This window comes from Campylobacter ureolyticus (genome assembly GCF_013372225.1).
GTDB classification, from domain to species: Bacteria; Campylobacterota; Campylobacteria; order Campylobacterales; family Campylobacteraceae; genus Campylobacter_B; species Campylobacter_B ureolyticus.
Genome location: NZ_CP053832.1, coordinates 57672 through 288357 on the forward strand (window position 1 = coordinate 57672; position 230686 = coordinate 288357).

The following is a 230686-nucleotide window of genomic DNA, read 5'->3' on the forward strand; positions in this document are numbered from 1 at the left end:
AAATTTATTAAAATCATCCTCATTTTGTAAAGCTGGACTCATAGTTAAAAATGCGATATCAAATTTATCAGCGGTTTGGAAATTTTTAAAATCAGAGTTTATTGTTTGAAGGTTATTTATTTTAAACTCAGCTTTTTTTAAATTTAACTCCTCGAGCATTTTTGTTGAGCTATCTACACCTAAAACCATTTTGCAAATTCCGGCTAAATAAAGTGAATAAATCCCAGTTCCACATCCTATATCAACTAAGGTTTTATCTTTAAAGCTAACATCAAAATCTTTTAAAATCTTAAAAAATCTTATTTGGAATTCGTTCAAATTTCCATCAAATTTACTATAACTTTTAGCTTTTTTATCCCAAATTTCACTATTTTTTATATTGCTATTTTTATTTTGAACATTCATCACAAGTTCCTTTTACAACTACGCTTTTTATATTCTTAAGTTCTAAATTTGGCATTGATATTTCTTCCATCTTATGACATTTTTCACAAACAAAATAAGCTTTCGCATGATCTGCTAACTCATAAAAATTTTTGTTGTTAGCCATACTTGAAATTAAAATTCCTTTTTCTTCAAGTAAGTCTAAGTTCCTATAAACTGTGGTTTTATTAGCATTTGTAAGATCTACTATCTCGTCATAACTAACAGGTTTGTTAGCGGTTTTTAAAATTTTTACAAGAGAATTTCTAAAAGCTGTTGGTTTTATATCGTGGTTCAATAAAAATTTTTTTACATCCATTTTAAAGTCCTTAAATATGATAATGATATCATAAAATTAATAAAACAATAGTAAAAAATGCAACCTAGTTGCTTAAAATTAAGTTGCAACTAAGTTGTGTTTGATATACTTTTTCAAATTTTTTTAACAAGGAGAGAATAAAGTATGAAAAAACTATTTTTTTTCACTTTAATCAGTTGCTTAGGAGCTTTTGCAAAGCCTTTAGTTACAACTACGATTTTGCCTACAAAATATTTTGTTGAGCGTATCGCAGGAGATAGTTTAGAAGTTGTAAGTTTAGTAGAGAAAGGTGCTGACCCACATACTTACGAGCCAAAACCAAATCAAATGAAAAGTGTTGAAAAGAGCGAACTTCATTTTGCTGTAGGAATGGAATTTGATGAAATTTGGCTTCCAAGACTACAAAAACAATTTCCAAATTTGGTTGTTATAAATACAGATGAAAATATAAAAAAAATTCCTATGATGGCTCATCATCATCATGATTCACACGAGCATGAAAGTCATGCTGATCATAATCACCATGATGATAATCACGATGCAGTTCATGAGCACGAAAATCACGAAGTAAAACACAGTGATGAGCATCACCATGAAGATGCAAATCACGAACATCATCATTGCGATCACGGTGGAGTTGATCCACACATTTGGCTAGATCCATCACTTGTAAAAAAACAAGCTCAAAATATTGCAAATGCATTAATTAAGAAATACCCTAAAAACAAAGAGCTTTTTGAATCAAATTTAAATAAATTTAACAAAGATTTAGATAGTTTTGATAAAAATACAGCTGAGAAATTAAAAAATTTAAAATCAAATAAGTTTATGGTTTATCACCCATCTTGGGGATATTTTGCAGCTCGTTATGGTCTAGTTCAAATTCCTATAGAAATAGAGGGAAAAGAGCCAAAGCCAGCTGACTTAAAAGAGCTTATAAATAAAGCAAAAGATGAGAAGATAAAAGTTATTTTTGTTGCTCCTCAGTTTTCTAAAAAAGCAGCAAATATGGTAGCAAAACAAACCGGAGCAAAAGTTGTTGAAATAGACCAATTGCCTGAAAATTGGCTTAGCGAAATGCAAAAAACAGTAGATATTTTTGCCAAATTTTTAAAATAAATTTAAAATAAAAACCTAAAATATGCGTAAAACAAAAGGTTTAAAATGAGGATATTTGTAATACTTTTAATTTTTGTTAAGACGCAAATTCTAGCTTGTGCGTTGTGTGCCTTAATGACACCAACTGCACATGTTTTTTTAAATTTTAATACCGAAGAAGACACTCTTAAAAATATCGAAATTTCATGGATATTTTCTCAAAATTTTACAGATCTTACACTTCAAGGATATGACTTTAATGCAAATTCAAAACTTGAAAAAAATGAACTTGATGAAGTAAATTTTGCAATGCTTAACTATGTAGGTGATAAAAACTTTTTGATGAATTTTCAGTGGTATGATATGCCAAATGGTGAGTCAAATTTAATAGAAGGTAATTTTAGTGATGCAAAAACTGTAATGGAAGATGGAAGAATTGTTTTTAAATTTAAGCAAAATATAGGTGTTAAAATTCAAAAAAATAGAGTTTTTAAAACAACAGCTTATGATGAAAATGGTTATTTTAACTTTACTTTTTTAAATAGTGACGCGGTTAGAGTAAATGATGATTTGCATATTGAATTTAACTCAAATTTAGGAGCAAATTTTGCTCTTTTTGAAAGTGGAAAAGTCCCTGTAAAAATTCAAAAAAATTTAAAAGATCTTGTTAATAATAGTGGAATAGATAACAATACAAAAAAACTAAATTTTATAGATAAAACTGCTATAAATTCACTTGAAAAATTAAAGGCTATTTTTACAAAAAGCACAAATGATTTAAGCTTAAAGCTCATAATTAGTGTGATTTTTATATCGTTTTTGTATGGCTTTTTTCACGCAGCAGGTCCAGGACATGCAAAGGTTTTAACAACTAGCTATTTTTTAGCAAATGGAGGAAATTATTTAAAAAGCTTTAAATTTGCTCTAAAAATAGGTTTTTTTCATGTAATTGGAGCTTTTTTAATCGTTTTAATAACTGTGTTTGTAATAGACATAGTTGCAGGAAGCATATCGTCAAATACTATTAAGCTAACAACACAAATTTCATCTTTAATGATAATTTTAATTGCAATTTATATGTTTATACAAAAAATAAAATTTCTTGCAAACAATAATCACCCAAAAGAATGTGGATGTATAAGTTGTAAAAGCGCAAACACAAAAAAAAGTGAAATTTTTAATTCTAATCTAAACACTTTAAATTTGAACAACTCAAACATATCAACTCTAAAATTTCACCCAATAGATTTTAAAAAAAATAAAAAATCAAAAAAAGAAGAGTGGTTAATCGCACTTAGTTCAGCTATTATTCCATGTCCTGGCACAATTTTAGTTTTTTTATTAGCCTTTAATGTTGGAAGTTACGGGGTGGCTTTTTTAAGTGCTTTTTTTATGGGATTTGGCATGAGTTTTATTATTTTTTTAGCAGCTATTTTCGGAGCTGGAATAAACAAATTTACAAGTTCAAAATTTGAAAATTTGAAAATTTATATCGAGTTTTTAGGTTTAGCTTTTATGTTAATTATTGGTGTTTTTATGTTTTTAATAGCTGGAAGCTTGGAGTCTTTATGATAAAGGTTGAAAATTTAAATTTTGGCTATGATGAAAATTTAGTTTTAGAAAATATTAATTTTACATATAATGAGAAAGATTTTTTATGTATAATTGGTCCAAATGGCGGTGGGAAAAGCACATTATTAAAGCTTCTTTTGGGGCTTTTAAAACCAAACTCTGGTGAGATAAAAATTTTTGATAAAAATCCAAATGAGGTTTCAAAACAAATTGGCTATGTTCCTCAACTAATCCCACTTAATAAATCTTTTCCAATAAGCGTTTTAGAAGTAGTTTTAATGGGAAGAATAGATAAGAAAAAATTTTTCTTCTATTCAAAAGACGATAAAGAAAAAGCCTTGAAAGCACTTGAAATAGTTGGTATGCAAGATTTTTATAAAAAGAAAATTTTTGCACTAAGCGGTGGGCAAAGACAAAGAGTTTATATCGCAAGAGCTTTGGTAAGTGGTGCTAAAATGTTATTTTTAGATGAGCCAACTGCAAGTATTGATATAAGAGGGCAAATCGAAATTTATGAAATTCTAAAAAAAATACATGAAAATGGAGTTGGAGTTTTGATGATAAGCCATGATTTAAATACTTCTATAAATTACGCAAACAGGGTAGCCTATGTAAATAAAAAACTCATAATGCATGATATAAGTACAGATAAACGAAATAACTTTTTAGAACATTTAGAGCAAAATCATAGTCATTTTTGTGATGTTGAGCTGATTTTAAAGGAGTGTTCATGCAAGAAATGTTAAGTTTAACTTTTATGCAAAACGCATTTTTAGGAGGAATTTTAGTAAGTATAGCATGTGGAATAATTGGCTCACTTGTTGTTATAAATAAAATGACTTTTATAGCGGGTGGAATTTCTCATGGTGCATACGGTGGCATTGGACTAGCTTTTTTTCTAGGCTTTTCACCACTTCTTGGGGCAACATTATTTAGCATTGCTTTAGCTTTAATAGTTGCTTTTATGAGCTTAAAAGATAAAGAGAGATTTGATTCAATAATTGGTGCTATTTGGGCATTTGGAATGGCTGTAGGTATTATATTGATTGATTTAACTCCAGGATACAATGTTGATTTAATGGGTTATTTGTTTGGTTCTATTTTGGCAATTGATAAAAATACTTTAATTTTTATAGGATTTGTAAATTTAGCAATTCTATTTTTCATAGTGCTTTTTTATAGACAATTTTGTGCGATAAGTTTTGATATGGAATTTGCAGGACTTAGGGGCGTTAAAACAAAATTAATTTATTATCTTTTAGTTGTTTTAATGACGCTTTGTGTTGTTTCTACTATTCAGGTTGTGGGACTTATCTTGGTTATTGCACTTCTTACAATTCCTCCATATATTGCTGAAAATTTTTCAAAAAGATTAGGTGAGATGATGCTATTTTCAAGTATTATTTCATCCTTACTATGCACAATGGGTCTAATAATTAGTTATAAATTTAATTTAACAAGTGGTGCAAGTATTATAATAATTGCATCTTTAGTGTTTTTTTGTGTAGCAATTTATAAAAAAATAGCTAAAATATCTTAAAAAATTCGTCTAGTGAACTTTCTTATGAATTTGGTTAGATTAAGCTCATTTATTAAAATTGCAGTTATTATGAGAATTGCTCCAAAAATTTGAGCTTTGCTTAAAAGCTCATTTCCTATAAAGTATCCAATAAATCCTGCGCTTACTGGCTCCAAAATTAAAATTAGTGAAGTTTGTTCTGGGGTTAGATAAATTTGAGCTTTTGTTTGTACAAAAAAGGCAATTACTGTAGCAAAAACAGCAGTAAATATTATCATGTACACAAAATTTATACTTAACCAAATTTCAAACCCTCCAAATATATTTAAAGAGTTTTTGCTAGGAGTTGCAAAAAATAGAGCATAAATAAGTGTTAAAAAGCTCATTGTAAAAAATTGAGTTATTAGGAGTATATAAATGTTACAAGCTCTAGCAAACCTACCTGTGTAAACAACATGAAGAGCATAAGCAAAAGCTGAAATAAGGCTTAATACTTCGCCAAATCCAAGCCTTAAACCACTTGTTCCACTTAGCAAAAACAGTCCCAAAACTGCCATTACGGCTCCTAAAATTGCATTAAAGCTAAGGTGTATTTTAAAGATAAAATACATTAAAAATGGCACTATTACAACATTTAATCCTATTATAAAAGCAACAGTTGAGCTAAAAGTATAGTTTAGAGCGTAAGTTTGAAACATAAAGTCTAAAAACATAAAAATACCTAAAATAACACCAAATTTAGTTGAGGTTTTGTCAAATTTTATACCTATTTTAAACGAGATTATCCAAAGTAAAATAGCAGAAATTAAAAACCTAAAAAATAAAAAGCTTGGGACATTTATATTTTTAAGCATATATTGTATTGGTAAAAATGTCGCCCCCCAGGCAATTGCTATGGTAATGAGTGAAATTTTTGCTATTTGAGTGTTTGTCATAATCTGCCTTTAAAATTTTAGTATTTTATCATAATTAGTTATAATTGTGCTTCAAAATAAAAGGATTTTAATGGAAGTTTTTTTAATAGCTTTTGGTCTTAGTATGGATAGTGTGGCTTTAAGCATAGCAAATGGTGCGAAATATCCAAATTTAAAGTTTTTAATAGCCTTAAAAATAGCTTTTGTTTATGCATTTTTTCAAGGATTAATGTGTGTTTTGGGTTATATTTTAGGCATTGGCTTTGCTAAATTTATAAGTGAAATTGATCATTTTATAGCGTTTTTCATACTTCTTTTTTTAGGAGTAAAAATGATAAAAGAGGCAAATGATGAAAAGGTAGTTAGTTTAACTAACAAAGAGTTAGTGTTTGGTGGAGTTGCTACGAGTATTGATGCTATGGCTATTGGTGTAACATTTGGCTTAAGCTATGTTAGTTTGAGTTATTCAACTTTTGTTATTTTTACGCTTTGTTTTATTCTTTGTTTGTTGGCCTGTTTTATCGGAAAAAAAGTAGGGGAGTATTTAGAAAGTAAAGCTATGATTTTAGGTGGAGTAATACTTATTTTTATAGGTACTAGAATTTTGCTTACTCATTTAGGAGTTTTATAAATTTAGTTTGTAAACCCCATTTTTAATTTTTTTTAAAACAAATTTTTCATCAAGTAGTTTTAAGGTTTGGATAACCGTTGGCTTACTTGTGTTTGTCAGAGTGCAAATCTCATTAATGCTTAGCGTTATAAAGCCATTTTTATCATGGTTTTTAGCCAAAAACTCTATAACGCTAACCTTTTTATCGCCTAAAATTTTTTTATAGATTTCAAGCGAGTTTATATTACTCACTGTGCAACAAAAACAGGAACTAATGCTTTTTCAACAACATTTTTAGATGTGCTTCCAAAAAATAGTGTAGCAAAAATACCCTTACTAAAGCTTCCCATTACAAAAAGATCTAAGTTATTTGCTCTTCTATATGATATTAGCTCATCTGCAACTTCGCCACTTAAACTTACAAATTTTGCATTTTCATTTTTTAAAATATCTTTTGCTATATCTAAAATTTCTTTTGATTTTTTTTCATCTTTATTTATGTTTAGCACATGATATTCTAAGTCTTGACCAAAAATATTACTATCTTTTATGCTATGTAGAGTTTTTATAGCCGCATCGCCACCATCAAATGCAACAAGAGCTGATTTAATCTCAGAAAACTCCTTATTTACAAATAAAATTGGTGTTTTTGACTCTCTTGTAAGTGCAATTATGTTGTTTTGAATATCTTCAGTTTCATCTTTTATTGATACAACTATTGCGGCAATATCATTATAGTTTATTAAAATTTCTATTATATCACCACATTGTAAATCGCTACTTGATTTAATGTCTGCCTCATCAGCCATTTTTTTAGCTTTTTTTAGCATATCTTCAGCTTCATCAATCTGCTCTTTTGTAGGTTTAAGCTCTTCTGGGTCATAAACCATATCGCTTCCTTGGGTTACTACAAGTCCGCCAGCTGCTAAGCCTAAAAAATTCGGTGTAAAAAGTGGGGTTTTTATAACATGTAAAAAAATAACTTCTAAGTTTAGCTTTTTTGCCATCTCTAAGCCATAACTACATACAGCTTCATTTAAAGGATTATTATCAACACAAACTAATATTTTTTTCACAGCCTACTCCTTTTGCTATATTTTGCTAATTATAGCAAAAGTAAGTTTAATTTTTAATCTTAATGTGGTTTTATTTTAGAAATGTAAATTACTCTTCTTCGCCTGAGACTGCTTTTGCTTGATAATAGGCAATTAATGGATCTATTATCTCATCAAAAAGTCCAGCTGACATAATTGCTTCTAGTCTATAAAGAGTTAAATTTATACGATGATCAGAGATTCTGTTTTGTGGATAGTTGTAGGTTCTTATCCTGCCACTTCTATCGCCAGTTCCAACTTGTTCTTTTCTTTTTTCTCTCTCTTCTTCAAGGCGTTTAGCTTCTTGCATCTCATAAAGTCTTGCTTTTAAAACCTTTAAAGCAGCATCTTTATTTTTATGTTGGCTTTTTCCATCTTGATTTACTACAACAAGTCCAGTTGGTATATGAGTAACTCTAACGGCACTATCAGTTGTATTTACACTTTGTCCACCATGTCCTGAGCTTCTCATAACATCTATTTTAAGATCATTTGGATTAATGATTATATCATTATCATCAACTTCTGGCATAATAGCAACAGTTATTGCACTAGTGTGAACTCTTCCTTGGCTTTCAGTTTCAGGAACTCTTTGAACTCTGTGAGTTCCACCTTCGAATTTAAGTCTTGAGTAGGCACCTTTTCCTTTTACAAGTAGAATAATTTCTTTAAAGCCTCCAGCACTTCCTTCGCTTTGAGAAACGATTTCAGTTTTATAGCCTTTAATCTCAGCATATCTTAAGTACGCGTTTACTAAATCACCAACAAAAAGTGCAGCCTCATCTCCACCTGTTCCAGCACGAAGCTCTAGAAATATGTTTCTATCATCGTTTGGATCTTTTGGGATGAGAAGTATCTTTATCTCGTTTTCAAGAGATAATTTTTTGTCTTCTAAAAGTTTTAATTCCTCTTTTGCGAGCTCACCAAGTTCCGGATCTTCTAATAAATTTTTGTTATCTTCGATGCCTTGGATTGTGCTAAAGTATTCTTTCGATGCTTTGTAAATTTCTTCAATACTGCTTTGCTCTTTAGCAAGCTTAGTCATTTCATCTACATTGCTGATAATATCTTGACTGACGAGCAAATTTGAGATCTCGTCATATCTTTTTATAAAATTTTCAAGCTTATCAGCAAGCATAAGTTATTCAGCTTTATCCATAGAATTTACAAGTTTTGCAAGGCGACTAACTCTTCTTGAAGCAGTTTGTTTTTTAAGAAAACCTCTACTTACAAAACTATGAATGTCTTGATTTGCAACTTTAAAAGCAGCACTTGCAGCTTCTTTGTCGTTTGCTTCAACAGCCTGTCTTACCGCTCTTGAAATGTTTTTAAGTCTTGTGCGGTAAAATCTATTTCTCTCTGTTTTTTTAACAGTTTGTCTTGCTCTTTTTTCAGCAGATTTATGATTTGCCATTTTATATACCTTTTAAATTCAATATAATTAAGTGTTGCATTATACAAAAAAATCTTTAATTTAGACTTAATTTAAGCACTTTTTAATTCTAAGATAATTTATAACAAATATATGCTAAAATGAGCTTTTAAAATTTAAGAATTTAAGGCTATTTTATGAAATATTTTGGAACTGATGGAGTTAGGGGAAAGGCTGGAGAGGAATTGACAGCAGAGCTTGCTATGAAAATAGCAATGGCTGCAGGAATTTACTTTAGAAAAAATTCCCAAACAAATATGATACTTCTTGGAAAAGATACAAGAAGAAGTGGCTATATGATAGAAACAGCAATTGTAGCAGGACTTACGTCTATTGGTTATAATGTTAGACAAGTTGGTCCTATGCCAACACCTGCTATTGCTTTTTTAACAGAAGATATGAGATGTGATGCTGGAATTATGATAAGTGCCTCACATAATCCTTATTATGATAATGGAATTAAATTTTTTGATGCACAAGGTTTTAAACTTGATGAGAGCGAAGAAAGAAAAATAGAAGAAATTTTAAACAGTGATGAGCTTATACATGCGGCTAGAAAACAGTGCATGGAAATAGGGGCTGCAAAAAGAGTAGACGATGTTATAGGAAGATATATAGTTCACATAAAAAACTCTTTTCCAAAAGGTTTAAATTTACGCTCTTTAAGAATAGTTTTAGACACTGCAAATGGTGCAAGCTATAAAGTTGCTCCTACAATTTTTTCAGAACTTGGAGCTGAAATTTTTGTTATAAATAACGAACCAAATGGTCAAAACATAAACGAAAATTGTGGTGCCTTGTATCCTGCAAAACTTGCAAGTGAAGTTGTAAGACTTAGAGCAGATGTTGGATTTGCTTTTGATGGCGATGCTGATAGGGTTGTAGTTGTAGATAATGAGGGAAATGTAGTTCATGGCGATGCATTAATAGGAATTTTAGCAATTTTTCTAAAAAATCAAAAAAAACTTGCAAATAATAAAATAGTGGCAACTTCTATGAGTAATCAAGGTCTTGATGAGCTTTTAAAAGCTAATAATATTAAGCTGTTAAGAAGTAATGTTGGAGATAAATTTGTTCTAGAAATGATGAAAGAAAGTGGCTCTAATTTTGGCGGTGAGCAAAGTGGGCATATAATTTTTAGTGATTATACAAAAACAGGTGATGGCATAACAAGTGCATTGCAGTTTAGTGCTTGCATGCTAAGTTTAAATAAAACTTCAAATGAGCTTAATAAAACTTTTATTCCATGTCCGCAAATTTTAAAAAATTTAAAAATAAAAGAAAAAAAGCCTTTAAATGAAATTGTAGGATTAAATGAACTTAAAAAAAGCCTTGAGGATAGTGGCATTAGAACACTTTTTAGATATTCAGGAACTGAAAAAGTCATAAGGCTTTTAATAGAAGGTAAAGATAAAAAGATATTAAAAGAAAAAATGGATGAGGTTGAAAATTTCTTTATAAAAGCTTTAAATGAGTAGGTTGTGGGTAAAATTTATAGCTATATTTTTAGCTATAGTTATTATAGATCAGGCTATTAAACAAGTTTTTTTGAGTGGCTTTAGATGGGATGGAGAGTTTTTCTCACTCATTTTAACCTTTAATAAGGGTGTTGCTTTTTCTATGTTTGCTTTTTTAGGTGAGCATTTAAAAGCGTTGCAGGCTATTTTATTAATTGCATTGTTTGGATATTTGCTATATGAAAAAAAACTTTTGAAAGCCCACACTTTGCCTTTTGCTTTGCTTTTTGGCGGTGGGGTTTCAAATTTAATCGACAGGTTTATTCATGGTGGTGTAGTAGATTATGTATTTTGGCATAAATACTTTGAATTTGCTGTATTTAACTTTGCTGATGTTATGATAAACTTAGCTGTTTTTATAATGTTAATTCAAATTTTTATTCATAAAAAATAGCATCAAAACTATGTTTTACAATGCCTTTAAAGTAAATTTCTCCATCTTTTAAACTAAGTTCTAATCTTTCACCACTTGTTGGGTAAACGCTTATTTGTGGAGGAATTTTACCCTCTTTGAAGGCTGCATAAAATGAAGCTGCCATACCTGTTCCACAAGCTAAAGTTTCAGCTTCAACACCTCTTTCAAAGGTTCTTACTAAAATCTTATCATCTAAAATTTGTGCAAAATTTACATTTGCATTGTATTTTTTTCGCATAACTTTACAAATATCTAAATTAAATTTTGAAACATCGCTAACAAAACTAACAAGATGTGGAACTCCTGTATCATAAAAGCACCACTCTAGGTCAAGTTCATTAAATTTTGGCAAACAAACTTTAGGTTTTGTTAGTTTGATTTTTACTTCAGCATTTTTGTTTTTAAAACTGCATATCTCGCCATCTATAACTCCAGCACCACTTAAAAATTTAGCCTTTTTAGAAATTAGATTGTTTTCATAAGCATACATAAAAGCAGCTCTTGCACCATTTCCACACATTTTTGCAACACTTCCATCACTATTGTAAAATTCCCATTTAAAGTCATTATTAGTATCCGGTAAAATTATAATCAGCCCATCTGCTCCAACACCATTAAATCTATCGCAAAGTTTTTTAGCTAACAAGCTTCTATTTTTGTTAGAAAAAGCAGTTATTATCACAAAATCATTTCCACTTGCACAATATTTTGAAATTTTCATTTTACTCCTTTAAAGTTTTTAAAAATTCATCAATTTGGCTATTTAAAATATCTAAATTTGAGCTATTGTCAATTATGAAATTTGCTAAATCTCTCTTTTTTTCAATTTGCATCTGAGAGTTTATTCTAACTAACGCTTCATTTTCTGTTAGGCTATTCCTTTTCATAAGTCTTTTTAATGTCATATTTTTTGGTGCATAAATTAGTAAAACTTTATCAAATTCAAAGTAGTTTTTACTTTCAAAATATAGCGGAATATCCACAAAATAAAGTTTTTTTTCTTTTTCTAAAATTTCAGCTTTTTCTAAAATTTTATTTTTAATTTTTGGATGAAGTAGGCTCTCAAGAGTTTTAAGTTTTGATTTGTCATTAAATACTAAATTCCCGAGTTTTTTTCTATCAACTTTGCTATCTTTTATAAACTCGTTTCCAAAAATTTTTGAAATTTCATCTGTTAGGGTATCTAAAATTTGATGACTTATCTCATCAGCATCAATTATTTTAAAATTTTTAGATTTTAAAATATCACAAACCAAACTTTTTCCAGTTGCAATGCCGCCAGTTATTACAATAGCATTTTTAAATTTCATTTTTTCCCCATATTGAGTGTTATTTTAGCTAAATTTGGTTAAAATAGTAACTTATTTCAATTGTTTAAGGGATAAATATGATAAGCTACAAAGACTCAGGCGTTGATATAGAGGCCGGAAATAAATTCGTTGATGATATAAAACCATTTGTAAAAAAAACTCACAATGAATTTGTGCTTGGCGGAATAGGTTCGTTTTCAGGAGCTTTTAGACTTCCAACAGGATATAAAAAACCTGTGCTTTTAGGTGCAACAGATGGTGTTGGTACAAAATTAAGGCTTGCAATCGATGCTAAAAAATATGACACTATTGGCATTGATTTAGTTGCAATGTGTGTAAATGATCTTATTTGTAATTTTGCAAAACCTCTATTTTTTCTTGATTATTACGCCTCATCAAAACTTAAAAGAGAAGTTGCTGTTAGAGTGGTTGAGGGAATTGCTAAGGGTTGCGAAATTTCACATTCAGCTCTAATTGGTGGCGAAACAGCTGAAATGCCTGGAATTTATCAAAAAAATGATTTCGATTTAGCTGGATTTGCTGTTGGTATGGCAGAAGAAGATGAAATAGATAGAACTAAGTTTGTAAAAGATGGCGATTTAGTTTTGGCACTTCCAAGTAGCGGAATTCATTCAAATGGATACTCTTTGGTTAGAAAACTATTTTTCGAAGAATTGAATATGAAATTTGATGATAAGGTTGGTGATAAAAATTTAATAGATATTTTACTTGAGCCAACAAGAATTTATGTTAGCGAGTTTTTAAAATTTAAAAATGATATAAATGCTTTAGCACATATAACAGGCGGAGGAATAGTTGAAAACTTACCAAGGGTATTGCCTGAAAACTTAAAAGCTTGCATAAATTTAGAAAAAATAAAAACACCTGAAATATTTAAATTTATTTCAAAATATGTAAGCGAAAAAGAAATGTCAAGGACATTTAATATCGGTGTTGGAATGATAATAATAGCTAGCAAGGAAAATGCTAAGAATATAGTTTCTAACAGTGATGCTTATGAGATTGGTGTTATAAAAAGCGGTGATAAAAAAGTTGAATTTATTTAAAAGATAAAAGATACTCCAAAAAGAGTATCTTTTTTATATAATTATAAAGCTTGTTTTGCTTTTGCTGCGATGTTTTCGAAAGCTTGTGCATCGTTCATCGCCATATCTGCTAATATTTTTCTATCAAGCTCAATGCCTGCATTTTTAAGACCGTGAATAAATTGTGAATAGCTTATATCGTTTAGTCTGCAAGCAGCATTTATTCTAACTATCCAAAGACGTCTAAAATCTCTCTTTTTAGCTCTTCTATCTCTATATGCGTAGCATAAACTTCTTTCAAGTTGCTCTTTTGCTTTTCTAAAGTGTTTTCTTCTTCCACTATAAAAACCACGAGCTTCTTTTAAAACTTTTTTATGGCGTCTTCTTCTAATTACGCCTGTTTTTACTCTTGCCATATTTATCCTTTCACAAATTGGCGTCCAAAATGGATCTTGCCCTTAAATCTCTATAAATTTAGGGGAGTTTTTAAATGATTTAAAATCAAAAACAAAATGCTTTATACAAATTTTATTTGCAAAGCATACCTCTTACAGCTTTTTCATCAGCTTTATGAACAAAATGTTCTTGTCTTGCACTTCTTTTGCGTTTTGGAGACTTTTTAGTCAAGATGTGGCTTCTAAAAGCAGAGCCTCTTTTTATCTTGTTTTTTCCAACTTTAAAACGCTTAGATGCACCTCTGACTGATTTCATTTTTGGCATACTAATCCTTTAAAATTTAAAGATAAGCTTTGATTTTATCATAAAAACTTTGAATTTAGCTTAATTTTATTGAAATTTATCTTTTCTTAATTTTTTTTCATCGATTCCACTTATTCCATTGCGTCTTGCAAGCTCATCTAAAATAGCTTGAGGATGGATATTGTGGGCATTTAAAGCAACGAGCAGGTGAAACACCAAATCACTTGCCTCATAAATTATGTCAAATTTAGGATCTCCTGGTTTATGTTCACCAAATTCCTCTAAATTTAAATGTTTATATTTTTCAAATTTGCTTTGATCTTTACAGGCGAGTACAACTTCGCCAGCTTCTTCACATATTTTTTTTAGTATGGCATTTTCACCTTTTGCAAAAAGTCTTGCAACATGAGAGTTTTCTGGATTTGCATTTAGTTTTCTATCTTCAATTGTGTGATAAAGCTCATCTAGAATATCATATTTTGGTTTTTGAGTGTTATTAGAAAGTTGCTTTACTAAATTTAATCCTTCAAATTTTGTAAAAAAACAGCTTTTTTCGCCTGTATGACAAGCTACTCCGTTTTGTTTTACTTTTAATAAAATTGTATCGCCATCACAATCAAGAAGAATTTCTTTTATTTCTTGTGTGTTTCCACTAGTTTCACCTTTTTGCCAAATTCTATTTCTTGAGCGTGAAAAATAGTGTGCAAGACCTGTTTTAAGGCTTAAATCCAAAGATTCTTCACTCATATATCCAAGCATTAAAACTTCACTTGTCTCAAAGTCTTGTGTGATTGCGGGGATAAGCCCCCCGCATTTTTGCCAGTTTATATTTTTAATATCCATTTGTTACTCTGATATAGCGCTTTGCTTTGCTTTGTCTTTTGTATCAACCCAAATGTTTGGTACTGCTCCACCAGGAGTTAAGAAAATTTTAGCATCTTTATTTTCTTTAAGTGCTTCATTAAATTTAGCTTGAGTTTGAATTTGCTTTAAGCTCAATACATTTGAATCAAGACTTTTTGCAATTTCTTTATTTGCGTAAGCTTCTGCATCAGCTTCAACTTTTACAGCATCTGCTCTACCTTGTGCTTCAATAATAATGGCTTTTGCTGTTCCTTCTGCAAGAGCAGCTTTTTTAAGAGCTTCTTGATTTGCTCTTTCAACTTCATATTTTGTTCTTTCAGCCTCTTGCTTTGCAATTTGGACTCTTTCTATTTGATCTTTTATTTTATCAGGTAAGATTATTTCCCTAAGCTGCACAGCTAGCAAATCAACCGGGCGACCTTTGATTGATTCTATATCTTCTCTTATTTGATTTGCAATTGATGAAGCTATCTCATTTCTTTTTATAGGTAATTCTTCTGCTGTATATTGACCTGTGACACTTCTTACAACATCCCTAACAACAGGGTCAATTATTTTATTTTCCCACGCAAAGCCATAAGTTGCGATAGTTGTTGGAGCGGTTGATTGGTTTAGTTTGTATTGAACTGTAATATCAATACTAACTGGTAAATTTCTAGCATCTAAAACTGAGATTGAGTTTTTTCTTATAATGCCAGAATTTGCAGCATTTGCAACTTCGCCTCTATCTTCTCCGCTTGTATAGTTTATAATCCTAACTCTTGTATCAACTACAAAAACCTTTTGAAGTCCTGGCATAAAAAAATGAAACCCTGGATCAAGCGGCTTTAAATCGTATTTTCCAAGAGTTGAGCGAATTCCAACATGGCCAGAGCTTATAGCTACAAAAGGTCTTGCTAAAACTAAAATAAATATAATGGCTAAGCCTACATAAATAAATGGCGAAAACTTTCCAAATCCTTTAAAATCAGGCATTTTAAAGTCAAAATTTGGCTTATTTCCACCGCCTTGGTTGTCGTCATTTTTCTTTCTTTTGTTAAAATAGTCGTTTAAATCTGCTGGCATATCTTTCCTTAATTAATGTATGTTAGATATTTTTCATATTTCTCATTTTCACCTCTAACTGTGGCAAAATAAGTTTTTTGAAGTTTTTTTGTAATGGCTCCCATTTTACCATTTCCTATAATCCTGCCATCTACATTTGTAATTGGTGTAACTTCGGCTGCAGTTCCTGTAAAAAATGCTTCATCTGCTATATAGACCTCATCTCTTGTAATTCTCTCTCTTTTTACCTCATATCCTAAGTCTTTAGCTATTTCAATAACTGTATTTTGAGTAATACTTTCTAGGCTTGTGTCATTTGGTGGGGTTATAATAACACCATTTCTAACTATAAAAAAGCACTCTCCACTACCTTCGGCAATAAAACCTTGTTGATCTAAAAGTAAAGCCTCATCATATCCTGAAGTTACAGCATCATGGTTTGCCATTTGTGAGTTGAAGTAGTTTGCGCTTGCTTTTGCTTTGCTCATCATTGAATTTGGTGAGTTTTTAGCCCAAGATGAAATTTTAACTTTTATGCCTTTTTCTATAGCATCTTCACCCATATAAGCACCCCATTCCCAAGCAGCAAGTGCAACTTGAACAGGTGAACCAAGATGTGAAACACCCATAGAGCCATAGCCTAAAAATACAATCGGTCTTAAATAAACAGTATCTTTAAAATCATTTGATTTTAAAAGTTCAACTTGAGCTTTAAAAAGCTCGCCATAGCTATAAGGCACATTTATAAGGCAAGCTTTTGCTGAATCAAGTAATCTTTTTGTGTGTTCAGCTAGTCTAAAAACTGCCAAGCCTTTTTTTGTTTGATAGGCTCTAACTCCTTCAAAAACAGCATTTCCATAGTGAAGTGAGTGCGATAAGATATGAACATTTGCTTCACTCCAAGGGATTAATTTTCCATCTAGCCAGATATTTTTTGCCTCTTTTACTTTTGCCATAAATTTTACCTTTAATAAAAATATAAGGCTTGATTATAGCTAAATTTATTTAACTTTTTATTTAGTTTAACAAAATTGTGTATAATCGCCGTATAAATTTCAATAAAAAGGGTAAAAAATGAGTGATTTTTTAAAAGAAGATAGAGAGAGAAAAGTAACTTTACAAAAAGGAGATAAAGCTCCAAATTTTAGCCTTAAAAATCAAGATGGTGTTGAGATAAATTTAAATGATTTTATAGGTAAAAATGTAATTTTATATTTTTATCCAAAAGACAACACTCCAGGTTGCACAACAGAAGCTTGCGAGTTTAGTCAAAATTATGATGATTTTATAGCAAATGATAGTGTAATCATTGGCATTAGCCCAGATTCTGTAAAAAGCCACGAAAACTTTATAAAAAAACATGACTTAAAACACATTTTACTAAGCGATGAAGATAAAAATGTTAGCAAGCTTTATGGTGTTTGGCAAGTTAGAAAAAACTATGGTAGAGAGTATTTAGGTATAGTTAGAACAACTTTTGTAATTGATAAAAAAGGTGATATTTTAAAGGTTTATAAAAGTGTAAAAGCAAAAGATCACGCAGCAAAAGTTTTAGCTGATTTAACTTCAAATTTAGGCTAAATTTGTTAGTTCAAATTTGCTGTAGTGTTGATAGCCATTATTTTTTAAGAAAGTTAAAAGAGATTTATCCTGATGAAAGAATAATTGGCTATTTTTATGATCCAAATATCCATCCATATAGTGAGTTTTTGCTTCGCTATGACGATGTTAAAAAAAGTGCAAAAACTCTTGGAATTGAAGTTATTTTGGGCGATTATGAACTTGATGAGTGGTTTAGTTTTATAAGAGGGCTTGAAAATGAGCCTGAAAAAGGTGAGCGTTGTCAAAAATGCTTTGATTTTAGAATGGAAAAAACAGCTATTTTAGCCAAAAAATTAGGTGAAAACTCAATAACCACAACGCTTTTAATGAGCCCTAAAAAATCTCATACCCAGCTTGAAAAGTCTTTATCGGAAATTTGTGCTAAATTTAACCTTGATTTTATCGCACCTGATTTTAGAAAAAATGGTGGAAGCAAAGCTCAGTTTGATTTAGCAAAAAAAGATAACTTATATCATCAAAATTATTGTGGCTGTATGTTTGCTATGAAAATGCAAAATAAAGCAAGTTTGGAATTTGAACTAATGAGTTCTATAAACCACCAAATTCAGCCAAATTCACCAGAAGATAGAGCTCTATTTTATAGGAATTTAAGAGTTTTGGAAGAGCAAAAAGGCAAATTTAAACTTCAAAAAGATAGTTTTATAAATTACAGGCTTTTAAGAGGGTTAGTTAAATTTGATGAAAAAGTTATAAAAAGTTATTTTTTATTTAACTCTTATCTTGAGAGAAATTTAGTTAAATTTAGTATAAATTATGAGTGTGATGAGTTTGTAAAAAACAATATAATAATTTTTAGCTTTGATAAATTTAAAGAGATTTCAAGTGTAAAATTTAATAGTTTTGATGAGTTTTTAAAAAAACCTTTAAGTGTTGATGAAGAGTTAAATTTAAGAGAAAAAATTTGTGAAAAAGGTAGCTTTTCACCAATTATCGTAATTGAAAAATTAGTTCCAGCAAAGGTGGAAATTGTAGCTTTTTCAAAAATATATTTAGATGTTAGGGAAATTTTAGTAACTTTTTGATAAAATGTGAAGTTAAATAAAATTTAAGGCTGAATAACATGTTAGATATAAATCAAATAATGCAAATTTTACCACATAGATATCCTTTTTTATTGATTGACAAGGTTACAAATTTGGTACTTAATGAAAGTATTGAAGCGTATAAAAATGTAACCATAGGTGAACCTATTTTTGAGGGGCATTTTCCAGGGCATCCTATTTATCCAGGAGTTATGATAATTGAAGGAATGGCACAAGCTGGTGGAGTTTTGGCTTTTAGAAGTATGGAAAAAGATAATCCAGATGATTTAAAAGATAAAGTTGTATATTTTATGAGTATTGATAAGGCAAAATTTAGAAAGCCAATTAGACCAGGAGATAGGATAATTTATAAAATTTCAACTATAAAACATCGTGGCAAAATTTGGGTTTTAAAAGGTGAAGCTCATACTGATGATGGTTTAGCTGCTGAGGCTGAACTTCAGGCTATGATAGTGGATAAATAGTAACGGATTTAATATGAATATTCATAAAACTGCCATCATAGAAGATGGTGCTATTTTAGGCGATGATGTAAAAATAGAAGCCTATGCCTTTGTTAGCAAAGATGCAAAAATTGGAAATGAAGTTATCATAAAACAGGGTGCAAGGATAGTTGGAAATACAACAATTGGCGATAAAAGTAAAATTTTTAGTTATGCTGTAGTTGGTGATATCCCGCAGGATATGAGTTTTGAAGTTGGTGAAAAAACAGGTCTTATAATTGGCAAAAATGCTACAATTCATGAGTTTTGTACGATAAATTCAGGCTCACATAAAGGTGATGGCTTTACAAGAATAGGAGATAATGCTTTTATAATGGCTTATTGTCATATTGCACATGATTGTATTATTGGAAATAATGTAATATTGGCAAATAATGCAACCTTAGCAGGACATGTTGAAATGGGTGATTATGCTGTTATTGGTGGTCTTACTCCAGTTCATCAATTTGTTAAAATTGGAGAAAGCTGTATGATAGCAGGAGCATCTGCATTAAGTCAAGATGTCCCTCATTTTTGTTTAGCTGAGGGAAATAGAGCCTATATAAGGGGTCTGAATTTAATAGGGCTTAGAAGAAGATTTGAAAAAGATGAGGTAGAAGAGATAAATAAGGCTTATAAATTTATCTTTAACAAAGGCACTAGTATAAAAGATCAAGCCTTAGAGTTACTTGAGAAATCACAAAATTTAAATGTTAAAAAAATGTGTGAATTTATCATAAATACAAAAAGAGGAATTCCTCTAAAAAAGGAAAAGAATGGCTAGAAAGTGTAGTTTTTGTGGTGGGTTAGAAGATAAAGATAGAAGAATTTTTCCAAATGAAAATAGTGATGCTTTTATATGCGAGTTTTGTATAGATGCAGCTTATGAGGTTATCCATGGTGGTGAAGTTGAAAAAAAAGAAGAAAATAAAACCATAAAAGATATTACACCAAAGAAACTAAAGGAAATTTTAGATAGTTATGTTATTGGACAAGATATGGCCAAAAAGGCTTTTAGTGTTGGGGTTTATAATCACTATAAAAGGCTTTTTAAGCAAGATATGGTAGATGATGATACTGAAATTTCAAAATCAAATATTTTACTTATTGGACCAACAGGAAGTGGAAAAACATTAATGGCTCAAACCTTAGCAAAGCATCTTGATGTACCAATTGCAATTTGTGATGCTACAAGCTTAACAGAGGCCGGATATGTTGGAGAAGATGTTGAAAATATACTAACAAGGCTTTTACAAGCTGCAAATGGCGATATAAAAAAAGCAGAACAAGGAATCGTTTTTGTTGATGAAATGGATAAAATTGCTAGAATGAGCGAGAATAGATCCATAACAAGAGATGTAAGCGGTGAGGGTGTGCAGCAAGCTCTTCTTAAAATTATTGAAGGAAGTGTTGTAAATATCCCACCAAAAGGTGGTAGAAAACATCCAAATCAAGACTTTATTCAAATAGATACAAAGAATATTTTATTTATTTGCGGTGGAGCTTTTGATGGATTAAACGACATTATAAGTAGAAGAATTGGTGAAAATATTTTGGGCTTTGGTCAAGAAAAAAGAACAAAAAAAGAAAATGAAAATTTGATACATTTAGTTGAGTCTGATGATTTGGTTCATTATGGCATAATCCCCGAACTAATAGGAAGACTTCATATTGTAGCAACTTTAAATGAGCTTGACGAAAAAGATATGGTGAGAATTTTAACAGAACCTAAAAATGCGATTTTAAGTCAATATAAAAAAATATTTGCAATAGATGGAGCGAGTTTAAAATTTGATGATGAAGCGCTTTTGGAGGTTGCAAATTTAGCTATAAAAAGAAAAACTGGTGCAAGAGGCTTAAGAAGCATAATGGAGGGAGTTATGCTTGATATTATGTTTAATTTGCCAGAGTTAAAAGGATATGAAGTAGTAATTTCAAAAGATGTGGTTTTAGGCAAAGAAAAGCCAATTCTTGTAAAACAAGATATTTTAAGTGCCTAAAAACAACTAAGAAGCAAAAAGGATAAAAATGATAATTGATAAAATTTTAGGATTTTTTTCAAGCGATATGGGAATAGACCTAGGAACGGCAAATACCCTTGTTTTAGTAAAAGATAAAGGAATTGTTATAAATGAACCAAGTGTTGTTGCTGTTGAAAATACAAAATTTGGAAAACAAAAAATCTTAGCTGTAGGTCACCAAGCAAAAGATATGGTAGGAAAAACTCCAGGTGATATTCAAGCTATTAGACCAATGAAAGATGGTGTTATAGCCGATTTTGATATGACTGAAAGAATGATAAGATATTTCATAGAAAAAACCCACAAAAGACGAAATTTTATAAGTCCGAGAGTTATAATTTCAGTTCCTTATGGCTTAACTCAAGTTGAAAGAAAAGCAGTTAGAGATAGTGCTTTAATGGCAGGAGCAAGAGAAGTTTTTTTAATCGAAGAGCCTATGGCGGCAGCTATTGGAGCCGGACTTCCCATACAAGAACCAAAAGGAAGCTTAGTTGTTGATATAGGTGGAGGAACTACTGAGATAGGAGTTATTTCTCTTGGAGGACTTGTAATAAGCAAATCAATTAGAGCAGCTGGGGATAAATTTAACGAAGCAATAATTAGTTATGTCAAAGAAAAGTATAATCTTTTAATAGGTGAAAGAACCGGCGAAGAGATAAAAATAAAAGTAGGAACTGCAGTTCAGCTTCCAAAAGAACTTGTTGCTACTGTAAAAGGAAGAGATCAAATAAGTGGTCTTTTAAGCAGGATTGAACTAACTAGTGAAGATGCTAGAGAGGCTATGAGAGAGACATTAAAGCAAATTGCCGATAATCTAAAATCAGTCTTAGAGATGATGCCACCTGATCTTGCTTCTGATATAGTTGAAAATGGTATTGTTTTATCAGGTGGTGGAGCATTGATTAGAGGAATTGATAAGTATTTAAGCGACATTGTAAAACTTCCTGTTTATGTTGCTGATGAGCCACTTTTAGCGGTTGCAAAAGGAACAGGCAAAGCATTAGAAGAAATAAGTATTTTAAGACAACTATCAAGCGAATAAATAAATGAGTAAAATCAAACAAATTTTTTTTATACTTGTTTTTTTACTACTTTCTATATATTTTGGCTCTTACATAAAGGGTCAAAGTATAAGTTCAACTAATGATGTTATTAGTTTTTTTAAAAATATAAATACAAATTTAACTCAAAAAGTAAGAGCTCATTTTAATCAGTCTTCACAGATTAAAACTTTGTATTTAGAAAACGAAGAACTTAAAAAAAAAGCCGTTTTATTAAATACTTATGCTTATGAGTTAAACCAAATTTTAAAAGATACAAATTCTACTAAATTTGCTCCCAACGTTAAGCTTATAAGAACTTTATCTTATGCTAAAATTGGAGATTATAATAAATTTTGGATTGATTTTAATGGTAGCAATAAAAATAAAATTTATGGAGCTATTTCTAATGCCCATACAGCTGGAATTATAATCTCAAAAGACTCAAATTTTATGTTAATACTTCAAAATGATGAGCTTGCTTCATTTTCAGTTTATATTGGTGATGAAAAAATCCCAGCCATAATAAATGGAGATGGAATGAGAGTTATAGCAAAATTTATTCCAAGATGGCTAAATCCAAAAATTGGCGATGAGGTTTATACAAGTGGGCTTGACGAAGTATTTTTTGCAGGAGTTCCTGTTGGGGTTATAGAAGAAATTATAGATGAAGATTTATATAAAAGTGCTGTTATAAAACCTTATTTTGATGAGGCTACACCAGCATTTCTATATGTCGTCACAAAGGAGAGATAAATGCCAAAAAGAGATGATTTCAAAACAGTTTTAGTTATCGGAAGTGGTCCGATTGTTATAGGTCAAGCATGTGAGTTTGACTATAGTGGCACACAAGCCATAAAAACATTAAAAAGTCTTGGGTATAGAGTAGTTTTGATTAACTCAAATCCAGCTACTATTATGACAGATCCTGATTTCGCTGATGCTTCATATTTAGAGCCGATTACAAAAGAGAGTATTTTAAGAATTATAAAAAAAGAAAATGTTGATGCAATACTTCCAACGCTTGGCGGACAGGTTGCTTTAAATGCTGGAATGGAAGTTTATGAAAGTGATGAGTTTAAAAAATTAAAAAATGTTAAATTTATAGGCATAAACCCTGATGCAATAAAAAAAGGTGAAGACAGGCTTTTATTTAAAGAAACCATGCAAAGTATAAATATGGATCTTCCAAAGTCTTGCTATGCTTATACGCTCGATGAGGCATTACAGGCAGCTAGCCAAATTGGTTTTCCTTTAATAATAAGAGCAAGTTACACTCTTGGTGGAGCAGGAAGTGGTGTAGCTTATAACATAGACGAGTTTAAAGAAATAGCTCAAAATGGAATTGAGGCAAGCCCAATAAATGAAATTTTAATAGAAGAAAGCTTGCTTGGTTGGAAAGAAATAGAATCTGAGGTTATAAGGGACAAAAAAGGGCAGTGTGTTTTAGTGTGCGGTATAGAAAATATAGATCCTATGGGAATTCACACAGGCGATAGTATAACAATAGCTCCAACTCTTACACTAAGTGATGATGAGATAGAAAAGATAAAAAAACTAAGTTTTGAAATAGTTAAGGCTATTGGGGTTGATGCAGGTGGTAGTAATATTCAATTTGCTATGAATCCAAAAGATGGAAGAACTGTTGTAATTGAGATGAATCCACGAGTTTCTAGAAGCTCAGCACTTGCAAGTAAAGCAACTGGATATCCTATAGCCAAAATTTCAACTCTTTTAGCAGTTGGTTATACGCTTGATGAGATAAAAGATGGTTTTTATGAACCAGAAATTGACTATATAGTTGTAAAAGTTCCTAAATTTGCTTTTGAAAAATTTAAAGGAGCAAATACTTTGCTCGGAACTGCAATGAAGAGTGTTGGAGAAGTTATGAGTCTTGGCAAAAGCTTAAAAGAAGCTTTACAAAAAGCGCTTTGTTCTATGGAAAGCGGTCTATCAGGATTTGATGAAATTTCAAGCAAAGATTTAGTTTATAAGCTAAGACATGCCGATGATAAGAGAATATTATATGTTGCACAAGCTTTTAGAGAGGGCTATGATATAGAAAAAGTTTATGAGCTAACTAAAATAGATAAGTATTTTTTAAATGAAATTTATGAAATAGTAGAGTTTGAAAAAAGCGTGGATATGAATATTTTAAACGATCCTAAAAAACTACAAGAAGCTAAGGCTATGGGATTTTCTGATAAAAAGTTAGCTTATCTTATAACTTTAAAAGACAACCTAGAGCTTAGTCAAAACGATATTTATTTTGCAAGAAATAAATTTAATATAGCTCAAATTTATCAAAAGGCTGGAACAAAAGGCAGAAACGATAACTTTACTTATCTTTATTCAACATTTAAAAAATGTGAAAATATCTCATCTGACAATAAAGGCAAAAAAGTTTTAATAATAGGTGGTGGACCAAATAGAATAGGACAAGGAATCGAGTTTGATTATTGTTGTGTTCATGCAAGTTATGCGCTAAAAGATCTTGCTATAAAAAGTATAATGTATAATTGCAATCCTGAAACTGTAAGCACGGATTATGACACAAGTGATACACTTTATTTTGAACCAATTGATTTTGAGCATTTAAGAAGTGTTATTGAAAGAGAAAATCCTGATGGCGTAATAATTCATTTTGGAGGTCAAACCCCACTTAAATTTGCAAAAAGACTAGCAATTGCTGGGGCTAATGTAATAGGAACAAGCCCAAGAGTTATAGATATGGCAGAAGATAGGAAGAAATTTAGCGAGTTTATAACAAATTTAGGCATCAAACAACCTAGCAATGCAACTGCAACAAGCGTGGAAGAAGCGGTTTTAAAAGCAAAAGAAATTGGCTATCCAGTGCTTGTTAGACCAAGCTATGTTTTAGGCGGAAGAGCAATGAAAAAAGTCACTTGTGAAAGTGAGCTTTTAGAATATATGGGCGAAGCAGTAAGTGTTAGCAACCACTCTCCAGTTCTAATAGATAAATTTTTGAAAAACGCTACTGAGCTTGATGTTGATGCCATAAGTGATGGAAAAGATGTTTTTGTGGGAGCTATTTTAGAGCATATTGAAGAAGCTGGAATTCACTCAGGTGATAGTATAAGCGTAATGCCACCACAAAGTTTAAGCAAAGAAATAATTGAAAAAGTTTACAAAAACACAAAAGAAATTGCTATAAATTTAGGCGTTATAGGACTTTTAAACATACAATTTGCTATTTTTGAAGATGAAATTTATATGATAGAAGTAAATCCAAGAGCAAGTAGAACTGTGCCTTTTGTAAGTAAAGCAACAGGAATTCCTATGGCAAAAGTCGCAACTAGAGTTATGTGGCAAGGGGATTTAAAAGAGGCATTAAATTTCTATGATAGCTATAAAAACTTAATAAAAGTAGGAGATATCTATACAGCTACTCCAAAAAATCATGTTTGTGTTAAAGAAAGCGTGTTTCCATTTAACAAACTAGTTGGAGCTGATTTTATCCTTGGGCCTGAGATGAAATCAACAGGCGAAGTTATGGGTATAAGTGATAGTTTTGCAAAAAGTTTTATAAAAAGTCAAATTTCAGCAAGTAATGTCTTTTCATCAAGTGGAACTTTATTTTTAAGTTTAGCTGATGATGATAAAATAAGTGGTATAGAACTAGCTAAAAAATTCATAAAAGAGGGCTTTAGGATAGTTGCAACAAGCGGAACTCACAATGCCTTAAAAGAGCATGGTATAGAAAGTGAGTTTGTTCATAAGATAAGCGAAGGTCGCCCAAATATTGCAGATAAGTTAAAAAACAATGAAATAAATTTAGTTGTAAATACAAGCGATAATAAAAGCTATGATGATGATGGTATCAAAATCCGCCAACTTGTTTTAAGGTTTAAAGTGCCATATTTTACAACTACAAAAGCAGCTTTAATGGCAGCAAATTCAATACCATCAATGAAAGATGGTTCATATTTAGAAGTCAAAAGCATTCAAGATTATTTAAAAGAGTAGAACTTAAAATAAAAAGGGGATTTTTCCCCTTTTAAAAATTTAAGAAATTAATTTAAAACAACTACTTCAAATTTCATATTTTAAATTTTTAATATTGCGTATTTTAGTTTAAATTTATTTAATATAAAAAGCTAAAATTATATAATTTTTTTATTAGGAGAGTTTATGAGAAAAGTTATTTTATTTTTGATTTTGGTTTTTAATGTTGGATTTAGTTTGGATTTTGACAAAGCACTTGATGGCTGCATTGTAAAAAGCGATGAAAAATCGTGTTTAAACTTATCATCTTATTTGGAAAAAGAGTGCGAGAACGGAAGCGAAGCAAAATGCTTTTTATTTGCTGATATGCTTCAAAGAGGGCTTGGCGTGGAAAAGGATGTTGTAAGAGCATTTGAGATTTTTAATAAAGGTTGTGAAAATAATGTAAGTGAGAGTTGCTATGAAGCCTCAATTCATTATTTGGAAGGAAAAGGCACTTCGCATAGTTTTGAAGGATCAACTGTAACGCTTTTAAAGGCTTGTGATTTAGGTAGTAAAAGAGCGTGCCAAATTTTAACCTATTTACCACAAGAGTAGGTCTATTTTATTGGAGTTAAAACTAAAAAATTAAAAGAGATTTTTAGTTTTAGTTTGAAATAAGAATTTAATTTATAAAAAACCATTATAAAAAGGAAGTGCAAATTTACACTTCCTAAGTTCATAAAACTATTTAAAAGAGTCTTTATAGTCAATCACTAAAGCTCTATAGCCTGTGATGTTTCCACCAACCATTTTTATCTCAAGTTCAGGCTCTTTTGTGCCATATTTAAACTCATGAAGATATGGAGTAAGTTGTGCTGTCCCTGCTCTAAATGCTACTAAATCTGCCATTCCAGCAGTTGCACTATAAACCATCATTGTGTCAGTTTTTGGCTGATATTCTGTTACTGAGGTTATTGGGCTATACCACTCAAGTCCTCTTTCTTTTCCAAATTCCCAAACTTGCTCAACGGTCATATTTTTTTCATCGACTTCGTATTCAACCGCTCGTGAGTATTTCATAGAAGCAAGCGCAGGTTGTTCCATACCACGGCTATCGCCATTATCAAATGTGCTTACATGTCGGATATGATCTTTTGATTTTTCAGGAATTACATAAGCAGTATGTTGTGTCCAAGACCAATCAAATCCACCTTTTTCATTTAGATATCCCGGGCATTTTGAACCATTTGCTTCACAAACTATCTCTTTGCCATCGTTATCAATTGGTTTTAAAAGATATTTTTTAAATTGATCATCCCAGCCCTCAGGTGATCCTAAAATCCATTTTACCTTTTTATCTCTTCCGATTTTAATTACCGCACTTTGGTGGCGTGATGAAATTATAATGCTATCATCATAAGGGTCGTAATTTACACTATTTACATGCGCCCAGTTTCTTCCAGCCCCAACTCCAGCAACATCGCCAAATGGCATCGATTCATCCTCAAGATCTTCTTTTGCTATAGTTTTTCCAGCTTTATCAGCATCAATGTTTAGACAAACTGCACCTTGATCCATTGCTAAAATATTGTTATCTCTATACGGATCTAAAATTGTACTTAAATCCCACTGATCAAGTACATTTCCCTCTTTATCAAGCTCAACGATAACATCTCTTACTGTTCGGACATTTTTACCATCTCTTCTTTTTAGATCTGAGTTTGCAACTCTTAAAAGATATGTTCCTTTAACTGTCTCTTCTGCATGGTGAGAAAAGTCAATGTAGCTTCTTGGAAGCATTCTATCAAATATTTTGCGTCCCATTAAATCGTATTTTTTATAAGTTTGTCCCTGACCCCACATGATGTTACCATCTTTTGTTTGGTCGAAGCCCATTAAATTTCCTTTTTTGCGAATATCATAGGTATCTCTAAATTTGCTAACATCAAGTTGCCATCTAATATCGCCATTTGTATCTATCATCCAAACATAGCTTTCATAATCCCACTCCAAAGCTCCTCCAGCAGGCAAATTCCAAACAGCCTGTGAGGCATTTGACATAGTTGAGCTTAAATGATTCATTAGATAAAGATTGTTTTTTACATTTTTACTTGCAGGAACGACAACTTCAGCTTTTGGCAGAGCCATTTTTTGAGCTGTTCCTGAGCCATAAGTTGTAACTGGTGGAGCATATATTGAGTAGGTTTCTTTTATATCTTCGCTTTTTATGCCATCAACACTTGGAACCTCTCTTTTATAGCTCACTTCTACTTTATTTACATAGTCAGGATAGAGACCAAATACTGGAATTCCACCATGTTGAAGAACTTTTAGATCGCTTACATCATAGCTTATATCAATGCCTTTTTCACCTTTTCCTTTGACAGTGACTTTAGCATTTTTTATAGCATATCCACCATCATTTATAATGGCAGTTAGTGGTGCTACACCGTAAGGATTCATAACAACTGCACCGATTTTACCAATTGCATTGTGGCTTTTTGGACCACTTGCGCCTGCCGTAGCATTTATAGCTCCAACGCCTAAAAGCATACCAGCCACTAAGACTGAACTAAGAATTTTTTTCATATTCTCTCCTTTTGTAAAATTTAGATAGAAATTTCAAGGTTGAGACTTTTATCTAAATTTAAAGAAAAAACATAAAAATAAAAGCCCTAAAATTAGGGCTTTAAATTTTAATAAATTAATTTATTTTGTTTTACCAAATGCTTTTTCAAGACTAATTGGCATTGCTTGATATCCAATTCCTGTGCCTGTAAATTTGATTTGAACGCTAGGAGTTGTTTCACCCCATTTAAATTCCATTAATTCAGGTGCAGGATCGCCAACTGGAACACCTTTTGAAAGGTCAAATTGCATTCCAGCAGTTGCTGAATATACAACCAAAGAATCTTTATCATCGTGGTATTCTGTTAAGCTTGTAACTGCACTAAACCAATCAGCTCCTCTATCTTTGCCATATTCCCAAACTTGTTCAATAGTCATATTTTTTTGATCTATTTTATAAACAACTGCACGTGAGTATTTCATAGATGAAAGTGCAGGTTGTTCCAAGCCTCTTCCATCGCCATTATCAAATGCTGCTAGATATAGAATATCTTTATTTGTCTTGCTATCAATGATAAATGCGGTATGTTGTGTCCAAGTCCAGTCAAATCCGCCTTTTTCATTTTCATATCCAGGACATTTTGAATATTCATCTTCGCAAACGATTTTGTTACCTTTGTTATCAACTGGTTGTAATAATTTGTCTTTAAATTTTTCCCCCCAGCCTTTGTGAGCTCCAACTATCCATTTAACTTGCTTATCTCTGCCGATTTTTATCATCGCACTTTGATGACGACTTGAAATAACGATACTGTCATCGTTTGGATCATAATCAACTGAATTTACATGAGCCCAGTTTCTACCAATCCCAGTTCCTGCTATATCACCAAAGTTATTATCAGCATCCATTTTAGCTAAATCTTCATTGCTTAGAGTTTGACCTGCCATACTTGCGTCTATGTTTAGACAAACCGCACCTTGATCAAGCGATAAAATAACATCTTTTCTATATGGATCTAAAATTTCATAAAGTCTCCAATCATCCACAACATTTCCGTTTTTATCAACTTCTACAATCGTATCTCTAACAGTTCTAACATTTTTACCATCAGGGCGTTTTGTGTTTGATGAGCCAACACGAAGTAGGTAGTTACCATTTTGAGCATTGTTTAAAGAGTGTGAGAAGTCATTATATCCAAGTGGAAGTTGGCGGTTGAAAATTTCTCGTCCCATTAAATCATATTTAACATATCTTTGACCAAAGCCCCACGCCAAAGCTCCATCAATATCTTGTCTAAATCCCATTTGGATACCTGTGCGGTAGATATTGCCAGGATCTAGCATTTTATCTGAGTCAAAATACCATCTGACTTCGCCTTTTGTATCCACGATAAATACAGATGATGAGTCATTCCACTCTAATGCTCCACCCATTGGGTTATTCCAAACAGCTTGTGAGCTTCGTCCAGGCATTTTGCCAGGTGCGTTATTTATAAGATAAAGCCTATCTGAAAACTCTTTATCTGCTTTTTCAACCTTTACAGTTTCAAATGGCATTCCAGTTTGTGTCATAAGTCCTGATGGAGTTAGTCCAACTGGACCAGTTGTAATTTGATATGTTTCGGTTATTTTTTCATCTTGAAAACCAACGGCTGATTTTGTATAAGTTACCTCAACTTGATTTTTATACGCTGGATAAAGACCAAAGATAGGAATCCCGCCGTATGTTTTTAAAACTTGATTATCTACTTGATAGCTTATAGTTTGACCATTTTCTTTTGGTAAAACTTTAACCGATACATCACTTAAAATATAACCATTGTTCATAATAATCGCAGTTAATGGAGTAAGTCCGTAAGGATTTAGCTTTACAGCGCCAAGTTTTCCTTGTGTTTGCCAATCCGTTTTTGGGCCACTAGCACCACCAATTGCAAATGAAGTCGTGGCACCAACGCCTAAAAGCATGCCAGCCACTAAAACTGAACTAAGAATTTTCTTCATATTCTCTCCTTTTGTAAAATTTAGATAGAAATCTCACTATTTGAGACTTTTATCTAAATTTAGAAAAAAGCCCTTAAATTTAAGGGCTAAAAACTACTTAAAAGCTTTTTGTAAATTTATAGGAATAGCTTGATATCCATTTGTATCAAAAATCTGGATTTCAACTGATGGTTCTTTTGCTAGATAGTCAAATTCCAAAAGTGTTGGATTTGGAAGTGAGGCAAACGCTCCAGTATCAAAATCAAACGCTCCACCAGCCGTAGCTGAATACATTAAAATAGAATCTTTATCAGCGTGATATTCTGTAATTGATGTAACCGGAGAGTAGAAGTCATGACCTCTATTTTTACCATACTCCCAAACTTGCTCAACAGTCATCTTCTTTTGATCTACTTTGTAAATTACTCCACGGCTATATTTCATTGATGGAAGTGCCGGTTGTTCCATGCCTCTACCATCGCCATTGTCAAAAGCTGTTACATATAAGATATCACCTTTGCTTTTTGCATCAATTTTAAATGCAGTGTGTTGTGTCCAAGTCCAGTCAAATCCACCTTTGTCGCTTAGATATCCAGGACATTTTGAGCCACTTGCTTCGCAACTTATCTTGTTGCCTTTGCTATCTACCGGAGTTAAAAGTTTATCTTTAAATTTATCACTCCACCCCTCAGGTGAGCCTAAAATCCACTTTACCTGTTTATCTCTTCCTATCTTAATAATAGCGCTTTGATGGCGGCTTGAAAGGATAATACTATCATCTTCTGCGTCGTGATCTACTGAGTTTACATGCGCCCAGTTTCTACCAGCTCCACTTCCTATGATATCTCCAAATTTATCATTGTCATCAAGTTTTGCCAAATCCTCATCGCTTAGAGTTTGACCTGCTAAATTCGCATCTATATTTAGGCAAACCGCACCTTGATCAAGAGTTTTAAAAACAACATCTCTATAAGGATCTAGTATCTCATACAATCTCCAATCATCAACAACATCACCAGTTGCTGGGTCAACTTCGATAATAACATCTCTAACAGTGCGGACATTTTTGCCATCAAGTCTTTTTGTATTTGAGCTGCCAACTCTTAAGAAGTAGTTTCCTTTTGGTGATACATCAAATGAGTGTGAAAAATCATTATATCCAAGCGGAAGTTGGCGGTTAAAGCTCTCTTTTCCCATAAGATCATATTTAGCATATCTTTGTCCATATCCAAAAGTAAGCTGTCCATCAGGGTTTTGCTTAAAGCCCATCATAACGCCTGCTCCATAAACTTTATCAAAGTCATAGATTGGATTTGCAAAAATGTACCAGCGCACATCTCCTGCTGTATCGATGATGAAATTTTGAGGATAAAAGTTCCACTCTATTGCTCCACCCATTGGGTTGTTCCATACAACTCTAGTGCCTTGTCCACTTTTGTTTGTTACGTGATTGATTAGATAAAGTCTATCTTTGTATTTATCGGCTACTTTTTTAACTTCGATTTTGCTAAACATTGAACCTTTTTGATCTGGTGTGCCAGATACTTCTGTGTATATTGGTGCTGCATAAATGTGATAAGTCTCTTTTATCTTTTCTTGTTTAGAGCCGTGAATTTTAGTATATTCTACATTTATCGTGTTGTAATAATCAGGATAAAGTCCCCAAATAGGAATTCCACCATATCCCTTTGCTTTTGCATCACTTACTTGATAGCTAAGTGTTTGTCCATTTTCTTTTGGGACTATGGTTACTTTGATATCTTTTAATTCATAACCACCATTTCTAATAATTGCTGTAAGTGGGGCGATTTTATAAGGATTTACTATAACTTCACCTATTTTTCCAGGAACTGGATAATCTGTTTTTGGACCACTTGGACCACCCATTGCTAAAGAGGTCGTGGCTCCAACGCCTAAAAGCATGCCAGCCACTAAGACTGAACTAAGAATTTTTTTCATTCTCTCTCCTTTTTAAATTTAGATAAAAATCTCAAATTTGAAACTTTTGTCTAGATTTTTAAAGAGAGATAAATTTAGGGAGAAAATTCCCCCTAAATTTGAGTTATTTGCTCAATGCCTTTTCAATGCTAAATGGCCATGCTTGATAACCCATTGCATTTGTCATAATGATTTCAATACTAGGCTCTTTTGCACCCCATTCAAATTCGTTAATATGTGGGCTTGGAAGACCTGTTGGATTTCCTGTTGCGATGTCAAACTGCATTCCAGCAACTGCTGAATAAACCATAACTGAGTTTTTGTCAGCTTGATACTCTGTTAAGCTTGTAACTGAGCTATACCAATCAAATCCTCTATCTTTTCCGTATTCCCAAACTTGCTCAACTGTCTTTTTCTTTTGATCTATTTTATAAATTACTGAGCGTGAGTATTTCATAGTCGGAAGTGCAGGTTGCTCCATACCACGGCTATCGCCATTATCAAATGCACTTACATAGATGATATCGCCTTTGCTTTTCTCATCAATTTTAAATGCAGTATGTTGTGTCCAAGTGTAGTCAAAGCCACCTTTATCGCTTTCATATCCAGGACATTTTGCACCATCATCACCGCAAGAAATTTTATTACCCTTGCTGTCAACTGGAGTTAAAAGCTTATCTTTAAATTTATCTTTCCAGCCAACTGGGTTTCCTAAAATCCATTTAACTTGTTTGTCTCTACCTATTTTGATAATTGCATTTTGGTGACGTGATGAGATGATGATACTATCATCTTCGGCATCGTGATCAACTGAGTTTACGTGTGCCCAGTTTCTTCCTGGTCCGCTTCCTACAATATCGCCAAATTTATCATTGTCATCAAGCTTTGCTAGCTCTTCATCACTTAGTGTATGACCACCAGCTTTTGCATCGATATTTAGACAAACTGCACCTTGATCAAGCACTTTTAGGACATTGTCTCTATATGGATCAAGAATTTCATAAAGTTTCCAGTCATCAACAACTTGACCGTTTTGATCAACTTCAACTATAACATCTCTTACAGTTCGAACATTTTTGCCATCATTTCTTTTTAAGTTTGCATTAGCAACTCTTAAGAAGTAGTGGCCATTTGGGCTATCATCCATTGAGTGTGAAAAATCAACATATCCAGCAGGAAGCTCTCTGTTAAATATCTCTCTTCCCATAATGTCATATTTTGCATATCTTTGACCATAGCCCCAAGTTATATCGCCATCATCATTTTGCTTAAAGCCCATCATAACGCCAGCGTGGAATGCTGATTTTAGATTATAAATTTTACTTGGCTCCATATACCATCTAATTTCACCTTTTGTATCAAGGATAAAAATTTGAGGAGTATAGTTCCACTCTAGTGCACCACCTGTTGGGTTATTCCATACAACTTTTGTGCCTTTCCCAGTCTTTGGTTGAAAGTTGTTCACAAAATAAAGTCTATCTTTGAATTTGTCAGTTGCAGGTTTTGTAACTTTGATCTCATCAAAAAATACACCTTTTTGACCTCTCATACCGCTAACATCGCCAAAAACAGGAGCAGTATAAATTTTATAGTCCTCTTTTATCTTCTCATCGGCACCTTTATATGTTCTTGTGTATTCAACTTCAACTGTATTTACATAATCAGGATAAAGTCCAAAAACAGGAATTCCACCATGAGTTTTAAGCTCGCCATCTGCTACTTTGTATTTGATCTCTTGGCCATCTTTTTTTGGCACGATTCTAACGGTTGCATCTTTTATTGTATATCCGCCATTTTTAATAACAGCTGTTAGTGGAGCTATATCGTAAGGATTTACAACTAACTCACCAATTTTTCCTTGAACTACATAATCAGTCTTGGCACCACTTGCTCCACCAATTGCAAATGAAGTTGTCACTCCAACTGAGACAAGCATACCAGCAACTAAAACCGAACTAAGAATTTTTTTCATATCTTTAATCCTTTTAAAATGAAATATTCCTGATAATTCTACAATAAAATTTTATAAAAGTCAAATTAAATTTACTTTTTATATTTACTTAAAATTAAAATTTATTATGATGTATAATTTATAGATAAGCCTAAAATTAGGTATTTTAATAGCTTATATTTTAATTTGATACTTTAAAATAAAATAAAATTTATAAATAGTAAATTATTTTTATCAAATTTAATTTACGATTTAATTTTAGAAATATAAATTTATATGTTATAATAATATTTAATTTTATAATAAAGGAGTTGTTTTGAAAAAAATATTTTTTACTTTCTTTATTTTTGCAAATTTTTTATTTGCTCAAGGCATTGCAATAGTTAAAATGGCGAAAGGTAATCCAATTGTTAAAAGAGATGATAGGACATTAAATTTAAAAGTTGGTGACGAATTGTTAAATAATGATATTTTAATAACAGATGCAAATTCAAAAGTAGGGGTTATCTTTGATGATGGAAGTAGCCTTACTTTAGGTGAATCTAGTTATTTAAATATTGAAGAGTTTAAATTTAAACCGATCGAAGAAATTTATAAATTTTCTTTAAAGCTTGATAAGGGAAAAGCTATGTTTGAATCAGGTAAAGTAAGTGAAATTTCACCTGAGAGTTTTGAGTTTAAAATTCCTGATGGAATTATCGGCATAAGAGGAACTAAATTTATAATAGAGCTAAAATAAGGAAACAAAATGGAAGTTTTCCTAGGAATGGTTGTAGTTATTTTTGGTCTTACCATAGGAGTTGAAAAAAGTGAGATTTTACTTTTAGATAGTGGTAAGCCATCAGCTATAATCATTCAAACAAAAGATAAAAACACGACTTTGAATTCCACAAATTCGTATATGGAAATCTCAAACGTTAAAGCATTTGAAAGCAAGAAAAAAACCCTTAAAGAAGAGGAGGTAAAAAAAAGATACTATACTTTGCTAAAAGATGGTGTTATACCACCAAAGTCATATATTCTGTATTTTACAGATGGCTCAAATTTAACTGAAAGCTCAGCTAAAAAAATAAGCGAAATAAGACAAACTATTAAAGACAGAACACCTTGCAATGTTTCAATTATCGGACATGCAGATACTTATGGAAGTGATAAAATCAATGAAAAAGTATCGCTCGATAGAGCACAAAGTATTTCTAAAAATTTTAAAGATTTAAATATCTCAAAACTTGAAATAGTTTCTTTTGGAGAAAAAAATCTTTTAATAAAAACAAAAGATGGTGTTATTGAGCCAAAAAATAGAAGAGTGGAAATTCAGATACGATAAATGAAAAAAATTTTTATAATATTTATATTTTTTTCTATAATTTGCGGATTTTTCATAAGAAACAGTAGTTTTTTACCTTTGCTTGATTATCAAATTTATGATCTTATAAAGCCAAAGTTAAATTTAGACAGATCAAACTCAGTTGTCGTTGTTGAGATTGATGAAAAAAGCTTAGAAATATTTGGTCAGTGGCCTTGGAGTAGAATTTTAGTTGCAAAACTTGTGCAAGAGATACTACTTTCAAAACCTGCAGCTTTTGGAATGGATGTTATATTTTCAGAAAAAGATAGAACTTCCTTAGATGAAATTAAAAATTTTTATAAAGATTCACTAAATTTGGATTTAAATACAAGCAAAATTCCAGCTCCATTATTAGATAATGATAAATTTTAGCAACTTCTTTAGAGGCTGGAAACAGCGTTTTAGCCGTTTTTGCCTCAAATATACCAAGAAATAAAACTTGCAACAAACTAACTACGATAAAATCAAACCTTACCTTTGAAAATATAGATAAAATAGATGATTTAATTTGTAGTTATGAGTCCCTAAATGCTCTTGCTAAGGCAAATGGCTTTATAAATGCAAGAGCCTTTAGTGATGGAGTGTTGCGTTATACAAATCTATTTTTTTATTATAAAAACAGTCTTGTTCCATCTTTTAGTGTTGCTATGCTTATGCAAGTTGATCCAAATTTAACTCTTTTAAAAGATGAGAAAAATAGGGGTTTAAAAGTTAAATTTTTAGAAAAAGAAGTTAAACTAAATGACAAAGCAAAGGCTTTAAACGAAATTTATCCAAAAAATAAATTTAAAACATTTTCGGCCTCTGATGTACTTTTAGAGAGAGTTGATAAGAGTGAATTTAGTGGAAAATTTGTTCTATTTGGAGCCACTGCACTTGGCTTAAATGATCACTTTGTAAGTTCTGGAGGAAAGATAAGATCTGGTATTTTTTACCATGCATCTTTAATAGAAAATTTTCTAACCAACTCACTTGTTAGTCAGCCAAATTTTTATAAAGATTTAAATTTTTATTTAAGCGTGTTAGTGTTAGTATTGCTTGCTTTTGTGATAGTTAGATATGGCTATTTGCCTTCTTTTTTTGTTTTTGTTCTACTAACTGTTATAGCTTTTGTTAGTGCAGAGATTAAGTTAAAAAGTGGGGTCTATATTTCGATTGGATATATTATAATTCCAGTTTTTATAATATTTTTATTTTTTACCTTATTAATGACTTTTTATGGTTTTTGGGAAAAAAAGAACTTTTTAAAAGAGCTTGAAGAAGCACACAGTTCAGCAATAGATGGTATGATAACAGTTGTTGAAGGAAAGGACAGAGAAACTGGTGGGCATATTTTAAGAACTAGAGAGTATGTTAGAGTTCTAGCGGAGTATTTAAGAAAAAAAGGAATTTATAATTTTAGTCCAACTTTTATAAAAGTTTTATGCCAAGCTGTTCCACTTCATGATATCGGAAAAGTTGCAATTCCTGATAATATTTTAAACAAAAATGGAAGCCTTGATGAAAAAGAGTGGGAGGTAATGAAAAAACATGTAATTTATGGAAAAGAGATAATTCAAAAGGCAAAAATGAGATCGAGTGGAAAAAATCTTTTTTTAAATGCTGCCACAAATATAGCCTATACTCACCATGAAAAATGGGATGGAAGTGGCTATCCACAAGGCTTAAAAGGAGATGAAATACCAATTGAAGGACGCTTGATGGCAATAGCAGATGTGTATGATGCGCTAACTTCAAAAAGAGTCTATAAAGAAAAATTTAGCTATGAAAAAGCTGAAAATATGATAATAAGCGAAAGTGGGACACATTTTGATCCAACTTTAATAAAGGCTTTTATAGATTTAAAATCTGAGTTTAGAAAAATTGCTCAAAAATATGAAGACTAGCGTTTGTTAAATATATTTCTAATTCCCACAAATTCTATATTTATGAAAATTAAATAGATAGAAATTTAAAACCCAAATCTTTGTAGTAATTTACCAAAAGCACCTTTTAGACCACTTTTTTTAATTTCATTATTTATAAAATCATCATAACTCATATTTTTTCTCTTAAAATTTTATTAAGCTCATCTTTGCTTGCTAAAATCCCATCTTCTTTTTCAGACTCTAAAAGTCTATTGTAAATTGGCTCAACTGTTTTTATAGTTTCATCTTTTGCCACTTTTCTAAAAGCCCTATATCCTATTGGCTCCATACTATCATCTTTTAAAATTTCAAAATCGGTTACAATCCAGTAGTATCTATCATCTTTTGCTTTTATTACAGCACACATATTTTTACCTGTTTGGATTTGATCCCACATAGTTTTAAAAATTATTCTTGGCATATCTGGGTGCCTTATAATGTTATGTGGGCTTTTTATAAGTTCTTTTTCTCGCTATAGCCTAATTTTTGAAAAATAAATATTTACCGAAGTTATAATCCCTTTTAAATCAGTACTTGATATAAAATATTTTTCAGGGTCGAGTTCTATCTTTTTATTAATTGGAGTTGGTTTTTTTCTTTTTAAAAATTAATGGAACTATAATATAAATTTGCTCAAATAAATTTTAAATAATAAATATCATTAATAAAAATTATGCAATAAAGATATTTTAACCACTGTTTAAAAATAAATTTTAAAAAATTAAATTATTCCACAAATTTAATATAATCTTGATACCCTTTTTCCTCCATCTCTTTAAGCGGGATAAACTCCAAGGCAGCACCATTTATACAATATCTCAGTCCACCCTTGCTTTTTGGTCCGTCATTAAAAACGTGTCCCAAGTGAGAGTTTGCAAATTTTGATCTTACTTCAGTTCTTATCATGCCATGTGAAAAGTCTTTTTTTTCGTTAATTTTGCCAATTGGTTTTGAGAAGCTTGGCCACCCACATCCTGCATTAAATTTATCAGATGAGCTAAAAAGCGGCTCTTTGCTTACAATATCAACATAAATTCCCTTTTCATAAAAATCATCATATTTGCTTGAAAATGGCATTTCAGTGGCATTTTCTTGTGTTACTAGATATGAAATTTCACTTAAATTTTTTCTTATTTCATCATCATTTGGTTTATTATAAATTCTTTCTAGTGGAGTTTTTGCTAAACTCAAATCAATATGACAATATCCGTTTGGATTTTTCTCTAAATATTTTTGATGATAATTCTCAGCTAAAGTATAATTTCTAAGTGGTTCTACTTCAACAACAATTGGTTTTTCATAAAATTTAGAAATTTCTTTTATAAATGAAATCGCTTCATTGCCACTTTCTACATCAACATAGTAAATTCCGCTTCTATACTGCGTGCCAACATCATTTCCTTGTTTGTTTAGTGAAGTTGGGTCGATAACTCTTATAAAATGTCTTAAAATTTCATTTAAACTAATTTTATTTTTATCATAAATTAGGTGAAGTGTCTCAGCATGCATTGATTTGTGAAGTTCTTTATAGCTTGTGCTCGCACTTTTTCCATTTGCGTAACCAACATCAGTTTTTATAACTCCATTAATTTTGTCAAAATATCCTTGCATTCCCCAAAAGCACCCTCCAGCTAAATAAATTTCACTATTGTTAGTATTTTTATTCATATCTACGCTCCATAAAAAATTTATTAAAAAGATAAAGATTAAAATTTTTCTCATTTTCTACTTTCTGTTTTTTTTAAATAAAATAATATCAAATTTTAGTTATCTTTTAAGGAATTTGCGAGTGAAATTTTATAAATTTTAATAACAGGTATAAAACAAAGCACAGCTGAAACTAAAAATATAAAAGCTAAAAATACAAAATCGCTACATTCAAATTTAGTTATCAAGCTAAATCCAAGCTTATCTCCAAGAATTGAAGATACTACTTTTGTTAGCAAAAATCCTAAAATAGTGCCAATTATTATGCCAGATAAGATTATGCTAATTAGTTGCGCCCATACATATGCCATTATTCTAAACACATTTGCACCAAAAACTCTAAGTTCAATTATCATAGCTCTTTTTTGATTTATAAATAAAAATGAAAGTCCAAAAACAAGCATAAAGGCTAAAACTTGAAGTGAGGTTGAAATGGTTAAAAGCCAACTTTTTGTATCGCCTAAAAGTGAGTAAAGCCACGCTAAAATTTCACCTGGAAAAACAGCTATTGTATCATCTTTATTTTTATAATCTTGCCTTAGTTGATACGCTGCTATAAAACTAATAGGCTTTACAACAATTGCTGGAATTCCTAACTTGTTAGCGTGCATTAGCTCGGTTTTATCGTGGTTATTGATATGTTTATTGTGAGTTTGTTTGTTAGTTTCGTTAGTATAGTTGATATCATCACTATCAAGGTTATTTACAATTGTGAGGTGATCATCGTGATGATTTTCGTGTAAATGCTCACTTTCGTGCTCATGAGAATGTCCGTGTGAATGTTCATGGTCTGCGTGTGCGTGCCAGACAGCTTCTATATTTACTAAAATTGATTTATCCCAAGCTGAGTTGTCTCTTTTTTTAATGCCAACAACTTCATAAACTATATTTTCGTGCAAATGAGCTCCAGCTTCTTTAAAATGTCCATGCATTGGACTAAAAGTATCTCCTATTTTAAGTCCAGTATCTATTCCAACAACGGCATCAAACATCGCATTTAAATTTTTTCCACTTTTCATGTCTGCACTAATCATCTCTTTTGAGATGCCAATAACTGGAAAATCTTTATAAAAATCTCCAAAGCCAACTGGTGATGCCCATTTTACTCTTTGATCTTTTTTTAAATCATCTAAAATTTTTGAATCAATCAAATCAAGCGAGGCAGGTTTTAAAAAAACTGAACTTAAAACAAGTTGAACCTCACTTCCTTTTGCGCCAATTACTAGGTCAAATTTATCAGCCGCGCTAGCTGAGCCAAGACGAAGTGATCTCTCGCTTAAAATACTTAATAAACTAAGACATAAGGTTACTGAGATTAAAAGTATCATTATGCTAATTAGCCAAAAATCTTTTTTAAAATCCGCTACAAAAAGCTTAAAAAAATTCATTTTATTCCTTAGTTTTGAACTGCGTTTACCACTTTATTGGCACACCTTTTTTAATATCTAAAATATTTTTAAAACTATTTTTTATATTTTCATCATGAGTGGCAATTATCATTGTTGTGTTAGTTATGTTAGTAAAATTTATTAGTAAATTTATAATCATTTTTGAGTTTTTTGTATCCAAACTTGCTGTTGGCTCATCTAAAATTAATACTTTTGGATTGGTTGCTAAAGCCCTGATAATAGCTATTCTTTGCATTTGTCCTCGTGAGTAAAATTTAAGTTTTAAATTTGGATTATTTACTCCAACTTCTTTTAAAAGAGATAGTGCAAATTCTTTACTAACACGCTTGTTAGTTAAAAACAAATTTAAAAGCAGAATATTTTCTATGGCACTTAAATTTTTAATTAGATGAAAATTTTGCATTACAATGCCAAAATTTTGACTTCTAAATTCGTCTTTTTTTGCCTCATTAAGGCTTGAAATTTTTGTTTTATCCCACCAAATTTCACCACTAGTTGGAATTTCTATAAGAGAAATTAAATTTAAAAAAGTAGTTTTTCCAGCACCGCTTTCACCACTTACTATCAAATTTTCACCACTTTTTAGGTGAAAATTTTCAACCTCTAAAATAGGCTTTTCTTCATTTTTTGCTTTTATAGTTAAATTTTTTATTTTTAAATCCATAGTCTTTCTTTTAATATTTGTATAAAATTAGTCCAAATTTTTATCTATTTTTTCTTAAATTTTGCATCAACTATTCTTATCAAGCTTACAAAACCGGTTTGTGGATCTGTTTGCGAGCCAACTTCAAGTGTACCAACTACTTCAATCGGGGCATTAAATTGAACAAAGCTTTGGCGTTTTTTAAGAAAAACCACGATTATATCAGGTGGCCAGTCTGCATCTGATGAACAAAATGGGCACAAAGCCATTGGCTGTTGTGTTAAGACAAAAAAATTAGCATCTGCTTTAAGTGGTGGCGCCATAAAGCCTATGATTTTAACCTCTTTTCCAACACTGTTTAGAACTTGATCAGACATTTCAAGCCCTAAAGCTCCCCAGCTTGAATAAAGCCCTTCAAAGTTTAGCTCCACAGGATTTTTAGCAAAATTTGGTGTAAGAAGTAGCCAAAACAAAATGGCTACTTTTAATAAAATCTTCATGAAATTTAACTTTTAATTAGTCTTTTTTAGGTTTTATGCCAAGAGTTTCGACTAACACTCTAAAAACTTCCGTATTTTCCATATATCCTTTAAATTTATTAGCTCCAGGACCTTCGCCTAAAACTATCATGTCATCAACTGCGTGGATTCCAGTTCCTTCAAATGTTGGCAAATTGCCCTCTCTAAATACTGCACCTTTAACATTTTTATACTCTTCATTTGCTATATACTTGCCTTTTTCATTTTTTATAGCAGGAACGAACTGTTTATCAAGTTTTGGTCTAAATGTTTCGTAATAGTCTGGAAACGCAGCAAAAAATACCGCTAAACGAACATCCACATCAAGTCTATCAGGATATCCGTCATTATCTTTATCTTCATATGTTGGAAAGCCAGCATGTTGATAAATTCCAACTTTTTCTCTCATTTTATCACCTGGTTTATTGTCATCAATAGTTCCAATAACTGAGATTGGATGAGTGTGATCACCAACTACAACTATTAAAGTATCTGGATTTTCTTTTTGAAAATCAAGCGCCATTTTTACGACTTTATCAAGCATAATTGTACACATCACTGCTCTTTCCCAATCAAGTGGATGAGATGCTTTATCAATATGAGCTGATTCTACCATTAGGAAAAAACCATCTTTGTTTTTTGACAAGATATCAAGTGCAGTTTTTGCCATATCTGGAAGTTCTGGTTGGTCTGGGAAGTTTTTAGTTACCCCATTTTCTTTTAAGAATTTAATATCAACTATTGTATTTAAATTTCCAGTATGGAAAAGTCCAAGAAGTTTATCTGTGTTTTTAGTATCTATTTTACTAAGTTCAGTAGCATTTGTAGCGAGGCTATAACCTGCATTTTTAAACTCATCGATATAGTTTTTATCATCTTTTCTTTTTGAGCCAGGAGTTGATTGTGGTAAAAAATAAGCTGAACCTCCACCTAAAATAACATCAGGTTTTAATGAAAACATTTGATCAACTATCTCAGCTTTTTTGGCTCTTGCTCTAGTATGAGCTACAACAGCTGCTGGAGTAGCGTCTTCAACTTCTGCATCAGTTACAATTCCAAGTGATTTACTTGAATGAAGTTTTATAAGTTCACCGATATTTATAAATTTAGGATGATTAAATGGATTGCTTGATCTAGATGTAAAGCTTCCCATACTATTTACAGCTGATTTTTGACCACTCATAAATGCTGACATCGTATTAGCTGAATCAGTTCCGATACTATCTTGTGCACCAATACCTAAAAATGCAGCATAAGTCATATCATCCATTGCTAAATTTTTATTAACTTTTCCTTCGGTTGAGCCACCTATCATAAGTCTTGCAGCAGTTCTATGAGCTACTGAAAGTCCATCTCCAACGATAAAAATAACATTTTTTGCTAATGGTTTTTTGCTCTCAAACATTTCCCATTTTACTTTTTCGTCCTTGCCATCGCCACTTGCAACTACTTCATAGTTTCCTTTTGGTAAGGTAATATCTCTAACCCAAATAGTTGAGCCAAGCCCTTCTTCATTTTGGATGAATTCTATCTTATCACCAAATGTATCCTTTAAACTTTTGCCGTTTATTTCAACTTTTGCATCTTCTAAATTCAGCTCTTTATTAAACTCGACTTTTATATCAAATTTAGAATCTGCAACTAATTCAGCTCTATCAAGCGGATAAATTTTCGCTCCAAAAACAGAACTTATACTTGTTAAAAATAAAACCGCAACTAATGAAAATTTTTTCATAAAAACCTCCTAATTTATAGATTCAAGTCAAAGTATAAAAAAACTAAGAAACTTTTTAATTACAAAAAATTTTTAAAATAAAAATAGTATAATTTTGGCTTAGGAGATAATATGAAAATATTTTATTCATCATTTGTAGTGATGATTTTTGGACTTTTAATAAGTTTTTTTATAGGAAATTTCAAGGCTGTTTATATCTGTTTCTTGCTTGCTATTTTGGAAGTTAGCCTTAGTTTTGATAATGCGGTTGTAAATGCAAAAATCTTAAACCAAATGAATGAAGTATGGAGAAAGAGATTTATTATCTTTGGTATTCCGATTGCTGTTTTTGGAATGAGGTTTTTATTTCCACTTCTTATAGTTTCTATTTTTTCGGGACATTCAATGCTTCAAACTCTAAATTTTGCTATTAATTCACCTGAATTATATCATGAGGCTTTAAGTCAAAATAAAGATGAAATCTATATTTTTGGTGGAGCATTTTTAATGATGGTGTTTTTCGATTTTTTCTTTGATAGCCAGAGGAAAATACATTGGTTAGAGTTTATAGAAAATAATAAAATTATTGAATTTTTTAAAAAATTTGCAAATATAAATTTGATTTTAGCGATTTTTTTAGGACTTATTTTTATGCAAAAAACTTCAAATTTAACTTATGGACTTTGCTTTTTTTCTGCCATTTTTATACATTTGTTAATATCATCTTTAAATGAGACTTTTAGTTCAGGAAGTGTTAGAAATGGAATTATTGGGTTTTTATATTTGGAGGTTTTGGATGCAAGTTTTAGTTTTGATGGCGTAATTGGAGCATTTGCTTTAAGTGAAAATATCTTTATTATTATGATAGGCCTTGGAATTGGCGCTATGTTTGTAAGAAGCATAACAATATACTTGGTTGAGAAAAAAACTCTTTTAAAATTTGCATATTTAGACCATGGCGCACATTATGCGATACTTGCACTTTCTATTATAATGTTTATACAAGTTTTTTACGAGGTTAGTGAAATCATAACTGGAACCATAGGATTTTTATTTATTTTTTTAGCTTTTTTAAGCTCTATTTATAAAAATAGATGCGATAATTTGCAAGCAAAAGTTGATTAAGGCTTAAAGTGCCTTAATCATTTTTTGATAAACTTCTCCATAGATATCTAAGTTATCGTGAAATTTAAAACCGAATTTTGTATAAAGTTCAGGGGTGTGAGTAACTAAGCTCATTTTTTTAAGATCAGAGTTTTTGGCTATTTGTATAGCTTCATTCATTAAAGCTTTAAAATATCCTTTGCCTCTAAATTTTGGATCAACTGCAACACTATCTATATAAAATTCATCATCTTCACACTCTTTTTTTGTCAAATTTTTAGAGCCAAGTTGTTTTAACCTTTCATTAAAAACTGCGTCTAAAAAGTCACTTTCATATCCTTTGTAAAATATCATAGCCCCACAGATATTTCCGTTTTCATCTTCATACACTATTGTATTTTCATATGACAGGCGATTATTTTTAGCTCTAAAAAAAGTTTCAAATTTTTCTATTTTTTTATCATAGTCTGTTTCATTTAAAATCACTCCGCTAATGTCATCCATTGCCAAATCAAGTATTTTAACGCATTTTTTTGCATCGCTTGGCCTTGCTTTTCTTACCATTTGATCTCCTTAAAATTTGCGTGATTTTACCAAAATTAAAATTTATTTTTGCTTACATTTTTTAATGCTTTTACTTCATAAGTAAGCCTATGAAAATTTGTATATCCGTATTTTAAAATAGCTTCAATATGTGCTTTTGTAGCGTATCCTTTATGTTTTAAAAAACCATATTCTGGGTATTTTTTATTAGCCGTTTTTAAATTTTCATCTCTTGTGACTTTAGCTAAAATACTTGCTGCACTTACCTCTTTTATTAGTGCATCAGCTTTTATCATAGTTTTTATTTTTTGGACTTTAAAATTTGTATTTCCATCATAAATATATTCAAACTCATCCCCGAAATAATTCAAAATTTCTAAAAGCCCATTTTTTAAACACTCTGAAAGCCCTATTTTATCAACATCTTGGCTTGTAAAAGTAACAATTTTAAATTTTGCATTTTTACAAATTTCATTAAAAAGAACTACTCTTTTTTTCTCGCTTATCTTTTTACTATCTTTTAGACCATCTATCTCTTTATCTAAAACAACTCCAGCCATACATAAATCACCTGCCAAGCATCCGCGCCCAGCTTCATCAATGCCGCAAATTTTCATAAATTTCCTTAAATGCTTAAAGCATATTGCCAAAACGGTGTTATTTCACACTTTATGCCCTCTATTGTAAAACTTTCCTCATTTCCCATTGTTATTGCATAAAGTTTTGAAATTCTCATTTTTTTTAGTTTTTCAAAAAGTTTTTTAAATTTTAAATATATAAACCCGCTTGTTGTAAAGGGGATGATTAAAAAAGCTAAATTTTGATTTTGCAAATTTTTATTTGGCAAGTAAAAGTCAAAATCATCCGTAAAATAAATTTCTCTATCAAGCGTTAAAAGTTCACATAATAGAGCATTTTGAAGTTTTTTAATAAAATGTTTTTTATAGCTTAAATTATCCATAAAAGCAAAATCTCCAAAATAAATTCTTTTAGAGGTTGATTTAAATTTTGGTACAAATTTGATAATCCCTTCATCCTCAAACTTAAAAACAGCCTCATAAACTTTATCTTTTGAAATTTTATAAAATTCTTTTAGATTTGTATAAATTTTGTTTGTACTAAAATTTTGATTTACAAATTTAGCGCACTCTAAAAGTACTAAAAGTTCATTTTCACTATAATTTGCTTTAAGATTATTTTGAATTGAAATTTTATCATTTATGCTATTTCCTCTTGTTAAAAATTCGCTAAACATTGCCCCAAGATCATTAGTTTTTCCTTCAAGTGCAATAAACTCTTCAAAATCAAGCATATTTAAGTTGTATTTTTTAAAATCATTTAAATTTAATGATTTTTGTCTTGTTGTAAGATAAATATTTTTTATATTTGTATTTCTAGAGCTTAGGTTTTCAATTATTTTTAAGAGCTTTGAATCATTGGTTTTTAGATTGTCAATTCCAATAAATTTAATTTTTTTATTTAAATTTAAAAATTTTAAAAAATCAGCTTCGTCAAAATTTAGACGCAAATCATCAAGATCTATGTATAAAATTTCATCTTTTTGATTTTCAAAAAGCAGATTTAATAAAATTTGACTTTTGCCTGAGTTTAGTTGACCGCAAATTAAAGCCTTGTCACTATTAATTTTAATTTTTCTAGCAATTTTATTTTGAAAAATTGGTGGGTTTTCATAAAGATAATTTAAATTTTCCATAGAAAAATTATAGCTAATTTAACTTAATTTTTAAATTTTTAAAAATTTTTAATAAAATGAAAACTTTCCTTTTAATAAGGAAATAAAAAAGATAAATTTTAGATAAAATGCCGTAAAATATTGACTTTGCAAAATAATTCCTATATAATCACAATCTTTTTAAATCAAAAAAAAGGTCGCATTTTTTGCGACAAGTTCTTTATGAAGGAAAAAACTATGGAAAGAATTAGGTTAAAGTTAAAAGCTTACGACCATAGAGTTTTAGATAGAACAGTTACAGCAATAGTAGAAGCTGTCAAAAGAACAGGTGCGGATGTCAGAGGTCCAGTGCCTATGCCTACAAAGATCAAACGCTATACAGTCTTAAAATCTCCACACGTAAATAAAGATTCAAGAGAGCAGTTTGAGATAAGAATTCACACCCGTATGCTTGATATCGTTGCAGCAACTCCTGAGACTGTAGATTCACTTACAAAATTGGATCTTGCACCAGAAGTTAATGTTGAAGTTCGTGCAATGGGTAATAAGGGGTAAATTTATGGAATATATAGTAGAAAAGATAGGTATGAGCAGAACCGTTGATAGAGTTAGCCTACCAGTTAGTCTGCTAAGAGTTATAAACACCAAAGTTTGTGAAGTTGGTGAAAATAATAAAGCCATTGTTGCTTATGCAAGTGGTAAATCTAATAATAAAACTATAGCAGGACAACAAAAAAAATATAGTCTAAGTAAAGAGTTCAATAAATTTGCTAGCTTAGAAGTAGCAAATAGCGAAATAGGCGACCAAGATATGACTCCTTTAGATGGGGCAAAAGTTATAAAAGCAAGCTTTAATACTAAAGGTAAAGGTTATCAAGGTGTTATGAAAAGACATGGTTTTGCAGGCGGTCCAAAATCTCACGGAAGTAGATTTCACAGAAGATCAGGATCAATTGGTAACTGTGAGTGGCCAGGACGCGTTCAGCCTGGTAGAAAAATGCCTGGACAAACAGGAAATGTAAAAGTTACAGTTAAAAACGAAGTTGTTAGCTTTGATAAAGACAATGGTGTTTTAGTTGTAAAAGGTTCTGTTCCTGGATTTAATGGTGCAATGGGTAGAATAAGGATAGTAAAATGAGTAAAGTAGCAGTATTTAATGAAAAGCTTGAAAATGCAGGCGAGATAGAACTTCCTGTAAAATATAGCGAAGTAAATCCACACAACTTATATTTATATGTAAAATCATACCTTGCAGCTGTTAGATCAAATACAGCTCATACTAAAACAAGATCTGAAGTAAGTGGTGGTGGTAAAAAACCATGGCGCCAAAAAGGTCGTGGCGGTGCGAGAGCTGGCTCAACTAGAACGAATGTTTGGGTTGGTGGTGCAGTATCTTTTGGACCAAGCAATGAAAGAAACTACACTCAAAAAATCAATAAAAAACAAAAAAGACTTGCACTTGAAAGAGCACTTTTTGAAAGAGCCGAGCAAGGTAAAATTTTTGCTGTTGAAAGTATTGACATAGAGTCAGGCAAAACAAAAGATGCTAATAGTTTCATCAATAACTTTAAAGTTAGAGATGCTTTAATTGTTGGAGACTTATCATCTGTTGATAGTTTAGAAAGTGCAAAAAGAATTCAAAATACATTCTTAGCATATAGAAATTTAACAAATTGCTATGCTATTGATGTAAGTGAAATAAATGCTTATTTAGTAAAAGTATATAGTGCGGTTATTATTGAAAAATCGGCACTTGATAAGATAATAAAAGAGGGTTAAAATGGCAGATATAACAGATATAAAAACGATTCTTTATACAGAAAAAACTTTAGACCTTCAAGAAAGTGGTGTGGTTGTTATTCAAACATCAACAGATGTAACTAAAAATAAACTAAAAGCTATATTAAAAGAGTATTTTGGAATCACACCTTTAAAGATAAATTCATTAAAAATGGATGGTAAAGTTAAAAGATTTAGAGGAAGAATTGGCACAAGAAATAGTTATAAAAAATTCTATGTTAAACTTCCTGAAGGTGCAAGCCTAGAAAGTATAGGAGCATAAGATGTCAGTAAAACATTATAAACCATATACTCCAAGTAGAAGATTTATGAGTGGTTTAAGCAGTGATGATATAACTGCAAAAGCAAGTGTAAGATCACTTCTTAAAAAAGTTCCTGCAACTACTGGAAGAAACCACAATGGAAGAATAACTTCAAGACATAAACAAGCCGGAGCTAAAAAACTTTATAGAATTATTGATTTTAAAAGAAGTAAATTTGGCATTGAGGGTAAAGTAGAGGCTATTGAGTACGATCCAAATAGAAATTGTAGAATTGCATTAATTAGCTACAAAGATGGTGAAAAAAGATATATTATTCAACCAAATGGCTTAAAAGTTGGCGATGTTATCGCTTCTGCTGAAAGTGGTCTTGATATAAAACCAGGCAATGCTATGAAACTAAAAAGCATCCCTCTTGGAACAATTTTACATAATATTGAGCTAAAACCTGGCAAAGGTGCACAGATGGCAAGAAGTGCTGGTGGATATGCTCAACTTATGGGTAAAGAAGAAAAATATGTTGTATTAAGATTGCCAAGCGGTGAAATGAGAAGAGTTTTAGCTGAGTGTATGGCAACTATTGGTGAAGTTGGAAATGAAGAATGGGCAAATGTTGTTATCGGTAAAGCTGGTAGAAATAGACATTTAGGAATTCGCCCTCAAACAAGAGGTAGTGCGATGAACCCTGTTGATCACCCACACGGCGGTGGTGAAGGTAAGAAGAACTCAGGTCGTCATCCAGTTACTCCATGGGGACAACCAACCAAGGGTCTTAAGACTAGACGCAAAAAAGCTAGTGATAAACTTATAATTTCAAGAAGGAAAGGAAAATAGAGATGGCTAGATCACTCAAAAAAGGTCCTTTCGTTGATGATCATGTAATGAAAAAGGTAGAAGTTGCTAAAAAAGCAAAAGATAATAAGCCGATTAAAACTTGGTCAAGAAGAAGCACGATTGTACCTGAAATGATTGGACTTACATTTAATGTTCATAACGGTAAAAGTTTTATACCTGTGTATATTACAGAGCATCATATAGGTTATAAATTAGGTGAGTTTGCTCCAACAAGAACTTTTAAAGGCCACCGTGGCTCAGTTCAAAAGAAAATCGGTAAATAGGAGTAGAGTATGAGTAAATCAATTATTAAATTTGTTCGTATTTCTCCGACAAAGACTAGACTTATAGCAAAACAAATTCAAGGTATGAATGCGGAATTTGCTCTTGCAACATTGGAATTTACACCAAATCGTGGCGCAAAATATATTGCTAATGCTATATCAAGTGCCGTTGCAAATGGTGGATATGAGCCAGAAGAAGTTATAGTTAGTTCATGCAGAGTAGATGCAGGTCCTGTTCTAAAAAGATTTAGACCTAGAGCAAGAGGATCAGCTAGCAAGATTAGAAAACCTACTTCTCATATAATGGTAGAAGTTTCAAAATTACAAAAGAAGGAAGCGTAAAATGGGACAAAAAGCCAATCCAATAGGACTAAGACTAGGAATTAATAAAAACTGGGAGTCTAGATGGTTTCCTTCAAAGGAGAATTTGCCTGTAAATATTTCTGAAGATTATAAAATTAGAAAATTTTTAAAATCAAAATTATATTATGCAGGTATAGCTCAAATCATTATAGAAAGAACAGCAAAAAAAATTAGAATAACTATTGTTGCTGCAAGACCTGGAATTATTATCGGTAAAAAAGGTAGCGAAGTTGAAGTTTTAAAACAAGATGTTGTAAAACTTATTGGTAAAGATGTTAATATTAACATAAAAGAAGAGAGAAAATCAGGTTCATCTGCTCAACTTGCTGCTGAAAATGTTGCTATGCAGCTTGAAAGAAGAGTTGCTTTTAGAAGAGCAATGAAAAAAGTTATCCAAAATGCACAAAAATCAGGTGCAAAAGGTATAAAAGTTGTAGTATCTGGAAGACTTGGTGGTGCTGAAATGGCAAGAACAGAGTGGTATTTGGAAGGTAGAGTTCCACTACATACTTTTAGAGCCAAGATAGATTATGGATTTGCAGAAGCTCACACTACTTATGGAAATATCGGCGTAAAAGTTTGGATATTTAAAGGTGAGGTTTTACATAAAGGACTTGAGCCTGAAAAAACAGAAGAAAACGCACCAAAAAGATCAAGAAGAACAAGAAGAGGTAGATAATTATGTTAATGCCAAAAAAGACTAAATATAGAAAAATGATGAAGGGCAGAAACCGAGGTTATGCTACCAGAGGAACTCAACTTACTTATGGTACCATTGGTATAAAGGCTGTTGAGGCAGGTAGAATAAACTCACGCCAAATTGAAGCGGCTCGTATTGCAATGACAAGACATGTGCAAAGACAAGCTAAAATTTGGATTTGTGTTTTCCCTGATAAACCTTTAACTAAAAAACCTTTAGAAACTCGTATGGGTAAAGGTAAAGGCGGTGTTGAAGAGTGGGTTATGAATATAAAACCTGGTAGAATCATATTTGAAATGGCAGGGCCAAGTGAGAAGCTTTCAAGATCAGCACTTACTCTATCAATGCATAAGTTGCCATTTAAATCAAAAATAGTAACAAGAGAGAGTGAAAATGAACTATACTGAGATAAAAGATAAAAGTGTAGCTGAGTTAAACACTATGCTAATAGAGAAGAAAAAGTTGCTTTTTGAATTAAAAAGAAAGCTAAAAACTATGCAACTTACAAACCCTAATGAAATTCGTGAGGTTAAAAAAGATATTGCTAGAGTTAAAACTGCCATTACAGCAGTTAATAAGGGAGCATAAATGACAACATCAAAAAGAGTTATTCAAGGCGTTGTACTTAAAAAAGCAGGAGATAAAACTGCAACTGTTTTAGTTGAGAGAAAAGTTATGCATCCTAGATATAGAAAATTTGTTAAAAGATTTAAAAAATATTTAGTGCATGATGAAGCAAATCAAACACAAATAGGCGATGTTATCTCAGCAATTGAGTGCAGACCGCTTAGCAAAAATAAAGCATTTCGCTTATATAAAGTTGTAAAAAAAGGAGTTGAGTAATGATTCAAAGCTTTACAAGACTTTCAGTAGCTGATAATAGCGGTGCTAAAGAATTAATGTGTATAAAAGTTTTAGGTGGAAGCAAAAGAAGATATGCAACAGTTGGTGATACCATTGTTTGTTCAGTTAAAAAAGCTCTACCTAACGGAAAAATGAAAAAAGGTCAAGTTGTTAAAGCTGTTGTTGTTAGAACTAAAAAAGAAATTCAAAGGCTTGATGGGTCTTTAATTAGATTTGATGACAATGCAGCTGTTATTCTTGATGCAAAAAAAGAGCCAGTTGGAACTCGTATTTTTGGACCAGTTGGTAGAGAAGTAAGATATGGTGGATTTATGAAAATAGTTTCACTTGCACCGGAGGTTTTATAATGATAACAAAATATAAAATTAAAAAAGGCGACAGTGTTAAGATAATTGCTGGTGATGACAAAGGCAAGACCGGAGTTGTAAAAAGTGTTTTTGCAAAAGAAGGAAAAGTTATTGTCGAGGGTTGCAAAGTAGCTAAAAAGGCTGTTAAGCCTAGTGAAAAATTTCCTAATGGCGGTTTTGTAGGTGAGGAAATGCCTATGGATATTTCAAATGTTGCAAAGGTTGAGGAGTAATTTATGAATAGACTTAGAACTAAATATAATGACCAAGTAAGACCTGAGCTTATAAAAGAATTTGATATAAAAAATCCTATGTTAATTCCTGCTATTGAAAAAATAGTTATTAGCGTTGGTGCTGGCGATGCTGCAAGAGATCAAAAAGTATTTCAAAATATGATAGATACAATCTCTTTAATAGCTGGACAAAAAGCACTTGGCGTAAATGCTAAAAAATCAGTTGCAAGCTTTAAAGTAAGAGAGGGTTACCCTGTAGGAATAAAAGTAACTTTAAGAAAAGATAATATGTTTGTCTTTTTAGATAAGCTTATCTCTGTTGCACTTCCAAGAGTAAAAGATTTTAGAGGTCTTCCAAAAAATGGTTTTGATGGAAGAGGAAACTATAACTTTGGTTTGGACGAGCAGTTAATGTTCCCAGAAGTTGAGTATGATAAAATTTTAAGAACTCACGGTATGAACATCACTATAGTTACAACAACAAATAGCGATAAAGAGGCTTACAGACTTTTAGAAGTTTTGGGTATGCCTTTTTCAAAAGGAAATTAATATGGCAAAAAAATCAATGATAGCTAAGGCAAGTAGAGAGGCTAAATTTAGCTCTAGAAAATACACAAGATGTAAAATTTGCGGAAGATCAAAGTCTGTTTATAGAGACTTTGGACTTTGTAGAGTTTGTCTTAGAAAAATGGCTAATGAAGGTCTAATTCCAGGCCTTAAAAAATCAAGTTGGTAAGGAAGAGTTATGTTGAATGATTTAATATCAGATGCTTTAACAAGAATTAGGAACGCTAGCTTAAGAAGACTTGACACAACAAAACTTCTACACTCTAAATCAGTTGAGGCAATAGCTAGAATTTTAACAGAGAAAGAGTATCTTGAAAGTTATAATGTTGTAGAAGAAGACAATAAAAAATTTATAAATGTTGTTTTAAAATATGATGAAAATGGTAGAAGCGTTATAAATGAGCTAACTAGAGTTTCAAAGCCAAGTAGAAGACTTTACCAAGGTAAAGATGAGATAAAAAGATTTAAAAATGGTTATGGAACAGTTATAGTTTCAACAAGCCAAGGTATTATGGCTGGTATAGAAGCTAGCAAAAGAGGAATTGGCGGCGAAGTTCTTTGTACAGTTTGGTAAGAACTTTTTAAATCTGCTTTTTATGGTATTGTGGTATCCATTCTTAAAAGTAGACATACCCTAGACAAGTAAAAAGGAAAAAAATGTCAAGAATAGGCAAACAACCGATATCTATTCCAAAAGGTATAGATGTAAGTCTAAACTCAACTGTTTTGAGTTTTAAAAAAGGTAATATTACTCAAGAGCTAGATACAAAAGGCTTTGTAAATGTTGAGTTAAAAGATGGCTCAATAGTTTTTTCACCAAAAGGCGAAGATAGACAAAGTAGAGCTTTTTGGGGAACTTATAGATCATTGGCACACAACATTGTAGTTGGTTTAACTGATGGTTTTTCAAAAAAACTTGAAGTAAATGGTGTTGGATATAGAGCTGCTGTTAAAGGCAATGTATTAGAATTAAATTTAGGTTTTTCACACTCTATTAACTATAAGCTACCAGAAGGCGTCGCAGCTAGTATTGAAAAAAATATAATAACAATATCTGGCTATAATAAACAAAATGTTGGCCAAGTAGCAGCTGAAGTTCGCGAGTTTAGACCACCTGAGCCATACAAAGGTAAGGGTATAAAATATGTAGATGAGCGAATTATCCGCAAAGCCGGAAAAACATCTAAGAAATAAGGGTAAAAAATGAAAGCAAATATTTTAAAGAAAAAATTATCTCTAAGAATAAAAAGAAAAAAAAGAGTTAGAGCTAAAATTTCAGGTGTAGCTGCTTGCCCTAGAATTTCTATTTTTAAATCAAACAAAACTGTTTATGCACAAGCAATTGATGATGTAGCTTCACAAACAATTTGTGCAAGTAGCGGTAGTGTTTTAAAATTAAAAGCTAATAAAGATGGCGCTATAGCTTTAGGAAAAGATATGGCAGATAAGTTAAAAGAAAAAGGGATAGATCAGGTGGTTTTTGATAGAAACGGATATTTATATCACGGTGTTATTGCGTCATTTGCTGATGCATTAAGAGAAAATGGCATTAAGCTGTAGCCCTAAGGATAGAAAATGGAAAATTACAATAAAGAAGAATTTGAAGAAGTAATCGTTGATATCAGTAGAGTGGCTAAAGTTGTTAAAGGTGGTAGAAGATTTAGATTTACAGCTTTAGTTGTTATAGGCAATAAAAAAGGCTTAGTGGGATATGGTTTTGGAAAGAGTAAAGAAGTTCCTGATGCTATTAAAAAAGCAGTTGATGATGCATTTAAAAATATCATTAAAGTAAAATTAAGCGGAACAACAGTTCCTCATGATGTTGAAGCTAAATTTAACGCTAGTAAAATTTTACTAAAACCTGCTAGCGAAGGAACTGGAGTTATCGCTGGTGGTTCAACTCGTCCTGTTTTAGAACTTGCTGGAATTCAAGATATCTTAACTAAGTCTTTAGGTTCTAACAACTCATCAAATGTTGTAAGAGCAACTATTAAAGCTCTTAGTATGATGAAAGGATAATATATGGGATTAGAAAATTTACAAAAAGCAGTTGGCTCAACTTCTTCTAAAAAAAGAATTGGAAGAGGCAGAGGAACAGGCTGGGGAAAAACAGCTGGAAAAGGAATGAAAGGTCAAAGAGCTAGAACTGGCTTTAATGAAAAAAGAGGTTTTGAAGGTGGACAACAGCCACTTCAAAGAAGACTTCCAAAAGTTGGTTTTACTTCTAGAGTAGAAAAACCTTATGTTATCAATGTAGAAAAAATTTCAGCTATCAAAAATTTAGATGAGATTACTTTTGAAAGCATAAGATCAGTACATAAATTTTCAAACAAAATTTCAAAAATAAAATTAATTGGTGCAAGCGCCAAAGATCTTATTTCAAAAATAAAAGATGAAAATATAAGAACTAGCGGACAAAACTAATGAGTAAGTCACTTCGTAATAAAATCTTGATAACTTTTGGATTTTTGTTTGTCTATAGAATACTGGCTTATGTGCCAGTTCCTGGTGTAAATGCCGATGTTATTAGAGACTTTTTTACAACAAATAGTGATAATGCATTCGGTATGTTTAATATGTTTAGTGGTAAAGCCGCTGAAAGACTTAGTATAATTTCACTTGGTATTATGCCTTATATTACAGCTTCTATTATTATGGAGCTTTTAGCAGCAACTTTTCCAAAGCTTGGACAACTAAAAAAAGAAAGAGATGGTATGCAAAAATATATGCAAATCATCCGCTATGCAACTGTTTTAATAACAGTAGTTCAAGCTATTGGAGTAAGTATAGGACTTAAACACATGGGATCTGAGGCTGTATTAATAGATCAAAATTTATTTATAGCAATTTCATGCGTGTCTATGCTAACAGGAACTATGCTTTTAATGTGGATAGGTGAACAAATCACTCAAAAAGGTATAGGAAATGGAATAAGTTTAATTATCTTTGCAGGTATTGTAAGTGGGCTTCCTTCAGCAATAGTTGGCGCTGTAAATTTAGTAAATACAGGCGAGATGAATTTCTTAGTACTTATTCTAATAGTCTTAATAGTCCTTCTTACTATTGGCTTTGTTATTTTTGTAGAACTTGGAGAAAGAAGAATTCCAATTTCTTATTCAAGAAAAGTTATGATGCAAAATCAACATAAAAGGATAATGAACTATATTCCGGTAAAAGTGAATTTAAGTGGAGTAATTCCTGCAATTTTTGCTAGTGCTGTTTTGATGTTTCCACTTACTATGTTCCAAGCAAGTTCAAATCCTATAATGCTAAAAATAAATGACTTTTTTAGTCCGAACGGCTATATGTTTCAAATTTTAATGTTTTTATGTGTTGTATTTTTTGCATATTTTTATGCAACAATTGCATTTAATTCAAAAGATATTAGCGAGAATTTAAAAAAACAAGGTGGATTTATTCCAGGAGTTAGACCTGGTGAAAATACTGCTACTTTTTTAAACGATGTTGCTGGAAGACTTACTTTTTGGGGTGCTATTTATCTAGGACTTATATCAACGCTTCCTTGGCTTTTGGTTAAATTTTTAGGTGTGCCTTTTGCTTTTGGAGGAACTTCAGTTTTGATTGTTGTTTCAGTTTCATTAGACACTATGAGAAAAATTGAAGCACAAATTTATATGAATAAATTCCAAACTTTAAGTGCAGTAGGACTTTAAAAATGGCAATTTCATTAAAAAGTGTTGATGATATTAAACACTTAAGAGCGGCAAACAAACTTGTCGCTCAAACACTTGATTATACAAAAGAGTTTTTAAAAGCTGGTATGACACTTTTAGAAGTTGATAAAAAAATAGATGATTTTATAACTAAAAATGGAGCTTATCCAGCATTTAAAGGACTTTATAATTTTCCAAATGCAGCTTGTTTATCACTAAATGAAGTATGTATCCATGGTATTCCAGATAACACTATTTTAAAAGAAGGTGATATTTTAGGTGTAGATATTGGAACAAGGCTTAATGGATATTACGGTGACAGCGCTAGAACTTTTGGGATTGGTGAAATTTCAAAAAGCGATGAGGATTTAATTAATTGTAGTAGGGATGCACTTTATTTTGCTATTAAGAATATAAAAGTAGGGATGCATTTTAAAGAACTTAGCTTTTTAATAGAAAATTTCATTCTTGATAGGGGATATGTTCCACTTGAGGGATATTGTGGTCATGGCATTGGTAAAAAGCCTCACGAAGAGCCAGAAATTCCAAATTATTTAACAGGAAAAAATCCAAAACAAGGTCCAAAGATAAAAAATGGAATGGTTTTTTGTATTGAACCTATGATTTGTCAAAAAAGTGGCGAAGCTGTTGTAGCAAGTGATGGCTGGGCAGTAACTAGCAAAGACGGTCTTAGAACAAGTCACTACGAACACTGCATCGCTGTAGTAAATGGAAAAGCTGAAATTTTAAGTATTGCTTAAATTTAAAGGAAGTCCTTTAAATTTAAGTTTTAATTCCGAGCTGTTTAATTTTTATTTTTTTTAAACATACACTCTACATTAAAAATCCAAATAAGCTTTGTTGAAAAATTTATATGTACTAATAATTTATGTCATAATGCAGTTAAAAATTTATTAAAAATACAATTTTGAGAAATTCATTAAACGCATTTTAAATAATTTATGGTAAAATCAAAAATTCAATGCAAAATAAAAAAGAAAGGAGAAAATGTGGCAAAAGATGATGTTATTGAAATAGATGGTAATGTTATAGAAGCTTTACCAAACGCTACTTTTAAAGTAGAACTTGATAATAAACATGTTATTTTATGTCATATCGCAGGCAAGATGAGAATGCACTATATAAAAATTATGCCTGGTGATAGAGTAAAAGTTGAGCTTACACCTTATAGCCTTGATAAAGGCAGAATTACTTATAGGTATAAGTAAATTTAAAGCTTTTTTAGATAAAATAACGGCTTGCAACAAACTGTGTGAAGAAGTGTTTTTAAAATTACCACTGTTTTAAAAACAGTTGGCTAAAATAAATTCGCCTAAATTTAGGACATCTTTTAGCCTAAGTGCAGTCATAGCAAAAAAGTGGAATAATTTTTTTGGAGACAGATATGAAAGTTCGTCCTTCTGTAAAGAAGATATGTGACAATTGCAAAATTGTTAAACGTAAAGGCATAGTTTTCGTTATATGCGATAACCCAAGACATAAGCAAAGACAAGGATAAAATATGGCTCGTATTGCAGGTGTTGATTTACCAAAGAAAAAAAGAATCGAGTATGGTCTAACCTACATTTATGGCATAGGGCTTTTTTCATCAAGAAAAATCCTTGACGCAGTTGGAATTTCTTACGATAAAAGAGTTCATGAGCTAAGCGAAGATGAAGCAGCAGCAATTAGAAAAGAGATCCAAGAACACTATATGGTTGAAGGTGATCTTAGAAAAAGTGTTGCGATGGATATCAAAGCACTTATGGATTTAGGAAGTTACAGAGGTTTAAGACATAGAAAAGGTCTTACTGTAAGAGGTCAAAAAACAAAGACAAACGCTAGAACTAGAAAAGGTAAGCGTAAAACTGTCGGTGCAGCTGCAAAGTAGTAGGAGTTAGATAATGGCAAAAAGAAAAGTAATTAGAAAAAAAGTAGCTAAAAAAAGTATAGCTAAAGGAATTGTTTTTATCAGTGCTTCGTTTAATAATACTATGATAACTGTAACTGATGAAATGGGAAATGTAATATCTTGGAGTAGTGCAGGTGCACTTGGCTTTAAAGGTAGTAAAAAATCAACTCCTTATGCAGCTCAGCAAGCAGTTGAAGATGCTATCAATAAAGCAAAAGAACATGGTATAAAAGAAGTTGGTATTAAGGTTCAAGGACCTGGAAGTGGTCGTGAAACAGCTGTAAAAAGTGTTGGTGCGATCGAGGGCATTAAAGTAACATATTTTAAAGATATAACTCCACTTCCTCATAATGGTTGCAGACCTCCTAAAAGAAGAAGAGTGTAAGGAGTAGAATATGGCAAGATATACAGGACCAGTTGAAAAATTAGAAAGAAGATTAGGGGCTGATTTAGGTTTAAAAGGTGAAAGAAGATTAGCAGGAAAAGATGCACTTAGTAAAAGACCTTTTGCACCAGGACAGCATGGACAAAGAAGAGCTAAAATAAGCGAGTATGGACTACAGCTTCGTGAAAAACAAAAAGCTAAATTTATGTATGGATTAAACGAAAAACAATTTAGAAATTTGTTTAAGGAAGCATCAAGAAAAGATGGAAACACAGGTTCTATTTTTGTTCAATTATTAGAGCAAAGACTTGATAATGTTGTTTATAGAATGGGCTTTGCAACAACTAGACGCTTTGCAAGACAGCTTGTTAGCCACGGACATATTTTAGTAGATGGAAAAAGAGTTGATATTCCATCATATAGAGTATTTCCAGGACAAAAAGTAGAAATTATAGAAAAAAGTAAAGAAAACCCACAAATCACTAGAGCAGTTGATTTAACAGCGCAAACAGGTTTGGCTCCTTGGGTAGATGTTGAAAAAGATAAAAAATTTGGATTATTTACAAGAATTCCTGAAAGAGAAGAAATTCAAATCCCAATCGAAGAGAGATTTATCGTAGAGCTTTACTCAAAATAATAAGGGGGATATTAATGAAAACAATCACCACTTCAGCCCATACGCCAACTGAGATAAGAGTTGAAAAAGTAAGTGAAAATGTAGCTAAAATAATAGCATATCCATTTGAAACTGGATATGCTGTAACAGTTGCTCACCCACTTAGAAGACTTTTATATACAAGTAGTATTGGCTTTGCACCAACAGGTGTTAAAATCAATGGCGTGGCCCACGAGTTTGATAGCATTGCCGGAATGCTTGAAGATGTTGCTATTTTTATTATGAATCTTAAAAATTTGAGATTTAAATTAAAAAACAACTCAGCAAGAGAGATAGTAGAGTATGAATTTAAAGGACCAAAAGATTTAAAGGGAAGTGATTTAATAAATGATATAGTTGATATCGTAAATCCTGACCAACATGTTGCTACTTTAAATGAAGATGCAGATTTAAAATTTACTATTATTGTAGAAAAAGGCATAGGCTATATCCCAAGCGAAGAGTTAAAAGACTATATTAGTAGCGATTTTATGGCATTAGATGCATTTTTTACACCAGTAAAAAGAGCGATTTACGATATAGAAAATACCTTAGTTGATGATAACCCTGACTATGAGAAAATAGTTTTTACAATTACAACAAATGGTCAAGTTACACCTATTGAGGCTTTCCAAAATGCACTTCAAACAATGCATAGACAACTTGGCGTTTTTGAAAACATAGTTGATGTTGAAAAACCTGTTGGCAAATCTTCATCTTCTCAAAATTCAGAATATGCAAAGCTTTTTGAAAGTATTGAAAATCTAAATTTAAGTGCAAGAAGCTTTAATTGTTTAGATAAAGCTGGTATTAAATTTATCGGCGAGCTTGCTTTAATGGAAGAAAGTATTTTAAAAGATATTAAAAATTTAGGTAAAAAATCTCTTGAAGAGATTAAAGCTGTGATGGAAGAAATAGGCTATCCAGTTGATGCACCTGAGCTTCAAAGTCATAAAAAGCAATTAAATGAAAAAATACAAGAATTAAAAAATGAAAAGAATGAAGGATAAAATATGAGACACGGACATGGTTATAGAAAACTTGGCAGATCGTCAAGCCACCGCGCCGCAACGCTAAAAAATTTAACCATAGCCATTACAAAAAATGGCAAAATAGAAACAACACTTCCAAAAGCAAAAGAACTTAGAAGTTATGTTGAAAAACTTATAACAAAAGCAAAAGTTGGAGATTTTAATGCTCACAGAGTTGTTTTTGCTAGTATTCAAGATAAAGTTACTACAAAAAGACTTGTTGAAGAGATTGCTCCAAAATACAAAGACCAAAACGGTGGTTATACAAGGATAGTAAAAACTAGACTTAGACGCGGTGACGCGGCACAAATGGCTTATATAGAGCTTATTTAAAATCTTTTGAGCTGAATTTTTCAGCTCATTTACAAAATTTAAATTTATAATTTATCAAATTTACGCTAAAATGGTTAAAAAACTTAAGGATATGAAATGCTTCCATTTAGTGATGAAGAGTTAATTGACCCTGTTTTAGAAAGCTTACAAGTTGTTACTCCAATGCTTGAAAGAGATGGTGGCGGACTAAAACTTTTAGGTATTAAAAATGGAGTCGTATATGTAAGACTTACAGGACATTGCCACGGCTGTCCAGCAAGCGATCAAACACTAAAGTATGCTATAGAAAGACAGCTTAAAATCGACATTCATCCAGATTTAAGCGTAGTAAATATACCAATTGGCGAGGATTTTAATATTGATAAATTATAAAGATTTAGGATACAGTGCTTTCAAAGCTTTAGATTTTGAAAATGCAAAACTCTACTTCTCACTTGCGATTAATAAAACAAACAAAGAAGAAATATATTTTTTAATAAATTTATGCGAACTTGCAAAGAGTCAAAATAAAGAAGCGCGTATGCTATTTGATTTTTATATGTTTTCAAAAGATGAGCTTAACCTAGAAGAATTAAACTCAATTTTTGATGAGATAGAACACACCTCTTTTGAAGAGAGTATTGACAATATCATAAAATCAGAAGATGCTGTAACTTATGATGAGTTTAAAAACATAGTTTTAAAAAAAGTTAATTTTAAAGATGGCTTGGAAGGCGTTATGGTATCAACTAAGCTTATTATTCAAAATACTCAAAGTTTTTTGGATTTTATAGAGCATTTACTTGATAATGGGCTTGAAAGCACAGGTGTTGAATATTTTGAAAGCTTTTTACAAATTAATGGCTCAGCATATCCAAAAGCCAAATTTATAGCACAAAAGATAAAAGATTATGAAAATAGATCTAAAAAATAATTTTATTACAGATAATTCAAATGAATGCATTAAAAATTGCTACTTTTTAAAGTGTGATTTTAATGCTAAATTTTGGGAAGATGCAAAAGCAAAAGGTGCCAATCTAATAACTTTAAAAGAAGCAAAAGAACTTTTAAATGTTGATGAAAATATTAAAATAGTGGGCATTACAGGTACAAACGGTAAAACTACAACCGCCGCTGCAATTTATTCAATGTTGCTTGATTTGGGATATAGTGTATTTTTAAGTGGCACAAGAGGAGCGTTTGTAAATGAAAAAATGGTTGATGAAAAAGGCCTTACAACAAGCTCACCTATGAAAACATTAAGCTATTTACTTACTGCCACAAAGCAAAAATGTGATTTTTTTGTTATGGAAGTAAGCTCTCATGCAATTGCTCAAAATAGAATTGAAGATTTAAAGTTTGCTCTTAAAATTTTTACAAATTTATCAGTTGATCATCTTGATTATCACAAAACTATGGAAGAATATGCAAGAGTAAAAAGTAGTTTTTTTGCTGATGAGACCCCAAAACTGATTAATAAAGATGATTCTCATATAAAATTTAATTATAAAAATGCCCATACTTATGCTTTAAAATCTCCAGCAACTTTTAGTATTTTGGCATACTCCATAAAAGATGGCATAGAAGCTGTTATAAAAACACCAAAAGAAGAAGTAAAAATTTCAAGTGATTTGGTTGGTGAGTTTAACCTTTACAACCTACTTGCTGCTTTTAGTGCTGTTGAGATTTTAACTAAGAAAAGTTTAGATGAAATTTCAAAAGCTTTATCAAATTTTGCAGGTGTAAAAGGCAGAGTCGAGGTTGTAAATGATAATCCAAAAGTTATAGTTGATTTTGCTCACACACCTGATGGAATTGAAAAAGTTTTAAACGCTTTAAAAAACAATGAACTTATAGTGGTTTTTGGAGCAGGTGGAGACAGAGATCATACAAAACGCCCTTTAATGGGAGCTATGGTAGAGCATTTTGCAAAAATTTGCATTGTTACAAGTGATAATCCAAGAAGTGAAAATCCAAATGACATCATAGATGATATTTTAAAAGGCATGGAAAATAAAGAGCGTGCTATCGTTGAGCCTGATAGAAAAAAAGCTATAAAAAAAGCTCTATATTTAGCCAAAAATGGTGAAATGGTTGTAATTTTAGGAAAAGGTGATGAGACTTATCAAGAGATAAATGGTGTAAAACATCCATTTTCAGATGAGCTTGTAGTAAAAGAAATTTTAAAAATCAAATAGTAATAAAAAGGTAAAATATGCAAATACAAATGTTACAAAGTAAAATTCACAGAGCAACCGTAACAGATGCAAACTTAAACTATGTTGGATCAATTACAATTGATGAGAATTTAATAAAAGCTGCTAATTTAAAAGAATTTCAAAAAGTTGAAATTTTAGATGTTAATAATGGTGAAAGATTTGCAACCTATATCATAAAAGGTTCTAAAAAAGGCGAAATTTGCTTAAATGGAGCTGCAGCTAGAAAAGTATGTGTTGGAGATATTGTAATAATTGTAAGTTATGCTTTAATGAGCGATGAAGAGGCAAATACACGTAAGCCAACAATTGTGCAAGTAAACTCTAAAAATGAAATAATTAATTAAAGGAAAAGTATGTTTGAGGGAATTGATTTTTCAAAAATGGGCTCTTTAGTTGAAGAGATGCAAAAAAAAGCAAAAGAAATTGAAGCTGAAAATGACAATAAAGAATTTAGCGTAAAAAGTGGCGGTGGAATGGTTGAGATCAAGATAAATGGAAAAGGTGAAATTCTTGATTTAAATATCGATGATGAGTTATTTGAAGATAAAGAAAGCCTTCAAATTTTACTTATTTCAGCTATGAATGATGCTGTAAAACTTATAGAAAATGAGAAAAAAAACCTAGCCTCTAAAATGCTTGGCGGCTTTGGTGGATTTGGAAATTTAGGTGGAGAAAATTCGTGAATGAGCTTGTGATGAGTGGCTTAAAAAATGAATTTGAAAATTTCTTAAAATCAAATTTAATCAAAGCAAAAAGCTATCATCCATACTATGAAAAAGCACTTAATTATATGCTTTCAAATGGTGGTAAATATTTTCGCTCGCAACTTCTTTTAGGTGTTGTAAAAGCTTTAAATGAGGAAAAATTAAAAGATACATTTAGGGTAGCTTTAGCAGTTGAGATGATACATACTTACTCACTAATTCATGATGATTTACCTATTATTGATGATTCTGATTTAAGGCGCGGTGTTATTACAACTCATAAAAAATTTGACGAAATTACAGCTTTATTGGTTGGAGATGCTCTAAACTCACAAGCTTTTTATGAAATTTCAAATGCAAATTTAAATGACACAATAAAAGTAAAATGCTCTCAAACTTTATCAAAAAGTGCCTGTGATATGGTTTTAGGACAAGCACTTGATTGCTATTTTGAAAAAAAGAAACTAGATCTTGATGAGCTTATTTTTTTACACAACCATAAAACCGGAGCATTAATAGCAGCAAGCTTTAAAATGGGAGCAATAATTGCTGGCTTAGATGATAAAAAATGTGATGAGTTTTATAAAATAGGAGTTGATTTAGGTCTTTTATTTCAGATTAATGATGACATAATAGATGCTGTTAAGACTGAAGAAGAAGCTGGAAAGCCAACAAATCACGATGAGGTTAAAAACTCATTTGTAAATTTGCTTGGTGTTAGTAAATCAAGAGAATTTAGAGATGATTTAGCAAATAAAATTTTAAATCAAGTAGATGATTTAAAAATCAAAGAATTATTAAATTTTTTAATACAAAAATACCTAAAAGGATAGTTATGAATACAAAAATTTCAAATACGATTAAGTTTTTAAGTGCCGATATGGTTCAAAAAGCAAACTCAGGACATCCTGGTGCTCCTATGGGGCTTAGCGACATTATGAGCGTGTTAATGAAATTTATAAAGCACAACCCAAAAAATCCAAAATGGCTAAATAGAGATAGACTTGTTTTTTCAGGCGGACATGCTAGTGCTTTAGTTTATAGCTATTTATATTTAAGTGGATATGACTTAAGTCTTGATGATCTTAAAAATTTTAGACAACTTCACTCACGCACCCCAGGTCACCCTGAAATTACTACAAATGGAGTTGAGATAGCAACAGGACCACTTGGACAAGGCATTGCAAATGCAGTTGGCTTTGCGCTTGCTAGTAAATACGCCGCAAATTTATTAAATGATGAAAAAACAAAAGTAATTGATCATAAAGTTTATTGTTTTTGTGGGGACGGGGATTTAGAAGAGGGTATTAGTTATGAAGCATGTGCCTTAGCAGGATTTCACAAGCTTGATAATTTAGTCATAATTTATGACTCAAACAACATCACAATTGAGGGAAGCACAAATTTGGCGTGGAGTGAGGATGTAAAGGCAAGATTTGAAGCGCAAGGTTTTGAAGTTGCTAGAATCGATGGGCATGACTTTACTCAGATTGAATTTGCTTTAAGTGAGGCTAAAAATAAAACAAAACCATATTTAATCATAGCAAATACAAAAATTGCAAAAGGTGCTTTAGAGCTTGAAAACACTTCCAAATCTCACGGTGCTCCACTTGGTGAGGAGCTGATACAAAGAGCAAAAGTAGAGGCCGGATTTGACCCAAATAAACATTTTTTTGTTAGTGAGGATGTCTTATTTCAAACAAGAGCAGCAGTTGAAAAGGGTGATTTAGAAGAGGCATTGTGGAAAAAAAGTTTAGAAAGTTTAACAAGTGAAAAAAAAGAGCTTTTAAACTCACTTTTAAATCCTGATTTTAGCAAGGTTGAGTATCCTGATTTTAGTGGTCAAAAACTTGCAACAAGAAATAGTAACGGTAAAATTATAAATGCCATTTCAAAAGCAGTCCCATCGTTTTTAGGAGGAAGTGCAGATCTTGCTCCATCAAATAAAACAACGCTAAATGATGCAGGAACTTTCCCAGATGGAAAAAATATCCACTTTGGTATTAGAGAACACGCAATGGCAGCTATTAATAACGCTATTGCAAGATATGGTCTTTTTGTTCCATTTTCAGCGACATTTTTTATATTTAGTGATTATCTTAAAAACTCAGCTAGAATGGCGGCTTTAATGAAATTAAAGCACTTTTTTATATTTACTCACGATAGTATTGGCGTTGGCGAAGACGGCCCAACTCATCAACCAATAGAGCAACTCAGCACTTTTAGAGCTATGCCTGGTTTTTATACTTTCCGCCCAGCAGATGGAAATGAAAATGTAAAATGCTGGCAAATAGCTTTAAGTCTAGATGCGCCTTCAGCTTTTGTCTTATCAAGACAAGGGTTAGAGCCACTTCCAAAGCCAGTTTTTGGAGAACCTAAAAATGGCGGATATCTAATAAAAGAAAGTAGTGAAGCAAAAATTACTTTAATTGCAAGTGGAAGCGAGGTAGAACTTTGTTTAAAAGCTGCAAATTTACTCGAAAGTAAAGATATAAAAACAAATGTTGTAAGTGTGCCTTGCTTTGAAATTTTATGCAAGCAAGAAAAAAGTTATTTAAATAGAATTTTAAAAGGAAAAGTTTTAGCCGTTGAAGCAGCAAGTGGCCTAGAGTGGTATAAATTTGCAGATGAGGTTTTAGGCATGCAAACATTTGGTGAAAGTGGTAAAGCCGGAGATTTGTTTAAGCATTTTGGTTTTAGCGACACAAATATAGCAAAAATTGCTGAAAGCTTACTATAAATAAAGGCTAAAAAATGATAAAAAATGCAGTATTAATTATTTTTGGAGTTTTGTTTTTATCAGGTTGTGCGCATTTTGCAAAACATGAACCCCTTAAAATAACTCAAAGAGTTATTTTAAAAGATGAAAACTTATCTAAATTTGAACTTGCAACATTTGATAGTTGGGAAAGTGCGTATTTAAAAGATGATAAAGGTGATGCTTTTTCTTTGGTTAAAAAGCCATCTAAAACTGACATTTGCCTAGCTAATAAAAACAATATAAGTATTTGTTTAAAAGACAAAGTTGCCATTTTAAAAAATCAAAACAAAGAGATAAAATTAAAAGTAACTGATCACATGTGGCTTGATTAGTCAAGTTTTAAACCTTGAAATTAGCATAAAAATAAAATTTATGTTAAAATCAAGGTTTTAATTTTTAAATTTATTTGGGTAGATGTCCGAGTGGTTGAAGGAGCACGCCTGGAACGCGTGTGTAGGGCAACTTACCAAGGGTTCGAATCCCTTTCTACCCGCCATATTTTTAAAAAAATCATAAACTCAAATATGACTAATTTTATCTTATTAATTTACATTTAAAAAAAGTTAATATCTAATTTATCACAAAAGTGTATTATTCCCTTGTCCAACAAGATAAAAACCTCCTTTTTGTAGAAAATGGGTGCTTCTAAGCACCCTAAACTTTCAAATTTAAAAAATAATTCACCACAAAAACACAAAATGTTTTATTTATTTAGTAAATTTAGCTAAAATTCGGTTAATTTAAAAAAGGAAATTTATGCTTACACACTTAGATGAAAATAATCAGCCAAAAATGGTTGATGTAAGTTTGAAAAATGAGACTTTAAGGATTGCAAAAGCAAGCGGCATTATAAGAATGAGCGAAGAAGCTTTTAGGGCAATTAAGGAAAATACCGCTAAAAAAGGACCCGTTCTTCAAACTGCTGTTGTAGCTGCTATTATGGGGACTAAAAAAACAAGCGAACTTATACCGATGTGTCATCCACTTTTAATAAGTTCGGTAAAAGTTGATATCAAAGAACTAAAAAATGCTTTTAAGCTTTTTGTTACTGTTAAAATAACTGGAAAAACAGGCGTTGAAATGGAAGCACTAACTGGCGTTAGTGTAGGGCTTTTAACGATATATGATATGGTAAAAGCCATTGATAAAGCTATGGTTATAGATGAGATTATGCTTTTAAATAAAAGTGGAGGAAAAAGTGGCGAGTATGTGCGATCTTAAAAAAAGTCCTGAAATTTCATATCCAACTTTATGGAGTTATAGAGTTATTTTAAATGGTGATGAAAAAATTATCAAAAATGCTTTAAAAGCACTTGATATTGAAATTTTGCCATCAAATAAAACAGCTAATTTAAATAGCTATAAAGTTAGTTTAATGGTAAATTCCAAGCAAGAAAGAGATGAGATTTTTCAAAAATTAAGCAAAATTTCAAAATTTGTATTATAAAGGTTAATTATGGAAAAATTTAAAGAAGTTTTAAAACAAAATTTAGAAAATAAAAATTTAAATGAGATTATTTATAACAGCGTTTGTGATAGTGTTAGTGAAATTTTAAAAAACAAAAAAGTAATTAACAAAAACGAGCTTTTTTTTGAGTTTATAAACGCTCTTAAAGATGAGAATTTACTAAACAAAGAAAGAGTAAAAAGCGTAATTTATGCTCTTAAAAAAACTCTTAATAAAAAACAAGAAGATGAAATTTATGATCTTTTATACGAAGTTGAAAGGCTTAAAAAAAACATAGGCCTTAAAAGCAAAGAGCTTAGAGAGCAAATTTATAGTGATTTGAAAAATATCGAAGATGAGGTTAAGTCAAAAGACATCTCAAATAAAAATGAAATTTTATCAGCTATAAATGAAGCCTTAATCGATGCCATAGATTTAAAAGACATTATAAAAGAAATAAGCGAAAATGTATTTTTAAGCATAATTGAGTCAAAAAGCGATATTTTTGAAGGCTCGTATGAGTTTTGTAAAAACCTAACTTATAAAAGCATAAATGAGGGCGAGTTTCAAAGATATAGAATTTTAGAAATTTCAAAAACGATAATATTGCGTGCTATAAATGTTGCAAATATTAGCAAAATTTATGCAAAAGATCTTTTAAAAGGTGCAGTTCTAGGTGTAAATGACGGCATTATAAAATCTATGGAAAAATTTCAAAATGAGTTTAAATTTGCACCTGATGAGCTAAGTCAAAAGGCTCAAATTTTAGAAAACGAGCTTTCAAATTTAGAAGAAGAGTTTGTTTTGTTAGTAAAAAATTTAGCTGCGACTACCCAAAACCCAGCAAAAGAAACTCTTAATGAGATATTAAAAAAAGAGTATGATAACTATATTGTTAAGATGAAAAAGCTATCAAGTGATATGATTTCTCAGATAAAATCAAAATTTGAAGATAGCACAATTAGTCAAAATTATAAAGAATTTAGCAAACTTGCTATTAATAAATTTGATGATATAAAAAAAGAAATCACCGCAAAAAGCTCTAAATTTATAGATGATTTTGAACTAAATGACAAGCTTTCAAGCTTAAAAAAAGATATCGATGAGCTAGAAAAGAAGTTTTTTGGAAAATTTAAAGGTAAAAAAGCTGAAAAAAATAGTGATGAAACTAAAGAAATTTCAAACCGTGCCTATACAGCCACAAAAGAAAAAATAGAAGAAAACAAGCTAAAATCAAAGGAATAGTGATGAATAAAATTTTAACAGCGATTTTTACAACATTATTTTTAATAACAGGTTGCGCGACTACTACAAATCCAGGAGTAGTTGGAGTTGCAAGATCACAAATGCTTTTAGTAAGTGCAAAAGAAATGGATCAAGGCGCTGCACTTGCATATACAAGTACTTTAAAAAAAGCAAAAGCTAGTAGGACTTTAAACACAGACCCAATCCAAACAAAAAGAGTTACTAACATCTCAAAAAGACTTATAAAAGAAGTTGGAGTTTTTAGAAATGATGCAAAAAACTGGAATTGGCAAGTAAATGTTATAAAAGAAAATACAGTAAATGCTTGGTGTATGCCAGGTGGAAGAATTGCTGTTTATACGGGCATTATCGAAAAGCTTAAATTAAGTGATGCTGAGCTTGCAGCTGTTATTGGGCATGAAATGTCACATGCTTTAAGAGAACATAGTCGCGAAAAAGCAAGTCGTGATTATGCTAAAAATATAGGAATTTTTGCAGTTGGAGCTCTTACTGGAAGTAATGAAATAGCAAATTTGGCAAATATGGCAGCAACTTATGCAGTCTCACTTCCATTTTCAAGAGAGCAAGAAACAGAAGCTGATAATATGGGAACTGAGCTTATGGCAAGAGCTGGTTATAACCCAAATGCCGCTGTTAATGTGTGGAAAAAAATGAAAAGTTTAAGTCAAAAACAACCTTTAGAGTTTTTATCAACTCACCCATCGCACGATAACAGAATAGCAAATTTAACTAAAATTGCTCAAAAAGTAATGCCACTTTACGAAAACTCTAAAAAGATTTAAAAATAAAAAGCGATTTACTAAACTTTGGTATAATCGCTTTTTGTTAATTACAAATTTAAAGGAACACTTTTGGACACGGACAGTTCGGGTTTAATGTTAATTTTAGCTTTTGTATTTGTGCTTTTAAACGCGTTTTTTGTGCTATCTGAGTTTGCTATTGTTAAGATAAGAAAAAGCAAACTTGAAGAGCTTAGCAAAGACGGTGTTAAAAATGCCAAAATGGCTTACGAGATAACAAATTCACTTGATTCTTATCTTAGTGCAACCCAGCTTGGCATTACAATAAGCTCACTTGCACTTGGTTGGATAGGCGAGCCAGCAGTTGCTATGCTTATAGAAAAGCCTATGAATTCTCTTTTTGCGGCAAATTCTACTGTGATTCACTCAGTCTCATTTATCATTTCATTTACTTTTATTACTCTTTTGCATGTTGTCTTAGGAGAGCTTGTTCCAAAGTCAGTAGCTATAGCAACACCTGAAAAATCAGTGCTTTTTATAGCAAAGCCTCTTCATGCTTTTTGGGTGATATTTAAGCCATTTATTGCGGTATTTGACTTTTTAGCCGGGGGAATTTTAAAGCTTATTGGTATAAGGCCAGCTGGAGAAAATGAGATAGCTCACTCAGAAGAAGAGATAAAAATAATCGTTGCAGAAAGTCTAAAAGGTGGAGTTTTAGACTCTATTGAAACACAAATTATTAAAAATGCAGTTGATTTTAGTGATACTGTTGCAAAAGAGATTATGACGCCACGAAAACAGATGATTTGTTTAAATGCTCAAAAAAGCTATGATGAAAACTACAAAAAAGTTATCGAGTCAAAATACACACGATTTCCATACATTGATGGAAGTAAAGATAGCGTTTTAGGGATGATTCATATAAGAGATATTTTACAAAGTGATAAAAAAGATTTCAACAAAATAGTTAGAAAAATTTTAATAGTCCCAGAAAACTCATCAATTGCTTCAATACTATCAATGATGAATAAAGAAAGAATTTCCGCAGCCCTAGTTATAGATGAGTACGGCGGAACATCAGGACTTATCACAATGGAAGATATCATTGAAGAAGTTTTAGGCGATATCAACGATGAGCACGATGAAAGCGAAGTTAAATTTAGATCTATAAAAGATGGAATTTATGAGCTTGTTGGAACTTATGAGATAGAAGATTTTGAAGAAATTACCGGTGTTGATTTTGATGATGATGTAGAAGAGATCACAATTGGTGGATATGTTTTTAACCTAATAGGAAGACTTCCAAAAGTAGGTGATAAAACAGAAGATGAAAATTTCATCTATGAAGTTTTAAAAATGGATGGAAACATCATCCAAACATTAAAAGCAATTAAAAAAGAAAAAAATAAAGATGACGAAGAGTAAAAATATTTTTTTACTAAATTTATGAAAACAGATATTTGAAAGTGGTCTAATGCTGTTTTAATAAAACATTTAAAAGTTTTTATTAAAACCCACTTTCATTTAGTAGTTTATAACTTTCACAACCTTTCATATCTTCTAAATCACACGCTTTTCCAAAATATTCCTTTGCCTCTACGAAATTTTGTTTTATAAAAACGCCTTCTGTATATATCACGCCCATTTCTCTACAAGCATCACTTTTTCCACAAAGGCAAGATTTTTTTAAAAATTCTATTGCTTTATTAGTATCTTTTTCGATAAATTTTGCTTCCATATAAATTTCATATAGCCTATAACACCCTTTTGAGTTATTTTTATCACACATTTTTGTATAAATTTCATTAGCTTTTTTAAAGTCCTGTCTTACTCCAAGACCATTTTCATACATATAAGCCAAATTTTCACATCCAACTAAGCTTTTATCATTGCAAGATTTTTTATACATTTCAAGTGCTTTAAAGTAGTTTTGTTCTACTCCAAGCCCTTTTTCATATAAAAGTCCTAAATTTTGGCAACTTTGGACTATTTTTTTATCACAAGCTTTTTGAAAAAACAAAGCACTTTTTTCTAAATTTATCTCCACTCCATTGCCATTTAAATACATTAAAGCTAAGTTATGGCATCCAACTGCCATATTTTTATCACACGCATTTTGCAAAAGTTTAATCGCAGTTTTATACTCTTTTTTAGCATACGCCTTATCAGCTTCATTTAGTATATTTCCATAAGCAGATAAAATCATCACGAAAATCAAAACTATTTTTTTCATAATTCACCTTTTTTATCGTTAAAATAAAATTATATCAAATTTGGACTAATATTTTTTTAAATTTAAACACCACACTATTTCTTAATTCTATTTTAAAATATAATTAAATATTTTTTCTATAAATTTACTATATTTAAGTTATAAAACCATAGGTTTGTGATATAATTTAGTCTATTTCATATAAAAAGGATAGGTATGAACAAAGCTTATAGACATGTCTATAAAGATGGCATTGGCTGGGTAGCTATCGCTGAAAACGGCTCATGTGTGAGCTCAAGTAAAGGAAGTGGCACAGTATCCAGCAAAACTAAAGTTGAGGTTTTAAAAAACTTTTTTGATTTAAGAAATTCGGTTGTTTTAAACAGTGGCTTTTTATTAAAAGGACTATTTGCAGCAACTCTATTTTGTGGAGTGGTTGTAGGCGATCTGAAAGCTGCTCCAAGTGAACAAGAAATAGCGAATATCCAAAATAACGGCACTGCAGTTTATACTCACAATAACGGCGACAGAATGGAAAAAGTTGTAAATCCTGATGGAAGTATAGGATTTAAAGGTAAATTTGATGTATCTATTCTAGACAGGGCGATAAATGGAGTTGTAGAAATCGGCGGAAAGTATTATGTAGTGCCTACAGGAACTTTAAATAAAGTAATGTCACCTGAGGAACTAAAAGAAAATCCTGTTTTATTTGAAGTGGTAAAAGATAGCTCAAGACCTACCGGCTATAGAGGATTGACTTTTGAAGAGTTGAAGAATCAAGGTAAAAAAGTCGGTTCAACATTAGGTACCGGAGATAGAGAATTAGTCATATATGATGAAGACACAAAAAGATGGTATGTCGGAAATCAGGCAAATGGAGAAAAACTATATCCTGCTGTATGGACAACTGATCCAGATAGAAAAATACGATATGTCAAATGGAGTGAAATTAGAAAAAAGAAAGGGGAACCTATTATGGATACAGTCACAGGACTGTATACTACCAGCGGATCAGGGGCTAATGAAGTTGATAATCTTGGAATTAAACCAGGTGATGATATTTTTTCCAATTCTCCAGAGCGTCTTAGTTTGGTCGGAAAAGACGGTAAAACAGCTCCACAAACATACACTGCCGATGACCAACAAGTAAAAGACGGCAAAAGAAAAGTCGGAGAAAATAAAGACGGAAAAATTCGCCTTGGCAACGTCGCCAGAGCAGAACTTGATGATGAAGCTGTAAATTTAGGACAACTAAACGAAAGATTACAAAACGTAAAAGCGGACAAAGTCCCATATGTAAGTATAAACTCATCTATAAAAGGTGCTGGCTCAAACTATGACTCTGACGGTGCAAAAGGTAAAAATGCTATAGCTATCGGACCAAACGCCAAATCTGGCAATAACTCAGTCGCCATAGGTTTTGGTGCAGAAACTGGTGGAAGTACAATTATTGATGAAGCTTCATATAATAAAATTAAAAAAGAGATTGAGAGTGTCAAAAATAAATATAAGAGGGCAGAACAATTAGGAAATCAGGAAAAAATGGCTGAATTTGGTAAAAGGAGAGATGAATTAGAAGAGCTGCTAAAAACATATGATAAAAGATATGAACATAATGGTAAGTTAATAACAGAAGCAGACTTTGATAAGCTTAGTGCAGCTGAAAAAGAACAAGCTACAATCAAATATATATCAAATACCATGTATGAAAATTCTGTCGCTATAGGACATGATGCGCAAGCACTTGCCAATGATGCAGTAGCTATAGGAAATGGTGCTAAAGTCATTGTTGATGGTTCTAAGAAAATTGTTGCTGGTGGTGGTGTGGCTATAGGACAAGATTCAGTTTCAAATGCTAGAGAAGATAAAGATCTTAAGGGATATAAACCCAAAGCATTTAGTATAGATGAAACTAGCAATGCATTTGAAAATAGTAAATCAGCTTGGACAGCGACAAATCAACCATTTGCTGTAGGTAATGATGAAAAAATAACTCGTCAAATCACAGGTGTTGCAGCAGGTACCAAAGACACCGATGCAGTCAATGTCGCTCAACTAAAACAAGTAGGTTTTTTTATACAAGGTGATATCGGCGGAAAGGGTAGGATACAAAATGAAGATAAATACGATAATGATACTTTAAACATAAAAACTGATGACAACTGGAAGAACGACAGGACTAATATTGTTTATACCGGCAAAAATCTTGAGACAAAATCCATAGCTGCAGATGGAACTAATGATCCGGCCACAAAAAAGCCTTATACGAGTAAAATTAAAATTGCTATGACTGATACACCTAGATTCAAATCAATAACCATAGCAGACGATGACACTATGAATAATAAAGATGATAATTCTCCTATCGAGTTAAAAAAATTTGATGATAATATCGGTTTTGCCGGAGAAAATAATAGTGCTATCAAGCTTACAAATTTAGCTGATGGAGAAATCAAAGCTGGTAGCACAGACGCGATAAATGGCGGGCAGCTACAAAAGATTATAAATGATGGTCTAAAATTTGTAGCAAATTCTGGTGAACACACAGCCGAGCTTGGTTCAACTGTTTCAGTTAAGGGTGCTGGTACTGACTGGAGCAACTTCGATAATGGCGAAAACATTATGACAAATATAGATGGTAATAATATTGTTGTAGGCTTATCAAAAGAACTTAAAAACATAACTTCTATTACAAACAATAATAAAACATACACATTTGGAGATACAACTCTAGGTGATACAAGTGTTATTACAAATAAAGACCTTACTGATAAAGGTTATGTAACAGCAAATACTCAAAAAACAACATCTGTTTCAACAGATGCAAATAGTGGTATAAAAGTTGTTGATAAGACAACTGGAAATAACACTGATTATAAGCTAAGCCTTGATAAAGATAAAGTTAAAGAAATAGCTGGAACTACAAATTTAACAGCTGATTTAGCAGGTAAAGCTAATGTAAATGCTGATAATCTTTCTAATGATAATGTAACTTCTTGGCAAAATAAACTTGGCATTAATGAAAAAGCTGATAAATCAGAAATTACAAATTTAACAACCAACATAAACAACAAAGCTGATAAATCAGACCTTACAAATTTAGCTAAAACAGATTTAACAAATATCACAGATGGTGGTAAAACAACAATCAAAAATTTAGCTAAAGGCTCAGTTGAAGTTGTAGGTGATGGTGATATTGTAAATGTAGGAAAAACAACAGCAAACGATAAAGATACATACAAAGTATCTGTAGATGCTTCTAAGCTTGCAAACAATACAGCTTTCAGCGATAATTTTGCTAAAAAAGATGCTTCAAATATTACAGATAATAAAGCTGATTGGCAAAAAGCTCTAGGTTTGGGTGAATATGTAAAATCAGTAACAGGTGATAAATTTATTAATGTAAATAGTGATGATAAACAAAACCCTAAACTATCTCTTGATACAGAAAAACTTGCAAGCGATAAAACATTTGTAACAAATATCGCAGGAAATAATGACTTTACAAAAAAACTTGGTGATACATTTGTAACAAATACAAGTTTGGAAGCAGGTTATACAAAACTTGATGGAAGTAATCTATTTGAAGATATTAATGCAAACAAGTTAAATCCAAATTTCAATAAAGATACTTGGAAAAAAGCTTTAGGTGTAAGTGATGGTGACATTAAAACTTTAGCTCAAGATTCTGTAAATGTAAAAGCAAAAGATGGAAGCAAAGTTACAGTTACTGATAAAACTGAAAATGGTGTAAAAACATTTGAAGTAGGTGTTGATCTTACAGGACTTAACGGAACAACTTATAAGTTTACTGCAGGAGATAATCTAAGTGTAACTGATGATGGAAACGGAAACGTTAAATATAGTCTAGATAAAGAACTTAAAAACATAACTTCTATTACAAACAATAATAAAACATACACATTTGGAGATACAACTCTAGGTGATACAAGTGTTATTACAAATAAAGACCTTACTGATAAAGGTTATGTAACAGCAAATACTCAAAAAACAACATCTGTTTCAACAGATGCAAATAGTGGTATAAAAGTTGTTGATAAGACAACTGGAAATAACACTGATTATAAGCTAAGCCTTGATAAAGATAAAGTTAAAGAAATAGCTGGAACTACAAATTTAACAGCTGATTTAGCAGGTAAAGCTAATGTAAATGCTGATAATCTTTCTAATGATAATGTAACTTCTTGGCAAAATAAACTTGGCATTAATGAAAAAGCTGATAAATCAGAAATTACAAATTTAACAACCAACATAAACAACAAAGCTGATAAATCAGACCTTACAAATTTAGCTAAAACAGATTTAACAAATATCACAGATGGTGGTAAAACAACAATCAAAAATTTAGCTAAAGGCTCAGTTGAAGTTGTAGGTGATGGTGATATTGTAAATGTAGGAAAAACAACAGCAAACGATAAAGATACATACAAAGTATCTGTAGATGCTTCTAAGCTTGCAAACAATACAGCTTTCAGCGATAATTTTGCTAAAAAAGATGCTTCAAATATTACAGATAATAAAGCTGATTGGCAAAAAGCTCTAGGTTTGGGTGAATATGTAAAATCAGTAACAGGTGATAAATTTATTAATGTAAATAGTGATGATAAACAAAACCCTAAACTATCTCTTGATACAGAAAAACTTGCAAGCGATAAAACATTTGTAACAAATATCGCAGGAAATAATGACTTTACAAAAAAACTTGGTGATACATTTGTAACAAATACAAGTTTGGAAGCAGGTTATACAAAACTTGATGGAAGTAATCTATTTGAAGATATTAATGCAAACAAGTTAAATCCAAATTTCAATAAAGATACTTGGAAAAAAGCTTTAGGTGTAAGTGATGGTGACATTAAAACTTTAGCTCAAGATTCTGTAAATGTAAAAGCAAAAGATGGAAGCAAAGTTACAGTTACTGATAAAACTGAAAATGGTGTAAAAACATTTGAAGTAGGTGTTGATCTTACAGGACTTAACGGAACAACTTATAAGTTTACTGCAGGAGATAATCTAAGTGTAACTGATGATGGAAACGGAAACGTTAAATATAGTCTAGATAAAGAACTTAAAAACATAACTTCTATTACAAACAATAATAAAACATACACATTTGGAGATACAACTCTAGGTGATACAAGTGTTATTACAAATAAAGACCTTACTGATAAAGGTTATGTAACAGCAAATACTCAAAAAACAACATCTGTTTCAACAGATGCAAATAGTGGTATAAAAGTTGTTGATAAGACAACTGGAAATAACACTGATTATAAGCTAAGCCTTGATAAAGATAAAGTTAAAGAAATAGCTGGAACTACAAATTTAACAGCTGATTTAGCAGGTAAAGCTAATGTAAATGCTGATAATCTTTCTAATGATAATGTAACTTCTTGGCAAAATAAACTTGGCATTAATGAAAAAGCTGATAAATCAGAAATTACAAATTTAACAACCAACATAAACAACAAAGCTGATAAATCAGACCTTACAAATTTAGCTAAAACAGATTTAACAAATATCACAGATGGTGGTAAAACAACAATCAAAAATTTAGCTAAAGGCTCAGTTGAAGTTGTAGGTGATGGTGATATTGTAAATGTAGGAAAAACAACAGCAAACGATAAAGATACATACAAAGTATCTGTAGATGCTTCTAAGCTTGCAAACAATACAGCTTTCAGCGATAATTTTGCTAAAAAAGATGCTTCAAATATTACAGATAATAAAGCTGATTGGCAAAAAGCTCTAGGTTTGGGTGAATATGTAAAATCAGTAACAGGTGATAAATTTATTAATGTAAATAGTGATGATAAACAAAACCCTAAACTATCTCTTGATACAGAAAAACTTGCAAGCGATAAAACATTTGTAACAAATATCGCAGGAAATAATGACTTTACAAAAAAACTTGGTGATACATTTGTAACAAATACAAGTTTGGAAGCAGGTTATACAAAACTTGATGGAAGTAATCTATTTGAAGATATTAATGCAAACAAGTTAAATCCAAATTTCAATAAAGATACTTGGAAAAAAGCTTTAGGTGTAAGTGATGGTGACATTAAAACTTTAGCTCAAGATTCTGTAAATGTAAAAGCAAAAGATGGAAGCAAAGTTACAGTTACTGATAAAACTGAAAATGGTGTAAAAACATTTGAAGTAGGTGTTGATCTTACAGGACTTAACGGAACAACTTATAAGTTTACTGCAGGAGATAATCTAAGTGTAACTGATGATGGAAACGGAAACGTTAAATATAGTCTAGATAAAGAACTTAAAAACATAACTTCTATTACAAACAATAATAAAACATACACATTTGGAGATACAACTCTAGGTGATACAAGTGTTATTACAAATAAAGACCTTACTGATAAAGGTTATGTAACAGCAAATACTCAAAAAACAACATCTGTTTCAACAGATGCAAATAGTGGTATAAAAGTTGTTGATAAGACAACTGGAAATAACACTGATTATAAGCTAAGCCTTGATAAAGATAAAGTTAAAGAAATAGCTGGAACTACAAATTTAACAGCTGATTTAGCAGGTAAAGCTAATGTAAATGCTGATAATCTTTCTAATGATAATGTAACTTCTTGGCAAAATAAACTTGGCATTAATGAAAAAGCTGATAAATCAGAAATTACAAATTTAACAACCAACATAAACAACAAAGCTGATAAATCAGACCTTACAAATTTAGCTAAAACAGATTTAACAAATATCACAGATGGTGGTAAAACAACAATCAAAAATTTAGCTAAAGGCTCAGTTGAAGTTGTAGGTGATGGTGATATTGTAAATGTAGGAAAAACAACAGCAAACGATAAAGATACATACAAAGTATCTGTAGATGCTTCTAAGCTTGCAAACAATACAGCTTTCAGCGATAATTTTGCTAAAAAAGATGCTTCAAATATTACAGATAATAAAGCTGATTGGCAAAAAGCTCTAGGTTTGGGTGAATATGTAAAATCAGTAACAGGTGATAAATTTATTAATGTAAATAGTGATGATAAACAAAACCCTAAACTATCTCTTGATACAGAAAAACTTGCAAGCGATAAAACATTTGTAACAAATATCGCAGGAAATAATGACTTTACAAAAAAACTTGGTGATACATTTGTAACAAATACAAGTTTGGAAGCAGGTTATACAAAACTTGATGGAAGTAATCTATTTGAAGATATTAATGCAAACAAGTTAAATCCAAATTTCAATAAAGATACTTGGAAAAAAGCTTTAGGTGTAAGTGATGGTGACATTAAAACTTTAGCTCAAGATTCTGTAAATGTAAAAGCAAAAGATGGAAGCAAAGTTACAGTTACTGATAAAACTGAAAATGGTGTAAAAACATTTGAAGTAGGTGTTGATCTTACAGGACTTAACGGAACAACTTATAAGTTTACTGCAGGAGATAATCTAAGTGTAACTGATGATGGAAACGGAAACGTTAAATATAGTCTAGATAAAGAACTTAAAAACATAACTTCTATTACAAACAATAATAAAACATACACATTTGGAGATACAACTCTAGGTGATACAAGTGTTATTACAAATAAAGACCTTACTGATAAAGGTTATGTAACAGCAAATACTCAAAAAACAACATCTGTTTCAACAGATGCAAATAGTGGTATAAAAGTTGTTGATAAGACAACTGGAAATAACACTGATTATAAGCTAAGCCTTGATAAAGATAAAGTTAAAGAAATAGCTGGAACTACAAATTTAACAGCTGATTTAGCAGGTAAAGCTAATGTAAATGCTGATAATCTTTCTAATGATAATGTAACTTCTTGGCAAAATAAACTTGGCATTAATGAAAAAGCTGATAAATCAGAAATTACAAATTTAACAACCAACATAAACAACAAAGCTGATAAATCAGACCTTACAAATTTAGCTAAAACAGATTTAACAAATATCACAGATGGTGGTAAAACAACAATCAAAAATTTAGCTAAAGGCTCAGTTGAAGTTGTAGGTGATGGTGATATTGTAAATGTAGGAAAAACAACAGCAAACGATAAAGATACATACAAAGTATCTGTAGATGCTTCTAAGCTTGCAAACAATACAGCTTTCAGCGATAATTTTGCTAAAAAAGATGCTTCAAATATTACAGATAATAAAGCTGATTGGCAAAAAGCTCTAGGTTTGGGTGAATATGTAAAATCAGTAACAGGTGATAAATTTATTAATGTAAATAGTGATGATAAACAAAACCCTAAACTATCTCTTGATACAGAAAAACTTGCAAGCGATAAAACATTTGTAACAAATATCGCAGGAAATAATGACTTTACAAAAAAACTTGGTGATACATTTGTAACAAATACAAGTTTGGAAGCAGGTTATACAAAACTTGATGGAAGTAATCTATTTGAAGATATTAATGCAAACAAGTTAAATCCAAATTTCAATAAAGATACTTGGAAAAAAGCTTTAGGTGTAAGTGATGGTGACATTAAAACTTTAGCTCAAGATTCTGTAAATGTAAAAGCAAAAGATGGAAGCAAAGTTACAGTTACTGATAAAACTGAAAATGGTGTAAAAACATTTGAAGTAGGTGTTGATCTTACAGGACTTAACGGAACAACTTATAAGTTTACTGCAGGAGATAATCTAAGTGTAACTGATGATGGAAACGGAAACGTTAAATATAGTCTAGATAAAGAACTTAAAAACATAACTTCTATTACAAACAATAATAAAACATACACATTTGGAGATACAACTCTAGGTGATACAAGTGTTATTACAAATAAAGACCTTACTGATAAAGGTTATGTAACAGCAAATACTCAAAAAACAACATCTGTTTCAACAGATGCAAATAGTGGTATAAAAGTTGTTGATAAGACAACTGGAAATAACACTGATTATAAGCTAAGCCTTGATAAAGATAAAGTTAAAGAAATAGCTGGAACTACAAATTTAACAGCTGATTTAGCAGGTAAAGCTAATGTAAATGCTGATAATCTTTCTAATGATAATGTAACTTCTTGGCAAAATAAACTTGGCATTAATGAAAAAGCTGATAAATCAGAAATTACAAATTTAACAACCAAGATAGATAGCGGAAACTTTATAAGTTTAAGTGTATCTGCAAATGGTGGTGCAAAAGACGAGATAAAAGCAAACGAAAATATTGATTTTACTGCGACAGACGGTATAAAAGTGGCTTATGACAAAAATGTTAATAAATTTACATTCAGTGCTGATATCAATTCAATTGCTGGTAATAATGTTTTTTCAAATAAATATGCAATGCTTGACGGAAGCAATTTGAAAGCCGCTCAAGGCTTCAAAAAAGATGTTTGGCGAGAAGCTTTAGGTCTAACAGATGCTAACATAGCAAATATATTTGAGGAAGGAAAAGATATCTCTATAACAAAAAATAGCAATAATAATAAATACACTATCGCTTATAAAGGTACAGGCACAGGAGGTATTGGTAAAGATCAAGTTAGGGACATCATCAGAGAATATATCGGTGGTAATAATATCGGTAGTTCTACAGGTTCAACTGATAATATTGTAACTCATGATGTTAAAAAGCAACAAACAACAAACAACAAAAATATAATCGCTGCAATAAATAAAATAAATCAAGAAGGAATTGGTTTTGTGCATGTAAACGGTGGTAAGATTGAGCCTGAAGCGAATGGAAAATCAAGAAATGATTCATCCGCAGAAGGTGAAAATGCTATAGCTATCGGTCCAAGATCGAAAGCAATCGGCAACAATTCGATCGCTATCGGCGTAGGCAATGTTGTAAAAGGCGAAAACTCAGGTGCGATAGGTGACCCAAGTTTTATAGAATCGGATGGTTCTTACTCTGTTGGTAATGATAATACGGTGTATACAGGAGCCAATGGAAGCTTTATTCTTGGAAACCATGTAACTATAGAAAAAGATGCTAAACAAGCGTTAGGTCTTGGAGAAAAGACAAAAGTAAGTGTTGCTGGTGGTGTAGCTCTTGGCTCATATTCACAAGCAAACAGAAAAGCTCTCAGTGATGCTGAAAAACAAGAAGTTTATTTGGCTAAAAATACTGATGTTGCAAATACAGTAAAAAATACAAAAGGTGCGATTTCTGTTGGCAAGAGCGGAGAAGACGGTTTTACTCGCCAAATCACAAATGTTGCAGCAGGAACTAAAGACACCGATGCAGTTAATGTCGCTCAACTAAAAGCAGTTCAAAAAGTAGTGAATCAAGGTTCTAAATGGATAGCAGCAGATGATCGTAAATTTGATAAAAATGGTAAAATTGTAGTTAATGACGCTAAAGCAGAAGCAGAAGGCATAAATTCAGTCGCTATTGGTGCTGGTTCAAATACAAAAGTTGTGTCAAATGGAAAAGTAGTTGACAGACCAAACACAGTATCTGTTGGTGGACTAAAAGATGGTGTAGTAACTCAAAGAACTATAAGTAACGTTGCTCCTGGTGTTCTAAACTCAGATGCTGCTACTATGGGACAACTAAGAGCTGGATTAAACGATGTTTATGGAAAACTTGGCGAGTATAAAAAACGAGCAAGTGCAGGAACAGCCTCAGCTATGGCAATTGGCAACATGCCTCAAGCAACAATCCCAGGAAAGGGAATGATTAGCTTAGGAAGTGGCTTTTATGATGGTCAGTCAGCTATGGCGATAGGGTTATCAAAAATGAGTGATAGTGGAAAATGGGTATTTAAAGGTAGTGCAAGTTATGACTCACAAGAAAAAGCCGGAGCTGCTTTATCTGTAGGATTTCATTTTTAATCAAAAGAAGGAGCTTATGCTCTTTCTTTTTTGACATTATAAAAAGGATAAAAATATGAAAAAAATTTCGTTAGTAGTTTTAGCAGTTGCGGGGATGCTTTTCTTACAAGGTTGTACTACAAAGTTAAGCACAAAAGTACCAAGAAATGGCATAATGACAAAAGATGAAGTTACTTTTCCAAAACCAGAAAAAAGCATTTATAACAAAGCCTTGGGTGTAAATTTGGAAAATATAAGAAAAATCGAAGTTGGAATGAGCAAAGATGAGATAAGAAAACTTATCGGAGTTCCACATTTTTCAGCTGGACTTGCATATGTAGTTGAGTGGGATTATCTTTTTAATCTTAAAGAAAAAGCTGGCGATAAAGATATGATTTGCCAGTATAAAGTAGTTTATGACTTTGATACATATAAAGCAGCTAGTTTGTTTTGGAACACTAAAGAGTGTGAGGACTTCGTAAATAAAAACAAAAAAAACACAAAGCATTGAGCTATCAAGTGACTTTTTATTTAAATTTGCAAGTGCCAATTTAAGTCAAAATGGAAAAAATGAAATTTCAAATTTAGTAAATAAATTTGGCAAAGAAAACATTAAAGACATTCTTGTTGTAGGCCATACAGACTTGATTGGAAGTGATGAATCAAATCTGATCCTTTCACAAAAAAGAGCAAATTCGGTTAAAAATGAATTTGTTAAAAACGGAATATCAAGTAGCAAAATCACAACTAAAGGAGCCGGTGAAAGCGAGCCTGTTAAAGAATGTGATTCAAGTCTTGCTAAAAATAAACTTATTGAGTGTCTTGCACCAAATAGACGCGTAAATGTTGATATCACAACTTATTAATTTATAAAGCCCAAAAATTTTGGGCTTTTCTTTAAAAAAGTATCTAATTAATAATTTTTATAATTTCATAAATTTTTGGTATAATTTCATTAATTTTTAAAAAGGATTTATAATGAGATTTATTTTAGCCTGTTTTATCTCATTTTTTTTATTAGGATGCTCAAGTGATAGTAAAAAAACTGATGAAAAAACTCAAGCCGTAAAAACCGAAAATGAAATAAAAAATAATGAAACAAAAAATACAGTTAAAACTTCACAAACTAATGATAAATTTACTAAAAATATAAATATTTTTAGCGGCAAAAGCGTTGACGAGTATTATGACTTTAAATGTGCGTCTTGCCATGGTAGATATGGTGAACAAAGTGCTTTAAAAGCTAGTAAAATTATAAATGAGCTTGATGAAAATCAAATAAAAGCAGATCTTATGGGATATAAAAACGATATAAATTATGGTGGAAATCTAAAAGCCACAATGCACAGAACGGCAAGTGAGTTAAGTGATGATGAAATAAATGCATTAGCTAAATTTATATCAACTCTTTAATTTATACTGCATTTTATAAATAAGTCTTTTTTAGATACTGCAATAAATTAGTTTTAATGTTTTAGTCGCTAAATTCAAAATTTAATTTATTGCATTGCTAAGATATTTTTAAAATTTCATAAACAAAGCTTATCAATTTTAGGTTTTATTTCTAAATTTTGGTAGCTTATAAATTTGCCCATTTTATACTTTTCTACTCCAACTCTTGCTATCATTAAAGCATTATCTGAGCAGTATTTAAGAGGTGCGGTTAAAAGATTTGCATTAAATTTACTGCATAAATTTTCTAAATTTTGTCTTAAAACCAAATTTGCACTAGCTCCACCAACAACACCAAAATTTTTCCATTTTTTAACTTCATAAACTTTACTTAATTTATCCATTATATGTGAAATGGCTGCTTTTTGAAATGAAAAAGCTATATTTTCTTTATCAGCTTGACTTAAATTCTCACACTCTTCTATGGCTAATCTTACTTGATTTTTAAGTCCTGAAAAGCTGTATTCCACTCTTTTATCATGTAAAAGTGGTATTGTAAAGTTATATTTGCTCGTACCGTTTTTTGCTAAATTTTCTATTACCGCGCCACCAGGATAGCCTAAATTCATCATCTTAGCTACTTTATCAAAGCTCTCACCAAAGCTATCATCTCCAGTTTTTGCTACTATTTTTATATTTTTATCTTTATCTATATCTAAAACCATTGTATGTCCGCCACTAACTAGCAAAACTCCAAGTGGAAATTTAGCCTCGCAGTCTAAAAAAAGTGAGTAAATATGTCCTAAAAGATGATTTACTTCAATTAATGGAATGCTTAAAGACACACTTAAAGCCTTTGCCATACTTACACCACCAACCAAGCTCACACTAAGACCTGGCATATTAGTAACTGCAATGGCAGCTATATTATCAAAATGCTGTTTTATTTTTTCAAGTAGTTTTGGAAGTGCAGCTGTGTGAAGCCTTGCTGCAAGCTCAGGCACTACTCCACCAAACTCGCAATGCTCTTTTTCTTGAGATATTTTTAGATATTCTACACAGTTATAGGTTTTTATATCTATTAAAGCAATTGAGCTATCATCGCAACTACTTTCTATACCAAGAATCAGGTTTTTTTCCATCTTTTGCCTTAAATTTCATTTTAAAATCAAGCTATTTTAACCACAATAACTATAAAAATAGATAAAATTTAAAATTTATAAATAAAATTTTATAAAAAATAGTAAGAATTTAGAAGTTTTTAGTTTAAAAAATGGGGAAAAACTCCCCATTGAGATTATAGTTTATCTGCGTTTTTACCTAGATAATCAGCAACACCATCAGGATTTGCCTTCATACCTTCTTGACCTTTGTTCCAGCCAGCTGGACAAACAACTCCGTGCTCATTTGTAAATAGCATAGTATCAACCATTCTTAGCATCTCATCTATGTTTCTACCAAGTGCATCATCGTTTAAAACCATGTGTCTTACAGTGCCATCTTTATCAAGTAAAAATGAACCTCTAAGCGCAACTGCATCAGCATAAAGTACATCAAAATCTCTTGAAATTTGTTTTGTGATATCTGAAACTAAAGGATATTTAATATTTCCAATTCCGCCTTTATTTACTGGAGTATTTTTCCAAGCAAGATGAGAAAACTCATTATCAGTACTAATTCCAATAACTTCAATTCCTCTTTCTTTAAAATCATTATATCTGTGATCAAACGCAATTATTTCACTAGGGCAAACAAATGTAAAATCTTTTGGATAGAAAAAAACTACCGCGCCGTTTTTGCCTAAATTTTTATAAAGATTAAAATCTCCAACTATTGTGTTATTTCCTAATACAGCTGTAGCTGTAAAATCAGGTGCTTTTTTTGTTACTAGCATCTTTTCTCCTCTTAATTAATTTTTGTTCGCAATATTATAAAGCATTTGAGTTAATCAAATCTAAATTTATATTAAAGTAATAAATTCATTATTTTTTTTATAAATTTCAAAGTAAATTTTACTTTTTATTAATTCAAATTATGATATTATCAACTTTTAAAATTATCGATAAAGGAGAAAAAATGGCAGTTAAAATTACTGATACCTGTATAAGCTGTGGTTCATGCATAGATGAATGCCCAGTTGAAGCTATTGTAGATGATAGCGATAATCCAAATGGAGAAGATATTTATTATGTTTATGCTGATAAATGTGTTGAGTGTGTAGGTCATAATGACTCACCAGCTTGTGCAGATGCGTGTCCAACTGATGGATGTATTGTTTGGAGTGAAGTTGTTGATGGTCAACCATACAGAGAAGAAATTCCAAACGATCAAAGAGATGACAGCGTAGCCGTGGTAGATTAATCACTAGGCCCAATTCATTTTGGGCTTAAACTTTTTTTAATCAAATTTTAGATATTATCACAACTTTATAAATTTCATATAATTTATACTATTTTCAAGGAGAATTTATGCAAAGAACACTATCTATAATAAAACCTGATGCTGTAAAAAAAGGCGTTATTGGAAAAATAATCGATAGATTTGAATCAAATGGATTAAGAATTGCTGCTATGAAAAAAGTTAAACTTAGCAAATGTGATGCAAAAGCGTTTTATGCAGTTCATAAAGAAAGACCTTTTTTTGGTGAGCTAGTTGATTTTATGGTAAGCGGTCCTGTTGTTGTTATGGTTTTAGAAGGCAATGATGCAGTTGCTAAAAATAGAGAGCTTATGGGAGCAACAAATCCAAAAGAAGCAGCAAAAGGAACAATTAGAGCTGATTTTGCTGAAAGCATTGATGCAAATGCAGTTCATGGAAGTGATAGTTTGGAAAATGCAAAAACGGAAATAGCATTTTTCTTCGCACAAAGAGAGATTTGCTAAAAAATTGAAAATAGATTTTTTAAATCAAAAAATTTCTTTTGTAGAAACTTCTTATAATGGTGTAAATTTAAAAGGAAGTTTAGAAAAAGTTAGTGACAAAGTTATAAATTTAAACGCACATATTTTTGGAGAAATTCCATATATTTGCAATAGATGTGGCAAAGATATCACTTTAAGCTTAGATGAAAATGTAGATATAATTTTAAGCAATGGAGTTTATAACTTGCAAACACTTGATAATGTTATAGAGTTTTTTGACGGTAAAATAGACTTTGATGAAGTTATTCAAAGTGAAGTTGAATCTTTTAAAAGTGGCTATTTTTACTGTGATGAGTGCTCAAAACAGTAATAAATTTATAAAGGAGAAAAAATGGCAGTTCCAAAAAGACGCGTTAGTAAAACTAGAGCAGCGAAAAGAAGAACACACTATAGTGTAAAACTTCCTATTCCTGTAAAAGATAAAGACGGTAGCTGGAAAATACCACACCGCGCAAATAAAACAACCGGCGAATACTAATGATAAAGATAGCAGTAGATGCTATGGGTGGGGATTTTGGCTGTGAGCCTATTGTAAAAGGTGTTGTAGAAGCCTTAAAACAAAGGGAATTCGAACCTTTCTTAGTAGGCGATGAAGAGGCCATAAAGGAATTTATCCCTAATGAGTTTATGAATAGAGTTAGATTTGTTCAAGCTGATGAAATTCTAACTATGAAAGAGGAAGCTACAAGTGCTTTTAAAAAACCAAATACAAGCATCTACAAAGCTATTGAGTTGGTAAAAGATGGAGTTTGTGAAGCTATTGTATCTGCTGGACATAGCGGTGCAACTATGAGTTTAGCAACTCTTAAAATCGGTAGACTAAGTGGAGTTTTAAGGCCGGGTATTGCGACATTTATGCCTTGTAGTAAAGAAGGAAGCAAAACTCTTTTGCTTGATGTTGGGGCAAATGTTGATTGCAAAGCAGAGCATATTTTTCAATTCGGGGTTTTAGGACTTGCCTATGCAAGAAATATTATGAATATCAAAAATCCTAAAATAGGAATTTTATCCAACGGAGAAGAAGAAAGTAAAGGCGATGAACCAACAAAAGGAGCTTTTAAACTTTTAAAAAGGCTGGATTCTTTTATTGGAAATGTCGAAGGGGCTCAAATTTTTGATGGCTCGGTCGATGTTGTTGTTTGTGACGGATTTGTTGGAAATATCGTTTTGAAAACAAGCGAAGGCGCAGCAGCTGCTATAAGTAAGCTTATAAAAAATGAAATTAAAAACTCATTTTTGGCAAAACTTGGAGGACTTCTTTTAAAGCCTGGATTTAAAAATATCAAAAAACAAACTGATTATGCAGAGTATGGTGGAGCACCACTTTTAGGCATTAAAAAGTGTGTTATTATAAGCCATGGAAAAAGTTCATCAAAAGCTATTAAAAATGCTATCTTTCAAGCAATTGCTTTTGCAAAATCAGACATTACTTGCGATGTTGTAAATGAGCTTGAAAAGTTTAAAAAAGATAAATAAGGTTATAAAATAAATGAAAAAAGCATCTATGATATCTATTGCAGCCTATGCGCCTGAACATATTTTAACAAATCATGACTTAGAAAAAATGGTAGAAACAAGTGATGATTGGATCACAAAAAGAACCGGCATTAAAACTAGACATATAGCCAAAGATGAAGTTACGAGTGATTTAGGATATAAAGCTGCAAAACTTGCTATACAAAGAGCGAATTTAACCATAGATGATATTGATTGTATTATTTGTGCTACTATTTCGCCTGATTATCTTTGCATGCCATCAACTGCGTGTAGAATAGCGGATCTTTTAGGCATCGATGATATTATGGCATTTGATATAAGTGCTGCTTGTAGCGGATTTATCTATTTAATCGAAATAGCAAAAAGCATGGTTGAAAGCGGGCTTAAAAAAAATATTTTAATAATTGGAGCTGAAAAGCTTAGCTCAATTGTGAATTGGAATGATAGAACGACTTGTGTTTTATTTGGCGATGGTGCAGGTGCGGCTATTATTTCAGAAAGCAAGGATGAAAACTACATTATAGACACACACACTTCAAGCGATGGAAGTAAGTGTGACTTGCTTATAACTCCAGGATGTGGATCAAAAAATCCTGCTTCAAATTTTGTTGTAGAAAATAATCTTCAATTTATCCATATGAAAGGCAATGAAGTTTTTAAAACAGCCATTAATACTCTTACAAATGATGTTTTAAAAATTTTAGAAAAAAATAAAATTTCAAGTGAAAAAATCAACTTATTTGTTCCTCATCAAGCAAATTTAAGAATAATAAATGCAGTAAAAGATAGGCTTAATTTAAGTGATAATCAGTGCGTTGTAACGGTTGATAAATTTGGAAATACTAGCTCTGCTTCTATTCCAATGGCATTAAATTATGCTTATGAAAATAATAATTTAAAAAATGGAGATTTGCTTTTGCTTGATGCTTTTGGTGGAGGATTTACTTGGGGGTCTGCTCTTATTAAATTTGGCGGCAAATAATTAAAATTTCTAAAATTAAACTATTAAACTCTTTAAATAAAATTAATTTAAACTATTCAATTTATAAATTTACTTTTTTATTATAAAATTACGGCTGATTTAAATATTAAGGATTTAGTATGGAATTTAGCGGTAAAAATGTTTTAATTACAGGAGCAAGTCGTGGCATTGGTGCCCAAATTGCAAAAACTTTAGCCTCAAAAGGTCTTAAAGTTTGGATAAATTATCGCTCAAAGCCAGAAATTGCTGATGCTCTGTGTGAAGAGATTACTAAAAATGGCTTTAAAGCAGCGGTTATTAAATTTGATGCAACAAATGAAGATGATTTTATAGAAGCTATAAAAACTATAATTGATTCAGATGGCGAGCTAAGCTATTTGGTAAATAATGCAGGTATTACAAATGATAAGTTAGCTATTAGAATGAAACTTGAAGATTTTACAAGTGTAATAAATGCAAATTTAACATCTGCATTTATAGGAAGTAAAGAAGCTTTAAAAGTTATGAGTAAAAAACGCTTTGGATCAGTTGTAAATATTGCTTCAATTGTTGGTGAGATGGGAAATGCTGGTCAAGTTAATTACTCAGCTAGCAAAGGCGGAATGATAGCTATGAGTAAAAGTTTTGCTAAAGAAGGAGCTAGTAGAGGAATTCGCTTTAATTGTGTAACTCCTGGATTTATTGCTACAGATATGACAGAAGTTTTAAGTGATGAAATCAAACAAGGATATATAAACGCAATTCCGCTTAAAAGACTTGGTGATCCAAAAGATATAGCAAATGCAGTTGCTTTTTTATTAAGCGATGATGCAGGTTATATTACAGGAGAAGTTTTAAAAGTAAATGGTGGATTATATATGTAATAAAAGCTTATAATTTTATATATGATATAAGCTAAATATGATATAATTAAAAATTGTTTTAACTAAAACAAAAGCTTAAATATTGTAAAATATTAAATATTTTTATTAAGGAGTGCTGAAATGGCAGTTTTTGAAGATGTAAGAGATGTAGTTGTAGAACAACTTAGTGTAGATGCGGATGCTGTAAAACTTGATTCTAAAATCGTAGAAGATTTAGGTGCTGATAGCTTAGATGTTGTTGAGCTTATTATGGCTTTGGAAGACAAATTTGATGTTGAAATTCCAGATAGTGATGCAGAAAAACTACTTACCATAAAAGATGTAGTTGATTATATAGAAAAACTTTAATTTTTATTGTTAAGGGAGATATTTTGAAAAGAGTGGTAGTAACAGGTATAGGCATGATAAATGCACTAGGTCTTGACAAAGACAGCTCTTTTAAGGCTATTTGTGATGGCAAAACAGGTGTTTGTAAAGTAACTTCATTTGATGCAAGTAGACTTCCTGTTCAAATAGCTGCCGAAGTTAAAGGCTTTGATCCTCTTAGTGTTGTAGAAGATGGCAAAGAGGTAAAGAAAATGGATAGATTTATCCAACTTGGTTTAAAAGCCGCAGCTGAAGCTATGGAAGATGCCAAATTTGATAGTTTTGATGGCGATGAGTTTGGTGTTAGTTCAGCTTCTGGTATAGGCGGGCTTCCAAATATTGAAAAAAATGCTATTGTATGCTCGGCAAAAGGTCCTAAAAGAATCTCTCCTTTTTTTATACCATCAGCACTTGTTAATATGCTTGGTGGAATGGTGTCAATCGCGCACGGTTTAAAAGGTCCTAATTTATCAAGCGTAACTGCATGTGCAGCTTCAACTCACGCTATTTGCGAAGGTGCAAAAAGCATAATGATAGGTGAGGCTAAAAAGATGCTTGTTGTTGGCGCTGAATCTGCTATTTGCGAACTTGGCATTGGTGGATTTGCTGCGATGAAAGCTCTATCTGAAAGAAATGATGACCCAAGCACTGCTTCAAGACCTTTTGATAAAGGTAGAAATGGTTTTGTGATGGGTGAAGGTGCTGCTGCACTTGTTTTAGAAGAGTATGAAGAGGCCAAACAAAGAGGTGCAAAAATTTATGCAGAAATAATTGGCTTTGGCGAAAGTGGTGATGCATTTCACATAACTTCTCCAACACTCGAAGGTCCTTTAAGAGCTATGAAAAAAGCTTATGAAATGGCAGGAAGTCCAAAGATTGATTATATAAACGCTCACGGAACTTCAACAGCTATAAATGATAGAAATGAAACAAATGCTTTAAAAGAGCTTTTTGGAAAAGATAATGTTCCAGCAGTTAGCTCAACTAAGGGTCAAACAGGACACTGTTTAGGCGCAGCTGGTGCAACTGAGGCTGTTATTTCTATTATGGCTATGGAAAATGGAATTATCCCACCTACAATTAACCAAATTGAAAAAGATGAAGAGTGTGACTTAGACTATGTTCCAAATGTAGCTAGAAAGGCTGATTTAAAAGTAGTTATGAGTAATTCTTTTGGCTTTGGAGGGACAAACGGTTCTGTAATTTTTAGGAGGATATAAAAATGGCTAATTATTTGGATTTTGAAAAAGGAATAAAGCAAATTGATGAAGAAATTTCAAGTGCAAAAATTAGGGGCGATGATGATGCTGTTGAAATTTTAAATAAAAATTTGGAAAAAGAGGTTGTAAAAACTTATAAAAATCTTTCAGAATACCAAAGACTTCAATTAGCTCGTCATCCTGATCGCCCATATTCACTTGATTATATAAAGCTTCTTTTAAAAGATGGATATGAAATTCACGGAGATAGAGCCTTTAGAGATGATCCTGCAATAGTTTGTTTTATAGGCTATATGGCTGATAGAAAAGTTGTGATTATTGGTGAGGAGAAGGGAAGAGGCACTAAAAATAAAATAAAAAGAAATTTCGGTATGCCAAATCCTGAGGGTTATAGAAAAGCTTTAAGGGTTGCAAAAATGGCTGAAAAGTTTAATCTTCCAATTTTATTTTTAATAGACACTCCAGGTGCTTATCCAGGTGTTGGTGCAGAAGAAAGAGGTCAAAGCGAAGCAATAGCTAAAAATTTATATGAGTTTAGCTCTTTAAAAGTTCCTATGATTTCTGTTGTAATTGGTGAAGGTGGAAGTGGAGGGGCATTAGCTATTGGCGTTAGTGATAAACTTGCTATGATGCAAAACTCTATTTTTTCAGTTATTTCACCTGAGGGTTGTGCTGCAATTTTGTGGAATGATCCTACTAAAAGTGAGCTTGCAACAAAGGCTATGAAAATAACAGCTAGTGAGTTAAAAGAACATAAACTCATAGATGATGTTATACAAGAGCCTAAAACAGGAGCGCATAGAGATAAAGAAAGTGCTATAAAAGAAGTTGGCGAGTATTTTTTAAAAGAACTTAGCGAGCTTGAAAAGTTAAGTGTAGATGAGCTTTTAGAAAAAAGAATGGAAAAAATTCTAAGCATTGGAGCATATAAAGAGCGCTAATTTTAAATCATAATTAATATTTTTTATTAAATAATGATTTAAAAAATAGTTTTATAATGTGTGTATCTATTATATAGAGTTTAGTTTTTTATAAAACTTTAAATGTAGTTTTATATAACTAAAAAGTAAAAATAAGGAGAATAAAAATGAAAAAACTTGCATTAAGTTTAGTAGTATTAGGAGTTGCTTTTAGCGGAGCTTTTGCAGCTGATGGCGCAACTGTTTATAAAAAATGTATTGCCTGTCACGGCCCAAAAGCTGAAAAAGTTTATCTAAATAAAATACCTGCTTTAAAAACACTTGATCCAGAAGAAATGGTTCAAAATATGATCAAATATAAAGCTGGTGAAATGGGTGAAAACGGAAAAGGTCTTTACAATATGGGTGCTATTATGAAAGGTCAAATGGCAACTCTAAGTGAAGATGATATGAAAGCTGTAGTTGAGTATATCCAAACTTTAAAATAGTATTTTGAGGGGAGTTTTCCCCTCATTTTAACTTGCTATATTTTTTAAAAATTACTTTATCTATCTTATAAATTTGTGATTAATCAGGCGGTCTGTAGCCTTTATCTTTTTCTAAATCTTTATCATTTTTTCTATTTTTCAAAGCCTCTTTTTTCTTTTGTTCCATTTTATACGCATCATTTAACGCATCTTCGCTATCAAATTTAGTTCCATCTAAAAATTTAGAATAATCCTCAAATTGTTTTGTCTTTATTCCCCATAAAAGTCCAAATAACGCACACACTCCAAGTAGTATCGATACAAACATCATTAAAGCTATGATTCCAGTCATTTTTAATCCTTTAAATTTTTTACACTATTTAGCACCACAGCAAGCGAGCTTAAACTCATTGAAAGTGCTGCAATTAGTGGTATTATATACCCAAACACAGCAAGTGGAATTGTTATGGCATTATAAAAAAATGATATTGCTAAGTTTTCTTTAATGGTTTTTAATGTTTTTTTAGAGATTACTATCATTTCATAAAGGCTTTTTAGACTCTCATCCATTAAAACTACATCACTTTTTTCAACACTTATGCTAGCGCCATTTCCCATTGCAATACCTACAGTTGCTATGCTTAGAGCATTTGCATCGTTTATGCCATCACCAACCATTATAACTTTTTCAAGATTTTTTATAAAATCAGCTTTTTGAAGTGGAGAAAAACCAGCCTTATAGTCATTTATTCCAAGTTTTTTTGCCACATTTTCTACAACTTTTTCATTATCCCCACTTAAAATATATGGTTTTAATCCAAGGTTTTTAATGTTTTCAATAAGCATTTTAGCATCATCTTTTAGCATATCTTCAAGCTCAAATTTTGCTACAACTTCGCCATCAATAGCAAAAAAATAGTTTGTCAAATCACTTTTTTTACACTCTATACCGCACTCATTCAAAAACTTAAAATTTCCACCTATTAAATCAAAATTTTTATATCTTGCTTTTACGCCTTTTGCTGCAATTTCACTAAATTCACTAAATTTAAGCTCATTAAATTTAACTTTATCATTTATAAATTTAAAAACTGATTTACTTACTAAATGATTTGATTTTTTAACTAAATTTAAAAGCAAATTTTCATCAAATTCTTTAAATTTAGTAAAATTTATAACTTCAAATTCGCCTTTTGTAAGAGTTCCAGTTTTATCAAAAACTATATTTTCACACCCAGCAACACTTTCTAAAATAGCAGCTTCTTTAAAAATAATTTTATTTTTTAGTCCTATGCTAAGTCCAACTAAAGTCGCAACAGGTGTTGCAAGTCCTAGTGCGCATGGGCAAGCTACGATTAAAACACTTACTGCAACTAAGATTGATTTTTGTAAGTCTTGGTTAAAAATCATCCAGCAAATAAAAGTTATTAAACTAAGCGATAAAATAACTGCTGAAAAATAGCCTGAAATTTTAGTTGTAAGAAGTTCTATTTTGGATTTTTTAAACGAAGCATTTTCAAGCAAAGTTATTATTTTATTTAAAAGTGAGCTTTTAAAATCACAACTTGCTTCATAGGTAAGGCTTCCATCAAGACATATCGCACCACTATCAACAGATAAATTTTTTTCTTTAAAAAATGGCAGGCTTTCACCACTTAAACTCGCATAGTCAAAGCTTCCAGATCCACTAATTACTTTACCATCAACTAATACTTTATCGCCACTATTAATTAAAATAATATCACCTTTTTTCACTAAATTTAGATCTTTGGCTTCGAAGTTATCTCCATTTTTTACCATAACTTCGCTGTTCAATAAAATTGAAAAACTATCAAGCCTATCTACAGCTTTTTTTTGTGCTAAAAGTTCTAAATATTTTCCACCAAAAACAAAGGTGATTATCATCGCAGCACTTTCAAAATAAACCTCCCCACTTCTTGTAAGCATTACATAAACTGAGTAAAAATAAGCCGTCAAAGCTCCAGTTATAACAAGTAAGTCCATATTTGGAACTCTTGTTTTTATAGAAGTTTTTGCTCCTTTAAAAAAAACACTTCCTGTATAAAAAATAACTGGCGTTGCTAAGATAAATTCTACAAAATGAAGTAAGTCTTTATTTGCTTGTGAGATTGAACTAAAATATCCACTATAAAGTGCCACTGCTATCCACATTATATTCATAGTTACAAAAATTCCCACCAAAAGTTTTGAATAGTACTCTCTTCTTTTTGCATCCATTCTTTTTTGAGATCTTTTTGGATCGTAAGCAAAAGCATTGTAGCCGATTGAGTTAATAAGATTGAAAATATTTGCTAAGTTTGTGGTGTTTTCATCCCAGATTATTTTTGCTTTATGAGTTGAGGCATTTATGCTAGCTTCGATAATTCCAGGATGATTAAAAAGAACTTTTTCATTTAGCCAAACACATGCAGCACAATGAATTCCTTCTATTATTATATAAATTTCATTAAAACCCTCGTCTGTTTTTTTAACATAATTTTTATAAAAATTTTCAGTGTTTTCTTTTGTAAATTTTTTTAAGCTTGAGACAGGATCTAATTTATTTTTGCCAAGTTTTTCATAAAATTCAGCATATCCTTCACTATTTAAAAGGTAAAATACCTCTTTACAGCCATTACAGCAAAATTTATTTCCAAACTCATCAGTAATAAGTTCATTTTCATTAAAACTTAGTTGGCAGTGTTTACATTTTTCCATTTATTTTCCATTTTTATTACAAATTTATTCCAAATTTAGTTTTATATTTTACAAATTATAGCCTTTAAATTCAATATATGCTAATATTATAAAGAGGTAAATTTATGAAAAGTTTAGCAATCATATTTTTTATTTTTGAATGTTTTGATATTTTTTTAAACAAAAGCGAGAATTTACAAGGCTTGATTTTAAGCTATGCTAAAAAATGGCGAAAATCTCCATTTTTATTTTTAATAACTCAGTTTAATTTTTTATTTTTGAGTTTTTGTATTTTTTGCTTAAATTTAAAAAGTCCTATTTTAATAACACTTTATTTCTTATATCTTTTTGATAGTTTATGCAAAGCTTATTTTTGTGCAAAAATTTCAAAAGGTGAATTAAAAGATGATATAAAATTTTTTCTATCAAGCGATGTTAAAATTCCACTTCAAACTAGATTTATATTTTCACTAAGTGTTACTTTTTTGTTTTATTTAGGTCTTTAAGCAAAGCCTTTTTAAAGCCTATAAAGAAAGTATTAAGTTAAATTTGACTAAAATAAACCTTGCATTGTAAAAAATGCAAACTTCAATTATATTGAAAATCTACATAAATTTATATTCTGATTTTAAAGAAGGACAGATGGAAAATAATACTAATAATAAAAAACAGCACACGCGAACACATATACCTGTTGATGGGCATAAAATAGAAGATTTAAGGATAATGGATATTGAATCTTTGGCTCAAATGGCAACTGAAATGGGTATAGAAAATCCAAGAGAATTTAGAAAACAAGAACTTATTTTTGAAATTTTAAAAACACAAACAAAGCAGGGTGGGTTTATTTTATTTACTGGAATTTTGGAAATTACAAGTGAAGGATATGGCTTTTTAAGAGGAATTGATGCAAATTTAAGCGATAGCGTAAATGATGCGTATGTAAGCCTTAGCCAAATTAGAAAATTTGCTCTTCGTGTTGGGGATATCGTAACAGGTCAGGTTAGAGAGCCAAAAGATCAAGAGAAATATTATGCACTTCTAAAAATAGAAGCGATAAACTATAAAACAATAGCAGAAGCTAGACAAAGACCACTCTTTGATAACTTAACCCCACTTTTTCCTACAAAGCAGCTCAAACTTGAATATGATGCAATGAAACTAACTGGAAGAGTGCTTGATCTTTTTACTCCAATTGGCAAAGGTCAAAGAGGACTTATAGTAGCTCCTCCAAAAAGTGGTAAAACTGAACTTATGAAAGAACTAGCTCATGGAATTGCTAAAAATCATCCTGAGGTTGAGCTTTTGGTGTTGTTAGTTGATGAAAGACCAGAAGAAGTTACTGATATGCAACGCTCAGTAAAAGGCGAAGTATTTAGCTCAACATTTGATGAACCGGCAATAAATCACGTAAGAGTTAGTGAGCTTGTTATAGAAAAGGCTAAAAGAGCTGTTGAAATGGGAAAAGATGTTGTAATTTTACTTGATAGCATAACTCGTCTTGCAAGAGCTTATAACACAGTTACTCCAAGTAGTGGAAAAGTATTAAGTGGTGGTGTTGATGCAAACGCACTTCACAAACCAAAAAGATTTTTTGGAGCAGCTAGAAACATAGAAGAGGGCGGAAGTCTTACAATAGTAGCAACTGCTTTAATTGATACTGGTTCAAAAATGGATGAGGTTATATTTGAAGAGTTTAAAGGAACTGGAAATAGTGAAATTTTACTTGATAGAAATATAAGCGAAAGAAGAATTTACCCAGCAATTAACATCTTAAAATCAAGCACTAGAAAAGAAGAACTTTTACAAACTCCTGATATGCTTCAAAAAGTTTGGGCTTTGCGTTCAGCAATTGGAACAATGGATGATGTAGAGGCACTTAAATTTCTATATTCAAAAATGCTTACAACTAAAAACAATGAAGAGCTTTTATCTATAATGAATGAGTAAAAAAAGGAATTTGAAGTGAAAAAAGTTTTATTTTTAATGTTTGTTTTGTTAAATTTTGTTTTGGCTGATGGTTTTGTAACAGTTTATGGAAACTCAAATTTAACTCTTTCGCCAAATAGAGCAGTTTTAAATTTAGATATCTACTCAGATGGTGGAAATTTGCTAAGTGTAAAAGAAAAAAATGATAAAATCACAAAAAAAACTAATGATTTATTAAAAGAACAAAACATTTCAAAAAGCAGCATTCAAATACAAAGAGCTTTTATAAGCTCACGAGATAAATATAGCAAAAATGGCGAAGTTGCCGGCAAAATTTACTCTGTATCTAAAAATGCAAGAATTAGTATAAATGATATAAATAAAACTCACTCGCTAATAGATGCATTGATAAGTGCAGGAATTTCAAATATCAATATAAGTTATGAAAACAATGAGATAAAAACCTATGAAAATAAAGCTTTAAAAGAAGCTTTAAATTTGGCTATGCAAAAGGCTTTAAAGCTAGCCGAAGCTTCAAATAAAGAATTAGGTGAAATTATAGAAGTTGAAGAGCTTGGTGCAAATTCGCAAAACTATTTTATGAATGCAAAAAGTCTAAATGCTGCTGATAGTTTTGGAAATTTAGATGGTGTAATCTCAGTTGGCGCTAGTGTAAAAGTTAAATTTAACTTAAAGTAAAATACATGTATCAAGTTTTATCTTTAAAGTATCGTCCTAAAAATTTTGATGAGCTTATAGGTCAAGAAGCAGTTTCAAGAAGTCTTTCAAATGCACTTGATAGTAAGCGTTTGGCAAATGCTTATCTTTTTAGCGGGCTTAGAGGAAGTGGAAAAACAAGTAGTGCTAGAATTTTAGCAAAATCTATGCTTTGTAAAAATGGTCCTACAAGTCATCCTTGTGAAGTTTGCGATAGTTGTAAAATGGCAAATGAAAACGCTCATATTGACATTATAGAAATGGATGCAGCAAGTAGAAGAAAAATAGACGATATTAGAGAGCTTATTGAGCGCACAAAAACATACCCATCAATTTCACGCTATAAAGTATTTATCATTGATGAGGTACATATGCTTACAAAAGAGGCATTTAATGCGTTTCTAAAGACTTTGGAAGAGCCACTTGAGCATATTAAATTTATTCTTGCTACAACTGATCCATTAAAACTTCCAGCTACGATTTTATCAAGGACTCAGCATTTTAGATTTAAGCCAATTCCTCAAAATTTAGTGATAAATCATCTAGCAAATATTTTAAATAAAGAAAATATCACTTTTGAGGATGAGGCTTTGAAAATAATTGCAAGAAGTGGGGAAGGCTCTTTAAGAGATAGTATAACCTTACTTGATCAAAGTATAAGCTTTACAAATGGTAGTGTTAATGCAAAAGAAGTTGCTTCTATGCTTGGGCTTGTAGATCCTGTAAAAATAGATGAAATTCTAAACATTGTCTTAAAAAGAGATAGGGAAGGTGTTGTAAGCATACTTGATGAGCTAAGTAGTTATGAGGCAGATTCGATAATTGATCAGCTTACCTTAAATTTAAAAGATAAATTTTTAAGCAAAGATCCAAAATTTAATGTTTTTATGTACGAGAGGTTTTTTAGAGTTTTAAGTGAAGCTAAAACTATGCTAAACATGGGAAGTGATAATGGATTTACCATGGCCATGACTTTGTTTTTAATGATAGAGTCAATGGGTTTAAAAAGCATAGATGATATTATGAATGAAGTTTCAAACAAAGAACAAGACAATATTTTAAAAGACTCAAAAAATTTAGAAAAAGATAAAAAAGACTTAATATCAGAAATAAAAACAACAAAAACCCCATATGATGAGTATTTGGCAAATATCTATGATAGAAACTATGAGCTTGGTGAATGCTTTAAAAGAAGCGTTAAATTTAATGATTTTAAAGATAATACTTTATTCATAACATCGTTTGGTGATGAGTCTGATAGTGAGTTTTTAAGAAAATCATCAAAAGTTATAATGGAAATTTTAAGAAAAACCTTTAATAAAGATAGTAGAATAAAAATTTCTAAGTTAGAAAATGAGCAAAACTTACAAAATAAAGATTCTAAAACTATAAATCAAAATTCTAATACAGCCGCGGAAAGTTTTAATAAAGATTTGTCTATAAAAAAAGAGGATAATTTAAATAAAAATTATTATAAAACACAAAACTTAGAAAATAAAGACTTGCAGAGGAATAACGATAGCTTTAATAATTCAAACCTTGATGATGAGTTTAATAAAGATCTTGCAAATTTAAAAAAATTTAGTAAATTAAAAAATAGTTTGAACTCGCAAAATTTAGAAGAAAAAAATAAATCTTTATTGAATGAACTAAAAAATTCAAATAACTTTAAAGAAGATAAAGAGACTAAAAATTTAAAAGAGTTAACTAGACTTTTTGGAGATCCTAAGGTTGAGGAAAATTAAAATATTTTCCATAAATAGCTAAATAATTAAATAAAAATTACTATTATACAGTTTAAAAATCAGATACAAATGTTTAAATGTCCAGCGTAACACAAAGCACTAGTTTGAGTGAGAATTAATAAATTTTCAGATAGACAAAACAGTTAAAGTAAAATTATAAAACATTAAATTTAAGCTTTTATAATAGAAACTTATTTTAGATAAGTTCCTTGGTTTGTTGGATTTCTTGAAATATTGGTATTTTCCATAGCTTTATTTTTAAATATAAAATCATCCTCGCCTTTTAAATAAGCTATGATATAACCTAGCTCCTCGCTTGATGTTGAGGCAGCGATTGGTTGCATTATAACTCTTCCAGCTTTTCCATGGCTAGAATCACTATAGTATGCTTGAAATGAGTAATAAATCTCTTTTCCACTCATTTTAGATAGTTTTTTTGCTCCAGCGTAAGATCTTCTATCACCTTTTTCACCATGGCATTCAAGGCATTTTTTATCATATATTTTTTTACCTTGCTCAGTGGAATAATCAATGTTTTTATTAATCCCAATACCTAAAAATCTACTATCGCCAACATTTGGAGTGGTATTATAGACATTAACTTCAACGCCTTCATCTTTAGAATGTTTTTCAACTAAAGCTTTTAATTCTTTTGCAAACTCACCTTTTGCTTCAAATATATAGGTTTCATCACTTGCTTCACAAAAAGAGATAAAAAGACATGCTAAAAATGAAAGTTTAAGTAGTTTTTTCATAGATTTTCCTAAAATTTAAGTTAAGAATTTATAAAAAGTGAGAGCTTTAAGCTCTCACTTGGATAAGAAAGATTAGAATGAATATTTAGCCTCAAATCTAACTTTATCATTTTTATCATCACCCTGTTTTACATGTGAATACCATGTTTGGAATTTAAGTTTATCTGAGTGAGCGTATTCAATTCTACCAACAACCTCTTTCATGTCTGTTTTTTCGTCAACGACTTTATTTTTACCATCAAGATAGTCAGCACCGATTCTTAGGCCAGTATCTGGGATAGTATATCCAGCTGTTACAAACCAGTAGTGATTTTTGCCTTCAAATAGAGTATAGTCAAATAGTTCTTCACCTGGTTTTATAAATTTACCACTATCTTCAAAAGATACTAAAGATACTTTATCTTTATCTGTTGAGAAATCAACATATCCAGCTGATAAATCTGCACCAAATAGTTTTGTTCCAAGCTCAGCACCATAAAAATCCGCATCATCAACAGCAGGTACATCTCTTTTGAAAGAGCTATCAAAATCAGAGAAACCATATTGTAATTTTGCATTAAGATTTACATCATCACTAACATCAAATGAGAAAGCAAATTCAACCGCAAAAAGATCAGTTACATCTTCAAGTATAGCATACCATACCTGGAAACTTACTGGGTCATAACTACCAAGAGCTGCAACACCATAAAGATTGTGATCAGTTGTATTTTTTCCAGTGCTATCTTTTATTAGTTTACTAACGTCTTCATCATCAAATGTTTTAATATCACTATCATTTTCCAAAGCATCCATCCATAAAGCAGCAAGAGTTAAGCCCTCAATATCGCTATTTAGAACTTTTATACCATCACCAAACATATCATCTGTGAAGAATGCTCCAACATCTTGACGACCAACTTGAACAACAGTATTGCCTACCGCATATCCAAAGTATGCTCTATTTAAATCAAATCCTTTCTGATTTATTTTTTTCCCACTTCTTGACTCTGCTCTATCAGTATCATTGTATCTTATGCCTGCAACTGCAAAGAAGTTATCGTCAATTTTTGTTTTTAGATTAAGAGTGCTTTTAAAATTCCAATTACCATTTCCATCTTTGTTTTTATCAGCATCTTTATGACTATCGTGAGTATATCTCATTCTTAGCATTCCACTTGCATCTACATCTTTAATAACTTCATCTAGTGGAGCAGCTGAAGCAGTAGTAGCCATAATACCTGTTGCCATTGCGGCGATTAAACTAAGTTTAACTAGTTTCATTTAGAACTCCTTTTTTCAATTAAAATAAATTGTTAGGTGTAATAGTAGCATAAAAATTTGAAATATTTGCTTAAAGTTATTTTAAATTTGCCATTTTGTAGCTATTTTGTTGCTAAGTGTTAACCAAAGAGCCTAAAAAACAAGGTTTTGGTAAATAAAAACTTCTAAGAAAATTTTTCTTAGAAGTCAAAGGAAGTTCAAATATGATTTTATTACTTAAATAAAATTATATTTAAAATAGGTAAATACTTGGCAATAATAAATTTTATTAATTTTAAATTTTTATATGATTGCCTATACAATAAGTTAAAATTTATTAGTTTAAAATTATACACTTAAAACACTAAGTATTTAAAATAATTTTGAATGTTTTCCTATATCGATAGCTTCTAAAATCAAAATATCATAATCTTTTTTATATATTAAAACTAAATCTGGCATTATATGGCAATCTCTAAAATTTTTTAGTTTTCCTTTTAACTGGTGGTCTTTATATTTTTTATCTAAAGTTTCATCTTTTGCTAGTTTTTCTAATAAATTTATTATCAAATCTTTTTGTTGCGCGGTTAATTTTTTAAAAGATGTTTTAAAATTTTTAGAGTAGATGATTTTATATTTCATCAAGTGAGGCTCTTAAATCTTTTATATTATCGTAAGCTTTTATATTTCCAGCTTTATAGTCTTTAATGGTTTTTTTATGGATAGAGAGAATTTTATCTTCATAGGAGATTTGTTTTATTTCAACTTTTGGGTAAAGTTTTGCAATAGCTTTTAAGGCATTTAAAAAAGCTTCATCACCATTTTTTATAACTATATCCATAAATTCTCCTTTTTTACGTATTATATCAAAATTTTTTTACTTTCCAGCTAGCTTAAAAAGCTCATTTTTAATCTTTTCTTTTGCCGCATCAAGTTCTAAATTTTCTACGCTAAAAGGCTTGCTTAGACTATAATATATAGTTGAAAACGGTTTTGGAAGTATCATCTCATCCCAGCTTTTAAACTGCCAAAATCTACTAGCTTCATAATTAAGGGCATAAATTTCAAGGTGCTGTTTTTGAGCTATAATGACCGCGCCATCGGCAACACTGTATTTTGGACCTCTTGGTCCATCTGGAGTTATGATAACATCAATTCCATTTCTTATCTCTTTAAAAGCATTTATTAAAGCTCTTGCCCCGCCTTTTGAACTACTTCCTCTAATAGCACCAATTCCAAATTTTGATATTATTTGAGTGATAATCTCACCATCTTTATGATCTGAAATGATAACTTTGCCTTGCTTTTTTTTATTAAAGGCTTTACTCCACCAATGCCTATAAGCAAAGCTCATCATAGCAAGTCTTCCATGCCAAAAAACAACTACGCAAGGTTTTGAGGGCAAATTTGTAGGAGTAAATTTTTTTTTGCAAGTTAGATAGATTATCCAAATAACAAGATAAGCTATCCATTTAATAAAAAAAAGCTTAAGAGATGATTTCGCCATCTAAAGCCATTCTTTTAGCAGATTTAATCAAAACTTTTTTTGTTTTACCTAAAAGCTCTTCCGTGCCATTAGCTAAAACATTAAAATTTGAAAAACTTCTACCACTTACTTGCATGTTTGGGCGAAGCTCTTCAAAATACACATCAAATGTTTTTCCAACTTGATTTTGCATTATTTTATCTAAAATTTCATTTTGTCTATTTTGTAAAAAAGTCAGTCTTTTGCTAGCTATTTCATCATCAATTAGAGGTAAATTAGCAGCTGGAGTTAAGGGGCGAGGACTAAATTTAAATGAAAAAATTTGCTCAAATTTGACTTCATTTACAACTTCCATTGTATCATTAAAGTCTGCATCGCTTTCACCAGGATATGCCACAATTATATCGGTGCTTATATTAACTTCAGGGCACATTTTTCTTAGTTTTAAAGCCCTATTTAAAAACCACTCTTTTGTATATCCTCTTTTCATCGCCTTTAAAATAGCACTTGATCCACTTTGTAAAGGCATGTGCATTGACTTGCATATTTTATCATTATTTGTAAAAACATCTAAAAATTTATCATCCATGTGAAGTGGATGTGGGCTTGTAAAGCGAATTCTCTCAATTCCCTTAAATTCGCTAATTTTTACTAACAAATCACCAAAATCAATCTTTTCATGAAAGCTTGAAAATCTTTTTCCATAATTATTTACATTTTGTCCAAGTAAAAATACCTCTTTTGTGCCATTGTTTGCAACTTTTTCTATCTCATTTAAGATTAAATTTAAAGGTATTGAAATTTCATCGCCTCTAGTTTGTGGAACGATGCAATAGGTGCATTTTTTATCACATCCTATCATTATATTAATGTAAGCTTTATAAGGACTACTTCTAAACTCACCAAAGGCATACCCGCTATCATCATAATTAATATCTGTGCTTATAAATTTTGGAGAATTTATAGCTTTTGTAATTTTGGATGTATTTCTAGCTCCTAAAACAAAATCAACATACGGAGCTCTTTTAAAAATTTCTTTGCCTAAGTGACTTGCAGTACAGCCTAAAACTCCAATTTTAGCTCCATCTTTTTTTACTTTTTCATATCCTCCAACTTCGCTAAAAAGCTTATGAACAGGCTTTTCTCTAACTGAGCAAGTATTTATAAGTATTAAGTCCGCTTTTGAGATATCATCTGTTAAAATATAATCATCTTCTTTTTTAAGTTCTGCGATGATATGTTCAGAGTCTCTGACATTCATCGCACAACCTAGAGTTTGAATAAAGAGTAATTTACTCAAAGTATATGAACCTCATACATAAATTCATTCTCATCAAGACCATACTTTACAGTTCTTAGATACGCACTCATATTTTTTTTCTTAAAATGCTCTATTAAAGCGATTAAGTCTTTGTGTTGGTTTTCTCTATCAAAATAAAATATCCTTTGACCTGTTTTGGCGACTTCTTTTTCAATATCACTTAAAGATATATTATTAGGAGCTTTGCTTAGCTCGCTTCTTGCTATTTTTAACTCCATTTTAACTCCTTTTACTTTTTGCCTTTACTATTTTGAATTTGTGAGTATATCAAATTTTATGTAAAATTTCGTTTAAACAAAACAAAAGAGTAAAAATAGTATAATTACAATCCTTTCAAATTTAAATCAAAAAAATATCAGTGTTAAAAAAGGAAAAATATGGAAAAAATAGGCGATATAATCGAATCAATCGCAAATGAAAAAAATTTAGAGATAAAAGATGTAAAAGAAACAGTTCAAACTGCATTTATAAATACAGCTAAAAGAATGTTTGGAGAAAACTACGAATATGACGCTGTTTTTAACGAAACTTCTAAAAAAATAGATCTTTTTCAAAAAATTTTAATAGTAGCAGATAGTGAGTATAAAGGCGACTCACACACTGTTTCATTAAGTGAAGCTAAAAAGATAGATAATAGTGCTGAAGTAGGCGATGAGCTAAGCTCACAAATAGATATAGAAAATTATGGCCGCACTGCATCTGCAAATTTAGCAAAAGAGCTAAATTATCATATAGAAAAGCTTTTAGAAGAAAAAGCTTATGAAAAATATAGTCAAAAAGTAGATAGTTTAATTTTTGGGAATGTTGTTTTTATAGATGATGAGGAAACTACTTATATAGAATTTGATGATTTAAGAGCTTTTATGCCTAGAAAAAACAGAATAAAAGATGAAAAATTTAAAGTAGGTGATGTTGTAAGAGCAGTTATAAGAAAAGTTTTTATAGATAAAAAAAGAGGCGTTAGAATTGAAATTTCAAGAACAAGTCCGAAATTTTTAGAAGCACTTCTAAAATCACAAGTTCCAGAAATTCAAGATGGAAGCGTTATAGTAAAAGCAAGTGCAAGAATTCCAGGACGAAGAGCAAAAGTAGCGCTATCTTCTATCTCTCCAAATATCGATCCAATAGGCGCAACAGTTGGCGTAAAAGGTGTAAGAATAGATGCAGTAAGCAAAGAGATAAAAAATGAAAATATTGATGTTATAGAGTATTCAGCCCAGCCTGAAATAATGCTCTCTCGTGCTATGGCACCTGCGATAATTAGCTCAGTTAGAATAGATGGCAATAAAGCAATGGTTCATTTAAACAGCGATCAAAAAAGTAAAGCTATAGGAAAAGATGGTATTAATATCCGCCTAGCTTCAATGATAACAGGACTCGAAATTCAGCTTGTTGAAAATGGCAAACAAATAGCTGATGATAGCAAAGACCTAGTAAAAGATCTAAAATCACTTTTTGGATAAATAATAAATTTATAAAATTTAAAAGCTGAAATTTAAAAATTTTAGCTTTTATTGTGTGGATTTTAGCTTATTTGCAAATTTATTGGCTTTAGTAAACCTATCCATATATTATTATCACCAAACATACTCAAACTATTTTTTATAAAAAAGAGATTTTAGCACTTGAAAAATTTATGAATTTTTAGAAATTTTAGTAAATTTCAAATAAATAAAAAATTTTAAAATACCATATTTAGGAGCTTTTAGATTAAAATTTGCATTTAAGATAAAAATCTGTTATAATTCTTTCAACATTTTACATAAGGGTATGTAAAGTGAAATAAAAATTAAGGAGAAAGCCATGAAAAAAGGTTTTACAATGATTGAGTTGATCTTCGTGATCGTAATTTTAGGTATTTTAGCAGCAGTTGCTATCCCAAGACTAGCAGCTACAAGAGATGACGCAGAGATTTCAAAAGTTGCTTCTAATGTTGCAACAGCAGTTAGTGATTTAACAGCAGCATATACAGCACATGCAGATGGATTTGGAACTAGAACAATAGATCAAATGACAAATACAACATCTAGTGGCAATGTTCAAGCAAAAGGTCAAAACTGTGTTGCAATAACAATAGATAATGCTGCTGGAACTATAACAGTAGGAACTCCAGAAGGTTGTGGAAGCGACGCAGTTGTTACTGGCTTAACAACTGCACTTAATAAATCAAAACTTATTGGAACCCATCAAGTTGGTGGTAACTCTGTACAGTTCTAATTTTAGCTTACGATAAGCTTTTAGCCCTGAGTATATCTCGGGGCTTTTTTAAATTCTGCTCTTTCTTTATAAACAATCAAACATGTTTATTAATCTATCTTTATTTTTCTTTTCACAAAAAACTATCAAATAATCTTTTTAAAATTTTGTTAAATTTATAAAATTTTAATCTCTTTATAACTTAACTCAAATTTCATCTAAAAAGTTTAAATTTACTTAAATATAATCAATTTTAATTTAAAGTTAAGATATTTTTGGCTAAACTAACTTAAATAAATTTTAAGTTTAAAAAGGAATTTTGGATGAAAATTAGTGCTAGAAATGTGCTTAAATGTAAAGTAGAGAGTTTAACTCTTGGAGCTGTTAATGAAGAAGTTGTTTTAAAACTATCAAATGGTGCAAAAATAACATCTATCATCACAAAAAATTCAGCTTTAAATCTAAATCTAAAATTAGGCGATGAAGTTTTTGCCATTATTAAATCTAGCTCGATAATGTTTGGTTTGGGTGAGCTTAAAATCAGTGCTAGAAATGTATTAAATGGAAAAATTGTTTCAATTAAAAAAGGCGAAGTTAATGCAGAGGTTTGCCTTGATTTGGGTGATGGCGAGATAATTACAGGAATTATTACTTTAAACTCAGTTAAAAAACTTGATTTAAAAGTAGGCAATGAGGCAAGTGCTGTTATAAAATCAAGCGAAGTTATGGTTGGTGTGGAGTAAAATATAACCGGTTTGTTTGTTAATTTTGCAAAGTTACTTATAAATTTAAATATCTAATAAAAAAGGATAGAGATGAAAAAATTTTTAGCGTTAGCTTTTAGTATTTGTGTTTTAAGTGCAGCTGAGATTAAAATAGCTGCTGCGGCAAATATCGGCTATGTTTTTGAAGAGCTAAAAACAGAGTTTTTAAAAGATAGAAAAGGCGATAATGTTGTAGCAGATCTTGGAAGTAGTGGTCAGCTTAGTGCAAAAATTCAAGCAGGTGCAGACTATGCTATTTTTATGGCGGCAAATATGAAATTTGCAAATGACTTAAACGAAAAAGGTTTTAGTGCAAGTGGCCAAGCGGTTCCTTACACAAGAGGTGTTTTAGTTGCATTTAGCGATAAAAAAAGAGATTTAAGCGATGTTATGAATCTTTTAAAAGATAAAAGTATAGAAAAAATCTCAGTTGGCAATAAAAAAACCGCACCTTATGGAATTGCAGCAAAAGAAGCATTTGAAAATGCTAGAATTTATAATGATATAGAGAAAAAACTTGTCTATGCGCAAAGTATATCAGGTGTTATGCCACATGTTATTTCAGGTGCAGCTGATATTGGCTTCATCCCAAAATCAGGCTTGGTGGGAAAAGATGAGTATAAAAAAGATGAAAATTTTGTAGAAGTTGATAGAGCACTTTATACACCACTTGATCAAGGTATGATTTTATTAAAAGGACATGAAAGCGATAAGTTGGCAAAAGAGTTTTTTGAGTTTATTCAAAGCGATAGAGCAAAAGCTATATTTGCCGAGTTTGGCTACGAATATGAATAAAATAAAAGCAAAAGTTACCAAGATAAAAGAGTGTGGGGATTTATCCCACCTCTTTTTAGATACTTGCATAGGAAGTCTTAGTCTTGTAATGTTAAGCGCTGATTTTGATATAGGTGATGAGATTGAGATAGGTTTTAAAGAAAGTGTTGTTGCAGTTTTAGTTGGTAAATGTGATACTTTAAGCTATTCAAATCAAATAAAAGTAACTATAAATTTGGTTGAAATAGGTGAAATTTTAACTAAAATTTGTGGCATTTACAAAAGTAGCAATGTTGAAATAATAAGTTTAATAACTACAAACTCAGCTAAAAGACTAAATTTAAAAAGTGGCGATGAGGCTACATTTTTAGTAAAAGCAACAGATATGTTTGTGGTGTGAGCTAATGAAATTTAAAAGTATAAATTTAAGGATAAAATTATGCAAGGGTTAGATTTTACTCCTTTTATAGTTTCTTTAAAATTAGCTTTCATCACAACCATAGTGCTTTTTTTCGTGGTTCTTCCTTTTGCTTGGAATTTAAGCCAAAGTAAAAGTAAATTTAAACCACTTATTCAAAGTATTTGTGCGTTGCCACTAGTTTTGCCACCTACGGTTATGGGCTTTTACATCCTCTTTGCATTTTCAAAAAATTCCCTCATAGGTGGCTTTTTATATGAGCATTTTGGAATTCAGTTAGTTTTTACTTTTTGGGGACTTGTTTTTGCAAGTTGTATTTATTCACTTCCTTTTATGTTTCAACCACTTTTAAGTGGTTTTGAAAGTTTAAATAAAAATGTTATCGAAGCTTCATATTTGAGTGGAAAAAGTAAATTCACAACACTTTTTAAAGTAGCTTTACCAAATATAAAACCATCTCTTTTAACAGCGTTAGTTGTTACTTTTGCTCACACAATTGGAGAGTTTGGTATAGTTTTGATGGTTGGGGGTGGAGTGAGCGGAGAGACTAAAGTAGCTAGCATAGCCATATATGAGTTTAGTGAAATTTTAGATTTTAAATCAGCTCATATTTATAGTTTTATAATGTTAGTTATGAGCTTTGTGGTGCTTTTAAGTGTGTATTTGTTTAATCAAAAGGCTAAAAATGATAGAGTTTAGTTTAAAAAAAGAGCTTTTTGGTGTCAATGAAAATATGGAGCTTAACGTAAAAATTAGCTTTAAAAGTGGAAGTTTTATATCTTTAAGCGGAGAAAGTGGGAGCGGTAAAACAACTATTTTAAGATGTCTTGCTGGACTTGAAAAGGCAAATGGTTTTATAAAAGTTGATGATGAAATTTGGCAAGATGAAAAGATATTTTTAAGCCCACAAAAAAGAAGAATTGGCTTTGTTTTTCAAGATTATGCCTTATTTGAAAATTTAAGCGTAAAAGATAATTTTTTATTTGTAGAAAAAGATATAAATCATTGCAATAAGCTTTTGGATATGCTAGGTCTTATGAGTTTAAAAGATAGATATCCCACAAATTTAAGCGGAGGGCAAAAACAACGCGTTGCACTTGGCAGGGCAATGATGAGAAAGCCTAAGCTTTTGCTTCTTGATGAGCCGCTTTCAGCACTTGATCCACATCTTAGAGCTAGACTTCAAGATGAAATTTCAAAAATTCAAGATATGTTTAAAACAACCACTATTTTAGTAAGCCATGATCCAAATGAAATTTATAAACTTGCAAATTATATGTTTGTTTTAAAAAATGGAAAAATTGTTAAAAAGGGCACTCCAAAAGAAATTCTACTAAAAACAAATGGAAGTCAAAAATTTGCATTTTCAGGCACACTTTTAAATCTAGAAAAAATTGATACAATTTTTGTAGCCACTGTTTCAGTTGGTCAGCAAATTACAGAAGTTGCATTAGCAAGTGATCTTGGGCTTAGAATAGGTGATGAAGTAACGATAAGCTCAAAAGCATTTAATTTAAATATAAGTAAAATTTTAGAAAAAGAAAATAAAGATATTTTATAAGAATAATTTTTAAAAAAGGATTTTAGAAATGAGAAAAATTTTAATATTTTTATCTATAATAGTTTTATTAAATGCAGGTGAAACTATAACTATTGCAGCTGGTGCTGGATATAAAAAAATGACTTTAGAGCTTTTAGAGAGTTTTGATAAAAAAGATAAAATAAATAGTGTTTTTGGCAACATGCGACAAATTACAACACAAGCTTTAAATCACGATATATCTTTACTTATTGGAGATAAAAAATTTTTTAATAAAATAAATGAATTCAAAGATAAAAAAAGTGAAAAAATAGGCAGTGGAAAACTTGTTTTGATAGTAAAAAAAGGAACTAATTTATCAAATTTAAAAGATTTAGAAAAAGATAATATCCAAAAAATCTCAATTCCAGATGCTAAAAAAGCAGTTTATGGTCTTGCAGCAAGCCAAGCTATAAGTAATTTGAATTTAAATATTAAAGATAAGCTTTTGTATGTTGCTACTGTTCCTCAAAGTGCCTCTTATGTTGTAAGTGGTGAAGTTGATGTTGGTTTTGTAAATTCGAGTGAAGCGCTAAGTATAAAAGATAAAATCGAACAAATTTTAACAGTTAAAAGTGAACTTTATAGTGAAATTTCAATAGTTGCTTTAAAGTTGGATAGTTGTGATAAATCTGCTATTTGCAAAGATTTTGTAGAATATTTAAAAAGCAAAAGAGCAAAAGAGATAATTTTAAAATATGGATTATGAGCCATTTTATCTAAGTATTAAAATTTTATTAATTTGCCTATTTTTATTTTTAATTTTTGGGACTTTGATAGCTTATTATTTAGCTAATTCAAAGTCTAAATTTATTTTTTTTGTAGATAGCTTAGTAACTTTACCACTTATTTTTCTACCAGTTGCTATTGGTTTTTTCCTTTTAATGCTACTTGGTAAAAATGGATTTTTAGGTTCATTTTTTAGTGATTTTAATATCTATTTTATATTTGAGTTTAAGTCTTTAGTTATAGCTGGATTTATAGCCGGACTTCCTCTTTATGTTAAGCCTGTTGCCACAAGTTTAGAACTTTTTCCTAAAAATATTATAGAAGCCTCACTTATTAGTGGTAAAACAAAATTAGAAACCCTTATTTTTATAGTGCTTCCAAGCATTAAAAAAAGTATTTTATCAAGTATTATAATAGCACTTGGTAGGTGTTTGGGCGAAGTTGGAATAAGTTTAATGTTGGGTGGAAATATTATTGGTAAGACAGACACACTTTCACTTGCAATATATAATGCAGTTTATGATGGTGAATACGAAAAAGCTATGAAACTTAGCTTTATACTTGTTTTCATATCATTGTTTTTATTTATGATTTTATATTTTTTAAAAAAGGAAAAAAGATGATATTAATGGATGAAATTTTTAATTATATAAAAGAAGATTTACCTTATGGTGATTTAAGTGTAAATTTACAGTCAAATCCTAAAATTAAAACTAAACTTGAAATTTATACAAGAGAGGATATTTTAGTAAGTGGCAGTGAGATTTCATCTAAAATTGGAGAAATTTTAGGGCTCAAAGCCACTGTGTTAGTAGAAAGTAAAAATTTTGCCAAGGTTGGAGATAAAATAGTTGAATTGTAAGGAAATTATGATGATATTCATAAAGCTTGGAAACTTTCGCAAGTTTTTTTAGAATACAGCTCGGGAATTTCAACATATACTTATAAAATGAAAAAAATAGCTCAAAGTATCAATCCAAAATGTCAAATTCTAGGCACCAGAAAGACTTTTCCTTTTGCGAAAAAGGTTTGTTTAAAGGCTTTAAGTGATGGAGGTGGTTTTATACATCGTCTAAATTTAAGTGATAGTATTTTGTTCTTTGACAAGCATAGGATTATTTATAAAGACAAAAATGAGTTTTATAGAGAAATTTCTAAATTTAAAGATCTTAGCGATGAGAGAAAAATAGTAGTTGAAACATTAAATTTAAATGATGCATATAAACTTATGGAGTGTGGCACTGAAGTTATTTTACTTGATAAATTTAGCAAACAAGATGTTGAAAAAGTCCTTAAATTTAGAGATAATTATTATAAAAATATAAAAATAATATGTGCTGGTGGCATAAACTTAACTAATATTTTAGATTATGCTAATGCTGATGCTATAGTAACAAGTGCGATGTATCAAGCAAAAATGGCAGATTTAGGTGCAAATATTTATAAAATTTAGATAAATTTACATAAATTTGAAAAAGGAATAAAAATGAAAAGATTATTAGTTGTTGTTGATTTTCAAAATGATTTTGTTTGTGGAAGTTTGGGCTTTGAAAAGGCTAAAGAACTAGAAAAAGTTATATTAGAAAAAATAAATGAGTATAAAAATGATGATATTGTTTTTACTTTAGATACTCATGAAGATGATTATTTAAATACAATTGAAGGTGAGCATCTTCCTATAAAACACTGCATAAAAGGCACTTTTGGGCATGAAATTTATGGAGAGATAAAAGAAATTTCTAAAAATTATCCCTGTATTGAGAAAGAAACTTTTGCTTCAAAAGAACTTTTGCATTTTATAGAAAACAGACCTTTTACTTATGAAAGTATTGAGATTTGTGGTCTTGTAAGTGATATTTGCGTGATATCAAATGCAATAATTGCAAAAGCTGCAAGTCCAAAAAGTAAAATTTTAGTTGATAAAAAAGCTACCTCATCAGCAAATTTGCAAATGCAAGAGATGGCTTTTAAAATGATGCAAAATTTACATATAGAAGTAATATAAATTTATCAAATTTAGTAGTAATAACTTTAAATTTTAAGACATAAATCCATTTAGATTATGTCTTATTGGACCTTTTCCATTTCCTAGTTTTGGAGCAAATTTTATAGCACTATAAACATAGTTTTTAGCCAATGAAATCGCTTCTTCTATATTTTTTCCAAGAGCTAAATTTGCAGCAATTGCAGTCGAAAACGAACACCCTGTTCCATGTAAATTTGTACTATCTATAAATTTAGTTTTAAACTCTTTCATTGAGCCATTTTTATAATAAAGCTTATCAATGCTTAAATTATCATTTTTTACATTTGTGATAACGGTGTCACAAGGTGCGATAACTTCAAAATCACCATTTGGTTTTGTTTTAAAAAGTTTCTTTGCCTCATGTAAATTTGGTGTTAAAATGGTTGTAAATTTAAAAAGCTTTTTTAAATGAGTTATGTTTTCATCACTCATTAGCGTTGAGCCAGCTTTTGAGATAAAAACAGGATCTAATACAATAGGAATTTTAAGATCTTTTATAAGCTCATAGGTTAGATCAATCACATCTTTATTTGAGAGCATTCCTATTTTAACGGCATTTATTTTAAAATCTTTTGTAATAGCATCAAGCTGTTTTTTTATAAAATCAGTAGGTAGATCAAAAACAGCTTCTACACCGAGGCTATTTTGAGCAGTAACTGCTGTGATGGCTGTTGTGCTAAAAACTTTAAAATATTCAGCTGTTTTGATATCTGCTTGGATACCTGCTCCACCACCACTATCGCTTCCTGCTATTATTAAAATAGTTTTCATAAAATTTCCTTATAATCAGGACTTAAAGAAGCTCTTTCTAGATATATTTTTTGAAGTTTTGCGTTTTCTTCTTCAAGTCTTATAATGTCTTTATAAAGAAAAGCTTTTTGGTTTTGGAGATTTTTTAAAACTATATAGGAGCGGTTGCCAAATAGTCCATCTCCTATATAAATGCCAAGTCCTATCACTAAAATAACGGCTACAAATATTTTTCCAATAAGCTTTATTTTATAAAATTTCATAAAATTTTAAATTTTATCTCCTAGATATTCATCTGTTATTTCTTCGATATCAAGCAGGCGGTTATATTTAGCATTTCTTTCGCTTCTTGCTGTTGCGCCTGTTTTTATCTGACCTGCATTTACGGCTACTGCAAGATCGGCTATAAAGCTATCTTCGCTTTCACCACTTCTATGGCTTATGATGGTCTTATAGCCATTTCTATGAGCTAGTCTTATGGCTTTTAAAGTTTGAGTTAAAGTGCCAATTTGATTTGGTTTTATTAATATTGCATTTGCAACACCATCTTCTATGCCTTTTCTTAGAATTTCTTCATTTGTTACAAATAGATCATCTCCAACAAGTTGAACTTTATCTCCAAGTTTTTTAGTAAGTTTTTTCCAACCCTCCCAATCATCTTCATCAAGTGCATCTTCTATCGAATAAATCGGATATTTTTCGCATAAATCTTCATATCTGCTTATTAATTCATCTGATGTAAATTTTTTATTTTCTAAATGGTAAAAACCATCTTTAAAAAGTTCGCTTGAGGCAACATCAAGAGCTATTTTTATCTCTTTTCCAGGCTCATAGCCTGATTTTTTAATAGCTTCTAGTATTAATTTAATAGGCTCTTCATTGTCTTTTAAATTTGGAGCAAACCCTCCCTCATCACCAACTGCAGTACTGTGTCCAAGATCATTAAGTAGTTTTTTCAAATTTTGATAAATTTCAGCAGCAGCTCTTAGGGCATCATTAAAAGTTTTAAATCCAAAAGGCATTATCATAAATTCTTGAAAATCAACACTATTATTTGCATGAGCTCCACCATTTATGATATTAAACATTGGAGTTGGTAAAATACTAGCATTTACACCACCTAAGTATCTATAAAGTGGTAAATCTAAGCTTTTTGCCGCTGCTTTTGCTACGGCCATAGATACACCTAAAGTTGCATTTGCTCCTAGTTTTGAGTAATTTTTTGTAGCATCTAGTTCAAGTAAAACTGAGTCTAAAAACTCTTGATCAAAAGGATCAAGCCCTATAATGCCATCAGCAATTGTAGTCTTAACATTTTCACACGCTTTTAAAACACCTTTGCCGCCAAATCTTTTTTTATCACCGTCTCTTAATTCAAGTGCTTCTTTTTTACCTGTGCTTGCACCACTTGGCACGATTGCATCGGCTTTTGTTCCATCGCTTAGGTAAATACTTACTTTGACAGTTGGATTTCCCCTGCTATCTAAAACTTCGTTTGCGTAAACATCACTTATACTAATCATCATTTTGCTCCTGTATTTCGTCATCATCGCCACTTGATAGAATTCCTTGTTCTCCCAAGTGTTCTAAAATTTGATTTTCTATCTCTTTTGAAATTTCTGGATTTTGTAGTAAGAAATTTCTTGCGTTCTCTCTTCCTTGACCGAGTTTATCGGCTTTATAGCTAAACCAAGCACCGCTTTTATCAATAATGTCAAGCTTTACACCATAATCAATTATTTCACCAGTTTTGCTAATTCCCTCACCAAACATTATGTCAAATTCAGCCTGTTTAAATGGTGGAGCTACTTTATTTTTTGCAACTTTTACTCTTACTCTGTTTCCTATACTTTGATCATTTTGTTTTAAAGTTGCTATTCTTCTTACATCAAGTCTTACAGATGAGTAGAATTTAAGTGCATTTCCACCGGTTGTGGTTTCTGGTGAACCATAGCCTATCATTCCTATTTTCATTCTAATTTGATTTATAAATACAACAGTTGTGCCCATTTTATGCACAATTCCGGCAAGTTTTCTAAGAGCTTGAGACATAAGTCTTGCTTGAAGTCCAACATGAGTATCACCCATATCTCCCTCAATTTCAGTCTTTGGAGTAAGTGCTGCAACACTATCAACAATTATCAAATCAACAGCACCACTTCTTGCTAGTGTTTCAACTATATCTAGGGCTTGCTCACCAAAATCAGGCTGTGAAACATATAAATTTTCAGTATCTACGCCTAAATTTGCAGCATATTTTACATCAAGAGCGTGTTCTGCATCAACGAATGCACAAACTCCACCTTGTTTTTGACACTCAGCTACAATATGAAGCGTAAGAGTTGTTTTACCGCTACTTTCTGGTCCATAAATTTCGATTATTCTACCTTTTGGAACACCGCCAATTCCAAGAGCTATATCAAGTCCAAGAGATCCTGTTGAGATACTATCAATTGGCTCAACTTCTTTATCTCCAAGTCTTAGAAGTGTGCCTTTGCCAAATGATTTATCGATTTGTTTTAGGGCTAAATCAAGTGCTTTTTTCTTTTTTTCATCCATTTATTTGCCTTTTTATTAAATTTACGTATTATAATGAAAATTTACTTTAAGGTAAGTAAAAATATATTATACTAGTTTAAAACTAATAAAGGATTTTTTTATGTTAAAAAATATATCCGTAGCACACTCTCCGGATGCAGATGATATTTTTATGTATATGGCTATTAAATTTGGTTGGGTTGATAGTGAAATTTTAAGTTTCAACAACAAGGCCGACGATATAGAAACTTTAAATAAAGCTTCATTAAGTGGCGAATATGATGTTTGTGCGATAAGTTTTAGCACTTATCCATTGATTGTAAATGACTACGCACTTTTAAAAACAGCGGTTAGTTTTGGTGAGGGGTATGGTCCAAAGCTCATAAAGAAAAAAGGAATAAAACTTAAAAAAAACTTTAAAGTTGCACTAAGTGGTGAGCATACTACAAATGCCTTACTTTTTAAAATAGCTTATCCAGATGCTAGACCGATTTATAAAAACTTTTTAGAGATTGAAAATGCAGTTTTAAATGGTGAAGTTGATGCCGGAGTTTTGATACATGAAAGTATTTTAGAATTTAATGAAAATTTAGAAGTTGAAAGAGAGATTTGGGATATTTGGCAGGAGCTAAGAGGTGATGAAAATTTACCTTTGCCACTTGGTGGAATGGCACTTAGAAGAAGTTTGCCTTTAACAGATGCCATAGAGTGTCAAAGAGTTTTAACAAAGGCGGTTGAAATTGCCACAAAGCATAAAACTCTTTTAAGCAAAATGCTGATTGAACGCAATTTGGTTAGAGTTGATGATAAAAAGCTAGATAAATATCTGAATTTATATGCAAATGATACTTCAGTTTCAATGAGTGAAATTCAGTTAAAAGCTGTAAATAAACTATTTGAGATAGGCTACAAGCATGGATTTTATAAAGAAAAAATCGATGCGTTTGCTTCGCTAATACCAGCTGAATATAGAGATTTTAGATTTTGTTAGTTAAAAAAATTGACTTTAGTAAATTTAGCTCTATTAAAATAGGCGGAGTTTTTGAGGTAGAGGTTTTAAGCAGAGATTTTGGTGAGTTTAACGGAGTTATAATTGGTGGTGCAAATAACATTTTAATCTCACAAAATCCACCAAGGCTAGGTATTTTAAGCAGAGAATTTGATTACATTCAATTTGATGGTGAAATTTTAGAAATTGGTGCCTTGACAAAAAGTGCTAAAATTTACAATTTTACAAAAAAAAATAACTTAGCAAATTTTGAGTTTTTAAAAGGAATTCCTGGAACATTGGGTGGATTAATAACCATGAATGCTGGACTTTTAGGATATGAAATTTCTAGTAATTTAATAAGTGTTTTGACAAATTTTGGTGAGTTTAAAAAAGACGAGTTAGAATTTTCTTACCGAAAAAGCAAGATAAAAGGCGTTATAAAAAGTGCTAAATTTAGAATTTCAAAAGGCTTTGATGAGAGTTTAAGCGTTGAAATTTCAAAAAAAAGAGCAAATCAGCCGCGTGGAAATAGCTTTGGAAGTTGTTTTAAAAACCCCGTAGGATTAAGCGCTGGTAAATTAATCGATGAATGTGGCTTAAAAGGTTATAAAATCGGCAACTGTGGATTTAGCCAAGAGCATGCAAATTTTTTAATCAATTGTGGCGGTGGCACATTTGATGAGGTTTTATCTTTGATAAATTTAGCTAAAAAACGAGTTTTTGAAAACTTTGGTGTAAATTTAGAGACTGAGGTTGTGATATTGTGAGAAATTTACTTTTTTTAATGCTAGTTTTGTGTTTAAATTTAAATGCTTTTACTTATGATGAGCTTAAAAGTTTGTATTTTAAAGATATTGATTGTTCCAAATTTGAGTTTAGAAAAAGCGAGAGTAAATTTAGCGTAGATGAGTTAAATAAAGCTATTGAAAATAATGACGAGAGCAAGGTTTTAGAGATTTTGGGAAGTGATAAAACACTAAGTTTTCAAAACGATAGTAAAGGCATTGGCCCTTTTGTAAAAAACCACAAAACTACAAATAGCATCTTGATAGAAGATATGCTTTTTTGCGCTGATGAAAGGGCTTTTAAATTTAATGTTTATGTGCCGGCTGTTTTGACAGATAAAAATATAGGCGAAGATGAAACTATCGCTATTTTAAATAAGTTTTTTGATGAGGGATTGGATAAAAATACAGTTTTTTACTACGAGGATACTGGACTTTTAAATTTGGCTTTAGGAGAGGAGAAATTTAAAGTTTTTGACTATTTGCTTGATAAAAATTGTCTTATAAGTGATCGCCTTGGAATGGATATTTGGTTTTGTTTTACTAAGATTTTTCGAGATGAAAATATAGCCTTAAATATCAAAACTCCGCGCTCAAAGGAGCTTTTAAATTTATTAAGCTCACAAAAATATAAAACGCACCGCGAGTTTTGGTTAAATTTGACTGAAAAAGTAGTCAAAAAAGGGCTTAATCCCAAAAACTTAAAATATCTATATGTGACATTTGAGTATCTGGGTGATGAGAATAGCAAAGAAAAAATCTTAATATTCTTTAAATATTAAGATTTTCAGATTAAGACTTTCTGCGCTTTTTATCACCTTCTTTTTGAGCTGGTGTTCTATCCTCTTGTCTATTAGTTCTGTGATCATGACCGCCATCGTTTTTTTGACCGCCATAATCTATTACATCATTTTTAGGTGATTCTTTTTCCTTTTTATTCCAAAAAGCCATAACTTACTCCTTGTTTATAAAATTTCCAAATTATATCAAGATGATTATAAATTTAATATTAAAAAACTATACATACTTTTAAAATCGGATGAATAAATTTATAATCTATATAACACAAACAAGTTGTTTAATTTTATTGAAACTTAAAATTAATCTTTTGTTATGGTTTTTGGTTTTATTTATTTTGAAAAAATTTCATCAATTTTATCTAAAATTTGCTCTTTTAAATGAATGCTGTTTTTATCAATGGCAACAAATGGCGAGTTTAGAAGCTTTTTGCCATTGTAAAGGGGCCTTTTTTTAGTTTTTAGGTCAATTATCTCTCCACCACCTTGCACAACCAAAAAATCCCCCGCCGCAACATCCCAAAGATAGCTATCGCCAAAGCGTGGATAGAGCATAGCCTGGCTTTTTGTAATTTGGCAAAACTTAATTGCTGAGCCAACTCTTTTAAAGCTAAGATTAAAACTTTTCGCCAAAGCTATGCGTCTTTTTCCCATTCCGCTTCTTCCAAGTAGGAGTAAATTTGGAGTTTTACAGTTTGAATTTGATTTTATAAGTTCATCATTTATAAATACTTTATTTTCTCCAGCGCTATAAAATAGCTCATTTTTGGTTGGTATAAAAATTACAGACAAAATTGGACGAGAGTTTTTAATAAGTGCGATACAGACACAAAACTCGCCATTTTTTGCTATAAAATCGCGTGTTCCATCTAGTGGATCAACTAGCCAAAAAGTGTCATTTTCGCCCATTTTATCAGTTTCTAAAATGCTCTCTTCAGAGCAAATTTCAATATCAGTTTTTCCTAAAATTTTAAAAATAGCTTCATTTGCAGCAAGATCAGCCGAAGTTAGCGGAGAGTTGTCGGGTTTTTTAACAACCTTGTAGTCGTTGTAATGTTTTAATATCTCTTCTCCAGCATTTAATGCGGCAATTTTAGCTAGGTTTAAAAGCTCATTCATGCTTTTTCCTAGCTTTTAATCGCGTTAAATTTATAAATTTATTCAAAATTACTGTTTTCCTGAATACTCAATCTTTGTTTTTTGTAAATTTTCATGATGAGTTTTTAAAGCATCTGTTTCGCCTAAATATAGCTGTCTTGGACGAACAATCTTACTTGTTTGTTCTTTTAGTTCCATCCATTGAGCCATCCAGCCAGGCGCTCTACCGATGACAAACATAACTGCAAACATATCGGTTGGAATTTTTAATGCTCTTAAGATAAGACCTGAGTTAAAATCAACATTTGGATATAAATTTCTACTTACAAAATACTCATCTTCAAGTGCAATTTTTTCTATTCTATTGGCAATTTTAATTAAATTTGAGTCGATGTCAAGCTCATCCATGAGTTTATCTCTTAAACCTTTTAAAACCTTGGCCCTTGGATCATAGCTTTTATAAACTCTATGACCAAAGCCCATTAGTCTAAATGGATCATTTTTATCTTTAGCTCTTTTTATATATTTATCCACATTATCAACACTTCCAATGGCTTCAAGTTGTCTTATAACACTTTCATTTGCTCCTCCATGAGCATGTCCCCACAAAGCCCCAATGCCAGCACTTATACAAGAATATGGATGAGAATGAGTTGATGCAACTGTTCTAACTGTCGTAGTTGAAGCATTTTGTTCATGATCTGCATGAAGCATTAAAACTGTATCTAAAGCTTTTACTTCTATTGGTTTTATATCAACGTGAGAGTGCGGAAAGGCTCTCATCATATAAAGGAAATTTTCTGTAAAACCACGATCTAGATCCGGATAGATAAGTGGATATCCCATTGCGTGACGGTGATAAAATGCTGCTAATGTTGGCATTTTAGCTACAAGTCTTTCAGCTAATTCCATATATTCATCTGGATCATCATAGTTCATATCTCTTTTATAATATGTGCTAAGTGTTGCTATACAGGCCTGTAAAACTGCCATAGGATGGGCTTTGTCAGGAAATGCATCAAATAAAGCTATCATTCTTTCATTTATAAAAGATTTTGTTTTTAGTTTTTTTCTAAAAGCATTTAGTTCATCTTCATTAGGAAGTTTTTTATGCAAAAGAAGATGAATTACATCTAAAAAAAGTTTGTTTTCAGCAAGCCATGCAATATCGTATCCACGGTGTTTTAAAATGCCTTTTTCTCCATCTATAAATGTTATTTCTGAGCTGCACATTGCAGTTGAAGTATATCCTTTATCAAATGTAAAAAACCCTGTTTTTTTATACAAATCTGAAATGTCTATAACAGATGGACCAAGTGTGCCATCAAGGACATTAAATTCATAGCTTTTGCCATTTCTATTGTCAGTTAGTGTTACGGTATTTGACATCCTTACTCCTTAAATTTAATCTTCGTAAATGATACCTAAATTCTCATTAAAAAATCATTTTTTATTTAAATAAATATTTTTTATAATTTTTATTACAGTTATTCCAACTATTGCTTCAAATATGCTTGTTAAAACTAAAGCGTAGTAAATTTCATCGCTTATATAGTTTGTTTCATGCCCAATTGTTGCAGTTGCAATGAGCAAGGTTAGAGGAATTGATAAAGAAATTCCAAATAAAATGCTTTGTTTAAAACCTAGATTTTTTACCATTACAACAGAGCTTAAAAGCCTAACTATAATCATTAAAATAGTTAAAAATACTACATTTTTTACAACTCCTGGGATTAAAAGTGCATTTAAATTTACAGTTGAGCCAATATAAGCAAAAAATATTGGGACTAAAAAGCCATATCCAAAAGATGAGAGTTTTTCAGGAAGATCTTTTTTGTGGCTAAAAAATGTCGGTATAAAAGTTCCTGCAATAAAAGCTCCAATTATGATTTTTATATCTAAAATAACTACAACCGCGATAACTAGACAAAGCATAGCGATAGAAAATCTTATGTCTTTTTCATTTTTATCAAATTGTGGCATTATTATTTTTTTAAGATTTGGATACCACCAAAAAAGAACATCTAGCCATCTAAAAATAAGTGTGGTTACTATTAAAAATCCAGCTAAAGCACCTAAATTTACAAATAGTTTTATATCAAGGCCGTATTTTGTATAAGCGTTTAAAAGTGTTAAAAGTGCTATGCTTAAAACCTCTCCTATAACTCCAACAAGCATTGCTAAATTTAGCCAATTTTCATTTTTGCCATATTCTTTGTATAAGATTGAGAGAATTCCTACACTCATTACCGGAATTATTACTATAAATAGCTCACTTAATCCAAAAGTATAAACTGCAATTATAGAAAAAATATACAAAAGTCCTAAAAATAGGCTGGAATTTTTAAGAACACCTTTTTTTGCATTTATAAAAATTTTAAGATCAACTTCTGTTCCAGCTAAAAACATAAGGTAGTAAAATCCTATATCTGCCACATCTTTAAAAAGTTCATTTGAAGGTAAAAATCCCAAAGTTCCAAGCAAAATACCCAAAATTATCTCAGTTGCTGAAATTGGAACTTTGATTAAAGCCGATATGTAAGGTGAAGCAAATATCACAAAAGAAAGTGCTAAAAGTATTAAAACTGCTTGCATTTTTATCCTAAAATTTAAAAATTTTTAGTTTAAACATCAATTTTTCTTTTATATTTGCACTCAGTACATTCTAAAAATGTTCCGCTTTTAAGCTCTTTTTTAATTAAATGTTTATTCTCGCAATTTGGGCATGCTTCATTTGTAAGTTCGTAGTTGCTTATAAATTTGCATTTTGGGTAGTTAAGACATCCATAAAATTTACCTCTTTTTGAAAATCTTTCTACGATTTCTCCGCCACATTTTGGACATTTTACACCTATTTTAACAGGCTCTTTTTTTTCTTTTTTATCTGTGCTTAAATTTCTACTATATTTACATTTTGGAAAATTTGAACACGCTATAAACTCACCAAATCTTCCACTTCTTTTTACGAGTTCACCACCACAATCAGGGCATTTTTCATCTATTGGGATAGCTATTTTTTGACTTTTTATATTTTTTTTGCCATCTTCTATTTTTTGCATAAATGGGTAGTAAAAATTTGCTAAAATTTCTTGCCAATCACTTTTTTCATCAGCCACATTATCAAGTTTTTCCTCCATTTGTGAGGTGAATTTACTATCAACAATGCTTTTAAAATGTTCTTCTAAAACTTCTATTACTTTAAATGCTATTTCAGTTGGAATTAGTTGCCTTTTTTGAACTTCTACATACTTTCTAGATGTCAAAAGTGAAATAGTTGGAGCGTAAGTTGAAGGTCTGCCAATGCCTAGGCTTTCAAGTTTTTTAATTAAACTTGCTTCACTATATCTTGCCGGAGGCTCAGTAAAATTTTGTTTTGATGAAATTTTTTGTAAAAACATCTCATCGCCAACTTTTAAATTTGGCAAAATTTTATCTTTATCACTTGCTCCATAAACTTTATAAAATCCATCAAATAATACTTTTCTACCACTTATTTTAAACTCAGTTTTTTTACCAGCTACAAAAACATTTTGTATCTCGCTAAGGCTTGGTGTCATTTGAGAGGCTAAAAATCGGTTATAAATGAGTTCATAAAGCCTTGCTTCATCTTTTGGAAGAGTTTGATTTGCCATTTGCGGTGTGAAGCTTAAATCAGTTGGGCGAATAGCCTCGTGAGCTTCTTGAGCTCCTTTTGTTTTAGTTGTGTAAATGTTTGCCTTTTTTGGTAAGTATTTATCTCCAAAATCTTTTTTTATTAAATCTCTTGCTTTTGAAACAGCTTCTTTTGATAAATTTAAACTATCAGTTCTCATATATGTTATCGCTCCGCCATTGGGAGTATTAACTCCTTCATAAAGACTTTGAGCTATCATCATAGTTTTTCTTGGGCTAAAGCTTAAATTTGAACTTGCGGTTTGTTGCAAAGTTGAGGTCATAAATGGAGGCTGTGGATTTGTTTTTCGCTGACGGCTTTCAATTTCTCTTATTTTATATGTTTCGTTTTTGCAAATTTCAACTATATTTTTAGCCTCTTTTTCATTTTTAACGCTTAATTTATCCATTTTTTTGCCGTTGAACTCAACAAACTCACTTTCTAAATCATCTTTAAAAATAGCATCGATGCTGTGATATTCAACTGGTTTAAAGGCTTTTATCTCTCTTTCTTTATCAACAACTAATTTTAAAGAAGCACTTTGAACTCTACCAGCGCTTAGTCCTTTTTGAATTTTTTGATTTAAAAGTGGGCTTAGTCTATATCCTACGATTCTATCCAAAAGTCTTCTAGCTTGTTGAGCATTTACACTATCCATATCAACAGTTCTCGGATTTTTAACAGCGTTTAAAATAGCATCTTTTGTAATTTCGTGAAAAACAATTCTTGGAAGTGATAATGGATCTTTTCCAATTGCCATTGCTATATGATATGCAATAGCCTCACCTTCTCTATCCTCATCAGTTGCAAGGTAAATTTTTTCTGCTTTTTTTGCTTTTTCTTTTATCTCTTTAACGACTTTTGAGTGATCACTACTTATTCTATATTCGGGTTCAAATTTATTTCCATCTATTTTTATCCCAAAAGTTGTTTTTGGAAGATCTCGTATATGCCCAACTGATGCGATAACATCATAGTCTTTTCCTAAGAATTTTTTTATAGTCTTTGCTTTTGCAGGAGACTCAACGATAACTAAATTTTTCATATTTAAACCCTAAATTTTTAATTTTTCCATTAGTATATGCAAAAAAGATTAATTTTATTTTAAAAAAGACAGATTTTACAAACCATCTTACTCATTTTAAATTTAAAATATTTTTAAAATTTTAATCTATTTTAAAATTCTTGGAAGAGTTATTCCTTTTTGGTTTTGATATTTTCCTTTTTTATCAGCATAGCTTACAACACACGGCTCATCACCTTCTAAAAATAGCACTTGAGCGATTCCCTCATTTGCATAAATTTTAGCAGGAAGTGGAGTTGTGTTTGATATCTCAATTGTTATATGCCCTTCAAATCCAGGCTCAAATGGAGTAACATTTACTATTATTCCACATCTTGCATAAGTACTTTTTCCAAGGCATATTGCTAAAACATTTTCAGGCATTTTAAAATACTCAACCGTTCTAGCAAGTGCAAATGAATTTGGCGGAACTATGCAGATATCGCCTACGAAATCAACCACATTTTTTTCATCAAAATTCTTTGGATCAACAACTGTTCCACCGATATTTGTAAAAATCTTAAACTCATTTGCAACCCTTATGTCATATCCATAGCTAGAAAGTCCATAGCTTATTACGCCAAGCCCAACATTTTCTTCACAAAATGGATTTATCATCTCATCTTTTAAGCTTTTTTCTTTTATCCATTTATCGCTTTTAAGTCCCATTTCTACCCTTAAATATCAAATTTAAAGACTAATTATAGCAAAAAACATTTAAAATTTATATTCGAAACTAAGATGAAAAGTTCTTCCTGGGGCTGGAGTTAATCCCATATTGTTGGCATCAAGATAATATTTATTTGCCAAATTATCAACTCCTGCTGAAATTGTTAAATTCTCTTTTGGATTATAATTTGCATAAATATCCACTATAGAGTAAGAGTCCCATTCAGCACTGTTTGTCTCTCCAATTGGTGTGTCTGCTGGTTGCCATATAGAGACAAATCTTTTGCTTGTGTAGCTATATCTTGCACCTATGTCAAGTTGTTTTTTAAAAAGTCTTGTTCCAACATTGGCATATAATGTCGTTTTTGGAGGGACTGCATTTGATAAATTTGACCCGCCAATTCCACCTTTATAACATTTTTGCTCACCAGGTTGTAGGTTTTCATCTTTTTGGCAAAACTTTGTTTGTAGGATTTGATTCACTCCTAAATTTGAATAAAATTCACCATTGTCAAAGTAAAGCGAACTCTCCAAGCCTCTAAACAGCGCACTTTCTATATTTGTAGTTTGTTGGAAGCTGCTTCCAATAATGTTTGAGCGAGTTAAATAGTTTTTTGTGTAGTTGTTATAAAATGCAAGCTTAAATCCTAAAACATTATTAAAATCACCTAAATTTTCAAGTAAAAAGTTTCCTCCAACCTCAAAGTCAAAGTGTTCTTCTGGTTTTAAAGTCATAATTTTTTCGCCTTGATTTTGCTGTCCAAAACCCTTTGTGGCTTGAAAAAGGCTTGGATTTCTCACAGCTTTTGCATATTTTATATATAAATTTATATTATCATTTGGCTTAAAAGTTAGCATCAAAGCAGGGCTTATTGCATTTGTTTTTATATCTGGTGTATAAATTTTAGTTGGACTATAGACTAATACGCCATTTTTACGAACATAGCAAGTTCCATTTATACACTGTTCTAGAGGATTGTTGTCTTTTATTCTTGCGTTTATATATCTAAGACCAAAATCAGCCTCCAACCACTCTAAAACAGGATATTTTGCCCATAAAAAGGCACTTATTTCATCTCTTCTTGCATCTCTTTCATAAAGTTTTCCAACAGCTGAATAGTCTTGTAAGATAATTTTATTTGGGTCAATATTTAGTTTTTTAGCAACCTTTTTAGCAAATTCAAATGGACTATTTATATTTGGATAATTCTTTTTTATAAGACGATCTGTTGTATCGCTTGGCGGAGTAAATCTTTCATAAAAATAAGAAACTCCATAATTAAGCATTAGCGGTTGGTTGATTAGTTCAATTGTGCTTGTATTTTGTAAGCTAAAGCCAAGTTGCTTAGAGATTAGAAAAGATGCATATCTAGCGTCTAATTTAGAGCGCATAGAATTTTCATCCAAATCAACTAAATCTTCAATAAATGGCATAAATAACGATGTGTCATTTTTAGTGTAAAATGTGTTAAATTTAAGATCTACATATGGATTTTGAGGGTTATATCTATATCCTGTGCTAAAAGAGTCAACTATAACTTCACCGCCTTCTCCTTGCAAAGCTCCATCACTTCTAATGCTAGTCTGAGATGGCATAAGCTCGCCAAAATTTGACTCATATCTGCTATAAGCAAAGTTAAATGTGTGAAAATCGTTATATAAATTTAATTTAGCTAAATATGATTTGTTTTCTTGAAAGGTATTTAAGACCTCTTCTCCAGCTCTATAATATGTATAATTATTTTTATCAAAAACAAGTTTTTTAGAGATTATCTCGTATGATTGTGGAGCTATAGTATATTTTCCCAGTCTTCGTGAGTAGTATGCTTCATATTTTGATGGATCTTCTATATCTGTTTGTGAGCTTTGTGTCCCTACGATTTTAGGTGTTGAGCCATGCTTTCCCGCAAAGTAGTTTCCTTGATATTTTCTAGCATATCCCAAAACCATATCTGCATTTTCCCATTTTTTTGCAAATGCCAAGCTTCCATTCCAACTTTTTCCCAAATTTTGAAATAAATTTCCATTTTGATATCTTGCTGGTGTGTCATATGTTTGAGGATGATCTTTTAAAAAAGCCTTGCACTCATCATCATCTTCATATTTACACTTATCCACCCATTTTGTACGATATCCGCCACGCGTGTAAAGTGGTGGTTTTTTGTTTGTATTAGACATCATGCCACCTGCAATTCTAAATCCCCAGTCTTTATCATCAGGTATAATATCTTCCCAACCAATAGTTTTCATTCTTATAACTCCGCCAGTTGCACCAACACCATCAGCTCCAAAACTTACGCCTTTTTGAATTTCAACATTTGAAAGCAAATCAGGATCAAGATAAGTTCTAGTGCTAGATCCTGCATATCCTTGCCAAGAAGGTGTAGATCTAAAAGCTCCATCGATTATCACAGGAACTCTATTTTCATTTTGCAAGCCTCTAATATTAACTGTTATCGCGCCACTGTTTCTTTTGTTTGTAACAAAAACTCCTGGAATTCCACTTAAAAAATCTCCAACCGAACTACCGCGAAATCTTTGAATATGGGCTTGGTCTAAATATGAGTAAGAGCCAGCTTTTGTGTAGGTTTTAAGCTCACTTTTACCATGATAAATCTGTTGTTGCCCAGTTATTGTAATATCATCAAATGAAATATCGGCCTCATTCTCAAGGCAATATACTAATGAAAATGTAAGTGGTATACTAAATATTAAATATTTTTTAAACATAATTTCTCCAAGTCATAATAAAAAATAAACTCGAAATAATAACAAATCTTTTCTTAACAAATGATTATAAGTATCAAAATATAAATATACAATCTAATGATATAGATATTAATAAATATTTTCAAAATAAAAGTATAATTTAAGGTGAAGTTATTATAATAACTCTCAAAATTATTTTTTAATGGTTTGAAAATGAATTTATATAAATTTAGACTTTTATTTACTATTTTTTTAGTATTTGGCTACGCTTTTGGGGCTGAAGAGTTAGATTTTAATACTCTAGAAATTTTGGCTAAAAAGATAGATGATGACAAAAATGGCTATTTAACTCCAGGTGCGATTGTTACAAAAGGCGATGAGATAGGAGCTAAATCAACCAAAGATATTGATAGCATGATAAGAAGTATAAGTGGCGCTTATACACAAGTTGATGAGGCAAATGGTGGAATTTCAGTAAATATTCGCTCTCAAACTGGATTTGGTAGGGTAAATACTATGATTGATGGTGTAACTCAGACCTATTTTGGCTCATCAAGCGATCAAAGTGCTGGAGTTCATAGTTTTGCGACAAATATCGGGACTTCAGCTTACGGCGCGTTGATTGATCAAAATTTTCTAGCTGGACTTGAGGTTAAAAAAGGCACATTTAGTGGGGCAAATTTTGGCACAGCAGGAAGCGTGGATTTTAGGACAATTGGCGTTGATGATATTGTAAGAAGTGGCAAAAATTTTGGCTTTTTAGGTAAATATTCATATGGGAGCAACAAAATTGGACCAAGCTATATGGGAAGTTTTGCTGGAAAATATGAGTTTAAAAATGGTTTTAAATTTGGCACTTTGTTTGGGTATAGTGGCAAGAAAATAGAGCAAAATTATAAAACAGGTAATGGAGACGAAAAACAACTAATTAATAAGGATATGCTAATTAGTCATCCAAAAAATACCCTTTTAAAAACTGAGTTTGCAGATGAAAAAAATATGGTTATTTTGTTGCACAGAAGTTATGATAATCACTTAGCAAAAAGAGAAATCTCAAGCAATTCTTATCAGTTAAATTATAATTTTTTACATAATGATTTTATAAATTTAAATTTAATTACTTCATATCAAAAAACTGATCAAGATTTTGATAAAGGTGCATCTCTTGGGTGGTTTGTCTTAGATAAAGAGGGAATGATGGAGTCGCAAAATAAGGCTTTTAGCTTTGATATCAACAATATAGCCAAGTTTAATATTTTGAATAATTTATACTATGAAGCCAAATTTGGAATGAGTTTTTTGGATAATGACTATCAAAGAATTACAAATGATAAGGATTGGAAGACTTTTACAACGGAATTTGGTCTTATCCCAGAAGGTCGGCAAAAAATTTATAGTTATTATTTAAGTAGTAATTTTACAAATAATAAATTTAGCCTTGATGCAAATTTAAATTTACAAAAGTTTAAGCTAAGCGGACAAAAAGGGGAGTGTTCAAGAGATAACTATCTTTGCTATCCAAAAGAGGCGGGAAATTTAACTTTGAAAGATACAAATTTTAATTACTCGCTTTTAGCTTCATTAAATTTAGATACTCTTTTTTCGCCATTTTTGAGCTACACAAAAGCCACTCGTCCATTAAATGTTCAAGAATTTTTTACAAGTGGAGCTTATGATACAAACATCAATACCAACTTAAAGCCAGAGAGCGCAAAGACTTTTCAAGTAGGATTTAACTCTTTTATGCATGGGCTTTTGGCAGATGATGATACTTTTGGACTAAAAATTATTTATTATAAAACCGATGTGGATAACTATATTTTTGATAGATATTTGGTGCTTGGTGGAGCATTTTTTGCAAGGGATAATGCAAAGGCCAAATTTGAAGGATTTGAAGTTGAAACAAGTTATGATGTGGGATATTTTTATACAAATTTAAGCTACTCATATCAAAAAGCTCTAAAACTTCCAATCTCTGACTCACAAAAGATAGCAGGACATTTGGGGATGGGTGGTGGAGTAACGCAGTTTAGTGAGCTTCCAAGAAGCTATGCGACGCTTGATATTGGTACAAGATTGTTTGATAAGAGGCTAACTTTTGGCTCAAGCATAAAATATACAGGCAGAGCAAAAAGAGTAGATCCAAGAACTGATTTTAACGCCAATCCACCCTATTTCTCAGCTGAGCCAAAAACTGAGAATTTACCAAACATTCCAACAATTATCGATTTATACGCCATCTATGAGTCAAATGACAATTTAAGAGTTAAATTTGAAGTGCAAAATTTGACCGACAAAAACTACATGGATGCACTCTACACTCTAAACTCAAATGAATCACAAATCGGACAAAATAATATTACACTTTTTGACAACAAGGCAAGAGGGCGAAGTTTTATAGCCTCTATTGTCTATAAATTTTAAGGAGGATTTTTGAGAAAATTTGGAAAATACTTTATTTTTATCTTTGTTTTTATCTTTTTAACTGGCTGTGCCCAAAAATACATACAAGTTCCAGCCGACTATAACACTTTTGAGGTGATAAATTTAGACAACAATCAAACTATAGGCTATGATAAATTTATAGATGAGCTTTTGCAAAATGACATTATCATGCTTGGTGAAGCTCATACAGATGAGTATCATCATTTCGTGCAAAATAAAATCATTAACGATTTATATAAGTTTAAAAATTTAAGTGTTGTTTTTGAAATGCTAGGCGTTGATAAGCAGAAATTTATCGATATTGCTAAGAAAAATGCTTTAAATTTAGAATCAAAAGAGCTTGCAAAAGCTATAAAATGGGAAAAAAGATGGGATTATAATTATTATAAAGATATCGTTGAAAGCGTTTTTTATAGTGATATGGAATTTATTGCAGGAAATATTACTGATGACGAGATAAAGACTATTTATGAGGGTGCAGCTCCACTAAATGGCGTAGTTTCAACTACTGATGAGGTAAAAGATAAACTTTTTGACATTATAAAAATTTCTCATGGATTTAGCGATGATGACAATGAAACTGTTTCTAAAATGGTTGAAATTCAACAATTCAAAGACCGAAGAATGGCCGATAAACTAGTCCATAGCTCAAATTTGGCCATTTTGATAGCTGGACGAAATCACACCGATAAAACAATTGGCGTTCCACTTCACATACTTGACTTTAACAAAAATAAAAAAATGATCTCTGTTGGTCTTGGATATTGGCAAGAAGAGGTTGATGACAAGAACCAAAAAGAGCAAGATTATTTGATTAAATTTTATAAAGATGGAGAAAAAAATGAGTAAAAAAGGTCTATTTTTATTTGGCTTTCTGCTGTGCTTAAGTGCGCAAAGCAAAGAAATTGATTTTGATACGCTTGAAGTTTCGGCAAAAGAGATAAAAAGCGAAGATAAAAGTTTTGTAACACCAGGTGCGATTAGCTCAAGAAGTGGTGTTGGAGAGAGCACTCAAAGTATTGATAGTATCGTCAGAAGCATGCCAGGAAGCTACACCAATACCGATCAAACTCAAGGCACAGTTCAAGTTAATATCCGTGGTATGAGTGGTTTTGGTAGGGTTAATACTATGGTTGATGGAGTTACGCAGACATTTTTTGGAACCTCGGCCGATAATGGAAAATATCATACAAATGATGGCAATATGGGAACTTCAGCTTATGGGGCGATGATTGATCAAAACTTTTTAGTAGCTGTTGATGTTACAAAAGGAACATTTAGTGATGGTCATGGGGGACTCATGGGAAGTGCAAATTTCCGTACAATTGGTGTTGATGACTTAGTAAGAGATGGTAAGATTTTTGGCTTTTTGGGTAGATATTCTCATGGTACAAATGGGATTGGATACAACTATATGGGAAGTGTGGCTGCAAAAACGCAGTTGAAAAATGGTGGAAGCATAGGAGCTTTGTTTGGATATAGTGGTAGAAAAATATCACAAAACTATAAAGTTGGTGGTGGTGGAAAGATAGAAGATCAACAAATACCAAATCCAGACTATGATCCAAATGAGCCAATAGACGAATGGAATAAACCATATCTAAGCACAAGACCATTCCATACAGACGAGCTAACTCAAAGACCAAAAAGCTATCTTTTTAAAATAGAGGCAAAGCCAGATGAGTATAATAAAGCTATTTTAAGCTATAGAAGATATGAAAATTTACTAGCTGGTAGAGATATGATAAATGATAACTATCAAGCTGATTATAACTTCAATCCAAATAATCTTATCGATTTAAATTTATTAGTAGCATACAATCAAGGCAAACAAAAATATCTAAGCGATGCTGCGTTTTTTGGAAGAACTGATATGGCCGATAAAGGAGATTTGAGCGCAACAAACAAAGCCTTAACTTTAAACTTGGACAATAGCTTTTCATTTCACATTGATAATTTTATCCTAGCTTCTAAATTTGGAGTTAATTATCTATCAAATGAGTATAAAAATAGTGTTGATAGAAACTTGCCAGGTATCGACTCAACGCCTTTTCAACCTCGCGGAAAACAAAAAATTACAACTTTATTTTTGGATAATAAAATAAATTATTCTGTATTTGAATTAAGCACAAATTTAAATTTGCAAAGATGGAATATCAAAGGGCATAAGCCAAAATGTGATGCAAACACACATTGCTTTCCAATGGCTGCAGCCGATGTTGATAGGAGCGATACGGAGTTTAACTACTCTTTTATGATATCTTCTAAACTTCACGATCTTTTTATGCCATTTGTTAGCTACTCTAAAACATCAAGACCGCCAAATGTCCAAGAGATGTTTTTTTCAACAAATGATGGAAATGGCGTAAATCCATTTTTAAGACCAGAAGTTGCAAAAACTTGGCAAATAGGTTTTAATAGCTATAAAGAAAATTTACTCTTAGATGATGATGTTTTGGGCTTTAAAGTGCTTTATTATAAGACTAATGTTGATGATTTTATCTATAACAAATCATTCCATACATCAGATACTTTTATGATACATTTAAATCAAACCGAGCTTACCAAATTTAGCGGAGTTGAGGCAGAGCTTAGTTATGACATGCAAAAATTTTATCTAAAAGCAAGCTATTCTAAGCAAAAAAGCAATCAAATTGTAAATGAAACAAGTGGTGTTATACCAAACTCATTTGCTGGATATACCGAGATGACAGAGCTTCCAAAAGACTACGCGACAATTGATATAGGAACTAGACTTTTTAACAAAAGATTGATAGTTGGAATGCTTGCAAAATATACAGGAAGTGCAAAAAGAGTGACTGTTAGTAATGACGATAGACACGATCCAAATGATCCAGATGACTGGTTTCCTGAGTTTAATACAGAAAAACTTCCAAAAATACCAACGATTTATGACCTTTATGTAGTTGCAAAACCAAAAGAAAATTTAACTTTTAAATTTGAAATACAAAATTTATTTGACAAAAATTATATGGATGCATTAAATGCATTTAATGGAACCTCAAACCAACTTTCTTATGATGCCAATGGAAATGATATTCATCTTTTTGATAATAAAGCTCGTGGCAGAACTATTATAGGAAGTTTTGAATATAAATTTTAAGGAGATTTATGAAAAAAATATTTTTTATGTTTTTTATTGTTTTTGGACTTTGTTTTGCAAATGAGTCTATTGATGGCTCAAATTTAGCTATTGAGAGTAACTTAAGCAGTATAGCGATAAATAATGAAATAGTTATTGAAGCTAACAGCACAAATGTTAGTTATGAGGCAAACGACATAAATAAGGCAATAGTTGAAGCTAACATAACAGCTAAGAGCAATATAGTAGAGTCAAATTTAAGTCCAAAAATAGATGAGAATGATAGCTTAAGTAGTATAGAAGCTCCAAATTTAGCCATAAAAAGCGTAGATTTTACACTTTATGGGCTTTATGAAAATGCCGATGTGGTTGTTAAATTTGTTATTTATATTTTAGTGATTTTTTCACTTTTAACTTGGTCTGTGTTAATTGCTAAAGTAATTGAATTTTGGCGTTATAAAAAGATTTTAAAACTTGATTTGTTTTATACAAAAAAGGCTATTTTTTTAGAGGATTTACCTACGCTTAAAGAAAACAGTTTTATGGAAATTTTTAAAAATGAAGCAATAATTGAAATGGAAAAATCTAAAAAATTAAATGGAACCAAAAGCAGAATTAGAACAAATTTTGAGATTAAAATAAACTCAATCATAACAAATGCTAAAAATTTAACTTCTATTTTGGCAAGTATCGGCTCATCGGCTCCATTTATCGGGCTTTTCGGGACTGTTTGGGGGATAATGAATTCATTTATTGGAATCGCAGGTTCTAATGATACTGGACTTGATGTAGTAGCTCCTGGTATTGCAGAAGCGCTTTTTGCTACTGCTTTTGGATTAGCTGCTGCAATTCCTGCTGTGCTTTTTTATAACTATATCATAAGAAAAACAGCTAAATTTGCAAATGAAATTGATGAGATTGCAACTGCTGTCTATCTCATCGCCGATAGAACTTTGGATAAAAAATGATAAGACTTGAAAGTGATAAAGAACTAAGCGAGATAAATGTAACGCCATTTATTGATGTAATGTTGGTTTTGCTAATAATTTTTATGGTTGTAACGCCACTTATGACAACCTCTGTGAAGGTTGAGCTTCCAAAAGGAAGTGAAAATTTACAAAACGATGCCGATAAAAAACCTTTAATTTTATCAATTGATAAAGAAAAAAATCTTTTTTTGGATGACAAAGTGATAAATTTATCAAATTTAAAAGAAAGTTTATTTGCCAAAACAAGTGGAGATTTTGATGAAATAATTTATTTTCATGTCGATAAAAGCGTGGAATATGAAGCGGTAATAAATGTTATAAATTCAGTAAAATTACTAGGGTATTCCAAAATCGCACTTTCATCAAAATTGGAAAATTAAGAAAAATTTATGAGAAACAAAACAGAAAAAAACAGCCTTATTTTTGGAGTAATTTTATCTTTAATGCTTCATTTTTTGGTTTTATTTTTATTTTTGCATAGACCTTACAAACCAAGTTTAAGTGGCGGATATGGTGGAGAAATAGGTGAGTTTGAATCAATTATGATAATTTCAGATCTTCCACTTGGTGAGCTTAGAGAAATTTCGGTTGATTCCGTTAAGGCTATGCAAAACTACGAAGCTATGCCAGAAATTGATGAGATAGAGGTCATAAAAACAAAAGCACCACTTGATGAAATAGATGAGGTAGAAGTTATAACTTCCATAAGCGCTTTAGAAATTCCAAGCGAAGTAGAAGTTATAAAAGCTCAGAATTTAGCCCCAAAAATAGTCAAACCAAAAGAGCAAAAACAAAAACACAAAAAAAATGTAAAAAAAGAAAAAACTCAAAAAAAAGCCGATGAAAAAAAGCCTATTTCCAATATTAGCGGCGAAGTAAACTCAGTAGCAAAAGACAGCTTCGCAAGTGCTCCAGTTAAAGGAAGTGGCACAAAAGTATCATCACCTAGTCTTGGTAGTGGCAAAAGTAAAAACTCTAATTGGCAAGGACTGGTAATGGCTCATCTTAATAAATTTAAAAAATATCCTAAAAACTCACTTATAAATGAAGAAGAGGGGAAAGTTATTTTAAAAGTTGAAATTGATAAAAACGGAAATGTTTTATCAACAAAAATACAAAAGCCTTGTAAATTTACAAGATTAAATAATGAGGCATTGAAAATTTTTAAAGATGCTTCTCCACTTCCAAAACCACCAGTAGATTTAATAAAAGGAAAAAATAGTGTGGTTTTAAATATGCCAGTAGAATATAACATAAAAAAATATTTAAAAAATCGCTAAATTTAAGTAAATTTTCACATTGAATTTTTTAAAAAGGGTAAATTTTGATAAAAAACTACATTTATAAATTTAGTATCATTTTTGTTCTCTCGCTTATTTTTGGTGGGCTAAATATCGCAATTTTGGCATATATCAACAAATTCATCCTAAATTTAACAGAGCCAAATTTAAAAATAATGCTCTTTTTTGCAGCTCTTATACTCTTTTTTTTTATTGCAACATTTTTTATAAGAGTAGTTATAACTAAGATAAACAATATCATTATTTATGAATTAAGGGTTAAATTTGTGCTCAAAGTCTTAAATACAAAGATGATTTTTGATGAAAACAAGCCCAAAATTTTAGCCTCACTTTCCAAAGATATTGGCAGCATTTCAAATGGTTTTATGCGTCTAAGTGACGCAGTTCAGGGATTTGTTTTGGTCATTTTGTCGCTAGCTTATTTTTATTATCTATCAAAAGAGATGTTTTTATTCGTATTTTTGTGGTTTGGCTTGATATTTGTCTTAACTTATATTTTTATAGGCAAAGCAAGGAGTAGCTACGCTTCTTCAAGAAAATTTGATGATGATTTATATAAAAGTTATGAGACGCTTTTAGGCGGTTTTAGGGAACTTCGCATAAGTAAAAAGAGAGAAGATAACTTTTTGGCCACCTTTTTTCAAGAGGCAACTTCTCAAAAAAACGCCAACATAAAAGCAGAAATTTATGGCAACCTATCAAGTAATTTTTTAAATGTAATGATGCTTTTTGGGATTGGTTTTATCATGTTTTTATCGCTTGGTTTGGGAGTTTCAGATTTTAAAACAGCAACTACCATAAGCCTTTCTATGATGTTTTTAAGAGCGCCTTTTATGATGGCCGTCTCATCGATACCTTCTATTTTGGTTGCACTTATCTCCATAAAAAAGATAAAAGAGCTTAAATTTGATGAGATAAAAGAGTCATTTGGCAACCAAACTGCGATGAAATGGAGTAGGCTATTTTTAAAAGATATTGATTTTGCCTATTTGGATAAGAAGATTTTAAATGGTCTAAGCTTAACAATCAAAAAAGATAAAATCATCTTTTTAGTAGGTAAAAATGGCTCTGGCAAATCCACTCTATTTTCGATATTGTGCGGACTTTTAACTCCACAAAGAGGCGAGATTTGGATAGATGAAAAAAGGTTATGCGATGAAGACTTAAGAGCTTTTCAAAACAGCATAGCAGTTGTTTTTAGCGACTTTTTTTTATTTGGTGAGATACTTAATTGTGATGAGAGTTTTATTGACTTTTGGCTTGAGAAACTAAAACTTAAAGATAAATTTAAGTTAAATTTGGAAAAAAATAGCTTTAAATTTAGTAGCTTCAACCTCTCAACAGGACAAAAAAAGCGCCTTGCTTTGCTTGAAGTTTTGGCCTTGGAGAAAGATTTTTTAATGCTTGATGAGTTTGGTGCAGATCAAGATCCTGAGTTTAGAGAGTATTTTTATAAAGAAATTTTGCCATTTTTAAAAAATAAGGGAGTTGGTATTTTTGCTATAAGTCACGATGATAGATATTTTAAATTTGCAGATGAAATTTACAAAATGAGTGATGGAAAGGCACTTCAAATAAAATGAGTGCCACGCCCACCAAAGTTTTTAAAACTTATCTTTCAATCTTAAAAACTTTTCAACTTGCTCTTCTTTTAGCTCTCTTTTCTCGTCTCTACTTAGATAAAACTTAAAAATAGTTTCATTTTTCTCATTGTAAAAATGAACGCTATGACCCAAAACTCCCATAAATTTAGTCGATACAAAACCTATCTTTTTGACGCTATCTTCTTTTAAATGTCCGCCAAGATATCCCATCGCACCGCTGAAATTTAGATATCCTCTTGCTTTTTTGGGTGGATTTATTTTAGCCTTGAACTCGATTATAAACTCAGGTGTATTTTTACAAAACATAACTTCGCCCCAAGTTGCAATCTCAGCCAAAATTGCCTCTAAATTTGAGCCGCAAATTTCATTAAACTCCTCTTTTCCTCTAAATTTCAAAACCTCATATTCACTTACTTTTAGCTTCATCGCCGCCTCAATAACACTCATATTTTTATTCTCAAATAGAGCTTTAACCTCTTGTTCTAAATTTCTCATTTGTCTTCTCCTTTAGTCTAAAATAGATGATACTGGATATTATAATTAAAAAAATAGTTAAATAGGTAAATAAAAGCGAAAAATATTTTAATAATTATGATTTTATTTATCATAATTTAAGCCGTAAATTTATATAATCAGCTTTGATTATTATATACTTTATCAATAAGGTTTGTTTTATATGTTTTATTATATGCAAGTTGGCGGCATCTTTATGTGGCCTATCTTTTTTCTTGCTGTCTTATCTCTTGCTGCAGTTTTAGAAAAACTATTTTTATATTTTGTGAGATTGAGGGATTTGGGTTCTAAATTTAAGTTAGATATCACCAAAAACTTAAACAACCAAACTTTTGAGAAAATAGGTGAAATTTATCAAAACTATAAAAATCCACTGGCAAAAGTAGTTTGTGCGGCTTCTAACTTCTATCTAACCAACAAAAATATATCAAAAAGCGAGTATGAATTTCTAATCAAAACTATGATTGATGATGAAATTTCAAAACTTGAAAAAAACAACTGGATTTTAGGTATCTGCATAAGCGCATCGCCACAACTTGGGCTACTTGGCACAATTGTTGGAATGATAAAGTCTTTTGGCGCGCTAAGTGCTGCAGGTGATCCAACCTTGGTTGCAGGCGGAATTTCTGAAGCGCTCTATACTACAGCTTTTGGGCTTTTGGTTGCAATACCAGCTTTGGTTTTTCACGTCTATTTTATAAATAAAAATGATTCAATTATGGAAAACTTGGAAAAGATAGAGTTTTTGCTCTTAAAAAAGTTTGAAGGCCTTAGATGAGAAGAGTAAGAAGGCGCAATTTTTATAGCATATCCATAATAAATCTAATAGATATAATATTTATTTTGCTTATATTTTTTATGATTACGACCACTTTTAAGCAAACTGAAAGCTTGGATATAAATTTGCCAAAAAGCAAAACCTCTTTTAATAAAAATAGCGATGTAAATGTTGTAATTTTTTATGATTTAAATGAAAAAATCACTATAAAAACTGATAATAAAGTCCTATTTAGCTCAAATTTAGACGATCTATCAAAAGAGATAGGTGAGCTAAATTTAAATACATTCAAAGCAGTTCATCTAAGTGCTGATAACAAACTTGACTATGGAGCGATAGTAAATTTAATGTCAATCTTAAAAGAAAATAAAATCAAAAATTTAAATTTAGATATAGAAAAATTTTAAAAAGGAGCATTATGCGTAAAGTTTTAGTTTATGGTATTGTTTTGCAATCTTTGCTTTTTGCAAATACAAGGCTTGAGACAAGTATCATCTCTACAACGGGTTTTGAGGACACTTTGGCAAATGAGGTAAGAAATGTCAATGTTATCACAAAAGATGATATCCAAAAGAGAGGCTATAAAAGCCTAAGAGATTTGTTTAAAAATACTCCAAGTGTCTATATGTCTAAAAAGGCCTTTGGCGATGTTATCGATATGCGTGGTCAAGGCGAAAAGGCAAATACCAATGTCCAAATCATGATAAATGGCGTGGCGATGAATATGACTGACTCATCTCATACCTCTATGCCATTTGATGCTATTAATGTAGATGATATTGAGCGTATTGAGATTCTTCCAGGTGGTGGATCTGTGCTTTATGGAAGTGGCACACAAGGCGGAGTTATCAATATAATTACCAAAAAAACAAGGCAAGATTTCTATGCCAATATAGCATCAAGATATCAAAGTGGAGGTTCGATAAATGCTAGGTTCAATATCGGTGCAATGGCAACTGATAGGCTATTTTTAAGGGCTGGTGTTTTAAAAGATAAGAGCAACGGCTATAGATATGGCGAAAAAAGCAATGGTGCATATGGCAGTTTTGGGTTGGATTATCAACTAGGCGACAACCAAAACTTAAGTCTTGATTTTTCTCACTATAGCGGCGATCAAACAACAGCTGGTGGAGTAAGTAAAAAAGAGCTTGATAAAAACAGAAGAGTAGCTGATGGTTCATACTCTACGACAGATATAAAAATGACAAATTTAAATTTAGACTATGGCATTAAATTTAACGACAGCTGGCAGTTTAATACAACTCCTTTCTACCAAAAAACCAAGTTTCAACCAAAAGGTAGTGTTTCTGGCTTTGAAGATAAAAAAATTGGTGCTAGAAATAAGGTAAAGTATAACTATGAGAGTGGAAATTTAATATTTGGTTATGACTTTATTTACAACAAAGGCATAAATGATGGACATTTTGACTATATAATACCAATGCCATCACCAATGCCACCAATGCGTTATGTAAGCACTTCAAAAGGCTCTACCAAAAAAATCACAAATTCATTTTTCATACAAAATTTATTTGAGATGACAGATAACTTTTCTCTAACTACTGGCTATAGATTTGACCATGCAAGCTATAAAATCACAAAATATACTAGCACAAAAAGGGCTCTTCTTCCTGCATTTCCTACGACACCATTTAAGGTGGCTACTCTTGATTTAAAAAAGAGTGAAAACAACCATGCTTTTGAAATAACTCCTAGTTTCGCCTATTCAGATACAGGAAATCTATATTTTAAATTTGAAAGAGGCTTTACTAGTCCATCGGCAAACAAAATGCAAAATAAAGATAGGGTAAAGGGATATTATCCAAGCAATATCAAATCAGAGAAATTTCTAACCTATGAAGTTGGTATGAGAGATTTGGTTTTGGAGCAGTTTTTCCAAGCAACAGCTTTTTATACAAAAAGCAAAGATGAGATAACAACCGATATGGTAGGTATGGGCGAGCAGTGGAAGCAATACAACATCGGAAAGACTGAAAAATGGGGCTTGGAGATTGGTTTAGAACAAAGCTTGATAGCTGATAAGTTAAAGCTACAAGAGAGCTTTGCCTACACTAACACAGAGGTTAAAGATGCAGGTAAAAACAGGTGGATAAAAGTTGGCGAAGTTGTGCCAAATGTTCCAAAATATAAATTTACTCTTGGGGCTGATTTTGAGCTAACTAACAATGTAAATATTTTTAGCGATACTACCTTTTATGGTAGTCAAAAAAATAGCAGCTACGAGAAAATCTCATCATACAGCTTAACAGATATTGGTGTAAGATTTAAATACAAAGGCTTTAGTCTAACAGCTGGAATTAACAATCTTTTTGATAAAGAATTTTATAACTCAGTCTCTGGAAATGGAGATGATAAAATTTATTCTGTAGGCGATGGCAGAACTTATTATACGGAGTTTAAGTATGACTTCTAGTCATAAAAAATATCTTTTGATATTGATGGCAATTAGCTTTTTAGTTGCCATCATATCAGCTTGTATAGGAGGAGCTGATATTGGACTTAAGGATATTTTTGCCTATTTTAATGGAGATTTGTCAAAAAGCAAGGAGATTATTCTTTTAGAGATTAGATTTCCAAGAATTTTAATGGCATTTTTAATAGGCATCTTGCTTGCAACAAGTGGTGTTGTAACGCAAAATATCTTTTTAAATCCAGTAGCAGATCCCTACATCATAGGAATTGCAGCCTCTGCAACTTTTGGAGCTGTCATAGCCTATCTTTTTAGAATGAGCGATATTTATTATGCTATTTTTGCATTTATCTCATCGGCAATTTTATCCCTACTTATCTTTAGAATTTACACAAAAGCAAGAAATATCGCAACACTTTTGATAGTTGGTATTGCATTTTCATCTTTTTTGGGTGCTTTTACCTCTTTTGCAACTTATATGATAGGAGAAGAGAGTTTTAAGATAGTTGCTTGGATGATGGGATATTTGGGTGGTGCTTCGTGGAGCAAAATCGTACTTTTGACGCCACCTTTGATCTTTACTTTTATCTATTTTTATTCAAAAAGATATGAGTTAAATATCCTTTTAAGTGGCGACGAAGAGGCAAAAAGCTTAGGCGTTGATGTTGATAATATCAAAAAAAGATTGCTTATCATCTCAGCTCTTGCAGTTAGTTTTAGCATCTCATTTACAGGAATGATTGGCTTTGTAGGACTTATTATCCCGCATATCATAAGAATGCTTTTTCAAACTTCAAATAACGCCGTCATACTTCCATTTTCAGCAGTCATTGGTGGGCTTTTTTTACTATTTTGCGATATGCTTGGAAAAACTCTGCTTGCCCCAACAGAGATACCAATAGGCGTAATTACCGCCCTTTTTGGTGCTCCATTTTTCCTATTTTTGGCTTTAAAAGGTGGTAGATAATGGAAGTTAAAAATTTGGAGTTTTCTTTTTATAAAAAAGAGATTTTAAAAGGGCTAAATTTAACTGCAAAAAGAGGCGAATTTATAGGAATTTTAGGACCAAATGGCTGTGGAAAAAGCACTCTTTTGAAAAATATCTTAAAGATTTATAAGCCAAAAAGTGGGATTATAACTCTAAAGGAGAAAAGTTTAAAAGAGTATTCTCAAAAAGAACTTAGCCAAATTTTGAGCTTTGTTCCACAAAAAAGTCAAATCTCAATGCCACTTTTAGTTGAAGATATCATCTTAATGGGAAGATACTCACATCTAAAAAGCTCATTTTATGGTTATGAGAAAAAAGATTTAGAGGCAGTTGATGAGATAATGAAGCTTTTAAATTTGGAAAATTTCAAAAAAAGAATTGCTTTTACGTTAAGTGGTGGCGAGTTTCAAAGAGTGATTTTAGCAAGAGCTTTGGTTGGAAAGCCTGAAATGTTGCTTCTTGATGAACCAACTTCGGCACTTGATCTAAACTATGCTGTAAATATTTTAAAGATTTGTAAAGCCATTGTCAAAAAGCAAAATATTGCCTGTGTTGTTGTGCTTCACGATCTAAATTTAGCTTCACTATTTTGCGACAAAATCTTGCTTTTAAAAGATGGAAAAGTAGCCTATGAAGGGAGCGTTAATGAGCTTTTTACAAAAGAGATTTTAGATGAGATTTATTCTTTAAAATGCGAAATATTAAATTACGAAAATAGACCAATTGTGGTTGCTGTTTAAGGAGAAGAGATGAAAAAGTTTTTAAGTGTTAGTTTTTTAAGCGTTAGTCTGCTTTTTGCAAAAGGAGCTATTATTTTAGATCCAGCTGTTGTTGAGATATTTTATCTGTTAAATTGCGAAGATAAAATAACAGCCATTGCAAAAACCCAACAAAGTAAAATTTGGCCAGAGGAAAAAACTCAAAATTTGCCAACCGTTGGGACATATATAAAGCCAAATTTAGAACGTATTATTGAGCTAGATCCCGATATCGTCATTACAAATTTTCACTCAACTGAGATTTTGGATGATTTAAAAAGATTTAAGATTGAGTATAAAGATACACAGGCAAACAGCCTTGAAGATATCTACAACAACATCACAATTGTTGGTGAGTTTTGCAAAAAAGAAGATGAGGCAAAGAAGCTAATAGATAACTTTAAAAGCCAAATTTCAAAATTTAAAACATCTAAATTAAAGGGCAAAAAAGCTATATTTTTCTACTCTTCTTCAAATTTAATGTCATTTGGAAAAGAGACCTTGCCAAGTGACATCTTTAAGTCATTAAATTTGATAAATTTAGCAGATAAACTTGATGGAAAAACACCAATTGTTACAAATGAGTTTTTGATAGAGCAAGATCCTGATTTTATGGTTGTTGTTGGCAATTTGAGTGTAGATGAGTTTTTAAAACAAAATCCAGTCTTAAAGCACACAGCTGCGGCCAAAAATAATAAAATTATCATAGTTAGCTCCTCATCATTGCTTAGAGGAAGCCCAAGGTTGGTAGATGAGATAAAAAGGCTCTATGAAGAATTTATAAAATGAGATACTTTTTACTCTCTTTGCTTTTTAATGCGCTCATTCTGCTTGTGCCGCTGCCATCAGCCTCAATTAGCACATATGCAAAAGATGAGCCAATTAGTATCAAGCTTAGTTTAGATTTTGTTTCTAATAGTGATGAGAGTCCTTTGATAGATGATGAGATAAAAGAGAGCGAGGTTGATATAGAAGAGTTAAAAGAGCCTTTGATAGAGGAGCCAAAGGAAGTTATAGAAGAGATAAAAGAGCCGCAAGAGGTTGTAAAAAAGATAGAAGCTCCAAAAGAGCCAAAAGTAGTAAAAGAGAAAAAGGTTCAAAAGGTTAAAAAAAGTAGCATACCGCCAACTCAAAACTTGCAAAAGAGCTCAAATTTAGAGAGCAGGGGCTTTTGTAAAGAAAATGTTGGATTTAAGATTGTAAATGAAAAAAAAGAGTATGAGTTGCCTAAAAAAGCAAGAATGTTGCGGCTAAGGGGAGATTTTAGGGCTGAAGTGAAATTTAGACTTTTAAAAGACGGCAGTGTGAAGATTTTAAGCTCAACTGGCGATAAAATTTTTAAAGAGGCTGCTATAGAGCTTACAAAAGAGCTTCAGATTGAAATAATTGATAAAAATAGCATTGGTTGCGATATTACCAAGCCATATATTTTTAGAATGAAAAGGTAGCAAATGTTTAAAGAACGAGTTAAAGGTCATCATAGACAAAACCTAACAAGACCAACGATGGCAAATCCAAAGGAATTTGAGGATTTTTTAAATACAAAACCACTGGATAAAAATGGCATTATCTATTTTCACATCCCATTTTGCGACAATATCTGTTCGTTTTGTAACTTAAATAGAAAAAAACTGGAGGGAAAACTTGATGAATATAGCGATTTTTTGGTAAAAAATATTGAGTATTATGCCAAATTTCCCTATATCAAAGAAAAAGTTTTTAGTAGCATTTACTTTGGTGGCGGGACACCGACAACTTTAAGTTTATCAAATTTAGAGAAAGTTTTAAAGGCGATTAATGAGAGTTTCAACATCGCAAAAGAGGCTGAGTTTAGCTTTGAGACAACACTTCACAATCTAAATAAAAACAAGATAAATTTAATGCAAAGTCTAGGAGTCAATCGCTATAGCATTGGTATTCAGACATTTTCAAACAAGGGTAGAAAACTCCTAAATAGAGTTGGCGACAAAAGCAAAGCGTTGGAGAAGCTAGGCTTGATAAAAGATGAGTTTAATGGCTTTGTTTGCACTGATATCATCTACAACTATCCAAACCAAAGCGAGGATGAGATTTTAGAAGATGCTAGGATTTTAAAGGAGCTAAAGATTGATAGCACAAGTTTTTACTCACTTCAATTTCACGAAGGCTCGGCTTTTTTGAAAGAGAACGATCCAAATTATTATGATTTAAAAACTGACTTTAAGCTTCATAAGCTCTTTTTAGAAAGTATGCTTGATGATAGCAATTATGAGCTTTTAGAATATACAAAAGTTGCACGAAAAAATCGCGATAGATATCTATATATAAAGCTTTCTCACGAAGGTGTTGATATATTGCCAATTGGAGTTGGAGCTGGCGGAGGGCTTGGAAATTTTGGGATTTTTTCTATGAGCCAAGAGATGAAAATGATATCGAAAAAAACAGCTGCTCAAAAAGAGTATGATCTATTTTCAAATTTGTTTCAATACGATAAAATCGACATCGCAAGAGTAAAAAGTTTTTTAGACGAGAAAACTTTTGATGAAATTTATAAGTTTTTTAAAACCTGTGAAAGTGAAAAGTTGTTAAAAATAGAAGAGGGTTTTTTGATATTTAATATAGCTGGAATTTTTTGGGGAAATAGTATCGCTGAAGAGAGCTTGAATTTGACAAAAGAGTATTTTTTACAAAAACATTTAAAAGAGATTGAGGGAGAAAATTTATGAAAACATTAGTTTTATACCATTCACTAACTGGCAACACAAAAAAAGTTGCCACTGCAATTGCAAAAAGCAAAAACGCCGATTTAAAAAGCATAGATGAAGAGTTTGATGTGGACAATTATGAGTGTGTTATATTTGGATTTTATGTAGATAGAGGTTTTTTTGTGCCAAAGGCTGAAAATGTAGCAAAAAATATCAAAAACAAGACAATGGGGCTGTTTTTTACGCTAGGTGCTGAACCAGATGGCGATCATGCAAAAGATTGCGAGAAAAAAGCGCTTGATTATTTTACAAAGCTAGGCAACAATGTAAAGGCAACTTTTTGCTGCCAAGGAGCAATCGATCCAAAAGTAATCGAGCAAATGAGACAAATGGCGGCAAAAATGGGCGATAAGGCAGTCCATCAAATAACACCCCAAAGAGAGGCTAGATGGAAAAGAGCAGCCTCACATCCAGATGAAAATGACATAAAAAACGCTGTTTTGGCCTTTGAGAGTTTATAAAAATAAATTTCTTAAAAATATTGTTTATCTAAATTTAATATTAAATTTCACTAAAATTAGATAAAATAGGAATTACCATTAAATTTAAATTTGGAGTAAAATTATGAAAACAGAAGAAATTAAAGAACTTATGAAGTACTTTGAAAGTACAGGAATCGGTCGTATGAGATTAAAAGAGGGCGATTTTGAAATAGAGCTTAGAAAAACTTGCGAATTAAACGAAGCTGCACCTGAAGTATGCCCAGCTCCAGTATCTCAACCACCAATTAATGTTGTTGTAAATGGCGAACAAAACAAACAACAATCCTCAAAAGATACTATAAACTCGCCAATGGTAGGAACTTTTTATATCGCACCAAGTCCTGGTGAAGCGCCTTTTGTAAAGGTTGGGCAAACTGTTAGAAAAGGTGATGTTGTTGGCATAATCGAAGCTATGAAAATAATGAATGAAATAGAGGCTGAGTTTGACTGTAGAATTTCAAACATATTAGTTGCCGATGGTCAGCCAGTTGAGTTTGGTATGGCAATTATCGAGGTGGAGAAATTATAATGGAGATTAAAAGAATTCTTATTGCAAATCGCGGTGAGATAGCATTAAGAGCTTTAAGAACCATACAAGAAATGGGAAAAGAAGCTGTTGTTGTTTATTCAACCGCGGATAAAGATGCGCTTTATGTAAAATATGCTGATGCAAGTATTTGTATTGGGCCTGCTAGAAGTAGTGATAGCTATTTAAATATACCTGCGATTATGACAGCGGCTCAAATTAGCGAATCGGATGCTATTTTCCCAGGATATGGTTTTTTAAGTGAAAATCAAACTTTTGTTGAAATTTGCGAGAAAGAAGGCATTAAATTTATAGGACCAAATTTATCAGCTATGGCATTAATGAGTGATAAATCAAAGGCAAAAAGCTTTATGAAAAGAGCAGGGGTTCCTGTAATTCCTGGAAGTGATGGCGTTTTAAAAGATGTTGAAGAGGCTAGAAAATTAGCAAATGAAATGGGTTACCCAGTTATCTTAAAAGCAGCAGCTGGTGGTGGCGGAAGAGGAATGAGGCTTGTTACAAAAGGTGAAGATTTAGAAAAAAACTTTTGGGCAGCTGAAAGTGAAGCATTAAGTGCTTTTGGAAATGGCTCAATGTATATTGAAAAGTATATTACAAATCCTCGCCATGTTGAAGTTCAAATTTTAGGCGATGAGCATGGAAATGTAATTCATGTCGGCGAAAGAGATTGTTCTATGCAACGCCGCCATCAAAAATTAATCGAAGAAACTCCTGCTACAATTTTAGATGAAAAAACAAGAGAAAAACTTCATGAAACTGCGATCGCAGCAACTAAGGCCATAGGTTATTATGGTGCTGGAACTTTTGAGTTTTTATACGATCAAGATTCAAAAGAGTTTTATTTTATAGAGATGAATACAAGACTTCAGGTCGAACACTGTGTAAGTGAAATGGTAAGTGGTCTTGATATGGTTGAGTGGATGATAAGAATAGCTCAAGGTGAAAAACTTCCTAGTCAAGATGAGATAGAATTTAGAGGGCATTCAATAGAGTGCAGAATAGCAGCTGAAGATCCAAAAAGTTTTGCGCCAAATCCTGGAAAAATAACTAAATTTATAGCTCCAAATGGTAGAAATGTAAGATTTGATAGTCATATTTATGAAGGATATAGTGTTCCACCATTTTATGATAGTATGATAGGAAAACTTATAGTTCATGCAGACACTAGGCAAAAAGCAATTGCTAAGATGAGAGTTGCTTTGGATGAGCTTATTATTCAAGGCATCAAAACAACTAGAAATTTTCATTTAAATATGATGGAAAGTGCTGACTTTGCAAATAATAAATTCGATACAAATTATCTAACAAAATATTATTAAAAATTAAAGCCGATTTAATCTCGGCTTTAATTTAAATTTTAAATATTGAAATTGTTAATTTTATAAATTTTTAGAATTATTTTTTAGGGGGTAAAACTTCTATGATGGCATTTGCTCTTAGTTTTTCAAAGTAATCATCAACTGTTTTTCGTCTTTCATTTTTAGCAAACATTTCAAAAACTTGATCTTTTGCAGTTTCAAAATCTACTTTTTTAACTCCATTTTTTGAATCAATTCTTAAAACCTCATAAAATCCTTGTGGATGGTCCATAATAGGAGTAAATTCACCATTTTTCATATTTAAAAAAGCAAATGCAGTTTGCTCATTAAGAGATGATTTTGGGATTGTAATTTTATGAGAATAAACAGATGCTCCCACTTTTCCGCGTATAACATTTTCAATCTCTTTTTTTGTTTTAGCGGCAAATCTAGTTGCATTTACTGATTCAAAACTCATAAAAAGCATAGGATTGCTTTCATAAAACTGCTTTACACTTTCAGGAGTTATTTTTTTATCAGCTTTTGCAAAAATTCCGCCTAAAAGTTTTTGAGTTTGTATATCTTTTGCCAAATTTGATCTAAACTCATCGAAATTTACTCCTTGTTTTATAAGAGTATTTTTAAACTCTTCAGGTGTTTTTCCCTCTTTTTTAGCAATTTCTTCAATTGCATTTGTAACCTCGTAAGGTGCAACTCTTATATCTCTTTTTTTAATTTCTGAGGCTTGTAGTTTTTCATTTATTAAAAATTGTAATGCTGTATCTTGATTGGAAGTTTTTATTTTTTTCATTGTATCAAAAACTTCAAAATTCGTAATTGGTTCATTATTTACCTTTGCAACAACCCAATTTACCATACCTGCATTGGCTACACTAAAGCCAAGCATAAGTAAAAAAATTAACTTTTTTTTCATAAAAAAACCTTTATTTTAAGCTTATAAGACTATAATTGACAAATTATAGCGAAATATTTTACAAATTTGGAAATAAAAGGAAAAATTATGATTGTAACTCGTTTTGCTCCTTCTCCGACTGGATATCTTCATATCGGTGGGCTTAGGACGGCACTTTATAACTACTTATATGCAAGAGCAAATAATGGAAAATTTTTACTTCGAATTGAAGATACTGACTTAAAGAGAAATAAGATAGAAGCTACAAATGCGATTATAGAAGCATTTAAATGGTGCAAACTTGACTATGATGGCGAGCTTGTTTATCAAAGTGATAGATTTGACATATATAAAAAATATATACAAAAACTTTTAGATGAAGGTAAAGCTTATAAATGTTATATGACTAAAGACGAGCTTGATGAGCTTAGAAAAAGTCAAGAAGCGATGAAAATTCGCCCAAAATATGACGGAAGATATAGGGATTTTAAAGGAACACCTCCAGCAGGAATTGATCCAGTAATTCGTATAAAAGCTCCAATTAGTGGGACTATACAATTTAAAGATGGTGTAAAAGGTGAAGTTAAATTTAATGTTGATGATATGTTAGATGATTTTATAATCGCAAGAAGTGATGGAAGTCCTACATATAATTTTACAGTTGTAATTGACGATGCATTAATGGGCGTAACTGATGTAATTAGAGGTGATGATCACCTTTCAAATACACCAAAACAAATTATTTTGTATGAGGCACTTGGTTTTAAAACTCCAAATTTTTATCATGTTGCGATGATTAACGGACCTGATGGGCAAAAGCTTTCCAAAAGACACGGTGCAACAGATGTTATGGAATATAAAAAAATGGGTTATTTAAGTGAAGCTTTATTAAATTTCTTAGTAAGACTTGGCTGGAGCCATGGTGATGATGAAATTTTTTCAATGAAAGAGTTAAAAGAGCTTTTTGATCCACATAATCTTTCAAAATCTTCAAGTAGCTTTAATCAAAGTAAACTAGAATGGTTAAATCAGCACTACATAAAAAATGCAAGCTTTGAAAGACTATCTCATGAGCTAAAAGAATTTGACCTTAACCTAGATGAGGTAAAACATGCAAAACTTCTAATAGATAGTATAAAAGAACGCTCAGTCACACTTTTACAAATGAAAGAGATGGCAAATTCTATCCTTAACAAACCACAAAGCTATAATGAAAAAGCTTATAAAAAATTTATTAATGAAAATAGTTTAAAATTACTTGCAAGTTTTTCTGAAATTTTAGATAAAGATATGGATGCTTTGGGATACGAGGAGCTAATAAATAAATTTTTAGAAAAAAATGAAGCAAAACTAAAAGACTTAGCTCAGCCATTAAGGATAGCAATAACTGGAAATAGCGTAAGTCCATCTATTTTTGAAGTGCTTGAAATTTTAGGAAGCGATGAGGTAAAACAAAGAATTAAAAATTTAATAAACAAATCTAAGGAGTTATAGTAATGGCAAAATACACAAAAGAAGAAGCTTTAAACTATCACATTGGTGGAAAAATTGAAGTAAATGTAAAAACCCCTTTTGAAAGTGCAAGCGATTTAACTTTGGCTTACAGTCCAGGAGTTGCAGAACCTTGCAAAGAAATAGAAGCTGATGAAAGCCTATCTTATAAATACACAAATAAAAAAAATCTAGTAGCAGTAATTAGTAATGGAACTGCAGTTTTGGGTCTTGGAGATATTGGAGCAAGTGCAAGCAAGCCAGTAATGGAGGGAAAATCTGTTTTATTTAAGAAATTTGCAGGAATAGATGCTTTTGATATTGAGATCAATGAAACAGATCCTAAAAAATTAGTTGAAATTTGCAGAGCAATTTCTCCAACATTTGGTGGAATAAATTTAGAAGATATTAAAGCACCTGAGTGTTTTTATGTCGAAAAAGAGCTAAAAGCAAGCACAAATATCCCTGTAATGCACGATGATCAGCACGGAACTGCCATTATTACAACAGCTGGGTTAATAAATGCTTTAAAAATCAATGGAAAAAAACCAGAAGATATAAAAATAGTAGTAAGTGGAAGTGGAGCAGCTGGAATAGCGTGCGCTAAAATGTATAAAAATGTAGGCGTAAAACACATTTTAATGCTTGATTCAAGAGGTGTTATTCATAGTAAAAGAGATAATTTATCACCTGAGAAAAAAGAATTTGCCATTGAAACAGAAGCTAGAACTTTAGATGATGCGATAAATGGTGCAGATATGTTTTTAGGACTCAGCAAAGGTGGAATTTTAACAAAAGATATGGTTAAATCAATGGCAAAAGATCCAATAATCTTTGCTCTTGCAAATCCTGTGCCTGAAATTTATCCAGAAGAGGTAAAAGAAGTAAGAGATGATGCGATGGTTGGAACTGGAAGAAGTGACTATCCAAATCAAGTAAATAATGTTTTAGGTTTTCCATATATTTTTAGAGGCGCATTGGATGTTGAGGCAAGATATATAACTGAAGATATGAAAATGGCAGCTGCAAAAGCATTAGCAAAACTTGCAAGAGAAGAGGTTACAAGTGAAGTTTGCAAGATGATGGGCGTAGATAAAATTTCTTTTGGAAGAGATTATATAATTCCAAATCCTTTTGACAAAAGAGTTTTATTTGCTGTTGCTCCAGCAGTTGCAAAAGCTGCATTTGAGGGTGGCGTAGCTGGTATTAAAGAATTTGATGAAAAAGCCTATAAAGAAGAACTTAAAAAAATAAAACTATGAAAAATTTAGCTCTTTTTACCGATTTTTACCAACTTAGTATGATGCAAGGGTATTTTGAAGAAAAAAAAGATACCGTAGCCATTTTTGATGTTTATTTTAGAAAACATCCTAGCAATGGTGGATATGCCATACTTTGTGGTATAAATGAAGTGGTTGATTATATTCAAAATTTGAAATTTAGCGATGATGATATAAAGTACTTAAAGGGTTTAAATTCTTTTAGTGAGGAGTTTTTAAATTATTTAAAAGAGTTTAGATTTAGCGGTGAAATTTATGCCATGGAAGAGGGAAGTGTTGTATTTACACATGAGCCACTAATTAGATTAAAAGCAAATATTTTAGAAGCTCAGCTAATTGAAACTGCTATTTTAAATATTGTAAATTTTCAAACATTAATCGCTACAAAAAGCTCAAGAATTGTAAGAAGTGCAGCAGGCGATAGCGTTATGGAATTTGGACTAAGAAGAGCTCAAAGTAGAAGTGCTGGATTTTATGGTGCAAAAGCTTCAATAGTAGGTGGTTGCGTGGCAACTTCAAATGTTGAAGCTGCAAAAGAATTTGATATAAAAGTAGCTGGAACGCACTCTCATTCTTGGGTTCAAAGTTTTGATAATGAACTTGAAAGTTTTAGAGCTTATGCAAAAATTTATCCAAACAATGCTCTTTTGCTTGTTGATACTTATGATGCTTTAAGTAGTGGTGTTCCAAATGCAATTACAGTTTTTAAAGAGCTAAAAGAAAAAGGTTTTAAGCCTCTTGGCATTAGAATAGATTCTGGAGATTTGGAGTATTTGAGTAAAGAGGCTAGAATTATGCTTGATAATGCCGGCTTTAAAGAAGCTATTATTGTTGGTTCAAACGACCTTGATGAGTATAGCATACAACATTTAAAAGATGGTGGAGCAAAGATTGATAGTTGGGGTGTTGGAACAAGGATGATAACTTCAAGCGATGATGCATCACTTGGCGGGGTTTATAAATTAAGCGGGGTTGTTAAAAATGGTAAAATTGTGCCTAAAATGAAAATTTCAAATGACCCAAGAAAGATAAATAACCCAGGATATAAACAAGTATATAGATTTTACGATAAAAACACAAACAAAGCTTTAGCAGATCTTATAACCTTAGATGATGAAAAATTAGAAGATATTAATGAAGTAGAAATTTTTCACCCACTTTATACATATAAGAGAAAAAAACTTTCAAATTTTTATGCTAAAAAACTTTTAAAACCACTTTTTATAGATGGTAAATTTGTAGGCAAGAAAAAAAGTGTAAATGAGATAGCTAAATTTACACAATCTGAGCTTAAAACTATGTGGGAAGAGTATTTAAGAAATATAAAACCACAAAGTTATAAAGTTGATTTATCTCAAAAACTATGGGATATAAGAGAAAAAATTATAAACAATCATAAAGCTTAAGGAAAAATATGAAAAATATAAAGCACATAACTCATCCTTTAATAGAACATAAACTCACCATTTTAAGAGATATTAAAACTGATCCTTTTCAATTTAGAATGCTTATTGATGAGATAACATATCTTTTAATTTTTGAAGCTTGCAGGGATTTAGAATTAAAAGATGTAAAAGTTCAAACACCAGTTTCAACTGCAAATTGCAAAAAACTAAAAACAAAAGTTATGATTTGCCCGATTTTACGAGCTGCACTTGGTATGCTTGATGCAGTGTTTAAGATTATTCCTGATGCAAGTGTTGGATTTTTAGGATTTCAAAGAGATGAAAAAAGTCTAGAAGCAAATTTCTTTTATGCAAAGCTTCCAAACGATTATAAAAATAGAACTGCAATTATAATTGATCCAATGTTTGCAACTGGTGGAACAGCTATTGAGGCAGTTAAGTTTCTAAAACAAAAAGGCGTCAAGAGTATTAAATTTATCTCTATTATAGCAGCACCAGAAGGACTTAAGAAATTTAGTGAAAAATTTCCAGATGTCAATGTATATGTCTCAGCTATAGATGAGGGCTTAAATGAAAAAGGCTATATCGTTCCAGGGCTTGGAGATGCTGGGGATAGGGTTTTTAATACCTTAAGTTAGTATGAGATTTTTTATAGCTTTTTTTATTTTTGTATTTATTGGTTGTGCTTCTAAAAACTCATTAAATTTACAAAATCAAAAAGCTATTTATTTTATAGGTTTAAATGGCGTTGCAGTAGAGCTTAGAAGTAATGATGGATTTCAAAGTGCGGTTTTAAAAGATGCAAATTTTAATGAATTTAAACTTTTAAGAAAAAACCCAAAAAGCCAAATTTTATCAAGCGATGAAGTTTCTATCTCAATAAATGGCGATAGAGCTATTTTATATTACGGAAATTTTGCCATAAACCTTGTTTTAGCGTATAAGGAGTAAGATGCTATTTGGAAAGATTGATTATTTAAATTTACTTCCTTTTCATGTGTTTTTAAAAAAATATCCGCTTCCAAGTTATGTAAAAAAGGGTATTGAGTTTAAAAAAGATGTCCCAAGTGTACTTTGTAAAAAACTTTACAATAGGCGTGTTGATGCTGCTGTTATATCAAGTGTTGAAAGTAGGCGAAAAAAATATAAAAAATTAAATATGGGAATTGTTGCAAAAAAAGATGTTAAAAGTGTTTTAGTTAGAAAAAACTCATCTAAAAGTTTAGATCCAGCTTCTATGACATCAAATATGTTAAGCAAAGTTTTAGGCTTAAATGGAAGTGTTGTGATAGGCGATAAGGCATTAAAATGTTATCTGGATGAGGGTTTTGATAAATTTTATGATATGGGAAAAATTTGGCATGAAAGAACAAATTTACCATTTGTTTTTGCTGTTTTTTGTCTTATAGATTCAAAAAAAGCCTATGAGAATTTAACAAATTCATTTTTAAGAAGTAGAGTAAAAATTCCTCAATATATTTTAGATAGCTATGCAAAATCAAGAAATGTTAAAAAATCTGAAATTTTATGGTATTTAAACTATATAAGTTATAAAATTGGCATAAAAGAAAAGAAAGCTTTAAATATGTTTTTAAAAAAAGCAAGACTTTTAAATTTTAACCCAAATTAGGAAAAAATATGAAAAAAATTATCTTATTTTTTTTATTTTTTAATTTTATTTTTGCAGAAAGTGACTTAAATGTTAGCAATATAAATAAAAATGAAAGCAATAAAACAAAATTTAGTGAGTTTTTAAAAGATCAAAACAGCACTCAAGCAGTTAAAATTCCAACTCATTAGTTATTTTTTAAAGTCCTAAATATTAGGACTTTAATATCTTATTATTTTATAAGTTCTTTTTTGTTTACAATAAATGGAACGCCTTGAACGCCAGCTTTGAAGTATTTCTCAGCTAAAGAGTTAAGTCTATCGATTTCTTTTTGATCTACTCCCTCAACTGCTGGGATATTGTCAGCATAGTATTTTTTAAAAACTTTGATCTTATCGGCATCGCTTTTTGCTTTAGATGTTTCTTCATAAATTTTAGCACTTTTTGCGTGAGAAGCTGGTCCGTGGATAGAAGTCATAATTATTTCATAATTATTTTCTTTTAAATGCTCTTCTATACTTGCCATCTCTTTTTTACAAAATGGACAGTCTGCGTCACTTAGCATAATTAAAGTTTCTTTTTTAGGGTCGTTTCCAAGCTTGATTATATTTTTTGCCTCTTCTTTTTTATAAATTTCAGCAATGTTTTCATTTATCATACCATTTATAAACTCTTCTTTATAGCTTTTTTTTGTTTTAATGTTAAAAATATCTTGAGCTATAAAATCGCCTTTTGTATAAATTGCATCTTTTTGGCTAAAATCACCTTGGCTTACTTTATAAATAACCTCTTCAAACCCATCTAATCCTGGGATTGGAGTTCTTTTTTCTACTTCTACGCTCATAGCATGACCTGGTACCATTTGCTCAAAGAAATTTTTAATTTCTGCATCAGTTGCTGCAAACATTGAGCTTGCTGCAATAATTGAAGTTAAAACTATTTTTTTCATTTTTCACCTTTTTTAAAAATTCTGTTAGATTATATAATTAAATATTAAACAATTTAATTAAAATTTGTAAACACTCTATCATTATCTACATTTTTTATATCATCAAATTTATCTAAATATTCTAGATATGCTATTGCAAATTTACGGCTAAGCCCTAAATTTTTCTTTAAAATTTGCACATTTGCAAAACCATTTTTTTTGATAATTTCTCTAATTTCTTTCATAGCAAGATTTAAATTTGACGAAGTTACAAAAAGATTATGGGCTAGGCGAACTATTTTCTTTGATTTTGTTAAGCTTTTAAAAATATTATCACCTATAATTTTATCAATATCTAAGTTATCATATATGTTGTAAGGGGCTTTTGGGGTGAGTTTTGAACTTTCTAAAATATTAAAAATTTTATCGGTTAAATTTTCTTCAATGCTGTTTAATTCAATGCCTTTTTTAACATACAAAAGATTGTTTTTTTCTAAAATTTTTTCTTTTACTAATTCATCAAGAGCAAAATTTGCAAACTCATTTGTTGCCCAGGTTATTTTAATGGCAATACTTTGAGCCGAAATAACAGCAAATTTATTTTTTTCTAATATAAACTTAATTATTTTTTTTAAATCGCTTAAAGCTTCAAGGCCGTAAATACAAAGCCCCTCTTTATCAACAAATACTTGATTTAACGAGCTTGCGACTTCTAAAGCTTCTTCATGGGTTAGATCAAATCTTTGAAATGATGAGATAAGCCCAAAGCCGTGCTTGTGAGTGGCGGTTAAAATCTCAAAAACTTTTTTAAAATCTTTTTCCAAAAGGCATTTTAAAAACTCTATTTTTTGAGCTTTTTTAAGTGGTTCGCTAATTGGGTTTAAAACTCTTCCACCACCAATTACTCGTGAGTTTTGAAGCACCACAAATGACTCATCAAATTTTAAAAACATATCTTTATCAAATTTAAATGTAACAAAACTTTGATTATCTTTCGTACTTAAAATCAAAGTTTTTGCTGAAATTTGCCTACTTCCAACGCAAAAAACAACCTCACTTTCGTGTGAAATTTCACCGTAAAATATACAATCAATTTCTTTAAAACCCCTAAAAAAACCTTTTTTGCTTAAAATAAAACCTTTTTGAAGTTCATTTACTTTTGCGTTTGCTAAATTTAAAGCAACTCTGTTTGGCGAGGTTGCAAATTTGCTAAATTTATCGTGAATTTGAACGCTTTTTACTAAAAATTCTTTGTTTAAATTAAGGCAAAAAAGCCTTTCATTTTCTTTTATAGCCCCTTCGATTAGGCTTCCAGTTACGATTGTCCCAACGCCTTTAAAACTAAAAACTCTATCGATATAATACCTCGTTAAGGCACTTTCTTCTTTCTTTTTTGGTTTTAATGTAAATAAAAAATTTCTAAGTTCTTTTATGCTATTTTCATCTTTAATGCTAACAAAAAAAGTCTCTAAAACTTCTAAATTTTTAAAATTTTCTATAAATTTAAGCGTTTGGTTTTTGGCGTTAATCTGCTGTGAAGCACTCGTTAAATCGCACTTTGTAATGCATAAAATAATGCTTTTTACACCAAGAAGCGATAAAATTTCAATATGTTCTTTAGATTGAGGCATAAGAGAGTCATTGCTTGCTACAACTAGCATCGCTGCATCAAATGCATAGGTTCCTGAAATCATAGTTTTAACTAAGTTTTCATGTCCTGGAACATCGATAAATGCGATATTTTCATCGCCTTTTTTTAAATTTGAAAAGCTTAAATCAATTGTTATGCCCTTTTCGATCTCACTTTTCATCTCATCACCCTCAAAGCCATTTAGCGCCTTTATGAGTGAAGTTTTGCCGTGATCTATGTGTCCTGCGGTGCCAATTATCATACTTTGCATTAAATATCCTTAAGGCTGTTCTCTAAAAATTTCGTTGCAAATTTTGATTAGATTTTGCAAGTCTTTATCCATTATGCTTCTAAAATCAAGCATAAATTTATCATTTTCAATTCTTCCAATAACTCTTTTTTCTCTAAATTTTTGCTCTAACTCTATCGGGTTTTCCAAAAAAGCTAATGCAATGCTAGGATACTCCCTACATGGAAGCGTTCCACCACCTATAAAAGTTTTTGTTTTTACCACTTTTGAGGGAGCTGCTACATTTGCTTTTACTAAATTTGCCATATCGGTTAGCTCATCGATGTCTTTGTAAATTTGATGAGTTGTTTGGATGAGGTTAAATTCTTTGTTGATGTAGGCTTTTAGGGTTTCATTTAGGATACTTAGAGTTATTTTATCAACTCGTAGCATTCTTAAAAGTTGGTTTTTTTTAAGCTCATCTATCAGCTCTTTTTTACCCAAAATCAGCCCACATTGCACACTTCCAAAAAGTTTATCGCCGCTAAAGCTAACTAAATTTATATCACTTTCAAGCACCTTTTTAAGTGGTGGTTCATGAGAGCTTAAAGAGTATGGAAGCTCATTTACATAAGCACTTCCTAGGTCATAATAGCTTATTAAACCGCACTTTTTAGCCAAATTTGAAATTTCACTTGCACTTACATTTTGGCTAAAACCTTGAATGTTGAAGTTTGATTGATGAACTTTCATAAGCATTTTTGTATTTTCATTTATCGCGTTTTCATAATCATTTAAATTTGTTTTATTTGTGGTGCCAACCTCACGCAAAATCGCCCCTGAGCTTGCCATAACTTCTGGTATTCTAAAACTTCCACCAATCTCAACTAACTCGCCTCTACTAACGACGACTTCGCCACCTTTTGCAAAAGTGTTTAAGACTAAAAAAACAGCACTTGCGTTGTTATTTACAATAAGCGCATCTTCGCAGCCAAAAAGCATGGAGCAAAGCTTTGCTGTGTAGTTGTATCTTAGTCCGCGTTTGCCAGTTTTTAAGTCATATTCTAAATTTGAATATGAAGTTATGGTTTTTTTAGCTCTTTTTAAAATTTCATCATTTATCACACTTCTTCCTAAATTTGTGTGAATCACAACTCCGGTTGCATTTATTAAAGGTTTTAGTTCTAAATTTTCATAAATTTCACACTCACTTTTTATCGCCTCAATAATGCCTTGCTCATCTTTATACTCTAAATTTAAAAGAGCTTTTTCTCTCTTTTTTTCAATAATTTGTTTGGTTAAATTTAAAACAAGTGGATAAAAATAGTCTTTAAATTCAGCCAAATTTGCGATTTTATCCACTTTTGGTAAGTCTATTTTCATTAAATCTCCACATTGTTTAATTTTGATGGGTTAAACTGATATTTTGCATTTTGTAGTTTTACTAAAACTTCTAAATCGCCAAGCTGTTTAAAAAGCTTTATAATGGTTGGTTTGCTAACATCTATATTGTCCATAATGTCGTTGTATGTGTGGTTAAATACTAAGTTTTCATCAAGATTATTAATAATAAACTTTATTACTTCAACTGCTTTTGTATCAGTTACCAAAGCCACCATTCTTATAATATTTTTATTTTTATCAATTTCTTTATCTTTTATCTTTGGTAAAAGCACATCATAAAGTGAATTTAAAAGCTCTTTTATGTTTATTGGCTTTACAAGATAATTATTTGCACCAAATTTTATAGCTTCAAGAAGATATTTTGTATCTGTATAAGCTGTAGTAAAAATCATAGGAATATCGTTATCTTCTTTTCTTAAATTTTTTAAAAGCTCAATTCCTGTTGCTTCTTCAAGTAAAATATCACTAATTATTGCATCAACATTTTTGTTTTCAAGCACTTCATAGGCTTTTTTCAGGTTTTGGCAAGGATATAAATTTCTTACAAAATCTTCTAAAACGGTTGTTGTTTGATGAAGCAGATGTATTTCATCTTCGATGTATAAAATATCAAAATTTGATAATATATCTAAGTTTCTTTTTTTCATGACTTATCCTTTAGGGGCAAATCTATGATTAAATTTGCACATTTATACTCTTTTTTATTTCTTTCAAGTATAACATTTTTTACATATAAATTCCCTTTTAAGTGCTTTTCAACGATGTTTTTACTCATATAAAGCCCAATGCCAGTCCCTAAACTTTTATGTTTTGTAGTAAAATATGGCTCAAAAATTTTATCTATTATGATGGCGTCAATTCCACCACCATTATCCATAATTTCAACTCTAGCAAAACCATCAAGCTTTGTAAGTTTTATCCAAATAAGTTTAACATCTTCTTTTTCATTTATTGCATCTTTTGCATTATTTATGATGTTTATCAAAACTTGCAAAAGCTCATTTTTAAAAGAGTATATTGTTATTTCTTGGCTCTTATCAAAAATCAGCTCAATCTCTTTTTTTTGAAGCAAATACTTAGTAAGTCTTATTGCATCGTTTATAACTTCATTTAATGTAAATGTCTTTTTAGCTTTTGTTGGACTATAAAAACTTCTAAAATCTTCTAAAGTTTGTGACATTCCATTTGCCAAAATCATAGCCTCATTTACTTGGCTTTTTACAAACTCAGGAGTTAGTTTATTTTTTTCAAGTTTAGTTTCAAAGCTTTGTATTATCATAGAAATTGCTCCTAAAGGTTGGCGCCATTGATGGGATACATTTTCAAGCATTTCACCTAAGCTTGCATTTTTAGACTGTAAAAAAATGGTTTGATCTTTTTTTCTAGAAATTATTAGTTCTTTTTCAAGTCTTTTTTCCAAATTTTCATTTAGCTCTTTTAGGGCTTTTGTTTTTCTTTTAACGCTAAGTTCGAGTTTTTCATTTATTTTTTTAGAATTTATTGTAAGTGCAAAAACTAACATAAAAAAGAAAACTATAGTAATAATTAGCGAAAAAGATAAAAATTTCAGACTTTGGATATAGCGGTAATCGGTTCTTGTTTTTTTGTTGTTTATCTCTTTTAGGTGATGGATTAAAAGTAAATGCGCGTTTGTGTTTATGCTAATTAACTCTTTTTTTAAATGCATCATTTCAGCTACTGGTATATCGACTTCACAAGCTATTAAAATAGTTTTTTCAACCTCTTTTAAGGTTTTTGTGATTTTATTCTCAAGGTCGGCTTTATAGTAGTTATATGGAAAATTTTCACTTGTTTTAAAAAAAATTCTTTTTAGTTTTTCTTTAAAAGTTAGTGTGTTTTCATTAAATTCTGGTATTTTTTTATATTCGTTCCATTCAAAAATTATTTGATTTATGCTGTCACGAGTAAGTTCGATATATGTTTTATTGTAAGTTGTATCAAATTTTGTTATAAGAAAATCAATATTTGAGCTATAGATATCTCTTATATTTTCAAGTCTTGTAATTGGTGAAATGTTGTAATGATATATATCATTGATTACATTTTTCAAATTTGATATAAATAATATAAATACTAAAAGCATAGAAAAAATTGCAACAAATATTGTAATAACAAGCAAATTTATATTTCTTCTAAAATCTAATTTTTTTATAAGTTCTACTAAAAAATTCATTATTTAATTCTCATATAAAATTTCTATTTTGCCACCATTAAATTTAATTATTTTTTGTTTTTCATAAAATTTATATCTATCTATAATTAGATTTGCTCTATTTATTAATAGATTTTTAGGGCTATCTTTGAAATTTAGGCTTTCAAATATTTTTGAGACTAAAAATGCATTTAAAAACGCATTATAAGAGCAATTTTTTTCATCTAAATTATTTTTAACAAGTAAGTTTTTATATAGTTTTAAAAGCTCATCATCTTCTTTTAAGACTGGAGAAAATGAAGAAACATAAGCATTTTTGAGTTCTTTAAAATAAATTGGATTAACAGAACTTAGAAATAAAAATTTTATATTTTCATTTTTTTTACTTAATTTTTTTGCAATTTCTAATGAAATCCTATCTAAAAGTGCAAAAACTACAAGCTCACTATTTAAATCAATATTTTCTAAAATCGGTTCAATTATATTTGAGTTTCTTTTATAGCTTGAGCTTGAAAATATGCTTAAATTTCTATTTATTAGGGCTTTTGCAAGGCTGTTATAAGCCTCTTCCCCATGCTCTCCGCTTTGATAGATTATAGAAATTTTACTTAGATTTTTTGTATCTACAAAAAATTTCATCGCATTTTCTATCTCATAATCAAACGAAGGAAATGTTTTTATAACGCCCTTAAATACGCTAAAATTTAAAAAATTTGGTGCATAAACAGGTGAAAAAACAATTATATTTTTATTTATAATTTTAGGAGCAATACTTCTTAAATTTGCCGTGTCAAAAGGCATAAAAACAAAGGTATTTTTACCTAAATTTGATAAAATATTTTCTCTAAAAATATCTGAGTTAAACCCATCATCAAAAACACTAAATTTAATTTTATTTTTGTTTTTTGAATTATAATCATCAAAATACATCTTTGCACAATTTCTAATGCTTTCGCCCATTTGGGCATTTGCTCCACTTAGGCAAAAAGATGATAGCACTCCTTGCTCTTTTGAAAAAGATAAAGAAAAAATAAATAAAATTAAGACTATTTTTTTCATAAATATGATTATATCATTTTATTTTTATTTTAAAAAAGATAAAAAATTTAGCTATAATTACTAATCGCAAAAAATGTATCGGCGAAAATTTTTAAAAAGGATAATAAATGATATTTCAAACACTTCAAACAAATCTTACAAATTTAGATGAGCGCTTAAATTTAGTTAAAAAATTAGGTTATTATAATTTAGATAAGCTCAATCAAGCTCTTTTAAAAATCACACAGGCAAAAAGTCTGGATGAGTTTTTGCAAAATGGGTATTATGACTATTTTTACACTTCTGAAAATTTAGTTCTAAAACTAGCCAAAATTTATGGCTTAGATATTTTAGATGAGTTAAATCAGGCAAAAAAGCTAAACGATGAGGTAAATAAATATAGAAATAGTTATATTTATATCGATACAAATTTCAAAAGAAATACCGAGCCTATTTTTATGCTAGCGATGATGCAAGGCGTTCGATATCTTTATTTTGATAAAAAAGAGTTGGTTTTTAAAAGTTTAGATAAACAGCTTCAATTTATCTCAAAAGTTGTAAAAAATCACTATAAAAAGATAAAAAAACTGCCTTTGTTTGGTGAGATAACTGGGTATAAATTTAACCATTTAGGTAAAAGCTACAGTTTTGATGTAGACGGAACGCTGCAAGATAGGGAAATTTATGAAAGTGTTGCGTGGATAGAGATCTAAATTATTTATGATTATTAGCAGCTACTAATTTATGGTTTAATTCAAATTAAAACAATCATTATAAAATTGTCTAATTTGCAATCAAGGAAGATAGATGAAAGAATTTGCATATTTAAATAGCGGGCTAGAAGTTGTGATTCCTGATGAGATAGAAGAGTTAAAAGTGCCAAATGATGAGCACTATCTAGTTAGTAATTCACCAAATTTAAAGGCTGAAATTTACGCACCTGAGACTGATTTTTATCTAAAAAATAGTAAAGATAGCATTTTACAAAAAGCTAAAAATTTAAACATTTTATACGAAGCAAGAGCCAGTGTTTTTGACTTGGCAAAAGATATGGATTATGAAAAGAATGTTGGAAAAAATATTATTTTAATAAGCGATAAAGACCGCACAAATCTGACTGAGATTTTAAAGCAAAATGGCTATAAAGTGATAAATTTAACTCACGCTGAAGTTAAGTTTTTATACGGTGAAATTGGTGATTTATACACAACAGTTTTGAGCGTAAATGACGAATTTGAGGTGAAAAGCGACTTTGTTTTAGTTGATGGAATAAAAGAGTATATGCTAAGACAAAGCGGAACTTTGGATATTGGCATTTTAACAGATGAGGAAATTTTAAAATATTTAGATGAAAAAACGCCAATTTACCACTATAAAAGTGCTATAACTTATGATGATAAAATTTGTCAATACCACAAAAGAAGAAGTGAGCATTGCGTAAAATGCGTTGATATCTGCCCAACGGTTGCGATTTTAAAAGATGATGAAAAAAAAGAGTTAGTTTTTTCGCATATTGATTGCGTTGGATGTGGCGGGTGCGTGAGTGTTTGTCCAAGTGGGGCGATTGATTATGCAAAGATGCCAAGTGAGGCATTTTATGATATGGCTTTAAAATTTAAAGATAAAAAAATAGTTATAACACCAAGGATTATGGATCTAGAAACCTGTGATGTTGCCCTTGATGAGGGAGTTTTGCCATTTGCCATAGAGGGAGAGAAGTTTTTAAGTCAGACTCATTTTATGACGCTTTTACAAGAAAGTGGAGCGAATTTGATCTTTTTTAGCGATGTTATCGCACCAGGAGTTAAAGAGTCTATAGATTTAGTAAATCAAATAATAAAAGCTAAGTTTAACGAAGTTGGAATTTTGGTTGCAAAAGATGAGATTGAGCTTAGAAAACAATTAAAAGAACTTAAATTTATAGATGGGCTTAAATTTCACATAAATGAGCGAACTTTATCAAAAAGAGAGATATTTTCAAAAAGAGTTTTACATATTGTAGGTGATGATGACTTGGGCGTTGCAAAAAGTGGCGAGTGGGTAAGGTATGGAAAAGTAAGTATCAATGAGAGTACCTGTACGCTTTGCTTGAGTTGTGTAGGTGCGTGTAATGTTGCAGCGCTAATTGCTGATGAGAGCGATAACTCTATCAAATTTAATGCCTCGCTTTGCACAACTTGTGGATATTGCATACAAAGTTGTGCTGAAAAAGAGACGATCTTTTTAAAACGTGGTGAAATGGAGCTTAAAAAAGAGTATTTTGAGTATCAAACTTTGGCAAAAGATGAGCTTTTTAAGTGCATTGAGTGCGGAAAAGAGTTTGCTACTACAAAAGCTGTTTTAAAAATAGCAAATATGATGACGCCACTTTTTGGAAGTGATACAGATAGAATAAAAACACTTTATTGCTGTGCGGATTGTAAGGCAAAGATAATGATTCAAAAGCAGATTAAAGAAGCTAAAGAAATGCAAGATGAAATTTTAAAGGAGTCCAAATGAAAGATAAAAATATGACTTTAGGTAGAAGTTATTATTATGAATTTTTTGCAATACCGTTTTTTTTCAGTGAAAAAGATGAAAAATTTAACCTTTGGAAAAAACAGCTTGATTATTTAAAAAATTCCCCAATTGCTAATGAAAATTTAGATGATTTTAAAGCTCTTAGCAAGTTTAGTTTTGATGAGTTTAGAGCTGAGCAAAATAGGCTTTTATATGATTATTCTTACTCAAATATCCCTTTAACTGCATCATTTTATAAAGAAGGGCGAGATGAGGGGCTTGCTAAAAAGTTAGTTTTAGATACTTTGCGAAAGAGTAAATTTAGAAAAAATAGCGAGCTTTGCAAAGATAGTGAGGATTTTATAGGATTTATTTTTTATCTAATGTCATCACTTTTAAAAGATGAAGTAAATACAAACGCATTTTTAAGCACAGAGCTTTTTGTAAATGTGATAAATGAGTTTATAGATGAGTTTATAGATTTTATAAAAGGTAGTAAAGAGGCTGATTTTTACTTACATTTGGCAAATTTAATGCAGAGTTTTTTTGAGCTTGAAAGATCTATTCTAGCTGTTGAAAAGCCAAAAATAAAACCAAGCGTAGCAAAAGAAATGATAGAAAAACAGCCATATTTATCAAATTTAAAAACTACAAAAGAAAAATTTGATTGGGGTGAATAATAAAATTAAACTTAATAAATTTATTTAATGCATAATTGAAATTTATTTTTAATTATAAATCTGCTAAAATATCATATAGTTGATAGTGCTATATAGCGTAGTTATAAGGTATTTTGCCTAAAATTATGCAAATTTAGCATATATCTTTATTTGGTTAAATCAAAATTTTATGCAAGGAGGATGATTATGACTGAAAATCGTAGGGATTTTTTAAGAAAATCTCTAAAAATCGGTGCAGTTGCAGGCGCTACAGCAGCGATTGCAAATGAGGGATTAAAAAATTGTGCGACAACTTTATCAGATGATTGTGCCACAAGTGCAAGTAGTGGTGTAGTTTGTGGAAAAGCTGTCAAAAAAGAGGTTCTTTATAAGAAAAATAACTTATGGGAACAATACTATAGAATTGCTCATTAAAGGATAAAACATGAGTCAAACAAATATAGGAAGAAGAAGTTTTTTAAAACTCGCGGCTCTTGGTGCAGGAACCATTGGGACAACAAGTGCTTTTGGAAAAAATGAAACACTAAGAAAAGCAACTTCTGAAGAGATTAAAAATCCATTTCCAAACTCTGTTATGAAAAAGACAATTTGTTCTATTTGTTCAGCTGGATGTGGAGTTGTTGCTGAGGTGGATGAGGCGTCAAATACTTGGATAAGACAAGATATGGCGATAGATCATCCAATAAGCCAAGGAAGTCATTGCTCAAAAGGAATTGATCAAATTGATTTAACAAAGTCTAAAATGAGGCTAAAATATCCACTTAAAAAGGTAAATGGCAAGTGGGAGAGGATTAGCTGGGAGACCGCTGTAAATGAAATTGGCGATAAGATGATGAAGATTCGCCAAGAGGATGGACCTGACTCAGTTGAGTTTCTAGGTTCGGCTAAATTTTCAAATGAACAGGCATTTTACTTTAGAAAATTTGCAGCATTTTGGGGAACAAATAACATAGATCACGTTGCTAGAATTTGACATAGTGCAACAGTCGCCGGTGTGGCGAATACTTGGGGTTATGGCGCTATGACAAATCACGTTGGAGATGTCGCTAAAAATACTAAAATGATGTTAGTAATTGGAGCAAATCCAGCAGTTGCAAACCCAGTTGGTGCGATGAAACACATCTTACAAGCCAAAGATAGAAATAACGCAACTTTAGTTGTGGTAGATCCTGTTTATACAAGAACAGCTGCAAAAGCTGATATGTTTATTAGAATCAGACCTGGAACTGACATAGCATTTATTTATGGAATGCTTCATCTTATCTTTAAAAATGGTTGGGAAGATAAAGAAGTTATTAGAACTAGAACTTATGGCGTTGAAGAGATAAAAGAAGAAGCAAAACATTGGACTCCCGAAGAAGTCGCAAATGTAACAGGCTGTAAAACTGAAGAGTTAATCCAATTTACAAGAATGTTTGCTACCACAAAACCAGCAACTTTATTTTGGTCGCTTGGTATCACTCAACATTCAGTTGGGCACTCAAATACAAGAATTTTATCAATACTTCAATTAGTATTGGGAAATATGGGAAAAGAAGGTGGCGGAACAAATATACTTAGAGGTCACGATAATGTTCAAGGTGCTACTGATATGAACTGTTTGGCTGATAGCACATCAGGATATTATGGCTTAGGCGATAGTGCATGGAAACATCACTGTAAAGGCTGGGGCGTTGATTTTGATGAGTTTGTAAAAAGATTTGCTGTTTCAACCAAAGAGCCTAGAGAGAAGTTGGGCGAGCCAGTTAAAGGAACAAATTTCAAAGAGTATTTTTACCACAATCCTGCAAATCCTGAAGATAGAAATTGGCGAAATGAAAAAGGATATTCACTTGCAAAATGGTGGCAAGGTGTCTTAAAAGAGGAAAAAACTCACTCAAGTGGAAATTTAAGAGTTCTTTGGGTACAAGGAACGGGTATTACCTCTATGGCACACACTACCAAAATTCAACAAGCAGTTGATAAACTAGATATGTTAGTTGTTGCAGAGCCATTTTTAAATGAGGTTGCAATTCTTAGCGATAGACCTGATGGAATTTATGTTTTGCCTGTTGCAACTCAGTTTGAAAGCGAGGGCTATGTAACAGCTACAAATAGAGCCGCTCAGTGGAGAACTCAAATTATAAAGCCTATCTATGAGAGCAAAGAAGATCAAGAAGTTATGTTTTTGTTTGCTAAGAAATTTGGCTTTTATGATGAGTATGTGCGCGGTATGAAGATGGGCATTGTAGATGGTGAAATAAAACAAGTTAAAGATGATTTTAAGTGGCCTGATGATGCAACTGATGAGATAGCAAGAAATACTCAAAGCATAGGAAATAATGGAAGAACTGCCGCAAGACTTAGAAAACACCAAGAAAATTGGCACAACTTTGATCCTGATACACAAATGGGAAGAGGTCCAGTTGAGGGCGAATACTACGGACTTCCATGGCCTTGTTGGGATGAAAAGCATCCAGGAACTCCAATACTTTATGACATCTCTAAGCCTTATGTAGAGGGTGGTATGGGCTTTAGAAATAGATTTGGACTAGAGCACAATGGGGTAAATCAACTAGCTGATGAGAGCATAACTTTACCTGGTTCAAAAGTAAAAGGTGGATATCCACAAATTACAAAAGAAAACATTGAAGAAGCTTTGGGTATTACTCTAGCAGAAGATGAAAAAAGAAAAATAGGATCTAGCTGGAGTGATGATTATAGTGGAATTATTGCTAAAAAATGCAGAGAAGCTGGAGTTTGCCCATGTGGAAATGCAAGAGCAAGAGCTGTTGTTTGGGAGTTTTTAGATCCGATTCCAAAACATAGAGAGCCAATTCACTCACCAAGATGGGATTTAGTTCAAAAATACCCAACATGGGAAGATCAGGAAAGAAATTTCCGTGTTGCAAGTAAGTTTATAAGTGAGCAACAAGAAAAAGATTGGAGTAAAGAGTTTCCAACTGTTATGAGTTCACTTAGATTTGTAAATTTAAGTGGAGCTGGAATGATAGAAAGAACTTCTAAATACCTTGCATCCATAACACCTGAAATGTTTGCTCATGTTCATCCAAGTCTAGCTGCAAAATACGGCATAAAAGATAGAGATATGATGTGGATACACGCTCCGCAAGGAACTAAGATAAAAGTAAAATGTTATTACTCTTATTCAGTAACACCAAATAATATCTGCTTACCATATCACTTTGCTGGAGTTATGCAAGGAGTTGATTTAAGTCACAGATACCCTGAGGGAACTAAACCTTATACAATAGGTGAGAGTTCAAATACAATAACAAACTACGGTTTTGACCCTGTTACTCAAATTTCAGAGTTTAATGCAGGTTTATGTAGATTAGAAAAGGCATAAGGAGAGCATTATGGCAAGATTAAAATTTTATGTGGATAATGATAGATGTATAGGTTGCTATGGTTGTCAAGTAGCTTGCTCTTCGGCTCATGAAGTGCCAATTGGTATAAATAGACGAAAGGTTTTGTTTTTAAACGAGGGCGTTCCTGGAAAAGAAATAGCTACAACTATAGCGTGTCAGCACTGTACGGATGCACCTTGTGCGCAAGTTTGCCCAGTTCAATGTTTTTATGTTAGAGAAGATGGCGTTGTTTTACATGATAAAAAGACTTGTATAGGTTGTGGATATTGTCTTTATGCATGTCCATTTGGTGCGCCACAATTCCCAAGAGATGGGGCTTTTGGCATAAAAGGTGAAATGGATAAATGTACAATGTGCGCAGGCGGACCCGAAGAGACTAACTCACACGAAGAAAGAGAGCTTTATGGACAAAACCGCATAGCTGAGGGTAAGATACCTATGTGTGCGGCGATTTGTTCAACAAATGCTCTTTTAGTTGGCGATGCGACTGAGGTTGCTAATATTTATAGAACAAGAGTAACTTTAAGAAACGCAGCTACAAAATACTAATTAAAAAGTTTTGGAGACGAGAGTATCCAAAACTTTAATTTATCTAATAATATATCTTTAAATTTCATAACTTATGCTAAAATTCATCTAAAATAACAAAAGGATAAAAAGATGAAAAAATATATTATATTGTTTTTAATGTCATTTTTATTTATTGGTTGTGCTGCTAATAAGGCTCAAAATGCTAGTATTTTGAGTCAGAGTGAGCCTGTTTTTATAGATGAAAAGCCAAAAAGCCAAAAAGTTTATATCAAATTTACAAACACAAGCCAAACTAGTAGTAATTTAGATAAAAAACTAGCTTTAAGTTTATCGCAAAATGGTTATAGCGTAATAGATAATGAAAATCTTGCAGATACTATTATAAAGATTAATTTAAACTATTTTAAAAAAATAAATGTATCAAGTGGCTCATCTCCAAGAGTTGGTGTTGGTTTAGGCAGTGGTTTTTCAAATTTTGGTATTGGTTTTGGAACAAGTGCTGATATTTTTGATAGTGCTGCTTATGAAGCTCAAATTTCTTTTTTTGCAAAAGTAAAAAGCTTAAAAGATATAAAAACTTATCAAACACTTTTTAATTATCAAAGCAAAGAGGGTAGTTCTTTTGAAAGTGCTTTAAATGAGCTTGAAGAAAAAGTTTCAAATCAAATTTTAAGGTATTTAAACTTATGAAAAAATATATAATTTTATTTTTTAGCATTATTTTATTTTTTGGTTGTGCTGGTAAAACCTATACCGATAGAAGTGTTGTAAAAAGTTCAAAACCAATTTTTATAAAAAATACTCCTAATAACAACTTAGCTTATGTTGATTTTACAAATACAAGTAGTGTTGATAGTAATCTAACACAGGCAGTTTCACTAAATTTAGCTAAAAATGGCTATGAAATAGTCAGTGATAAAAGTGAGGCTTCCACCAAAATTAGAGGAAATTTAAACTTTTTTAGGAGAAATTATATAAAAGATATTGATCCATTTGTTGTAAGTGGTATAAATTTTAGATATTTTGGATACGATAGATTGGATGCTTTGGATGATTATTACTCATCAGTTACTAATAGCTATGTTTATGATGCAGAAATTTCACTTCAAATAAATATTGATGGTGAGATTTATGAGACAAATTTATACTTTCAAAGTGATAAAAACACAAATAGCACTAGCACGATGATGGAAATTTTAAATACTAAAATTTCTAATCAAATTTTAAATTATTTAAAATTTTTGAATTAAAATATTTGGGATTTTATCTAATCATTAAAATCCCATCACAATCCTCATAATAATTTGGTAAAATTTTTACCTTTTTAAAGCCAAATTTTTCATACAAATGTATAGCTTTATTATCACTTCTTACTTCAAGTCTTAGAGTTTTAAACTTTAGAGTTAAAAACTCAAGCATAGCTGAACCAACGCCTAAATTTCTAGCTTTTTTACTAACTGCGATTGAGTAAATTCTAGGAATTTTAAGATATGAAAATACCAAACAATATCCTAAAATTTCCCCTTTTTTTAAAATAGATTTATCACTTTCTAGCTCATAAACATATAAAAAATTTCTTTTTATATGATAATAAAATGAAGATTTGCTTAGCTTAAACTCATTAAAGCTTTCATTTTCTATCTCTAAAAGTGCTTTTATGTCGCTATTAGTTGTTTTTCTTATCATTTTATTTTTGATAAATTGAGTATTTTATTTCAAGTTTGTGAGGGCGATAACTCATCTTTACTTTTTTAAGATTTTCAAAGCCCATATCATCCCCAACATTTATAAGGTCGCATTCAAAATGCTCTTTTAAAACCTTAGAAAACTCTCTAAATATAAATTGCGCGCAACCTAAAACTTCAAAATCTGTTTTTTCTATTATCACGCTTGCAACACCTTCATTTATTTTTTCGCCAACTGTAAAGCCTTTTAAAACGCCATCAATATACAAAACTATGCCTATTAATTCAAGTTCTTTATAGTGATTTAGCATTCTTTTTATTGCTGCTTGCTCTTGATAAATTCCTTCCATAAACTCACCATTTGAAACGCTTGGCATATATTTTATACGTTCTTGTGCCCATAAATTTGTAAGATTTAAAATATCGTTTTTATGTTTTTCAACGCTTAATGGAAAAACTTCAAAATTTGGATATGTTTTTTTAAATTTGTTGATTTCAGTTCGTTTTGTATGGTAGGCATTTCCTTTTAGTTCTATCAAATCATCACTTTTATAGATATAATCTGCAAGTTTTTTTTCAAAAATAAAATCTTCAAAAACATCGAAAATATCGGCTGTTTCATCTAAAGATTTTGCAAATTTATCAAGCACGCATTCAGCAACATAGTCAATATGAGAAAAAAACTTAGAAGAGTTGTTTTGATTCATAATTTCAAAACATTTTAAAATAGCATTTTTAAGATTTTTAAGTTTTCCAATTGGTGGTAAAAGCATACTAAGTTCAGTTCCAGTCATTACAAAAAGACAAAAACTATCTTCGATAATTGCGTAAAATCCACTTACATTTGACAGCCAAATGTAATTTGCTGCAAAAGTATAATCGCTTATATCAACTTCTAAATCCTCACCTAGAGTAAGAAGATACTTTTCCATAATAGGTTTTGTGTCGATATTAAATTTATGAAAATCAACACCATTTACTTTAAATTCCAAAACTTTTCCTTTTAATGAAATAATTTTGGGATTATACTCCAAATTTTTAGTTTTGTGCCTAAAAAGGTTATTTTTTAAAATAAAATCGATCTATATAAAAAAACCATAAAAATAAAATTATACTAAAAATAAAACTCATTAAAAATGCTAAATTTGAAGAGTTGGATGAAAATAAAATAAGTATAAATTTAATCAAATAAGGATTTACAAATTGTCCTAAATATAAAAATATGCTCATTAAGCTCATTGCGATTGCCATATTTTCTTTTTTTACATAAATACTTACTCTTGACATTATAAATGGCATCAAAAAGCCATGTCCAAGACCAACAAGCAAAAGTCCCAAGAATACAAAATTTAAATTTGATGCCAGAAATTGCATTAAAAATCCAGCTCCAAAAAATGCACCAAAAATAAACTTGCAATACCGCTTAAATGTTTTTAATATTCTAGCAAAAAATACTCCTACTAAAATAACAAAAAAATGTTGAAGACCCATAAGAAGCCCAATATATTTTGGCTCTACAAAATCTTTTTCAAGTATGTTTATTGAAAAATTTGTAGGAAAAGAATAAAAAGTTAGCATAGCTAAAAAAACAGCTATGCAAAATGGATAGATTTGTTTTAAAACCTCTAAATTTGTAGTTTTATTTTTATTTTGTCTAAGCATAACGGTTGGCAAAAACAAAACTGCAAAAACCATAACAAAAACACCTAAAAAATAGATATAAAAGCTATAATTCCAAGAAATAGCAGCAAGATAAGCTGAAAGTGGTGCTGCTACTAAGCCCATAAGGCTTGACATCGCTGATGATAGACCAAGGAGTTTTACTTTGTCTTTATCATCATATAAAAAACCAATAAGTCCGTTTGTAAGTGGCTGGATAAAACCAACACCAATTCCTAAAATTGCTCTTAAAAATAAAATTATCCAAATATTATCAAAAAATGATGCTCCAACTCCACCTATTATGTAAAGACAAAGTCCTAAAATAGCGATGTTTTTAGCATTTAAGTATTTTGTTAAAAAGCTAAATAAAAATGCACTAAAAATAATAAATATACTATGAATTGAAACTATTTGTGATACTAAAATTTTGCTAGTTTGATTAAAATGTTCACTTATCATCCCAAGTGCTGGGGCTATTGCAGCACCAGCCATAATTGTTGTAAGAGATAGAGTTAGAATTGTAAAACTTATAAATTTTGAAACTTTTTTATCCATTTTTACTTATTTTTTTAAAGAGTTATGACTACAAAAACCTTTAAATTTAAAGGTTTTTTATCATCAAAAAATGAAATTTCATAAAGCATATCTTTATAGCATGAACTAAAAATTAACTCACCTTCATAAATTTCATCTTTTTTTATAAAATTTGTTTTTATGGTTCCCATATTCATATTTACACCTTTTATTTTGGCATTTAAATTTGTAAAATTTCCTTCTAAATTTAAAATTTTTAAAGTGTTTGGAATCATTGCACGAACTGGTTTATTGGAAAATGAAAATAAAACTTGCTTATTTTTATATGAAATTTCACAATTTTCTATATTTAAATAGCAGTCTAGGTTAAATTCAGTTTTTATATCTTTTTCTTTTTTATTAAAAGTTAATAAAAATAAAGCTACAACTGTAAATAAAATAGTAAAAATAACTAGCTTTTTTTTCATTTTTTTCCTTAAAAGCTAGATTATATCAAAATATTTTTCAAGTTTATTAAAACTCTTTTTCTATAACACTTTTTGGAGTAAGTCCTAAAAATCTTTTTTTATTGTCTTTGTTGTATATAAAAGTTGCAGGAACACCGCTTATCCCACCAACTGCATTTGATAAAAACAAAACGCTATCTTTATCAAAAATAAGTGGAAAATTGATATCTTTATCTTTTGTGAAATTTAAAGCATCATTCATATCTTTTGCATCTCCAAGCACAACTATGAAATTAAATTTACTATTTTTTAAATATTTAAGTTGCTCCTTGCAAGCACCACACTCTTTTGTTATAAAAATAAGACCGAAACTATCATGATTTGTAAGAGTAAGTTCGCTGTATTTAAATTTAAAATAAAATGGTTCTTTTGAATTTAGTGCTAAAATTCCATCATTGCATCCACAAATAAACAATATTATAAAAAATAAGATAATTTTGCTTTTAAATTTTTCCAACCAATATCTCCATAAATTTTATCTTTTATAGTGCCATTTTTATCTATTATAAAAATACTTGGAAGTGTTTTTACACCGTATCTATCAAAGCTTATTTTAAGATCATCTTTTAAAACCACAATAGAAGAAAAATTCATCTCATTAAAATAGTTTTTGATAATCTTTTCATCATTTACTGAATTTATTGCATAAGCTTTAAAAACACCCGGATTTTGTTTTAAAAACTCATCTAAATTTGGAAGTATTTGTGTGCAGCTTAAACAGCCATATTGCCAAAATACAATTATTTTATTAACATCATTTTGTTGATGAATCCTCATCTTTTTGCCATTTATGGTTGTAGCTGAAATTTCAGGTGCCATCTCTCCAATGTCTGCACTTGAATCTTTCTGGCAACCTGATAAAATCAAGCTAAAAAAAAATAAATTTAAAAAAATGCTAATTAATTTTTTCATCATTGATAAGTTTTCCGTGTGATAGAGTTATCATTCTATCGCCTTGTTTTCCCAAATTTGGGTTATGTGTTATTAAAATAATAGTTTTTCCATCTTTTTTTATTTTTTGAAAAAGCTCAAGCACTACACCTTCATTTTTTTCATCCAAGTTCCCAGTTGGCTCATCAGCTATTAAAATTTCAGGATTGTTTATCAAGGCCCTTGCAATACAAACTCTTTGTTGCTCGCCACCACTTAATTGACTTGGCAAATGAGTAAATCTATGGCCTAATCCAACCATATCAAGCATAGCTTTTGCATCCCCCACTTCAACACTTGAATGATAATATTGAGCAAGCATAACATTTTCTAAAACGCTTAAATAAGGTATTAAATGAAATTGTTGAAAAATAAGTCCTATTGTTTCGCGCCTTATTTTTAAATGCTCATTTTGAGATAAATTTGCAACATCTTTTCCTAAAAGTTCGTAAATACCGCTTGTTGGATTATCCATTAGTGATAAAATATTTATTAATGTTGTTTTACCACTTCCGCTTGGTCCCATTATGCTTAGCCATTGATTTTTAGGCACTTCAAAGCTTATATCCTCTAATGCATGAACATCTTTAAAGCTTTTAAATATATTTTTTAAACTTATTACATTTTCCATCTATTCTCCTCTAAGTGTATCTGCAAGATTGATTTTAATAGCTTTTTTTATTGGATAAAATGCTGCTATAAATGAACAAATTAGTGAAATTAAAACTGCAATTACAACTGATAAAATTCTAAAATCAATACTTGCTTTAAATATCATCATTCCTAAAATTTGAGCTAAAACATAACCACTAAATGCACCTAAAACTGCACTAAAAATAGTAATTATTGCTATCTCGGTTCCAAAAAGTTTTACAATATCTTTTTTTGTTGCACCAAGAGCCAAATTTAGAGCAATTTCTTTTTTTCTTGAAAAAATAATTGAGCTAAGTGTTGTATTTACACTAGTTGAGCTGATTATTAAAATAACTAATCCAATCAATGCCATGAGTCCTTTTATCTTATCAAGCATTGCCCCTTCTGAGAGTGAAATTTGAGCTATTGGTTTTGCATTTATCAAATCATTGCTTAATTCTTTACTCAAATTCGAAATTTTATCAAAATTTAAATTTATAACTGCGTTTGCATAGTTTATAATCTTTTCCTCATCAAGAGCTTGAGATATTGAAATATCTACAAACATAAGCTCATCGCTTTCATCGCCACCGTAAAATATCCCTTTTACAATAACATTTTTAGAAACTAAGTTTTTAGGATTTGTTATAGTGATGGTTTGGTTAATTTTAGCTTCCAAACTTTTTGCTAAATTTATGCCTAAAAAAGCTGAGTCTTGCGAAAAATCACTTAAATTCATACTTCCTTGTCTAACTTCTAAAAACGGTTTTGTCTTTTTAAGTCCTTGAAAATCAACTCCTGCAATAATTCCATTACCAATGCCAAAACTATAATATCCATATAAATATGGTGTTATTCCCAATAGTAAATTTTTGTCTATTTTATCAATAGTTTTTTTATAATCATCAAATTTTATATAATTTCCATTTTGTGGAGTTATAATAAAATTTGCTCCATAAGCTTTTAACTCTTTACTCATTTTTGTGTCAATGTCAAAATAAATACCTAAAAACCCAGAACTTACAGAAGTTCCGATAAAAATAGCTATAAAAATAACAAAAACTCTTTTGCTTCCAACTTTTAAACTTTTAAAAATAGAGCTTAGAAAAAATTTATTATTTTCTTCCATATAAAACCTCCGCTGGAAGTAGATTTATAACATTTCTCATAGGCAAAAGTGAGCCAATAAGAGCTATTAAAACAGCAAAAAATAAAGTTATTGGTATGACTATAAAAGATATGCTTATAAAATGTGAAAAAATAAAATATGAAATAATCTCTGAAACTAAATATCCAAAAGCAACACCAACTAATGACGAGATTATAGCAACAAAAACGCTTCCAAGTGCAAAATTTAAATAAATTTGAAAATTATTCGCGCCAAGAGCTTTTAAAAGTCCTATTTCTTTAGTTCTTCTATAAATTTCAGATGTCATAAGCGATGAAATTGCTATGCTTGAAACAATTAGCGAAATTAGACTTACCACAAGCATCAGAGCTTGAATTTTTGTCACAACGCTGCTTTCAGCATCGCTTATTTGAGTTTGTGCTTTTGCATCCGCACCTTTTAAATCTTCGCTTATTTGGTATGCAATTGAGCTTACATAAGCTGTGCAATACCATAAATCATACTCTACTTGATCTAGACTATCAAGGTTTTTTCTAGCTTTTAGAGCAAGGTCATTTTCAGGTATTGTAAGAGCTGATACTTCAACTTTTTCAACTTTATCTTGCAAATTTAAAAGCTCTTGAGTAAATTTTAAAGAGGTGATAAATTTATTGGAAAATTCTCCACCAAATTCTAAAATTCCAACCACTTTTAATTTATAATTTTCTATATTTATTTCATCATTTAGTTTAATATTTTGCTTTGTGGCCAAATCACTTCCAACTAAAACCTCATCTAAACTATCATCTTTTGGAAGCCTGCCATCAATCTTAAAAAATGGATAAATTGTTTTTATGCCAGTTGTAAAGTCCTCTTCATCAGTAACTTTTACATTTTTATCAAAATAGGTTCCAACTATGTTTTTTCCATCAATTGTAGCTGTTAAAAATGGCGCAAAGCCGATTATGTTGTTTCTCCAAAAAATTTCTTTAATAGCATGGAGGTTGCTTTCATTTATGTAATTTTCATTTTTTAAAGGTTGAAATTTTTTATCACCAACATCTATACTTAAAGAATTACCTTTTGGTAAAACCAATATATTTGAACCATAGCTTCTTAATTCTTTTGATACAACATTTCCAATGCTTAAAGTAATATTTAACATTGAAGAGATAAGCAAAGTGGTTAAAAATATAGTTAAAAATGAAAGGAATTTCATATCACCTCTAATAGATGATAAAATTATTTTAAAAATCATTTTTAACCTCCTTGTACCCTTCTATTCTAAAATTTGCTTTTGTGAGTTTTTTAACATATTTTTCAGGATTTTTTAAAAATTCTTTTTTATTTTCTTCACTTTCAAAGAAATAAGTTTTATCCCCATAAACATAGTTAAATTTTGCTTTTAGATTTATAATTTTATTTTTGCTTACTGGATCAGTTACTAGTTTTTGTCTTACTTCGCTAAAATAGTTTGCTCCAAGCATAATTTCACTAAATGGAATTATCAATTTATTGTTTTCTATTTTAAAATTAAAAGGTATCGGGTTACATCCTCCCATTTTTCCAACTGATGGAAGGAAAATCCTAACATTGCAAGCAACACATATAAGCTCATCACCTCTTTTTACATATCCTTTATCGCCACATATCATGCAACTATCAAAAACCGCAGTTGGCACTAGCCTATCAGGATATTTATTTATCAAAAAAAATCTTATTGTTTTTCCATCATCACTTATATAAGCATAACGGTGAAGTTTGTTATCTTTTAGCTCATTTATGTCAAAAGAAAACTCATCATTTTCATTAGGCTCAACTATAGTAGGCTCATCTATCATAAGGGGTCTTGAAGCGTGTAAATCATAATAAAGTAATGTTGTTAAAGCTATAATTGATGATAAGATTATGGAAAAAAAGTTTGTTTTTATAGAGTTATTATAAGCTTTTTCTTTTCTAAATTTTATATCTAAAATTTTAGTTTTTTTACTATTTTTTATAAATTTAAAAAAAGTTAAAATTCCAAATAAAATAAAAACTGCTATATAAAAATAACAAAATGATTTTTCATAATGAAGTGATTTAGCAACAAAGGAAAGAATATTGGTATCGGTTTCTATAACATTTTTTCTCATTAATATGAGCAAAACTTCAGATATAAAATATGATAAATTTATTATTATAAAAATAATTCCAACCGGTATTAAAAAAGCCTTTTTATCAATATTTTTTCTGCTAAATTTAAAACAAAAATAAAACACAAAGAAAAATACTATCCCAAGAAGAATAAATCCTAAGTTTTTAATTCCAAGGCTATCAAGTAAAGCATTATCAAATATTGCATATCCGTTGCTTATATAAAAATATTTAACACCAAAACCAAAAGTAATCAAAAACAGAAATATAAATTTAATAAATTTAGGAATTCTAAAAAGTAAAATAGGGCTTATTATAAATAAAAAAGCTAACATTGAATTTGTAAATAAATACAAATTTCTTAATCCATATGGGTATTTTAATGCAATGAAATATGCAAAATATCCAAAAACAAAAGCACTAAAAACTAAGCTTACTAAATTTATAAGTTTTTCTTTTAAGTAAAAAAGTGTTATAAAAAAAATTAATGGTAAAAAAGCATTCAATATGTGAACAAAAAATATACTCATAAAACCTCTTTTCTAAGGGGTTTTTACCCCCTTAGTTTATTTATCAGGTGTACCTGTGTATTTAAAGTTATATTTAACTGTAAAAGGTTCAAACCATTTACCAACGCCAGTTTCTTCATCAACATGGCGACCAAAACCTTGTTTTTCAGGGTTTTGAATTGCATAAACTAACTCATAATTTCCAATTCCGCCATCCATTTTTATATTTGCACCATAGTGAGGACCATCATCAGCAACCATTGGCATAAGGGTTCCTTTTTTAACTTTACCATTATCCAAATTTGTTAATTGATAAGCAATTGTTAAATAAGGCATCCAAAAACCTTCAGGAAAGCCATTAGGATTGCCTTTAAGAGCGTGAATATCGGCTTCAAGGTGGATATCTGCTAGACTTGCTGCAAGATCAATTCCACGTGGTTCCATCTCAATTGGTTGTAGGTAAACAGCAGCTATCTCCATGCCGTGCATTTCAATAGGATCACCGATTGGAACTTCACCACCAAATGCTAAACTTGTTAAAACCGCACTACTTAGTGCAACACTTAATAAACTTTTTCTCATTTTGTCTTCTCCTTTTTTTGAAGTTTATTTGTTATTAAAATACCTATTATTAATATTATTAGAACTAAAAATTGTGGAATTAATGTTTCGTAATAAGGATAAACACCAAGCCAAGTTATTGGTTTAAACTCTTGAGTAATTATTGTTGGAGTTATGATTTTTCCCTCAATTAGCTCTGCTATACCTTTTCCTGTAAATACAAAACACATATAAAATATAACATATGAAGTTACTTTGAAAAATAGCTTGATAGGAATTCTTACTGCTCCTGCTTTTAATAAGAAATATAGTGCAATTAAAACTATCATAGCAACACCAAGCCCTGCAAAAATAGCACTAAAATCAGCACTTGTTGAAGCATCAAATAAAAGTGCTTGATAAAATAATACTGTCTCAGCACCTTCTCTAAATACAGCCAAAAATACTGTTATCCATAGTGTTTTTGCTGAATTTTTGCTTATAGCATCCATTGCTCCTGTTTTTAAAGCAGTTGCCCATTTTTTATCTCTTGCTTTGTGAAGCATCCAAAATCCTACATAAATTAGCAATACAACTGCTATTAAAAATGTAATTCCTTCTAATAATTCTCTAAATTGTCCAGCATAAGCTCTAAAAAAGTAATATATTAAAAATGCAGTTACGAAGCTTAAAAAGACACCTGTAAATAAGGCAGAGTATGCTATATTAAGTCTATTTTTATTTCCGCTTTGAATTAGATATGAAACAATTGCAACTACGATAATTAGTGCTTCAAGTCCTTCTCTTAATAAAATTCCAAACGCTGCTAAAAATAAGAATAAAGGTGATGTATTGCTGACCTTATCAAGAGAGCCAACTAATAATGTATTTAATTTATCAAAATTTTCTTTTAGTTCTTTTTTATCTGCTCCACTTTTTATAAGTGCAACACCATGAGTGAATAAGCTTTCTATATTTAATTTTAGTGTGCTATCAACTGCTCCTATTTTATTTTCCATGCCAGATGCTTCAAAAATATCTAAATAAGTACTTTGAAGCTCGTCAATTAAAGCCTCTTTAGGCATTTTTTCATAGTTTTTTAGGATATTATCAGTTGCAAGTTTTATATCATCTGCAACTTTTGAATAATCTTTATTTTTAAGCTCATCTTCGTTAAATCCACTGACTTTGATATCCGCTATTTTTTCTTCAGGTATTAAAAGCATTGCGTCAAAAAGAGTATCTTTAATATTTTCAAATTTTTCTCTAATGTCGTGTTCTGTTAGATTTTCATCATCCAAAGATCTAATTACGCCTCTTAAAGCTTGTTGAATTTGCTGATCTGTTTTTGGTTTAGTAAAATTTGAAATAGCAATTTCAAGCTTTGTGTTTCTGTAATCATCAAATAATGCTTTGTTTATAAGGCTTTTTGTTTCAAGTAAATTTTTATTTCTAAATGCAATAGCCGCCTCATCAAGCTTTAATGAAAATTCATCATGTAAAGATTGTAGTTTAGGATTTAGGGCCGAAGCTGCTTGTAGATTAGCTACAACTTCATCGTTAGAGGTTGGCGCGGTTATATCATTTTCATTTAAATTTGATGTTTTTTTATTTGTATTTTGTGTGATTTTTTGACTGTTTTCATTTTTTGTTTCATTTTTATCTAGTTCGTTATTTGAATTATTGCTCTCTCCCAAAAGCATTGCAAATATATCATCTGCCCGGGCTTCTCTTTTGGCATTTTCTTCTATCGATGATTTTATAGCTGCTTCTTTATCGTAGTTTAAATCACTTGCTTCAGCTTTTAGTCTAAAGCCATTTTGAATAATTGGAGTAACTTCATCAAGGTCAAAATAAAGCCCATCAATCAAAGCTTTTATTTTATTTATATCAGCACTATCTTTATAATATCTTCTTAAATTTGTAAATTTTCTTTCCATTGAAATGGCTTTGCGACCAACATTTCTACCTATTGTGCCTTCCATATTTTCAAAATGTTGAAAATATGCATCTTCGACAAGTTTTTTTGCTTTTAGGTTATCGCCATTTTCATAAATGTCAATACTTTGGTCTATTAGGCCTTTGATGATTTCTGTTTCCTTAAAATAGTCATCAACTCTTGCAAAGCAAAGTGAGATAATAAGTGTAAAAATAGTTAGAATTATTCTCATAAAGTCCTCATTTTGATTGATAGTTAAAATCATTAAAAAATAATTTATGATAATGTTACTATTTTTTACTTTAAAGTTTCATTAAAAAATGATTAGTATTTTTAGCTAAATTGCGGTAAGTCCATATAAAAATACAGCTAAAATTATAAGAGGAAGTATAAATTTAACATAATAAAACCATATTTTTATAAATGGGTTTTTAAGTTTTCCTTCATTGCTGATTTCATATACTGCTTCATCTTTCATAACCCAGCCTACATAAATACAGCATAAAAAAGCAGTTATTACAAAAAAGAAATTCGCACTTATCATGTCAAAAGCATCAAAAATATTTCGCCCTAAAATTTTTATATCTTCAAGTGGTCCATAAGCTAAGATTGATGGGAGATTTCCAAAAATAAATATAAAAAAAAGTGTTAAAGTAGTAGCTTTTTTAGTTGAAAATTTAAACTTTTCTTCTAAAATTTGAATTATTACTTGATAAATCGTAAGCGAGGTTGTAAGTGCAGCTACTAAAAGTATTAAAAAAAATACAATAGCGAGCAAATTTCCAAATGGAATATGCGAAAAAGCAACTGGCAATGTTACAAAAACAAGACTCGGACCGCTATCTGGCGAAAGTCCAGCTGTAAAAATAGCGGGAAATATCATAAATCCAGCCATTACTGCAATCACAGTATTTACAACTCCTGTAATAGTTGCTGTTTGTATTAAATTCTCATCTTTTGAAAGATAGCTTGATAGGGTTATCATAACACCAAATCCAAGCGAAAGAGCAAAGAAAACTTGTCCTAAAACATTTATTAATAATTTTGCATCAATTTTAGAAAAATCAACACTTAAATAAAAATTAATTCCCTCTTCAAAGCCACTTAAAAAAACATTTCCTATAATTACAGTTATAAAGCATAAAAATAAAAATGGCATTAAAAATTTAACATATTTTTCAATTCCATCAATTATACCTTTTTTTAAAATATACCAGTTTATTAAAACAAATATAAAAGTATAAACCGCTATCATAAACGGGCTTTTTTCTATGTGATTTATATAAAAATTTTCTGTGTATTCTTTCGAGGTTATTGCGGTTCCTAGGTCAAAATTTCCACCTATTATATTTGCTATATATGCACTTACCCAACCACCTAAAATCATATAATACGCAAGTATTCCAAAAGCCCCTAATAGTGCTAAATATCCTGTAATTTTCCAAAATTTACTTTTTGAAAATGCATCTACGCTATTTTTCATAGCATTTCTACCAATTACATTTTCAACTAAAATCATAGGGATTCCAAGAACAATCATCGCTAAACAAAAAAGTAGCACATAGGCTCCACCACCATTTTCTCCAACTAAATACGGAAATCTCCAAGTGCAGCCAAATCCTATAGTTGCACCAGCAGCAGTTAAAATATAAGTAAGTTTATTGCTCCAAAGTTTTTTATTTTGCATGAAAATCCTAAATTCTGTTTTAAAAGGTTACGATTATATCTTAAATTTGATTTTAAAAAGATAAAATTTATAAAATTCTACATTAAATTTCTATCTCAATGCCAACAGGGCAGTGATCACTTCCATAAATTTCATCCATTATAAAGGCATTTTTTAATTTATCTTTTAGACTATCGCTTATAAAAAAGTAATCAATTCTCCAACCAGCGTTATTTGCCCTTGCGTTAAATCTATAAGTCCACCAAGAGTATTTTATATCTTTGGGGTTTAAAAATCTATAAGTATCTATAAAACCACTTTTTATAAGTTTATCAATCCAAGCTCTTTCAATATCCAAAAATCCGCTCCTTTGAGAGTTTGCTTTTGGGTTTTTAAGATCGATTTCTTTGTGAGCTGTATTTACATCGCCACAAATTATTATATCTTTTCCCTCATTTTTTAAATTTACAATGTAGTTTAAAAAATCATCATAAAATTTCATCTTATAATTAAGTCTTTCATCATCTTTTTGTCCATTTGGAAAGTAGATGTTAAACAGTACTACATTTTTAAAGCGGTGTTCTAAAACTCTTCCCTCATCATCATTGTTAAAAAGAGATTTAAAACACTCTGTATCAAAATTTGAAAGACTCATAACACCTGAATATCCGCTTCTTTTTGCAGGGTTTAAATTTATCTCTTTAAATGGTAAGTTGTAAATTTCAGCTGGGATTTGCTCTTGATCTGCTTTTACTTCTTGAAGAGCTAAAAAATCAGGCTTTATATCATCTATCCAAGCAAAAGCATCTTTATTTACAGCTGCCCTTATGCCGTTTATATTCCAAGAAATTAGTTTCAAAATTTTTCCTTTTTAAAGCATTATAGTTAAAAATTTATAAAACAAAACTTTTAAATTTAAAAAGAGACAAATTTTAGCTAAATTTAGGTAAAATAGCTTTCATACTTTTACAAGTAAGGAAAAATATGAAGTTTTCAAGGCTTAACCTTTTTTTTGGTGGAATTTTTGCCTTATCGTGTTGGTTTTTTATAGTTTGGGGATATGAATTTGTAGGCTCCACAAATACAATAATTTTCTTATGCGCCTCTGTGTTTGGTCTTTTTATGGCTTTTAATATTGGTGGAAATGATGTTGCAAACTCTTTTGGAACAAGCGTTGGAGCAGGGACCTTAACTTTAACTCAAGCTCTTTTAATAGCTGCTGTTTTTGAAGTAAGTGGAGCTGTTTTAGCAGGGGCAAATGTAACTGATACAATTAGAAGTGGCATAGTTGATTTAGATAGTCTGTCAACTTCACCAATGGATTTTGTTTATATAATGATAAGTGCTTTATTTTCAGCTTCGATTTGGATATTTTTAGCTACTAAAAAAGGTTGGCCAGTTTCTACAACTCACGCGATTGTTGGAGCGATAGTTGGAGCTAGTTTAACACTTGGTTTTATGCTTGATATAAAAGAAATTTCTGTTTTATCTCTTGTGAAATGGTCAAAAATAGGTTCTATTGTAATATCTTGGTTTTTATCTCCTGTGCTTGGAGGAGTTTGTTCTTTTGTGCTTTATAAGTCTGTTAAAAAATATATTTTAAACTATAATGCTATTGCCGAGCTAAAAATAGAAAAAATTAAAAAAAAGAAAAAAGAGCTAAAAAAAATACATAAAAAAATTTTTGATGAACTTAGTGAGGCTGAAAAAGTTAAATTTACAGAAGCTATGAATATGGATATTTTCACTATGAAAGATCCAAATTTTGATCCAAATGATTTAGATACTGAGTATTTTAAAAAAATACACGAACTTGACGCAAAAAAAGAGTCTTTAAAGTCCCATCAAGCACTTGAAATGGGAATTCCTGCAATTGCTGCTTTTGGAGTTGGAATAGTATCAAGCATGTTTATATTTAAAGGACTTAAAAATTTAGAACTAGGTCTTTCAAATTTGCAAAATTACTTAATAATAGCGATGATTAGTGCAACAACTTGGATGGCTATGTTTATCTTTGCAAAAACTTTAAGAAGATCTGATTTATCAAAATCAACTTTTTTAATGTTTTCTTGGCTTCAGGTTTTCACTGCTGCTGGATTTGCATTTTCACATGGGTCAAATGATATTGCAAACGCCGTTGGTCCATTTGCTGCAATAATTGATACTTTGGCAAATAACACCATAAATCCAACTGCTGAGGTTCCGCCAATCATAATGGCAACTTTTGGAGTTGCTTTAGTAACTGGACTTTGGTTTATGGGAAAAGAGGTTATAAAAACAGTTGGAACAAGTTTAACTACAATTCATCCAGCATCTGGTTTTTGTGCTGAACTAGCCGCAGCAAGTGTGGTAATGAGTGCATCAATTTTGGGACTTCCTGTTTCATCAACTCACATTTTAGTTGGAGCAGTTTTGGGAATTGGTGTGGTAAATGCACAAGCAAATTGGGCATTAATGAAACCAATTGCATTAACTTGGGTTATAACCTTGCCAGCAGCAGCTGTGATAAGTTCAGTTGGATTTGTGATATTAAAGATTGTATTTTAAAATTTTTCAGATATTTATATAATTTCATAGAATAGTAATTAATACTTATGTGGATATTATAAATGTTGTATTTTTTAAATAATTCTTAGCAAAGTAATGATCGTTTTGAAGTTTTGCTGATAATAGGTTGCCGATGTATTTTGACAATAAACAGCTATTTTTTCTAGCTTAAGAAAAAACTAAAATTTATGTTTTAAGCTTTAAAATACTGCACAAAAAATATCTTTAGTTAAAATAAAAAATTTTTATAGACAATTATTTATTAACATAGTATTTTTTAAAAACAATATAAAGCCTAGTTTTTATAAAATTTTAAAACTGGATAGATTGTTAAAAATATTTAATTTAAATAATTCTTATATCAAAGATAGATATAAAATGAATCAAATGGTAGATATTTAAAATATTAGATTGATATTTATCAAGCTGTTTGATAGTTTGAAATAGGATATGATAATTTAAGGTTTGAGTTAAAAACGCAAACCTTAAAAATTGATAATTTAAAATCTTGCTCCAATTGTAAATTCAAAGCTGTTTGTACTATCATAGTCTTCTTTATTAAGTGGTTTTACCCAGAAAAGTTGTAGTGGTCCAACAGGTGTTCTCCACTCAATTCCTGCTCCAGTACTATATCTTTTTGACTCACTCCAGCTATCATCACCTATCATTCCATAGTCAAAAAATGTTACAAAACGCATATTTATACGATCAATTAAAGGCATACTTAACTCAAATGAGTTATTAAAGCTTTGTTTTCCACCTGTTTCTATGTAGTTACAATGTGTATTATCAAGACAAATTTTCTTTTTTGGAATACTTCTTCCATCATATCCTCTAACAGATCTCATGCCACCTAAAAATAATTTTTTATTAACTGGTAGGTTTTTATCATCGAAGAAATATCCAGCACCTGCTTTATATCTAAATATCAAATCCCAATCGATATAATCTTTCATTCCAAAGTACCAATTAAAATTCGCATTGCCTTTTAGATACTCTATATCTCCACCAAGTCCTGAATAATCAAGCGAAGCACTAGCTATAATACCACTTCTTGGCAAGTAGTAATCATCTGTATTGTTAAATACAATTGATGGAATAAGTGAGCTTTTTAAATTATTTCCATTTTGATAACCAGCTTTTTTATAATAGGCGTTTAAGCCATTTATTTTTGATTTTTCAATTTCATAAGTTAAATATGCATTTGTATATCTTCCAAGCTTTCTACCAATTGTCGCACTTGCTCCATAAGCTTTCTCATCATAGTCATTCCAGTCCCAATCTCTTGCATAAATTTGACCACTTAGACTATATTCTGAGTTATAAATTCTAGGATTTGTAAAACCAATTGCTCCACTTAGTTGATCATCACTTTTTTCAGCGCTTACATAGCCACTTATTCCACTACCAAATATATTTTTTTCAGAAACTGATGCACTTAGTAAAAGACCATCTCCACTTCCATATCCAATACCACCTGTTATGCTTCCAGTAGGGGCTTCTTTAACATCTATATTTAAATCTATTTCATTATCATTTACAACATTTTCAGTTATTTCGACATCATCAAAATATCCAGTTCTTCTAAGTGAATTTTTAGAATCAACCAAATCAGTTCTATTGTAAAGTTCACCCTCTGTTAAATACATCTCTCTTCTTACAACCGAATCAGCAGTTTTTTCATTACCTGAAATTGTTACATTTCTTACATAAATTTGAGCGTGAGGTTTAATGATATAATTTATTTTAACAGTATTATTTTCATTATCAGGTTTTAAATCAGGATTAACCTCAACATAGGCATATCCCTTGTCTGCAACTATATTTTCAAGTTTTGCAATATCTCTTCTTATCCAATCAGCATTAAATCTTTTGCCACTTCTTAATTTTAAATCTTTAATAATTTTTTTTGTATCAAGCTCTAAATATTGTGGTGCTTCGATTGAAATTTCACTAACTTTAAATCTTTCTCCCTCTGTTATGTAGTAGGTAAGATCGGCGGTATAATTACTCATATATGTATTTACAAAAGGAGCTGAAACAGTGGCGTTTAAATAGCCTCTTTTCATGTATTCATTTTGTATTCTAGCTGGATCATTTGGAAGATCTGCAGTTTTTAACTTGCCATCATCAAAGCCCCACATCCAGCCAAAGGTTTCTCTTTGTTTATTTGCAATTGCAGGTCTTATATCTGAGTACTTAAGCTTCTTAGCGCCAACCAAATTTACATTTTTTATTGTGATTTTTTCGCCTCTATTTACTATAACTGTTAAATGAAGTGAGCTTTTGTCTTCATCTAAAAACTCCTCTTCTATCTCAACAACAGTATCAAAATAACCCTTTACTTCATAAAACTGTCTTACTCTTTCTTTTACTTGATTTAAGGCAACCTTATCATAAGTTTGACCAAGTTTTAAGCCAATTATTTGTTCCATTGCGGTTCTATCGTTTGTAACAACACCTTCAATATCAAGTTTTGAAATAATAGGCTTTTCTTTTACATGAACAATCAAATTTCCGTTATTTTCAGTAATGTAAACATCATCAAAATAGCCTTGATTAAAAAGATTTGTGATGGCTTTGTTTGTGTTATAGCCTGTGATAGTATCTCCTATTTTAAGACCTGATATGTTTTGTGCAACTAATGGTGAAATTTGTTTTAAACCCTCGAAATTTACAGACTTTATAGCTGTTGCGCCAAAAGCCAAATTTGCTAAAAACAGTGCTAGATATGTAGTTTTTTTCATTTGCTAACCTAAAAATAAATATTTTGGCGGTATAATAGCATAATTAAAATAAAATTTTAGTGAAAATAAGGAAATTTATGAAAATTGGTATTATTGGTCTAGGATTAATAGGAGGCTCGGTTGGACTTTGTCTAAAAGATATGAAATTAATAGATAGAGTTTATGGAAGCGATATAAGTAAAGGAAATGAGAGTCTTGCTCTAAATTTAGGACTTGTTGATGAGATAATAACTTTTGATCAAATGAAAGAGATTTGTGATGTTATATTTTTAGCAATTCCAGTTGAGGCAATAGTTAAAACCTTACAAAATTTAAAAGATATTAAAAATACCACAACGATAATTGAGCTAGGAAGTACAAAAGAAAAGATAATTTCTTCTTGTCCAAAAGAAATAAGGGCAAATTTAGTGGCTGCTCATCCTATGGCTGGAACTGAAAATTCAGGTCCAAAAGCTGCATTTAAAACACTTTTACAAAAAGCCGTTGTGGTTATTTGTAATGATGATGATACAGCAAATTTACATGCAAAAAGAGCTATTGAAATTTTTTCTTACGCTGGCATGAAGATAGTTTTTATGGATGCTAAAAAGCACGATCACCATGTTGCTTTGATTTCGCATTTGCCGCATGTTATAAGCTATTCGTTGGTAAATAGTGTTTTAAAAGAAGAAAATAAAAGAAATATCATAAATTTAGCCGGAGGAAGCTTTTCAGATGTTAGTCGTATCGCGAAATCTTCGCCTGAAATGTGGAGTGATATTTTTAAACAAAATAAAGAAAATGTTTTAAATTCTATAAGTTCATTTAAAAAAGAACTTGATTTTTGTCAAAATTTAATAGAAGATAAAAAATGGCAAGAGCTTACAAAATGGCTATATGAGGCAAGAATTATAAGAGATTTTTTATAAATTAAAATTGAAATTTACCGTAAGTTTATCAGTTAAAAGTAAAATTAGGTAAGAGCTATAAAAATAATATAATTTAAGGTGAGAGTTTGAGAAGAAGAAATTCAAGAGAAAGTGGCGGCTTTTTTGGTGCATTTTTTTTAGTAATTTTATTAGTTGTGTTAGGAATATTATATTTTGTTTATTCATCTGATATGTTTGAAAGAAATGCACCAAAAGTTAGTTTAGATGATAAGATTAATTGGAATTTAAAAACTCCAATTAATGTAAAAATAACAGATGACACCGGTATAAAGTCGCTTAAAATTTCATTAAGCGATGGCAAACAAGTTATAAATTTGATGGATGAGACATTTGAACTTATTCAAAAAGAGCTAAATTTAGCTATAAATTTACCAAAAGGAACCTTGCTTGATAGAAGCGGAAATTTCAAATTAAATATCGAAGTAAAAGATATAAGCAAATGGAAATTTGGAAATAAACTAAATAAAGAAATAGATATTTTAGTAGATACAAAGAGGCCTGATGTTTATATTTTAAATCAATCTTATAAAATTACAAAAGGTGGATCTGGCGCAGTTGTTTTTAAAGCTAGTGATGATAATTTAAATGAAGTTTATATTCAAACTAGTTTTGGTAAGAAATTTGAAGTAGTGCCATTTTATAAAGATGGATATTTTGTCTCAATTATAGCTTGGCCTGTTAGTGAAAAAAATTTCACTGCTTACGTGGTTGCAACGGATAAAGCAGGAAATGAAAGCAAGGTAAGAATTAGATATTATTTACAAGATAAAGTTTATAAAACTTCTAAAATTTCACTAACTGATGAGTTTATAAATGGCAAGATAAGCGAGCTAGTTGAAATTTATGCAAAAGATCCAAGTATTTATGAAGGAATTGAGAAATTTAAATTTGTGAATGAAACTTTAAGAAATGCAAATGAAGAGTTGATTTATTCAAAAACTAATAAAATTTTAGAAGAAAAAGTGGATGATTTTTTTATAAAACCGTTTTATCCTCTTAAAAATGGAGCCGCAGTTGCAAGTTTTGGCGATCATAGATTTTATGTAAAAGATGATAAAGATGTAAGCCAATCATGGCATTTAGGACTTGATTTAGCAAGTGTTGCAAATGCTCAAATCACAACAAGCAACCCAGCTGTTGTGGTTTTAAAAGCAGATAATGGAATTTATGGATTAAATTTAGTTTTATATCATGGGCTTGGGCTTTATAGTATTTATGGGCATTGTAGTGCATCATCAGTAGATGTTGGACAAAATATAAGCGAAGAAGAGGTTATAGCAAATACTGGAAATTCCGGACTTGCATTTGGTGATCACTTGCACTTTGGTATGAGTGTTCAAGGAGTTGAGGTAAGACCAGAGGAGTGGATGGATAAAAAGTGGATGAAAGAAAACATTTTTCAAATTTTAGATAATGCAAAAAAACTTATTGATAATAAAAAATAAGTTTTATCATTTACTAATTTTAAGATATAATTAAACATTAAAAAATTATAAGGGGTATGTTTTGAAACAAACAACTATAAAAAAAAGAATTGAAGGCGTTGGTATTGGGCTTCACAAAGGCGAACCTATAAAAATTGCCTTAGAGCCTTTGGGTGAGGACTCAGGGATTATTTTTTATAGACAAGATGTAGGTGTAAGCATAAAAGCTGAACCAAAAAGTGTTATAAATACCCAAATGGCAACTGTTATTGGTAACAGTAACGGTGTATATATTTCTACAATAGAGCACTTATTAAGTGCTATAAATAGTTATGGGATTGACAATATAAGAGTTGTTTTAGATGCAAATGAGCCACCTGTTATGGATGGAAGTTCTATTGGATTTTGTATGATGCTTGATGAGGCGGGCACAAAAGCTTTGGATAAAAATAAAAATATAATGGTTATAAAAAAAGAAGTCACTGTCAAAAAAGGCGATAAATTTGTTTCTATAAAACCATCAAATAGCCCTAAATTTAACTATACTATTAAATTTAATCACCCAGTTATAGGTGAGCAAATTTATGAGTTTGAGTTTTCTAAACAAAATTATATTAAAGAAATAGCAAGAGCTAGGACTTTTGGATTTTTAAAAGATGTTCAAGCTTTAAGAGCTCAAAATTTAGCACTTGGCGGAAGTTTAGAAAATGCCGTTGTTTTAGATGATAGTGGTATTTTAAATCCAGGCGGGCTAAGATTTGAAAATGAATTTGTAAGACATAAAATTCTTGATGCAATTGGTGATTTGGCATTAATGGGAATGCCTATTTTGGGTGATTATACAGCGTATGCTGGAAGCCATGAGTTAAATCATCTTTTAACCTTAGAAATCTTAAGTGATGCAAAAAACTATGAGATAGTAAATTTAAAAGATAAAGCTTTTGCGAAAGAATACTCAAAAGTTTTTGCATAATTAAGGATAAATTCATTAAACAAGTTGATATTTTAGTTCTTACATTATGCAAACCAGCTATTGTTGGTATCTATGAGAATGATGTTTTAATACAAAAGCTTAGTGGCGAAAACCCAGCGAGTGATTTTTTAATAGAGGCAATTGATTATATTTTAAAAAATTACGATTTAAAAAGCATAGCTTATGCAAATGGACCAGGGAGTTTTATGGGCATAAAAGTTGCTTATGTTATTCTTAAAACTCTTAGTATAACTAGAAATTTACCACTTTATGCAGTAAACGGATTTGAGTTAAATGGCAATTCACCCATTAAAGCAAATAAAAATTTAAGCTTTGTTTTAAAAGATAACGGTGAAATAATTTTGAAAAAAGTAGAAGCAAAAGAGTTTAAAATTCCTTCAAATTTATCCAAATTAAATAAAACAAATGATATACTTCCAAATTATATAATAGATGCAGTTTAGGGGAAAAATGAAGATAAAAGTTCCAGCAACTAGTGCGAATTTAGGTCCAGGCTTTGATGCGTTGGGACTTAGTTTAAACCTATATAACGAGGTTGAAATAATAAAGCAAAATTTACCTTGCATTTCTATAAAAGGCGAGGGAAGTGGAAATTTAAAAATTAAAAAAAATAACACTTTTGTAAATATTTTCTTAGAAATTTATGAGTCTTTAACTACTAGGCAGGATAATTTTAAATTTTCATTTATAAATAATATCCCTTTTTCAAGAGGGCTTGGAAGTAGTTCATCTGTAATTATTGGAGCAATCGCAGTAGCTTATGAAATGGCTGAGTTTAAAATCACAAAAGAGGCTATTTTAAATAAAGCTTTATTTTATGAAAATCACCCTGACAATATCGCTCCTGCTACATTTGGTGGTTTTGTAACAAGTGTTGTTGAAAATGGTAAAGTCTATACTCAAAAAATTCATTTAGATTCTTCTATAAAAGCTGTTGTTGTTATTCCAAATAAAGCAATGTCTACAGATAAATCAAGATCAAAATTACCAAAAAATTACTCTATGAAAGAGTGTGTTTTTAACCTCTCTCACAGTGCTTTTTTAACAGCATCATTTATAAAAAAAGATTATGAAAGCCTAAGAGTAGCAGCTAAAGATATGATGCATGAGGATTTAAGAATGAAAGCTTTACCAGAACTTTTTGAGGTTAGAAAAATTTCTTATGAAAATGGAGCTTTAATGAGCACGTTATCAGGAAGTGGATCAAGTTTTTTAAATATAACATATAAAGACGATAGCAAAAATTTAGCTAAAATCCTAAAAGATAAATTTCCAGAATTTAAGATAAAAGAGCTTGATTTTGACAATGATGGCTTTAAAATATCATAAAAAAGCAAAATAAAAGAAAAAAAAGATATAATGATGGGGAAATTTGTGCAAATTAGATCATGTGTAGTTTGCAAAAATAAATTTGAACAAAAAAAACTTTTAAGATTTAGAATAAAAAATCATAAAATTAACAAAGAAGATTTGACTGGAAGAAGTTTTTATATATGTTCTGATTGTATAAAAAAAGAAGAAAAAATTTTAAAAAAAGCAGTTTCTAGATTTGTAAGAATTTCAAGTTTAGATGAATTAAAAGGAGATTAGTTTATATGGCGGAAGTTCGCATAAGTGAGATAGCATTAGAGCTTGGTTACACCAGTAAAGAAATCATTGAAAAAGCCAATGAAATGGGGCTTAAAAAAATAAAAGCACAAAACAGTGCAGTTAGCATGGAAGAAGCAGAGGCTATATATAACTATGTTCAAACAGGTGAGTTGCCACAAAAGCTTAAGACAAAATCTAAAATACACTCAAAGCATAAAAAAGAAATTGAAATTTTAGATGATGAAGAGCCTATTAAGAAGTCAAAAAAAGAAAAAGCTGATAAACCAAAAGCCCAAAAAACAGTAAAACCTAAAAAAGAATCAATTTCAAAAAAAACACAAGAGCAAAAAGAAAAAGATCTTAACTCTGTAAAAGAGCCAGAAGAAATTAAAAATGAAGAAGTTAAAAAAGAAACAAAAGAAACAGCTTCAAAAAATGATATAAAAACAGAAATAAAAGAAGAGCTAAAACCACAAGATAAAGATGAGATAAAAACTACAAAATCTAAAAACTTAGAAACTCCTAAAAAAGAAATTTCAAAAGAAAAAGAATCCGAACCAAGAATTAAAAAAGTTGAAAGTTTGGCTTCTTTATCTCTTAAAAAAAGAAGAGGTTTGGTAATAGTTAAGAAAAAAGATGAGCCTAAACAAGAAGAAAAAATAGAAGTTAAAGCCAAAAAAGAGCCAATTCAAAAATTAAATATTGGGCTTGATGAGATATTTTCAAATACAAGTTCAAATTTAAAAAAGAAAAAGCCATCTAAAAAACAGTCTTTAAATATAAAAAAAGAAAGTGCTACAAAAATAGAAATTTTAGATGATAGAGATATAAAAGATGTTGAGATTGATGATGAAAATGAGGTTGTTTTACCTGATTTAACTCTTAGTGCTATCAGTGTCGAAACTCAACAAAAAGAAACAAAGCAGCAAAAAGTATATCGCTCAGCTCAAAACAAATTTACAAACCAAGAAACCAGAAACATAAGCAGAGGTGCGAGAAAAAAACATAAAAAACCAGTTAAAAAAGATGAGGAAATTTCTGTTAGCTCTATTGATATTCCAAAAGAAATTAGAGTTTATGAATTTGCAGATAAGCTTGGAAAACAACCTAGTGAAGTTATCTCAAAACTTTTTATGCTAGGGCTTATGGTAACTAAAAATGACTTTTTAGATGAAGATGCCTTAGAAATTTTAGCGGACGAGTTTAATGTAACTATAAATATCATTGATGAGGCTTTGGAATTTGATTATACTAAAGATTATGATGAAACAAAAGATGATGAAAAAGATCTTGTTTTAAGAGCACCTGTAGTTACTATAATGGGACATGTTGACCATGGAAAGACAAGTTTATTAGACTATATAAGAAATTCACGCGTTGCAACTGGTGAAGCTGGTGGTATAACTCAGCATGTTGGTGCTTATATGGTGGAAAAAAATGGTAGAAAAATAACGTTTATTGATACCCCAGGACACGAGGCTTTTACGGCAATGAGAGAAAGAGGTGCTGAGGTAACTGATGTTGTTATTATAATAGTTGCAGCAGATGATGGAGTAAAGCCACAAACAAAAGAAGCTATTGCTCATGCAAAAGCAGCAAATGTTCCTATCATTATAGCTATTAATAAAATGGATAAACCAACAGCCAATCCAGACTTAGTAAAATCAGGACTAAGTGAGCTTGGAATTTTACCTCTTGATTGGGGTGGGGAGTATGAGTTTGTTCCGATTTCAGCAAAAACTGGAATGGGTATAGATGAACTTTTAGAAATAGTTTTACTTCAAGCTGATATTTTAGAGCTTAAAGCAAACCCAAAAAGAATGGCAAAAGCAACAGTTATAGAAAGTTCACTTAAAAAAGGTCTTGGAACAGTTGCAACTATCATTATTCAAAATGGAACTTTAAATATAGGAGATAATGTTGTAGCTGGAGTATCTTATGGAAGAGTAAGAGCTATAATGGATGATAAAGGAAATCATATCAAAAAATTAAGTCCAGGAGAGTGTGGCGTTATAATAGGTCTTAACGAAGTTCCAGAATCAGGCGAAACACTAATAGGTGTGGAAGATGAAAAAACAGCAAAAGACTATGCTAGTAAAAAACATGATTATCTTAGACAAAAAGAGCTTTCAAAATCAACAAAAGTAAGCCTAGAAGAGCTTGGTGCAAAGATAGCAGAAGGTGAGCTTAAAACTTTACCTGTTATTGTAAAAGCCGATGTTGGTGGAAGTTTAGAGGCTATAAAAGCAAGTCTTGAAAAACTTAGAAATGATGAGATTAAGGTAGATATTATTCATAGCGGAGTAGGTGGCATTACACAAAATGATATCGGTCTTGCAAGTGCGAGTGAAAATTGTGTGATTCTTGGCTTTAATGTCCGACCAACTGGAGATGTAAAAGAAAGAGCTAAAGAAAGAGGTGTAGAGATAAAAACTTATAATGTAATCTATACTCTTTTAGATGATGTTAAGGCTATTTTAGGCGGGCTTATGAGTCCAATTATAAGTGAAGAAGAAATAGGTCAAGCTGAAATAAGACAAGTTATAAATGTTCCAAAAATCGGTCAAATTGCAGGTTGTATGGTAACTGATGGAAATATCACAAGAGGAGCTGATATAAGAGTCATAAGAGATGGTGTAGTTAAATTTGAAGGAAAAGTAAGCTCGCTTAGACGCTTTAAAGATGATGTAAAAGAAGTAGCAAAAGGTTTTGAATGTGGTGTTGGCATAGAGGGATATAACGATATGCAAGTGGGTGATTACATAGAAAGCTTTATAAAAAGAGAAGAACAAGCAACTATCTAAAAAGAGTAAAAATGAGTGGTGAGATAAGAAGACTAAGAACAGCAAGCGTTTTAAAACAGCTTATTCCTGAGGCTTTAGCTGGGCTTTCTGACCCAGATTTACAAGGGCTTTGTGTTGTTGATGTGGAGTGCAAAAAAGGAAGATATGATGCTTTTGTCTATCTTGATAAAATGGCATTTGATGAAGATGAGCAAATTTTAGTTTTAAAAAAGCTTGATAGGGTAAATGGCTATTTGCAAAATTATTGTAAAGAGGCTGAAGGTTGGTTTAGAAGTCCTAAATTTCATTTTAAATTTGATGATAAACTAGAGTATCAAAACCACATGGATGAGTTGTTTAAAAAAGCCGCTAAGAGTTTAAAAAAGGATATAAATGACTGATATAAAAGCTCTAGTAATGGAGTGTGGATTAAACCTATATGATACTGAAGTTGCAAATGAAAATGGCAAAACTATTTTTAGGGTCTATATCACAAAAAGTGGTGGTGTGAATTTGGATGATTGTGAAAAAGTAAGTAAGCTTTTATCACCTATTTTTGATGTCGAACCACCGGTAAATGGCAAATACACACTTGAAGTAAGTAGTCCAGGACTTGAGAGAAAGCTTACAAAACAAGATCATTTTATAAACAGTATTGGTGAAAAAGCTAAAATCACAACAGTAAATAAAGAAAAATTTGAGGGTGAAATTATAGGCTTTGATGATGAAATTTTAACTCTTAAAACCGATAAAGAAAATTTAGATATAAAATTTGATGAAATTTTAAAAGCTAAAACTTTTATTGAGTGGTAAATAAACTTTAAAAATTTAAAAGATAAATTTTTAAAGATTTTGGCTTAGTTTTGATGTAATTTTTATTTAATTATTTCTTGCAAGATTATATTATTTAATTTATATTAAAAAATGTTTTATCATTAAATAGAATAATCTTATTTAAATTCTTGAGTATTTCTAGTATTTTTTTATTAATTTATCAAATTTTATAAAACTTGATATAAATCAATTGTTTCTCATTTTATTTTTAGTATAATTACCTTTTGTTTAAAATTTATAAAGGAGGCTTTTTGAAAAAACTAATTGATAAAATTAAGCGCTCTCCATCTGCTTTTGCTACTTTGGTTCTTGTGATAAGCTTTGGTTTGGTTATCGGGCATGGGCTTTTTACATTTGTCTATGCAAAAGGTTTTTCATATTTTGGACATGATTCCGAAGCCTGTAAAAACTGTCATGTTATGAATCAAGTCTATGAAAGCTGGATGAAAGGTGGACACCAACATGTTGCAACCTGTAGTGATTGCCATGTGCCTGAAGGCTTTGTATCTAAGTGGCTATTTAAGGCTGAAAATGGTCTTCATCACGGATACGCTGTTACTTTTAAGCAAAATCCAGTGTCTTTTCAAGCCACAGATAAAGGTAAAAACATAATCCAAAATAACTGCATCGCCTGTCACAGCGAATACGCTGCACACTCAATAGATGCAACTATGAAAAAAGGTGCTCCAGGAAGCGAGCCACTATCTTGCGTATCGTGTCATAGACAAGTCGGACACGCACATAACTTTTAAAATCAACAAGGAGAAATAATGAAAAAATGGACTTTATATACGGTGGCTTTTTTTGTTGCCGTTGTTTTGGGTGCAGCTATGTTTGCACTATTTGTAGATATCGGTTCTAAATTTGAGGAGGAAAAAAGCTATCCGATGATGCTTCATAAGGTAAGTGATTTGGACCCTGATGTAAAAGAGTGGGGTAAAAATTTCCCATCACAATATGAAAGTTTTGCCGCTATGGAGAATATTGCTTACGAGACACCATACGCAGGTTCGGTTCCATATAGTAAACTAATTCGCTATCCTGCGGCTACTAAATTTTGGGATGGATATGCTTTTGCAGTTGACTATAACCGCCCAAGGCTTCATTTTTATACACAAATTGACCAGATTGAAACAAAAAGGAATGATAAAGAGTATTTAAACTCTCACGGACTTCCTAAATTTAAAGGTCAGTCAGGAGTCTGTGTAAATTGCCATACTGGGCATTTAACTGCTATTATGAAAGATGGGGATTATAACTTAACTAAAGATCCTGTTGAATCAGCTAGTAAAGATATGCCATTTTTTGATGTAAAAGGCGAAGAAGGCAAAAAAGAAAAAGCCGCATGGACAAAGATGAACTCAATTCCTTATTTTGATGTTATGAAAAAAGTAGCTGATAAACATGGCGAAGATCCATATAAAGGCTCACATTTAGGAAGTAGCTGTGCTGATTGCCATAGTCCTGATGATATGAGTTTAAGAGTAACAAGACCTGCATTTGTCAATGCTATGGTTGATAGAGGTTATGAGGCAGATGCAAAAAGTGGACTAAAAGCTAGTCGCCAAGAGATGAGAAGTTATGTTTGTATGCAGTGTCATGTGGAGTATTATTTCCAAGGTAAAGACTCAACTCTAACCTTCCCATGGGCTAAATGGGAAAAAGATAAACCATTTAAAATAGAGATGTTTGATGAGTATTATGATGAGATGTTTGAAAATGGTAAGTTTAAATTTGACTATAAGCATAAAACTACAGATGCACCAATCATTAAAATGCAACATTCAGAAGCTGAACTTAGCTCAGCTGGAATTCACGCAAGAAGTGGTGTAAGTTGTGCTGATTGTCACATGCCATACAAAAGAGAGGGCGCTCAAAAGGTTTCAAGTCATACTGTACAAAGTCCATTTGCTGACATTACAGGAAGTTGTAAGACTTGCCATATGCAAAGCGAAGATAAGTTAGTAGAGCGTATAAATTTTATACAAAATCGCCACTCTTATGAGCTTAGAAAATGTGAAAATGCGCTACTTTCTCTAATTCAAGATATTGAAGTAGCAAGAGATGAGCTTGCAAAACTTCCTGAGTTTGCAAATTTAGACAGCGATACACAAAAAGCTGAAATTTCAAAAGCTTTGGAAAAAACTTTATGGAACCAAAGACGCGCTCATATGAGATGGGACTTTGCATTTAGCGAAAATAGCTATGGTTTCCACGCACCACAAGAAGCTGCAAGGATCATCGGACAATGCCAGGAATTTGCTAGAAAAGGTCAAATAGAACTATCCAATGAACTAGCCAAATTCGGAGTAAAGATCGAGCTAACTCAAACAGCAAATGAGGTTCCAGAACCAGAACAAATCACAAGCCATAAAGGTTTAGTTGCAACTCCACCATCACAAAAACTTAAAGAACTTGATGAAAGAGTTAAAAATTTAGATTTTAATTAAAATTAAATTAAATTAAATCCACATTGTCAAGGGCTAAAACCTTGCTTTGTGGATTTATGAGTTTTAATAGCGCCTAAATTTCAATAAAAATTTATAAATTTAGTGCCTTTGGATCGCTTCCGTAAGCATTCTCGCCCTCATCGCCTTTTTTAAATATAGGTAAAAAAACAAAATAAAAAAACAAAGCAAGTGCTATTATCAAAAATAACATACCTAATTCTTTTGATGTTTGAATAAAAAGAAGACCAACTATAAGTGCTATTGTTGGGACAAATATCATAACTAGCACAAACCACCCACTTTTGCCAAAATCATGAACTCTTCTTACAAGTAGCGCAAGCGATGGTATAAATATAACCAAACCATAAATTGAACCAAATATCCCATCTGCATCGCCAAAAACTAAAACATCAATTATACCTAGTATCAAGCTAACGATAAAGTTAAAAACGCAAAACCAACCATACTCTTTTCTTCTAGCTCTGCCACTAAAAGTAGCAAATTTCCTAAAAGCACCCAGATAATACTCATCAAAATAGTTCATAAAAAACTCCTAAAGAAAAATAGTTTTTAAATTATATCAAATTTATAAAAAATTTATGATAAAATAACTAAAAATTTACTAATAAAATATAAAAACATCAGTTTTTTTCTAAGCTGAATTTGATATAATCTTAAACAAAAAAAGGCATAAAATGAATGATGAATTTTATATGAGTTTAGCCATAAAAAAAGCTTGGCAGTATCAAATTTTAACCTATCCAAATCCAGCAGTTGGGGCATTAATACTTGATAAAAATAATCAAATTTTAAGTATAGAAGCTCATCAAAAAGCCGGCTGTAATCACGCCGAAGTAAATGCCATAAAATCAGCCTTAAAAAAGCTTAATCCAAATTTAGTTTTTCCAAAAGATGAAAAACAAACTTATGATTTTATTCTAAAAAATCATAACAATTTATTAAAAGAAGCAAAAATTTATGTCACGCTTGAGCCTTGCTCACATCATGGTAAAACCCCACCTTGTGCAAATTTGATAAAAGAACTTTGTTTTAGTGAAGTTATAATTTCACAAAAAGATATAAATCCAACAGCAAAAGGTGGTGCCCAAATTTTAAAAAACGCTGGAATAAAGGTAAAATTTGATGTTTTAAAAGATGAGGGATTTTTACTTTTAGATCCATTTTTAAGATGCCTTAGTGGAAATTTTAGTTTTTTTAAGCTTGGAATGAGCCTAAATGGCGTTATAAAAGGTGGAATTATTACAAATAATGCCTCTAGGCTTTTAGTTCACAAGCTAAGAAATGTTAGTGAAATTTTAGCAATTGGTGGAAATACGGTTAGAGTTGATAGACCGATTTTAGATACAAGGCTTTTGGGAAGTAACTTTAAAAATCCAGATATTTTTATCTACTCAAAACAAAGCAACTTTGATAAGACAATACCGCTTTTTAGTGTTAAAAATCGCGAAGTTATAATAAGCGACAATATAGATAAGCTAAAAAACTATAAACTTTGTATGATTGAGGGTGGTGAGCAAATGGCTAGAAATTTGCCTCCTTTTGTAACACATATATTAATATTTTTTTCAAGCAAATTTATAAATTTAGATAGCATTTCTCTAAATTTAGAGCTTGAGTTACTTTTTTTAGACAGGCTTGATGATAATTATTATGGTTGGTTTAAGATTAAAAGATAGTTTTTTTATTTTTTACTTTTTGTAACAAATTTGTTTTTTATAACTTATAAAAATAACTTTAATGACACTTTTATATTGCTTTTTGATATACTGAACCCAAACTAAAACTAAGGAGGTTTCTTTGGAAAATGAAGTGATAAATGAGGGCGGTGTATCACCCATAACTAAAAGAGGGCTTATAGTTATTCTGATAGCTGCAATACTCTCTTTTGCCATATATAAAATTTTGCCATACGAAGACAATGTAAATAAAGGCTTAGGTCTACTTGTTTTTATAGCAATTTTATGGCTTACTGAAGCTGTCCATATAACAGTTACTGCTTTAATGATTCCATTGCTTGGAATTTTTATAGGCATTGGTTCTGTTAATGCGGATGGCGTGTTTAAAGCTTTGACTATCAAACAAGCTTTATCAAATTTTGCAAATCCAACTATATTTTTATTTTTTGGTGGTTTTGCACTAGCTACTGCTCTTCACATCCAAAAGCTCGATACTAAAATAGCTATGAAGCTTATATCATTATCAGGCTCAAAGCTTGGGTATGCAGCAATTGCAATATGTTTAGTAACCGCAGGACTTTCTATGTGGATATCAAACACAGCAACTGCAGCTATGATGCTTCCACTTGCTATTGGTATGCTTTCAGGACTTGATAGAGTTAAAGATAGAGGAACGATTGTTTTTGTTCTTTTGGGAATTGCATACTCTGCAAGTATTGGCGGACTTGGAACAATGGTAGGCTCACCACCAAATGCGATTGTTTCAGCTGAGCTTGGTTTAACATTTTTTGATTGGATGAAGATAGGACTTCCACTTACCATTATAATGTTACCAGTTATGCTTTTGACACTTTATTTTTTATTTAAACCTGATTTTAATAAAAAAATAGAAGTTGATGCAAGTGTGGATATTCCTTGGACAACAAATAGAATTTTAACTATTATTGTCTTTTGTACAACTGCACTTTGCTGGATATTTGCTAAGCCTTTAACACATTTAACAGGCATAGCTTTTAGTGATGGTTTAATAGCTCTTGGAGCAGCGGTTGCAGTTGTTGTTTTGGGTCTTTGTACTTGGAATGATGTAGCAAAGAACACTGAATGGGGTGTTTTAATGCTATTTGGTGGAGGATTAACTCTAAGTGCTATTTTAAAAGATTCTGGTGCTTCACTTGTTTTAGGTCAAGCAGTTGCTAATATATTTGGTGGCTCTTCACCTTTGGTTATTATATTTGTTGTTGCCATATTTATAATAATTTTAACCGAATTTACAAGCAACACCGCTTCAGCAGCGCTTTTAGTTCCTGTTTTTGCAGGAGTTGCTACTCAAATGGGTATGCCAAAAGAGATTTTAGTTACAGTTATTGGAGTTGGTGCAAGTTGTGCGTTTATGCTTCCTGTTGCAACTCCACCAAATGCTCTTGTTTTTGGAACAGGAATGTTTGGTCAAAAAGATATGATAAAAGCAGGTATTGTTTTAAATGTCTTTTCGGTTGTGATAATTGCTCTTTTTGCATATTTCGTATTTTAAAAAATTTGGGCTTCTTAGCCCAAATTTACTCACTATTTATAAAAAATAATTTTAAAATTTAATATTAAGCAAATTTAAAGTTTGAAAAAGTGATAATTTTATTTTAAAGAAATAAGGAGTTTTTTTGCAAGATAAAATATCACATATAACAAATAAAGGCTTAATTATTGTTTTAATCGCTACGATTTTATCATTTTTACTTTATGAATTTTTGCCTTACGATTCAAATGCAAATAAAGGTTTAGCAATTTTGCTTTTTATAGCTATTTTGTGGCTTACAGAAGCTATTCATATTACAATTACTGCTTTATTGGTTCCAGTATTAGGAGTGCTTTTAGGTATAGGTATAAGTTCTGAGAGTGGCTTTAGTCCGCTTGGTGTAAAAGATATGTTAATAAATTTTGCAAACCCTACTATATTTTTATTTTTTGGTGGATTTGCTTTAGCTACGGCACTTCATATACAAAAACTTGATGTAAAAATTGCTATGAAATTGGTCTCTTTATCTGGAGCTAAGCTTGGTTGGGCGGTTGTAATGATATGCGCAGTAACAGCCGTTTTATCTATGTGGATATCAAATACCGCAACTGCAGCTATGATGATACCTCTGGCAATTGGTATGATAAGCCATCTAGATAAAGAAAAAGATAGAGGAACAATAATTTTTGTGATGCTAGGAATTGCATATTCTGCAAGTATTGGTGGTCTTGGAACACTTGTTGGATCACCACCAAATGCCATCGCATCGGCTGAACTTGGATATAGTTTTTTTGACTGGATGAAAGTTGGGCTTCCGCTTACTTTTATATTTTGGCCCTTAATGCTTTTTGTTTTATACATTTTATTTAAACCTGATTTTCATAGAAAAGTTGATATTGGAGCAAGTGATGATACGCCTTGGACAAGAAGTAGAATTATTACGATTGTAGTTTTTATACTAGTAGCAACTTGTTGGATATTTTCATCATTTTTAAGCGAGCTTTTCAGTGAAATTTTAGGTAGAAAACTTGTTATAAGCGATGCACTTATTGCCCTAATTGCTGCTATTTTAGTGGTTGCTTTAGGACTTTGTAGTTGGGATGATATAGCTAAAAATACCGAATGGGGTGTTTTAATGCTATTTGGTGGCGGACTAACACTAAGTGCTATTTTAAAAGATTCTGGCGCATCATTAGTTTTAGGAAATGAAGTGGCAAATGCTCTTGGAAACGCACCTGATATTGTTATTATTTTCATTGTTGCGCTTTTTATTAAAATTCTAACTGAATTTACTAGTAATACCGCTTCAGCCGCACTTCTAGTGCCTGTTTTTGCAGATATTTCCATGCAAATTGGCATGCCAAAAGAAGTTTTAGTTGTAGTTATTGGAGTTGGTGCAAGTTGTGCGTTTATGCTTCCTGTTGCAACTCCGCCAAACGCTCTTGTTTTTGGAACGGGTATGATAAGACAAAAAGATATGGTAAAAGCTGGATTTTTACTTGATGTTTTAGTAACAATTGCTATAACTTTGTTTGCTTATTTTGTCTTGCTTTAAAATTGAAATTTATAAAACCTTAAAAGCCTTTTTGGCTTTTAAATTTTCTAAAATTTCAGCTATTTCAAACCTTCTATTTTCCTTAGCGTAATTGATGGCCTTTTCTAAAAGCTCTTTTTTGTCATCAAAAATTCCCAAATTTACAAGCTTTTTAACAAATTCTATATCATTAAAATAAGTAAGAGGGTTTATTGAACCAAGCCTATCTTTATCGCTAAAATCCTTAATATCAGCGTATTTTAAGAAAATATCTACGCTTTGCAATGCCCACTTTCTATCTTGTATAAAATCTTTACTTTTTCTAATTTTTTCTATTTCGTCATTTGTTTGATTTTTAGTTTTATAAGAAGATAGCCACTCAAATATTATGCGCCCAAAAAAATCTTTTTTTATTGGAGCTCCATTTTTTAATAAATACTCCATTAAATTTAAATCTTTATTATATATAGCAAAATATAAAATTTCCATATCACTATCTTTAAGTGGCATTTGCTTTATATCAGCACCTGCTTTTAAAAGCTTATCAAAAATTTCTATTTTATTACTAGTTGGCAAACCTGCAACGATACCTAGTGGTGTTAAATTAAGCTCTTGTGTATAAAAATTTAAATTCGGTTTTGCTTGTAAAAACGTATCTAAAAAGCAGTTAAAATCATAATCTTGCCAAAGGTCATAATTGGCTAAAACATAGTAATAAGTAAATAAAACTTCCATATTATCAGCGCCGTATTCATTTGTTTCAAATACAATTTTTGGGTTTTTATTTACAATTTCTTTGGCTACTTTGCAATTATTTGATGAGATAGCAAATAAAAGTCTCTCACTTTGGCTGTTACATTTACTCTCGCTTCCAATACAAAAACTAAAAACCAAAACCGCTATTAAAACCATCTTTTTCATTGTTAATGCCTTTATAAATTTTTATTTTACTTTCAAACTAAACTCACTCATTATCAAATTTACAAATTTAGCCGAAAATGCGTCTATAAACTCATCATATTTGCTTTTTTCTTTCCAAACAGGATTTTGAACACCTGAGATTTTAACAACTTCATCTTTTACTTTTTTGTAGTTGCTAATTTCATCGATTAAGCCCAAATTTAGCGCTTCATCAGGTAAAAAAACTCTTGCATTTGCCCACATTTTTTCATCATTTTTATTTAATCTTCTAGCAGTTGCAACTTCACTTACAAACAAATCATAGCTTTTATCTACCAAATCTTGAAGACTTTGTCTTTCAGATTGGCTCCAAGCTCTCATTATGGTTCCTGCTTCTTTAAACTCACCAGCTTTTACAACCTGATCTTTTATGCCTATTTTAGAAGCAAGTTCTTCGATATTGTATCCTTGCATTATAACACCAATTGAGCCGATAAAACTTCCTTTATTTGCATAAATTTTATTTGCCCAAACACCACTTAAGTAGCTTCCACTTGCCATTGTTCCACTTGCGTAGGCAATTACTGGCTTTTCTTTATTTAGCTCTTTTATAGCATTTGAAATTTCAAAACTTGGTGCAAATGCACCACCTGGACTATTTATATTTAATAAAACAGCCTTTATATTTTTATCATCTTGAATGCTATAAATTTCTTTTAAAATAGCACTTTCATCCATAATTGCACCACTTAGTTTTATTTCAGCCAAATTTACTCCGCTTTTTTCGATTTTCGTGCCTGAAAATCCAACTAAAATAAGCGTTATTAAAAACAAAACTATAAAAGCTTTTATACCAAATTTTAAAATATCACTAAAAAATTTACCGATTTCTTTCATCATTTTATTTTTTCTCCTTTTATAAATATATTTTTTGCCTCTTTTGTATTTAAGATAAGTTGAAGTGGAATTTGTTTTTCATCATTTACCTCAAAGCCTTTAAATACTACGATATCAGCTATTTTACCAACTTCTAGGCTTCCTAAATTTAAATTTAAAGCTTTTGCTGGATTTAGTGTTGAGGCTAGAAGTAAAAATTTAGCCAAATTTTGTAAATCAAAATCTTTATGGATTAATAAATTTGCTCTTAACTCGTCAAAGAAATTTAAGCTTATATTTGAGCTAAGTCCATCTGTTGCAACACATAAATTTATATCATTTTTTAAAACTTCTTTTAAATTTAGAGATTTTTTACTCAAAAGGCGATTTGAATAAGCACAATGAATTATTGAGTGAAGTTTTTTATCTAAAATTTCAAACTCTTTTAAATAAACACAGTGAATAAAAAGTGTTTTTATGCCTTCAAAATTTTCTATAAACTCTTTTATGTTGTAAAAAGGCTTTGGGTTTTGACTAAAGTTTTTAAGCCATTTTTTAAATCCACCACTTCCTTTTCTAAGCCATAAATTTTCATGATTACTTTCTAAAAAATGTGTTGAAATTAAAATTTTATTTTTTCTAGCAAATTCACAAAGTCTTTTTGTTAAATTTGGATGAGTGGAGTAGGGAGCGTGAACAGAAGCTGCTGGGATAAAAAGATCGTTTTTAAATTTATTAGAGTTTTCAAATCTTTTTAAAAAATAATCCCAGTTTTTTTCTACAACACTTTCATTTGCTCCTAAAAGCTCATTAAAATAAACAACTCTTAAAGGTGAATCCGCACACTCTTTTAAAGATGCCCCAAAACTTGAAATTTCTCCAATTGTTGTTACGCCTGAATTGGCTAGTGAATTGATAGCATTTTTTATGATTGTACCTTTTGCTTTTTTTGATAAATTGTCTCTATTTTTAACTATGCTTCCAACCCATTTTATAAAATCTCCATAAATTAAATTTGTTTTATTAGCACTAAATTCCAAATGTGTATGTGAGTTTATAAGTCCTGGCATTACAATATCATCACCAAAATCATAAATTTTAGCATCTGGATAGAGCGCTAAAAGCTCTTTAAAATTACCAGTTTTTTTGATTTTATCATCAAATGCGATTGACTTATTTTTTAAAACAGTGAAATTTTCATCACAAATTAAAATATATTTGGCTTTTAAAATTTTCATTTTAACTCCTAAAAGCCAAATTGTAGCGAATTTTTAGTTATATTTTGATATAATTTTATCTTTAATTTTATAAATAGGAGAAAAAAATGAAAGTTGTTATTATTCAAGGACCAAACATAAATATGCTTGGAAAAAGAGAGCCAAATGTTTATGGCGTTATGACTATGGAAGAAATTCATAAGCAAATGAAAGTTGTAGCTGATCAAAACAATGTTGATATTGAGTTTTTTCAAAGCAATTTAGAGGGTGAAATTATAGATAAAATTCAAGAATGTCTTGGCGATGCAGATGGAATTATAATAAATCCAGCAGGATATTCTCACACTTCAGTGGCTATTAGAGATGCAATTGCAGCTGTTAATTTACCAACAATTGAGGTTCATATTAGCAATATCGCAAGAAGAGAAGAGTTTCGTCAAAAAAGCTTGATATCAGCTGTAACAGCTGGACAAGTAATTGGCTTTGGACCGATTGGATATCATCTTGCAATGATTGCAATGCTTCAAATTTTTAGTCAAATTGAAGCAGTAAAAAAAGCTAAAGAAAATACTCAAAAAACAGATGAATAATTACATTTTAAAAGATGAAAATGCCGTATTTTATGAGTGTGGTTATAGCTGTGATAATGAAATCTTTTTAAGCATAAATGGTAATAATTTTTTTATAACCGATTCAAGATATGCTATTGAAGCTAGAAATTTGGTAAAAAATGCAGAAGTTATCGATGCTAAAAACCCACTGATAAAAGAGGCAAGACTTTTAATAAGAAAATTTGGGATAAAAAGCTTAGTCTTTGACCCAAATGATTTTACTTACGCTGATTTTAAAAAAATAAGTTCAAATTTATCACTGAATTTTATTTCAAAACCATTTTTTTCAAAAAAAAAGAGAATTATAAAAACTGATTTTGAAATTGAAATTTTAAAAAAAGCAGCAAATTTGGGAGCAAAATACTTTGATGAGTTTGCTTTGTTTTTAAATAAAAATGGTGAAAATTTGAGCGAATTTGAGCTGTTTTATGAGGCTGAAAAAATTTTTAAACAAAAGGGTGTTTTGGGTTTATCATTTAGTCCAATAATTGCTTTAAATAAAAATGCCGCAAAAGCACATGCTTTGCCAAGTAGTGATATTTTAAATTTTAATGATTTGCTTCTATTAGATGCTGGGGTTAAATATAAAAGATATTGTTCTGATAGAACTAGAACTGCTATTTTTAATAAAAATTTAAACTTTTCAAAAGAGCAAATTTTTAACTCCAATAAACAAAATGAAATTTATGAAATAGTAAAAGAGGCTCAAAGTCTTGCTATAAAAGCTGTAAAGCCAGGAGTTATGGCTTGCGATGTTGATAAAGCAGCAAGGGAATTTATAAAAAAACAGTGTTTTGAAAAAGAGTTTTTTCACTCAACTGGGCACGGTGTTGGTGTTGATATACATGAGTTTCCAAATATTAATAAAACAGATAAAACTATCTTAAAAGAGGGAATGGTTTTTAGTGTTGAGCCAGGAATTTATTTAGAAAATGAGTTTGGCATAAGAATTGAAGATGTTGTGGTCGTTACAGAAAATGGATGCGAAATACTGTAAAAAATGCAAATTTTAAATAATGGCTTTTATAAAATTAATGATGCAAAATGTTTTATAAAAAGCAAATTTTATCCTTTTAAAAGAGCCAAAAAAGAGTATTTTAAATATGAGTTTTATCTAGGAATTGGTGGAAATATTGGCGAAGTTAAAAAAAATTTTCAAAAACTTTTTCAAAAAATAAATAAAGACAAAAGATTTTTTATAAACTCAACTTCCCCAATTTTACTAAATAAGGCTTTTGGATATACAAAACAAAATGATTTTTTAAACGCTGTTATAAGAATTCAAACATCAAAAAGCCCAAATGAAGTTTTAAAATTAATGCAGCATTTTGAAATTTGTTTTAAAAGAAAACGAAGCTTTAAAAATGCTCCAAGGACTCTTGATTTGGACATTTTGTACTTCAATACAAAAGTTAGAAAAAATAAAAATTTAATTATCCCACACCCTGGTGTAGAAAAAAGAATAAGCGTTATAATCCCTCTTGGAATTATGTTAAAGGAATAGTTATGAAAAGTTTATTAGATGATGTTAAAAATTTAAATTTTACCTTACCTAGTGAATGTGTTACGATTTTTGGTTCAGCTAGATTCGATGATAATAATGAATTTTGTAAAAAAGCATACGAGTTATCAAAAATGCTTTCAAATAGTGGTTTTACTATCGTTACAGGTGGTGGAGGCGGGATAATGAAAGCTTCGAATAAAGCTGCTTTTGAAAACAATACTCAAAGTGTTGGTATAAATGTAGTGCTTCCAAACGAACAAAAGCTTAATGAATTTGTTACAGACGGAACTGTTTTTTCAAATTTGGCTTTAAGAAAAGTAGCATTAATACAAAAATCAAGTTATTTTATTATTTTTCCAGGTGGTTTTGGAACTTTGGATGAGCTTTTCGAAGTGTTTGTTTTAGTGCAAAATGGCATGAAAGAAGCTAAAATTTTTCTTTATGGTGTTGAGTTTTATAAACCATTAATTGAGTTTTTAAAAACATCACTTCTTTTTGAAAAAACAATTTCCTCTGTTGATTTAGATCTTTTTACATTAACCGATGATATAAATTTAATTTATGAGAAAATTATAAAATCCAAGATTTAAAAAATAAATACAAGGATAAAATTTGAAAATTTTAGTCGCATTAAGTGGTGGTGTTGATAGTTCGTATGTTGCAAAAACTTTAAAAGATGAGGGTCATGAAATAATAGGATGTTATATGAAGCTTCATAGCAAGCCTAATTATCATGAGCAAAACATAAAAAAAGTAAAAAAAGTAGGTGAGTTTTTAGGCATAGAAACTAAAATTTTAGATCTTCAAAATGAGTTTGAAAAAGAAGTTTATAGGCCTTTTATTGAAATTTATAAAAGCGGTAAAACACCAAATCCATGCGCATTGTGTAATAGAGCTATAAAACTTGGAAAATTACTTGATTTTGCCATAAAATTAGGTTGTGAAAAATTGGCAACAGGGCATTATGTAAGAGTTGAAAATGGACTTTTGAAAGTAGCACTTGATGAGAGTAAAGATCAAAGTTATTTTTTAGCAAATGTTAAAAAAGATGCGTTAAAAAATATGATTTTTCCACTTGGAAATAGTTATAAAAAAGATATAAAGGCTTGTATCGCAAATTTTCCTGAGCTCATAGAAATAGCTGGACAAAAAGAAAGTAGTGAAATTTGCTTTGTTGAAAATAGTTATATTGATATTTTAAACAAACATTTTAATACAAATACCCCAGGAGTTGTAAAAAATAGCAACGGCAAAATCATTGGAAAACATGATGGATATATGCATTATACGATTGGAAAAAGGCGTGGTTTTAGTGTTTTTGGGGCACATGAGCCACACTATGTCACTAAAATAGATGCTAAAAATAATGAAATTATCGTTGGGCTTAAAAACGAGCTTTTAGAAAATGAGTTTGAAACTATAAATTTAAACGAATTTTTAAATTTAGATGATGAGTTTAGGGCAAATATAAAAATAAGATATCGCTCATCAAAAATTAAAGGAACTATAAAAAAGCTTGAAAATGGCGGAACTAAGGTTATTTTAGATGAGAAAATAAGTGGCATTGCAAGCGGACAATTGGCTGTATTTTATGATGACTTAGATAGAGTTTTAGCAAGTGGATTTATAAAATAATTTTATTTTAAGAAAACATTTGCTAAACTAACGACTTTATTTTAAGGAGAAAATTATGACATGCCCCATGCTACAAGGCTTTAAGGGATTTTAATAGTTTCAAAGAAACAGGAAGTTTGTTTATAACAAAGTTTAGTTTTTTTGCGCCATTAAATTTTGTATTCTTTTGCATTTTCAGTGCTTCTCATTGTAACTGTATCTTTAAAAATAGGACAAATTCTTTTTTAAAACTTTTTAAATTACCAAAAGTAAATGGGCTAAGTTTTAAAAATGCTTCAAAAATACCACCTTTTTTATTTATGAAATATATTGGCATATAAAACTCAATCAAAAATTTGATTGAGTTTTACTAAAAGAAAAGCTTTGGATAAACCCTGATTGTGGTCTAAAAACCAGAAAATGGGAAGAGGTAAAACCAAGTCTTAAAAATATAGTTGAGGCCGTTAAAATAATAAGATCTTATTGAAAATTTAAAAAACAGAGAATAACTTCTCTGTTTTAAAGTTTAATTTCGCTAAAATAAGGCAATTTTATTTAAAGGTTTTTTATGCGAGGTTATAAAATATTTTCTGGAACTGCAAATGTTGAGTTTTCTAAAAAAATTTCTAAATATCTTTCTTTGCCGCTTGGTGAGTGTTCTATTAAAACTTTCAGCGATGGTGAGATAAGCGTTCAAATAGGTGAAAGCGTAAGAGGAAAAGATGTTTTTATCATCCAACCAACTTGTGCTCCGGCTAATTCAAATTTAATGGAGCTTTTAATTTTAAGCGATGCATTAAAAAGAAGCAGTGCTAGTAGCATAACTGCAATATTGCCATACTTTGGATATGCAAGACAAGATAGGAAGGCTGCTCCAAGAGTGCCTATTACTGCAAAATTAGTGGCAGATATGATGCAAGTTGCTGGAATTAGCAGAGTTGTTACTATGGATTTGCACGCTGGACAAATTCAAGGATTTTTTGACCAGCCAGTTGATAATTTATATGGTTCAATTGTTTTTACTGATTATGTAAAAAGTAAAAATCTTAAAAATCCAATTGTGGCAAGCCCAGATGTTGGTGGTGTAGCAAGAGCTAGAAGTTTAGCAAAAAAACTTGGTCTTGATATGGTAATTGTCGATAAAAGAAGAGAAGAAGCAAATAAAAGCGAAGTTATGAATGTAATCGGCGATGTAAATGGCAAAGATGTGATTTTAGTGGATGATATTATAGACACCGCTGGAACCATAGTAAAAGCTGCAGCTGCTTTTAAAGAAAGAGGAGCAACTAGCGTAATGGCATTTTGTACCCATCCTGTTTTAAGTGGAAAAGCATATGAAAATTTACAAAATGATTCTTTAGATGAACTTGTTGTAACTGATACAATTCCACTTTGCGAAAAGGGACAAAATTTTAAAAAAATAAAAGTTATAAGCGTTGCTCCACTTTTTGGTGAAGTTATAAGAAGAGTTTATCACGATGAGAGTGTAAATAGCTTGTTTGCTTAATAAGTTAAAGTGGTCGTTGTAAAAATAAAAAATAATCAAATTTGATTAAAATTAAAAATTAGTCAAATTTGATTTTAAAAATCACAAAAAAATTAGATATAATTTCAGCCTTTTAAATTTTGGAGGTTAATTTGTTGATTTATTTTTTAGTATTTATAATCTTTTGCATTAGGCTTTTATTTTTAAAACTTTCTTTAAAAAACGAAAGGGTTATTATAAATGGTGGTGGCGTAGAATATGGCAAGAAAAATAGTATAATTCTTACAATTATTCATATTTTATTTTATGTTTTTTGTTTGGTTGAAGCAGTTATTAAAAAACCAGTTTTTGATTATATTTCTTTAGTCGGAATAGGACTGTTAATATTTTCATTTTTAATGCTTTATTATATTGCAAACTCTCTTTTAAAGGGCATTTGGACGGTAAAACTAATGGTTGCTAAAAACCATATTTATAACAACCATTGGATGTTTAAACTTTTTAAACATCCAAATTATTATTTAAATATCTTCCCAGAATTAGTTGGTCTTGCTATGCTTTGTCATGCTAAATTTTCATTTATTTTATTAGCTCCAATTTATTTAATCATTATATTTATAAGAATAAAACAAGAAAATAGAGTTTTAAAAGAGATAATTATCCCAAATAAATTTTAAAATTTATTGTTTTCATATTTTTCTAAATTTTCGCTAAAATAATATAAAAATCAAATTTACAGGATAAAGATGGAAAGTAATATTAGAAATTTTAGCATTATAGCCCATATTGATCATGGAAAAAGTACTTTGGCTGATCGCATTATACAAGAATGCGGTGCAGTAAGTGATAGACAGATGAATTCGCAGGTTATGGATAATATGGACATTGAAAAAGAGCGCGGAATTACGATAAAGGCTCAATCTGTTAGATTAAACTATGAGCTTAATGGAAAAAAATATATTATAAATTTAATCGATACTCCAGGGCATGTTGATTTTAGTTACGAAGTTAGCAGAAGCCTTGCAAGTTGTGAGGGGGCTATCCTTGTAGTTGATGCAAGCCAAGGTGTTCAGGCTCAAACTATCGCAAATGTTTATATCGCGCTTGAGCACAACCTTGAGATAATTCCGGTTTTAAACAAAATTGATCTTCCAGCAGCAAATCCTGAGCGCGTAAAAGAAGAGATTGAGCATGTTATTGGGCTTGATTGTAGCGATGCCATAGAGGTAAGTGCAAAAACTGGATTTGGTATAGATGAACTTTTAAAAGCAATTATTGAAAGAATTCCAGCGCCAAAAGTTGCAAATGATAAGCCTCTGAAAGCTTTGATTTATGATAGTTGGTTTGATAATTATTTAGGAGCTTTAGCCTTAGTAAGAATTTATGATGGAAATATAAAAATAAATGATGAAGTTTTAGTTATGGGAACTGGCAAAAAGCATCTTGTTATAGATCTTTTATACCCAAATCCAGTTGCACCAATCAAGACAAAAGAACTTAAAAGTGGTGAAGTTGGGATCGTTGTTTTAGGTCTTAAAACAGTTAGTGATGTAGCAGTTGGAGATACTATAACGTTGTTTAAAAATAAAGCAAGTGAACCAATTGGAGGTTTTGAAAAGGCAAAACCTTTTGTTTTTGCTGGAATTTATCCTATAGAAACTGATAAATTTGAAGATTTAAGAGATGCACTTGATAAACTTAAATTAAATGATAGCTCTATAAGTTACGAGCCTGAAACTTCCGCAGCACTTGGTTTTGGATTTAGAGTTGGGTTTTTGGGATTGCTTCATATGGAGGTTATAAAAGAAAGGCTTGAAAGAGAGTTTGATCTTGATTTAATCGCTACAGCGCCGACTGTAACTTATGAAGTTTATAAAACAGATGGAAATATGCTTGAAATTCAAAATCCAAGCGAACTTCCACCGATTAATGAGATAGAAACCATCAAAGAGCCTTATGTAAAAGCTACTATTATAACCCCAAGTGAGTTTTTAGGTAACATTATAACTTTAGTAAACAATCGTCGCGGAATTCAGACAAAGATGGATTATATAACACCTGAAAGAGTGCTTTTAGAATATGATATCCCTATGAATGAAATAGTTATGGATTTTTATGATAGACTAAAATCCTGCACAAAAGGATATGCTAGTTTTGATTATGAAGTAAGTGATTATAGAGCAGGTGATTTGGTAAAACTAGATGTTAAAGTTGCGGGCGAAAACGTAGATGCTCTTTCAATCATAGTCCCAAGAGATAAGGCTTTAAGTAAAGGAAGAGATTTGGTAAAAGCCATGAAAGATATCGTTCCAAGACAGCTTTTTGAAGTAGCTATCCAAGCAAGTATTGGAAATAAAATAATAGCACGTGAAAATGTCCGTTCAATGGGCAAAAATGTAACAGCTAAATGTTATGGTGGAGATATCTCACGAAAAAGAAAACTACTTGAAAAACAAAAAGAGGGCAAAAAAAGAATGAAAGCCATCGGTAAGGTAAGCTTGCCAAGCGAGGCATTTTTAAGCGTTTTAAAGATTGATTAAAAGAAATTATTATGCCATTTGTTAAAATTTGCGTTACTAAAGAAAATGATGAGCCGACAAAAGAGCAAAAAGAGCTTTTAATAAATGGCGTTACAAATTTAATAAATGAGGTTTTAGGCAAAAACAAAAGCTCAACCGTTGTCATAATAGAAGAAATTGATACTGATAACTACGGACTTGGTGGCAAGAGCATAACAAATTTAAGAAAAAAGTGAGTTTCAAAACCTAAATGAGATGTTTAAATTGCAGATGCCTTAGTATAAAAACTTTTTGTAAAAGTTGTAAAAAAATACTTAGCGAACATACTTTATCAAAGAGAGAATTTAACGGCTTTAAGGTTTATTCATTTTATAAATATAGTGATATTAAAAACTTAATTCATTCTAAGCACCATTTACACGGAGTTTTTATCTATAAAAATTTAGCAAAATTAAGTTTTACAAAATTTGCTAAAACTTTTAAATTTAATCAAAAAATTTTAGCAATTCCTTTGGATGATAATATTAAAAGTGATTATTCTCATACTGCCATTTTAGCAAAAGCTTTAAATTCAAGCGAAATAAAGCCAATTTATAACGCTTTAAGAGCAAATTCTGATGTCAAATATAGTGGAAAAAGTTTAAAATTTAGACTTCAAAACAAGCGAGATTTTAAAATTTTAAAAAAAATTAATAAGCCAGTTATTTTGGTGGATGATTTAATAACAACTGGCTCAACTATGAAAGAGGCTTTTAAAGTTTGCCAAAAAGCAGGTATAAATGTGCTTTTTGGACTAACTTTGGCTGATGCAAAAGAGTAAAACTAGTTTATTTTATAAAATTTACTAAATTTGCTTTTTTCATTAAAATAATATATTCTAATTGTTTTAATATTTTTATGATTTTGTTTTATTATTTCAATACTTTTTTTAGCGATTTCTTCAAACTCATTTTGAGTTAGTTTCTCATTTCCTTCTAAATTTAGTTCGGTCTTGTCATTTTCGTTTATCAAACTAGCCGAAGTTATTAAATTTGGATTTATATTTATGATTTGCTTCATCTCATCTAGTGAAATACTTTTTTGAGTATTTTTTATAAAAACAGTGCTTTTAGTATTGTCACTATTTAAAAAGCTATTTTTTAAATTTTCAAAATCACTATCTGTAAAGTTTTCATAAAGCTTTTGTTGCATTTTTAAAAGTTCATTTCCAAGATCATCCCCAAAATTACTTATGCTGTTATTTATATCAAAAAAAGACTTTATCATCTCGTTTTTAAAAGCTTCAACTTTTGGCTGATTTTGAATTAAAAAATTGTTTATTAGCTCCCCCATAATTTTACTTTTATAAGCAAGATTATCAATACTTTCGTTTGCGTCTTTTGTGTTAAATCCAAAGCCGAAATTTAAACATATTAAAATCATTAAAACTTTTTTCATATTATCTCCTTTAATTTAAAAATATTTCGCTTCCAACCTCCAAAAGAAGGCTAAAAGCTATATTTACACTTTCATTTCTTATATAATTTCTATCGCCTTTTATAAGAAACTCTTCAACTATTTGTTTTTCTGTGCTACTTGCTCCAATTATCACAGTTCCAACAGGCTTATCCTCACTTCCGCCACTAGGTCCTGCAATACCACTTATTGCCATGGAAAAATCAGCTCCCGTAGTTTTTAAAACACCTTTTAGCATCTCATTAACACACTCTTTACTAACTGCTCCAAATTCGTTTAAAGTCTCATTACTAACATCAAGCCAAAGATGTTTTATCTCGTTTGAGTAAGTTACAAGTGAACCATCAAACACCTCGCTAGCGCCACTTATTTCACCTATTTTTGATGCTATTAAACCACACGAGCAACTCTCAGCAAAACTTAGTTTTAATTTAGCATTTTTTAACCTACTAACAATAAACATTGCTAAATTTTCTTCAAAAATTACTCTATTTATAAAAGTATTTAAAAGCTCATCTCTAAGTCCGTTTAAATCACTAAATTTCTTACTTATAGCTTTTGCAAAAATTATGAAATTACTATATCTAGTAATTGAAATTTCTGTGTTAAATTTAGTTTCAAACTCTTTAAAAACAGCTTCCACATCCTCAAATTTAAATCCGTAAATGTAAAATTTAAGATCTAAGTTATTTTTTCTAATCAAAAACTCAGGAAGTTTATTTAGTGGATTTGCTTTTACTAAATTTATATCACAATCATTTAAACTAACCAAAAAACTGCCCTCTTTAGAATTTATAGCAAGAGATGGAGTGAGTGTATCTTCAAATTTAATCTCTAATAAATCATCATTTAAACTAGCTAAAATTTTAGCAATTAAATGGTAATTTTCATCACTTGAAAAAATAGTTATATATTTATAAATTTTACTTAAATTTATAATATTTTCAATAATATTTTTATCATTTTTATCTATAAATTTTATATCGCCAAGTTCGCCAAATTTTAAAATATAGCTTTTAAAAATATAATTTAAAAACGGAGTATTTATCTTTATATCTTCACCTAAAATTAAAAGTAAATCGTTCATTTTTCTACTCCTTTTTAATTAAGTTTTAGTGATTATATCAAATTTAGTTTAACTTTTTTATTATTATTTCAGCGCTTCTTAGGTAAAATTTGAAAATTTTTTATGGAAGGTTTTACTAAATGGATTATAAAGACACACTTTTTTTACCTAAAACAGACTTTGCAATGAGAGGAAACTTACCAGCAAATGAGCCAAAAAGATTAAAATCATGGTATGAAGAAAGAAAAGTTTATGAAAAAATGAAAGACAAAAGAAAAGGCAGTTCAAATTCTTTTGCACTTCATGATGGACCGCCGTATGCAAACGGTCATCTTCATATAGGTCATGCGTTAAATAAAATTTTAAAAGATATTATTTTAAAAACACACTATTTTTTTGGTGATGATATTAGATATGTTCCTGGCTGGGACTGTCATGGGCTTCCGATAGAGCAGCAAGTTGAGGTAAGTTTAGGTGATAAAAAAAATAGTATTTCAAAAAAAGAGTTAAGACAACTTTGTAGAGATCATGCAACTAAATTTGTCAATATTCAAAGAGATGAATTTAAAGATTTAGGAGTTATTGGCGATTGGTGTGATCCATACTTAACTATGAAATTTAAATTTGAAGCTGATATTTATAAAAACCTTTGTGATATTGCTAAAAAAGGACTTTTGATTGAAAGAAGCAAGCCTGTTTTTTGGAGCTGGGCTGCTAAGACAGCCTTGGCAGAGGCTGAAGTTGAATATAAAGATAAAGAAGACTATAGTCTTTATGCAAGCTTTAATTTAACAGATGAGGCAAATAAAAAACTTGGAGTTGAAAATGCAAAAGCCGTTATTTGGACTACTACTCCATGGACACTTCCAGCAAATCAAGCAATTGCTCTAAACCCACATGAAAAATATGTGGTTACAAAAGAAGGCTATATTTTTGCTAAGCCTTTACTTGAAGTTTTAATTTCTAAAAACCTTACAAAAGGTGAAATTTTAAAAGAATTTGACTCAAAAATATTAGAAAATTTATATGCTATAAATCCACTAAATGATAGATTATCAAGATTTATTTTAGGAGAGCATGTTTTAATGGACGGAGGAACAGGACTAGTTCATACTGCTCCAGGACATGGCGAGGATGACTATTTTGCAGCGTTAAAATATGGCATTGAAGTATTAATGCCAGTTGATGATGGTGGCTGTTTTGATGAAACTTTAAAATCAAAAAAACTTATAAAAGATGAGTTTGTTGATGAGCTTGTTGGAATGCACATTTTTAAAGCAAACGAAAAAATAATTGAAATTTTAGGTAAAAATTTATTAAGTGTGAGTAAATTTACGCACTCTTATCCATTTTGCTGGAGAACTAAAAAGCCTGTAATTTATAGAGCAACAAAACAGTGGTTTATAGCTATGGATGAGCCAAAACTTGGTGGTAAAACCTTAAGAGAAGTTGCTATAAATGAGATAAATAATAATATAAAATTTTATCCACAAGCTGGTAAAAACCGTCTTTTATCAATGATAGAAAATCGCCCTGATTGGTGTATTTCAAGACAAAGAGAGTGGGGAGTTCCAATTGCATTTTTTAGAGATAAATCCACAAAAGAACCAATTTTTGATAGTGAAATTTTAGATAATGTTTATGAAATTTTTAAAACTCAAGGAGCCGATGCGTGGTGGGAGCTTGAAATAAGCGAGCTTTTACCAAAAAATTCAAAATACAAACCTGAAAATTTAGAAAAAGTTATGGATATTTTAGATGTTTGGTTTGATAGTGGCTCAACTTGGAATGCTGTTTTAAATAGCGGTGAATACGATGCTGGAAGTTATCCAACTGATATGTATCTAGAAGGAAGTGATCAACATCGTGGCTGGTTTCAAAGCTCTCTTTTAGTAAGTTGCGCAATCAATGAAAAAGCTCCTTATAAAGCCATTTTAACACATGGATTTACAGTTGATAAAGACGGTGCTAAGATGAGTAAATCGGTTGGAAATGTTATTTTGCCAAGTGAAATTATTAAAGAGTATGGTGTTGAAATTCTAAGGCTTTGGGTAAGTTTGAGTGATTATTCAAGTGATTTAAAAATTGGAAAAGAGATATTAAAGCAAGTTAGCGAACAGTATAGAAAAATAAGAAATACAATAAGATTTTTACTTGCAAATGTTAGTGATTTAAAAGAACTTGAAACTTCAAATTTCACAAATTTAGATAAGTGGATTTTAACAAAAGCTTCAAAAACATTCAAAGATGTTGAAAATTCATTTAAAAACTACGACTTTTCAAAAGGGTTTAATCAGCTTTTAAATTTCTTAAATGCTGACTTAAGTGGAGTTTATTTAGATATTTGCAAAGATAGACTATATTGTGATGATATAAACTCAGCTAGAAGAAGAAGTGCTCAAAGCGTTATGGTGATAATTACAAGAAGTCTTTTACCATTAATTGCTCCAACTTTAACCTACACAGTAGATGAGGTCATGGAGTTTGCACCAGATATTATTAAAAATGGAAAATCAGATGCATTTGATCTTTTATATGAAGAGCTTGATTATGATTTTAAAATAGAAGATGAAATTTTTATATCCTCAAGAGAGAAATTTTTTGAGATGGTTGATAGTCTAAAAAAAGATAAAATTATTAAATCTACACTTGAAATTGCACTTGAAACAAGCTCAAATGAGGTTTTATCTCATGATATGCAAGATATAATTGATTGGTATTTAGTAAGTGAGGTAAGAGGCCTTGAAAGTAGTGAGTGTTTAGCTGAGTTTAATGTTGATGATGAGATTTTTAGAATTACAAAATCAAATTTACACAAATGTCCAAGATGCTGGAAATTTAACGCACAAAAAGAAGATGAACTTTGTCCAAGGTGCAATAAGGTAATGGAAAATGTTTAGTGAGCCTTTACCAAATAGTGTTTTAATTATAACTTTTTTATTATTTATAGTTTTAACCGTAATTGGTGTGGTATTTGTAAATAAATTTAAGGAGAATAAGTGATAAGTTTAGAAGCTGCTTTAAAACTATCAAGCGAAGAGTTAAAAAATCTAAAACAAGATTTATCAAAAAAAATAAAAGAAAAAAAAGAGTTAGGTGCTTATATTGAGCAGTTTTTAGATTCAGAAATGAATATAAGTGGAGATGGTGTTCCAGTTGCGATAAAAGATAATATCCAAGTAAAGGGTTGGAGCGTTACAAGTGCTTCAAAAATACTTCAAGGATATATCGCACCATACGATGCAACAGCAATTGTAAAGCTAAAAAATGCAGGAGTTTGTCCTTTTGGAAGAACAAATATGGATGAGTTTGCTATGGGAAGCACAACTGCAACTTCTTTTTATGGAAAAACACTAAATCCACTTGATAACTCAAGAGTTCCAGGTGGAAGTAGTGGTGGAAGTGCAGCAGCTGTTGCAGGTGGTATAGCAATAGCAGCGCTTGGAAGTGATACTGGTGGAAGTATTCGCCAACCTGCTGCATTTTGTGGTTGTGTTGGTTTTAAACCAACTTATGGAAGAGTCAGTAGATATGGTCTTGGGGCTTATTCAAGTAGCTTAGATCAAATTGGACCTATTACTCAAAATGTAAAAGATGCTGCTATTTTATACGATATCATAAAAGGACATGACGAAAAAGATAGCACAAGTTACGATGGCAAGTATGCATCTACAAATTTAGATCCAAACAAAAAGTTAAAAATTGCTGTTATTAAAAATTATATTGAAAATACTGACGAAGTAATAAAAAATGCTCTTTTAAAAACCATTGAAAAACTAAAATCAGCCGGACATGAGATAATTTATAAAGAGTTTTCAAATGCCAATATAGATATTGCAGCTTATTATATTATCGCAAATGCTGAAGCAAGCGCAAATTTAAGTAGATTTGATGGTGTAAGATATGGAAGACGCGCAGAAGCTAAAAATTTACATGAGCTTTATGCAAATACAAGAGGTGAGGGTTTTGGAGCTGAAGTTCAAAGAAGACTTCTTTTAGGGACTTTCGTTTTAAGTAGTGGATATTATGATGCATATTATGTAAAAGCTCAAAAAGCAAGAGAATTTATAAAAAGAGAATATGAAGAGGTCTTTAATGAAGCCGATCTTATTTTTAGTCCAGTAACTCCTACATTGCCATATAAATTTGGAAGTATTACAGAGCCACTTAAAGTTTATTTAGGAGATTTATACACAGTTGGTGCAAATTTAGCAGGACTTCCAGCTATTTCAGTTCCAGTTTGCAAAACAAGTGAAGGACTTAGTATAAGTGCTCAGCTTTTAGGAAAAGCTTTTGATGATGAAAATGTTTTAAATGGCGGGTTAGTTTTAGAGAATTTAAGTAAGGAGTAAATATGAGGATAGTAAAAAGAGCTTTGACTTTTGAAGATGTGCTTTTAGTGCCACAATATTCAGAAATTTTACCAAAAGATATAGTTTTAAAATCAAAATTAACAAAAAAAATAAACCTAAATGTTCCACTAGTTAGTGCTGCTATGGATACAGTAACTGAGTATAGAACAGCCATCATGATGGCAAGACTTGGGGGAATTGGAATAATTCATAAAAATATGGATATAAAAACCCAAGTTAGAATGGTAAAAAGAGTTAAAAAAAGTGAAAGTGGTGTTATAATAGATCCAATTTTTATAAAGCCTGATGCAACCATAAAAGAGGCACTTGATATAATGAGCGAATATAGAATTTCAGGCGTTCCAGTTGTAAATGATGATAGGGTTTTAATAGGAATTTTAACAAATAGAGATTTAAGATTTGAGACTGATTTTACCGCTCTTGTTGGTGATAAAATGACAAAAGCACCTCTTATAACAGCTCCAAAAGGTTGTACGCTTGATGATGCAGAAGAAATTTTTAAAAATAATAAAGTTGAAAAACTTCCAATAGTTGATGAAAATGGCAAATTAGATGGCTTAATAACAATAAAAGATCTTAAAAAAAGGATAGAGTATCCAAACTCAAATAAAGATAAATATGGAAGATTGATTGTTGGTGCTGCTATTGGAGTAGGACATTTTGAAAGAGCAGAAGCTTTAGTTGATGCAGGTGCTGATGTTTTAGTGCTTGATTCAGCTCATGGGCACTCTAAAAACATAATAAATACTTTAAAAGAATTAAAATCAAATTTAGATGTTGATGTTATAGTTGGAAATGTTGCAAATCCAAAAAGTATAGCAGATCTTGCAAAAGCTGGAGCAGATGCCATAAAAGTTGGAATTGGACCTGGAAGTATTTGCACCACTAGAATAGTAGCAGGTGTTGGTGTTCCACAAATTACAGCTATTAGTGATTGTGCCCAGGAAGCTAAAAAATATGATATTCCTATAATTGCAGATGGTGGTATAAAATACTCAGGCGACATTGCAAAGGCTTTAGCTGCAGGAGCAAGTTCTGTTATGATAGGAAGTTTGCTTGCAGGTTGTGATGAGAGTCCAGGAGATTTAATAACATTCCAAGGAAGACAATATAAACTTTATCGTGGAATGGGCTCAATTGGAGCAATGACTAGGGGAAGTGCTGATAGGTATTTTCAAGAAGGAACTGCAAGTGATAAATTAGTTCCTGAAGGAATTGAGGGAAGAGTTCCTTATGCTGGAACTTTAAAAAATGTTGTTTTTCAGCTTTTAGGAGGATTAAGAAGCTCTATGGGATATTGTGGAAGTATTGATATACCAACATTCCAAGAAAAAGCCGAATTTGTAGAGATAACAACAGCAGGTCTAAAAGAAAGCCATGTTCATGATGTTGTCATAACAAAAGAAGCTCCAAATTATAAAGTTCATTAGTGAAAATAAGCACAAATTTAGAGTATTTTAACGAGCCGCTTCATTTAGAAAGCGGTCGTATTCTATCATCGTTTAAGTTAAAATACGAAACTTATGGAAAATTAAACGAGAATAAAACTAACGCAGTTGTAGTGTGTCACGCTCTAACTGGCTCTTGCCATGCTGCAGGTAGGTATGATGGAGATGCAAAGCCAGGTTGGTGGGACACGCTCATTGGCGATAACAAAACAATAGATACAACAAAATATTTTGTAATTTGTGTAAGTATTTTAGGAAGTCCATTTGGCTCAACAAACCCTTTAAGTGTAGATGAAAGTACTGGCACAGAATATAGACTAAAATTTCCTGTTCTTACAATTAGTGATGTTGTAAACGCGCAAATGAGACTTTTTGCAAGGCTTGGTATAAAAAAAGCTCATGCTGTAGTTGGTGGGAGTTTGGGCGGTATGCAAGCGCTTTGCTTTGCAATTGACCATCCAAATTTCAGCGATAGAATCGTAATGCTTGCTTCAACTTACGCAACAAGAGCATGGGCAATAGCTTTTAATAAAATAGCAATTCATGGTATTTTAAATGATATTATTTTTGATAATGGAAACTACGATAAAAACTTAGTTGCAAAACACGGGCTTGTTGGCATGGAAGTTGGCAGGATGGCAGGGCATATAAGTTTTTTAAGTCCTTCATCAACAGATATGAAATTTGGAAGAAACTATGTAGCAACAGATGGACTTTACGAGCTTAAAGGAAGATTTGAGGTAGATAGATATATGGAGTATAATGCTTCAAATTTTGCCAAAAAATTTGATCCACTTTGCTATCTTTATATTGTAAAAATGATGAATATATTTGACTCAACAAGAAATTATGATGACTTAAAAGATGCACTTTCAAATGTTAAAGCAAAGCTTACATTAATTGCATTTAAAGGCGATATGCTTTTTATGCCAGATGAGATGAAAGAAATTTATGATGCATTAAATGATCTTGGTAAAGAGAGTGAGTTTTATAATATTGAAAGCAGTTATGGGCACGATGCGTTTTTAGTAGAGTGTGATAAATTTGAAAATTATATAAAAAGGGCGTTAAATGAGTGAAAAAATAGATGAAATTGAAAGTTTTGAAGATAAAGTAAAAAAGCTTGAAAGCTTACTTGAAAAACTAAAAGATGAAAATTTAAGTTTAGAAAAAAGTGTTGAAATTTATAAAGAAGCTTTAAGTTTATTAAAACAAACTTCTAAAATTTTGGATAAAGCAAAACTTGAAATTACTGAGATTAGTGATGAGTAAAATTTGCATTATTCAGCTTCCGACTTTATCGATGAGTGAGGGACGAATTGATTATTACATGAGAATTGTAAAAGACAGCGGTGCATCGCTTGTTCTTTTGGGTGAATATGTTTTAAATAGCTTTTTTACTGAGCTTTTAAAAATGCCAAAAAGTCTTATTAATGAGCAAATTTTACATAAAAAAGAGCTTTTTATCAAGCTTGCAAAAAAATACAATACAACCATAATAGCACCTTTTATAACAAAAAAAAATAAAGGTTTTGTAAAAGGTATAGCTAAATTTTCTCCAAATTCATATAGATATTTTGAGCAGAATTTTTTAATAAATTATGATCATTGGAATGAGGAAGATTTTTTTTTAAATGATGTAAAAAAGTTAAATTTGCCCGTATTTAACCACGAAAATTTCAAATTTGGAGTTTTAATGGGTTTTGAAACTCATTTTGATATTTGTTGGCAATATTTACTAAAAAAAGATGTTGATGTGGTTTTGGTGCCAACAGCTGCGACTTTTGACTCAAACCAAAGATGGGAGGAAATTTTAAAAGCAAAAGCTTTTACAAATTTAGTCTATGTTTTAAGAGCAAATCGTATCGGAAAAGCTAAATTTGATAAAAAAGTTTGTGAGTTTTATGGAAAAAGTTTTGCTGTAACTCCAAATGGAATAATAAGTAGCAAGTTAAATGAAGAAGAAGGAATTTTACTTTTTGAATTTTCCAAAAATGAACTAAAAACTCAGAGGAAATTTTGGAAATTTAGAGAAATTTTAGCTAAAAAAGGCTTTTAAAATGAGTGATTTCGAAAGTACTTATTTTAAAAGACAAATTCAGCTTTGGGGCAAAAAAACTCAAGAAAGCTTAAAAAATAAAAAAATCTTAATAATTGGCAGTGGTGGGCTTGGAAGCTCACTTGGTCTTTCTCTTGGAAGTAGCGGGATTGGAGAAATTCACATTGTTGATTTTGATAGAGTTGATATTTCAAACATTCATCGTCAAATTTTATTTAAATTAGGTGATGAGGGAAAATTTAAAGCAGAAGTTTTTAAAAACGTGCTTGAAAGTAGGTTTAACGGCGTTAAAGTTTTTTCTCACATTGTAAATTTTGAAGAGTTTATAAAAAAAAATAATGTTAAGTTTGATCTTATTTTAGATGCAACTGATAATTTAGAAACCAGAGTTTTGATAGATAAATTTGCTAAAGATTTAGAAATTCCTTGGATTTACACCTCTGTTCAAGAGTTTTTTATTCAAATTTGTTTTATGGATAAAGCTAGGTTTAATGCTTTTGATAAAAAAGGGCTAAAGCCAACTGGAATTGCATGCCCAATTGTCATGATGGCTGCTGGACTTGAAGCAAATTTAGCCATTAGATATCTAGCCGGACTTGAAGTAAAAAAAGATTTGTTTTATTATATTGATATTTCAAGTGGCGAGATAAAAATAAATAAATTTAAAATATGATTAATTTAAATTTTAAAATTTAAAGAAAGAAAATATAAAATGCAAAACTTTAAATAGTGCTTAGATGAGTTAAAATCAAAAAGAGTTCTTATCGTTCATGGGTTTAATAGTTCAGGCAACGGAACAACTGCAAATAACCTAAAATCAGTTTTGAATGACTTTGGAATAACCAAAATAATCGCACCAAATTTTAATCTTTTAAATTATGATGAAACTATCGCAAAAATAGACAAATTGTCAAAAAATGTAGATATTGTAATAGCTCATAGTTTGGGTGGATATTACACAATGAGTTTAGAAAGATTAGAAATTTTTAAAATAGTAATTAATCCTTGTATTAACCCTTTGGTTATTAATCTTGATCTTAATAAAAAAATAAACTTAAGAGGGCTTAATAGACAACTTACTTTTGGGATATTTGCCAAATCAGATGAATTATTTGACTTTTGTAACTATTTTAAAGATAATTTTTCAGCAGAATTTTATGGCGTTTTAAACTATATAAGAATTCCAGGCGGACACAGACCGGACAAAGACTCCTTAAAGCTAGGACTAATAAAGGCATTTGAGTATTTTACAAAAATTCATAACTCAATAGATTTAGCTAGTGAGAGTGAAAATATCTGATAACTATTTTAATTTAGGCATAAAAATAAATAATTGCTCCTATGATTTTAACAATAGTTATTCTGCTTTTATATTTTAAAATGAAAGTTTGAAACTATTTTTCTTAGAGTTTACTTATTTATATATCTTTTAAATTTCTATATATTGGTTATTTATGCTATAATTCTGTTAATATTAATACAACTAAACTTATAAGGATGTAATCATGAAAAAGCTATTTTTATTGCTAGTTTTTTGCTTTAGTTGCATTTTTGCCAACTCTTTATCTGAAATTAGGCAAAGCCAAGTTGTAAGAATCGGTGTAGATAAAGACCAAATGCCATTTTCAAGACTTAAAGACGGGGAATTTCAAGGTTTTGAAATAGATATGGCAAAAGCTATGGCTATAGATATATTTGGTGGGAAAAACGGAGCTATAAAATTTGTTCCGGTTGATTTTTCTGATGGAATATCGGCATTGGAGCAAAATAAAATTGATATTTTCTTAAATGAAATGACAATTACAAACGAAAGAGCCAAATATGTTGATTTTTCAATGCCATATTTTTCTGTAAATATAGGAGTTTTAACTAAGAAAAGTGAAAATATTCAAAAACTATCTAATCTTGATGGGAAAACAATAATTACTTTTAAAGATTCAGTTGCTGAAAATTTCTTTAAGAAAAGAGGCTTTAATATTCTTAACTGTGATAATGCAGGAAGTTGTTATAGAATGTTAAAAAATGGACAAGGCGATGCGTTTGCTGATGACAATTTGGTTGTGTTAGCTTTTCCTATTATAGATAATAGCGTTGAGGTTTCCATTAAAAATTTAGGAGAAACAGATTTTCTTGGAATGGCTGTTCAAAAAGGAAATAAAGAGCTTTTAGATGTTATAAATGAATCTATGATAAGACTTAGTAAGGAGGGATTTTTCAAAAAAGCTTTTGATGATACACTAAATCCATTTTATAAGGGTTCAGCAGAAGAAAAATACTTCTTGCTTGATGATATTTATAGAATTTTTGGCTAGCATTTAAAAACTGCACAAGATAAATAAAATATCTTGTGCAGTTTTTGGTTTTTATAAAATTACTTCATATTTAATAACTTGTAAAATTTTTAGACTAAATGAGCAAGTAGTCAAATTTGGCTTTTGATGATATCTACTTTTTAAGGCAAGTTAGTTTCTTTGGCTTCTTTAAGTAGCGTTTACATCTAGCATTTCAGCACCATAAAAAAGTCATAAAGCCTTTTGATCTCTTTTTTTTGGCGAGCATCCTAAATTACAAAAAACAATATTACATTTCTATACTATAAAACAAGATGTAATTTTTTTAATATAAAATAAATTATATTTTTTATTAAGACAAGTTTTTAACTTGTCTTAATTTAAACTAAATGTAGCCTTATAAATTTGATAAGGTTTTATGTATTTTTCATCATTTACTATAATTCTTTCTTGAAGTTTTGGTGATAGAACATAGTATAAAACCTCAACTTTTGCAGAGCTTACATGAAGAGGAGCGTCAATTTCTATATTTCTATCTTCATATGCTTTTAAAGTAGTATCTGATATAAGCTTATCTGCACTATATGAAAGAGTTACAACCCCAAATTTATTATGATAAATTTTTTCAAAATTAATGTCTTTTGAATTTAATTCTTGTGCATTTTTATCATAAAAAGTAACTTTAACAGTCATATTTCTTCCGCTAAATCCACTTGGAAGATTATGTGATGTTAAATTTACAACATTTAAATTTGCTTTATTTTGAGCCGTTTTTTTAAGATCTATTTTCAAAGAGTCATCTAAAAGTTCAAAACTGTTTCTAACTCCTGCAAAAAGATGAGCTCTAAGTTCTCTTTCCTTGGCTGATTCTGGCTTTGAATGTGGTGATATAATACCTTTTGTAGCTGGTTTCATATGACAATCCACACATCTTTGCGCATCACCACTTTGTAAATGCTCATCACCTGTATTATAAATAGCTAATGGATTATCAAATGCAACTCCTTGATGACAAGATAAACATAGATTATTTCCATTTATAAAATGCTCTCTTTGTGAACTTTTATGAAAACCAGCTCTATTATCTGGATCTTCGTAAGGACCAACAATAGTCTCATCTTTTGTCCATTCAAAGTTTTTATATCCCACTTGGTTCTGAGAACTTTTTGGCTTTATGCTATCTACGTTGTGGCAAATATAGCAACTTATTCCATTTTGTATATGTTCAACATCCAAAGCTTTATCTATTTTTTCAGTTTTTTGGGTTTTTAAATCAAAGGTTTTTGCTATTGTGTAGACATCATCAATTTCTTTTATTTCAAGTCTTGGATTGTGACAATTTGAACAAGATACTATAACTTCCCCATGTCCTTTGCTTGTCTCAAGAGCTACAAATTTCACACTTTTTTCATAAAGCTCATTATTTTTTTCATGCGAAAGTGAGTGAAGTGAAGTTTTCCACGCATTAAATTGTTCATTGTGACATGATTTACAATTTTCAGGTTTTGTAAAACGCTCAATAATATCAGCATTTCCAAAAACTACAGTAATTAAAATACAAAGTAATACTCTCATAAAAACACCTTTTTATAAAATTTATTTTTAGCATTTAATTTTCTTATATTTTTAATTAATAAATCATTAAATTATAACATAAAATAATCAAAATAAGTATATAAAATAGATAAATATTAAAAAGTTTTTGCTAAAATAGATATCTCTAATAATTTTTAAAGGTAAATATTTTGAAA

General features: G+C 30.7%; 246 protein-coding genes, 1 tRNA gene and 2 pseudogenes (2 of these 249 only partly in view). 169 read left to right on the plus strand and 80 right to left on the minus strand.

Features of this window, described 5'->3' with window-relative positions:
• A protein-coding gene (locus CURT_RS00260) for a class I SAM-dependent methyltransferase (protein ID WP_018713566.1) crosses the window boundary here: on the minus strand, positions 1-405 show its 5' portion. The gene continues 351 nt to the left of window position 1, outside the view; only the first 405 of its 756 coding nucleotides appear in the window; the start codon lies at positions 403-405; its stop codon lies off the left edge, out of view.
• Positions 389-742 (minus strand): Fur family transcriptional regulator, encoded by a 354-nt coding sequence (locus CURT_RS00265; protein ID WP_018713565.1) that lies wholly within the window; start codon positions 740-742, stop codon positions 389-391. The genes CURT_RS00260 and CURT_RS00265 overlap by 17 nt, the downstream gene beginning before the upstream one ends.
• Positions 743-886: 144 nt before the next feature.
• On the opposite strand from CURT_RS00265, the gene CURT_RS00270 reads away from it, so the two are divergent.
• From CURT_RS00270 to CURT_RS00285, 4 genes are read left to right on the plus strand one after another with little or no spacing between them, the layout of a single operon-like run.
• The gene (locus CURT_RS00270; RefSeq protein ID WP_018713564.1) at positions 887-1861 is read left to right on the plus strand and encodes a metal ABC transporter solute-binding protein, Zn/Mn family; all 975 of its coding nucleotides are present in this window, start codon (positions 887-889) and stop codon (positions 1859-1861) included.
• 45 nt (positions 1862-1906) lie between these two features.
• Complete coding sequence (locus CURT_RS00275; protein ID WP_018713563.1) at positions 1907-3412, plus strand: HoxN/HupN/NixA family nickel/cobalt transporter; 1506 nt, start codon at positions 1907-1909, stop codon at positions 3410-3412.
• Positions 3409-4158, plus strand: coding sequence for a metal ABC transporter ATP-binding protein (locus CURT_RS00280; protein WP_018713562.1), 750 nt, complete (start codon positions 3409-3411; stop codon positions 4156-4158). Before CURT_RS00275 ends, CURT_RS00280 begins: the two co-directional genes overlap by 4 nt.
• Entirely contained in the window at positions 4143-4952 is an 810-nt protein-coding gene (locus tag CURT_RS00285; protein ID WP_018713561.1) for a metal ABC transporter permease, read from the plus strand. Before CURT_RS00280 ends, CURT_RS00285 begins: the two co-directional genes overlap by 16 nt.
• On the opposite strand, the gene CURT_RS00290 is transcribed toward CURT_RS00285, so the two are convergent.
• Complete coding sequence (locus CURT_RS00290) at positions 4949-5866, minus strand: DMT family transporter (protein ID WP_018713560.1); 918 nt, start codon at positions 5864-5866, stop codon at positions 4949-4951. The two genes, CURT_RS00285 and CURT_RS00290, sit on opposite strands and share 4 nt — an antisense overlap.
• A 70-nt stretch (positions 5867-5936) precedes the next feature.
• Here CURT_RS00290 and CURT_RS00295 point away from each other — a divergent pair, with 70 nt between their 5' ends.
• Positions 5937-6476: a manganese efflux pump MntP gene (locus CURT_RS00295; protein ID WP_018713559.1), complete on the plus strand. Its 540-nt coding sequence runs from the start codon at positions 5937-5939 to the stop codon at positions 6474-6476.
• On the opposite strand, the gene CURT_RS00300 is transcribed toward CURT_RS00295, so the two are convergent.
• From CURT_RS00300 to rpsT, 4 genes are all read right to left on the minus strand, one after another.
• On the minus strand, positions 6471-6707 hold the full coding sequence (locus CURT_RS00300) for a replication/maintenance protein RepL (protein WP_018713558.1): 237 nt from the start codon (positions 6705-6707) through the stop codon (positions 6471-6473). The two genes, CURT_RS00295 and CURT_RS00300, sit on opposite strands and share 6 nt — an antisense overlap.
• The gene (locus CURT_RS00305) at positions 6704-7531 is read right to left on the minus strand and encodes a universal stress protein (RefSeq protein ID WP_018713557.1); all 828 of its coding nucleotides are present in this window, start codon (positions 7529-7531) and stop codon (positions 6704-6706) included. Before CURT_RS00305 ends, CURT_RS00300 begins: the two co-directional genes overlap by 4 nt.
• Positions 7532-7619: 88 nt before the next feature.
• On the minus strand, positions 7620-8687 hold the full coding sequence (prfA, locus tag CURT_RS00310; protein WP_018713556.1) for a peptide chain release factor 1: 1068 nt from the start codon (positions 8685-8687) through the stop codon (positions 7620-7622).
• Positions 8688-8690: 3 nt separating this feature from the next.
• Positions 8691-8963 (minus strand): 30S ribosomal protein S20, encoded by a 273-nt coding sequence (rpsT, locus tag CURT_RS00315; RefSeq protein WP_016646237.1) that lies wholly within the window; start codon positions 8961-8963, stop codon positions 8691-8693.
• A 155-nt stretch (positions 8964-9118) separates the two neighbouring features.
• On the opposite strand from rpsT, the gene glmM reads away from it, so the two are divergent.
• Both glmM and lspA read left to right on the plus strand, forming a co-directional pair.
• Complete coding sequence (gene glmM, locus CURT_RS00320) at positions 9119-10459, plus strand: phosphoglucosamine mutase (protein WP_018713555.1); 1341 nt, start codon at positions 9119-9121, stop codon at positions 10457-10459.
• Positions 10452-10892, plus strand: coding sequence for a signal peptidase II (gene lspA, locus CURT_RS00325; RefSeq protein ID WP_018713554.1), 441 nt, complete (start codon positions 10452-10454; stop codon positions 10890-10892). Before glmM ends, lspA begins: the two co-directional genes overlap by 8 nt.
• Here the strand turns inward: lspA and dapF are convergent.
• Both dapF and coaE read right to left on the minus strand, forming a co-directional pair.
• Entirely contained in the window at positions 10876-11634 is a 759-nt protein-coding gene (gene dapF, locus CURT_RS00330; protein ID WP_018713553.1) for a diaminopimelate epimerase, read from the minus strand. The genes lspA and dapF overlap by 17 nt on opposite strands.
• Before the next feature lies 1 nt (position 11635).
• Positions 11636-12223: a dephospho-CoA kinase gene (gene coaE / locus CURT_RS00335; protein WP_018713552.1), complete on the minus strand. Its 588-nt coding sequence runs from the start codon at positions 12221-12223 to the stop codon at positions 11636-11638.
• A gap of 77 nt (positions 12224-12300) precedes the next feature.
• Between coaE and purM the strand changes: the two genes are divergently transcribed.
• Positions 12301-13290, plus strand: a complete 990-nt coding sequence (gene purM, locus CURT_RS00340; protein ID WP_018713551.1) for a phosphoribosylformylglycinamidine cyclo-ligase — start codon at positions 12301-12303, stop codon at positions 13288-13290.
• A 41-nt stretch (positions 13291-13331) separates the two neighbouring features.
• On the opposite strand, the gene rplT is transcribed toward purM, so the two are convergent.
• The 5 genes from rplT to CURT_RS00365 form a co-directional block, all read right to left on the minus strand.
• The gene (gene rplT / locus CURT_RS00345) at positions 13332-13685 is read right to left on the minus strand and encodes a 50S ribosomal protein L20 (protein ID WP_018713550.1); all 354 of its coding nucleotides are present in this window, start codon (positions 13683-13685) and stop codon (positions 13332-13334) included.
• Between the two features lie 112 nt (positions 13686-13797).
• Positions 13798-13989: a 50S ribosomal protein L35 gene (gene rpmI / locus CURT_RS00350; protein WP_018713549.1), complete on the minus strand. Its 192-nt coding sequence runs from the start codon at positions 13987-13989 to the stop codon at positions 13798-13800.
• Between the two features lie 66 nt (positions 13990-14055).
• Positions 14056-14811 carry a bifunctional phosphoribosyl-AMP cyclohydrolase/phosphoribosyl-ATP diphosphatase HisIE gene (gene hisIE, locus CURT_RS00355; protein ID WP_018713548.1) on the minus strand — a complete coding sequence of 252 codons (756 nt, stop codon included), beginning with the start codon at positions 14809-14811 and terminating at the stop codon, positions 14056-14058.
• Positions 14812-14814: 3 nt separating this feature from the next.
• Positions 14815-15897, minus strand: a complete 1083-nt coding sequence (locus tag CURT_RS00360; protein ID WP_018713547.1) for a prohibitin family protein — start codon at positions 15895-15897, stop codon at positions 14815-14817.
• An 8-nt stretch (positions 15898-15905) separates the two neighbouring features.
• Positions 15906-16832 (minus strand): branched-chain amino acid transaminase, encoded by a 927-nt coding sequence (locus tag CURT_RS00365; RefSeq protein WP_018713546.1) that lies wholly within the window; start codon positions 16830-16832, stop codon positions 15906-15908.
• 118 nt (positions 16833-16950) lie between these two features.
• On the opposite strand from CURT_RS00365, the gene bcp reads away from it, so the two are divergent.
• The 9 genes from bcp (at position 16951) to CURT_RS00410 (ending at position 26648) form a co-directional block, all read left to right on the plus strand.
• On the plus strand, positions 16951-17457 hold the full coding sequence (gene bcp, locus CURT_RS00370) for a thioredoxin-dependent thiol peroxidase (protein WP_018713545.1): 507 nt from the start codon (positions 16951-16953) through the stop codon (positions 17455-17457).
• 2 nt (positions 17458-17459) lie between these two features.
• The gene (locus tag CURT_RS00375) at positions 17460-18521 is read left to right on the plus strand and encodes an epoxyqueuosine reductase QueH (RefSeq protein WP_018713544.1); all 1062 of its coding nucleotides are present in this window, start codon (positions 17460-17462) and stop codon (positions 18519-18521) included.
• A 38-nt stretch (positions 18522-18559) separates the two neighbouring features.
• Positions 18560-19006 carry a 3-hydroxyacyl-ACP dehydratase FabZ gene (gene fabZ, locus CURT_RS00380; protein ID WP_018713543.1) on the plus strand — a complete coding sequence of 149 codons (447 nt, stop codon included), beginning with the start codon at positions 18560-18562 and terminating at the stop codon, positions 19004-19006.
• Between the two features lie 13 nt (positions 19007-19019).
• Positions 19020-19808 carry an acyl-ACP--UDP-N-acetylglucosamine O-acyltransferase gene (gene lpxA, locus CURT_RS00385; RefSeq protein ID WP_018713542.1) on the plus strand — a complete coding sequence of 263 codons (789 nt, stop codon included), beginning with the start codon at positions 19020-19022 and terminating at the stop codon, positions 19806-19808.
• Complete coding sequence (gene clpX, locus CURT_RS00390; protein WP_016646222.1) at positions 19801-21024, plus strand: ATP-dependent Clp protease ATP-binding subunit ClpX; 1224 nt, start codon at positions 19801-19803, stop codon at positions 21022-21024. Before lpxA ends, clpX begins: the two co-directional genes overlap by 8 nt.
• 28 nt (positions 21025-21052) lie before the next feature.
• Positions 21053-22087, plus strand: a complete 1035-nt coding sequence (locus CURT_RS00395; RefSeq protein WP_016646221.1) for a rod shape-determining protein — start codon at positions 21053-21055, stop codon at positions 22085-22087.
• Between the two features lie 4 nt (positions 22088-22091).
• Positions 22092-22841, plus strand: a complete 750-nt coding sequence (gene mreC / locus CURT_RS00400) for a rod shape-determining protein MreC (RefSeq protein ID WP_018713541.1) — start codon at positions 22092-22094, stop codon at positions 22839-22841.
• The gene (gene carB / locus CURT_RS00405; protein WP_018713540.1) at positions 22842-26072 is read left to right on the plus strand and encodes a carbamoyl-phosphate synthase large subunit; all 3231 of its coding nucleotides are present in this window, start codon (positions 22842-22844) and stop codon (positions 26070-26072) included.
• A 165-nt stretch (positions 26073-26237) separates the two neighbouring features.
• Complete coding sequence (locus CURT_RS00410) at positions 26238-26648, plus strand: tetratricopeptide repeat protein (RefSeq protein WP_018713539.1); 411 nt, start codon at positions 26238-26240, stop codon at positions 26646-26648.
• A 129-nt stretch (positions 26649-26777) separates the two neighbouring features.
• On the opposite strand, the gene CURT_RS00415 is transcribed toward CURT_RS00410, so the two are convergent.
• From CURT_RS00415 to CURT_RS00430, 4 genes are all read right to left on the minus strand, one after another.
• The gene (locus CURT_RS00415; RefSeq protein WP_018713537.1) at positions 26778-28622 is read right to left on the minus strand and encodes an aryl-sulfate sulfotransferase; all 1845 of its coding nucleotides are present in this window, start codon (positions 28620-28622) and stop codon (positions 26778-26780) included.
• Positions 28623-28742: 120 nt separating this feature from the next.
• Positions 28743-30602: an aryl-sulfate sulfotransferase gene (locus tag CURT_RS00420; RefSeq protein ID WP_018713536.1), complete on the minus strand. Its 1860-nt coding sequence runs from the start codon at positions 30600-30602 to the stop codon at positions 28743-28745.
• A gap of 93 nt (positions 30603-30695) precedes the next feature.
• Positions 30696-32540, minus strand: a complete 1845-nt coding sequence (locus tag CURT_RS00425) for an aryl-sulfate sulfotransferase (protein WP_018713535.1) — start codon at positions 32538-32540, stop codon at positions 30696-30698.
• A gap of 103 nt (positions 32541-32643) precedes the next feature.
• On the minus strand, positions 32644-34491 hold the full coding sequence (locus CURT_RS00430; protein ID WP_018713534.1) for an aryl-sulfate sulfotransferase: 1848 nt from the start codon (positions 34489-34491) through the stop codon (positions 32644-32646).
• 295 nt (positions 34492-34786) lie between these two features.
• Here CURT_RS00430 and CURT_RS00435 point away from each other — a divergent pair, with 295 nt between their 5' ends.
• From CURT_RS00435 to CURT_RS00450, 4 genes are all read left to right on the plus strand, one after another.
• Positions 34787-35209 (plus strand): FecR family protein, encoded by a 423-nt coding sequence (locus CURT_RS00435; protein ID WP_018713533.1) that lies wholly within the window; start codon positions 34787-34789, stop codon positions 35207-35209.
• A 9-nt stretch (positions 35210-35218) separates the two neighbouring features.
• Positions 35219-35797 carry an OmpA family protein gene (locus tag CURT_RS00440; protein WP_018713532.1) on the plus strand — a complete coding sequence of 193 codons (579 nt, stop codon included), beginning with the start codon at positions 35219-35221 and terminating at the stop codon, positions 35795-35797.
• Complete coding sequence (locus CURT_RS00445) at positions 35798-36190, plus strand: CHASE2 domain-containing protein (RefSeq protein WP_018713531.1); 393 nt, start codon at positions 35798-35800, stop codon at positions 36188-36190. It abuts the gene before it with no gap.
• Positions 36191-36276: 86 nt separating this feature from the next.
• Positions 36277-37704, plus strand: a complete 1428-nt coding sequence (locus tag CURT_RS00450) for an HD domain-containing phosphohydrolase (protein WP_332870706.1) — start codon at positions 36277-36279, stop codon at positions 37702-37704.
• 151 nt (positions 37705-37855) lie between these two features.
• Here CURT_RS00450 and CURT_RS09330 read toward each other — a convergent pair whose 3' ends face one another.
• The 6 genes from CURT_RS09330 to CURT_RS00480 all read right to left on the minus strand — a co-directional run bounded on the left by CURT_RS09330 (position 37856) and on the right by CURT_RS00480 (position 43737).
• Positions 37856-38146 carry a hypothetical protein gene (locus CURT_RS09330; protein ID WP_018713528.1) on the minus strand — a complete coding sequence of 97 codons (291 nt, stop codon included), beginning with the start codon at positions 38144-38146 and terminating at the stop codon, positions 37856-37858.
• 305 nt (positions 38147-38451) lie between these two features.
• A complete protein-coding gene (gene msrB, locus CURT_RS00460) occupies positions 38452-39447 on the minus strand; it encodes a peptide-methionine (R)-S-oxide reductase MsrB (RefSeq protein ID WP_018713527.1) in 996 nt (331 codons plus the stop codon).
• A gap of 41 nt (positions 39448-39488) precedes the next feature.
• A complete protein-coding gene (locus CURT_RS00465; RefSeq protein ID WP_018713526.1) occupies positions 39489-40820 on the minus strand; it encodes an FtsX-like permease family protein in 1332 nt (443 codons plus the stop codon).
• A 25-nt stretch (positions 40821-40845) separates the two neighbouring features.
• Positions 40846-41505, minus strand: coding sequence for an ABC transporter ATP-binding protein (locus CURT_RS00470; protein ID WP_018713525.1), 660 nt, complete (start codon positions 41503-41505; stop codon positions 40846-40848).
• 44 nt (positions 41506-41549) lie between these two features.
• Entirely contained in the window at positions 41550-41984 is a 435-nt protein-coding gene (locus tag CURT_RS00475; RefSeq protein ID WP_018713524.1) for a hypothetical protein, read from the minus strand.
• 16 nt (positions 41985-42000) lie between these two features.
• On the minus strand, positions 42001-43737 hold the full coding sequence (locus CURT_RS00480; RefSeq protein ID WP_018713523.1) for an alkaline phosphatase: 1737 nt from the start codon (positions 43735-43737) through the stop codon (positions 42001-42003).
• 111 nt (positions 43738-43848) lie between these two features.
• On the opposite strand from CURT_RS00480, the gene CURT_RS00485 reads away from it, so the two are divergent.
• The gene (locus tag CURT_RS00485) at positions 43849-44841 is read left to right on the plus strand and encodes a DUF475 domain-containing protein (protein WP_018713522.1); all 993 of its coding nucleotides are present in this window, start codon (positions 43849-43851) and stop codon (positions 44839-44841) included.
• A gap of 3 nt (positions 44842-44844) precedes the next feature.
• Here the strand turns inward: CURT_RS00485 and CURT_RS00490 are convergent, their stop codons facing one another.
• The 3 genes from CURT_RS00490 to CURT_RS00500 are packed head-to-tail and all read right to left on the minus strand — an operon-like array spanning position 44845 to position 47077.
• Positions 44845-45384, minus strand: coding sequence for a GNAT family N-acetyltransferase (locus CURT_RS00490; RefSeq protein WP_018713521.1), 540 nt, complete (start codon positions 45382-45384; stop codon positions 44845-44847).
• Between the two features lie 35 nt (positions 45385-45419).
• The gene (locus tag CURT_RS00495; RefSeq protein WP_018713520.1) at positions 45420-45980 is read right to left on the minus strand and encodes a ribonuclease HII; all 561 of its coding nucleotides are present in this window, start codon (positions 45978-45980) and stop codon (positions 45420-45422) included.
• 8 nt (positions 45981-45988) lie between these two features.
• Positions 45989-47077 carry an ATP-binding protein gene (locus CURT_RS00500; protein ID WP_018713519.1) on the minus strand — a complete coding sequence of 363 codons (1089 nt, stop codon included), beginning with the start codon at positions 47075-47077 and terminating at the stop codon, positions 45989-45991.
• Positions 47078-47293: 216 nt separating this feature from the next.
• Here CURT_RS00500 and rpsJ point away from each other — a divergent pair, with 216 nt between their 5' ends.
• From rpsJ to CURT_RS00715, 43 genes are all read left to right on the plus strand, one after another.
• Positions 47294-47611, plus strand: coding sequence for a 30S ribosomal protein S10 (gene rpsJ / locus CURT_RS00505; RefSeq protein ID WP_016646200.1), 318 nt, complete (start codon positions 47294-47296; stop codon positions 47609-47611).
• Between the two features lie 4 nt (positions 47612-47615).
• The gene (rplC, locus tag CURT_RS00510; RefSeq protein WP_018713518.1) at positions 47616-48194 is read left to right on the plus strand and encodes a 50S ribosomal protein L3; all 579 of its coding nucleotides are present in this window, start codon (positions 47616-47618) and stop codon (positions 48192-48194) included.
• Positions 48191-48835 (plus strand): 50S ribosomal protein L4, encoded by a 645-nt coding sequence (gene rplD, locus CURT_RS00515; RefSeq protein ID WP_018713517.1) that lies wholly within the window; start codon positions 48191-48193, stop codon positions 48833-48835. The genes rplC and rplD overlap by 4 nt, the downstream gene beginning before the upstream one ends.
• Position 48836: 1 nt before the next feature.
• Positions 48837-49118 (plus strand): 50S ribosomal protein L23, encoded by a 282-nt coding sequence (locus tag CURT_RS00520; protein ID WP_018713516.1) that lies wholly within the window; start codon positions 48837-48839, stop codon positions 49116-49118.
• 1 nt (position 49119) lies between these two features.
• Complete coding sequence (gene rplB / locus CURT_RS00525) at positions 49120-49950, plus strand: 50S ribosomal protein L2 (protein WP_018713515.1); 831 nt, start codon at positions 49120-49122, stop codon at positions 49948-49950.
• Between the two features lie 2 nt (positions 49951-49952).
• Complete coding sequence (gene rpsS, locus CURT_RS00530) at positions 49953-50234, plus strand: 30S ribosomal protein S19 (protein ID WP_016646195.1); 282 nt, start codon at positions 49953-49955, stop codon at positions 50232-50234.
• 9 nt (positions 50235-50243) lie between these two features.
• On the plus strand, positions 50244-50576 hold the full coding sequence (rplV, locus tag CURT_RS00535; RefSeq protein ID WP_016646194.1) for a 50S ribosomal protein L22: 333 nt from the start codon (positions 50244-50246) through the stop codon (positions 50574-50576).
• 1 nt (position 50577) lies between these two features.
• A complete protein-coding gene (gene rpsC / locus CURT_RS00540; RefSeq protein ID WP_018713514.1) occupies positions 50578-51276 on the plus strand; it encodes a 30S ribosomal protein S3 in 699 nt (232 codons plus the stop codon).
• 2 nt (positions 51277-51278) lie between these two features.
• Entirely contained in the window at positions 51279-51704 is a 426-nt protein-coding gene (rplP, locus tag CURT_RS00545; RefSeq protein ID WP_018713513.1) for a 50S ribosomal protein L16, read from the plus strand.
• Positions 51691-51885 (plus strand): 50S ribosomal protein L29, encoded by a 195-nt coding sequence (gene rpmC, locus CURT_RS00550; RefSeq protein ID WP_016646191.1) that lies wholly within the window; start codon positions 51691-51693, stop codon positions 51883-51885. Before rplP ends, rpmC begins: the two co-directional genes overlap by 14 nt.
• Positions 51886-52140 carry a 30S ribosomal protein S17 gene (gene rpsQ, locus CURT_RS00555; RefSeq protein ID WP_018713512.1) on the plus strand — a complete coding sequence of 85 codons (255 nt, stop codon included), beginning with the start codon at positions 51886-51888 and terminating at the stop codon, positions 52138-52140.
• Positions 52140-52508 carry a 50S ribosomal protein L14 gene (gene rplN, locus CURT_RS00560; RefSeq protein ID WP_018713511.1) on the plus strand — a complete coding sequence of 123 codons (369 nt, stop codon included), beginning with the start codon at positions 52140-52142 and terminating at the stop codon, positions 52506-52508. Before rpsQ ends, rplN begins: the two co-directional genes overlap by 1 nt.
• Positions 52508-52741: a 50S ribosomal protein L24 gene (rplX, locus tag CURT_RS00565; RefSeq protein WP_018713510.1), complete on the plus strand. Its 234-nt coding sequence runs from the start codon at positions 52508-52510 to the stop codon at positions 52739-52741. Before rplN ends, rplX begins: the two co-directional genes overlap by 1 nt.
• A 3-nt stretch (positions 52742-52744) precedes the next feature.
• Positions 52745-53290, plus strand: coding sequence for a 50S ribosomal protein L5 (gene rplE / locus CURT_RS00570; RefSeq protein WP_018713509.1), 546 nt, complete (start codon positions 52745-52747; stop codon positions 53288-53290).
• A gap of 1 nt (position 53291) precedes the next feature.
• Positions 53292-53477, plus strand: a complete 186-nt coding sequence (locus tag CURT_RS00575) for a type Z 30S ribosomal protein S14 (protein WP_016646186.1) — start codon at positions 53292-53294, stop codon at positions 53475-53477.
• A gap of 9 nt (positions 53478-53486) precedes the next feature.
• On the plus strand, positions 53487-53882 hold the full coding sequence (gene rpsH, locus CURT_RS00580) for a 30S ribosomal protein S8 (protein ID WP_018713508.1): 396 nt from the start codon (positions 53487-53489) through the stop codon (positions 53880-53882).
• 83 nt (positions 53883-53965) lie between these two features.
• Complete coding sequence (gene rplF / locus CURT_RS00585) at positions 53966-54502, plus strand: 50S ribosomal protein L6 (RefSeq protein WP_018713507.1); 537 nt, start codon at positions 53966-53968, stop codon at positions 54500-54502.
• Positions 54503-54511: 9 nt separating this feature from the next.
• Positions 54512-54868 carry a 50S ribosomal protein L18 gene (gene rplR, locus CURT_RS00590; RefSeq protein WP_018713506.1) on the plus strand — a complete coding sequence of 119 codons (357 nt, stop codon included), beginning with the start codon at positions 54512-54514 and terminating at the stop codon, positions 54866-54868.
• A 15-nt stretch (positions 54869-54883) separates the two neighbouring features.
• Positions 54884-55327, plus strand: a complete 444-nt coding sequence (gene rpsE, locus CURT_RS00595) for a 30S ribosomal protein S5 (protein ID WP_018713505.1) — start codon at positions 54884-54886, stop codon at positions 55325-55327.
• 3 nt (positions 55328-55330) lie between these two features.
• Positions 55331-55732: a 50S ribosomal protein L15 gene (rplO, locus tag CURT_RS00600; RefSeq protein ID WP_018713504.1), complete on the plus strand. Its 402-nt coding sequence runs from the start codon at positions 55331-55333 to the stop codon at positions 55730-55732.
• A complete protein-coding gene (secY, locus tag CURT_RS00605; RefSeq protein WP_018713503.1) occupies positions 55732-56982 on the plus strand; it encodes a preprotein translocase subunit SecY in 1251 nt (416 codons plus the stop codon). The genes rplO and secY overlap by 1 nt, the downstream gene beginning before the upstream one ends.
• Positions 56983-56984: 2 nt before the next feature.
• A complete protein-coding gene (map, locus tag CURT_RS00610; protein ID WP_018713502.1) occupies positions 56985-57743 on the plus strand; it encodes a type I methionyl aminopeptidase in 759 nt (252 codons plus the stop codon).
• A gap of 249 nt (positions 57744-57992) precedes the next feature.
• Positions 57993-58211 (plus strand): translation initiation factor IF-1, encoded by a 219-nt coding sequence (infA, locus tag CURT_RS00615; RefSeq protein WP_005869854.1) that lies wholly within the window; start codon positions 57993-57995, stop codon positions 58209-58211.
• Positions 58212-58387: 176 nt separating this feature from the next.
• Complete coding sequence (gene rpmJ, locus CURT_RS00620; protein WP_081617952.1) at positions 58388-58501, plus strand: 50S ribosomal protein L36; 114 nt, start codon at positions 58388-58390, stop codon at positions 58499-58501.
• 3 nt (positions 58502-58504) lie between these two features.
• Positions 58505-58873, plus strand: a complete 369-nt coding sequence (gene rpsM / locus CURT_RS00625) for a 30S ribosomal protein S13 (RefSeq protein WP_016646178.1) — start codon at positions 58505-58507, stop codon at positions 58871-58873.
• 13 nt (positions 58874-58886) lie between these two features.
• Entirely contained in the window at positions 58887-59279 is a 393-nt protein-coding gene (rpsK, locus tag CURT_RS00630; protein WP_016646177.1) for a 30S ribosomal protein S11, read from the plus strand.
• A gap of 10 nt (positions 59280-59289) precedes the next feature.
• Entirely contained in the window at positions 59290-59916 is a 627-nt protein-coding gene (gene rpsD / locus CURT_RS00635; protein ID WP_018713501.1) for a 30S ribosomal protein S4, read from the plus strand.
• Between the two features lie 14 nt (positions 59917-59930).
• On the plus strand, positions 59931-60944 hold the full coding sequence (locus tag CURT_RS00640) for a DNA-directed RNA polymerase subunit alpha (RefSeq protein ID WP_018713500.1): 1014 nt from the start codon (positions 59931-59933) through the stop codon (positions 60942-60944).
• A gap of 3 nt (positions 60945-60947) precedes the next feature.
• Complete coding sequence (gene rplQ / locus CURT_RS00645; protein WP_018713499.1) at positions 60948-61298, plus strand: 50S ribosomal protein L17; 351 nt, start codon at positions 60948-60950, stop codon at positions 61296-61298.
• A 96-nt stretch (positions 61299-61394) separates the two neighbouring features.
• Complete coding sequence (locus tag CURT_RS00650) at positions 61395-61670, plus strand: NifU family protein (RefSeq protein ID WP_016646173.1); 276 nt, start codon at positions 61395-61397, stop codon at positions 61668-61670.
• Positions 61657-62211, plus strand: a complete 555-nt coding sequence (locus CURT_RS00655; protein WP_018713498.1) for a hypothetical protein — start codon at positions 61657-61659, stop codon at positions 62209-62211. Before CURT_RS00650 ends, CURT_RS00655 begins: the two co-directional genes overlap by 14 nt.
• On the plus strand, positions 62189-63475 hold the full coding sequence (locus CURT_RS00660; RefSeq protein WP_018713497.1) for a UDP-N-acetylmuramoyl-L-alanyl-D-glutamate--2,6-diaminopimelate ligase: 1287 nt from the start codon (positions 62189-62191) through the stop codon (positions 63473-63475). Before CURT_RS00655 ends, CURT_RS00660 begins: the two co-directional genes overlap by 23 nt.
• 17 nt (positions 63476-63492) lie before the next feature.
• A complete protein-coding gene (panD, locus tag CURT_RS00665; protein WP_018713496.1) occupies positions 63493-63840 on the plus strand; it encodes an aspartate 1-decarboxylase in 348 nt (115 codons plus the stop codon).
• Positions 63841-63849: 9 nt separating this feature from the next.
• Positions 63850-64179, plus strand: coding sequence for a YbaB/EbfC family nucleoid-associated protein (locus CURT_RS00670; RefSeq protein ID WP_018713495.1), 330 nt, complete (start codon positions 63850-63852; stop codon positions 64177-64179).
• Between the two features lie 11 nt (positions 64180-64190).
• Positions 64191-65033: a polyprenyl synthetase family protein gene (locus tag CURT_RS00675; RefSeq protein WP_026320343.1), complete on the plus strand. Its 843-nt coding sequence runs from the start codon at positions 64191-64193 to the stop codon at positions 65031-65033.
• Between the two features lie 2 nt (positions 65034-65035).
• Positions 65036-66940 carry a transketolase gene (gene tkt / locus CURT_RS00680; protein WP_018713493.1) on the plus strand — a complete coding sequence of 635 codons (1905 nt, stop codon included), beginning with the start codon at positions 65036-65038 and terminating at the stop codon, positions 66938-66940.
• 14 nt (positions 66941-66954) lie between these two features.
• A complete protein-coding gene (locus CURT_RS00685) occupies positions 66955-67293 on the plus strand; it encodes a hypothetical protein (RefSeq protein ID WP_018713492.1) in 339 nt (112 codons plus the stop codon).
• Positions 67294-67369: 76 nt separating this feature from the next.
• Positions 67370-67457 (plus strand) — tRNA-Ser (locus tag CURT_RS00690).
• 260 nt (positions 67458-67717) lie between these two features.
• The gene (moaC, locus tag CURT_RS00695; protein WP_018713491.1) at positions 67718-68182 is read left to right on the plus strand and encodes a cyclic pyranopterin monophosphate synthase MoaC; all 465 of its coding nucleotides are present in this window, start codon (positions 67718-67720) and stop codon (positions 68180-68182) included.
• Entirely contained in the window at positions 68169-68408 is a 240-nt protein-coding gene (locus CURT_RS00700) for an HP0495 family protein (RefSeq protein WP_018713490.1), read from the plus strand. The genes moaC and CURT_RS00700 overlap by 14 nt, the downstream gene beginning before the upstream one ends.
• A gap of 9 nt (positions 68409-68417) precedes the next feature.
• Entirely contained in the window at positions 68418-69653 is a 1236-nt protein-coding gene (locus tag CURT_RS00705; RefSeq protein ID WP_018713489.1) for a hypothetical protein, read from the plus strand.
• Positions 69654-69655: 2 nt separating this feature from the next.
• Positions 69656-70456 (plus strand): M48 family metallopeptidase, encoded by an 801-nt coding sequence (locus tag CURT_RS00710; protein ID WP_018713488.1) that lies wholly within the window; start codon positions 69656-69658, stop codon positions 70454-70456.
• A gap of 93 nt (positions 70457-70549) precedes the next feature.
• Complete coding sequence (locus tag CURT_RS00715) at positions 70550-71839, plus strand: hemolysin family protein (protein ID WP_018713487.1); 1290 nt, start codon at positions 70550-70552, stop codon at positions 71837-71839.
• Between the two features lie 82 nt (positions 71840-71921).
• Here CURT_RS00715 and CURT_RS00720 read toward each other — a convergent pair whose 3' ends face one another.
• A complete protein-coding gene (locus CURT_RS00720) occupies positions 71922-72647 on the minus strand; it encodes a tetratricopeptide repeat protein (RefSeq protein WP_018713486.1) in 726 nt (241 codons plus the stop codon).
• Between the two features lie 195 nt (positions 72648-72842).
• Between CURT_RS00720 and CURT_RS00725 the strand changes: the two genes are divergently transcribed.
• The 4 genes from CURT_RS00725 (at position 72843) to CURT_RS00740 (ending at position 84821) form a co-directional block, all read left to right on the plus strand.
• Positions 72843-83429, plus strand: coding sequence for a YadA-like family protein (locus CURT_RS00725; RefSeq protein WP_115651868.1), 10587 nt, complete (start codon positions 72843-72845; stop codon positions 83427-83429).
• Positions 83430-83484: 55 nt separating this feature from the next.
• Complete coding sequence (locus tag CURT_RS00730; RefSeq protein WP_018712605.1) at positions 83485-83919, plus strand: outer membrane protein assembly factor BamE; 435 nt, start codon at positions 83485-83487, stop codon at positions 83917-83919.
• Positions 83915-84274, plus strand: a complete 360-nt coding sequence (locus tag CURT_RS00735) for an OmpA family protein (protein ID WP_255199044.1) — start codon at positions 83915-83917, stop codon at positions 84272-84274. Before CURT_RS00730 ends, CURT_RS00735 begins: the two co-directional genes overlap by 5 nt.
• A gap of 112 nt (positions 84275-84386) precedes the next feature.
• Positions 84387-84821 (plus strand): c-type cytochrome, encoded by a 435-nt coding sequence (locus tag CURT_RS00740; RefSeq protein WP_018712603.1) that lies wholly within the window; start codon positions 84387-84389, stop codon positions 84819-84821.
• A gap of 116 nt (positions 84822-84937) precedes the next feature.
• Here the strand turns inward: CURT_RS00740 and tsaD are convergent, their stop codons facing one another.
• On the minus strand, positions 84938-85930 hold the full coding sequence (gene tsaD, locus CURT_RS00745) for a tRNA (adenosine(37)-N6)-threonylcarbamoyltransferase complex transferase subunit TsaD (protein WP_026320293.1): 993 nt from the start codon (positions 85928-85930) through the stop codon (positions 84938-84940).
• A 167-nt stretch (positions 85931-86097) separates the two neighbouring features.
• A complete protein-coding gene (locus tag CURT_RS00750; RefSeq protein ID WP_018712601.1) occupies positions 86098-86694 on the minus strand; it encodes a peroxiredoxin in 597 nt (198 codons plus the stop codon).
• Between the two features lie 182 nt (positions 86695-86876).
• Between CURT_RS00750 and CURT_RS00755 the strand changes: the two genes are divergently transcribed.
• The 11 genes from CURT_RS00755 to CURT_RS00805 all read left to right on the plus strand — a co-directional run bounded on the left by CURT_RS00755 (position 86877) and on the right by CURT_RS00805 (position 94057).
• The gene (locus tag CURT_RS00755) at positions 86877-87161 is read left to right on the plus strand and encodes a DUF362 domain-containing protein (protein WP_018712600.1); all 285 of its coding nucleotides are present in this window, start codon (positions 86877-86879) and stop codon (positions 87159-87161) included.
• Between the two features lie 107 nt (positions 87162-87268).
• Positions 87269-87682: a nucleoside-diphosphate kinase gene (gene ndk, locus CURT_RS00760; protein WP_018712599.1), complete on the plus strand. Its 414-nt coding sequence runs from the start codon at positions 87269-87271 to the stop codon at positions 87680-87682.
• 4 nt (positions 87683-87686) lie between these two features.
• Positions 87687-88031 (plus strand): DUF177 domain-containing protein, encoded by a 345-nt coding sequence (locus tag CURT_RS00765; RefSeq protein ID WP_016646151.1) that lies wholly within the window; start codon positions 87687-87689, stop codon positions 88029-88031.
• Between the two features lie 21 nt (positions 88032-88052).
• Positions 88053-88199, plus strand: coding sequence for a 50S ribosomal protein L32 (rpmF, locus tag CURT_RS00770; RefSeq protein WP_016646150.1), 147 nt, complete (start codon positions 88053-88055; stop codon positions 88197-88199).
• The gene (gene plsX / locus CURT_RS00775; protein ID WP_018712598.1) at positions 88199-89197 is read left to right on the plus strand and encodes a phosphate acyltransferase PlsX; all 999 of its coding nucleotides are present in this window, start codon (positions 88199-88201) and stop codon (positions 89195-89197) included. Before rpmF ends, plsX begins: the two co-directional genes overlap by 1 nt.
• 13 nt (positions 89198-89210) lie before the next feature.
• The gene (locus CURT_RS00780; protein WP_018712597.1) at positions 89211-90200 is read left to right on the plus strand and encodes a beta-ketoacyl-ACP synthase III; all 990 of its coding nucleotides are present in this window, start codon (positions 89211-89213) and stop codon (positions 90198-90200) included.
• 119 nt (positions 90201-90319) lie between these two features.
• Positions 90320-91063 (plus strand): 3-oxoacyl-ACP reductase FabG, encoded by a 744-nt coding sequence (gene fabG, locus CURT_RS00785; RefSeq protein WP_016646147.1) that lies wholly within the window; start codon positions 90320-90322, stop codon positions 91061-91063.
• 120 nt (positions 91064-91183) lie between these two features.
• Positions 91184-91411, plus strand: a complete 228-nt coding sequence (gene acpP, locus CURT_RS00790; protein ID WP_016646146.1) for an acyl carrier protein — start codon at positions 91184-91186, stop codon at positions 91409-91411.
• A gap of 23 nt (positions 91412-91434) precedes the next feature.
• Positions 91435-92649: a beta-ketoacyl-ACP synthase II gene (locus CURT_RS00795; protein ID WP_018712596.1), complete on the plus strand. Its 1215-nt coding sequence runs from the start codon at positions 91435-91437 to the stop codon at positions 92647-92649.
• A 2-nt stretch (positions 92650-92651) separates the two neighbouring features.
• Positions 92652-93590: an acetyl-CoA carboxylase carboxyl transferase subunit alpha gene (gene accA / locus CURT_RS00800; protein WP_018712595.1), complete on the plus strand. Its 939-nt coding sequence runs from the start codon at positions 92652-92654 to the stop codon at positions 93588-93590.
• Positions 93591-93736: 146 nt separating this feature from the next.
• The gene (locus CURT_RS00805) at positions 93737-94057 is read left to right on the plus strand and encodes a c-type cytochrome (RefSeq protein ID WP_018712594.1); all 321 of its coding nucleotides are present in this window, start codon (positions 93737-93739) and stop codon (positions 94055-94057) included.
• A 79-nt stretch (positions 94058-94136) separates the two neighbouring features.
• On the opposite strand, the gene CURT_RS00810 is transcribed toward CURT_RS00805, so the two are convergent.
• On the minus strand, positions 94137-94388 hold the full coding sequence (locus tag CURT_RS00810; RefSeq protein WP_016646142.1) for a cbb3-type cytochrome oxidase assembly protein: 252 nt from the start codon (positions 94386-94388) through the stop codon (positions 94137-94139).
• A 2-nt stretch (positions 94389-94390) separates the two neighbouring features.
• Positions 94391-96754, minus strand: coding sequence for a heavy metal translocating P-type ATPase (locus tag CURT_RS00815; protein WP_018712593.1), 2364 nt, complete (start codon positions 96752-96754; stop codon positions 94391-94393).
• Positions 96755-96858: 104 nt separating this feature from the next.
• Here CURT_RS00815 and CURT_RS00820 point away from each other — a divergent pair, with 104 nt between their 5' ends.
• The 4 genes from CURT_RS00820 (at position 96859) to CURT_RS00835 (ending at position 101124) form a co-directional block, all read left to right on the plus strand.
• Entirely contained in the window at positions 96859-97239 is a 381-nt protein-coding gene (locus tag CURT_RS00820; protein ID WP_018712592.1) for a hypothetical protein, read from the plus strand.
• A gap of 136 nt (positions 97240-97375) precedes the next feature.
• Positions 97376-98683, plus strand: coding sequence for a transcription termination factor Rho (gene rho, locus CURT_RS00825; RefSeq protein WP_018712591.1), 1308 nt, complete (start codon positions 97376-97378; stop codon positions 98681-98683).
• Between the two features lie 15 nt (positions 98684-98698).
• Positions 98699-99361, plus strand: coding sequence for an SIMPL domain-containing protein (locus tag CURT_RS00830; protein ID WP_018712590.1), 663 nt, complete (start codon positions 98699-98701; stop codon positions 99359-99361).
• A gap of 5 nt (positions 99362-99366) precedes the next feature.
• Positions 99367-101124 (plus strand): DNA polymerase III subunit gamma/tau, encoded by a 1758-nt coding sequence (locus tag CURT_RS00835; protein ID WP_018712589.1) that lies wholly within the window; start codon positions 99367-99369, stop codon positions 101122-101124.
• Between the two features lie 191 nt (positions 101125-101315).
• Here the strand turns inward: CURT_RS00835 and CURT_RS00840 are convergent, their stop codons facing one another.
• From CURT_RS00840 to CURT_RS00870, 7 genes are all read right to left on the minus strand, one after another.
• Positions 101316-101879 carry a c-type cytochrome gene (locus CURT_RS00840; protein WP_018712588.1) on the minus strand — a complete coding sequence of 188 codons (564 nt, stop codon included), beginning with the start codon at positions 101877-101879 and terminating at the stop codon, positions 101316-101318.
• Positions 101880-101951: 72 nt separating this feature from the next.
• A complete protein-coding gene (locus CURT_RS00845) occupies positions 101952-103142 on the minus strand; it encodes a major outer membrane protein (protein ID WP_018712587.1) in 1191 nt (396 codons plus the stop codon).
• Positions 103143-103493: 351 nt separating this feature from the next.
• Positions 103494-103763: a type II toxin-antitoxin system RelE/ParE family toxin gene (locus CURT_RS00850; protein WP_018712586.1), complete on the minus strand. Its 270-nt coding sequence runs from the start codon at positions 103761-103763 to the stop codon at positions 103494-103496.
• Positions 103753-103962, minus strand: a complete 210-nt coding sequence (locus tag CURT_RS00855; protein WP_018712585.1) for a hypothetical protein — start codon at positions 103960-103962, stop codon at positions 103753-103755. The genes CURT_RS00850 and CURT_RS00855 overlap by 11 nt, the downstream gene beginning before the upstream one ends.
• A gap of 36 nt (positions 103963-103998) precedes the next feature.
• Positions 103999-104628 (minus strand): lysophospholipid acyltransferase family protein, encoded by a 630-nt coding sequence (locus CURT_RS00860; protein WP_018712584.1) that lies wholly within the window; start codon positions 104626-104628, stop codon positions 103999-104001.
• Positions 104609-105907 carry a tRNA (N6-isopentenyl adenosine(37)-C2)-methylthiotransferase MiaB gene (miaB, locus tag CURT_RS00865; RefSeq protein ID WP_026320292.1) on the minus strand — a complete coding sequence of 433 codons (1299 nt, stop codon included), beginning with the start codon at positions 105905-105907 and terminating at the stop codon, positions 104609-104611. Before miaB ends, CURT_RS00860 begins: the two co-directional genes overlap by 20 nt.
• Positions 105904-106146 (minus strand): HP0268 family nuclease, encoded by a 243-nt coding sequence (locus CURT_RS00870; protein ID WP_016646130.1) that lies wholly within the window; start codon positions 106144-106146, stop codon positions 105904-105906. Before CURT_RS00870 ends, miaB begins: the two co-directional genes overlap by 4 nt.
• Positions 106147-106305: 159 nt before the next feature.
• Here CURT_RS00870 and nusA point away from each other — a divergent pair, with 159 nt between their 5' ends.
• The 12 genes from nusA to CURT_RS00930 all read left to right on the plus strand — a co-directional run bounded on the left by nusA (position 106306) and on the right by CURT_RS00930 (position 114393).
• Entirely contained in the window at positions 106306-107391 is a 1086-nt protein-coding gene (nusA, locus tag CURT_RS00875) for a transcription termination factor NusA (RefSeq protein WP_018712582.1), read from the plus strand.
• A 340-nt stretch (positions 107392-107731) separates the two neighbouring features.
• The gene (locus CURT_RS00880; protein ID WP_115651867.1) at positions 107732-108145 is read left to right on the plus strand and encodes a type II secretion system protein; all 414 of its coding nucleotides are present in this window, start codon (positions 107732-107734) and stop codon (positions 108143-108145) included.
• A 302-nt stretch (positions 108146-108447) separates the two neighbouring features.
• Complete coding sequence (locus tag CURT_RS00885; protein ID WP_018712580.1) at positions 108448-108867, plus strand: TOBE domain-containing protein; 420 nt, start codon at positions 108448-108450, stop codon at positions 108865-108867.
• 72 nt (positions 108868-108939) lie between these two features.
• Positions 108940-109683, plus strand: a complete 744-nt coding sequence (modA, locus tag CURT_RS00890) for a molybdate ABC transporter substrate-binding protein (RefSeq protein WP_018712579.1) — start codon at positions 108940-108942, stop codon at positions 109681-109683.
• Complete coding sequence (locus CURT_RS00895; RefSeq protein WP_018712578.1) at positions 109676-110062, plus strand: TOBE domain-containing protein; 387 nt, start codon at positions 109676-109678, stop codon at positions 110060-110062. The genes modA (CURT_RS00890) and CURT_RS00895 overlap by 8 nt, the downstream gene beginning before the upstream one ends.
• 39 nt (positions 110063-110101) lie before the next feature.
• Positions 110102-110779 (plus strand): molybdate ABC transporter permease subunit, encoded by a 678-nt coding sequence (modB, locus tag CURT_RS00900; RefSeq protein WP_018712577.1) that lies wholly within the window; start codon positions 110102-110104, stop codon positions 110777-110779.
• Positions 110766-111641 (plus strand): sulfate/molybdate ABC transporter ATP-binding protein, encoded by an 876-nt coding sequence (locus tag CURT_RS00905; RefSeq protein WP_018712576.1) that lies wholly within the window; start codon positions 110766-110768, stop codon positions 111639-111641. Before modB ends, CURT_RS00905 begins: the two co-directional genes overlap by 14 nt.
• A gap of 28 nt (positions 111642-111669) precedes the next feature.
• Positions 111670-112368, plus strand: a complete 699-nt coding sequence (gene modA / locus CURT_RS00910; RefSeq protein WP_018712575.1) for a molybdate ABC transporter substrate-binding protein — start codon at positions 111670-111672, stop codon at positions 112366-112368.
• 64 nt (positions 112369-112432) lie between these two features.
• A complete protein-coding gene (locus CURT_RS00915; RefSeq protein ID WP_244848421.1) occupies positions 112433-113011 on the plus strand; it encodes a molybdate ABC transporter permease subunit in 579 nt (192 codons plus the stop codon).
• Positions 113008-113250 (plus strand): beta/alpha barrel domain-containing protein, encoded by a 243-nt coding sequence (locus CURT_RS00920; protein ID WP_018712573.1) that lies wholly within the window; start codon positions 113008-113010, stop codon positions 113248-113250. The genes CURT_RS00915 and CURT_RS00920 overlap by 4 nt, the downstream gene beginning before the upstream one ends.
• Positions 113251-113316: 66 nt before the next feature.
• Complete coding sequence (locus CURT_RS00925) at positions 113317-113841, plus strand: beta/alpha barrel domain-containing protein (protein WP_255199045.1); 525 nt, start codon at positions 113317-113319, stop codon at positions 113839-113841.
• Positions 113842-113874: 33 nt separating this feature from the next.
• Entirely contained in the window at positions 113875-114393 is a 519-nt protein-coding gene (locus CURT_RS00930) for a cysteine hydrolase family protein (protein ID WP_018712571.1), read from the plus strand.
• A gap of 33 nt (positions 114394-114426) precedes the next feature.
• On the opposite strand, the gene thiD is transcribed toward CURT_RS00930, so the two are convergent.
• Genes thiD through recA form a run of 4 tightly spaced genes read right to left on the minus strand, consistent with a single transcriptional unit; the run spans position 114427 to position 117723 of the window.
• The gene (gene thiD, locus CURT_RS00935; protein ID WP_018712570.1) at positions 114427-115185 is read right to left on the minus strand and encodes a bifunctional hydroxymethylpyrimidine kinase/phosphomethylpyrimidine kinase; all 759 of its coding nucleotides are present in this window, start codon (positions 115183-115185) and stop codon (positions 114427-114429) included.
• Complete coding sequence (locus CURT_RS00940; RefSeq protein WP_018712569.1) at positions 115182-115427, minus strand: hypothetical protein; 246 nt, start codon at positions 115425-115427, stop codon at positions 115182-115184. Before CURT_RS00940 ends, thiD begins: the two co-directional genes overlap by 4 nt.
• Before the next feature lie 6 nt (positions 115428-115433).
• Entirely contained in the window at positions 115434-116687 is a 1254-nt protein-coding gene (eno, locus tag CURT_RS00945) for a phosphopyruvate hydratase (RefSeq protein ID WP_026320291.1), read from the minus strand.
• Complete coding sequence (gene recA, locus CURT_RS00950) at positions 116680-117723, minus strand: recombinase RecA (RefSeq protein WP_018712567.1); 1044 nt, start codon at positions 117721-117723, stop codon at positions 116680-116682. The genes eno and recA overlap by 8 nt, the downstream gene beginning before the upstream one ends.
• A 100-nt stretch (positions 117724-117823) precedes the next feature.
• Between recA and CURT_RS00955 the strand changes: the two genes are divergently transcribed.
• Genes CURT_RS00955 through CURT_RS00965 form a run of 3 tightly spaced genes read left to right on the plus strand, consistent with a single transcriptional unit; the run spans position 117824 to position 120260 of the window.
• Positions 117824-118693, plus strand: a complete 870-nt coding sequence (locus CURT_RS00955) for a menaquinone biosynthesis family protein (RefSeq protein WP_018712566.1) — start codon at positions 117824-117826, stop codon at positions 118691-118693.
• The gene (locus CURT_RS00960; protein ID WP_018712565.1) at positions 118687-119460 is read left to right on the plus strand and encodes a UDP-N-acetylmuramate dehydrogenase; all 774 of its coding nucleotides are present in this window, start codon (positions 118687-118689) and stop codon (positions 119458-119460) included. The genes CURT_RS00955 and CURT_RS00960 overlap by 7 nt, the downstream gene beginning before the upstream one ends.
• Positions 119457-120260, plus strand: coding sequence for a hypothetical protein (locus CURT_RS00965; RefSeq protein ID WP_018712564.1), 804 nt, complete (start codon positions 119457-119459; stop codon positions 120258-120260). Before CURT_RS00960 ends, CURT_RS00965 begins: the two co-directional genes overlap by 4 nt.
• Positions 120261-120270: 10 nt before the next feature.
• Here CURT_RS00965 and CURT_RS00970 read toward each other — a convergent pair whose 3' ends face one another.
• The 7 genes from CURT_RS00970 to CURT_RS01000 form a co-directional block, all read right to left on the minus strand.
• Positions 120271-120429, minus strand: coding sequence for a hypothetical protein (locus tag CURT_RS00970; RefSeq protein ID WP_018712563.1), 159 nt, complete (start codon positions 120427-120429; stop codon positions 120271-120273).
• A gap of 179 nt (positions 120430-120608) precedes the next feature.
• Positions 120609-121394, minus strand: a complete 786-nt coding sequence (locus CURT_RS00975) for a 3'(2'),5'-bisphosphate nucleotidase CysQ family protein (RefSeq protein ID WP_018712562.1) — start codon at positions 121392-121394, stop codon at positions 120609-120611.
• Positions 121395-121442: 48 nt separating this feature from the next.
• Complete coding sequence (locus CURT_RS00980; protein WP_018712561.1) at positions 121443-122762, minus strand: citrate synthase; 1320 nt, start codon at positions 122760-122762, stop codon at positions 121443-121445.
• 54 nt (positions 122763-122816) lie between these two features.
• On the minus strand, positions 122817-123968 hold the full coding sequence (locus CURT_RS00985) for a cation:proton antiporter (protein WP_018712560.1): 1152 nt from the start codon (positions 123966-123968) through the stop codon (positions 122817-122819).
• 29 nt (positions 123969-123997) lie between these two features.
• Positions 123998-126070 (minus strand): type I DNA topoisomerase, encoded by a 2073-nt coding sequence (topA, locus tag CURT_RS00990; protein WP_018712559.1) that lies wholly within the window; start codon positions 126068-126070, stop codon positions 123998-124000.
• A gap of 126 nt (positions 126071-126196) precedes the next feature.
• Positions 126197-126757 carry a dCTP deaminase gene (dcd, locus tag CURT_RS00995; RefSeq protein ID WP_018712558.1) on the minus strand — a complete coding sequence of 187 codons (561 nt, stop codon included), beginning with the start codon at positions 126755-126757 and terminating at the stop codon, positions 126197-126199.
• A gap of 48 nt (positions 126758-126805) precedes the next feature.
• The gene (locus CURT_RS01000; RefSeq protein ID WP_018712557.1) at positions 126806-129487 is read right to left on the minus strand and encodes a TonB-dependent receptor domain-containing protein; all 2682 of its coding nucleotides are present in this window, start codon (positions 129485-129487) and stop codon (positions 126806-126808) included.
• Positions 129488-129679: 192 nt separating this feature from the next.
• On the opposite strand from CURT_RS01000, the gene CURT_RS01005 reads away from it, so the two are divergent.
• The 7 genes from CURT_RS01005 to CURT_RS01035 are packed head-to-tail and all read left to right on the plus strand — an operon-like array spanning position 129680 to position 138887.
• Positions 129680-131890: a TonB-dependent receptor plug domain-containing protein gene (locus CURT_RS01005; RefSeq protein ID WP_018712556.1), complete on the plus strand. Its 2211-nt coding sequence runs from the start codon at positions 129680-129682 to the stop codon at positions 131888-131890.
• Positions 131891-131899: 9 nt separating this feature from the next.
• Entirely contained in the window at positions 131900-132760 is an 861-nt protein-coding gene (locus CURT_RS01010; protein WP_018712555.1) for a ChaN family lipoprotein, read from the plus strand.
• The gene (locus CURT_RS01015; protein WP_018712554.1) at positions 132753-135035 is read left to right on the plus strand and encodes a TonB-dependent receptor domain-containing protein; all 2283 of its coding nucleotides are present in this window, start codon (positions 132753-132755) and stop codon (positions 135033-135035) included. Before CURT_RS01010 ends, CURT_RS01015 begins: the two co-directional genes overlap by 8 nt.
• 8 nt (positions 135036-135043) lie before the next feature.
• Positions 135044-135982 (plus strand): MotA/TolQ/ExbB proton channel family protein, encoded by a 939-nt coding sequence (locus CURT_RS01020; protein ID WP_018712553.1) that lies wholly within the window; start codon positions 135044-135046, stop codon positions 135980-135982.
• The gene (locus CURT_RS01025) at positions 135979-136383 is read left to right on the plus strand and encodes an ExbD/TolR family protein (protein ID WP_018712552.1); all 405 of its coding nucleotides are present in this window, start codon (positions 135979-135981) and stop codon (positions 136381-136383) included. Before CURT_RS01020 ends, CURT_RS01025 begins: the two co-directional genes overlap by 4 nt.
• Positions 136384-136392: 9 nt before the next feature.
• The gene (locus CURT_RS01030) at positions 136393-137283 is read left to right on the plus strand and encodes an energy transducer TonB family protein (protein WP_018712551.1); all 891 of its coding nucleotides are present in this window, start codon (positions 136393-136395) and stop codon (positions 137281-137283) included.
• A 44-nt stretch (positions 137284-137327) separates the two neighbouring features.
• Positions 137328-138887 carry an ATP-binding cassette domain-containing protein gene (locus tag CURT_RS01035; protein ID WP_018712550.1) on the plus strand — a complete coding sequence of 520 codons (1560 nt, stop codon included), beginning with the start codon at positions 137328-137330 and terminating at the stop codon, positions 138885-138887.
• A gap of 21 nt (positions 138888-138908) precedes the next feature.
• Here CURT_RS01035 and hutX read toward each other — a convergent pair whose 3' ends face one another.
• Entirely contained in the window at positions 138909-139403 is a 495-nt protein-coding gene (gene hutX, locus CURT_RS01040; protein ID WP_018712549.1) for a heme utilization cystosolic carrier protein HutX, read from the minus strand.
• A gap of 181 nt (positions 139404-139584) precedes the next feature.
• Between hutX and CURT_RS01045 the strand changes: the two genes are divergently transcribed.
• The 11 genes from CURT_RS01045 to CURT_RS01095 all read left to right on the plus strand — a co-directional run bounded on the left by CURT_RS01045 (position 139585) and on the right by CURT_RS01095 (position 149468).
• Positions 139585-140199, plus strand: coding sequence for a MotA/TolQ/ExbB proton channel family protein (locus CURT_RS01045; RefSeq protein ID WP_018712548.1), 615 nt, complete (start codon positions 139585-139587; stop codon positions 140197-140199).
• On the plus strand, positions 140196-140606 hold the full coding sequence (locus CURT_RS01050; protein ID WP_018712547.1) for a biopolymer transporter ExbD: 411 nt from the start codon (positions 140196-140198) through the stop codon (positions 140604-140606). Before CURT_RS01045 ends, CURT_RS01050 begins: the two co-directional genes overlap by 4 nt.
• A gap of 11 nt (positions 140607-140617) precedes the next feature.
• Positions 140618-142633, plus strand: coding sequence for a TonB-dependent receptor (locus CURT_RS01055; RefSeq protein WP_018712546.1), 2016 nt, complete (start codon positions 140618-140620; stop codon positions 142631-142633).
• On the plus strand, positions 142623-143597 hold the full coding sequence (locus CURT_RS01060) for a FecCD family ABC transporter permease (RefSeq protein ID WP_018712545.1): 975 nt from the start codon (positions 142623-142625) through the stop codon (positions 143595-143597). Before CURT_RS01055 ends, CURT_RS01060 begins: the two co-directional genes overlap by 11 nt.
• Entirely contained in the window at positions 143597-144358 is a 762-nt protein-coding gene (locus CURT_RS01065) for an ABC transporter ATP-binding protein (protein WP_018712544.1), read from the plus strand. The genes CURT_RS01060 and CURT_RS01065 overlap by 1 nt, the downstream gene beginning before the upstream one ends.
• Before the next feature lie 9 nt (positions 144359-144367).
• Entirely contained in the window at positions 144368-145165 is a 798-nt protein-coding gene (locus CURT_RS01070) for an ABC transporter substrate-binding protein (protein ID WP_018712543.1), read from the plus strand.
• On the plus strand, positions 145162-145824 hold the full coding sequence (locus CURT_RS01075; protein ID WP_018712542.1) for an energy transducer TonB: 663 nt from the start codon (positions 145162-145164) through the stop codon (positions 145822-145824). Before CURT_RS01070 ends, CURT_RS01075 begins: the two co-directional genes overlap by 4 nt.
• A gap of 3 nt (positions 145825-145827) precedes the next feature.
• A complete protein-coding gene (locus CURT_RS01080) occupies positions 145828-147081 on the plus strand; it encodes a radical SAM protein (protein WP_018712541.1) in 1254 nt (417 codons plus the stop codon).
• Positions 147078-147581, plus strand: coding sequence for a flavodoxin family protein (locus CURT_RS01085; protein ID WP_018712540.1), 504 nt, complete (start codon positions 147078-147080; stop codon positions 147579-147581). The genes CURT_RS01080 and CURT_RS01085 overlap by 4 nt, the downstream gene beginning before the upstream one ends.
• Before the next feature lie 103 nt (positions 147582-147684).
• Complete coding sequence (gene accB / locus CURT_RS01090; RefSeq protein WP_018712539.1) at positions 147685-148131, plus strand: acetyl-CoA carboxylase biotin carboxyl carrier protein; 447 nt, start codon at positions 147685-147687, stop codon at positions 148129-148131.
• Complete coding sequence (locus CURT_RS01095; RefSeq protein ID WP_016646107.1) at positions 148131-149468, plus strand: acetyl-CoA carboxylase biotin carboxylase subunit; 1338 nt, start codon at positions 148131-148133, stop codon at positions 149466-149468. Before accB ends, CURT_RS01095 begins: the two co-directional genes overlap by 1 nt.
• 76 nt (positions 149469-149544) lie before the next feature.
• Here the strand turns inward: CURT_RS01095 and CURT_RS01100 are convergent, their stop codons facing one another.
• Positions 149545-150381, minus strand: a complete 837-nt coding sequence (locus tag CURT_RS01100) for a SurA N-terminal domain-containing protein (protein WP_018712538.1) — start codon at positions 150379-150381, stop codon at positions 149545-149547.
• 72 nt (positions 150382-150453) lie between these two features.
• On the opposite strand from CURT_RS01100, the gene gltX reads away from it, so the two are divergent.
• From gltX to CURT_RS01135, 7 genes are read left to right on the plus strand one after another with little or no spacing between them, the layout of a single operon-like run.
• Complete coding sequence (gene gltX, locus CURT_RS01105) at positions 150454-151854, plus strand: glutamate--tRNA ligase (RefSeq protein ID WP_026320285.1); 1401 nt, start codon at positions 150454-150456, stop codon at positions 151852-151854.
• A 2-nt stretch (positions 151855-151856) separates the two neighbouring features.
• A complete protein-coding gene (locus CURT_RS01110; RefSeq protein WP_018712536.1) occupies positions 151857-153113 on the plus strand; it encodes a malic enzyme-like NAD(P)-binding protein in 1257 nt (418 codons plus the stop codon).
• A complete protein-coding gene (locus CURT_RS01115) occupies positions 153110-154537 on the plus strand; it encodes a nicotinate phosphoribosyltransferase (RefSeq protein ID WP_018712535.1) in 1428 nt (475 codons plus the stop codon). Before CURT_RS01110 ends, CURT_RS01115 begins: the two co-directional genes overlap by 4 nt.
• A gap of 8 nt (positions 154538-154545) precedes the next feature.
• Entirely contained in the window at positions 154546-155175 is a 630-nt protein-coding gene (gene upp, locus CURT_RS01120) for a uracil phosphoribosyltransferase (RefSeq protein ID WP_018712534.1), read from the plus strand.
• Between the two features lies 1 nt (position 155176).
• The gene (locus tag CURT_RS01125) at positions 155177-155488 is read left to right on the plus strand and encodes a hypothetical protein (protein WP_018712533.1); all 312 of its coding nucleotides are present in this window, start codon (positions 155177-155179) and stop codon (positions 155486-155488) included.
• 1 nt (position 155489) lies between these two features.
• Entirely contained in the window at positions 155490-156167 is a 678-nt protein-coding gene (locus CURT_RS01130; RefSeq protein WP_018712532.1) for an MqnA/MqnD/SBP family protein, read from the plus strand.
• An 8-nt stretch (positions 156168-156175) separates the two neighbouring features.
• The gene (locus CURT_RS01135; RefSeq protein ID WP_018712531.1) at positions 156176-156337 is read left to right on the plus strand and encodes a hypothetical protein; all 162 of its coding nucleotides are present in this window, start codon (positions 156176-156178) and stop codon (positions 156335-156337) included.
• A gap of 41 nt (positions 156338-156378) precedes the next feature.
• On the opposite strand, the gene CURT_RS01140 is transcribed toward CURT_RS01135, so the two are convergent.
• Genes CURT_RS01140 through CURT_RS01165 form a run of 6 tightly spaced genes read right to left on the minus strand, consistent with a single transcriptional unit; the run spans position 156379 to position 163569 of the window.
• On the minus strand, positions 156379-157095 hold the full coding sequence (locus CURT_RS01140) for a thioredoxin domain-containing protein (protein WP_018712530.1): 717 nt from the start codon (positions 157093-157095) through the stop codon (positions 156379-156381).
• A 53-nt stretch (positions 157096-157148) separates the two neighbouring features.
• Positions 157149-158975, minus strand: coding sequence for a selenocysteine-specific translation elongation factor (gene selB / locus CURT_RS01145; RefSeq protein WP_018712529.1), 1827 nt, complete (start codon positions 158973-158975; stop codon positions 157149-157151).
• Between the two features lie 9 nt (positions 158976-158984).
• Positions 158985-160316 carry an L-seryl-tRNA(Sec) selenium transferase gene (gene selA, locus CURT_RS01150; RefSeq protein WP_018712528.1) on the minus strand — a complete coding sequence of 444 codons (1332 nt, stop codon included), beginning with the start codon at positions 160314-160316 and terminating at the stop codon, positions 158985-158987.
• Positions 160316-160984 carry a response regulator gene (locus CURT_RS01155; RefSeq protein WP_018712527.1) on the minus strand — a complete coding sequence of 223 codons (669 nt, stop codon included), beginning with the start codon at positions 160982-160984 and terminating at the stop codon, positions 160316-160318. The genes selA and CURT_RS01155 overlap by 1 nt, the downstream gene beginning before the upstream one ends.
• Entirely contained in the window at positions 160981-162531 is a 1551-nt protein-coding gene (locus tag CURT_RS01160) for a sensor histidine kinase (RefSeq protein ID WP_018712526.1), read from the minus strand. Before CURT_RS01160 ends, CURT_RS01155 begins: the two co-directional genes overlap by 4 nt.
• Before the next feature lie 3 nt (positions 162532-162534).
• On the minus strand, positions 162535-163569 hold the full coding sequence (locus CURT_RS01165) for an ABC transporter substrate-binding protein (protein ID WP_018712525.1): 1035 nt from the start codon (positions 163567-163569) through the stop codon (positions 162535-162537).
• 107 nt (positions 163570-163676) lie between these two features.
• On the opposite strand from CURT_RS01165, the gene CURT_RS01170 reads away from it, so the two are divergent.
• The 9 genes and pseudogenes from CURT_RS01170 to CURT_RS01210 all read left to right on the plus strand — a co-directional run bounded on the left by CURT_RS01170 (position 163677) and on the right by CURT_RS01210 (position 171879).
• Complete coding sequence (locus CURT_RS01170) at positions 163677-164261, plus strand: hypothetical protein (RefSeq protein WP_018712524.1); 585 nt, start codon at positions 163677-163679, stop codon at positions 164259-164261.
• Between the two features lie 94 nt (positions 164262-164355).
• Complete coding sequence (locus CURT_RS01175; RefSeq protein WP_018712523.1) at positions 164356-166047, plus strand: 4Fe-4S dicluster domain-containing protein; 1692 nt, start codon at positions 164356-164358, stop codon at positions 166045-166047.
• Positions 166044-166727 (plus strand): molecular chaperone TorD family protein, encoded by a 684-nt coding sequence (locus tag CURT_RS01180; RefSeq protein ID WP_018712522.1) that lies wholly within the window; start codon positions 166044-166046, stop codon positions 166725-166727. Before CURT_RS01175 ends, CURT_RS01180 begins: the two co-directional genes overlap by 4 nt.
• 186 nt (positions 166728-166913) lie before the next feature.
• Positions 166914-167141 carry a twin-arginine translocation signal domain-containing protein gene (locus tag CURT_RS01185; RefSeq protein WP_018712521.1) on the plus strand — a complete coding sequence of 76 codons (228 nt, stop codon included), beginning with the start codon at positions 166914-166916 and terminating at the stop codon, positions 167139-167141.
• A 160-nt stretch (positions 167142-167301) separates the two neighbouring features.
• Positions 167302-167379: pseudogene (locus CURT_RS09580) on the plus strand (hypothetical protein); the annotation flags it as partial.
• Between the two features lie 90 nt (positions 167380-167469).
• Positions 167470-170076, plus strand: coding sequence for a formate dehydrogenase subunit alpha (locus CURT_RS01195; RefSeq protein ID WP_408609398.1), 2607 nt, complete (start codon positions 167470-167472; stop codon positions 170074-170076).
• A gap of 10 nt (positions 170077-170086) precedes the next feature.
• Positions 170087-170647, plus strand: coding sequence for a formate dehydrogenase FDH3 subunit beta (gene fdh3B, locus CURT_RS01200; protein WP_018712518.1), 561 nt, complete (start codon positions 170087-170089; stop codon positions 170645-170647).
• 111 nt (positions 170648-170758) lie between these two features.
• The gene (gene traT, locus CURT_RS01205; protein WP_018712517.1) at positions 170759-171319 is read left to right on the plus strand and encodes a complement resistance protein TraT; all 561 of its coding nucleotides are present in this window, start codon (positions 170759-170761) and stop codon (positions 171317-171319) included.
• Entirely contained in the window at positions 171316-171879 is a 564-nt protein-coding gene (locus CURT_RS01210) for a complement resistance protein TraT (RefSeq protein WP_018712516.1), read from the plus strand. The genes traT and CURT_RS01210 overlap by 4 nt, the downstream gene beginning before the upstream one ends.
• Positions 171880-171892: 13 nt before the next feature.
• Here CURT_RS01210 and CURT_RS01215 read toward each other — a convergent pair whose 3' ends face one another.
• The 14 genes from CURT_RS01215 to CURT_RS01280 all read right to left on the minus strand — a co-directional run bounded on the left by CURT_RS01215 (position 171893) and on the right by CURT_RS01280 (position 185336).
• Complete coding sequence (locus CURT_RS01215; RefSeq protein ID WP_018712515.1) at positions 171893-172315, minus strand: GNAT family N-acetyltransferase; 423 nt, start codon at positions 172313-172315, stop codon at positions 171893-171895.
• 1 nt (position 172316) lies between these two features.
• Positions 172317-173306, minus strand: coding sequence for a DUF2156 domain-containing protein (locus CURT_RS01220; RefSeq protein ID WP_018712514.1), 990 nt, complete (start codon positions 173304-173306; stop codon positions 172317-172319).
• A 67-nt stretch (positions 173307-173373) separates the two neighbouring features.
• Positions 173374-174531 carry an MFS transporter gene (locus CURT_RS01225; protein WP_018712513.1) on the minus strand — a complete coding sequence of 386 codons (1158 nt, stop codon included), beginning with the start codon at positions 174529-174531 and terminating at the stop codon, positions 173374-173376.
• A gap of 14 nt (positions 174532-174545) precedes the next feature.
• Positions 174546-174977 carry a hypothetical protein gene (locus tag CURT_RS01230; RefSeq protein ID WP_018712512.1) on the minus strand — a complete coding sequence of 144 codons (432 nt, stop codon included), beginning with the start codon at positions 174975-174977 and terminating at the stop codon, positions 174546-174548.
• 46 nt (positions 174978-175023) lie between these two features.
• Positions 175024-175473, minus strand: a complete 450-nt coding sequence (locus CURT_RS01235) for a TlpA family protein disulfide reductase (protein ID WP_018712511.1) — start codon at positions 175471-175473, stop codon at positions 175024-175026.
• A complete protein-coding gene (locus CURT_RS01240) occupies positions 175434-175928 on the minus strand; it encodes a TlpA family protein disulfide reductase (RefSeq protein ID WP_026320283.1) in 495 nt (164 codons plus the stop codon). Before CURT_RS01240 ends, CURT_RS01235 begins: the two co-directional genes overlap by 40 nt.
• Positions 175912-176577, minus strand: a complete 666-nt coding sequence (locus tag CURT_RS01245) for an ABC transporter ATP-binding protein (protein WP_018712509.1) — start codon at positions 176575-176577, stop codon at positions 175912-175914. The genes CURT_RS01240 and CURT_RS01245 overlap by 17 nt, the downstream gene beginning before the upstream one ends.
• Positions 176578-177708, minus strand: coding sequence for an ABC transporter permease (locus tag CURT_RS01250; protein ID WP_018712508.1), 1131 nt, complete (start codon positions 177706-177708; stop codon positions 176578-176580). It abuts the gene before it with no gap.
• Positions 177695-178945 (minus strand): ABC transporter permease, encoded by a 1251-nt coding sequence (locus tag CURT_RS01255; RefSeq protein WP_018712507.1) that lies wholly within the window; start codon positions 178943-178945, stop codon positions 177695-177697. Before CURT_RS01255 ends, CURT_RS01250 begins: the two co-directional genes overlap by 14 nt.
• Complete coding sequence (locus CURT_RS01260; RefSeq protein WP_018712506.1) at positions 178935-180353, minus strand: Fe-S-containing protein; 1419 nt, start codon at positions 180351-180353, stop codon at positions 178935-178937. The genes CURT_RS01255 and CURT_RS01260 overlap by 11 nt, the downstream gene beginning before the upstream one ends.
• A gap of 36 nt (positions 180354-180389) precedes the next feature.
• Positions 180390-180914, minus strand: coding sequence for an iron transporter (locus CURT_RS01265; protein WP_016646072.1), 525 nt, complete (start codon positions 180912-180914; stop codon positions 180390-180392).
• On the minus strand, positions 180911-183043 hold the full coding sequence (locus CURT_RS01270) for an FTR1 family iron permease (protein ID WP_018712505.1): 2133 nt from the start codon (positions 183041-183043) through the stop codon (positions 180911-180913). The genes CURT_RS01265 and CURT_RS01270 overlap by 4 nt, the downstream gene beginning before the upstream one ends.
• Positions 183044-183148: 105 nt before the next feature.
• The gene (locus CURT_RS01275) at positions 183149-184498 is read right to left on the minus strand and encodes a sodium-dependent transporter (RefSeq protein ID WP_018712504.1); all 1350 of its coding nucleotides are present in this window, start codon (positions 184496-184498) and stop codon (positions 183149-183151) included.
• Positions 184499-184580: 82 nt separating this feature from the next.
• On the minus strand, positions 184581-185336 hold the full coding sequence (locus tag CURT_RS01280) for an exodeoxyribonuclease III (protein ID WP_018712503.1): 756 nt from the start codon (positions 185334-185336) through the stop codon (positions 184581-184583).
• A gap of 125 nt (positions 185337-185461) precedes the next feature.
• Between CURT_RS01280 and CURT_RS01285 the strand changes: the two genes are divergently transcribed.
• Complete coding sequence (locus CURT_RS01285) at positions 185462-187024, plus strand: inorganic phosphate transporter (RefSeq protein ID WP_018712502.1); 1563 nt, start codon at positions 185462-185464, stop codon at positions 187022-187024.
• Between the two features lie 500 nt (positions 187025-187524).
• Here the strand turns inward: CURT_RS01285 and bamA are convergent, their stop codons facing one another.
• Positions 187525-189771: an outer membrane protein assembly factor BamA gene (bamA, locus tag CURT_RS01290; RefSeq protein WP_018712501.1), complete on the minus strand. Its 2247-nt coding sequence runs from the start codon at positions 189769-189771 to the stop codon at positions 187525-187527.
• Between the two features lie 77 nt (positions 189772-189848).
• On the opposite strand from bamA, the gene CURT_RS01295 reads away from it, so the two are divergent.
• From CURT_RS01295 to CURT_RS01345, 11 genes are all read left to right on the plus strand, one after another.
• Positions 189849-190679, plus strand: coding sequence for a prephenate dehydrogenase (locus tag CURT_RS01295; RefSeq protein WP_018712500.1), 831 nt, complete (start codon positions 189849-189851; stop codon positions 190677-190679).
• 86 nt (positions 190680-190765) lie between these two features.
• Entirely contained in the window at positions 190766-192145 is a 1380-nt protein-coding gene (gene pgp6 / locus CURT_RS01300; RefSeq protein ID WP_018712499.1) for a peptidoglycan metallopeptidase Pgp6, read from the plus strand.
• 61 nt (positions 192146-192206) lie between these two features.
• Entirely contained in the window at positions 192207-193097 is an 891-nt protein-coding gene (gene lpxC / locus CURT_RS01305; RefSeq protein ID WP_018712498.1) for a UDP-3-O-acyl-N-acetylglucosamine deacetylase, read from the plus strand.
• Positions 193098-193156: 59 nt separating this feature from the next.
• The gene (locus tag CURT_RS01310; RefSeq protein ID WP_026320281.1) at positions 193157-193561 is read left to right on the plus strand and encodes a glycoprotease; all 405 of its coding nucleotides are present in this window, start codon (positions 193157-193159) and stop codon (positions 193559-193561) included.
• 7 nt (positions 193562-193568) lie between these two features.
• Positions 193569-194447 carry a homoserine kinase gene (gene thrB / locus CURT_RS01315; RefSeq protein ID WP_018712496.1) on the plus strand — a complete coding sequence of 293 codons (879 nt, stop codon included), beginning with the start codon at positions 193569-193571 and terminating at the stop codon, positions 194445-194447.
• Positions 194448-194492: 45 nt separating this feature from the next.
• Positions 194493-194708, plus strand: coding sequence for a DUF448 domain-containing protein (locus CURT_RS01320; protein ID WP_115651899.1), 216 nt, complete (start codon positions 194493-194495; stop codon positions 194706-194708).
• Between the two features lie 5 nt (positions 194709-194713).
• Positions 194714-197512 carry a translation initiation factor IF-2 gene (infB, locus tag CURT_RS01325; RefSeq protein ID WP_018712494.1) on the plus strand — a complete coding sequence of 933 codons (2799 nt, stop codon included), beginning with the start codon at positions 194714-194716 and terminating at the stop codon, positions 197510-197512.
• Positions 197513-197523: 11 nt separating this feature from the next.
• Positions 197524-197892 carry a 30S ribosome-binding factor RbfA gene (rbfA, locus tag CURT_RS01330; RefSeq protein WP_018712493.1) on the plus strand — a complete coding sequence of 123 codons (369 nt, stop codon included), beginning with the start codon at positions 197524-197526 and terminating at the stop codon, positions 197890-197892.
• Entirely contained in the window at positions 197885-198304 is a 420-nt protein-coding gene (gene rimP / locus CURT_RS01335; RefSeq protein ID WP_018712492.1) for a ribosome maturation factor RimP, read from the plus strand. The genes rbfA and rimP overlap by 8 nt, the downstream gene beginning before the upstream one ends.
• A gap of 272 nt (positions 198305-198576) precedes the next feature.
• Positions 198577-199077: a cytochrome c nitrite reductase small subunit gene (gene nrfH, locus CURT_RS01340; RefSeq protein WP_018712491.1), complete on the plus strand. Its 501-nt coding sequence runs from the start codon at positions 198577-198579 to the stop codon at positions 199075-199077.
• 18 nt (positions 199078-199095) lie between these two features.
• The gene (locus CURT_RS01345) at positions 199096-200775 is read left to right on the plus strand and encodes an ammonia-forming cytochrome c nitrite reductase subunit c552 (protein ID WP_018712490.1); all 1680 of its coding nucleotides are present in this window, start codon (positions 199096-199098) and stop codon (positions 200773-200775) included.
• Positions 200776-200866: 91 nt separating this feature from the next.
• Here the strand turns inward: CURT_RS01345 and CURT_RS01350 are convergent, their stop codons facing one another.
• The gene (locus tag CURT_RS01350; RefSeq protein WP_018712489.1) at positions 200867-201319 is read right to left on the minus strand and encodes a DUF805 domain-containing protein; all 453 of its coding nucleotides are present in this window, start codon (positions 201317-201319) and stop codon (positions 200867-200869) included.
• A 151-nt stretch (positions 201320-201470) separates the two neighbouring features.
• On the opposite strand from CURT_RS01350, the gene ribD reads away from it, so the two are divergent.
• The 3 genes from ribD to CURT_RS01365 all read left to right on the plus strand — a co-directional run bounded on the left by ribD (position 201471) and on the right by CURT_RS01365 (position 205537).
• Positions 201471-202472, plus strand: coding sequence for a bifunctional diaminohydroxyphosphoribosylaminopyrimidine deaminase/5-amino-6-(5-phosphoribosylamino)uracil reductase RibD (gene ribD, locus CURT_RS01355; RefSeq protein WP_018712488.1), 1002 nt, complete (start codon positions 201471-201473; stop codon positions 202470-202472).
• Between the two features lie 121 nt (positions 202473-202593).
• Complete coding sequence (locus CURT_RS01360) at positions 202594-204003, plus strand: SLC13 family permease (RefSeq protein ID WP_018712487.1); 1410 nt, start codon at positions 202594-202596, stop codon at positions 204001-204003.
• A 124-nt stretch (positions 204004-204127) separates the two neighbouring features.
• Positions 204128-205537 (plus strand): SLC13 family permease, encoded by a 1410-nt coding sequence (locus CURT_RS01365; protein WP_018712486.1) that lies wholly within the window; start codon positions 204128-204130, stop codon positions 205535-205537.
• 9 nt (positions 205538-205546) lie between these two features.
• On the opposite strand, the gene CURT_RS01370 is transcribed toward CURT_RS01365, so the two are convergent.
• Genes CURT_RS01370 through mqnF form a run of 3 tightly spaced genes read right to left on the minus strand, consistent with a single transcriptional unit; the run spans position 205547 to position 208530 of the window.
• Positions 205547-206437, minus strand: coding sequence for an ankyrin repeat domain-containing protein (locus CURT_RS01370; protein WP_018712485.1), 891 nt, complete (start codon positions 206435-206437; stop codon positions 205547-205549).
• A gap of 21 nt (positions 206438-206458) precedes the next feature.
• The gene (sppA, locus tag CURT_RS01375) at positions 206459-207316 is read right to left on the minus strand and encodes a signal peptide peptidase SppA (protein WP_018712484.1); all 858 of its coding nucleotides are present in this window, start codon (positions 207314-207316) and stop codon (positions 206459-206461) included.
• On the minus strand, positions 207313-208530 hold the full coding sequence (gene mqnF, locus CURT_RS01380; protein ID WP_018712483.1) for an aminofutalosine deaminase family hydrolase: 1218 nt from the start codon (positions 208528-208530) through the stop codon (positions 207313-207315). The genes sppA and mqnF overlap by 4 nt, the downstream gene beginning before the upstream one ends.
• Before the next feature lie 86 nt (positions 208531-208616).
• Between mqnF and aroQ the strand changes: the two genes are divergently transcribed.
• The 11 genes and pseudogenes from aroQ (at position 208617) to CURT_RS01435 (ending at position 217063) form a co-directional block, all read left to right on the plus strand.
• Entirely contained in the window at positions 208617-209099 is a 483-nt protein-coding gene (gene aroQ, locus CURT_RS01385; protein ID WP_018712482.1) for a type II 3-dehydroquinate dehydratase, read from the plus strand.
• Complete coding sequence (locus tag CURT_RS01390) at positions 209092-210117, plus strand: M24 family metallopeptidase (protein ID WP_018712481.1); 1026 nt, start codon at positions 209092-209094, stop codon at positions 210115-210117. Before aroQ ends, CURT_RS01390 begins: the two co-directional genes overlap by 8 nt.
• Positions 210118-210120: 3 nt before the next feature.
• The gene (gene folK / locus CURT_RS01395; RefSeq protein WP_018712480.1) at positions 210121-210624 is read left to right on the plus strand and encodes a 2-amino-4-hydroxy-6-hydroxymethyldihydropteridine diphosphokinase; all 504 of its coding nucleotides are present in this window, start codon (positions 210121-210123) and stop codon (positions 210622-210624) included.
• A gap of 2 nt (positions 210625-210626) precedes the next feature.
• Positions 210627-211214 (plus strand): LOG family protein, encoded by a 588-nt coding sequence (locus CURT_RS01400; protein WP_018712479.1) that lies wholly within the window; start codon positions 210627-210629, stop codon positions 211212-211214.
• A gap of 22 nt (positions 211215-211236) precedes the next feature.
• On the plus strand, positions 211237-212259 hold the full coding sequence (gene mnmA / locus CURT_RS01405) for a tRNA 2-thiouridine(34) synthase MnmA (protein WP_018712478.1): 1023 nt from the start codon (positions 211237-211239) through the stop codon (positions 212257-212259).
• A gap of 343 nt (positions 212260-212602) precedes the next feature.
• Positions 212603-212725: pseudogene (locus CURT_RS01410) on the plus strand (hypothetical protein); the annotation flags it as partial.
• An 81-nt stretch (positions 212726-212806) separates the two neighbouring features.
• Entirely contained in the window at positions 212807-213745 is a 939-nt protein-coding gene (locus tag CURT_RS01415) for a ribose-phosphate pyrophosphokinase (protein WP_018712476.1), read from the plus strand.
• A 134-nt stretch (positions 213746-213879) separates the two neighbouring features.
• Positions 213880-214401 carry an isoprenylcysteine carboxylmethyltransferase family protein gene (locus CURT_RS01420; RefSeq protein ID WP_018712475.1) on the plus strand — a complete coding sequence of 174 codons (522 nt, stop codon included), beginning with the start codon at positions 213880-213882 and terminating at the stop codon, positions 214399-214401.
• A 69-nt stretch (positions 214402-214470) separates the two neighbouring features.
• Complete coding sequence (lepA, locus tag CURT_RS01425; RefSeq protein ID WP_018712474.1) at positions 214471-216264, plus strand: translation elongation factor 4; 1794 nt, start codon at positions 214471-214473, stop codon at positions 216262-216264.
• Positions 216265-216275: 11 nt separating this feature from the next.
• Positions 216276-216479 carry a 2-hydroxymuconate tautomerase family protein gene (locus tag CURT_RS01430; RefSeq protein ID WP_018712473.1) on the plus strand — a complete coding sequence of 68 codons (204 nt, stop codon included), beginning with the start codon at positions 216276-216278 and terminating at the stop codon, positions 216477-216479.
• Positions 216480-216493: 14 nt separating this feature from the next.
• Positions 216494-217063, plus strand: coding sequence for a ComF family protein (locus tag CURT_RS01435; protein WP_018712472.1), 570 nt, complete (start codon positions 216494-216496; stop codon positions 217061-217063).
• 2 nt (positions 217064-217065) lie between these two features.
• Here CURT_RS01435 and CURT_RS01440 read toward each other — a convergent pair whose 3' ends face one another.
• Both CURT_RS01440 and CURT_RS01445 read right to left on the minus strand, forming a co-directional pair.
• Entirely contained in the window at positions 217066-217680 is a 615-nt protein-coding gene (locus tag CURT_RS01440) for a hypothetical protein (RefSeq protein WP_018712471.1), read from the minus strand.
• A 10-nt stretch (positions 217681-217690) separates the two neighbouring features.
• The gene (locus CURT_RS01445) at positions 217691-218785 is read right to left on the minus strand and encodes a CinA family protein (protein WP_018712470.1); all 1095 of its coding nucleotides are present in this window, start codon (positions 218783-218785) and stop codon (positions 217691-217693) included.
• A 119-nt stretch (positions 218786-218904) separates the two neighbouring features.
• Between CURT_RS01445 and ileS the strand changes: the two genes are divergently transcribed.
• The 9 genes from ileS to CURT_RS01490 all read left to right on the plus strand — a co-directional run bounded on the left by ileS (position 218905) and on the right by CURT_RS01490 (position 228956).
• Positions 218905-221664 carry an isoleucine--tRNA ligase gene (gene ileS, locus CURT_RS01450; protein WP_018712469.1) on the plus strand — a complete coding sequence of 920 codons (2760 nt, stop codon included), beginning with the start codon at positions 218905-218907 and terminating at the stop codon, positions 221662-221664.
• A gap of 99 nt (positions 221665-221763) precedes the next feature.
• On the plus strand, positions 221764-223116 hold the full coding sequence (gene gatA, locus CURT_RS01455; RefSeq protein WP_018712468.1) for an Asp-tRNA(Asn)/Glu-tRNA(Gln) amidotransferase subunit GatA: 1353 nt from the start codon (positions 221764-221766) through the stop codon (positions 223114-223116).
• Positions 223117-223118: 2 nt separating this feature from the next.
• Positions 223119-224567 (plus strand): IMP dehydrogenase, encoded by a 1449-nt coding sequence (gene guaB / locus CURT_RS01460; RefSeq protein ID WP_018712467.1) that lies wholly within the window; start codon positions 223119-223121, stop codon positions 224565-224567.
• Entirely contained in the window at positions 224567-225664 is a 1098-nt protein-coding gene (metX, locus tag CURT_RS01465) for a homoserine O-acetyltransferase MetX (protein WP_018712466.1), read from the plus strand. The genes guaB and metX overlap by 1 nt, the downstream gene beginning before the upstream one ends.
• Positions 225657-225857 carry an exodeoxyribonuclease VII small subunit gene (xseB, locus tag CURT_RS01470; protein ID WP_016646025.1) on the plus strand — a complete coding sequence of 67 codons (201 nt, stop codon included), beginning with the start codon at positions 225657-225659 and terminating at the stop codon, positions 225855-225857. The genes metX and xseB overlap by 8 nt, the downstream gene beginning before the upstream one ends.
• Positions 225850-226644: a carbon-nitrogen hydrolase family protein gene (locus CURT_RS01475; protein WP_026320278.1), complete on the plus strand. Its 795-nt coding sequence runs from the start codon at positions 225850-225852 to the stop codon at positions 226642-226644. Before xseB ends, CURT_RS01475 begins: the two co-directional genes overlap by 8 nt.
• 1 nt (position 226645) lies before the next feature.
• The gene (locus CURT_RS01480) at positions 226646-227317 is read left to right on the plus strand and encodes a HesA/MoeB/ThiF family protein (protein ID WP_018712464.1); all 672 of its coding nucleotides are present in this window, start codon (positions 226646-226648) and stop codon (positions 227315-227317) included.
• A 90-nt stretch (positions 227318-227407) separates the two neighbouring features.
• On the plus strand, positions 227408-227944 hold the full coding sequence (locus CURT_RS01485; protein WP_081617939.1) for a YqiA/YcfP family alpha/beta fold hydrolase: 537 nt from the start codon (positions 227408-227410) through the stop codon (positions 227942-227944).
• A gap of 205 nt (positions 227945-228149) precedes the next feature.
• On the plus strand, positions 228150-228956 hold the full coding sequence (locus tag CURT_RS01490; protein ID WP_018712462.1) for a transporter substrate-binding domain-containing protein: 807 nt from the start codon (positions 228150-228152) through the stop codon (positions 228954-228956).
• A gap of 354 nt (positions 228957-229310) precedes the next feature.
• On the opposite strand, the gene CURT_RS01495 is transcribed toward CURT_RS01490, so the two are convergent.
• Complete coding sequence (locus tag CURT_RS01495; protein WP_018712461.1) at positions 229311-230510, minus strand: multiheme c-type cytochrome; 1200 nt, start codon at positions 230508-230510, stop codon at positions 229311-229313.
• 170 nt (positions 230511-230680) lie between these two features.
• On the opposite strand from CURT_RS01495, the gene murC reads away from it, so the two are divergent.
• Positions 230681-230686 carry the start of a UDP-N-acetylmuramate--L-alanine ligase gene (gene murC, locus CURT_RS01500; protein ID WP_018712460.1) on the plus strand. Its footprint extends 1302 nt past the window's final position, so 6 of the gene's 1308 nt are visible here — the first part of the coding sequence; it begins with the start codon at positions 230681-230683; the stop codon falls past the right edge of the window.

Coding starts and splice junctions, on each gene's coding strand:
- CURT_RS01065 (WP_018712544.1), top strand. CDS start 143,597: ATGGAAGTTAAAAATTTGGAGTTTTCTTTTTATAAAAAAGAGATTTTA.
- CURT_RS01175 (WP_018712523.1), top strand. CDS start 164,356: ATGAAAGAATTTGCATATTTAAATAGCGGGCTAGAAGTTGTGATTCCT.
- CURT_RS00710 (WP_018713488.1), top strand. CDS start 69,656: ATGAATAAAATTTTAACAGCGATTTTTACAACATTATTTTTAATAACA.
- CURT_RS00985 (WP_018712560.1), bottom strand. CDS start 123,968: ATGCAAGCAGTTTTAATACTTTTAGCACTTTCTTTTGTGATATTTGCT.
- purM (WP_018713551.1), top strand. CDS start 12,301: ATGATAAGCTACAAAGACTCAGGCGTTGATATAGAGGCCGGAAATAAA.
- rho (WP_018712591.1), top strand. CDS start 97,376: ATGGAAAATAATACTAATAATAAAAAACAGCACACGCGAACACATATA.
- dcd (WP_018712558.1), bottom strand. CDS start 126,757: ATGGGACTTAAAAGCGATAAATGGATAAAAGAAAAAAGCTTAAAAGAT.
- accA (WP_018712595.1), top strand. CDS start 92,652: ATGGCTAATTATTTGGATTTTGAAAAAGGAATAAAGCAAATTGATGAA.
- CURT_RS01255 (WP_018712507.1), bottom strand. CDS start 178,945: ATGATTTTTAAAATAATTTTATCATCTATTAGAGGTGATATGAAATTC.
- CURT_RS01230 (WP_018712512.1), bottom strand. CDS start 174,977: ATGAAAAAAAAGCTAGTTATTTTTACTATTTTATTTACAGTTGTAGCT.
- CURT_RS00750 (WP_018712601.1), bottom strand. CDS start 86,694: ATGCTAGTAACAAAAAAAGCACCTGATTTTACAGCTACAGCTGTATTA.
- CURT_RS00850 (WP_018712586.1), bottom strand. CDS start 103,763: ATGAAATATAAAATCATCTACTCTAAAAATTTTAAAACATCTTTTAAA.
- rplP (WP_018713513.1), top strand. CDS start 51,279: ATGTTAATGCCAAAAAAGACTAAATATAGAAAAATGATGAAGGGCAGA.
- rplX (WP_018713510.1), top strand. CDS start 52,508: ATGATAACAAAATATAAAATTAAAAAAGGCGACAGTGTTAAGATAATT.
- CURT_RS00715 (WP_018713487.1), top strand. CDS start 70,550: ATGTTAATTTTAGCTTTTGTATTTGTGCTTTTAAACGCGTTTTTTGTG.
- CURT_RS00500 (WP_018713519.1), bottom strand. CDS start 47,077: ATGGAAAATTTAAATTATCTTTATGAAAACCCACCAATTTTTCAAAAT.
- rplD (WP_018713517.1), top strand. CDS start 48,191: ATGAGTAAAGTAGCAGTATTTAATGAAAAGCTTGAAAATGCAGGCGAG.
- CURT_RS01020 (WP_018712553.1), top strand. CDS start 135,044: ATGAAAAAAATATTTTTTATGTTTTTTATTGTTTTTGGACTTTGTTTT.
- rplV (WP_016646194.1), top strand. CDS start 50,244: ATGAGTAAATCAATTATTAAATTTGTTCGTATTTCTCCGACAAAGACT.
- CURT_RS00725 (WP_115651868.1), top strand. CDS start 72,843: ATGAACAAAGCTTATAGACATGTCTATAAAGATGGCATTGGCTGGGTA.
- CURT_RS01415 (WP_018712476.1), top strand. CDS start 212,807: ATGCGAGGTTATAAAATATTTTCTGGAACTGCAAATGTTGAGTTTTCT.
- CURT_RS00495 (WP_018713520.1), bottom strand. CDS start 45,980: ATGAAAATTTGCGGCATTGATGAAGCTGGGCGCGGATGCTTGGCAGGT.
- clpX (WP_016646222.1), top strand. CDS start 19,801: ATGGCTAGAAAGTGTAGTTTTTGTGGTGGGTTAGAAGATAAAGATAGA.
- CURT_RS01390 (WP_018712481.1), top strand. CDS start 209,092: ATGAATAATTACATTTTAAAAGATGAAAATGCCGTATTTTATGAGTGT.
- CURT_RS01170 (WP_018712524.1), top strand. CDS start 163,677: ATGATATTTCAAACACTTCAAACAAATCTTACAAATTTAGATGAGCGC.
- CURT_RS01210 (WP_018712516.1), top strand. CDS start 171,316: ATGAAAAAATATATAATTTTATTTTTTAGCATTATTTTATTTTTTGGT.
- moaC (WP_018713491.1), top strand. CDS start 67,718: ATGCTTACACACTTAGATGAAAATAATCAGCCAAAAATGGTTGATGTA.
- CURT_RS00445 (WP_018713531.1), top strand. CDS start 35,798: ATGAAAAAAATTTTTATAATATTTATATTTTTTTCTATAATTTGCGGA.
- CURT_RS01440 (WP_018712471.1), bottom strand. CDS start 217,680: ATGAAAAAAGTTTTAATGATTTTAATATGTTTAAATTTCGGCTTTGGA.
- rplT (WP_018713550.1), bottom strand. CDS start 13,685: ATGGCAAGAGTAAAAACAGGCGTAATTAGAAGAAGACGCCATAAAAAA.
- thrB (WP_018712496.1), top strand. CDS start 193,569: ATGAAGATAAAAGTTCCAGCAACTAGTGCGAATTTAGGTCCAGGCTTT.
- CURT_RS01270 (WP_018712505.1), bottom strand. CDS start 183,043: ATGAGAATAATTCTAACTATTTTTACACTTATTATCTCACTTTGCTTT.
- CURT_RS00285 (WP_018713561.1), top strand. CDS start 4,143: ATGCAAGAAATGTTAAGTTTAACTTTTATGCAAAACGCATTTTTAGGA.
- CURT_RS00470 (WP_018713525.1), bottom strand. CDS start 41,505: ATGGATTTAAAAATAAAAAATTTAACTATAAAAGCAAAAAATGAAGAA.
- CURT_RS01215 (WP_018712515.1), bottom strand. CDS start 172,315: ATGATAAGAAAAACAACTAATAGCGACATAAAAGCACTTTTAGAGATA.
- CURT_RS00485 (WP_018713522.1), top strand. CDS start 43,849: ATGAAAATATTTTATTCATCATTTGTAGTGATGATTTTTGGACTTTTA.
- CURT_RS00835 (WP_018712589.1), top strand. CDS start 99,367: ATGTATCAAGTTTTATCTTTAAAGTATCGTCCTAAAAATTTTGATGAG.
- CURT_RS00955 (WP_018712566.1), top strand. CDS start 117,824: ATGTTAAAAAATATATCCGTAGCACACTCTCCGGATGCAGATGATATT.
- CURT_RS00730 (WP_018712605.1), top strand. CDS start 83,485: ATGAAAAAAATTTCGTTAGTAGTTTTAGCAGTTGCGGGGATGCTTTTC.
- CURT_RS01295 (WP_018712500.1), top strand. CDS start 189,849: ATGAAAATTGGTATTATTGGTCTAGGATTAATAGGAGGCTCGGTTGGA.
- CURT_RS01370 (WP_018712485.1), bottom strand. CDS start 206,437: ATGAAAAAGATGGTTTTAATAGCGGTTTTGGTTTTTAGTTTTTGTATT.
- hisIE (WP_018713548.1), bottom strand. CDS start 14,811: ATGGATATTAAAAATATAAACTGGCAAAAATGCGGGGGGCTTATCCCC.
- CURT_RS00360 (WP_018713547.1), bottom strand. CDS start 15,897: ATGCCAGCAGATTTAAACGACTATTTTAACAAAAGAAAGAAAAATGAC.
- CURT_RS01135 (WP_018712531.1), top strand. CDS start 156,176: ATGAAAAAAATTATCTTATTTTTTTTATTTTTTAATTTTATTTTTGCA.
- CURT_RS01275 (WP_018712504.1), bottom strand. CDS start 184,498: ATGCAAAATAAAAAACTTTGGAGCAATAAACTTACTTATATTTTAACT.
- CURT_RS01245 (WP_018712509.1), bottom strand. CDS start 176,577: ATGGAAAATGTAATAAGTTTAAAAAATATATTTAAAAGCTTTAAAGAT.
- eno (WP_026320291.1), bottom strand. CDS start 116,687: ATGATTAGTATAAGTGATGTTTACGCAAACGAAGTTTTAGATAGCAGG.
- lspA (WP_018713554.1), top strand. CDS start 10,452: ATGAGTAGGTTGTGGGTAAAATTTATAGCTATATTTTTAGCTATAGTT.
- CURT_RS01070 (WP_018712543.1), top strand. CDS start 144,368: ATGAAAAAGTTTTTAAGTGTTAGTTTTTTAAGCGTTAGTCTGCTTTTT.
- panD (WP_018713496.1), top strand. CDS start 63,493: ATGCAAATACAAATGTTACAAAGTAAAATTCACAGAGCAACCGTAACA.
- CURT_RS01180 (WP_018712522.1), top strand. CDS start 166,044: ATGAAAGATAAAAATATGACTTTAGGTAGAAGTTATTATTATGAATTT.
- CURT_RS01435 (WP_018712472.1), top strand. CDS start 216,494: ATGAGATGTTTAAATTGCAGATGCCTTAGTATAAAAACTTTTTGTAAA.
- hutX (WP_018712549.1), bottom strand. CDS start 139,403: ATGAGAAATTTAGAACAAGAGGTTAAAGCTCTATTTGAGAATAAAAAT.
- CURT_RS00520 (WP_018713516.1), top strand. CDS start 48,837: ATGGCAGATATAACAGATATAAAAACGATTCTTTATACAGAAAAAACT.
- CURT_RS00670 (WP_018713495.1), top strand. CDS start 63,850: ATGTTTGAGGGAATTGATTTTTCAAAAATGGGCTCTTTAGTTGAAGAG.
- CURT_RS01100 (WP_018712538.1), bottom strand. CDS start 150,381: ATGAAAAAAAAGTTAATTTTTTTACTTATGCTTGGCTTTAGTGTAGCC.
- CURT_RS00265 (WP_018713565.1), bottom strand. CDS start 742: ATGGATGTAAAAAAATTTTTATTGAACCACGATATAAAACCAACAGCT.
- CURT_RS01225 (WP_018712513.1), bottom strand. CDS start 174,531: ATGGATAAAAAAGTTTCAAAATTTATAAGTTTTACAATTCTAACTCTA.
- rpmI (WP_018713549.1), bottom strand. CDS start 13,989: ATGCCAAAAATGAAATCAGTCAGAGGTGCATCTAAGCGTTTTAAAGTT.
- CURT_RS00755 (WP_018712600.1), top strand. CDS start 86,877: ATGGCAGTTAAAATTACTGATACCTGTATAAGCTGTGGTTCATGCATA.
- CURT_RS00940 (WP_018712569.1), bottom strand. CDS start 115,427: ATGAAATTTTATAAAATAAAGCTTATTGGAAAAATATTTGTAGCCGTT.
- acpP (WP_016646146.1), top strand. CDS start 91,184: ATGGCAGTTTTTGAAGATGTAAGAGATGTAGTTGTAGAACAACTTAGT.
- guaB (WP_018712467.1), top strand. CDS start 223,119: ATGAGGATAGTAAAAAGAGCTTTGACTTTTGAAGATGTGCTTTTAGTG.
- rpsD (WP_018713501.1), top strand. CDS start 59,290: ATGGCAAGATATACAGGACCAGTTGAAAAATTAGAAAGAAGATTAGGG.
- CURT_RS01125 (WP_018712533.1), top strand. CDS start 155,177: ATGAGATTTTTTATAGCTTTTTTTATTTTTGTATTTATTGGTTGTGCT.
- selB (WP_018712529.1), bottom strand. CDS start 158,975: ATGCAAAGTATGATAATTGGCACCGCAGGACACATAGATCACGGCAAA.
- lpxA (WP_018713542.1), top strand. CDS start 19,020: ATGAATATTCATAAAACTGCCATCATAGAAGATGGTGCTATTTTAGGC.
- CURT_RS01265 (WP_016646072.1), bottom strand. CDS start 180,914: ATGAGAAAAAGTTTATTAAGTGTTGCACTAAGTAGTGCGGTTTTAACA.
- rpsE (WP_018713505.1), top strand. CDS start 54,884: ATGGAAAATTACAATAAAGAAGAATTTGAAGAAGTAATCGTTGATATC.
- CURT_RS00845 (WP_018712587.1), bottom strand. CDS start 103,142: ATGAAACTAGTTAAACTTAGTTTAATCGCCGCAATGGCAACAGGTATT.
- CURT_RS00920 (WP_018712573.1), top strand. CDS start 113,008: ATGATATTAATGGATGAAATTTTTAATTATATAAAAGAAGATTTACCT.
- ndk (WP_018712599.1), top strand. CDS start 87,269: ATGCAAAGAACACTATCTATAATAAAACCTGATGCTGTAAAAAAAGGC.
- CURT_RS01030 (WP_018712551.1), top strand. CDS start 136,393: ATGAGAAACAAAACAGAAAAAAACAGCCTTATTTTTGGAGTAATTTTA.
- CURT_RS01130 (WP_018712532.1), top strand. CDS start 155,490: ATGCTATTTGGAAAGATTGATTATTTAAATTTACTTCCTTTTCATGTG.
- CURT_RS00780 (WP_018712597.1), top strand. CDS start 89,211: ATGAAAAAAGCATCTATGATATCTATTGCAGCCTATGCGCCTGAACAT.
- CURT_RS01045 (WP_018712548.1), top strand. CDS start 139,585: ATGTTTTATTATATGCAAGTTGGCGGCATCTTTATGTGGCCTATCTTT.
- CURT_RS01350 (WP_018712489.1), bottom strand. CDS start 201,319: ATGAACTATTTTGATGAGTATTATCTGGGTGCTTTTAGGAAATTTGCT.
- CURT_RS00700 (WP_018713490.1), top strand. CDS start 68,169: ATGTGCGATCTTAAAAAAAGTCCTGAAATTTCATATCCAACTTTATGG.
- fabG (WP_016646147.1), top strand. CDS start 90,320: ATGGAATTTAGCGGTAAAAATGTTTTAATTACAGGAGCAAGTCGTGGC.
- CURT_RS00980 (WP_018712561.1), bottom strand. CDS start 122,762: ATGTCAAATACCGTAACACTAACTGACAATAGAAATGGCAAAAGCTAT.
- CURT_RS00930 (WP_018712571.1), top strand. CDS start 113,875: ATGAAAAGATTATTAGTTGTTGTTGATTTTCAAAATGATTTTGTTTGT.
- modB (WP_018712577.1), top strand. CDS start 110,102: ATGCAAGGGTTAGATTTTACTCCTTTTATAGTTTCTTTAAAATTAGCT.
- sppA (WP_018712484.1), bottom strand. CDS start 207,316: ATGATGAAAGAAATCGGTAAATTTTTTAGTGATATTTTAAAATTTGGT.
- CURT_RS01445 (WP_018712470.1), bottom strand. CDS start 218,785: ATGAACGATTTACTTTTAATTTTAGGTGAAGATATAAAGATAAATACT.
- CURT_RS01160 (WP_018712526.1), bottom strand. CDS start 162,531: ATGAATTTTTTAGTAGAACTTATAAAAAAATTAGATTTTAGAAGAAAT.
- msrB (WP_018713527.1), bottom strand. CDS start 39,447: ATGAGAAAAATTTTAATCTTTATCTTTTTAATAAATTTTTTATGGAGC.
- rpmJ (WP_081617952.1), top strand. CDS start 58,388: ATGAAAGTTCGTCCTTCTGTAAAGAAGATATGTGACAATTGCAAAATT.
- CURT_RS00490 (WP_018713521.1), bottom strand. CDS start 45,384: ATGGTAAGAAAAGCAAGGCCAAGCGATGCAAAAAAATGCGTTAAAATA.
- tkt (WP_018713493.1), top strand. CDS start 65,036: ATGAATACAAAAATTTCAAATACGATTAAGTTTTTAAGTGCCGATATG.
- xseB (WP_016646025.1), top strand. CDS start 225,657: ATGAGTGAAAAAATAGATGAAATTGAAAGTTTTGAAGATAAAGTAAAA.
- rpsQ (WP_018713512.1), top strand. CDS start 51,886: ATGACAACATCAAAAAGAGTTATTCAAGGCGTTGTACTTAAAAAAGCA.
- CURT_RS00740 (WP_018712603.1), top strand. CDS start 84,387: ATGAGATTTATTTTAGCCTGTTTTATCTCATTTTTTTTATTAGGATGC.
- rplF (WP_018713507.1), top strand. CDS start 53,966: ATGTCAAGAATAGGCAAACAACCGATATCTATTCCAAAAGGTATAGAT.
- map (WP_018713502.1), top strand. CDS start 56,985: ATGGCAATTTCATTAAAAAGTGTTGATGATATTAAACACTTAAGAGCG.
- rplC (WP_018713518.1), top strand. CDS start 47,616: ATGGAATATATAGTAGAAAAGATAGGTATGAGCAGAACCGTTGATAGA.
- CURT_RS01495 (WP_018712461.1), bottom strand. CDS start 230,510: ATGAGAGTATTACTTTGTATTTTAATTACTGTAGTTTTTGGAAATGCT.
- rplQ (WP_018713499.1), top strand. CDS start 60,948: ATGAGACACGGACATGGTTATAGAAAACTTGGCAGATCGTCAAGCCAC.
- CURT_RS00705 (WP_018713489.1), top strand. CDS start 68,418: ATGGAAAAATTTAAAGAAGTTTTAAAACAAAATTTAGAAAATAAAAAT.
- CURT_RS00575 (WP_016646186.1), top strand. CDS start 53,292: ATGGCAAAAAAATCAATGATAGCTAAGGCAAGTAGAGAGGCTAAATTT.
- rplB (WP_018713515.1), top strand. CDS start 49,120: ATGTCAGTAAAACATTATAAACCATATACTCCAAGTAGAAGATTTATG.
- CURT_RS01155 (WP_018712527.1), bottom strand. CDS start 160,984: ATGAAAAAAAGAAACTTAGATATATTATCAAATTTTGATATTTTATAC.
- accB (WP_018712539.1), top strand. CDS start 147,685: ATGAAAACAGAAGAAATTAAAGAACTTATGAAGTACTTTGAAAGTACA.
- CURT_RS01025 (WP_018712552.1), top strand. CDS start 135,979: ATGATAAGACTTGAAAGTGATAAAGAACTAAGCGAGATAAATGTAACG.
- CURT_RS00295 (WP_018713559.1), top strand. CDS start 5,937: ATGGAAGTTTTTTTAATAGCTTTTGGTCTTAGTATGGATAGTGTGGCT.
- rplN (WP_018713511.1), top strand. CDS start 52,140: ATGATTCAAAGCTTTACAAGACTTTCAGTAGCTGATAATAGCGGTGCT.
- ribD (WP_018712488.1), top strand. CDS start 201,471: ATGAATGATGAATTTTATATGAGTTTAGCCATAAAAAAAGCTTGGCAG.
- CURT_RS01400 (WP_018712479.1), top strand. CDS start 210,627: ATGAAAAGTTTATTAGATGATGTTAAAAATTTAAATTTTACCTTACCT.
- CURT_RS01285 (WP_018712502.1), top strand. CDS start 185,462: ATGAAGTTTTCAAGGCTTAACCTTTTTTTTGGTGGAATTTTTGCCTTA.
- CURT_RS01165 (WP_018712525.1), bottom strand. CDS start 163,569: ATGAAAAAAATAGTCTTAATTTTATTTATTTTTTCTTTATCTTTTTCA.
- rpsJ (WP_016646200.1), top strand. CDS start 47,294: ATGGAAAGAATTAGGTTAAAGTTAAAAGCTTACGACCATAGAGTTTTA.
- glmM (WP_018713555.1), top strand. CDS start 9,119: ATGAAATATTTTGGAACTGATGGAGTTAGGGGAAAGGCTGGAGAGGAA.
- mqnF (WP_018712483.1), bottom strand. CDS start 208,530: ATGAAAATTTTAAAAGCCAAATATATTTTAATTTGTGATGAAAATTTC.
- CURT_RS00420 (WP_018713536.1), bottom strand. CDS start 30,602: ATGAAGAAAATTCTTAGTTCAGTTTTAGTGGCTGGCATGCTTTTAGGC.
- CURT_RS01075 (WP_018712542.1), top strand. CDS start 145,162: ATGAGATACTTTTTACTCTCTTTGCTTTTTAATGCGCTCATTCTGCTT.
- rpsS (WP_016646195.1), top strand. CDS start 49,953: ATGGCTAGATCACTCAAAAAAGGTCCTTTCGTTGATGATCATGTAATG.
- CURT_RS00280 (WP_018713562.1), top strand. CDS start 3,409: ATGATAAAGGTTGAAAATTTAAATTTTGGCTATGATGAAAATTTAGTT.
- coaE (WP_018713552.1), bottom strand. CDS start 12,223: ATGAAATTTAAAAATGCTATTGTAATAACTGGCGGCATTGCAACTGGA.
- modA (WP_018712575.1), top strand. CDS start 111,670: ATGAGAAAAATTTTAATATTTTTATCTATAATAGTTTTATTAAATGCA.
- rpmC (WP_016646191.1), top strand. CDS start 51,691: ATGAACTATACTGAGATAAAAGATAAAAGTGTAGCTGAGTTAAACACT.
- CURT_RS00365 (WP_018713546.1), bottom strand. CDS start 16,832: ATGGCAAAAGTAAAAGAGGCAAAAAATATCTGGCTAGATGGAAAATTA.
- lepA (WP_018712474.1), top strand. CDS start 214,471: ATGGAAAGTAATATTAGAAATTTTAGCATTATAGCCCATATTGATCAT.
- CURT_RS01140 (WP_018712530.1), bottom strand. CDS start 157,095: ATGAAAAAAATAGTTTTAACTTCAATTATTGCAGCAAGCTCAATGTTT.
- CURT_RS00440 (WP_018713532.1), top strand. CDS start 35,219: ATGGAAGTTTTCCTAGGAATGGTTGTAGTTATTTTTGGTCTTACCATA.
- CURT_RS00815 (WP_018712593.1), bottom strand. CDS start 96,754: ATGGAAAAATGTAAACACTGCCAACTAAGTTTTAATGAAAATGAACTT.
- CURT_RS00275 (WP_018713563.1), top strand. CDS start 1,907: ATGAGGATATTTGTAATACTTTTAATTTTTGTTAAGACGCAAATTCTA.
- rplE (WP_018713509.1), top strand. CDS start 52,745: ATGAATAGACTTAGAACTAAATATAATGACCAAGTAAGACCTGAGCTT.
- CURT_RS00425 (WP_018713535.1), bottom strand. CDS start 32,540: ATGAAAAAAATTCTTAGTTCAGTCTTAGTGGCTGGCATGCTTTTAGGC.
- fabZ (WP_018713543.1), top strand. CDS start 18,560: ATGTTAGATATAAATCAAATAATGCAAATTTTACCACATAGATATCCT.
- CURT_RS00415 (WP_018713537.1), bottom strand. CDS start 28,622: ATGAAAAAAATTCTTAGTTCAGTCTTAGTGGCTGGTATGCTTTTAGGC.
- CURT_RS00885 (WP_018712580.1), top strand. CDS start 108,448: ATGAAAATTAGTGCTAGAAATGTGCTTAAATGTAAAGTAGAGAGTTTA.
- CURT_RS00410 (WP_018713539.1), top strand. CDS start 26,238: ATGAGAAAAGTTATTTTATTTTTGATTTTGGTTTTTAATGTTGGATTT.
- rpsH (WP_018713508.1), top strand. CDS start 53,487: ATGTTGAATGATTTAATATCAGATGCTTTAACAAGAATTAGGAACGCT.
- rpsM (WP_016646178.1), top strand. CDS start 58,505: ATGGCTCGTATTGCAGGTGTTGATTTACCAAAGAAAAAAAGAATCGAG.
- rplR (WP_018713506.1), top strand. CDS start 54,512: ATGAAAGCAAATATTTTAAAGAAAAAATTATCTCTAAGAATAAAAAGA.
- CURT_RS00720 (WP_018713486.1), bottom strand. CDS start 72,647: ATGAAAAAAATAGTTTTGATTTTCGTGATGATTTTATCTGCTTATGGA.
- aroQ (WP_018712482.1), top strand. CDS start 208,617: ATGAAAGTTGTTATTATTCAAGGACCAAACATAAATATGCTTGGAAAA.
- modA (WP_018712579.1), top strand. CDS start 108,940: ATGAAAAAATTTTTAGCGTTAGCTTTTAGTATTTGTGTTTTAAGTGCA.
- CURT_RS00820 (WP_018712592.1), top strand. CDS start 96,859: ATGAAAAGTTTAGCAATCATATTTTTTATTTTTGAATGTTTTGATATT.
- CURT_RS01005 (WP_018712556.1), top strand. CDS start 129,680: ATGAATTTATATAAATTTAGACTTTTATTTACTATTTTTTTAGTATTT.
- thiD (WP_018712570.1), bottom strand. CDS start 115,185: ATGAAAACTATTTTAATAATAGCAGGAAGCGATAGTGGTGGTGGAGCA.
- rpsT (WP_016646237.1), bottom strand. CDS start 8,963: ATGGCAAATCATAAATCTGCTGAAAAAAGAGCAAGACAAACTGTTAAA.
- recA (WP_018712567.1), bottom strand. CDS start 117,723: ATGGATGAAAAAAAGAAAAAAGCACTTGATTTAGCCCTAAAACAAATC.
- CURT_RS01055 (WP_018712546.1), top strand. CDS start 140,618: ATGCGTAAAGTTTTAGTTTATGGTATTGTTTTGCAATCTTTGCTTTTT.
- CURT_RS01345 (WP_018712490.1), top strand. CDS start 199,096: ATGAAAAAATGGACTTTATATACGGTGGCTTTTTTTGTTGCCGTTGTT.
- CURT_RS00840 (WP_018712588.1), bottom strand. CDS start 101,879: ATGAAAAAACTACTTAAACTTTCATTTTTAGCATGTCTTTTTATCTCT.
- CURT_RS00475 (WP_018713524.1), bottom strand. CDS start 41,984: ATGAAGATTTTATTAAAAGTAGCCATTTTGTTTTGGCTACTTCTTACA.
- CURT_RS00290 (WP_018713560.1), bottom strand. CDS start 5,866: ATGACAAACACTCAAATAGCAAAAATTTCACTCATTACCATAGCAATT.
- rpsC (WP_018713514.1), top strand. CDS start 50,578: ATGGGACAAAAAGCCAATCCAATAGGACTAAGACTAGGAATTAATAAA.
- CURT_RS00860 (WP_018712584.1), bottom strand. CDS start 104,628: ATGGCGAAATCATCTCTTAAGCTTTTTTTTATTAAATGGATAGCTTAT.
- CURT_RS00675 (WP_026320343.1), top strand. CDS start 64,191: ATGAGTGGCTTAAAAAATGAATTTGAAAATTTCTTAAAATCAAATTTA.
- CURT_RS00685 (WP_018713492.1), top strand. CDS start 66,955: ATGATAAAAAATGCAGTATTAATTATTTTTGGAGTTTTGTTTTTATCA.
- CURT_RS01110 (WP_018712536.1), top strand. CDS start 151,857: ATGGCAAAATACACAAAAGAAGAAGCTTTAAACTATCACATTGGTGGA.
- topA (WP_018712559.1), bottom strand. CDS start 126,070: ATGAAAAATTTAGTTATCGTTGAGTCTCCTGCAAAAGCAAAGACTATA.
- CURT_RS01250 (WP_018712508.1), bottom strand. CDS start 177,708: ATGGAAGAAAATAATAAATTTTTTCTAAGCTCTATTTTTAAAAGTTTA.
- rpsK (WP_016646177.1), top strand. CDS start 58,887: ATGGCAAAAAGAAAAGTAATTAGAAAAAAAGTAGCTAAAAAAAGTATA.
- CURT_RS00870 (WP_016646130.1), bottom strand. CDS start 106,146: ATGGAGTTAAAAATAGCAAGAAGCGAGCTAAGCAAAGCTCCTAATAAT.
- secY (WP_018713503.1), top strand. CDS start 55,732: ATGAGTAAGTCACTTCGTAATAAAATCTTGATAACTTTTGGATTTTTG.
- CURT_RS01000 (WP_018712557.1), bottom strand. CDS start 129,487: ATGTTTAAAAAATATTTAATATTTAGTATACCACTTACATTTTCATTA.
- folK (WP_018712480.1), top strand. CDS start 210,121: ATGCAAATTTTAAATAATGGCTTTTATAAAATTAATGATGCAAAATGT.
- upp (WP_018712534.1), top strand. CDS start 154,546: ATGAAAAATATAAAGCACATAACTCATCCTTTAATAGAACATAAACTC.
- CURT_RS01060 (WP_018712545.1), top strand. CDS start 142,623: ATGACTTCTAGTCATAAAAAATATCTTTTGATATTGATGGCAATTAGC.
- CURT_RS00640 (WP_018713500.1), top strand. CDS start 59,931: ATGAAAACAATCACCACTTCAGCCCATACGCCAACTGAGATAAGAGTT.
- rimP (WP_018712492.1), top strand. CDS start 197,885: ATGACTGATATAAAAGCTCTAGTAATGGAGTGTGGATTAAACCTATAT.
- prfA (WP_018713556.1), bottom strand. CDS start 8,687: ATGCTTGCTGATAAGCTTGAAAATTTTATAAAAAGATATGACGAGATC.
- CURT_RS01185 (WP_018712521.1), top strand. CDS start 166,914: ATGACTGAAAATCGTAGGGATTTTTTAAGAAAATCTCTAAAAATCGGT.
- CURT_RS01085 (WP_018712540.1), top strand. CDS start 147,078: ATGAAAACATTAGTTTTATACCATTCACTAACTGGCAACACAAAAAAA.
- CURT_RS00270 (WP_018713564.1), top strand. CDS start 887: ATGAAAAAACTATTTTTTTTCACTTTAATCAGTTGCTTAGGAGCTTTT.
- mreC (WP_018713541.1), top strand. CDS start 22,092: ATGAGTAAAATCAAACAAATTTTTTTTATACTTGTTTTTTTACTACTT.
- dapF (WP_018713553.1), bottom strand. CDS start 11,634: ATGAAAATTTCAAAATATTGTGCAAGTGGAAATGATTTTGTGATAATA.
- CURT_RS01015 (WP_018712554.1), top strand. CDS start 132,753: ATGAGTAAAAAAGGTCTATTTTTATTTGGCTTTCTGCTGTGCTTAAGT.
- CURT_RS01115 (WP_018712535.1), top strand. CDS start 153,110: ATGAAAAATTTAGCTCTTTTTACCGATTTTTACCAACTTAGTATGATG.
- CURT_RS09330 (WP_018713528.1), bottom strand. CDS start 38,146: ATGCCAAGAATAATTTTTAAAACTATGTGGGATCAAATCCAAACAGGT.
- ileS (WP_018712469.1), top strand. CDS start 218,905: ATGGATTATAAAGACACACTTTTTTTACCTAAAACAGACTTTGCAATG.
- CURT_RS00905 (WP_018712576.1), top strand. CDS start 110,766: ATGATAGAGTTTAGTTTAAAAAAAGAGCTTTTTGGTGTCAATGAAAAT.
- selA (WP_018712528.1), bottom strand. CDS start 160,316: ATGAAAATAGACTTACCAAAAGTGGATAAAATCGCAAATTTGGCTGAA.
- CURT_RS01430 (WP_018712473.1), top strand. CDS start 216,276: ATGCCATTTGTTAAAATTTGCGTTACTAAAGAAAATGATGAGCCGACA.
- bamA (WP_018712501.1), bottom strand. CDS start 189,771: ATGAAAAAAACTACATATCTAGCACTGTTTTTAGCAAATTTGGCTTTT.
- CURT_RS00880 (WP_115651867.1), top strand. CDS start 107,732: ATGAAAAAAGGTTTTACAATGATTGAGTTGATCTTCGTGATCGTAATT.
- CURT_RS01480 (WP_018712464.1), top strand. CDS start 226,646: ATGAGTGATTTCGAAAGTACTTATTTTAAAAGACAAATTCAGCTTTGG.
- CURT_RS00805 (WP_018712594.1), top strand. CDS start 93,737: ATGAAAAAACTTGCATTAAGTTTAGTAGTATTAGGAGTTGCTTTTAGC.
- CURT_RS00810 (WP_016646142.1), bottom strand. CDS start 94,388: ATGACTGGAATCATAGCTTTAATGATGTTTGTATCGATACTACTTGGA.
- traT (WP_018712517.1), top strand. CDS start 170,759: ATGAAAAAATATATTATATTGTTTTTAATGTCATTTTTATTTATTGGT.
- bcp (WP_018713545.1), top strand. CDS start 16,951: ATGAGTGATTTTTTAAAAGAAGATAGAGAGAGAAAAGTAACTTTACAA.
- CURT_RS00660 (WP_018713497.1), top strand. CDS start 62,189: ATGAAAATAGATCTAAAAAATAATTTTATTACAGATAATTCAAATGAA.
- carB (WP_018713540.1), top strand. CDS start 22,842: ATGCCAAAAAGAGATGATTTCAAAACAGTTTTAGTTATCGGAAGTGGT.
- CURT_RS00975 (WP_018712562.1), bottom strand. CDS start 121,394: ATGAATGAGCTTTTAAACCTAGCTAAAATTGCCGCATTAAATGCTGGA.
- CURT_RS01240 (WP_026320283.1), bottom strand. CDS start 175,928: ATGAAAAAATTAATTAGCATTTTTTTAAATTTATTTTTTTTTAGCTTG.
- plsX (WP_018712598.1), top strand. CDS start 88,199: ATGATAAAGATAGCAGTAGATGCTATGGGTGGGGATTTTGGCTGTGAG.
- CURT_RS01260 (WP_018712506.1), bottom strand. CDS start 180,353: ATGAGTATATTTTTTGTTCACATATTGAATGCTTTTTTACCATTAATT.
- CURT_RS00430 (WP_018713534.1), bottom strand. CDS start 34,491: ATGAAAAAAATTCTTAGTTCGGTTTTAGTTGCTGGTATGCTTGTCTCA.
- rpmF (WP_016646150.1), top strand. CDS start 88,053: ATGGCAGTTCCAAAAAGACGCGTTAGTAAAACTAGAGCAGCGAAAAGA.
- CURT_RS01095 (WP_016646107.1), top strand. CDS start 148,131: ATGGAGATTAAAAGAATTCTTATTGCAAATCGCGGTGAGATAGCATTA.
- CURT_RS00855 (WP_018712585.1), bottom strand. CDS start 103,962: ATGGATATAGTTATAAAAAATGGTGATGAAGCTTTTTTAAATGCCTTA.
- nusA (WP_018712582.1), top strand. CDS start 106,306: ATGGAAAAAATAGGCGATATAATCGAATCAATCGCAAATGAAAAAAAT.
- CURT_RS00480 (WP_018713523.1), bottom strand. CDS start 43,737: ATGAAAAAATTTTCATTAGTTGCGGTTTTATTTTTAACAAGTATAAGT.
- CURT_RS01080 (WP_018712541.1), top strand. CDS start 145,828: ATGTTTAAAGAACGAGTTAAAGGTCATCATAGACAAAACCTAACAAGA.
- CURT_RS00895 (WP_018712578.1), top strand. CDS start 109,676: ATGAATAAAATAAAAGCAAAAGTTACCAAGATAAAAGAGTGTGGGGAT.
- CURT_RS00650 (WP_016646173.1), top strand. CDS start 61,395: ATGCTTCCATTTAGTGATGAAGAGTTAATTGACCCTGTTTTAGAAAGC.
- CURT_RS01490 (WP_018712462.1), top strand. CDS start 228,150: ATGAAAAAGCTATTTTTATTGCTAGTTTTTTGCTTTAGTTGCATTTTT.
- CURT_RS00970 (WP_018712563.1), bottom strand. CDS start 120,429: ATGGCTTTTTGGAATAAAAAGGAAAAAGAATCACCTAAAAATGATGTA.
- rplO (WP_018713504.1), top strand. CDS start 55,331: ATGGGATTAGAAAATTTACAAAAAGCAGTTGGCTCAACTTCTTCTAAA.
- CURT_RS00465 (WP_018713526.1), bottom strand. CDS start 40,820: ATGAATTTTTTTAAGCTTTTTGTAGCGGATTTTAAAAAAGATTTTTGG.
- fdh3B (WP_018712518.1), top strand. CDS start 170,087: ATGGCAAGATTAAAATTTTATGTGGATAATGATAGATGTATAGGTTGC.
- infB (WP_018712494.1), top strand. CDS start 194,714: ATGGCGGAAGTTCGCATAAGTGAGATAGCATTAGAGCTTGGTTACACC.
- rbfA (WP_018712493.1), top strand. CDS start 197,524: ATGAGTGGTGAGATAAGAAGACTAAGAACAGCAAGCGTTTTAAAACAG.
- CURT_RS00395 (WP_016646221.1), top strand. CDS start 21,053: ATGATAATTGATAAAATTTTAGGATTTTTTTCAAGCGATATGGGAATA.
- CURT_RS01050 (WP_018712547.1), top strand. CDS start 140,196: ATGAGAAGAGTAAGAAGGCGCAATTTTTATAGCATATCCATAATAAAT.
- CURT_RS01475 (WP_026320278.1), top strand. CDS start 225,850: ATGAGTAAAATTTGCATTATTCAGCTTCCGACTTTATCGATGAGTGAG.